Genomic DNA, 229,903 nt, shown 5'->3' with positions numbered 1-229,903 from the left:
TGCAAATCACCTCGACGGAATTGGCAATCTGATCTCCATAAGGCTGGTTCTTCAGTACTGTGGAGGATGTGATGGTTTGCCGTTTCGACGCACCGATCATATGCCAGAACGGGAACATCCGGTCATAGCTCACGCTAACGTCATAAAGCACAACATCATTTGGCCCGCCAACGCCATCTTCGCCGATATCGGCGTCCCACGTATCGTTGCTGTTCATGTCCTCAAAGCACTCGCCGCTGTCGTAGCTGCCGTTGCCATTGGTGTCCGTAAAGCTTTCGGGCTGTCTGACATTGTTATAGTCAAAATAACTACGTCGTTGAAACGTCACCGTCGCGGCGGAATTGAGGTCCTGGACATGAGCTTCGACTTCGTCGTCAATAGCGGTCAACGCACTTGGGCCAGTCTCCAGAGCAGCCGAGCGCGCCGCATTCTGAACGGCTCCGGTCAGCGCCGAGCGCATGTAGACCGAATAGCCGAGATCAAACAGACCCATGAGCATCAACAGGAAAGTTGGCGCTACGAAGGCGAATTCGATCAGTGTTGCGCCGCTTTCATCGCGGGCCAGCTTCTTTTTGCGCAGGAACCGGATCATTGTGACAACCTCAGATCAGAGACAGATTGCGCGATCGTCGTGAATGCCGCGTTGAGCTGGCTGGCATTTGACGACGTGAACGCGCTGTTTGGCGATGCACAATTTGTCATTTCCGTGCTCAAACCGGTCGCAAAAGCGATCACCCAGACACGAATGCCCTTCGCTTTTGTGGCTTCGCAAACGGCTGAGAAACGCGAAGTATGGTTGGCAGAGGCTTGTGTTTCGTCGCCCGTGCCGACTTTTTGATCATGTCGTTCCAGACCATAAGCACTGTAATAGGTCTGGCCGATATCCAGGATGCCATCGGTCATGAATATCAAATGGCGACTGACATAGCCACCGTTGGTCGGCGTGGCATTCACATTTGCCGCGAAAATACCCGTAGGTGAGCTGAATCGGGCACCCCAGATCATGCCAATATCATGGTAGGTACCGCCATCGGCGACAAGTGAATTGGCATAGTCGGAGAATTCCGAACTGGTCATTTCCTCAAACTGCTGAGCCTCTGCAGGGCAGGCAGTCTGCGATTTACGCGTATTGGTTGTGAAACTCTGCATGGTTGTCCCGGCGTCACGGTGACGGACGACTTCCGGCCAATAGGGGCGCCACCTGGATGCATCATCGGTCGGTGCCGCATCAATGTCCAGATCCAGTGTCCCGTTCGGATCGATGCTGTCGGTGGAACCGTTATAGACGACGGTGTCACTGTCCACGGTATCGCGTTCCTCGATACAGCCGTCCCAATTTACGTTGCTGGCAAATTGGTCGCCCGGGAGAGGAGTAGACGGTCCGGTGTCGATGGATGCGATATAGGCATCGATCGGATGGTTGATCTGCTTGTGCTCCCAGCGCAGGAAGGTGGCACTGGAGTCCCATTGGTTCGATTCGATTCTCGGATTTCCAACTACGGTAGTCGTTGTATCGGTCACCACACGGCGGACACATGTGCGCCAATAGGAACTGCCCACCGCATTGCTCGGAGGCTGTGCTGTGCTGCCATTCCAGCTGTAATAGGAATAGGTCCTCGTCGTATCGACGGTTGTCGTCGTCCCATTATTGTTCGAGGTGCTCGAGCTGGTCACCGGGTTTCCGGAGGGATTCGCTGTCCACCATCCAGGTACTGACTGGTTTTGACTGAACTGTCCGGTGCACTCCGGACCATCTACACTATTGAGCGTTTCAAATGTGGTGGTGGTGTCGTTTGTAACAGTCGTTCCGGGAGGTCCGTCGACTTCCCAGATCGCTTCGCGGGATTGGTAATTGTGGTTTCCGCTGACCATATATGCCGGATCTACGGCAATGATCTGCCGGCCAACATTGACCGTACCCGTATAGGGAACCATCGCGTAGCGAATTCTGGACCCGGTTCCGTTGGCTGCGGTATCAACGATGCTGTAGAAGCTGTTCATGGCTGCACGCAGAGCTGCAATGCGAGTTGTGGTTCCGCCAGCACCATCATCGATATTGTTGGCCATCGAACCGGTACTGTCCAGCACCATGGTGATATCGGTGTTGGCGATTTCGAGAATGGCGGTACAATCGACAGCGACATCAATATCGTCATTGCCGAAGATCTTCATGACAATGGTCGGCAATTCCACCGATGCGCTTGCGGACACCTGGCTGGTTCCCGAAGGGCTGGTCGGATTGAAAGTGCGATTGGTACTGTCGAGATAGCCAACAGGGAAGTTGGCATTGAAAAACTTGTCGGTCTGGGCGCGCGCATTGCTGTCATAACTGCCTTCGCCCATCGCTTTACGACCGGCCAGCACGCCCGCGTCACAAGCCTGCTGCAAGCGGGTCTTGACCATATAGGCCCGGCTGAGATCGACACCGCTGCCGATAATTCCGGCGAGCGGAACGAGGCCGGCTGCAACCATCGCGAGTGTGTTGCCTCGCGTATTTGAGCGTAATCTGCTGAAGAATGTCTTCCGAGATTTCAGCCGTTTTGTGTCAGTCATAACCCATGGCCCCTGGTGTTGCGCACGCGATAGTCACGCGGTTAGAATTCAATTCAGCGTGTCAGATAGAGGAATAAGGGTTAGCGGCTGACCAAAGGACTTGGTTAAAGCGATCTTTACCTTGATTTTGCTGCGAAAACTGGCGACGGCGACAGGATGAATCCGGTACAGAACGAAATTGATCCCTTGCGCCGTCTGATACTGGCCTATGCGAGGGCCTCTGATCGCAACCGTTACATCGTGGCTTTCGCGCTGGATGCAAAACTCGGCGAGATTATTCGCTCGACCTCTGAACTTTTAATAGGACAAATGCGGTTAACATGGTGGCGGGATATCTTAACCAAGGATCCCGCCGAACGTCCTGCCGGTGAACCATTGCTGGAATTGCTTTCGCCGGTTGAGGCCGCAGGCCAGAATCCGGAACCGCTGATCCGGATGATCGAAGGGTGGGAGATGCTGCTCGAAGATTTTCCCTGGGAGGATCGTCAGTTTGCCAATTACGCAGAATCCCGAGGGGAAGGGTTGTTCGGGTTTTCTGCCGGTGATCAGTATCGCTTAAATGATCAACAGAAGCTGGCGGCCCAAAGCTGGACGTTTTGGGATTTCGCGCGACATTGCTCCGATGAAGGCATGCGCGAAGAAGCCTTCGCCAGATGCTGCGAATTGCATGGAAAATGGCAGGCAGTCACGTTTGACAGAAGCGGTCGACCACTTTCAATTCTCTGTCAAATCGTTGCGCGCGATGTCAGAAAAGGCGAACTGAACGCCAACATTTATACCCCGTCTGTCGCGGGAAGAATAATTTGGCATGGGCTCACTGGCCGGTAAACCCGGATTGAAAAGGAGCACAGGCGCGGTGAAAGGCGCGATAACCGGAGCAACTGCAATTCTGCTGGCAGCAGTTGCAGGCGCGCTGATGTGGTTCGGTGCTCGCAGCCAGGACAGCTGGATTCCAGAGCCTCCCCCGCCGCCGCCCGAGCCGGAGCTTTCCGTTTTGCCTGAGGCAAGCGAAGAAATGCCAGCCGAAGGCGAGCCACCGCCAGAACCGCCGAAAGCCTACAAGGCATCCCGCGAAGAACTGCGTTTCAACCGCTATGATCGCAATCGTGATGAAATCATCACGCGTCTGGAGATGATGAGTAGTCGAACCAAAGGTTTCCGGGAGTTGGACAAGGACGGAAACAATCTTTTGACTTTTGAAGAATGGGCTGCCGCCACATCCGCACGTTTTGCCGGTGCCGATGCAGACGGTGACCAGCAACTGACCCGTGCAGAATTTCGTACAACCCGGCCGAAACGTTCCCCAAAGCGGCGCTGTCGCTGTTAGGCGGGTTCGGATTCCGCCAGGGTGTGATTTTGCCATGCGGAGAAATCTTCCCGCGCCCGGTGGGTATAGGCTTCCTTGCGGAATTTCTTTTTGACCCGGACTTCCATCGGAGGAAACAGTCCGAAATTGACGTTCATGGGCTGATAGTCCGAGGCGTCCGCACCGCCCGTGATATGGGACAGCAATGCGCCGAAAGCGGTGGTTTGCGGCGGCTCGGTGAAAATCTCCCCCTTGACCTCAGCAGCGACCATGCGTCCGACCATCAGGCCGACAGCCGCACTTTCCACATATCCCTCGCATCCCGTAATCTGACCGGCAAACCGGATATGCGGGGCTTTTTTGAGGCGCAACTGGTTGTCGAGCAATTTGGGTGCATTGATAAACGTGTTCCGGTGCAATCCGCCCATGCGCGCAAATTCGGCTTTTTCAAGGCCCGGTATCGAACGTAACAGTTCGGATTGCGCGCCATATTTGAGCTTGGTCTGGAATCCGACCATGTTCCAGAGCGTGCCGAGGGCATTGTCCTGACGCAGCTGAACCACGGCATAGGCGCTTTCGCCGGTATGGGCGTTCGTCAGTCCTACCGGTTTCATGGGACCGAAACGCAACGTCTCCGGCCCTCGTGACGCCATGACTTCAATCGGCATGCAGCCTTCGAAATAGGGCGTGTCTTTTTCCCATTGCTTGAATTCGGTTTTTTCACCGTCAAGCAGTCCCTGGATAAACGCTTCATATTGGTCGCGGTTCATCGGGCAATTGATATAGTCTTTGCCATCGCCTTCTGGCCCGACCTTGTCCCATCGCGATTGCATCCAGGCGATATCCATGTTGATGCTCTCCCGATAAACGATCGGGGCGATCGCATCGAAAAAAGCCAGGCTGTCCTCGCCGGTCGCTGCTCCGATACTCTCGGCCAGCGACATGGCGGTCAACGGGCCGGTCGCGACAATCACCGGTCCCGAATCCGGCAACTGGTCCACCCGTTCGCGAACAATCTCGACCAGCGGATGTTCCGCCAGTGCCTGAGTGACGCCTTGCGAGAAATGATCGCGATCAACTGCCAGGGCGGATCCCGCCGGCAAACGCGCCTTGTCGCCTTCCCCCATGACAATGGAATTCAGCTTCCGCATCTCCTGATGGAGCAATCCGACGGCATTTTTTTCCGCGTCATCCGACCGGAAACTGTTGGAGCACACCAGTTCCGCCAGTCCATCCGTCTGGTGGGCCGGTGTCATCTCCCCGGATCCGCGCATTTCCGACAGCCGCACTTTCACGCCAGCCTCAGCCAGTTGCCATGCAGCTTCCGATCCGGCGAGTCCACCGCCAATAACATGTACCTGTGTCATGCCGGTCTTAGTGTTGTGGTAATCAAGATACGTCAAGCTTTTACCAAATATCGCTGTTTTTCCCTCAGACGAGGGCATTCTGCAATTTCTGCTGTGAGCGACAGGAGCAAATTGTCGTGCAACATCCCGGCTCTCGCCACTAAAAGAGGCGCCAAAGCGGATTTTTCGTTCGTTGAAGCTGAGGGCGTAAAGGCGAGCCGCCTCTGATCATGATTTATTCTTGCGCTTTTTCTTTGGCTTTTTTGCCCTTAGCGCCACATCAAAAGCCTTTCTCGCCCAATCCGAGAAAACATCAGGCTCATCGTAGAGTGCTTCGGGTAATTCGTAGTAGGACGCCACGTCCTGTTTTCCGTTTTTTGATTCGTAAACAAACGGCCTTTTGTCTTCTGCTTCGAAATCGGCCCGGGTGGTGTCATCGACCTTCAGGTAGAGCGTCTCGTCGGCGATAAGGCCGAACATCAGATCGCCGTCAGGCAACTTCATAAAAACGCCATCTACACCGAACATGCTCTTGGTCTTGATCCGGCCAAGCGGTTCAAATAGCTCCTGCAAAAACTCTTTGTATTCAGCGCTAACGGGCACCGAGTGCTCCCACGTCTCGAAGATGTATGATCGTCCATTCGTTCGACTGCTCTCTGCAATAACATGTGAAGTGAATTTGATCACCCAACGAATTGGGATCGGAGATTGAAGCCCGAGAACTTCATTTTCAACGAATTCTTCGGTGAGGCGAAAGTTTGTTTTCGGGATCAATCGGGCTTTGTGCAGACCAGGGATACATTGTGCAGCAACAATTTTTGGGGTTTCGTTGGGGATGTAACGTCTGCACCAGCGTTGGATTTAGTGGTTGTTAAGGTGCGACAGTTACCGTGTATCCCGGCCAAAGATGTTGTGGCGATACCAAAAAAAGCCAACGGTTGTGGTAATCAATCAATGTCAATCTGGCAGTTGATTTGCGGGCATGATAAACGGCATGAGTCAGGTAAAAAGGGGACCGATCATTGAAACGTGCGATAGTTGAATCTCGTCCCTTTCTGCTGCTCAGCCTGTTACTCGCGATCAGCTATTTTTTCGTTATGGACAGCAATGTGCCGGGCCTCTTCCTGATTTTCTGGAAAGGGGCTGGTGTGGCTTTTCTGGCGATTTATGCGTGGCGGCGTGTTGCCAGTGCGGATGGCCGCATGATTGCGGCGGTAATGGCATTTGGCGCCCTCGGGGACATGCTGATCGAGATAGACCTGATTGCCGGTGCGGTCGCTTTTCTTGTCGGACATGTGATTGCGATTGCCTTATATGCCCGGCATCGCCGCGAACAAACGGTATTCAGCCAGAAGTTGCTGGCGATCCTGCTGGTTCCGGTGACTGTATTCATTGCCTGGTCGCTGCCTTTCGACCGTGCTGAAGCGCCCGGATTCGCGGCCTATACGCTGTTCCTCGCAATCATGGCTGCCATGGCGTGGACCAGCAGTTTCCCGAGGTATCGTGTGGGGGCAGGGGCCTTGCTGTTCGTCCTGTCCGATCTGCTGATTTTCTCGCGCTCCGGGTTTTTGCAGGATTCCGTCATTCCGGCCTGGACGGTCTGGCCGCTTTATTATGTCGGCCAGTTCATGATCGTGACCGGAATTGTCCGCACGTTGCGGGCAAAGGCGCACATCTATAATCCTTGAAGATTTCCCGGCCAGGACCGGAATGACGGATGCCTAATCCTCGTTCGGATCCGCTGCCGGTTCCGCAGAGTCCTCTCCGGTCGATGCGGGGGCGGCTTCCGCCAGTTCATCGGCAACAGCCGCTTCGGCCTCGTTCTCCGGCTCTTCTTCCTCGTCGATCTTGGCAGCACCCACCACGGTTTCTCCTTCGGCGACGTCAAACAGCCGGACGCCCGAGCTGCTGCGGCCGATTACCCGCATGTCCGCAACCTTCATCCGGATCAGCTTCGCCTGATCGGTGACAAGCATGATCTGCTCTTCGTTTTTGGCCTCGAAGCTTGCCACAACCGTACCGTTGCGTTTGATATTGTCGATATTGAGGATGCCCTGGCCACCGCGACCCGACTGACGATATTCAAAGGCGCTGGAGCGCTTGCCGTAACCGTTGGCACAAACGGTAAGGATGAAATCCTCGTTTTCGGCAAATTGTGCCATCCGTTCGGCCGACAGTTCGGGCGCATTTTCGTTTTCTTTCCACGGTGCCGCCTTGAGATATTGATCCCGTTCCTCCGTGGTTGCTTCAAATCCGCGCAGGACGGACAGCGAAATGACCTCGTCATCATCTTTCAGGGCGATGCCGCGAACGCCGGTTGATGTCCGGCTCTGAAAAGACCGCACCGCATCGCCGGCAAAACGGATCGCCTTGCCGTTGCGTGTGGCGAGGAGAACATCATCGCTGTCGGTCAGCAATTCGACGCCGATCAGGTGATCATCACTGTCTTCGTCAAACTTCATGGCAAACTTGCCGTTGGAAGGCACGTTGGTGAAGCTGTCCATGCTGTTACGCCGCACACCACCTTTGGCGGTGGCGAACATGACAGACAGTTCCGACCATTCATTCTCGTCCTCGGGAAGCGGGAGGACTGTGGAAATGGCTTCGCCTTCCGCCAGTGGCAGCAGGTTGACCATCGGACGACCCTTGGTCTGTGGTCCGCCTTCGGGAAGTTTCCAGACCTTGAGGCGATAGACCTTCCCGTGATTGGAGAAGAACAGCACTGGCGTATGCGTTGAGGTCACAAACAGTTCGGTGATCGCATCCTCATCCTTTGTCGCCATGCCGGCGCGGCCCTTGCCACCCCGGCGCTGCGCCCGGAAGGTGTCGAGCGGCGTGCGCTTGATATAGCCGCCATGGGTGACGGTCACGACCATCTCGGCCCGTTCCATCAGGTCTTCGTCTTCCAGACCGTCCCAGGCCGCTGTGATTTCGCTGACCCGGGGCGTGGCGAACTCGTCGCGCACCTGTTCCAGCTCTTCGCGCATCACGGCATAGAGCTTGGCCCGGTCGGCGAGGATGGACAGATATTCCTCGATCGCGGCAGCCAGTTCCTTGAGTTCGTCGCCAATCTCTTCGCGGCCCAGCGCGGTCAGTTTTTGCAGACGGAGGTCCAGTATGGCTTTGACCTGGACGGCTGACAATTTGTAGCTCTCGCCTTCGACCTCGACATCGGTCGCTTCGACCAGTTTGATATAACCGGCGATTTCCGCGATCGGCCATTCTCTGGCGAGCAGGGTTTCCCGCGCTTCCACCGGCGTGGAAGATCCGCGGATGATGCGCACCACTTCATCCATATTGGTGACGGCAACGACCAGACCGAGCAAGACATGCGCGCGTTCACGGGCCTTGTTGAGCTCGAATTTCGTCCGCCGTGTAATGACCTCTTCGCGGAATTTGATGAAGGCCTCGATGATGTCCCGGAGGTTGAGAACCTCCGGACGTCCGCCGCGAATCGCCAGCATGTTGGCGGGAAAGCTCGACTGGGCGGGGGTGAAGCGCCACAGCTGGTTCAGCACCACATCCGGAGTGGCATCGCGCTTCAGGTCCACCACGACCCGGACGCCCTGACGGCTGGACTCGTCCCGAATGTCGGATACGCCCTCGATCCGCTTGTCCTTTGCCGCTTCGGCAATCTTTTCAACCAGTGCGGACTTGCCGACCTGGAACGGAATGGAGGTCAGTACAATGGACCGCTTGTCACCGCGGCCTTCCTCGATTTCGTGGCGGGAACGCATCATGATCGATCCCCGGCCGTCGCGATAGGCAGCGCGTGCGCCGGATTGTCCCAATATCAGCGGGGATGTCGGAAAATCCGGGCCCGGGATGATCTCGATTAGCTCATCAACAGTGATTCCGGGATTTTCGATATAAGCCAGGCACCCGGCGATGACTTCACCGAGATTGTGCGGAGGAATATTGGTCGCCATGCCCACGGCAATGCCGCCGGCGCCATTGACCAGCAGATTGGGGAAACGGGCGGGCAGGACATGCGGTTCTTCCCGGCTGCCGTCATAATTCGGGACAAAATCGACCGTATCCTTGTCGAGATCGTTGAGAAGATAGGCGGAAACCTTGTTCAGCCGGGCCTCTGTATACCGCATCGATGCCGGCATATCGGGGTCCATGGAACCGAAATTGCCCTGACCATCGATCAGCGGGACACGCATGGACCAGTCCTGGGTCATGCGGGCCAGGGCCATGTAGATCGCGCTGTCGCCATGGGGGTGATAGTTGCCCATCACGTCGCCAACGATCTTGGCAGATTTGCGATAAGGGCGTCCGGCCGTGAATCCTCCCTCCTGGGAGGCGAACAGAATCCGGCGATGGACCGGTTTCAGACCATCGCGGACATCGGGCAGCGCGCGGCTGACAATGACCGACATGGCATAGTCCATGTAACTGGATTTCATCTCGTCGACGATGTCAACAGGCTCAATGTCAGATGGTTCTGGCGGAGTGGTTTGTTCGTTCACAAACGGCCCTTTTTCTCATGATATTTTATGGTGATTCTTGTAGAGGATCGGGCCGGGGATTGCCAGCTTTTCCGATACCTGTCGCATGCTGACACACCCGTATTTCCAGGCGTTTTTTCAGGGTGTAATTTCTTCTCCGTCCCAGGCAAAAATCCGCCCGGTATCTGCGGGTTTCAGCCCGTCGAGAACGTCCAGCAATTGCCCCGCAGCCCGTTCCGCATCGAACAGCTTGCCCGGCGGGACATTGGACTGGAAGGGTTCGCTCAATTCGGTATCGACCGTACCCGGGTGCAGAGCGACGATAATGGATCGCCTGTTCTTGCGTTGCCATTCTATGGCGAGGTTGCGGATCATCATGTTGAGCGCAGCTTTTGCGGCGCGATAGCCGTACCAGCCGCCCAGCCGATTGTCCGAAACACTGCCGACGCGGGCGGAGAGTGCGGCAAAAATGCTGGGGCCATTGCGGTTCATGGTCGGGAGGAAATGCTTGGCAACCAGTGCCGGGCCAATCGCATTGATCCGGTAATTTTCGCTGAGCCAGTCGCCATCCAGCTCCCTGAGGCTCTTTTCGGGCCCTCTGGACTCATTGTGGAGCAGGCCGGTGGCGACGAACACCAGATCGGGTTGCAATCCCTTGTCCTTGATCCATTCCGCTGCAGACGCAATCGATTCTTCTGACGTCAGATCCAGTTTGACCGGACTATTTTCGGATCGGGAAAAACCGACGGTCTCGCCGTATTCGTCTTCATCCCGGAGGATCTCGAGCATCGCGCGGCCGATGCCGCCGCCGGCCCCGATGACCACCGCTGAACGGGCGGTCATGAACGGATGAAACGGAGGCTGTTTTCCGAGCTGTCCTTCGGTGAAAAGCGATATCCGTCACTGTCAAAGCCGGTCAGGGCCTCAGGATCCTGAATATGGTTGTCGCAAATATATCTCGCCATCATCCCGCGGGCCCGCTTGGCTTCGAAACTGATGAATTTCGGTCCGTCCGGCCCGTCCTTGCGAAAGTCGACTTCGATGATGCGCGCGTTCAGCTTTGCGGCATGCGGTTTCACTGCCGCCCAATATTCGTTGCTGGCGAGATTCACAATGACGCGATCACCGCCATGATCAAGATCAGCAGCCAGTTCCTTCGCAATCTCATCCTTCCAGAAATCCGTCAGTTTTTTGTAGCGCGGAGCCCATTTTGTCCCCATTTCCAGGCGGTGCGGGCGGATCGGGTCGAGCGGTCGCAGCAGTCCATAAAGGCCGGACAGGATCCGGACATTGTTCTGCGCAAACCTGAGGCCGTCATCGTTCAGGCTGGATGCCTCGAATCCGGTATAGACATCGCCGGCATAGGCAAAAATGGCTGGTCGTTCCGGTTGATCGAAAAAGGCGCTGTAGCGTTCGCGGTTCAACGCGATCAGATTGTCTGACACCGGCATGATCGACTTGAGCTTTTTCTTCGTCAGATTGGAAATCGCGCTGGCCAGCCGCGCCGTGTGTTCTGGAAAGCGGTTCTCGCTAATCTGCACATCGGGCAGGGGGCTTTCAAAGTCGAGCGATTTGGCAGGGGAGATAACGGCAATCACGGAATGGGAACCTCAAGATCTGGGAGTTTACAAATATATACATATTGCGCGGATAACATGGCTTCGGGCTGGCATTTGTTCAACCGCTATTCAGCGCATTTACCCTATAAATCGATGTGAACCTTGGTAATAAAGCCAAGACAGTTTATGGTGCAACCATATTCGATGCGGCGGCATATGATCCACCCGCCAAAAAGTTTTTATCTGGAGGAAATTTATGCGTTTTCTATCTCATTTTTCAATGGCTGTCGCGCTGGCTGCTGCTGGAACCTTGACCATCACGGCCTTGCCCAGCGAGGCGCAGGCGCAGAAAAAGAAAAAGGAAAAGAAGCCCAAACTCAGCAAGGAGATTACACCACAGGTGGCTGCCATACAGAAAGCCATGGCGGAAGAAGATCCATCTCCGGCCAAGCCGATGGTGGAAGCGTTGCTTGCCGGACCCTGGACCGGATATGACCAGTTTGTTGCCGGTCAGCTTGCCATTCAGCTTGGGGGCAAACTGAAAGACACATCACTCCAGGAACAGGGTATCAAGACTTCCCTGGCCAGCGGTCAGACCCCGGCGGAACAGGCACCTGTGTTCAATTTTTACGCCGGCAATTTTGCCTATGGCGCCGAACGCTGGGCGGAAGCGCGACAATATTTTGAAACGGCAATTGGTCTCGGATACCGCCAGAACAATGTCGCGGCGCTGATCGCCGAGTCTTACTTCAAGGAAAACAATCTTCCGCAAGGTCTGACGGCTCTTGATCGCGCGATCAGTATTGAGAAAGAGGCCAATGGCCAGGCATCCGAAGAATGGTATCGCCGGGGAGCCGGTGTTGCGATGCGGACTAATCAGCCGGCGCTGGCTGCCGAGTGGACTTACAAGCTGGCAGAGGCTTATCCCACCGGTGAGAACTGGCGCGCTGCCCTTTCAGTTTACCGTGACAGTGCCAAACTGGATGACCAGCAAAATCTGGAATTGATGCGCCTGATGCGCAAAGCCGATGCCATGGTCAGCGAACGGGACTATTTTGAATATGCCGATGCGGCGGGTCCGCGGAAACTTCCCGGCGAAGTTGTGTCTGTACTGGAAGAAGGTATTGCCAAGGGCGCCGTTCGCGAAGCGACTTCCTACACCAAGGATACGCTCTCCCTGGCTCGCGGGTCGATCAGTGCGGACAAAGCCAGCCTTCCGGCTTCTGAGAGGGATGCGTCGCGATCGGCCAACGGCAAGATCGCGTTGGCAACCGGCGATGCCTATCTGGGCTATGCGGATTACCAAAAAGCCGTAAGCATGTATGAAACGGCGATTGCCAAGGGCGGCATTGACACCGCTAGGGCGCAAATGGGCAAAGGCATTGCGCTGGCTGGCCAAAAGGACTGGGCCGGAGCCAAACAGGCTTTCTCGAATGTGACAGGTCCACGGCAAAGCGTTGCCGAATTCTGGAATCTGTGGATTGATCAGCAGTCTGCACCGGCCGCCGCCACTGCACCGGCCGCCGAGCCATCGCCGACGGCAAGCTAGGCTGTTGCGAATTGAAGGAGAAAGGGCGCCATGTGCGCCCTTTTTTATTTGTCGATCGGGACGCCCGGCAGGTTCTTGGCGGAACGAATGGTCAGTGATGTCTTGACGCTGGCCACATTTGGAGCGGATGTCAGCTCGCTGGTCAGAAAATTCTGAAACTGCTGCAGGTCTCTCGCGACCACCTTGAGCATGAAATCGATTTCTCCGTTCAGCATGTAGCACTCCCGCACTTCCGGCAGGCGCTGCACATGATCCTCGAAGGCCTGAAGGTCGGATTCCGCCTGGCTTTTCAGGCTGACCATGGCAAAGACGGTAATGGTATAGCCCATTTTCGATGGGTCTACCGCCGCATGATAGGCCGTGATAACGCCACTGTCTTCCAGTGCGCGCATTCTGCGCAAGCAAGGCGGAGCTGTGAGTCCCACGCTCTGCGCCAGTTCGACATTGGTAATGCGGCCGTCATCCTGGAGCCGCTTCAGGATCTGAATGTCAATTTCATCGAGAGTATTATCAGCCATGGCAAGGTAATTTCCGTTCGCGAATCATATTTCCTCTATAATATAATTAGTGACACGCGCAATGCTGGATGGGATGTCCCACATTGTGACGCGACGTATTCGAGGCTTCCGCGAAGCGGTCAAAGCGGTTATCTCACCGTTAATCACAAACCACAGCGACGACCGGAATTCCCATTGCGCTTCGATGACCGACTAACAACTGTTCTCAAGGGGCAACTACCCGAGGGGCAGGCTGCAGCAGCTCAATGGAGGCAAGTCATTGATCTTCTCGCACAAAAGCCGGGGCAATTGATGAACGAGGAAGTTCAGTTGGGACTGACGCGATTGCGGGACTTGCACAACCGGGTGGATGAAGCAGATCGTGTCACGGCGGTACGTGCGCTGGCTGGCCGTCTTCGGTCCGCACCACTACTTGTTTACCTTTGCGCAGATGACAGAGCTGTTGCCGAGGCGGCTCTGGAAGGAGCGGATCTGCCGCAAGAAATCTGGCTCGATATCTTGCCGCAGCTTCCCGAAATGGCGAGTGATGTTCTTCGCGACCGAGCGATTATCGGCGAAGAAATGGTGTTCGCGTCCGATGAACGGCAAGCGTCAGCTCCGGTGGAGGACAAAACACTGATTCTGACCGAGGAGCATGCCGAGGAAAATTCCCAGATCAGCAGTCTGGTGGCAAAAATTGAAGATTATCAACGCAAACGGATCGTTGACCCGGTGACACCTGCGGTGCCTGAGCCGGCAGATGAAGGCGATCGCAGTTATTTTGTCGACAATATCGACAAACTGGAATTTGAAACGGATGATAGCGGAACCATTACCTGGGCCAAGGGACCGCCGAGAGGAGCCATAGTGGGGGTCACCATTGCCGAACCGACGTTCGATGAAGGCCCGGGGCCTGACGCCTATGGCGCGGCGGCTTTTCGTCAGCGCATGCCACTGGAGAACGCGCGGATGCGATTATGCGGAGCACCGGTGCTTGCGGGAGACTGGCGGATGACGGCCATTCCGTTCTTTGCACCCGATACAGGCCGTTTTCGCGGGTACCGGGGAGTCATGCGTCGGCCCAATGCAGCCGAAGACGTCAGCGCGCAGGCCAGTGTAGATATTGCCCGGCGCGAGCAGTTGCAGCAGCTGATTCATGAGCTGCGGACGCCGCTCAATGCCATAATCGGTTTCAGCGAGATAATCGAGCAACAGCTATTCGGGCCGGCTTCGTCGGAATATCGAAATCTCTCACGCAGCATCATGGACGAAGCCCGCCGTATGCTGGCCGGATTTGAAGACCTCGACATGGCTGCCAAAATTGATGCCGGTCAGTTGCAGGCAAATCCCGGGGAGACAGCCCCAGACTGGTTGCTGGACCGCCTGACCGAACGCTTGCAGAGCCTGGCGCACAGCAAGGCGGTTGATTTGCGGATAAGCAAGGCGGAGCCGGTTCGGGCGTTCGCTCTGGACGGAGACACTGTCGAGCGGATCTATGCGCGGCTCTTGTCGGCTGCAATTATCGCTTGCGAAGAAGGCGAGGAACTGGTGGCTGATCTGAGAACGCAGATCGGACCTCAGCCGGTTAACTGTTTCAGCCTGTCACGACCGTCTCGCATTCGGGGAATAGACGAGCAGCAACTGCTCGACCCTTCGCAGGGCATTGAAGGGGAGCCAGGCGACACACCGCTTTTGGGTCTTGGGTTTTCCTTGCGCCTTGTTCGCAACCTGGCGCGGTCTGCCAATGGCGTGCTGACCCTGGCAGACGACAAGATTGGCTTGACGCTCCCTGCGGTGATGACTAGCCAAATCGGAGCCCGCGAAACAGAACTGGAATGATCCAGTCAGGCTTTGCGGCCTCTGTCCCTTGAGGAAAGCGGATTTGCCATGCTGTCTGACCTGAGATTGCCGATTGGTCGAGAAGATTCTTGGCGTAAGCTGGCACTTTCTGGTGATTTCGGCAAACGCTTCCTGATCACCGTCGATACCGAAGAGGAATTTGACTGGAACGGACCATTTGAGCGCAAGGGGCACACCACCATCTCCGTGCCCAAGCTGTTGCGATTTCAGGAATTTGTTGCGAAATATGGCGTGAAACCCGTCTATTTTGTCGATTATTCCATAATCGAGGATGAGGAAGCTGCAGCTTTTCTGAAGTCTGTTTGCGAACAGGGCACCGCGAGTGTCGGCGTGCATCTTCATCCGTGGGTGAATCCGCCCTTTGATGAGGAAACCAGTCCGCGGAACAGCTTTGCCGGCAACCTGTCCCCGGAGCTGGAAGAGGCGAAAATGATGTTCCTCTGCGAGGCGATTGAAAAGGCGACGGGCAAACGGCCTGTGGCCTATCGTGCCGGGCGATATGGCGTTGGGCCCAATACGATCGATATTCTCCTGAAGAACGGATTTCTGCTGGATAGCAGCGTCAGATCCCATTTTGACTATAGTGCAGAGGGTGGACCGGACTTCACTGCGGTTGGTTCTGAGCCATTTTGGCTGGGGGAGGGAACCAGCTTGCTGGAAATGCCGCTGACCACAGTGGTTTCCGGAATGCTGCGGAAACAGCACTTGCCCCTCCTGAAGCTCATGAATCGCTCGGAAATTATGGCGGCTGCCATCTCAAGACTCGGGATCGTTGAGCGTATTCCTCTCACGCCCGAGGGCATATCCACCCGGGAGGCCAGGGAAGCAATTGATGTGGCGCTCGATGACGGTCACAAAATGCTGGTGTTTTCATTTCATTCCCCATCATTGTCTCCCGGTCATACCCCCTATGTTCGTACCAGCGATGATCTGAATCGATTCTATGACTGGTGGCGCGATATTATGAGCCATTTGGCGGAGCAAAATGTGCAGCCGATCAGTATGGAAGAACTTCTGGAGCATGCCGGGTTGCTGCAGCCGTGAAACCAGACGCCCCACCTGTCCGCAATTTATTTTTCACGCAGCTTGCCAAGTCAGCCAGGCTTCCGCTATCGGAGCGGTCCTCTAAAGTCTCCGTTTGGAAAGTCATTGGCAGAAAAACGGGATTTTTCGGGGCCTGTAGCTCAGTTGGTTAGAGCTGGCCGCTCATAACGGCTAGGTCGGGGGTTCGAGTCCCTCCGGGCCCACCATTTTTTCTTTGCTTTTCCGGGAATCACCGCCTAGGGGAGGCGCGCGTCGGGGAGTGGCGCAGGCTGGTAGCGCACCTGGTTTGGGACCAGGGGGTCGCAGGTTCGAATCCTGTCTCCCCGACCATTTTTTATCTAAAGATGAACGACATAGCTTCATTCACGGAAGTTCCGTGTTTCTTTTGATATTCGTCAAAAATATGACACGCAATCACGTTACAGATTTGTTTATGTTTCCAATGATACGATCTGGTTCAGGGTCCTAGTTGTTTTCGGAAGCTTTCGGGGGAAGTCTTTGCAATGCAGGATTATATTGCAGGATTGCCAGATTGTGACACGCCGAAATCTTTATGGGCTTATTGTTTGCGGGTGGTAAAAAGTCTGGGATTTGGCGCTGCGATATATGCCGTGCCTCCGCCAAACAAAAAACCCACTCATCCCGATACCATCATTCGCCTCCACGGCATTTCTCTTGCCGATTTCTACCGGTTCGCTTTGCAGGGTCTCATCGCGGAAGGTCATTTGACGACGTCTAACAGTCTGTTCCGGGCAGCCCCGTTCAGATGGACCGATATTGCTTCATTGACATCGCGTACCGAAGAATTCTCGAATCTGAAGCAGCAGGCAAATGATGTGGGCTTGACCGATGGCTGGGTTATTCCGGTTTTTGGTCCGAAGGGGCGAACGGGACTGGTATCTTACGGCCTGCCAAACAATATCGCGGCGATGGAAGACAAGGCGAAACATGCGTTGCAGCATTTTGCGCAACTCGCGCATCTCCGGCTCTGCCAAATCACGCCCTATATGTATGAGTTGAACAAGGATCTGTCGAAACGCGAGACACAGATCATCTCCTGGGTGGCGAAGGGAAAATCCAATTCCGAAATTGCGCAGATCCTGAAAGTGTCCGAAGCATCCATTGACAGCTACCTGCGCCGCGCCTTTGCCAAGCTGGGTGTCCATGACCGAACCTCTGCCGCCGTCAAGGCGATCAGCCACGACATTGTGAGAATATAGTTCAGCCTTCCTGTTTGCCAGAATGCACTTTTGTCGAAGTGTAACGGATGTTCGTGACAATACATGCTCCGGGAATTGCCCTAGCTTCTATATATGTTCGATCCAGTAACAGTCAGGGATAGTGGTACATGACGGGATCCGGAACCGCTTGCCGCATCAGTCTTTCCGATCAGTCTGCAAATGAAAATCCCGATACGGCTTTGATCCGCAGTCCGGCCGAAGTTGCCGAAACCGCAGAACTGCTCTTGTCCATCCGGCGCATACGAAATGCTGCTCTGGCCGACATACTCGGAGATGTCGACGAAACTTCATGGAATATATTGCTCGATATATATCTGTCCGACTGTCTTGATCGACCGGTCGTGACTGCTGACCTTTCGATGATCTACGCTGTCCCGAAAACCACAATTACGCGCTATGTTGAATATCTGCGGGAACTTGGCCTGGTCCGCAAAGAGCGAGATCCAGCCAACAGGGTCCGGATTTTGCTGTCACTGACCGACGCCGGACAGAAGCGCATAGACACGGCGCTGCAGCGTATCGCGGACGCAATTTCCCGCCAGGCTGTTCAATAACGTCGGTATTCGAGGGGGAAAAGTTGGCAGCGGACATGCCGCCGCCAACTCCGGGGGTTCCAGAAAGGTCATCCCTGCTACATGAATGACCTTCTATCTCTGGTTGTGTGAGTGTTTTGTAGCGGGACCTCTGCAAATTGTGGTCGCAACGCAGAAATTCCCAACACGTCCCACGGATGCAAGGCTGTCACCCGGTATCGCAACAGTCAATAACAGCATCACCTTCTTTGGACCCATAATGGGTCAAATGACCGGCGATGAGGATGCGCTCAGTACTGCCGTTCAGGATCGCGTTGCCGAGTCGAGCACCTGATTGAGCCGGCTCATGCCACTTTGTGTCAGCAGGACATAACTGGTTTCTCCGCTCGACGAATCGTCTTCGACAAAAACAAATCCGTCCTGCATCAGAATATCGACATAGCGGATGGCCGTACTGGGCTTCAAATGCGTGCGGCTGCTGATTTGCTGGATTCTGAGCTTCTCGCGTTTCTCGTGTGCGTCATAGAGAACAAGCAATATGTCCCATGCTGCGGTTGAAAAATACGCTTCGGGAAAAACCTTGTGCCCCTGGCGGCGCAGGCTGAGAACCAGACTTGCAAGTTCCTGATTGCTCAGGGTGCGTTCCGTTTGCAGCTGTTCGAGCCGTTCCAGCCGGTGTTCAATTCGCCGGAGCACGTCGGTCTGATCGAGAGTCTTTGTGGGCATGTCATGGTCTCTGCTAAAGCCTTGAGTTGTCCAGCTGGCGGCCTGAGCCTCTTCTTCGTGGACGGGCGGCGCAAATAGCGGGTATTTCAGACTTGTCCGTCACCGGAATGGGGGACAAGTTGAAAAAAAGTGTAAAATCTGCTTCATTGCAACGCGAACACCGGGTCGTGCAAAGGTACCGGGATGGCCATTGTGGCTGACAAATACGAGCTTATTGGCCAATGGCTGGACGATATCGGTCAAAAGACCGAAGTCATCGATGTGCTTCGTCTCATCCGCAAAATTTGTGAAGAACTGGGCGCTGACCGGACGAGCTATCATCTCACACCGAAACTGCATTCCCAGACAGACCGAGCCATCCACCTGCTCGCCAGTGGTTTTTCCAGTGAGTGGATTTCCCTCTATGAAGATCCGGAATTTCGTTGCCACGATCCAATCCCCGATCTTGTCATGCAGTACGGGGAGCCCATAACCTGGCTCGATGCGCTGGCGCTTCGCAAGCTTTCCAAGGGAGAACAAGGCTATGCGGATGCGTTAAAGGCCCATGGTCTGGAGCATGGCATCGGAATCCCGCTCTATGGAAAGAATATGCGACATGCCTATTGTTCGTTCACATTTCCCGATCCGGAGATGTTGCAGGATTCTCGTCTGATCGCGACAATTGCCGCACTTTCACGAGCCGCGCATCTGAAAATATGTTCGCTTATCGACCAGACGGAGAATGATTCCGGCAGGCTTTCCGAGCGAGAAAGACAAGTTGTTCAGCGCATTGCAAGCGGTTTTTCAAACAAGGCAATTGCGGATGATCTCGAGATCAGCCTCTCGACCGCTGACACCTATGTGAAGCGTGTTTTTGCCAAGCTGGAGGTGAATGACCGGATCGGAGCGACAATCAAGGCGCTGGAAAAAGGCATTTTGCTGCTCTGATATGGGGTCGCCATGCAACCGCAGCCGAACAAGCCTTAATTCTGCCTAGGAAACGGTGGCAACCCGGCGGCGATCCAGTCTTTCCATCATGGCTTTGATCACGGCGGGGTGGAAGGTGTAGTCAATCTGGCAGCCATATTCGTCACTCTTCTTCCAGAGCAGGTTGGCGGTCAGAATGTTCATGCCCGGAATTTTCAGAGTCAGGGAAATATCCGGATTGAGCTCGGCATTGCACTGAATCTTGATGATCGTGTCGGAGATTGTTGTGACAACGCACGGAATGTTTGAGGAATTGGCCTGTTTGACCTGCGCATCAATTTGCAAAAAATCGCCGTAAATCATGATCCTGCCCCCATTGCGCGGTTTCCCCACCGCCGTGTTGAACATCTTTAAATCCGATGACGGGTCTAATTGGGCATATCTAATCCGCTATGGCGAGACAGGGTTAACAGAATTCACCGGTTTTTAACCGTGTTTCGTGCGAAACGGGGAGCTAGATGGCCGGTTCAATCCCGGTCATCTCGACCGACAGGTCCCACAGTTTTTCCGCAAGTTCCTCGTCACGCGCCCGAAAGGATCGGGAGGCTTCTGTGGCAGGTCCGGTCCAGCCTCCAAAATTGGCAGGTCCGTAATATTTTCCGCCAACCGCGCCTTTCCCGGCCGCTGCGGCCAGGGTGGACCAGGCGCCTTCTGCGGATGTGCTCAGAAAAAGGCGGGCCAACGGCATGATGGCTTGCGCGAAAAAGGGCAGGTGCCGGGCCAGTTCGGTATCGGCAACCCCGGGGTGACAACAAATGGCCGAGACAGTCGATCCTTGCGCCCGAAGCCGTCTGTCAAGTTCACCTGCGTGCAGGATATTCGCCAGTTTGCTCATCGCATAGCGTTGCATGGCATTGTAGCGTTTTTCGGCATTGATATCGTTGAAATCGATCCGTCCGCTGCGGTGCGCCAGGCTGCTTGTGATAACAATTCGGGCCTTTTTCCGTTGCTGCAATTTGGGCAACAAGAGCGCGGTCAGCGCGAATGTACCGAGATGATTGACCCCAAACTGGGACTCAAACCCGTCTTCGGTCAGTTCATATGGTGGCATCATGATACCAGCATTGTTGACCAGTACATCAAGGCGTTTTTCCTTGCCCACGAGTTTGGCGGCGGCCGCGACACTCTTGAGGCTGGCCTGATCGAGGGGAACAAAAGCCAGGTCGCTGTCCGGAATCTCTTTACGGATGACAGCCATGGCATCCTCGGCGCGCTCTTCTGATCGACAGCCGAGCAGGACCCGTGCGCCTTTGGCTGCAAGCACCCTGGCGGTTTCGAAACCGATACCGCTGTTCGCACCAGTAACCATTATCGTTCGACCGCGCTGGTCCGGAACCTGCCGGTCGGTAAAATTCTTGATCACAGCCTTGTCCTCTCGTCAGCTGGCGTTTCGGTCTTGCGCGTCGTCCACCGGCGCCGCGTCGGGGGCACCGATACCGTCAGCTTCCAGCTCGTCGGCAATATCCTGTTCGAGTGCCTGCACCGCCTCAGCGGCCGCCTCCTCGAGTGACCGGGCATCCTGCTCGATCTGACGCTCCATTTCGGCTATCGCCTCTTCGCCCTGTTCCTCGATTGGCGTTTCCGAACAGGACGCCAGGAGGATTATCGCCGGAATGATCGCCGTCTGTTTCATGTCATTCTTTGGCTGGCATGGTGAAATCGACATCGCTGTTGGCGATGATCGAAAGCACAGTGGTCCATGCCGCGACATTCTGGCGCATTTGTTCGGGGTCAATCTTGTCGAGCGTATCATCCGGGGTATGGTGGAGATCGAAATAGCGCGTACCGTCCTGCTGCAAATCGATTGCCGCCAGATTCTGAGCGGAGATGATGCTGCGAACGTCGGGTCCGCCAGACGCGGGCGGACCAAGGGAACCGATTCCCAAGGGAGCCAGTGCCTCGACAATCTTTTCACGTAAGGGCTGGGCAGCCTCCGGAAGATTAAACTCCACGCGCCAGACCTTGTCCGCGCCAAAATCGGATTCCATCGCGATGGCATGCCGGGTTTCACCATGGGCTTCGGTATAGGCCCGGGCACCCCATAGCCCAACTTCCTCGGCACCTGCCCAGAACAGGCGGATGGTGCGCAATGGCTGGCCATGCTCCATGATCTTTTTGGCTGCGGCCGTGGTGATTCCGCATCCGGCTGCGTCGTCAAATGCGCCTGTGCCCAGATCCCAACTGTCGAGATGACAGGCGATCAGGATCATCGGCAAGGATGGATCCCGGCCAGGAACCTCGGCAATGACATTTCCCGATTCCTGCTCGCCAATATTTTGCGGGGTCAGCACCAGTTTCATTTTCACCGGTTCGTCGGCACGTTCGACCATGCGTCGCAGGTTCTCCGCATCCGGGATGGATAGTGCAGCTGCGGGAATGGGGGTCACCCGATCCGAAAAATTGGTGTTCCCGGTATGGGGATTGCGGCGATAGGCTGTCCCGACGGAGCGGATGACCATTGCGGACGCGCCTTTGCGGGCCGCGATATTGGGGCCAATGAATCGCACCGGCCCAAATGCGCCATAGCTGGAGCCATCCTGGCTGCGCATCATCTGGTGACTGACAAAGGCGATTTTGCCCTTGAGGCTGCCGTCAGGAACCGCCGCAAGCGCAGCCAGTGTGGGAAAGAACCGGACCTCTGCCTCCAGGCCTTCGGGCGGCGTGCTGCCGGAATTGCCCAGTGCGGTGAGTTTCAGCTTCTGCGGGAACGGGCTGGTTACTTCTGCCGTTTCGGTTCCCCGGACCCAGGTCGGCATGTTGAAGGGTTCGATTCGGACATTGTCAAAGCCCAGGCTGTTGAGTTTTCTCACCGCCCAGTCCCGTGCCCGTGCTTCGGCTTCGGTGCCTCCCAGTCGCGGCCCGACTTCTGTGGTCAGGCCTTCCGTGATTTCAAAGGCGAGGGAATCCTGCAATGCCTCGTTCTGGAGCTTTGCCGGATCATGATTATCGGCCAGCGCAGCCGAGGAAAAAAACAGCGCGGTGGCGCCAGCAAGCGGTGTGATCAGAGTCTTCATGGCCATTGCCTAACCCGCCCGTATCGCTTTGCCAATGCTCTCTTGCGGGCCGGAGCCAGAATAGCTACATGCAGCGGTGAAATTGAACACGTCATCCCGGCCTGTGCCGGGGTCTTCTTCGACATCGTGCCGCGACGCAAGGGAATCCGGATTTGCCGGAATGACGAGAAATATTGAAAGTGAAAGACATGGCCGCCCAGTACAGTTTTGTGATGAAGGGTCTGACCAAGACCTATGCGAACAAGCAAAAGCCGGTTCTCGAGAATATCAACCTGCAATTCTATCCGGATGCCAAGATTGGCATTGTCGGTCCCAATGGCGTCGGCAAATCGACGCTGATGAAGATCATGGCCGGCAAGGATACCGAATTTACCGGTGAAGCCTGGCCGGGCGAGGGGATTACCGTGGGCTATCTCGAACAGGAGCCGGAACTTGATGCATCCAAAACGGTCAAGGAGAACGTGATGGACGGTGTCGGCGAAATTGCCGACCATATCCGCCGCTTCAACGAGATTACCGAGCTGATGGGTGATCCGCCGGAAGACGCCGATTTCGACGCGCTGATGGAAGAAATGGGCGTGCTGCAGGAAAAGATCGATTCGGTTGATGGCTGGACGCTCGACAATCAGCTGGAAATTGCGATGGAAGCCCTGCGCTGCCCGCCTGGGGACAGTTCTGTGGACAACCTGTCGGGTGGTGAAAAGCGCCGCGTGGCCCTTTGCCGCCTGTTGCTTGAAAAACCCAGCATTCTCCTGCTCGATGAGCCTACCAACCATCTCGACGCGGAAAGCGTGGCCTGGCTGGAAAATCATCTGCGCGAATATCCCGGCAATGTCATCATGGTGACCCATGACCGTTATTTCCTCGACAATGTCGTGAACTGGATGCTCGAGCTCGATCGAGGCAAATATTATGTCTATGAAGGCAATTATTCGCTCTACCTGGAAAAGAAAGCCAAGCGGCTTGAACAGGAAGCCCGGGAAGACAAGGGCAAGCAGAAAGCGATCAAGGACGAACTTTCCTGGATGCGGCAAAATCCAAAAGGTCGTCAGACCAAGTCCAAGGCGCGGATCAAGAGCTTTGACCAGCTGGTCGAGGCGCAGGAAAACCGGGACCCCGGCAAGGCGCAGATTCTCATTCAAACGCCCGAACGTCTTGGCGGCAAGGTGATTGAAGTCGCAAATCTTTCCAAAGGCTATGGTGACAAGCTGCTGATCGACGATCTCAGTTTCTCGTTGCCACCCGGAGGCATTGTTGGCGTTATTGGCCCCAACGGCGCCGGTAAATCGACTCTGTTCAAGATGCTGATCGGGCAGGAAGAACCGGATAGCGGCAAAGTCGAAATCGGTGAGACGGTCAAGCTCGGCTATGTCGACCAGAGCCGCGACGATCTCGATCCAACCAAAAATGTCTGGGAGGCGATTTCCGACGGTCATGATTACATGACGCTCGGCAAGCATGAAATGTCGACCCGGGCCTATGTTGGCGCCTTCAATTTCAAGGGCACCGATCAGCAGAAAAAGGTTGGCCAGATCTCCGGTGGTGAACGCAACCGCGTCCATATGGCGCGGATGCTGAAAGAGGGCGGCAATGTCCTGCTGCTCGACGAACCGACCAACGATCTCGATGTCGAAACCCTGTCCGCGCTCGAAGAAGCGCTCGAAAGCTTCGCCGGCTGTGCCGTAGTCATCAGCCATGACCGCTTCTTCCTCGACCGCCTGGCAACGCATATTCTGGCCTTTGAAGGCGACAGCCATGTCGAATGGTTCGAGGGGAATTTCGAGAGCTATGAAGAGGACAAGGTACGGCGTCTGGGCGAAGATGCGCTAAAGCCTAGTCGGGCGACGTACAAGAAGTTGACGCGATAGAGAATTTTAGCCGTTGAGGCGTTCGGCATCATCCAAATCTGGAAGATGAGGCCAGTTGTCTTTGTACAGCTTAATGCTGCTTAGAAGGGCTTCCTTTCGCTGTCGCATTATCGCTTTTGAAATCGCGTGACTTGCAATCGGGTCCTCTTTCTGTTCATCCAAAGCGGTCAAGTAGGCCTCTATTTCATAGACTAATTCGTCAGCAGGAAGTTGAAGCGGTTTATAGGCGATAATATCGTCCTCATCGCCTGTTTGGAACCATCGCGTTTGGTCGTTCCAATCATCATCTTCCTGCGGAAGCCAAACTGCATGTTGACCTGAACGCAAAAGCAATATTGCACCTCTTTTTCCGAATTCCGGTCTGGAATCGCCGATCTTTCTGAATCCTTTGGGAGTTTTCAATTGTCTTACTCACAGCTCTCGGAATTATGATTTGTCATTGCTCTATAGAATTTTGAAATATGAATGTCATTCCGGACTTGATCCGGAATCCAGAGCGCTTTTTCGCGAATTGTGCCTACTGACGCTCTGGATGCTGAATCAAGTTCAGCATGACGGAAATCGGGATAGGCTCCTTTTACTTTTGGCCCCAATACCTATCTCTTTTAGGTGTCAAACCAACCCACCATAACCGACTTCGAAACCATCGCCCGGCGCGTGTTTGAAACCATTCCGTCGCCTTTTGCCCAGCATCTTACGGATATCATTCTGCGGGTGGAGGACTGGCCATCGCGGGAGATACTGGACCATTTCGGCATGACCGATCCGCATCAGCTGACCGGGCTTTATCAGGGCATTCCGGTTGGCGAGAAGTCGCAATTTGGTGCGCCGGGCGTGGAAGGCGACCGGATCTTTCTCTACCGTCGGCCGTTACTCGCAGAGATGGCACAGACCGGAGTCGAACTGGAAAAGCTGATCCGGCATGTGGTGATCCACGAGGTCGGGCATCATTTTGGTCTCAGCGATGCGGACATGCATGCGATTGAGGAAAGTGTGGAGGATTGATGCCATTTGTCGCCCCAGCGCAGGCTGGGGTCTCCGGTGGTGATAGCGACCCTCTGTCGAACGCTTGAGATGCCAGCCTGCGCTGGCATGACGGCATGTTTCAGGCGGTAGCTGCTTCTTTTGCCGTCGCCTTGCTGACCAGCCAGATTGCCAGTCCGGCCGCCACAAATCCGGGAATAATCTCATACACACCCGGACCGCCCAGGAATTCGGCATTCCAGCCCAGTGCTATCCAGGCGATCACCACGCCTGCACCCGTCACGAGCCCCGCGACAGCTCCGGCACCAGTCATGCGCTTCCAGGTCAGCGACAGCAGGATCAGCGGGCCGAAAGCGGCGCCAAATCCCGCCCAGGCATTGCTGACCAGCCCCAATACCTGGCTGTCCGGGTCGCTGGCTATCGCGATCGCGGCCAGCGCGACCAGCGCCACGCAGGCCCGGCCGATGTTCACGGTCTCCCGCTCGCTGGCCTGCTTGCGCAGGAACAGGCGATAGAAATCTTCGGTCAGCGAACTGGAACTGACCAGCAATTGCGAGCTGATCGTACTCATGATCGCGGCGAGCAGTGCGGCCAGCAGAAAGCCGGTGATCAGGGGGTGGAACAAGGTATTGGCGAGCAGGATGAAAATGGTTTCCGGATCGTCCAGCACCAGTCCGTTCTGGATGACATGAGCCCGACCGGCAATGCCGACGCCGATGGCGCCGATCAGCGCGACAGCCATCCAGCTCATCCCGATATTGCGCGCGGTCCGAACGGATTCCACGGACCGGACGGCCATGAAACGGACAATGATATGGGGCTGTCCGAAGTAACCGAGACCCCAGGCAACCGCGGAGAGAAAACCGACAAAGCTCAATCCGGCGGTCAGGCTCAGATAGTCGGGATCGATCTCGGTCAAGGTGGCGGACACGGTTCCGGTCCCGCCATCACCAATCACAACGACCAGTGGCATCAGAATGAGCGCCACCACCATGATACATCCCTGTACAAAGTCGGTCAGGCTGACGGCCAGAAAGCCGCCGACCATGGTATAAGCCAGCACCACTCCGGCGGTCAGCCAGATGCCGAGCATATAGTCGGACAGGTCAATATCACCGAACAGGCCGGCAAAACTTGTTTCGAACAGCTTGCCGCCGCCGACCAGACCGGCTGCCGTGTAGACGGCAAAGAAGATGACGATGATGACCGCACTGGTCACCCGCAGCGCCAGCGCCTTTTCCGGAAAGCGATTGGCCAGAAATTGCGGGATGGTGAGGGCGTTACCCAGTTCTTCCGTTTGTTGCCTCAGGCGTGGTGCGACGATGATCCAGTTGATCAGCGCGCCGACAAACAGACCGATCCCGATCCACGCTTCCACCAGCCCCGCCGCATAAAGGGCGCCTGGCAAGCCGAGCAGCAACCAGCCCGACATGTCGCTCGCACCGGCGGACAGGGCCGCGACCGCCGGATGCAGATTGCGTCCGCCAAGCAGATAGCCTTCGCTGCTATCCGTAGATTTGCGCCAGGCATAAAGCCCGATGACGATCATCAGTATGAAATAGAGTGCGAGCGATACAAGTGTGCCGGTTTCCATCCGCTGGTCATAGCGACCTGTGAGGCGATGTCACGCAGTGAACGGCAAGTGGCCAAGCCTTAACGCAACCGTTTCACAAATAGCTGCTGGTTCTCATCCCGTTTGGTTTGAAAGTTCGGAACCTCTTCGAACATGTCAGAGAGCCGGGAAAAGCCATAATTCCGAACGTCAAAACTCGACCGGTTGCCGGCAATTTTCCCCACCTCGCTGAGGCTCGCATAACCCTCGGCATCGCGCTTGCTGGCCTGATAGGCGTCAACGAGCAGCTTGAGAAGTTCGTCGTCCATTTTGCCATTGCCGTCCACGGCTTCTGGCCTGGATGCGGTCTTTGCGCCGCTTTTGCCGCCGCTGCGCTCGCGTTTGTCGGCCTTGATCAATGCATCGACATCGATGAAGCGGCTGCAGGCCTGTTTGAAGGCATCCGGGGTCTTGGCACTGCCAAATCCGTAAACCGGAAACCCGTCCTGGCGGAGGCGCATGGCCAGCGGCATGAAGTCGCTGTCGCTGGACATGATCCCGAATCCGCTGACCCGCCCACCATAGAGCAGGTCCATCGCATCCACGGTCATCTTCATGTCCGTCGCGTTCTTGCCGCGAGTGATATCAAATTGCTGCTGGGGTTCGATGCCATATTTGTGGAGTCTGTCGACCCAGCCCTTGAGGGCCTGTTTGCGCCAGTTGCCGTAGGCCCGGCGGATATTCACGGTGCCCAGCTCGGCGAGGGCTGTCAGCACCGGATCAATGCCGTTGTGACTGGCATTGTCTGCATCAATCAGCAGGGCGATATTGTCATTATTGTTCATGGGGATCTGATGGACCGGGGGCAGGGCAGGTTCAAGCGGAAATAGTGATGCTGCCACAAATAGCGGCGTTTATGGCTCAGGGGACCAGCCACTCGTGCTGCCAGTCTCCGGTTCTTGAATCCCAGGTGCTCGCGGCCCGCCGGTGCCCGGTATGAGCCAGATAGAGCCATTCAATCCGCACTACATCTACAAGAAGGATGGCGAAATTTGCCCGGGCTGGCTCGACCTGTTCTTCCGTAGGCTTCCGGCCTTCGATATCCGCAGGAAGTCCGGAAGTGGCCTCCTCAACCGCGCTGCCCGGCGCAGGTTCGGCGAGATAACAGCGTTGACCGTAGAGAGAGGCCTGATCCCAGGCGGCATCTGCTCGCGGACCGTCTCGGTGAATATGACCGGTTCCGGTCAGTCTGAGCTGAATTTTCGCCTCCGGATGGTAACCCAGTACCGAAACGGGTGCACCATTGCCGATATCACGAACCTTGGATACCCGCGCATCCGTATTGAACCGCAATTGGCGTTTTTCCGGGTCTGCTGATCGCAGGACCATGATCCGCTGACTGGGGAGCCCCTCTTCTGTGACTGTACCGATTGCGGGCATGTGCAGGGGAGACCGGCGGTCGCTGACGGCTTCCGACAGAAGCTCCCAGGCTTTCTCAAGAGAAAGATCCAAGTCATTCAGAAAAATGTCTTCTTTTGTATCCGTCATTCGACCAGTGAAAATTCGCCGGAAGCTTCATCCAGTTCGAACAGTTGCGCTTCGCCAATCGCGTACCAGGCCCCGTGCAGTTTCAGATTACCCGCAGCTTCCTCTTCCGCAATGAACGGAAATGTCCGCAAATTGGCGAGGCTGACCTTGATGGCCTCCCATTCCAGCATGCGTTGCGGATCTTCCGGCGCGTCTGCAATGACCTGATCACGGGCATCGTGAATGATCTCCATCCAGTGATCGATAAAGCTGGGTCCGGGAACGCCCAGATCTTCCCCTTTCAGAGCGGCACCGATGCCCCCACACTGGCCATGGCCGAGCACGACGATATGTTTGACATGAAGACCGGTGACACCGAATTCAATCGCGGCCGAGGCCCCGTGTTGTCCGCCGCCTTCCTCATAGGGCGGCACCAGATTGGCGACGTTGCGCAGGGCAAACATCTGGCCCGGACCGGTGTCGAAAATTGTCGCCGGATCCACCCGGCTGTCGCAGCAGGATATGACCATGACCGGCGGGTGCTGGCCCTCTTTGGAAAGCTCATCATACCGGGCTTTCTGACGCGGATAGCTATATTCCCTGAAGCGCTTGTACCCGTCGAGCAGTGCGGCAAATTCCGGCATCAGAACCGTTCTCCCCTGACCACCTCGACATTGCCGATGGTGATCAGCAGCCCGTGACTTTCGAGCAGCGGGGCGACCTTGTCTGCCAGCAGATCCGCCTTTTCCTGGTTGGCGATCATCAGAACGATGGATTTGGCCGCCGCACCTGTCACTTCGTCATGATCCCAGCGTCCGTCCCGTCCGCCGCCGGACGCGATTTTTATGACGCTCCAGCCGGAGATGTCGACATCCTTTATCAAGCGTATGACCCGCGGAACAAGCGGCGTGTCGACCAGTATTTCAATGCGCTTGCGCTGTACGGTTGTGACCATGGTCTACCCCAGAAAGTTGGCAATAGCCGCGAACAGCGAAATGCCAAAAATAATATTGAACGGGAAGGTGATACCAAGAGACATCGATAAGTAAATACCGGGATCGGCCTGCGGCATGGCCAGCCGCATCGCGGCAGGGACGGCGATATAAGAGGCACTGGCGCACAGGACGCCGAGAACAGCCGCAGAGCCCGGCTCCAGACCAATCAACGTGCCGACTGCTACACCGATGGTCCCGTTGAGGATCGGCATGAATATGGCGAGAGTGGCGAGGTGGAACGTAATTTTCTTCGATTGCATGAGCCGCCGTGCCGCCAACAGGCCCATGTCCAGCAGAAACAGGCAAAGGACACCGTTAAATCCGATGGCAAACAGCGGTTTGATGGGTTCGAAACCCGCTTCGCCAGCGACCATCCCAATGGCAAAGGCACCCATCAGCAGAATGACGGACCCGTTGGTAAGCACTTCGTGGAGCAGGCCGGACCCACTTTCCTTGGCAGCATGGGCATCTTCCGCCACTCCGGGTCGTTTGGCATAGGCCCGCGCAAGCAGCAAACCGGTAATGATGGCAGGCGTTTCCATCAGCGCCATGACACCGACCATGAACCCGTCCGGCTGCATGCCCTGATTGGTGAGCAGTTCCACAGCGGTGACGAAAGTGACCACGCTGACCGAGCCATAATGGGCTGCGACGGCTCCGGAATCGATGGCGCCCAGCTTGCCGATCGATCTCAGCAGGAAAAACGCGAGAATTGGTATCGTGAAACCCAGTGTCACCCCGGCAATGGCTGCTGATGCCAGTTCGGAGGTAAACCCGGTGGAAGCAACCTCGACACCGCCTTTCAAACCGATGGCCGCCATGAGGTAAATCGACATGGCTTTGGCAAAGGGTTCCGGAATGCTGAGATCGGACCGGATCATGGCGGCAAAAAAGCCGAGAATGAAGAACAGGATTACCGGGGAAGTCAGTGTCTCGATTATCATGGCTGAAAGCGCATCCCCCGATTATTTTCATCTGGGAGGCGGGTTACGCAGCGTCATCGCGGTTGGCAAGCGCCGAATGCATCGCTATCTGATAGAAATGAACGAAATTACCAAGATCCCATCGCCTTCGGGCAAACCTGTCCGTCAGCGCAAACCAGACTGGATTCGCGTCAAGGCGCCGATGGGCAAGGGCTTCGAGGAAACTCGCAAACTGATGCGCGAGCACAAGCTCAACACAGTCTGTGAAGAAGCGGCCTGTCCCAATATCGGCGAATGCTGGACCAAGAAGCATGCCACGGTGATGATCCTGGGCGACGTCTGCACCCGGGCCTGCGCGTTCTGCAATGTGAAGACCGGCATGCCGATGAAAGTGGACCCGCTGGAGCCGCAGCATACAGCCGATGCAGCAGCGAAACTGGGCCTGGAACATATTGTTATTACATCGGTCGACCGTGACGATCTGCCGGACGGCGGCGCCAGCCAGTTTGTGAAGGTTATCGAAGCGCTGCGCCGCACAACGCCCGATACGACCATTGAGATCCTGACCCCCGATTTCCGCAACAAGGCAGATGCCGCAATTGAGGCGATCGTGGCGGCGCGTCCGGATGTGTATAATCACAATCTTGAAACGGTGCCGCGTCTTTACCCCACCATTCGTCCAGGCGCCCGCTATTATGCTTCGATCCGTCTGCTGGAACAGGTGAAACGCCTCGATCCGTCGATCTTTACCAAATCCGGGATCATGCTTGGTTTAAGTGAAGAGCGACTGGAAGTGCATCAGGTCATGGATGACATGCGTTCGGCGGATATCGACTTTCTGACCATGGGCCAGTATCTCCAGCCCACCCCAAAACATGTCAAAGTAAGCGAATTTGTGAAGCCGCAGGCCTTTGATGCCTATGCTTCCATTGCCCGGGCCAAGGGCTTTCTGCTTGTCGCATCCAGTCCGCTGACCCGATCAAGCTACCATGCCGGCGAGGATTTCGCGAAAATGCGGGCGGCGCGAGACGAGAAGCTCGCCAGAGAAGCAAAGCATGCCGGCACATAGAGAGACGCGGGAACTGTCGCACAGCGCCGCGCAAATGTATGCGCTGGTGGCGGATGTCGGTCGGTACCAGGAATTTCTTCCCTGGGTCGTTGGCACGCGCATCCGCGCGGATACGGAAACGGAAATGACGGCCGATGTCCTGGTGGGTTTCAAGGGTTTGCGTGAACAATTCACCTCTCGGGTGTTGAAGGTGCCGGGAAAGTCCATCACGGTGGACTATCTCGATGGACCGCTCAAGATGCTCCACAATGAATGGCATTTTCGGCCGCGTGCCGAAGGCGGCAGTTACGTCGATTTCTATGTCGAGTTCTCATTCAAGAACCGCATGTTCGAGAAAATGGCCGGGCAAATGTTTTCAAAGGCCCTGCACAAGATGACCAGTGCTTTTGTCACCCGGGCAGAAGCGATTTACGGCAGTAACTATTCCGATTTGTCGGGAAGCAACAGTTCAAGCGCAACGAGCACTGCCTGAAGCCGAATGTCTGCACGGGTCTGATCTTCGCCGAAGTTCCGGCGATCTGCTACGACATCCTCAAGGCTTTTGCCTTTCTCCGCCTTGGCAAAAACCACCGTGCCAACCGGCTTTTTCTCGGTACCACCGCCCGGGCCGGCCACCCCGGTAATCGCGACTGCGACATCGCAGCCTGATCGTTCAAGTGCACCTTGCGCCATGCCCCAGGCCACCGCGATGGAAACCGCGCCAAATGTCTCCAGCAGGTCGTCACTGACATCCAGCATCGATTGCTTTGCTTCGTTCGAATAGGTGTTGAACCCGCACTCAAACACGTCGCTGCTTCCAGCGATCTCGGTCAGCGCCGCCGCGACAAGACCACCGGTGCAACTTTCGGCGACAGCAACCCGACGCTTCACTTTGCGATTTTCATCCACGACCTTTTGCGCAAGATCGACCATTTCCTGTGGAAGGAGATTGTTCATAGGCTGGGGCCGTTAGCTCATTGTTGCGGTGTTTTGCAAATGTTGAGCGGATCTTTTTCGCGTGAACTGCTGCCGAGCTGCATGAGCGGGGGTGAATTTCATTTCAATCCTACAGTTACTGTTGCCTGAGCGGCGATGCCTTCGCCCCGGCCAGTGAATCCGAGTCGCTCCGTCGTGGTGGCCTTCAGGCTCACGCGATCGATCTCGATATCCAGCATCGCCGCGATATTGGACCGCATGGCTTCACGATGCGGTTTGATTTTCGGCTCTTCGCATATCAATGTCATGTCGACATTATGGACGGTGGCACCTTTCTGGCGGATGAGCGAAACCGCATGACCAACAAATACATCTGAAGCAACACCGCGCCATTTTTCGTCCGAAGGAGGAAAATGATCGCCAATGTCCCCGGCGGCAATCGCACCGAGCAAGGCATCCGTAAGCGCATGCAGCAACACATCGGCATCGCTATGTCCGGCCAGTCCCTTGTCATGTTCGATCCGCAGCCCGCCCAGCCACAGGTCTTCTCCTGCGGCAAGACGGTGCACATCAAAGCCGGAGCCGGTGCGTATTTCGATCATGGTTGTAAGTGCTGCATCTGCAAAATCCTGGCGGGTGGTGAATTTTCGCAATTGGTCATCACCTTCCACAATTGCTACATCATATCCGCAGGCCCGGATCAACTGGGCATCGTCAGAAGCATCAGCGCTCTTTTCGGTTTGTTGATGCACCTCAACCAGCTTGTCGAAATGGAATGCCTGGGGTGTCTGGACCCGCCAGAGACCACTGCGATCAAGGGTTTCTGCGGCAAGCCCGTTCTCAATCCGGATGGTGGTGTCGACGGTCGGCAATACCGGTATGGCTGCTGGTTTGGCGTCCAGTGCGTCCAGCAGCCTGTCAATGACAGATGCCGCCAGAAAGGGGCGGGCCGCATCATGAACGAGTATATGATCGGTTCCGCCGCCTGCGGTGATGGCCGCAAGGCCGTTTGATACGCTCTGTTGACGGGTATCGCCGCCAGTAACCAGTCGGTAATTTTCGATCCCGGACATGGCTTTTTTAGCCGTCTCTGCCTGTCCATCTCCAATAACAATCCAGATCCGGTCGATCATGGGATGGTCGGCCAGGCTTTGCGCGCTGTGGCGCAGCATCGGTTTGCCAGCGACGGGAACATATTGCTTCGGAATGTCCTGACTGGCACGTTCGCCTTTTCCGGCGGCAACAATCATGGCGTCAATCCGGGCTGTGCGTGGCGATGAATCAGTCATTTCGGTCCGTCTAGCCCAAGGATAACTTGCCTGCCAGCCGCTTTGGAAGTAAAGGCTGCTTAAATTTTAGGCACATCACATGAATCTGACCCCGATCTCGATAGGAAATATCCGCATAGAAAGTCCGGTTTTGCTGGCTCCGATGACTGGCGTCACCGACTTGCCGTTCCGCAAACTGGTGCGCCGTTTCGGCTCCGGACTGAACGTCACCGAAATGATTGCCAGCCAGGCGATGATCCGGGAGACTCGCCAGTCACTGCAGAAATGTGCATGGGATCCGATTGAAGAGCCGGTTTCGATGCAACTGGCCGGATGCTGTCCCGATGCTATGGCGGAAGCGGCCAAACTCAACGAGGATCGCGGTGCCCAGATCATTGACATCAACATGGGTTGCCCCGTCAAAAAGGTCGTCAACGGAGATGCAGGTTCCGCCCTGATGCGCGACCTTCCGCTCGCCGCATCGCTGATCAAGGCAACTGTTGAGGCCGTAAATGTGCCGGTCACGGTGAAGATGCGGATGGGCTGGGACCACAGCAGCCTCAATGCACCGGAGCTCGCGCGCATCGCGGAGGATCTGGGCGCCCAGATGATTACCGTGCACGGCAGAACGCGGTGCCAGATGTACAAGGGCAGTGCTGACTGGACGTTCGTGCGTCAGGTCAAGGATGCCGTGTCAGTTCCGGTTATCGTGAACGGAGACATTTGCACCATTGCGGACTGCGAACAGGCGCTGGAAGAAAGCGGTGCCGACGGACTGATGATTGGCCGCGGGGCATATGGCAAGCCATGGCTGCTTGGCCAGGTCATGCACTGGTTCGAGCATCGGGAAATTCTCGCTGATCCGGCACTGGACGCGCAATATGCGGTGCTGGATGAACATTATCGCGACATGCTGACGCATTATGGCGAAGATATTGGCGTGAAAATCGCCCGAAAGCATATCGGCTGGTATACCAAAGGCATGCCTGGCTCGGCGGAGTTCCGCAATGCAGCGAACAAGGAAGCCGATGCTGACAAGGTTTTGTCGATGTTGCAGCAATTTTATGCGCCCTGGCTCGACAAAGCAGCTGCCTGATGCACGAACTTCCTGCGACCGAGCAGATTTTCTCCGGGTTGCCGGACGCCTTGATACTTGTTGATCCCGACCACCTGATCACCAAGGTCAATCCGGCGGCCGAGCAATTCCTGGGCACCAGCGCCAAAAATCTTGTCGGTCAGCCTGTTCAACAGCAGATTCAGTTTGGCGACGGGCGTCTCGCCAGTGCGCTCGAAGATGCGGATGCGAATCTTGCCGCTCGACGAATGGCGGTTTCGGTTCGCGGAACGAAATCGGGGTTTGTGGATTTTTCGATCCAGACCCTGCCCAATAACCCGGTCTGGCGTATCATCTCCCTGTCGCCGCTGCCGAGCGACGGACCGGAAAATGTTGACGAATCCGGGGGGTCGAACGAATTTTCCATTCGCGCTCCGGACATTCTCGGGCATGAGATCAAAAATCCGCTCGCGGCGATCAAGGGGGCTGCTCAGTTGCTGGACCGTTCCATCAGCGAGGAGCAGAAGAATCTGACGGCGATGATCAAGCTGGAAGTGGAACGGATCGCCACTTTGATGGACAGGGTGCAGGGGCTCACCGCAACCCAGCCGGCAAAGGTCGAGGCGATCAATGTTCATTCACTGATCGATCGCGCCAGGCAATCGGTCGAAACTGGCAGCCGGAGGCAAATCCGGATTACTGATGAGTTCGACCCGTCGCTGCCAGATGTGCTGGTGGACCCAGATGCCATGCTCCAGATCCTCACGAATCTCCTCTCCAATGCGGTGGATGCCACGAACAATCTGGACGAACCAATGGTGCGGGTAATCACGCGATACAGTTTTGGGGCATCCTTTTCCGCACAAGGGACCAAGCAGCCGGTGCGGTTGCCGATCGAGATCATGGTCCGGGACAATGGCCCCGGTGTTCCCGCGGAGCTGGAACAGGACATTTTTTCGCCCTTTGTGTCCACAAAGGCAGATGGACAGGGACTGGGGCTGGCTTTGGTCCGGAAGCTGATTGGCGATATGAATGGACGGATCAGATATGAGCGATTGGCTGATGCTGGCCTGACCCAGTTCGTGCTGTTTTTGCCGATCGCAACACAGGATTGATGTCATGAGAAAACAATCGGTACTTCTGGTCGAAGACGACAGTTCTGTCAGTCATATCATTTCGACGGCTCTGAAAGCCGAAGGCATGACGGTGGACAGCTGCAGGACAGTAGCCGACCGGGACAATCTGTTGTCAGGCAACAAATATGATGTGCTGATCACCGATGTCGGACTGGGTGAAGCAGACGGTATTTCCACGCTGGATGCCGTGCGCGCCCAGGATGCTGACTTGCCAGTTATTGTGATATCTGCCCAAAATACGCTGAATACAGCTGTTCGCGCGTCCGAAACGGGCGCATTTGAATATTTTCCCAAACCTTTTGACCTAGATGAACTGGTGGAAGTTGTGCGGCAGGCGGTGAAGCCGCGCGTGGCCGACCTGCCGGTCGAAAGCATTGATGACGACAGTTTGCCGCTCGTCGGGCGTAGCGCTCCCATGCAGGAAGTCTACCGGATGATTGCGCGGCTCCTGCGCAACGACCTCTCCGTCCTGATCCTGGGCGAGTCCGGAACCGGCAAGGAACTGGTGGCTGAAGCCATTCACAGCCTTGGGCACAGGAAATCCGGACCGTTCGTGGCCGTGAACATGGCGGCTATTCCGACCGATCTCATTGAAGCGGAGTTGTTCGGGCATGAAAAGGGTGCATTCACCGGCGCCGTGGCCAGCGCGGCCGGCAAGTTCGAGCAGGCGAGGGGAGGCACTTTGTTCCTCGATGAGATCGGTGACATGCCGATGCATGCTCAGACCCGGTTGCTGCGGGCATTGCAGTCGGGGGAAATCAGCCGTGTAGGGGGCAAGGGGCTGGTCAAACTCGATGTCCGCATTATCGCTGCCACCAACCAGAATTTCGAGCAGCTTATTGCCGACGGCAAGTTCCGGGAAGATCTCTATTACCGGATCAATGTTGTGCCGATTGACCTCCCGCCCTTGCGCGAAAGGGCGAGCGACATCCCCGCGCTGGCTGTGCATTTTTTGAATCTTGCAATATCGGAAGGATTACCGCGCAAATCTCTTTCGGACAAAGCGATGGCAACATTGTCCCGGCATAGCTGGCGCGGCAATGTGCGAGAGCTGAAGAATGTGATCTACCGGGCTGTAGTCACCGCGCGGGAAGAAGAGTTGTCCGATTCCGTTATCCGGCCCATTCTGAAATCCCAGCAGAACGACGAACAGCGTATCCAGGCCGCGGAAGATTTTGAGCATCAGGTCAAGTCGATTGTCGCGGATCTGATCGGGGATCAGGACGACCCCGCCGCCATCTACGGAAAGGCTCTGGAAAAATTTGAACGACCCCTGCTCGAAGAAACTCTGAATCAGGCGGGCGGAAACCAGATAAAGGCCGCCAGGATCCTGGGGATTAATCGCAATACGTTGCGGAAAAAACTGACCGAATATGACATTGATCCCGCGCGAGCGAGGTAAGCAAGAGAGACAGACCGCCGCTGGACTCCGTTCAATCGTGACATAAATGTCAAAAATGTGCTTTTTTTACAACGAAACTGTTGTATTGAGAACACAATGAACGCGCCTCATCCCCCTTCAGGCAAACGTGCTCCGGTCTGGATCAGACGGCTGTCCATACTCGCGGAAAATGATGCGCTGATGAAACGGGTCGAGTGGTTTGTCCTGTTTGTATTCGCCAGCATGCTGGTAGGAACCTATTTCCTGCTCAGCGCCCAGTCTGACCGCTCCGAACTGATTTCTCCTCCGCTCGCGGCATCCTTGCTTGTCGCCAATCTGGTGCCCGCGATAGTGTTGCTGGTGCTGCTGGGTCGGCGCATTGCAAAGGGGAGGGCGGCGAAATCCGCTATTGGCAGCAACGGTCGCCTGCATGTGCGTCTGGTGGCCCTGTTCTCGCTTGTCGCCAGTATTCCCATGTTGCTGGTTGTGATTTTTGCATCGTTTCTGTTCCAATATGGAGTCGAGTTCTGGTTCTCCGACCGAGCGCGAGGGATGCTGGAAAATGCCAATGGTCTGGCCCAGGGCTATTATGAGGAAAACCAGCGAGATGTCGGCGAAGAAACCATTACGATGGCCAATGACTTGCGCGACTATCTGCGCCAGGCGCGTCTGGAGAGTCCGGAATTTGCCGAAGGTTATGTTTTTCAGGTCCTGTCGAGAAAGCTGAATGAATCTGCCATAGTCGAATATGGCGATGACGGCGTCGCTCGAACGGCTGCAGCGGTGGATCCGGATAACCGTGAAACCAGCAACAAAATTACCCCGGAAGTCATTGAAAAGCTGGCTGCCGGGGAAACCTATGTCGTGACGGCGCGCGACAACAAGATTGAAGCGGTAACGGCCCTGGATCTGGAATCCCGGATATTTCTCTATGCAGCACGTGACACGGACATGGACGCGTTGAGCCAATGGGAACGGGCTCAGGCGGTTCTCAAGGATTATGACGATCTGTTTGTCCGTTCGCGCAGTTTGCAGCTGCAATTCAACATTGCGTTATTTGTTGTCTCGTTGCTGATTGTCGGTCTGGCTCTCTGGATCGCGCTGGCTGTAGCAGACCGGATGGTTCGTCCGGTGAGCGAACTGGTTCACGCAGCGAAACGGGTCACGGAAGGGAATCTCGCCACGCGGGTGCCAACACCGGTCGAGAAAGATGAAATCGGAACTTTGGGCCGGGCGTTCAATCGCATGACCGAACGTCTGGAAACCCAGACAACAGCGTTGCTGACTGCCAATGATCAGCTGGGAAGTCGCCGGGCGTTTATCGAGACTGTACTCGAATCCGTCACTGCCGGGATCATGAGCCTCAATACAGCCGGACAGATTCGGCTGACCAATTCCCGGGCCCAGGCGCTGCTGGCACAAAAGGGTGATGAACTGCTGGATCAGCCGATAGCAGAGGTAGCGCCGGAATTTGCCGAACTGGTGGCAGAAGGCGTGGAAAACACGATCATCCAGTTTTCTTCCGGGGGAGAGGTCAAGACGCTGGAAGTCAAGATCGTCGCTGGCTCAGCCGGGCATGTGATCACTTTCGAGGACATCACGCAGCAGCTTCTGGACCAGCGCAGGGCCGCCTGGTCCGACGTCGCCCGCCGTATTGCGCATGAGATCAAGAATCCCCTGACTCCGATCCAGCTTGCAGCAGAGCGTTTGCAACGCCGCTTTGGCAAAAATATCGATGACGGCAATGCCGTCTTCACCCAGTTGACCGGTACGATCGTCCGGCAGGTTGGGGATCTGCGAAAAATTGTTGACGAGTTTTCTTCATTCGCGCGGATGCCGAAACCGACATTCCGCGCCGAGAACCTCGTGGATATTCTCAAACAGGCCCTGTTTCTTCAGGATGTTTCCAACCCGGACATCAATTTTGAGTTCAGGTCAGACGAAGCGGAAATCCCGCTGGTATGCGACCGCCGGCAATTGGGTCAGGCATTCACAAATGTCACCAAGAATGCCGTGGAAGCGATTGGGCAGAAGATGGAGCAGTTCGAGGCAAACGGGGAGCAGCCCCAAGGGCGTGTGTGCCTCACTGTTTCTGCCGATGACGAGCATATTGTCATTCAGCTGGACGACAACGGAATCGGATTGCCGGCAGATCGGGAACGGATCGTAGAACCATACATGACCACCCGTGAAAAGGGGACCGGGCTTGGCCTGGCCATTGTCAAAAAAATTATTGAAGAACATTTCGGGGAGATTGCATTTGCCGATGCACCGGATGGCGGCACGCGCGTGACCATCATCTTCAATCCCGCGAAACTGGAGAGGCTGGGGCAGAACCCGACACTGGAAGGGGGCATTGTCGGACAGGAAGTAGGTGCCGGAAGTGATCTGGCACAAAATGTAGAAGATCAGCGAAAGTAGAGGTCGCCACATGGCTTTGGATATTTTGATTGTAGACGATGAACCCGATATTCGGGAATTGATTTCCGGCGTGCTCGAAGATGACGGCTATGAAACCCGCACGGCGGCGGACAGTGATTCAGCCCTGGCAGCAGTAAATGAGCGAAAACCCTCGCTCGTGTTGCTTGATGTCTGGTTGAGAGGGTCGCGCCTGGATGGTCTGGAACTGCTGACCGAGATCAAAAAGCTGGACCCGAAGCTGCCGGTCATCGTCATCTCCGGCCACGGGAATATTGACACGGCGGTGGCAGCCATATCCGAAGGCGCGGTCGACTTTATCGAAAAACCGTTTGAGGCCGAGCACCTTATGCACCTTGTGGCCCGGGCTACGGAAACGGAAAGCCTCCGCCGGGAGAATGAAATTCTTAAAGCCCGGATCGGACTGGCGGATGAGCTAACCGGTAACTCTGCTGCTGTGAATTCGGTGCGGGCTACACTCAAAAGAGTGGCCGGCACCGGAAGCAGGTTACTGATTTCCGGTCCGGCAGGCGTAGGCAAGGAAGTGGCGGCTCGGCTCATGCATAACTGGAGCACGCGGGCAAATGCCCCATTCGTGACCATCAGCGCTGCGCGGCTGTCGCCGGAAAGTGTCGAAGAAGAACTTTTCGGCACCGAAAAAGGCGGCCAGGTTGATAAGACAGGGTTGCTGGAAGAAGCCCATGGCGGCACCCTGTTTATCGACGAAGTCGCAGATATGCCGCTGGATACCCAGGGCAAGATTCTCCGGGTTTTGACCGAACAGAGTTTCACGCGAGTGGGCGGCAATCAAAAGGTAAAGGTCGACGTGCGCGTGGTATCGGCGACCTCCAGTAATCTGGAAGAGGAAATCGAGGAAAAGCGGTTCCGGGAGGACCTGTTCTACCGTTTGAATGTTGTTCCCGTTGAACTTCCACCCTTAAACCAGAGGCGGGAGGATATTCCTTCGCTTGTCGAACATTATTCCGCCCGCTTTGCGGCCGACCAGCGTCTGAACCCGCCTGAAATTTCCGCTGAAGCAATGGCCGCTCTGCAGGCCTGTGACTGGCCCGGAAATGTGCGGCAGTTGCGGAACGTTATCGAACGCACGATCATTCTGGCGCCCAAGGAAAATTTCCGCCGGATCGAAATTGAAATGTTGCCGGCAGAAGTGCTGGGGCACAGCGATGATCTGGATCAGGGTGTTGCGTCGCTGATGGGATCGCCGCTGCGGGAAGCCCGGGAAAGCTTTGAGCGCGAGTATCTCAAGGTCCAGATTCGCCGGTTCTCGGGAAATATTTCCAAGACGGCCAATTTCATCGGAATGGAGCGATCAGCCCTGCACCGGAAACTCAAAATGCTGGGCCTCGCGACCCGGAAAAAGGCGGAGGCGGATCAGGCGTCGGGTTAAAGTCAGTGAAAGGCGGTTGTAGCGATCGCCGGAAATCCATATATCCGCAGTGACGATCCCCCGGAAGTCTTTCCGTCGTCACCAAAAAACATAACCTGCGGCAGCAAATGCCGCCAAAAAGCGGATGTCAAAAATGACCGACAAGTCCAATAATCTGCAGGATCTGTTCCTGAACTCCCTGAGAAAATCCAAGACACCCGTGACCATGTTTCTGGTCAAGGGTGTGAAGCTGCAAGGCATCGTGACCTGGTTCGACAATTTTTCCGTTCTGTTGCGGCGGGATGGCCAGTCTCAGCTGGTTTACAAACATGCCATCTCGACGGTCATGCCGTCGGACAGCATCGACATGCAGCCCTTTGCCGAACTGATGGACAAGAGCCGGGCGCGGAACGGTGTACTGCAGGAAGTGTTTTTGACAGCAGTGCGGGACAGCAATGACTCGGTGACCATGTTTTTGGTGAACGGCGTAATGTTGCAGGGAGAGGTCGCAGCATATGACCTGTTTTGCATATTGCTGGAGCGGGAAGGCATGTCGCAGCTGGTCTACAAACATGCGATTTCGACCGTGCAGCCCGGAGGTCCGATCAATCTGGCCGACTATAATAACAGTGAAGACGGTTAGCTTTGATCCCATTTGAAAAAGACGGACTGGACGGTAGCACCGATCGCGCGCTGATCGTTCATCCCGATCTGGGCGCGATATCCGGAAATCATCTGGAATATCGCCTGGAAGAGGCGGCGGGTCTGGCACTGGCTATCGGGCTGGAAGCGACATCAACCCGCGCCTTCACCATTCGCGCACCCAAGCCGGGAACGTTATTCGGGTCTGGTCAGGTGCGCGAGATCAAGACGATTCTTGCCCAGGACGACGCCACAATATTGATCGTCGATGGAACGCTGACCGCGATCCAGCAGCGCAATCTGGAGGAAGAGCTCAAGGTCAAGGTGATCGACCGGACGGGACTGATCCTTGAAATTTTTGGTGCGCGGGCAGCCACGGCTGAAGGTCGGTTGCAGGTTGAACTGGCCCATCTCGACTATCAGGCGGGCCGACTGGTACGCAGCTGGACCCACCTCGAAAGGCAGCGCGGTGGCTTCGGGTTTCTGGGTGGTCCGGGCGAGACCCAGATCGAGTCCGACCGTCGGATGATCCGTGACCGCATGGCCAAGTTGCGGAAAGACCTTTCTCATTTGCGCAAAACGCGGACCCTCCATCGCTCGCGGCGTCAGAAGGCTCCGTGGCCAGTCATTGCCCTCGTGGGTTATACCAATGCCGGCAAGTCGACACTGTTCAACCGCCTGACCGGTGCCGGGGTTTTTGCCGAAGACCTATTGTTCGCGACGCTTGATCCGACAATGCGGGAATTTCCGCTGCCGGGTTATGACAAGGCCATTCTCTCTGATACGGTGGGATTTGTGTCAGACCTTCCCACCCAGCTGGTGGCGGCTTTTCGGGCAACACTGGAAGAAGTGACTGCAGCAGACATCATTGTCCATGTCCGCGATATCTCACATGCCGCGAGCGATGATCAGGCGAAAGATGTCGAGCATATCCTGCGGGAATTGGGGGTGGATCTGGAAACTGGTGAGGGCGCCCAGATCATTGAAGCCTGGAACAAGATCGATCTGCTCAATGACGCAGACCCTCTTTCTGTTCAGATACCTGATGACATTCCTGAACATGTGTGTCCCATATCTGCCATAACCGGTGAGGGCGTTGATCAACTGGTTCAGATGATTTCACGGAATCTTTCGCTAAACCACGATGTGGAAACCGTAACTCTGGACATGTCAGACGGCAAGCGTCTGGCCTGGCTGCATGAAAATGGGCGGGTGCTGGAAACCGAAGAAGCGCAGGGGGCGCTGGTTCTTGCGGTGAAAATGTCGAAAAGAAACTGGGGCCGGTTCAAACAACTGGAAAGCTGATCAGGCAGACCGCAGAGAGGCCTTCACCTGTTGCCAGGCTTCTTCCAGTTCATCGATTGTCATGTCTTTCATGTCCTGTTCAACGGTCTCTTCGACCTTGTTGAAACGGGTTGAAAACTTCGCCGTCGCATCTCGCAGGGCTTGTTCGGCATCAACCTTGTGATGGCGGGCGAGATTGACGGCGGCAAACAACAAGTCTCCGAGCTCATCGTGCAGCTCTTCCTCGTTTTGCGCCTGTTCAACTTCTTCAAGTTCTTCGAGCAGCTTGGCCTTGACCGGAGCAATATCCGGCCAGTCAAAACCGACCCTGGCCGCGCGTTTCTGGATTTTTTGCGCACGCAACAAGGCGGGCAGGGCCAGAGCAACGCCATCAAGCGTCCTCGCCTTGCCATCGGCGGCCCGTTCATCTGCCTTGATCTGTTCCCAGCCAGGCGATGTATCACTGGCGCCAAATATGTGTGGATGCCGACGTGTCATTTTGTCGCATATGCCGTCGACAACGTCCTGAAAGGTAAAATGATCGTCATCACTGGCGATCTGACTGTGAAAGACAACCTGCAGCAAGAGATCACCCAGTTCGTCGCGCAGTGCGTCGATGTCCTTGCGCTCAATCGCATCCGCGACTTCATAGGCTTCCTCAATCGTATATGGCGCGATGGTTTCAAAAGTCTGCACTGTGTCCCATTCGCAGCCGTCTTCCGGATCACGCAATCGTCGCATGATTTCCAGCAGGGGAGCTATTGTTTGGGTATTTTCCATGAAGATCGGCTCAGGTATTTAAGGTTGATAATATATATTATGTTAAATTATATTCGCTATCAGGAGCCCGGAGGTTCAAGGATCATCTCATTGCCCTCCACCCGCCAGCTCTTCATTGCCGACAGAAAGTTCATTCCCAACACATTGGTATCGCCAAATTCTTCCGCCACGATAACCGGAAAATCCGAAGCGGCCATGAGATCGAGATCCAGAGACTGAATACGGCCCCGGCGTACTTCGACGGTGCCGTTGGCGGTTGATACATATGCCGGAAAGCCACCTTCATTGATTTCAATACCCGCTGCGCGCGCCGTATTCAGATTCATAGCGGTTGTCGTGGCGCCGCTGTCGATCAGAAAACGTACCGGCGTATCGTTCACCTGTGCATTCACCCAGAAATGGCCGTCCATCGACTGGCGGATGCGCAGCGTCGTACCGACAACATTCTGGTTGCTGGCACCGGTGAGCTCTTCTGTGACCCGGTACCACACACCGGTCAGCTCATCACGATAAGTAAATGCAACTATGAAGACCGCAAATATGGCCACCCAGGCCAGCGCCGACCGGATCATTTCTCCCAGACCAATTCGCCGGGAAAACAGCGCGCTGGCGACAAGGACCAGGGCGCCTATGGCGAATACCAGATTGATATTTTGATCTTCGGTCATGTCATATCTCTTGGATGCATCCGTCATATGCCGGAGCAATGGTTTCCGGCAGCATAGATGCGAGACGATTATAGTCCATCGATTTGTCCATATGTGTGAGCAGCGTGAAACCTGGCTGAACATCTTGGATCAGGTCCAGCGTCATCTGCAGATGGGCATGGGTCGGATGCGGCTTTTCGCGCAACGCATCGACAATGAACAGATCGCAATTGCGATACAGATCACGCATTTCATCGCTGACTTCACCGAAATCAGTGGCATAGCAGACAGACTTGCCACCATGCTCAAAACGCAATCCGGTGGACGTGATGCCGCCATGTGGCTGGTCAACACAGGTTACGGTCATATCCCCGATGGTCTGCGTGTCTTCCAGAACCTGCGCTTCGCAAATCGTGGGATAATAGCTGTGACCCTTGAACACATAGGAGAATCGTGTCTTCAGGCTGTCCAGGGCAAAAGAGCGCGCATAACCGGGGATCGGTTCGCGCCGATTGTGAAATATCTGCCGCAAGTCATCAATGCCATGGCAATGATCCGCGTGGTCATGGGTCCATATCACATTGTCGACTGTAGTGATTTCACAAGCCAGTAACTGGTTGCGCAAATCCGGTGACGTATCGACCAGAATATTTGTCGTTTCCGACTCCACCAAAATCGAGACCCGGCTGCGTCTGTTTTTGGGTTCTTCGGGATTACAATCACCCCAGTCATTACCGATACGCGGCACGCCCGAAGAGGTTCCGCAACCGAGTATGGTTGCTCTCACGGCTTGGCTTTGCTGAAAAGCCGGTAGAAATTCCGGGAAGTTGAATCGCAGAGTTCGGAATATTCCTCACCCCGGAGTTCCGCCAGAAAACGTGCTGTATCGGCGACAAATGCCGGTTCACCGGTTTTCCCCCGGTGCGGTACCGGAGCGAGAAACGGGGCATCTGTTTCCACTAGCAACCTGTCGCCGGGCAGGTTTGCTGCGGTTTCCTGCAGATCCTTGGCATTTTTGAACGTCACGATTCCGGAAATCGAGATATACAGCCCCATATTCAAGGCTTTCCGGGCAAAGTTTTCACTCGCCGTGAAGCAGTGGATGACACCGGTATAGGCGCCCTGCTCCATCTCTTCGGCCATGATCGCAGCCGTATCGTCTTCGGCATCCCGCGTGTGCACAATTATCGGCAATCCGGTTTCGCGGGCGGCATGAATATGGGTCCGGAAACTCTGTTTCTGGCGTTCCCGGTCGCTGTGATCATAATAATAGTCGAGCCCGGTTTCTCCGATGGCAACAACCCGCTCCTGATCTGCCTGTTTCACGAGCTTCGCCAGATCGACATCCGGATGGGAATCGGCCTCATGCGGATGAATGCCAATGCTGGACCAGACATCCTTTTCGCGATTGGCCGTGGCAACAATATCGCTCCATTCCGATTCCCGGGTCGAAATGTTGAGCATGGCGGTTACGCCGCTTTCCCGGGCCCTTGCAAGGACAGCATCCTGCTCCTCGATCAGGCCCTTGTAGTTGAGATGGCAATGGCTATCGACCAGCATGCGGATCAGGCCTCCTCGGTGGCTGCCGGCAGCTCGAGGCGCGGAAATATCGGGCTGGGTTTGGAAATTTCGGTTCCGGGCTCCAGCAATTGTTCCAGATGATCGAAATTCCTGGCGTCCCTGGGCTGGTTCAAGACATCCAGCATCTTGTCGCAACTGTCCGGAATAACCCAGCGCAGCAATATGGCCAGCCGGCGTATGGACTCCGCCGTGTAGTAGAGCACCGTATCCGCGCGCGCCGGGTCGGTTTTTCGCAAGGCCCAGGGCTCCTGATCGGCGAAATACTGGTTGGAAGCGCTCAGCCGTTCCCGGATCAGGTCAATGGCGGCGTGAATAGGCAATTCATCGCTCGCCAGCAGTTCTGTCACGGCGTGAAAACACGTCTGCAAATCCTTCAAAAGACTCTTTTCTGCCTCTGTGGCTTCGCCGGGTTGGGGGATTTTTCCATCGCAGTTTTTGGCAATCATCGACAGGCTGCGCTGCGCCAGATTGCCGAAATTATTGGCCAGATCGGCATTGGTCCGGGTGACGATCATTTCGGCCGAATAGCTGCCGTCCTTGCCGAAAATCACATCTGACAACAGGAAATAGCGAAGCTGATCCACACCGAATTTATCGGCCAGATTCAAGGGATCGACGACATTGCCGACAGATTTCGACATTTTTTCCCCGCGATTGAGCAGGAACCCGTGACCAAAAACCTGTTTCGGCAGAGGCAATCCGGCGCTCATCAGAAAGGCCGGCCAGTACACGCTGTGAAACCGGACAATATCTTTGCCGATGATATGCGTGATGTCGCCACCGGCGGTCCAGTATTTCGGATAATCCTCTGTTTCTGCAGGATAACCCAGACCGGTGAGATAATTTGTCAGTGCGTCCACCCAGACATACATGACGTGATTTTCTGCACCGGGGACTTTCACCCCCCAGTCGAAACTTGTACGGGAAATCGACAGATCCTTCAGACCGCCTTCGACGAACCTGATCATTTCGTTGCGACGGCTGTCCGGTTTCAGAAATCCGGAGTTTTCCCGAAACAATTTGAGCAATGGTTCCTGATATCTGGACAGCCGGAAAAACCAGCTTTCCTCGACGGTCCATTCAACAGGCGTGCCCTGAGGCGACAGTTTTTCCGTCTCACCCCCCTCGCCTTCGGCTGTCACCAGCTCGCTTTCATCATAATAGGCTTCGTCGCGAACCGAGTACCAGCCTTCATATTTGTCGAGGTACAGGTCACCGTTGGCTTCCATTGCTGACCAGATCGCCTGGCTGGCTGCATGATGATCAGTTTCTGACGTCCGGATGAAACGATCATGCGATATGTCCAGTTTTTTGGTCATTTCGATGAAATAGCCGGCCATTTCGTCGGCCAGCACCTGAGGCGGTACGCCTTTCTTCGCGGCTGCCTGCGCCATTTTCAGACCATGTTCGTCAGTTCCCGTCTGGAAGCGCACATCGCGGCCTGCCATCCGGTGAAAACGCGCCAGGGCATCGGTGGCGACGGCTTCATAAGCGTGCCCGATATGGGGTGGTCCGTTGGGATAGCTGATAGCTGTTGTGATATAATAGGGTTGCGACATGAAATTCTTTCTCGAATCCGGCTCCGAACAGCCGTTCAGGGCCTTCTTTATGCGGGCTCCCGCCGGAGGGCAAGCGATCCCATCATGCTGGCCAGGCGGAATATAACGGCCTGACTATCAAGTGCCTTTGGAACCGCCATACCCGCCAGATCGCAGATTTCCTGCCATGTTTCTATTGCCCGAATTCTGTCAGAGTCCCGGTTCGATCGAACATGGTCCGCTACCAGTCCGGGAACGAGGTCCAGAAAGGCGTGATATCGTGCCGTTGCGGCTTTGAGCGACAGTTTGCGGGCCAGATCATTTCTGATCCTGTTGTCCGGATCTCCACTCTCAAGGATCTGCATGGCGAGTTGTTCCAGCTCAGCCAGACCCGCATCGACATATTGCAGGGCGCGTCCCGGCGCCCCCTTCCCTGCGCGGATCAAAGCCTCGGTTTCCGGATTGTCCAGATCTGGTGCCAGCTGTTGGAGAACTTCTCGCATCTGTGCGTCATCCAGCGGTTCAAACCGCAAAATCTGGCATCGGGAACGGATCGTCGGCAGCAATCGCTCCGGCGTGTGACTGACAAGTAAAAATACAGTCTTTAGAGGCGGTTCCTCAAGATTCTTGAGCAGGGCGTTGGCCCCTCCCCGCTCAAGATCGTCGATCGCATCAATGATCACCACGCGATGGGAGGCGATCGAAGCCTGAGTGTTGAAGAGCGATTGCAGACTGCGCACCTGGTCGATCGAGATATTGCGTTTCAGTTCATGTGCCTCGAGCGATTCAATGCCGCTTTCTCTCGCCTTTTTGTCTTCCTTGTCGGACTTCCCTCCGCGTTGCAGCAACCGGAAATCGGGATGTGAGCCTGCGGCGAGCAATCTCGCAGCCTGGCTTTCAGCATCAATTTCCAGGCGATTTGATGGTGCCGGTGAATGCCGATCCGATTCCAGCAGGAATTGCGCAGCCTGCCGCGCGAAACCGGCCTTGCCCAGGCCTTTCGGGCCAGCAAGTATCCATGCATGATGGAGCGTGCCTTTTTCGAAAGCAGATGCGAACACCCGTTTCGCCTGATCATGTCCCAATAGGGTATCCGGAGCAAATGACGTCATGACATCACCCCAGCAAATCGCTCAGATCTTCCAGGATGGACGCGGTCACATCCTCGGGCAGTCCTGACGCCTCGATCAGCCGGACCCGCCCGGGTTCATCGGCGGCATATTGGCGGAATTTTTCCATAACCTGCCGGTGATAGCCGGAATCGCGACCGCCAATGCGATCGCTCTCGCCACGATCGCGGGCATGGGCGCGACGGCTTGCCACTTCCTCCGGTATGTCGAGCACGAACGTCCGGTCCGGCAGCAGTCCTCTGCTTCCGACATCGTGGATCGCCAGGATATCAGCATCCGTCAGTTCGCCGCTGACGCTTTGATAGGCCCTGCTGCTGTCGAGGAAGCGGTCACTGATCACCCATTCACCCTTTTCGAGGGCAGGCCTGATCAGAGAATCGCAATGTTCCGCGCGCGCGGCGGCGAAAAGCAGAGCCTCGGTTCGCATGTTCCATTTTTCGTCATGCCCCGTCAGGAGAAGCTCTCTGATTGTTTCGGCACCCGGGGTACCACCCGGTTCCCGGGTGAGGTGCACGGTCAGGCCGCGTGATTCCAGAGCCTGGCCAACGGCTCGGGCCTGTGTCGACTTGCCAGTTCCCTCGCCGCCTTCCAGGCTGATGAAACGTCCGGGGGCGGTCATGCCTTGTCCATCCTTCAGGCTAGACCGAGGAGAGATTTGAGACCAGCCCATACGCGGTCAAAAAAGCCCGCTTCTCCAACGGCCTCACCGGCGACGAGGGCCATGGTCTGTGGCTGGGAATCCCCTGCGATCACCTCAAGGACAGCAATTTCCTGACCCGCGGCGATTGGTGCCTTGATCGGACCATTATAGCGCACTTTCATGCGGATGGCGTCGTCAGAACCCTTGGGCAGGGTTGCCGCCAGATCGGCGGGGGCCACCAGGCTGACAACAGATGCATCGCCCAGTTGCACTTCTGCCGCCTGAATCCGGTCGCCTTTCTTGAACAAGGGACGGGTTTCCCAGGCATTGAAGCCCCAGTTCATGAATTTCACGGACTCATCGATACGGCCGCCATAGCTGTCCAGTCCGGCAAGCACCGAGACCAGGCGTCGGCCATTTTGCCTGGCCGAACCGGTAAACCCGTAACCGGCTTCCTCGGTATGGCCGGTTTTCAGCCCATCCGCGCCATCAATCTTGCCGAGCAGCGGGTTGCGATTGGGCTGAGTGATAGGATCGCCCTGATTGGTCTTGCCCCAGGTAAATTCGGACAGACCAAAGAAATCATCATACAGGTCCGGAAAATCTTTCGACAGTCTGGCTCCCAGGATCCCCAGATCCCGCGCCGTAACCATTGTTTTGCCTTCATCCGGCCAGCCCGTACTGTTGCCAAAACGACTGTTGGACATGCCGATCTTTTTCGCAGTTTTGGTCATGATCTGTGCGAAATTCTCTTCGGTCCCGCCCAGCGTTTCCGCCAGTACAACGCTCGCATCGTTGCCCGAAAGGGTGATGACGCCGTGCAGCAGGTCCTTGATCGTTGGCGTGTCGTCGGCGGCGAGAAACATGGTGGACCCCTGCCCTTGCCATTTTTGCCAGGTGGCGCGCTGAATTTTGACCTTTTTGTCAAGCGCGACCTTGCCCTGCTGGATTTGGTCAAAGGCGACATAGACGGTCATCATCTTGGCCATCGAAGCTGGCGGAATCTGCCGGTCGGCATTTTTCTCGAAAAGCACGGCACCGGATGACAGGTCGGTCATATAGGCAATGGGCGCGTCGGTCTCATAGGCGGGAGCGGCCAGACTGGTTGCGGGAAGTATGATCAGGGGCAGAAAAGCCCACGCCTTTTTGTTCATCAGATTTCCGGTTTCCTTTGCAGTTAGACCTGTTTTCTATTTCCCGGCCCGAAGAATACGTGCGCCGCCATAGCCGCGGCGCCGGGCTTCGTTGAGCCCCTGCTCTGCCGCGCGTTCGGTGGCATAGGGCCCATAGCGGACCCGCCAGATTTTGCCAGTTCCATCGGACATGACCTTTGCACCGATCTTGTTGGCCAGAGTATTGGCACGCGCGCGGCTACTGAATGCCGCAACTTGTACCACGAAACCGCTGGCTGTGCTGACCGCACGAGGGGCTGGCGCGGTGGAACGCGATTGGGTGGCTCCAGTCTGGTTTTCGATGATGAAACGGTCACCGGAAGCACGGGATGAACCGGTTGGCCTGCCCGTTGGGGGCACATAGGACGCGCCGACCCCGCTAGTATTGACCGCACCCGCCGGCGCAGCGCTCCGTGTAGCCTGGCGCACCGGAGCCGCCGGTTGGGGCAGTTTGGCGAGGTTTTTCCGCAATATGGTCAGCAGGGAATCGGGGGTCGGAATGCGCTCTGTCACCTGGCCGCCATTGCGCAGGACCGCTCGTTCCTGTTCGTTGGGATTGACTTTCCGGACCCGCACACCAGCCACGCCTTGCTGATCAATGCCCAGTTGCCTCGCGGCACCATAGGAAAGATCGATCAACCGGTCATTGGTAAACGGCCCGCGATCATTGACGCGGACCAGAATGGTACGACCGGTGTCGAGTGCGGTGACTTCGACATAGCTGGGGAGTGGCAGGGTCTTGTGCGCGGCAGATATCCCGTTCGGGTTGAATTTCTCGCCATTGGCCGTCGGATTGCCTGCCAGTTCTTCGCCATACCAGCTGGCATATCCGACATTGTCATAGCTGGCGACATCCTCGGGCGTGTAGGTCTTGCCACCGACTTTATAGGGTTCGCCGATCTTCTGTGGAAAATCGGATATGCCGGTGGATGCCGCGGCCGCAGGAGCAGCCGGTGCGGGCTCAAGGCCCCGGCTCATATTGTCATTTACCCCGTCAAACGAACCGCAGCCCGCCAGGGCACCGGTCAGCGAAACCGCGCACAACAGCCTAAGATTGAATTTCATCCGCCAGTAACCCCACTGCTAATCCGTAAAAGTTCGAACAGTTATAATCCAGTATCACCCGATAGTTGCCGGTGAGCAAATAGGCGGTTCGCCCCGGCCCGTCAGGTTCCAGCAGCGTCGCCAGCGTTTTGTTGTCCAGACGCCGTGCCGTTGCTGGCGCAACCCCGAGTGCGCGCCATTCTGCCATCGTCTTCCACTGGCTGTGGCGCTCATGGACCCGGGGACATCGCGCAGCAACCGTTCTGTTCCTGATGGCTTGCCGGTTGAGTGTCGATGGAACCCGCACTGCGATCCCCCAGGGTTCGCCGCGCCGCCAGCCGGCATTGACGAAATAATTGGCGATCGAGGACACGGCATCAAATTCGCTATTCCAGATATCTGCATATCCATCGCCATTGCCGTCTTTCGCCAGCCGAAGATAAACGGAAGGCAGAAACTGGGGTTTGCCCATCGCTCCGGCCCAGCTGCCTTTCAGCGCAGACTGCGGCACACCATTGTCGATAATCTTGAGGACAGCAATCAGTTCTGCTTCAAAAAGTGCCCTGCGCCGTCCTTCATAGGCCAGTGTGGCCAGCGAACGCGGGATATCAAAATTGCCGGTGAACGAACCATAATTGGTTTCCTTCCCGTAAATCGACATGATGATATGACCCGGCACGCCGGTTTCGCGTTCGACATCCACCAGCTTCCCAACCAGCCGCCGATAAGCCTTTTTGCCGTTGGCGATCCGTTGAGCGGTGATGTGACGGCGCTGATAAGGTGCAAATGGCGGTATCGCGCTGTTCGGCCGTCCGCCTGGCTGTGACTGATCCAGAGTAATAACACGGGGATTGTATGTGAGGCCTGCCAAAACCCGCTCGACGGTGCGCTGGCTGACCCCTTCCCTCACGGCCTTGCGACCAACCTGGTTCAGGTAACCGCGAAATCCGGAATTCCGGGAATTGGCATCGGATGAAGCAGATTGCGCCATTGCCGGATTGACCGGTGCATAAACGGGAAATGCAAGTGACGCCAAAGCACAACAGGCCGCTGCAAGGGTGAGACGCATGAACAGGTTTCCTTCCGCAAATCTTCTGGCACAATCTGACTTGCAGGGGAATCCCTAATCGTCGCCCGGCACAAACAATTCGGCTGAAATGACGAACAGCTTTGGCCCGGTCAAAAGTCGTGTGCACCGGCGATAAAATCTTTGCGCTTTTTGAGGGAGATCGCTAGGAGGCGTCCGACCAGCGCGGACAGGTGGCAGAGTGGTCGAATGCACCGGTCTTGAAAACCGGCGTGGGTGCAAGCTCACCGTGGGTTCGAATCCCACCCTGTCCGCCAGGATATCCCTGAAAATCCGACTATTTCAGACCAGAAGCATATTGTTTGCCGGCTTCTGTTGCCGATTGCGGCACAAAAAAGCTGGCAACGTTACTATCCGGCAAGTGCAATCATGTGGTTTCGCAACAGCATGGTTCTTGTTAGCGGTCGAAAAAGTGGCGGTATCTGAACAATCGTCTTGTTTGCAAAGGGCAAACTTATTGTCCTTGGCCGCGACAGGGATGTGGACCGCACCGGATTCGCGTGAACCATAAGATTGTTGTTCGTTCCCAAAGAGGTTTTCGCATCGAAAGCTTAAGAACAACAAGGTTCATCCGTTATTGCAATCGTGGTTAACGGAATATGGGGTTGAGACTGTGCTTGGACAACAAAATGTACAAACCGGATATGAAGATTGCCGGGCGAGTGTTCGGGAGGACGTGGATGCGGAGATATTGCTCCACCAGTCCGGCGGCAAAATCCATCGGGCACAGTTGGTCAATCTTTCTTCCACCGGCTTCAAAATGACCAGCCTTTCCGGTGTGGATCCCTCGAAACCGGTGTTTATCCGCCTCCCAGGCCTGCCCATTCTTGCAGCTAACGTTCGCTGGGAAGGCTTCAGCGACTTTGGCTGTGAATTTGCCAGGCCACTGGAAGCCCATGTGATGGAAGTTCTGCTCAAAAAGCTCCGGAACCAGCGCTAATCGGCAGCTGACCAGACAAGAAGCATATTGTTCGCCGCTATTCCTCTCTGACCGGACGCGTATTTGAGCTCATATAATCAGCATATCCGTCAATAAATGCGAAAACCACATTCTCGGTTTCCTCATTTGCATAGTCGGTTGCCTCTTGTTCGGTGCTGCCAAACTCCAGTTCGTCCTTTTTGATGGCAGCGGCCATGGCATCGCGCTGTGAGGCGCAGGCCTCGCGTGCGGATTTCGCAAAAACACTGCGCTTGGTTTTGGCATCCAGCTGTTCAATGGTGAAATCCACCAGGCAGTTGTTGTAAGCCATGCGCATGGAATCGGCATCCGCGACGCTCGAAGTCGCACTGAGGAGAGCAATTGTGAAAATGGCTGACATGATGAGATCCTCTGTTCAATAATGATCATTCTTATCATGAAAGTTGCAGATTCTTCAATGATTACCGGATGCCGGGTCAATTGAATTTACAATTTGCAATTGCGAGACACAATTCCTCGAAAACTTTATAGAATTATATAAAAACAGTTATATAAAAGAATATTCTAATAATTTGTCATAGTAATCACGGCAATTCTCGGCCACCTTTCGATCCCGTTCTTCCAGTTGCGGTGGCGGTCCCGGCGGGCGCCCAAATCCGGTCGTCTCGACGACACGGTTATACCAGTGCGATCCCCAGATTCCGTCGGTATCTCGCACTCCGGCTGTCCAGCCAAGCATCGCCGGATCCCAGGAAATGCCCAGGGCCTGGCATAGCTGCTTCAAAACCTTTCCCGGATTTTGCAATATGGCGGCGCTGTCGACCACAAAGGGCAGTTTTCCGGTCTTTTCCGCAATTTCTTCGACATAGCGGAGTTGCCGCTCATAGCCCAGGTCCTCCGGCGTCACTTTTACCCGTTTGGCGGCATAGCTGCCGACAACGCGAACCGGATCGCGGATCAGAAATGCATGGCGATGATCCGGAAAATCGGAAATGGAAATCGGGCCTGTCATCTGGTGCGGCATGTGTTTTTGATACCAGATGGGCTTTTCAGCTGGCACGGGGCCTTTCAGGCTGCTTGTTACGGAATGCCAGTCGCAATCCATGTCCGCGATAATCTGCTCCGCCATGGGTTGCGGTTCTCCGGTATCCCGCAGAAATGCGCCATAAAAGGGCTCGTCGGTGACAAATGTGTCCTGCCGGCTGCCAAAACTGCGCATCATGGCGGTCGAAATATTGCGGGGCCCGGACCACATCGCAATGCGAACAGGCCCGGAATCAGCGTCTGACGTCATGACGTCGTGTCCTTCTCCAGAAGGGATTTATACAGGCTTTGCAAGTGCTTAACCATGGGTCCTCTGCCCTTGGTGAGCACCCGGCCATCGACTTCTGTCGCGGGAACCACACCGGCAAACGTCCCGGTCACAAAGGCTTCATCAGCGCCATAGACATCGGTGAGCGAGAAATTCTTTTCAAAAACCGGAATATCATTTTCTCGGCACAATTGGATAACGTTGCTCCGGGTGATTCCGCCGAGGCAATAGTCACCGGAGGACGTCCAGACCTCTCCCTTGCGGACGATGAAAAAATGCGTGCTGTTGCAGGTGGCGACAAAACCGTGCGGATCGAGCATCAGCGCTTCATCTGCCCCGGCCTGCGTCGCCTGGATACAGGCTGTGATGCAGTTGAGCTTGCTGTGCGAATTGAGCTTCTGGTCCTGAACCGCCGGATCACCGCGGCGGACATGCACGGTGAACAGACGAATGCCATTCTCGACCGTGCTCGGCAGGGCCTGTTTATATTCCGGGATGATAACAATAGTTGCCGGTGAGATGACCACCCTGGGATCCTGATAAGGGGTGGATCGGATGCCCCGGGTCACCATCAGCCGGATGTGGACCCCGGCTTCAGTATCCATCCCGTTTGCTCCAATTGTTTCGTAGAGTCTGTCTGTAAGTGACTCCCGGGAAACACCAATATCCATGGCAATGGCTTTGGCACCTTCATACAGCCGATCCAGATGCGCCGCGAGAAAGGCAATCTTGCCATTGTGGACGCGCAGGCCTTCCCAGACCCCGTCCCCGAGCATGAAACCGCTATCAAAAACCGAAATGACCGCGTCTGCGCGCGGGGTCATGACCCCGTTCACATTGATCAGGATTGTCTGGTTTCTGGGGTCGTCTGCATAGTCATGGGTGCCCTTGGCCATAGTTCCCGATTCCTGCTCTGTGGATTCTCTCTTTTGTCCCTGATTCATAGGCCAAACTGGCCGCACAGGCCAGACGGGACGTCGCTTTGCCCTGCACTGCGCACCAATGGGCGAATTTATCAACAAAGGTGCGCATTTCCCTGTTTTCTGGGGACGCGTGGACGCACGCACAAATCCAGGGGGTTATCTGTCCGGTACGGGTAGAGCTCCCGCTCTGCTCCCGGGCTCTAACCATGGAGTAGAATATGCAAAAAATCATGCAATCTGCCACTGCGTTCAAATATGCGGTGGTTCTGGGTCTTGGCACTTTGCCAATGGCCGGAGTGCAGGCTGCCACGATCATCGGCAATCAGACCGATGTGGAAGTGACGGCATTTGATGCGCTGACCGGGCTGGGGCTGACGCTCACGCCATTCGGCACGGCGATGATCGACACAGGCGGGGCCTTGCCTGTCGCGACATTTGCCATAACCGGCGGCACCGTGGATGACGGGACCGGAGATGCCGTGATCCTGCATGAGGGGTCCGGGCTGACCTTTACTGCCGGGGCCATGTCGGTGACCTACAGCGATTTCGTCATCGATACGGCAACATCTGTCCTGAGTTCCACGGTGACGATGAATGGCAGCATGCCGGGTACCATTGACCTGTTCACCTTCGACGCAGATCTCAACCTGTTCCTGACCGACGCCGCTGCCGGAGGTCTGACCACCGTCTTTGGCGCGCCGGATCTTGGCGGAACGCAATTCGGTGTTGCAAATGTGGATCTCGCCGTGACCGGAGCAGTTCCGGAACCGGGCAGCTGGATGATGATGATCGGGGGTTTCGCTCTGGTTGGAGGAGCCCTGCGCCACCGTCGCCGCCAGTCCAGGGCACTCGCACCACAGCGAGTGGGTTAAAATTTAGGCTCAGGGGGCGATTTGCCCCCTCGCCTTTCCCTCAGATATGCATGACCCGGCCATAGGCATCGAGAACACTTTCATGCATCATCTCGCTGAGCGTGGGATGCGGGAAGACCGTGTTCATCAGTTCGGCTTCGGTCGTTTCCAGCGTTTTGCCGACCGTATAGCCCTGGATCAGCTCGGTGACTTCGGCGCCGATCATGTGTGCGCCCAGTAATTCTCCGGTTTTTGCGTCGAACACGGTCTTGATAAAGCCCTCGGTTTCGCCCAACGCAATCGCTTTGCCATTGCCGATAAACGGGAATTTGCCGACCTTGATCTCATGTCCGGCCTCTTTGGCCTTCGCTTCGGTCAGACCAACGCTGGCAATTTGCGGGTGGCAATAGGTGCAGCCGGGAATATTGTTCACATCCATGGCGTGAGGATGGCCACCGGCAATGGTTTCGGCGGCGATCACGCCTTCATGACTGGCCTTGTGCGCCAGCCAAGGGCCACCGGTGCAGTCACCGATCGCATAGATCCCAGCGATGTTGGTTCGGCAATTCGCGTCGGTCTTGATGTGGAAGCGCTCGTCCGGTTCGATGCCGAGCTCGTCCAGCCCGATGGTCTCGACATTGGGCTGAATTCCCACAGCGACGATGACGTGGCTGAAGTCGTGGCTGGCCTTCTTGCCTTTGCTATCCTCGATCTCCGCCTTCACACCCTTGGCCCCGGCATCGATGCTTTTCACGCCGGCCCCGGTCATGATCGTCATGCCCTGCTTCTTCAGCGATTTTTCAAGGAATTTGGAGACTTCCTCATCCTCTACCGGGACAATCCGGTCGAGCATCTCCACCACCGTCACGTCCGCGCCCATGTCATTGTAGAAGCTGGCAAATTCGATTCCGATCGCGCCGGATCCGATGACCAACAGCTTTTTCGGCATTTCCGGCGGTGTCATGGCGTGGCGATAGGTCCAGATGCGCTTGCCGTCGGCCTTGGCAAAGGGCAGATCGCGGGCCCGGGCACCAGTCGCGATGATGATGTCTTTCGCCTCCAGCTCTTCGTCGCCTTTGTCCGTTTTCACCGTCATTTTGCCCGGCGCAGTGATCTTGCCATCGCCCATGACCACATCGATCTTGTTCTTCTTCATCAGCCCGGTGACGCCCTGGTTAAGCTGCTTCGCCACCCCGCGCGAGCGTTTGACAACGGCATCGAGATCGGCACTGATCTTCTCCGCCGCCAGCCCGTAATCGGCGGCATGTTTCATATTGTGGAAAATCTCCGCCGAACGCAGCATCGCCTTGGTCGGAATACAGCCCCAGTTGAGACAGATCCCGCCGAGATTTTCCCGCTCGACAATCGCGGTTTTCAGACCGAGCTGGGACGCACGGATCGCCGCCACATAGCCACCGGGTCCGGAACCGAGAACGATAAGGTCGTAGGATTTAGGCATTGTTGGTTATCCGTTTCCAATAGTATTTGAATTCTGCCGACAATGGATATCCCAGCAGCGGGCTATCCGGTTCTATTTTTCGCCAATCTACACCGGTTTCATCACATAGAATGGAACGAAATCGGTCCCAGGCACCAGGAGATTTGACTGACGATGCACCGGTCGCCTGAAGTGATTCCCAAACGCTTCCTGCGGTCGCCCACTCAGAAGCGTCGTTGTAATTCAGCGACACGCCAAAATCCTTCTCGATGGCTTCGATCGCATCGCATTCGTCTCCATCGCCACCAAGTCCAACGCTAACTGGCCTACTCAAGCCAGCATCCCCATCGGTTTCTCCACCAGGGTCTTGAACGCCGCCAGCAATTTCGCCCCATCCGCACCATCAATTGCCCTGTGATCAAAGCTGCCGGTCACTGTCATCATTGTCGCGGTGGTCAGCGCGCCATCGACCACATGCGGCCGCTTCTCGCCGGCGCCAACGGCCAGAATCATCGATTGCGGCGGATTGATCACGGCGGTGAATTGCTTGATGCCCATCATGCCCATATTGGAGATGCTGGCAGTACCACCCTGATATTCATGCATCTGCAGCTTGCCCTCCTGTGCGCGGGCGGCAAGGTCCTTCATTTCGGTGGCGATTTTGGAGAGCGGCTTGTTGGTCGCATCAGTGATCACCGGGGTGATCAGACCGCCGGGAATGCTGACTGCAACCGAGATATCCTGCCGCGTGTAGCGTCGCATCGTGTCGCCGAGGAAGGAGACATTGCAATCGGGTACCTGCTCAAGCGCAATCGCCAGCGCCTTGATCAGCATGTCATTGACCGACAGCTTGACCCCGCGGGCCTCGAGGCTCTCGTTAAGCTGCTTGCGCAGGTCGAGCAGCGCGTCGAGCTGGCAATCCACGGTAAGATAGATATGCGGCGCTTCCTGCATCGATTGCGAAAGCCGACGGGCGATGGTTTTGCGCATGCCGGACAGTTTTTCGTCACTATGCGGGATGTCGAACTCGCCTGCCGGTGCCGGTGCTGGCGCCGGTGCGGCAGTGGCAGCAGGCGCGGCGGTCTTGACGGGAGCGGTTCCGCCCTCGGCCGCGTCAATATCGGCCTTGATGATCCGGCCATTGGGCCCGGTGCCGGTTATGGCAGAGAGGTCCACGCCCTTCTGCTCCGCCAGCCTGCGGGCCAGCGGGCTCGCTTTCACCCGATTGGAACTGGATTGCGGCGCCTTGGCCGCCGGAGCCGGCGCTGGCGCGGGTTCCGGAGCCGGTTCGGCCTTGCGATTGTCTTCGCCCAGTGCATTGGCTCCCTCATCGACCTGACGGCGACCCTCTTTGGCTGGTGCCGGTGTCGGTGCGGGCGCAGCATCCGCGCTGTACGCTTCTCCCGCATCTTCGCCATCTTCGGCAATAATCGCGATCACTTCGCCGACTTTGACATTGTCGGTTCCCTCGGCGACGACGATTTTCGCAATCGTGCCCTCATCGACGGCTTCAAATTCCATGGTCGCCTTGTCGGTTTCGATTTCCGCCAGCAGATCACCGGATGCCACTTCATCGCCTTCCTTGACCAGCCATTTGGCTAAGGTGCCCTCTTCCATTGTGGGAGACAGGGCTGGCATCTGGAGATTGATCGGCATGAAGTAAGACCTTTGCGTCTGAATCAGTGTTGAAGCCCGTGTTACGCAATCAGCCGCGAAGCGCAACGGGCTAAATCTTGCATATCATAGGCTTTTATCGCAAGCAGGGCATTAGTAAAACAAATACGCGGACAAACGGGGAAAAATCATGCGTACTTACCTGGTGGTTATCGACGAGACAGACGAGGCCAGCGTTGCGCTGCGCTTTGCGTCCCGTCGTGCGATGAAAACCGGCGGGGCTCTGCATATTCTGGCATTGGTGGAGAGTGAAGGATTTGTCGCCTGGGGCGGGGTTCAGGCCACGCTTGAGGAAGAAGCCAAGAACCGCGCCGAAGCCCTGGTGTCCAGCGCCGCCGGCACACTGTTTGACGAAACCGGCATCCGTCCCTCGATTACTGTCAAGGAAGGCAAGGGACCAGATGACGTGCGCCGGGTGATGAAGAAAATCGACGGTCTGGCTGCCCTTGTGCTGGGTGCAGCCGCCAGCGGCTCTCCGGGGCCGCTTGTAACGCATTTCGCGGCCAGTGAGGCAGGGTCACTGCCCTGCCCCGTCATGGTTGTGCCAGGATCTCTCTCAAAAGAAGAGATTGACCGGTTAAGTTAGGCGATTTCCCCGCGCGCCGGATAATCATTGGCCAGCGCGTAATCGATACCCATGATTAGCTGGTCGAGCGGCGGCCGCGTGAATGGCATGCTCTGCACGCTTGCGAAATAGAGTGTTCGGTCGGGACGCACCAGGAACAAGGCTGGTTCCGAAAAGAGTTCCGGTTCGCTGCTGTCCGGGCGACCTGCTGACAAATAGAGGCCGAGTTCCCGGGCCGTCTCTTCGCTCAAACCGTAACCCAGCATCAATTCATCAATGCCCCAGTTGGATGCCGACTGCTCGGCACGCTTCTGCTCATCCATGCTGATCGCTACGGCTGTGACCCCACGTTCGGCCAGGTCTTCCAGCTTGCGCTGGAGATCACGCAGTTGACCTTTGCAGATCGGACAGTGCAGGCCGCGATAGAATAGCAACAATGTGAAATTGTCACCGGCGCGCTGACTCAATTGAAATTGCCCACCATCGGTCATCGGGACGGTAAAATCGGGGACGGTCTGGTTGGGAATCATTTTGGACATGGGCGGCACCTTTCTTGTTATCCAAGGCGCTATTCAAAGCCGATGAACAAAAGGTTACAATCCGAAATAACTGCGGGATGATCAGAGATTTACCGGCTTTTGTGCCGAATATTGCCCGGACGCCCCCGTTTGCCCTTCTTGCGGAATTTGCCCTTGCCACCCCTGCGCGGACCGGAAGGCCTTGCGCCGCCGCCTGGCATGTGATTGGCGCCTTCCGGCAGTTCAAACAGCAGGCTACCGGTCGCCGGGTTGGCATCCACCAGCCGTAATTCCAGTTTCTCGCCAATGGCATAGCTTGTACCGCTGTCCATTCCGGTGAGGACCTGTTTTTGTTCATCATAGTCGAACCGCTCGATACCGAGGGTACGAACAGGCACCAGCCCGTCGCCGCCCAGCTCCTCGACCGTCGCGAAAAACCCGAAATTCTGAACACCGGTAATCCGGCATTTCAGTACCTGCCCGACATGGCTGGAAAGATGAGCGGAGATGTAGCGATCGACGGTTTCGCGCTCCGCCATCATTGCGCGTCGCTCGAGCTGGCTGATCTTCTCGGAGATCCGGTCCAGTCGTCCGGCACTGTCAGTATCCAGTCCGGTTTCCTTCGGAACATCGCGGTTTTCGGGTGCCGGTTGCTCGAGCTTGCAGGCGGAGACCAGTGCTCGGTGCACGATCAGATCGGCATAGCGGCGGATCGGGCTGGTGAAATGGGCGTAACTCCCTAGAGACAAACCGAAATGTCCCATGTTCTGATGGCCATAATAAGCCTGAGTCTGGCTGCGCAATATCTGTTCCATGACCAGCGGCAGCAAGTCCTCATCATCGACTTTTGAGATCAGCTGATTGAACACCCCGGGCTTGATCACCTGTCCCATCGCAAAACTGATCTCGAAACTCTTCAGATAATCCTTGAGCGCAATAAGTTTCTCCCGCGACGGTGTTTCATGAACGCGGTAGATCAAAGGTGATTTGTGCGATTCCAGTTTTTTGGCGGCTGCCACATTCGCCGCAATCATGAAATCTTCGACCAGTCGATGCGCATCAAGACGGTCGCGGACGGCGATTTCGGCGATCCGGCCGTCGTCATCCAGCACCACCCGCTTTTCCGGCAGATCAAGATTGAGCGGCTCCCGGTTGTCGCGGGCTTTGGCCAACAGTTTCCAGCAGTCCCAGAGCGACTTGAGCGCAGTTGATTTGAGGTCATGCTCAATCTCGCCATTCATGGCGGCCTGCGCGTCTTCATAGGCAATATTTCCCGCCAGTCGCACAATGGCCCGCGTGAAACGGGAACCGGTAACCTGGCCTTTACTGTCAATCGTCAGGTGACAGACCAGTGCTGCCCGGTCGACATCCTGTTTCAACGAGCAGACATCGGTCGACAGGGCTTCCGGCAGCATCGGGACGACACGGTCCGGGAAATAGACGCTGTTGCCGCGTTTATAGGCTTCCCTGTCGATCGCGCTTCCTGGCCGCACATAGAAGGACACATCGGCGATCGCCACGAGCGCCTTGAAACCGCCGGGATTGGCACTGTCATCATCCGGTTTCGCCCAGATTGCATCATCATGATCGCGCGCGTCTGCCGGATCGATTGCCACAATTGGAAGATGCCGCAAGTCCTCCCGTTTCTGCTCATCGAGCGGCAGTGAGGTAACCTGCCTGGCCGCGTCTTCAACCCGTTCCGGGAAGCGATTGGGGATGTCATATTTGTGGATCGCAATCAGACTGAAAGACCGGGGTGCAAAGGGATCTCCCAGCACTTCCTTCACGCGGGCCTTCACTTGCGAGCCGCGGCCAGACGGTTCCGCCAGAACCAGATTTCCGACTTCCGCATCGCCCAGATCAGAAATGGGTGTGCTTCGACGAATCTTCCGGTCCACCGGCTTGAGCCAGAACCGATCGCGCTCGTCCTTTTCGACGATACCCATGAGCATGTCGCTGCTCTGGGCCAGCTTCTTCATCATCCAGGCGACATAGCCCTGGCCGCGCTCTTCGGTCCGTGCAAGGATCCGGTCGCCGACCGCCAGCGCGGCACGCCGGCCCTTTTCGCGCACCCGGATTTTCGGCGCGGGCTTGCCCTCGGCATCCCAGCGTTCCGGAGTGCCGATCGCTTCATTTCCATCAATTTCGACAATCTTGAGCACCGTGACTTTGGGTACGCCGCCCATTTTATGAAAGGCCCTCCCCGGACTGCTGTCAATGAGACCCTCGTCCGCCATGTCCTTTAGCAGCGCCTTGAGGGCGATCTTGTCAGAGCCGCGCAAACCAAAGGCCTTGGCAATTTCCCTTTTGCCGGCGGGCTGGGGCGATTGCTCGATAAATTCCAGTATCTGCTTGCGGGTCGGTACCTGCCGGGGCTTGTGCGGTTTTCTGGATCGCGCCATCAATAGGCTTTGCCGACAAGAATCCGTTCAACCGCCGGTTTTCCGGTGAAAATGCAATTGCCGTCTACTGGTGCCGCATCTTGCGGCACGTTACGGAATGTGAGCTTCAGCTTTTTGAGCCGTTCCTCGATCTGATCCAGTTCCTCACCGGTCGCACGGCACCATTGGACTTCCAGCCAGCCGGGATATTTCTTGTTTTCTTTGTAGAACGCTTCCAGTTCCGAAAACTCCGAAAACCCTCGTGTGATGTTGGAGTTGAGTCGCTCGCTTGCTTCGCCGTGCAGGCGCGACTGAATGTCTTCCAGAAGTCCGGCTGCCTGACCGACAAAATCGCCTTTCGCCAGGATGTGTGAATCCAGCTTGCCATTCTCCTTGTACAGCGCATCGCGGCGGATCATCGAAACATTGCCTTCGGAAACGTCGCGCGGACCGATTTCCAGAATGAGCGGTGCTCCCTTCTTCACCCAGCCCCAGCGCTTGTTTGACGCCTTGGCACCGGTCTTGTCGAGTTTGACCCGGACTGTCTCGTCAAACGCCTTCAATTGCGTCAGTTCCTTTGTCAGCTCCTGACAATAGTCCAGAACCGCTTCGTCTTCAGGCTTGTCGCGGAGCATCGGAATGACCACGATCTGGTAGGGTGCGATCAACGGCGGCACGCGCAGGCCGTCATCATCGCCATGGGTCATGATGACCCCGCCAATCAGGCGCGTCGAGGTGCCCCAGCTGGTGGTGTAGGCGAACTGGAACTGGCCTTCCTTGTCCTGAAAGCGGATATTCTGTGCCTTGCTGAACGTTTGGCCGAGGAAATGCGATGTGCCTGCCTGGAGAGCCTTGCCATCCTGCATCATCGCTTCGATGGAATAGGTCGCATCGGCTCCGGGAAACCTTTCATTCTCTGGCTTCTCGCCAGCGATAACCGGCATCGCGAGGACTTCCTCGGAAAAACTGCGGTACAGTTCCAGAATGTTCAGCGTCTCTTCCATCGCTTCTTCGCGGTCGGCATGGGCCGTATGGCCTTCCTGCCAGAGAAACTCGCTGGTTCGCAAAAACATCCGGGTGCGCATTTCCCAGCGGACGACATTGGCCCACTGGTTGATCATGACGGGCAGATCGCGCCAGCTTTGAACCCAGCGGGCAAAGGCGGTGCCGATGACTGTTTCCGATGTCGGGCGCACAACCAGAGGCTCTTCCAGCTTCGCATCCGGATCAACGACCAGACCGTCTTCCTCGTCCTTCATCAGGCGGTGATGAGTCACGACTGCCATTTCCTTGGCGAAACCATCTACATGTTCCGCTTCCTTCGCGAAATAGCTGAGCGGGATGAACAGCGGGAAATAGCAATTCTCATGGCCGGCCTGCTTGATCCGCTGGTCCATCAGGAACTGGACACGCTCCCAGATACCATAGCCCCAGGGCCGCATGACCATGCAACCGCGTACGCCGGACTCTTCGGCGAGATCCGCTTCCGAAATCAATTGCTGATACCAGCCCGCAAAATCATTTTCCCGGGTAACCGAGAGCGCATTTTTCTTCACGATAGTCTAATTCCTGCCAGCCTGTTCGGGTCTATTCGTCCATCTTGTCGATCTTGGACTGAATGTCCGCAAGCTGCTTCTTCAGTTCCATGATCTCGCGATCCTTTTCGGAAAGCTCTTCTTCTTCCGCATCCTCTTCCTTGCCGCCGCTTTTCAGCGGGGCGAGCGCTTTTTCGACAACACCGGCCAGCGGACTTGCCTTGAGCGCGTTTTCCACCGCTTCCTGGAATTGTTTCTGATTTTTGACCGCCATCTGCCCGAGCGGGTTCTTGTTGAGCGCGCCTTCCACTGCTTCCTGAAACTGCTTCTGGTTCTTGCGGAAATTCTCCATTGATGCTTCCAGATAGGAGGGCATCAGGGACTGCATGCTGTTGCCATACATCGAAATCAGTTGCCGCAGGAAATTGACAGGCAACATGTTCTGTCCGCTGCTCTCTTCCTCGACGATGATCTGGGTCAGAACCGTATGGGTAATATCTTCTCCGGACTTGGCGTCGACAACCACAAAGTCGACATCATCGCGGGTCATTTCCGCGAGGAAATCGAGAGTGATGTAATTGGATGTCTCGGTATTGTAGAGGCGGCGGTTGGCGTATTTCTTGATCGTAATAGGGCCGTCCTCGGTCCCTTTTTTGGATTTTGCCATGGATTCTCCTGCCAAACCGGTCTGTGGATGGTTCTTCGCCTCTCACATAGGTTCAAATTGTTGCGATATTATCACTGCAATAGACAAAATTGTGCATCGCCGCAACAAAAGCCGTTCCGGAGAGGTTTTCCGACGAATTATCCCGGAATTGCGCCCGTTTCTTCTTTGCGACTGCAATATAGCGGATGCACAATCAGGGCGTGTCAGTCCAGTCACGCGCAAAACGCTGGCCGAGATTTGTGAGCAGTTCATATTGCGAGAGGCCGGATGCGACAGATGCGTCGGGTAGGTCATAGCCACAGCCCAGCCAGTCCCCCTCAGCCAGAGCTGAGGCCGACCGGATGTCCACTGCCGTCAGGTCCATGGAAATTCGCCCGAGCACTGGCAGCTTCTGGCCGTCTGCCACAAAATATCCGGAACCGGCAAAAGATCGCAAATATCCGTCCGCATAGCCCATGGCCAATATGGCGACTGGATGATCATCTTCGGCAATATAACGTGCATTATAACCCAGGCGGTCCCCTGACCTCAACTGGCGAATTTGCACGATCTGGCATTCGGGCCATGCAACCTGCTCAATATGGTCTTTCAGCTCTGCCCGGGGTTGACCGCCATAAAGCGCCAGTCCTGGGCGGGTCGCATCGAAATGATAGTCCTCTCCAAGAGCAATTCCGGCGCTGTTGGCAAAGCTGATCCGGCGGGCGGACACCTGCTGCAGAGCTTCGCGAAACTCAGACAACTGATCGGCATTCTGATCCACATCCTCATCGGCGGAGGCCAGATGGCTCATGACCATGTCGATATCCAGCTGGTCCAGTTCAGCCTGAGCCAGTTGATCCGGGTTGATGCCCAGCCGGTTCATGCCGCTATTGATCATGAGATCGCAGGGCCGACCGGTATCCCTCCAGCGCCGGGCTTGCTCCAGGCTGTTCAGGACGGGCTTCGCCGGAGATGCCAGTGCCGCCGGCATTTCCGAATCCTGAACACCGTTCAGCACGGAAATCCGGGCATCGCCTGCAATCAGGTCAGCAATATCTGACGCTTCCTGCCAGTTGGCAACATAGAAATCCCGGCATCCTGCGGCGATCAGCCTTTTGGTGACCCCGCGAGCTCCCAGACCATAACCGTCCGCCTTGACCGCGGCACCGGCACTGGCCGACCCACTTAACCGGTCCAGGGCGTTCCAGTTGGCAACGAGAGCAGCACCATCGAGTCTGAGCCGGGCCGAAGCCGGAATATCTTCGTTACCCACACTCATCTCGAACCTGTCTGGCGCATCAGCTTGTTTCGGCGAGTTCGGCTTCGGGATCGTTGGGGATACCCCACCAGGCCACAATCACACCGAAGGCCACAACAATCCATGTATACCATAATCCCGCATAGATATCTCCGGATCGGGCCACGATATATCCCGCAATCAGTGGCAGAAACCCGCCCAGATATCCCGCGCCGATATGATAGGGAATCGACATCGAACTGTAACGGATTTTGGGCGGGAACATTTCCGCGAGCAAGGCGGCGACCGACCCGTAGGTCAACGCACTCAGCGCACCGAGCACCAGCAGGATCGCCACGATACCGAGGATGCTGCCCACACCCAGTTGCTGCTTGCTGAAGTCATAGCCATATTCGCTCAGCGCCTCCCGCATTCCGGCGCTGCGCGCTTCGCCATCGGTGAGCCACTGCGCGTCAATTGCTATTTCGCTGTCACCTGCCGTCATCCGCAGACCCTCGCCATCGGACAGGTCATAAGCGACGCCGGCCGAAGTCAAGGTTTCCAGGATCTTGCCGCAATCACTCTGTTCGCGATTGAACAGTTCGGCGAAGGGATCCGTGCTGCACTGACTGCCTTCGACACGGACGGGATTGGCCTGCGCGGCTTCCGAAAGGCCGGGATTGGCAAAATGTCCCAGACCCCAGAATGCCGGGAAGAGCAGGAGAAGTGACAACAGCGCACCGACAATGATCGGCTTTTTGCGACCGACCTTGTCTGACCATTTTCCGACGATCAGATAGAAGGACATCGCGATCAGTCCGGCGAAGAAGAGGATCAGATCAACAGTCAGCGCCTCGACGTTCATCGGTCCGCGCAGGAAGGACATTCCGGAGAAGAAAGCAGTGTACCAGATGGTCGTCAAAATCCCGGTAATCCCGAACAGAGCAACAAAGATCCGTTTCTTGTTCCCCGGATAGGAAAAACTTTCGGTGAACGGGTTTTTCGAGGTTGTCCCTTCTGCCTTCATCGCCTGGAATACCGGACTTTCATTCAATTTGATCCGCATCCACAGTGAAATGGCGAGCAATATGATCGACAGCAGGAATGGCACGCGCCAGCCCCAGGCCTCAAACTCGGCTTCGGGAATGAGGAACCGGCAAGCCAGGACGACACCGATCGACAGCACAAATCCGCCGGCAACACTGGCCTGAATATAGCTGGTATAGTAGCCGCGCTTCTCGGTTGGCGCATGCTCGGCCACATAGATGGCGGCTCCTCCATATTCTCCGCCCAGCGCCAGGCCCTGCAATATCCGGAAGAATATGACGATAGCCGGCGCCCAAAGCCCGATTGTTTCTGCACTGGGGATCAGTCCGACACCCGCGGTTGCGATCCCCATCAATGTGACCGTGACAATGAAGGTATATTTGCGCCCCAGCTGGTCTCCCAGATAGCCGAACAAGACCGCGCCAACCGGTCGGAATCCGAAACCGATGGCGAAAGTGGCCCAGACCAACAGGATCTCCAGCGTTGGGTTTCCGCTCGGGAAAAATGTCGGGCCGATGATGTAGAACAGGGTTCCGTAAATAAAGAAATCATACCATTCAAAGACAGTCCCGGCGGAAGATGCGCCGATCACCATCCGGATTTCCTTTTCGGTCGGCTCCCGCTGCATTGCAGCGCCTGCTTCACTGGCCATGAATCACTCCCCTACATGTCCTCCGCCTTGCGTTCCGGTGCGGTTGGCGGAAATTCTATTCCAGTTCCAGTATCACTGCGTCCACGGCAAGGCTATCTCCCTGCGCGGCTTCCACGGATTTCACTACGCCATTTTTCTCGGCGCGGAGAATATTCTCCATTTTCATGGCTTCCACAACGGCCAGTGGCTGGCCTTCCTCGACCTTGTCCCCTTCCCCGACATGCAGAGCCACCAGAAGACCCGGCATCGGGCAGAGCAGGAATTTGGACATGTCCGGCGGGATCTTTTCGATCATGTGCACGGCATGTTGCGCAATATGCGCCGGCAGTACCTGAACCTTGTGGGTTGCCCCATTGGTATTCAACGCAAAGCCACTGGCGGTCCGCGCAATCTTGACGGATAGCGGCTTGTCACCAACCGTTGCCAGAATCAGACTGTCTCCCGGCGTATAGGCGAGTGACAGGTCGACGTCCGTGCCATCGACAACAATTCCGTCTTCCGACACCGACACGGCAAATTTTGCATCATCGATCTTCGCTTCCCATTCGGAGGGCGGATCCAGCTGTTGACCGAGCTGGTGATCCACCCGGCGCGCACGATCGGCATGCGCCGTGGCGACGAAGGCGGCAATCGCAGCCAGATTGCGCTGCAGCTCTTCCGACGCAGGTGCCCCCTGGAACCCGTCGGGATATTCCTCGGCAATGAATCCGGTGGTCAGTTCGCCGGACCGAAAGCGCGGATGCTGCATCAGGGCCGACAGGAAGTCGATATTATGTCCGAGCCCTTCCAGTTCGAACCGGTTCAGCGCCTCTATCTGACGATCAGCCGCTTCGTCCCGGGTTTCGCCCCAGGTCACGAGCTTGGCAATCATCGGATCATAGTAGATCGACACTTCCCCGCCATCCATGACACCGTCATCCACCCGGACGCCATTGGTGCCCCGAATGGGATCGCCGGACCAGCCGGGAACCGGCGGATTATAACGCACGATCCGGCCCGTCGATGGCAGAAACCCGCGATAGGGATCTTCCGCATAGACCCGGTTCTCAATCGCCCAGCCGTCAATGCCGATGTCTTTTTGCTGCAATTCCAGCTTCTCGCCAGCCGCGACGCGGATCATCTGTTCGACCAGATCGACACCGGTGATGGCTTCGGTAACCGGATGCTCCACCTGAAGGCGGGTATTCATTTCGAGAAAGTAGAAACTTTCACCGGTCTTGTCGGCGCCAGAGACTATCAGCTCGACCGTGCCGGCGCTGTGGTAGTTCACCGCCTGTGACAGTGCCACGCATTGCTCGCCCATTGCCTTGCGCATTTTCGGCGTGACGAAGGGCGATGGTGCTTCTTCCACAACCTTCTGATGGCGGCGCTGAATCGAGCATTCGCGCTCGTTCAGGTAAAGAATGTTGCCGTGTTTGTCGCCGAGGATCTGGATCTCGATATGGCGCGGATCCTCGATAAATTTCTCGATAAACACGCGGTCGTCACCGAACGAGTTAAGGCCTTCCCGCTTGGTTGCCTCAAAGCCTTCGCGCACATCCTTCTCGGAATAAGCCAGTCGCATGCCCTTGCCGCCGCCGCCAGCGGAGGCCTTCATCATCACCGGATAGCCGATATCATCGGAGATTTTCACCGCATGCTCGGTATCCTCAATCTCGCCGACAAAACCGGGCACGACATTGACGCCGGCTTCCATGGCCAGTTTTTTGGATTCGATCTTGTCGCCCATCGCCGCAATGGCATTGGGCGGAGGCCCGATAAAGGCGATGTCATTTTTCTCCAGCTCTTCGACGAAACTGGCGCGTTCGGACAGAAAACCATAGCCTGGGTGAACCGCTTCCGCTCCGGTTTCCTTGCAGGCGGCAATGATCTTGTCGGCGAGCAGATAGCTTTCCGCAGCCGGTGGCGGACCAATATGGACTGCCTCATCCGCCATCCGGACAAAAGGTGCACGCGCATCGGCATCGGAATAGACGGCCACCGTCGCAATGCCCATTTTTTTGGCGGTGCGAATAACACGGCAGGCGATCTCCCCCCGGTTAGCGATCAGGATTTTTTTGAACAAAGTCAGGCCTCCAGCAAGCCGTCACCCCAGCGGAGGCTGGGGTCTCTGGCTAGATGTCTGTTTAGTATCGATTGAGATTCCAGCCTTCGCTGGAATGACGAAATATGGATCACTCAGCCGCCTCCAGCGCACCGCAGGTCTTCTCCGCCCGCATTGGCTCTTCGCCTTCCAGCGCTTTCAGTCCCAGGCGTTCAAACAGTGCCGCGTCACTGTCATCGCCGGCATTGGGCGCAGTCAGCAGCTTGTCGCCGGTGAAGATGGAATTGGCACCAGCCATGAAGCACAGCGCCTGTGTCGCCTCGCTCATGCTTTCGCGGCCTGCGCTCAGACGGACCATGGATTGGGGCATGGTGATCCGGGCCACGGCGACGGTGCGGACAAATTCGATATCGTCAATCTTCGCCATCGGCGTATCATGGAGCATGTCGCCGAGGATCGTTCCCTTGACCGGGACCAGCGCATTGACGGGCACGCTTTCCGGATGTTGTTCCAGCGTCGCCAGGGTGTGGACAAAGCCGACACGGTCTTCCCGGGTTTCCCCCATGCCAATAATGCCGCCGGAGCAGACGTTAATTCCGCTGTCGCGCACATTTTGCAACGTATCGAGGCGATCCTCCATTTTGCGCGTGGAGATCGCCTTCTCATAATATTCGGGGCTGCTGTCGATATTGTGGTTGTAATAGTCGAGTCCGGCCTCGGCCAGCATGTCCGCCTGTTTGGGCGTGAGCATGCCCAGGGTCATGCAGGTTTCCATGCCCATGTCGCGGACGCCCTTTACGATCTCGACAATCGCGGGCATGTCGCGGTCTTTGGGATTGCGCCAGGCGGCACCCATGCAGAACCGCTGCGATCCTGCATCCTTGGCCTGGGCCGCAGATTGCAATACTGCCCGGACATCCATCAGCTTGGTGGCTTCCACCCCGCTGTCGGCATGGACCGACTGGCTGCAATAGCCGCAGTCTTCCGGGCATCCGCCGGTCTTGATCGACAGGAGCGTGCAAAGCTGGACTTCATCCGGCTTGTGATAGGCGCGATGCGCCGTGGCCGCCTGAAACAGCAATTCGGTAAAGGGCAAATCAAACAGGGCCGCGATTTCCTCGCGGGTCCAGTCGGTACGGATGTCACTCATTCTGCGGCTTCCTCCATTTCGCCCTCGGGCGGCATATTGTGCCCGAGCAAGCGCAAGATATCGGCTGCACATTCCACAATATTGCTGCCGGGTCCATAGATTCCGACCACACCGGAATTTCTCAGGAATTCATAGTCCTGCGGCGGGATCACGCCGCCCGCAAAAACCTTGATATCGCTGCGCCCCGCATCTTTCATGATGTTGATAAGTTCGGGGATAAGTGTCTTGTGTCCCGCGGCCAGGCTGGAAGCACCCACCGCATCGACATTTTCGGATAGCGCCAGATCTGCGGTTTCGCGTGGTGTCTGGAAAAGAGGTCCGGAGATGACGTCAAATCCCATATCCGTAAAAGCGCTGGACACCACATTGGCGCCACGGTCATGCCCATCCTGGCCCATTTTGGCGACGAGGATTTTGGGTTTGCGACCGAGACGCTGTGACACAGCATCCACACCGTCAATTACAAGGGCATATTGCGGATCGCCTTCATAGGCGGCACCGTAAATACCCTTCACCGGAGTAGGTTGCGTGGCATAGCGACCAAAGGCAGCTTCCATGGCATCCGAGATTTCCCCGAGCGAGGCCCGCTTGCGCGCCGCATCAACGGCCAGCGCCAACATGTTGCCATCCGCCCTGGCGCCTTCGGTGATCGCGTTCAGCGCGGCCTGGCACGCATCCTCGTCCCGTTCCGCCCGCATCTTGTCGAGCCGGGCAATCTGCCCCTGGCGGACCTTGGCATTGTCAATGTCCAGCGTTTCAATCTGGTCCTCGTCTTCGAGACGATATTTGTTCACGCCGACAATCACGTCTTCGCCGCGGTCGACGCGAGCCTGACGACCCGCGGCGGCTTCCTCGATCATGCCTTTGGGCCAGCCGTCAGCAACGGCTTTGGCCATGCCGCCCTCTTTTTCGACCCGCTCAATGATCTCCCAGGCCTTTTCGACCAGTTCATCGGTCAGCGCTTCAATATAGTAGCTGCCGCCGAGCGGATCGACGACCTTGGTGATCCCGGCTTCTTCCTGCAGGACAATCTGCGTATTGCGGGCGATCCGGGCCGAAAAGTCGGTCGGCAGCGCAATCGCTTCGTCGAGTGCATTGGTGTGCAGCGACTGGGTCCCGCCCAGTGTCGCCGCCATGGCCTCAATCGTGGTGCGGATCACATTGTTGTAGGGATCCTGCTCGGTCAGGGACACGCCTGATGTCTGGCAATGGGTGCGCAGCATCTTGGACCGCTCGGCCTTGGCCCCCAGACCGTCCATCACCCGGTACCATAGCGTCCGGGCGGCCCGCAGCTTGGCGACTTCCATGAAGAAATTCATGCCGATACCGAAAAAGAAGCTCAGGCGTCCGGCGAACTTGTCGATATCGAGGCCGGTCGCCATCGCCTGTTTCGCATATTCCTTGCCGTCCGCAATGGTGAATGCCAGCTCTTGCACCGCCGTCGCCCCGGCTTCATGCATATGATAGCCGCTGATCGAAATACTGTTGAATTTCGGCATGTTTTCGGAGGTATATGCGATAATATCTGAAATGATCCGCATGCTGGGATCCGGCGGATAGATATAAGTATTGCGGACCATGAACTCCTTCAGAATGTCATTCTGGATGGTCCCGGACAGCTGTTCCTGAGAAACCCCCTGCTCTTCCGCAGCGATAATGTAGAATGCGAGACACGGAATGACCGCGCCGTTCATCGTCATCGAGACCGACATCTGGTCGAGCGGAATCTGGTCGAACAGGATTTTCATGTCCTCGACACTGTCAATCGCGACGCCGGCCTTGCCGACATCTCCGACAACACGCGGATGGTCGCTGTCATAGCCACGATGGGTGGCGAGATCGAAGGCCACGGACAGCCCCTTCTGTCCCGCCGCGAGATTCCGGCGGTAAAAGGCGTTTGACTCTTCCGCAGTCGAGAAACCGGCATATTGGCGGATCGTCCAGGGGCGCCCGGCATACATGCTCGCCTTCACGCCGCGGGTGAACGGACCAAATCCGGGCAGCCCCGGATCTCCTGCATCTTCCTGCGTGTAAAGCGGCTTGACGGTAATCCCTTCCGGGGTCTCCCAGTCGAGATCGCGGCCCTTCACTTCCTTGTCGGCCAGGGCTTTCCAGTCGGCAATTGTCGGTTTATCAGTCATGGCGTGCATCCTAGCCTTTCCGTAACGTCCTGTCGAAACCTGATTTGGATTATCCGCTCTTCGACAACGCCGCCGGGATCTGGCTTATTCTCCCTTGAATTCGGCCTTGCGCTTCTGAAGAAACGCGATGGCACCTTCGCGCGCATCCTTGCTGTCGCCCGCTATGCGTTGCCCTTCGGCTTCGGTAAAAAGTGCAGTGCTGTAGTCCGTGTCGAGCGCCTTGGCGATATTCTGCCGCATCACGCCGAGGGCCACGGTCGGGCCGTCTGCCAGCCGGCGCGCGAGGGCTCCTGCTTCATCCATCAGCGCATCATTATCGACGCATTTGTAGACGAGACCCCAGTCTGCCGCTTTTTCGCCAGGTATTTTCTCGCCAAGCAGCATCATTTCGGTGGCCCGGGCCTTGCCGATCAGCCGGGGCAGCATCCAGCTGGCACCCCCATCGGGTACCAGACCGATATTCACAAAAGCCTGCAGAAAATAGGCAGCTTTGCCGGCGATCGCGAAGTCGCTGGCCAGAGCGATCGAGCAACCAACCCCGGCTGCCGGACCGTTCACGGCCGTAATCGTCGGGATCTGCAGCTTGGACAGCTTCAGCATCAGCGGGTTATAGCTCTTGTTGAGCGCCATGAACGACGCCTTGCCGCCGGTCACGGCGCTGTTATTGCTGGCCTGAAGGTCGGCCCCGGCACAAAAAGCCCGGCCTTCCCCGGTGATGATCAGGGCACGGGCATCTTCGAGCAGATCGAGGGCGGTGAACAGCTCGTCCGCCATGTCCAGCGAACAGGCATTGAGCCGGTCCGGCTTGTTCAGTGTGATCGTCGCCACCTGATCGGTGATATCCAGCTTGATTGTTTCAAATTCCATGATTGTATCCCTCATTTTTGTCATTCCCGCGAAGATGGGAATCCCGGACGGTTTTCCATTCCGCCTGAAACCCCGGCCTGCGCCGAGGTGACGCTGTGTTTAATGATCCTTTGGCGTTTCCATGATCTCGGTTAGCATCCCGCCCATATCCTTGGGATGCACAAAAAAGATAAGCGTGCCATGGGCACCGATGCGCGGTTCTCCCAGAACGCGTTTGCCCATCGCTTCAAATTCCGCCTTGGCCTCGTGAATATCCGGAACCTCAAAGCAGATATGATGTTGTCCGCCCAACGGATTCTTTTCCAGCCATTTTCCGACAGCGCTGTCCGCTTTGGTCGGTTGCAGCAATTCGACCTGGGTCCCAGCTGTTCCGCCCTCTCCCGGCGTGTTCACGAAGCACACGCGCACTTTCTGCGATTCCAGCACAAAGGGCTCGGTGATATCGGTAGCGCCCATGACATCGCGGTAGAAGGCAATGGAAGCGTCCAGATCCGGTGTGGCCACGCCAATATGGTTCATGCGTCCCAGTTTCATGGCTTTTTCCCTCGGTTTAATTGATCAGTTAAATGCCCAAATGGTCCCGCTTTTGCAACAGCAGAATTCAGTGCTTTTCCCCATGCGGGAAAATCTTGTGGACCAGCGGTGCGATCACGGCCCCGATCGCTACGCCGAGCAGGCCCGACAGGATGGCAAATAGGATGCCTTCGCCAAAATAGCCCCAGGATTCCGGCAAAAAGCCGACAATCGGATGCGAAACAATATCGATCAGATGTTCCGGGCCGTGCCAGCCAACCGCGGCAATATTGTGAACCAACAGGCCGCCACCGACCCAGGCCATGGCGAGCGTGCCGATAACCGATATGGTGGCCAGCAATTTCGGCATGAACTGCACCAATCCGCGGCCGAACTTCGCAGTAAAACCGGTATTTTCAGTGGCCAGATGGAGCCCAACATCATCCATTTTCACTATTAGCGCCACCGCGCCATAGACAGCCACGGTAATCACCACGCCGATCAGCGCAAGGATGATCCCCTGTTGCCACCAGACCTCGTCGGTGACTTCGGACAAGGCAATGGCCATGATTTCCGCGGACAGAATGAAATCGGTCCGGATTGCGCCGGAAACCATTTCCTCTTCACGGCCATGGCCTTCGATGATCGCCGGTTCCTCATGTTTGGTGCTTTCGTCGACATGCAGCCATTCGAGCACCTTTTCCGCCGCCTCATAGCAAAGGAACAGCCCGCCGAGGATCAGGATGATCGGGATCAGAAATGACGCAAATTGACCCAGCAAAACCGCGGCGGGGAGCAGGAACAACAATTTGTTCTTGATCGACCCCTTGGCGATCTTCCAGATCATCGGCAGTTCGCGCGCAGGATCGAACCCGGTCACATATTGCGGGGTCACCGCCGCATCATCAATCACGACCCCGGCCGACTTGGCCCCTGCCCGAGCGGCGGCGGCGCTGATATCATCCACGGAAGCGGCCGCCACCTTGGCGATTGCGGCAACGTCATCAAGAAGGGCGACTAGTCCTGTGGGCATTTTATATCAGAGCCGCAATGCCAAGGCCCACGGAAGCTAGCATCCCGACCAAACCAGCAGTTTTGACACCTCTGCCTTCATAAAATCTGTCTATTCGAGCTCCTATTGTGGGAGAAGCTGTGATTAAACGATTTTTGCTAGCCTTCCTCATAACTGAGCAAAAGAATCCTACCTTCGACAAAGTGGATTGATGCATTTTAATAAATTCACCGTTTTCAAAGGCTTCTGTTTCCTGTTGCCCATTGAGAAAGTCTTTTGGTTTGCCTCCATTCAAATCCATCAGGGTTGGCATCTGTGGGTGGTTCGCATACAATTTTCCGTACTTACTCCTCAAGATGTCATTCAAGTTGATACGCTGTTCGGGTGGAATAAACGGCGGATTGGCTATGTCGAGCGTTCGAGCACGATGTTCCAGATGCTCGAATCCATATGTCAAATTTCGCATGTTCCAGTGAATCCAATATGATCCTCGATAATTCTGCACGAAATCGTAAAACCGTTTCAACAATTCCTTTTCGACCCTGTCGAACTCAGCGAAAACGTCATCCTTAGCGATGTGCAACTCTTCAGCGATTGCGTGCGTGGAAAAACTCATTGCTTGTCCAGTTGCAAACTGGGTTACAGCAATTGAAGTTATTCGCGGTGACAATCCGGGATTATCATCGAAGAGACTCTGACAGGAATAATGAATTACAAAAAAGTCGTCCGGTGATTGTTTAACCTTTAGCAGAAATTTTTTCGGCGACTGTATACTCATAACGGAATATTGTCATGCTTCTTCCATGGATTCTCCAGCTGCTTGTTCCGCAGCTTCCGCAGCCCCAGAGCCACTCTACGCCGCGTGGAATGCGGCATGATCACTTCATCCACAAAGCCTTTTTGCGCCGCGATAAAGGGATTGGCGAAACGCGCTTCATATTCAGCCGTGCGCTCGGCTATCTCTTCTTCGGTCTTGCCGCGAAAGATGATCTCGACCGCGCCCTTCGCACCCATCACTGCGATTTCTGCGGTCGGCCAGGCATAGTTGAGATCACCGCGCAAATGCTTTGACGCCATGACGTCATAGGCCCCGCCATAGGCTTTTCGGGTGATGATCGTGATCTTGGGCACGGTCGCTTCGGCATAGGCAAAAAGCAGTTTTGCGCCATGTTTGATGATGCCATTGTGCTCCTGATCGGTGCCAGGCAGAAAGCCGGGCACGTCGACCAGCGTGACAATCGGAATATCAAACGCGTCGCAGTAACGCACGAAACGCGCGGCCTTCTTTGAAGCGTTGATGTCGAGACAGCCGGCCAGCACCATCGGCTGATTGGCGACCACACCCACGGTGCTGCCTTCCATCCGGCCAAAGCCGCAGATGATATTGCCGGCATGACCGGGCTGGATCTCGAAGAAATCGCCCTCGTCGAGCATTTTCCGGATCACTTCGTGCATGTCATAGGGCTGGTTGGCATTGGCCGGGACCAGCGTGTCGAGGCTTTCCTCCAGCCGGTCCCACGGGTCCGCCGTTGGCCGTTCGGGGACTTCCTCGCGGTTGGATAGCGGCATGAAGTCGATGAAATCGCGTGCCGCGAGCAGCGCTTCGATATCATTGTCATAGGCAACATCGGCGACGCTGGTCTTGGTTGAATGGGTCACGGCCCCGCCCAGCTCTTCCTGCGTCACGACCTCATTGGTCACAGTCTTGACGACGTCCGGGCCAGTGACGAACATGTAGCTGCTGTCCTTCACCATGAAGATGCAGTCATGGCGGGCGAGTACACTGCCCCACCGGCGCATGGTCCCATGATCAGGCTGAGCTGCGGGATGACGCCGCTGGCCAGCACATTGCGCTGGAACACCTCGGCATAGCCACCCAGGGAGGCGACACCTTCCTGAATCCGCGCGCCACCCGAGTCATTGAGCCCGATAACCGGCGCTCCGACTTTCATCGCATTGTCGAGTACCTTGCAGATTTTCTCGGCATGGCGTTCGGACAGAGATCCGCCGAACACGGTAAAATCCTGGCTGAACACATAGACCAGCCGGCCATTGATGGTGCCCGACCCGGTGACCACACCATCGCCGGGGATTTTGGTTTCTTCCATGCCGAAATCGACGCAATTATGTTCGACATACATGTCGATTTCTTCGAACGAGCCTTCATCGAGCAGGACTTCGAGACGTTCGCGAGCGGTGAGTTTGCCCTTGGCATGCTGGGCGTCGATCCGCTTCTGACCACCGCCGAGATGGGCCTCGGCCCGTTTTGCTTCGAGTTGCGCGATAATGTCTGACATCATTCCCCCATGGCTGCAGGCGCTAAGTTGCACGCGGCTTATCCTTTGGGCGGCGCGCCCGTCAATAGCTAGCTGCTATTGAAAATGGTATCTTTGGAAACGGTCAGACTTTGACCACGCCGTGGTCAATCAGGCTGTTGGCAGTGTCGGCAATGGTATCCTCGACCGGACGCATTTCCCAGCCCAGCTTGTCCTGCGAATGGGTTCCCTTGACGATCCGGATCTTGCCCAGTTCCGACTTGATCCCCCGCACCTCGGCGTTGAACAGTGCGAGAACATTGACCAGAAAGCGGGGCATGCCTTTCCTTGGGGCCTTGCGGGCCTTTTCACCGAGCATGTGATGCAGGATATTGGCCATGTCGAGGAAGGTCAGCGTCGGTCCGGCTGCGAGGAACCGATCATTGTCGATGTCCGGTGCGGTTAGCGCCTTGACATGCAGATCGGCGACATCGCGCACGTCGACCAAGGGATAGGCTATGCCGGGGGCCATGGGGATACTGCCGTCCATCAATTGCTGAATGGCCAGAACCGAAGCCGAGAAATCGCCGTCGGTCACGGGCCCCAGGACCATACCGGGATTAACCGAGCAATATTCCATCCCCTCCCCCTTGTCCGCGATCCAGTCGCGTGCCGCCCGTTCGGCAATGGTCTTGGATTTCACATAGGCATAGGCGTCAGGATGATTGATGTCGGTCCAGTCATTCTCGTCAAATTCATGGGTGCCTTCATCGACACCATAGGCCACGGCGGCCATGGAGGATGTGTGCACGAAACGCTTTACGCCGGCTTCTTTCGCATATTTCAGAGCGCGTAATGCGCCTTCCCGCGCTGGTACGATGAGATCATTCTCATGTTTCGGCGTCTGCGCAACGATGGGGGATGCAACATGCACCACATGGGTACATCCCGCCATTGCGGCCGCCCAGCCTTCGTCATGCGTGAGATCGGCCTGAAAAAACTTCAGTTTGTCGTTTGCATCCGGAAAGCGGCGTCGTACCTCGGCCTCTCGGTCGAGATTGCGAACAGTCGTGTGCACGGTCCAGCCATCATCCAGCAGCTGTTGAATGATGTAAGTGGCTATATAGCCCGATCCGCCCGAAACCATCGCAATGTTGGACATTCACCCTCTCCCAAATGTTGGAGAGAGTTTACATTGCAATTTGAAACTGTCCAGTGCGGCTTGCTATTTGAGCAGGACAAGTTCTTCCGACATGCTGGGGTGCAATGCGACGGTGTCGTCAAAGGCCTGTTTGGTCAGTCCGGCCTTCACCGCTACGGCAGCTGCCTGCAGGATTTCGGGCGCTTCCGGTCCGATCATGTGGAGGCCCAGGATTTTCTCGCTCGTGGCCTCGACAATCATCTTGTACAGACTGCGTTCCGCGCGGTCGGCAAAGACATTACGCATTGCCCGGAAATCCGAGGAATAGACCTTGATGTTGCCATATTGCGAACGGGCTTCGCCTTCGGTCAGGCCCACCGAAGCAATGGGTGGCTGAGAAAAGACGGCGGACGGAATCATGTCATAATCCACCGTCCGCGGGTTGTCGCCAAACACGGTGTCAGCAAAGGCCTGTCCTTCGCGGATCGCCACCGGAGTCAACTGAACCCGGTCCGTCACATCGCCCACGGCATAGATGCTTTCGACATTGGTCTGGCTGTATTCATCAACCTTGATCGCACCCTTCTCGTTGGTTTCCACGCCGGCATTTTCCAGCCCCAGGCCGTCGACCTTTGGCCGGCGCCCGGTCGCGGCGAGAACAACATCGGCGACAACCGGGCGATCCCTGCCGTCCATATAGACATCGAGTGCGCCATCTTCGCGTTTCTCGATCTTGTCGAATGTGCAGTTGAACTTGTAGGTGATACCCTTGCTGGTGCCGATCTGCAGCAGCCGGTCGCGCAGACTTTCGTCATAGCCCCGCAGAATGACATCGGATCGGTTGACCACGATAACTTCACTGCCAAGGCCGTTGAAAATGCCGGCAAATTCATTGGCGATGTAACCACCACCGGAAATGATTACTGTTTCGGGGAGCTTTTCCAGATGAAACATCTCATTGGATGTGAGCATGTACTCACTGCCCGGAAATTCGGGCACATCCGGCCAGGCACCGGTTGCAACCAGGATGGTTTTGGCCGTGACGGTCTTGCCCGAAGCCAGTTTGATTTCGTTGGGTCCGGCTATTTCGGCGCGCTCCAGTATCATTTCGACATCATGATTTTTGAGCGTGTCCATATAGGCGTTGTTCAGACGATCCACATCGCCGAGCACATGGTCCCGCAATTTCGTCCAGTCAAAATGCGCATTTTCCCAGGTCCAGCCAAAATTCTTGCCGTCTTCCAGATCTTCGGAAAAATGGGAGCCGTAAACGAGGAGCTTTTTCGGCACACAGCCACGGATGACGCAGGTGCCACCGACCCTGTATTCCTCGGCTACAGCGACTTTCGCGCCATAGGATGCCGAAACGCGCGCCGCGCGCACGCCGCCGGAGCCGGCACCAATGACGAAGAGATCATAATCAGATTCTGACATGTTTTTTCCTTGATAGTCAGGCCGGAAAGGCCCGCTTTTTCAATTGTTCGGTCGAAGGGTCCATTTTGTTACCGTCGCCGGACATTAGTTGATTGGCCATCTCTTTGCCGAGTTCGACTCCGAACTGGTCAAACGGATTGATCTCCAGCATCGCCGCATTGACGAAGGTCCGGTGTTCGTAAAAGGCGATCAGCGCACCCAGTGTCTTGCCGTCCAGTCTGTCCAGCAATATCGTGGTCGATGGCCTGTCCCCAGGGTAATTGCGATTGGGATCATCAGACGTCTTGCCTGCCATCAGGGCTGCGGCCTGGCCAAAACAATTGAGCAACAGTCCCTTGTGATGCGCTTCCTGCAGTGAATGGCCGGGTTCGATCACCGCGAGAAATTCGACCGGAACCACATGTGTTCCCTGATGCAGGAGCTGGAACACTGCATGCTGTGCATCGGTACCGACGCCGCCCCAGGTAATCGAACCGCTGTGGCCATCAATGGGCTCACCGTTCAGTTTTACCGACTTTCCATTGCTCTCCATTTCCAGCTGCTGAAGATAGTCCGGAAGCAGGCCGAGACGCTCGTCATAAACGAACACCGCCCGGGTTTCATATTCCCGTACCTGGGCGTAAAACTGGTCGCACCAGGCAGCAAGCACCGGAATATTCTGCTCAGGCGGCGTGTCGGCAAAATGCCGGTCCATTTCCGCCGCACCGGCGAGCAGATCTTCAAACACCTCAAATCCGACCGTCAGGGCCACACTGAATCCGATGGATGACCAGAGCGAATAGCGTCCTCCGATGGTCTCGGAAAATGGCAGGATCCGGCTTTCATCAATGCCCCATTCGACGGCTTTGTCCGGTTTGGCGGTCAGGGCGACAATCCGCCCGAAGGGATCGGATTCGCCCTCTTCCCGCATCCAGTCCATTACCGACTGTGCGTTCAGCAGTGTTTCCGCCGTTGTGAAGCTCTTGGACGCAATGACCAGAAGGGTCCTGGCGGCCTCAAAACGTTCCAGTACAGGCTCCAGCGCACTCCCGTCGATATTGGACACGACTGCCGTTTCGTATTTTTCATCACCAAGGGACAAAGTCTGCAAAAGTAATTCCGGACCCAGAGCCGATCCGCCAATCCCAAGATGAATGACATGCCTGATCTCGCCCAAGGCACCGGCGTCGATAGCCTTGATCAGTCCCGCCATACGGGATCGCAAAAGCCCCGCCATATGCACGCTGTCCGGATCACCAATTCCCCGTTCGGCGCTATGCTCGGCGGCCCTGCCCTCGCTGGGATTGACCGTTTCGCCAGCGAGCAGCGACTGAATGCGATCGGATACTGCCAATTCTTCGGACAGTTTTTGGAAAGCAGATATCAGCTCACCATCAAGATGTGTCTTCGAGAAATCGAACAATATGCCGGATTGTTCAAAGGAGAACTGCCCGACGCGGTCGGTATCTTGATCGAACAATGCGGTGAGGCTTTTGCGGGGCTGGTTTTTGATACTGTTCCAGTCTGCCAAATTCTGTTCCTTCTGTGTCGGACCCGGAAGCTGATCGAGCCTTAGGCACTATCGCCAGCAAGACTTTCTCACAAGCGCAAATTGTCCTTTGCCAACCACCGATCGGGCGACTTGTTCGGCACTTGACCCCGCGGGGCAATGTCAGCAAAGGGGCGCGATGAGAAAATCTGGAAACCAGAAATCCGAAACGGCCGAGTTTGTCGGTTTTTTGTTCAAGCTCGCGCTCTTTGTGCTGGTACTCCGGAGCTTCGTTGTTGCACCCTTCAACATTCCTTCAGAATCGATGCAGCCGCGCCTGATGGTCGGTGACTTTCTGCTCGTTGCGAAATGGCCTTACGGGTTCTCAAAGTACAGCATGCCCTACAGCGCCCCGATAATTCCCGGACGGCTCCTTCCCAATCCCCCAACCCCGGGAGATGTGGTAGTATTCAAGGCGCCACCCAATGCGAAGGAAGACTATATCAAGCGCGTAGTCGGATTGCCTGGCGATATTGTCGAGGTTTCAGATGGACTGGTATCCATCAACGGAAAGGCCGTGGAGCGAACCGAGATTGAACCTTTTGTCCATGCAATCACGCCAAACAGCCCCTGTTACAGGGAATCATTTGAAACATCAGACGGTGAAGGCAATGCGATTTGCCGCTATCCTCAGTTTGAGGAAACTCTGCCCAATGGCCGGTCTTACCGGATACTCGATCTGGACGAAAACTCTGACGGGGATGATCGGGGACCGTTTGTCGTTCCGGATGGTCACATGTTTCTGATGGGTGATAATCGGGATCGCAGTGCAGACAGTCGCTGGCCTGCCCAGGAAGGTCAGGCCATCGGCATGGTCCCTCAGGAAAATCTGGTTGGGCGGGCTCTGGTTTCGGTGTTTTCTACAGACGGATCTGCAGAACTGCTAAATCCGGTTTCCTGGTTTCCGGCCGCGCGGTGGGAACGGATTGGAGAGGACTTTTGAGCAACACGGACTTTCGGAACTGGATAACGCAGATTGTCGGGAAAGCACCCGGCGATATCCGCCTCTATGTCCGGGCGGTTACGCACGGCAGTTTTGGCGAAAAAGACTATCAGCGCCTGGAATTTCTGGGTGACCGAGTGCTCGGCCTGACCATCGCCGCGGAGTTGTACTCGCAATTCCCGAATGAACCTGAAGGCAGGTTGTCTCAGCGGCTCAACGGCCTGGTGTCCGGGAAAACTTGCGGAGAGGTTGCCGGCTCCCTGCAGGTGAATTCACACATCCGCCTCGGCAAGCAGGCGCGGGATGATGGCGCACGTAACAGCATAAAGGTGCTGGGGGACGTGATGGAATCGTTAATCGGCGCAGTGTTTCTCGATCACGGTATGGACTCGGCCCAGGCGTTCATTTTGAAATACTGGGACAGCCGGATATCCGGCATGGACAAGGATGTGCAGCACCCCAAATCGGCGTTGCAGGAATGGGCCGCTGCCCACAAACGCAAAATGCCGATATATGAATTGATCGAAAAAACCGGACCGCATCATGATCTGAGATTCAAGGTTCAGGTCTCGGTAGCCAATGTCGGCTCCGTCGAGTCAACAAGCTCTTCGATACAGACCGCGGAAACGGATGCTGCCCGATTATTTCTGGAGACCTACGCATGACCAAAAAATGTGGGGTAGTGGCGCTTATCGGTGCACCCAATGCCGGAAAGTCGACAATCATCAACGCTCTGGTTGGTCAGAAAGTGGCTATTACCAGTTCCAAACCACAGACCACCAGAACCCGCCTGCTTGGCATTGCGATTGCAGAAGAGACGCAGCTCCTGCTGGTGGACACGCCGGGCATATTCGAACCACGCCGGAGGCTTGACCGAGCTATGGTGTCTGCTGCCTGGGAAGGCGCAGAGGATGCCGATATCCTGGTTTTGCTGGTGGATGCCCGTGCCGGACTGGGACCGAAAGTCACATCGATTGTCGAGCGCATGCACCACCGGAAGGAGCGGAAAATCCTGGTGCTCAACAAAGTAGATATTGCGGCAAAGGACAAGCTGCTCAATCACGCCTCGCGTCTGAACGAGCTGGCGGAGTTTGAAGAGACCTTTTTCGTGAGTGCGAAGACGGGCGATGGACTGCCGGAATTGCGCGAGTATCTGGTCGAAGCGATGCCGGAGGGGCCGTGGCATTTTCCGGAAGACCAGGTGTCCGATGTGAGCGAGCGGCTGCTGGCTGCGGAAATCACGCGTGAACAGGTATTCCGTCAACTCCATGCCGAACTGCCTTATGCGATTGCCATCGCCATGGAGCAATACAAGGATCGTGCCGACGGATCGCTGGAAATTCACCAGCAAATTCTGGTGGAAAAGCCCAGCCAGAAGGCCATTGTTCTGGGCAAGGGCGGGCATCAGATCAAGGATATTGGCGCCAAAGCGCGGGCCGAGCTGTCCAATATTCTCGGGCGCAAGGTGCATCTGTATTTGCACGTCAAAGTCAGCGCCAACTGGGACGAAGACAAGGGCGTTTACGAAGACATGGGCCTGGATTGGGTCAAATAGACCGGCTCAGACCACAGGGCGACCGTTTCAGCTTTCAGATTTTGCAGCGGCCTTCTTTTTTGTCGCCGGTTTTTTCTTGGCTGCAGGCTTCTTTTTTGCAGCAGCCTTTTTCTTCGGTGCGGCTTTCTTCCGGCGCTTCTTCGCTGGTCCTTTTGCGGCGCGGTCATCAATCAGCTGCGCGGCTTCTTCCAGCGTCAGTTCGTCCTTGTCGACAGTCTTGGGCAGAGAGGCATTGGTGGTTCCGTCAGTCACATAGGGCCCGTATCTGCCGTCCATCAGCTTGATTTCTTCTTCCGTTCGCGGATGCTTGCCGAGGATCTTGAGCGGCTCCTGGCGGCCTCGCCCCCTGCCTTTGCCGTTTTTCGCTGCATCGGCCAGTTTGGCAACCGCGGCATTCATGCCGATCTCAAACACCTCCATGGTGTTCTCGAGCCGGGCAGAAGACCCGTTATGGCTGAGATAGGGTCCATAGCGTCCAATCTGTGCGGTGACGATCTCCCCCGATTCAGGGTGCTTGCCCACTTCTCTTGGAAGTGACAGCAGTTTCAGAGCCCACTCCAGACCAAAATCTTCCTGCGGCACATCTTTTGGTATCGATGAACGCTTGGCTTCCTTGCCTTCGCCGCGTTGAACATAAGGGCCAAAGCGACCCACCATCTTGGTCACTTTTTCATCGGTGTCCGGATCGATTCCGAGCTCCTGTGGCCCCTCATCTTCTCCGGCATCAGCGCCGCCACCTTGCGCAAAACGTCGGGTAAACTTGCATTCTGGGTAATTGGAACAGGCAACGAAGGCGCCGAAACGTCCGCCACGAAGCGCGAGTTTGCCCTCCTTGCACCGCGGGCACAGTCGTGGATCGCTGCCATCTTCTTTTTTCGGAAAAAGATAGGGTTCCAGAAATTTGTCGAGTTCTGCCGTCACGTCCGAAGGCAGCTTCTCCATCACTTCAGCGGTTTTCGGTTTGAAATCGTGCCAGAATGCTTCGAGAATTTTCTGCCACTCTGCGCGCCCACCGCTGACATCATCAAGCTCTTCTTCGAGTCCCGCCGTATAGTCATAGGCGACGTAGCGGTCGAAAAAGCGCTCCAGAAAACCGGTCAGCAACCGCCCGCTTTCTTCCGCAAAGAACCGGTTTTTTTCGATCCGGACATAGGCGCGATCTTTCAGCGTCTTGATGATCGAGGCGTAGGTGGAGGGACGACCGATGCCAAGTTCCTCCATCTTCTTGACGAGGCTTGCTTCGCTGTAGCGCGGCGGTGGTTGCGTGAAGTGCTGGCTGGCTTCGACGGATTTCTTCGCCGGGCTGTCGCCTTTGCTGATCGCCGGCAGAAGACCGCCATCTTCGTCCCTCTTGTCATCGCGGCCTTCTTCATAAAGAGCAAGAAATCCAGGGAACTTTACGACCTGACCCGTGGCCCGCAATCCGGTTTGACCGGTACCATCGAGCATGTCCACGGTGGTTCGTTCAAGCCGGGCAGCTGCCATCTGGCTGGCCATGGCCCGCTTCAATATCAGGCTGTACAGTTTTGCATGATCACCGCTGCCAACTGTGTCCCGCGTGAAATTGGTTGGGCGGATGGCTTCATGCGCTTCCTGCGCATTTTTGGCCTTCGATTTGTAAATCCTCGGCTTGTCCGGAACATAGCTGGCATCATATCGATCGGAAATGGCCTTGCGGGCAGCAGAAATGGCGCTGCCGTCCATTTGCACGCCATCGGTACGCATGTAGGTAATCGCGCCGTCTTCGTAGAGTTGTTGCGCGATCCGCATGGTATGACTGGCGGAATATCCCAGCTTGCGGGCGGCTTCCTGTTGCAGGGTGGAGGTTGTAAATGGTGGTGGCGGATTGCGGGTGAGCGGTTTGGTCTCAACCGTCTCAACAGTAAACAGACCTTGCTCGACCGCGGTTTTCGCGACGTTGGCCTGTTCTTCGGAAGCGAGGTCCATTTTGCCGAGCTTCTCGCCCTGATGGATGGTCAGTCTGGCTTCGAATGCCTGACCTGCCTGCTCCATCTGGGCGGCAACGGACCAGTATTCTTCGGGATTGAAGGCTTCGATTTCGCGCTCGCGTTCAACAATCAGCTTTAGCGCAACCGATTGTACACGCCCGGCAGACTTGGCTCCCGGCAGCTTGCGCCACAAGACAGGAGAAAGTGTGAAGCCGACCAGATAATCGAGGGCCCGCCGCGCCCGATAGGCATCAATCAGGTCGTCATCGAGCGCACGTGGCTGACCCATGGCTTCAGTCACGGCGGCCTTGGTGATCGCATTGAACGTGACCCGGTCGACTTTTTCCGGAAGGGCTTTCCGCTTCTTGAGGACTTCCTGAACGTGCCAGCTGATCGCTTCCCCCTCACGGTCAGGGTCGGTAGCGAGAATAAGGCGTGTGGCCTTTTTTGATTCGTCCGTAATGGCCTTGAGCTGTTTGGTCTTGTCAGAATAAGGCTGCCAGATCATCGAAAAGCCATCATCCGGATCCACCGAACCATCTTTGGGCGGCAAATCGCGGATATGACCATAAGATGCCAGAACCTTGAAATCGGATCCGAGATATTTTTCGATGGTCTTGGCTTTGGCGGGTGATTCGACAATGACTAGTTGCATAAGGTCCGTTTTCGTTTCTCTCACGTATACGCGCGAGGCTGTGACAGGGAATTGGAATTCGTCAAGGGCTTGATGTCGGAACTGGCAAAAAAAACTCCGAAAGGTTTAGTGCAATCGCGATAGCGCAACCCGCGCTCCGGCACTGCGGGTAAGTTTGCCAGCCAGTTCAAGTTCCAGCAAAATCAACTGAATGTCCGACGGATCCAAATGGGATTGCCGGATCAGTTCATCAACTGTGACGGGTGTAGCGCTCAGGAGATCAATGATTTTCGCTTCCTGGTCTTGCCGATTTGTCGCGACGAGAGGTCGATCTATCGGGCTTGCTGCGGGTTTGGTCCGAGATTGGGGTTCTGACGGCATCGGTCGGGACATGCGCTCATCGATTGGTCTGATCAATTCCAGCACATCTTCTGCCGATTGTATCAGTGACGCTCCCTCTCTGATCAGGCTGTTGCAACCCTGTGACCGGGGGTCCATTGGCGAACCGGGAACGGCCATCACCTGTCTTCCCGATTCTGCCGCAAGTCGCGCCGTAATGAGTGAACCGGATCTGGGTGCAGCCTCGATCACCAGGGCACCGGTGGCCAGCCCGGCGATGATCCGGTTGCGAAAAGGAAAATGCCTCGCATGAGGTTCGGTCCCCGGCGGTTGTTCGCTCAACAGCAAGCCGGTTTCCGCAATCCGCTCCTGCAAGGCCTGATTTTCTGGAGGAAAGTAAACGTCGGTACCACCTGCAATTACGGCAACCGGGCCGTGCTGAATCGAACCCTCATGGGCCGCGGTATCAATCCCCCGGGCCAGTCCGGATACGACGGTCATTCCCTGTTCCGAAAGCTCATTCGCCAACTGTCGCGCAAAAGATCGCGAGGCAGCGGACGCGTTGCGAGCTCCGACCACAGCAACCGACGGATTCTGAAGGAGAGAGATGTTGCCACGCCAAATCAATACCGGTGGCGCATTGCGAAGCTCTGACAAGATGGCTGGATAATCAGGGTCATCATGAAACAAGTACTTGCCACCCACTTGTTGAACCGACTCGATTTCTCGTGCGACAGTCTCTGCGGAAGCAATTTCCGGACGCCGGCGTCCCCCGCCTCTGGCAAGATCAGGCAAGGCTTCCAGAGCTCGTTTTGCTGTGCCAAATTCCTTCAACAAGCGATAATAGCTGACCGGACCGACATTGCTTGATCGTATCAGTCGCAGCCGATCGAACGGTTCTCCAGACTCCACATCCATATTCATGTCTTGCTGGACGCTCCCACCTTTGGCTCTTCGCCAGCCATCAATCGTTCGATGTTGGAGCGATGTTTCCACAAGACGAGCAGGGCAAAGCCGATAAACATGGGGATCAGAGTATATTTCCCAAGGAAAACTGCCGTTATGGGAGTAGACATGGCGGCAAGCATGCCGCCCAGCGACGAGAAGCGCCATATGACCAATGAGCCAATCCAGACCACCGCGAAAACGGCGCCGAGTATCGGATTGATGGCGGTAACGATGCCCAGCAGGGTTGCCACACCTTTTCCTCCGTCAAACCGGAGCCACACCGGATAGAGATGGCCGAGAAATGCCCCCATGCCAGCCAAAATGCCCCAGGCCTCGGAAAACTGGTTGGCGAGCAGAACGGCCACAGCACCCTTTCCGATATCAAGCAAAAGTGTCAGTGCCGCTACGGCCTTGTTCCCGGTTCGCAAAACATTGGTGGCGCCTATATTGCCAGAGCCGATGCTGCGAATATCCCCGCCCCCGGTCAGTCGTGTCAGGAGCAAACCAAAGGGGATTGAACCGAGCAAATAGCCGGTCAGAACCGCCAGAACAGGTTCAATCCACATGGGCAGCATCTCAAGTCTTCCCCTTCTGTTTTCAGGCGCTATCGTTAACAGCTTGAACGAGCAAGTGTTTTGCTGTGTAAAAACGGGTAATATCGACCATCTGATGCGGGCGCTGCTTTGTTAGTTGCGGTCGATCCGAAGAAATTGAGGGAGTGCATGTCAGCGCAATCACCTGTCATGAGCAAGCCATTGCTCTTTTTTGATACCGGAATCGGTGGTCTTTCCGTACTGCGCGAAAGCCGGAAACTGATACCAAACGCCCCGATCGTTTATGCGGCGGATTATGCCGGTCTGCCTTATGGGCAAAAATCGGAACGCGAACTGGCTGCTCGGGTGCCCGCGCTTTTGGGCCGGCTCGTTGAACGATACCAGCCAGGGCTTGTGACGATAGCCTGTAACACGGCCTCTACAATTGCGCTGGATTACGTGCGTTCCGCTCTGGATGTGCCTGTTGTCGGTACAGTTCCCGCGGTCAAACCGGCTGCTGAAATGACCAGGACCGGAGCTATTGGGCTTTTGGGTACGGAAGCAACTATCAGGCAACCTTATGTGGACCGCCTTGCATCCGAATTCGCTGTCGGCAAGAAACTCATAAGGTTCGGAGCACCTGATCTGGTATATGCTGCAGAGCAGAAACTGCGGGGTGATCTTCCGGATACTGATATCATCCAGAGCGCACTTGCGGGCCTCTTTTCTCAGGAAGATGGTGACCGGATCGACACCATCATTCTGGCCTGCACACATTTTCCGCTGGTGGGAACCGAATTACAAAATTCGGTGTCCAGAGATATTCAATTTATCGATGGTTCCGCTGGTATCGCCCGCAGGATCCTGCATCTTTCTGCTGACCGGAAATGGCCGGAAAGCAAGGAAAATGGGGTGTTTGTGACAACCGGTAAACTGGACGAACTGGAACCGTATCACAACGCACTAAAGGGATTCGGCCTGCAGGAGTTTCACGCACTTTGAAACCGGCGCTTATTGCGAGCCGTTCGCGCTGGAAATTCCTGAAAAAGGTCGTTAAAGCCCTTGCTCCAAGGATCGCTGAACGGACAGAATGAAGCAGGGAACGTTTGAAAGTGGACTACGACAAGGTTTTTTCCCAGGCGATTGATCGCCTCCATGCCGAAGGCCGTTACCGGGTCTTCATCGATATTTTGCGCAACAAGGGGACTTTCCCCAACGCCCGCTGTTTCGCGCATCACAACGGCCCGAAGCCCGTTACCGTCTGGTGCTCAAATGACTATCTGGCGATGGGACAACATCCCGATGTAATCAAGGCAATGGAAGAAGCGTTGCACGATGTAGGAGCCGGATCGGGGGGGACCCGCAATATCGGTGGCAATACGCACTATCATATCCAGCTGGAACGGGAACTGGCTGATTTGCACGGCAAGTCCGGTGCATTGCTGTTCACATCAGGCTACGTTTCCAACGAAGCAACGCTGTCGACACTCACGAAAATCCTGCCTGGATGCGTCATCTTTTCTGACGAACTTAACCATGCATCGATGATTGCCGGAATAAAAAACAGCGGCTGCGAGAAACGCGTGTTCCGCCACAATGATCTGGAACATCTGGAAGAATTGCTGGCGGCAGAAGATCAGGATACGCCCAAGCTGGTCGCTTTCGAAAGCATCTATTCCATGGATGGCGATGTCGCACCTTTGCATGCGATCTGCGATCTGGCCGACAAATATAACGCCCTCACCTATTGCGATGAAGTCCATGCTGTCGGAATGTATGGCGAGCATGGCGGCGGTATCTCTGAACGTGACGGCGCGGCTGACCGGATTACGATTATCGAAGGAACGCTGGCAAAGGCGGTCGGAGTCATGGGCGGCTATATCACGGCCGATCAGAAGATTATCGACGTGATCCGTTCCTATGCTCCGGGATTCATTTTTACCACCAGCCTGTCACCGGTTCTTGTTGCCGGCGCGCTGGCCAGTGTCCGCCATTTGAAACAATCCTGCGCCGAACGCGAAGGTCAGCAGAAAGCTGCGGAAAAACTGAAATCCCTGTTTTCCGAAAACGGGCTTCCCGTGATGGATTCAACGACGCACATCGTGCCGCTGCTAGTGGGCGATCCAGTCAAGGCCAAGAAAGTCAGCGACATCCTGCTGGCCGAATATGGGGTCTACGTGCAACCGATCAACTATCCGACCGTTCCGCGGGGAACAGAGCGTTTGCGGTTTACGCCTGGCCCGGTGCACAGCGAAGAAATGATGGTCGAATTGACCAAAGCGCTCGTGGAAATCTGGAGCCGAATGGAATTGCAACGGGCGGCCTGATCACCCGGTCAGAATTTCAGCGAAGAGCTGTCGATCAACATTTCCGCCGGACAATGTCACTACGGTTTCCGGTGTGGCCGAGACTTTACCCGAAACGATTGCTGCCAGCGCGACCGCACCACCAGGTTCCACGCACAGATGCAGGCGTTCGAAGGCAAGTCGCATGGCGTGTTCCACTTCTCGCGGGGTAATCGCAACACCTGTCACGCCCCGCCTCGCAAGGATGTCAAAAGTGATCGGTGCAACTTCGAGTGTTTGCAATGCATCGCATCTTGTCGCTGGCGGATTATCTTCGACTGGCACAATCCGGCCGAGTTCGAGTGACCGGCGCATGTCGTCCCAGCCTTCCGGCTCAGCGACCATGACCTCGCTGTCGGGATTGGACAGCGCGATGCCCGCGGCCAGCCCGCCACCGCCACAACAGGCCACGATCTGGTCCGGAGCATTGCCGGTTTGCTCGATTATCTGTTCCCGTAGCTCGATTCCACAACTGCCCTGCCCCTCGACTATCCAGGGATCATCGAAGCTTGGTACAACCGTTGCTCCGGTTTTGGCGGCGAGTTCCTCCGCGAGTTGCTCACGCGATCCCGTCATTCGGTCATAAGTGACCACGCTCGCTCCCAGTGCCCGGGTGTTGGCCATCTTTGTTGCGGGTGCATCTTCCGGCATCACGATTGTTGCCGGGATCCCCAGTTTTTTTGCAGCCCATGCCACCCCTTGCGCATGATTTCCGCTGGAAAAGGCGACAACGCCGCTGCGTCGTTGCATCTCATCCAGATCCGTCAGTCGGTGCCAGCCGCCCCGGATCTTGAAGGCACCTATGGGCTGGAGAGGTTCCGCTTTGCACCAGATGATCTGACCGTCGATCTCGAGTGGTAATAGGGGCGTGCGGGGCAAAATCGCGGAAATTTTTTCGGCAGCCCGTTCGACACCCGCGAGGGTTGGTTTTCGGTCCGGGTTCAAAAGGGATTGCTCTGTCATGGAGTCATTCTATATGCGGGCCACAGATATCTCCAGCATATTGAGGGCATTTGATGAGCAAGGTTCTGGTTATTGGCGCGGGCGGAGTGAGCTCCGTGGCGGTGCATAAAATGGCACAGCAGATTGCTGACGGCAGCGGCCCCTTTTCTGACATTCTTTTGGCAAGTCGCACGCTCGAGAAATGTGAATCAATTGCCCTGTCGGTGAAAAAGCGCACCGATGTTGATATCTCTGTCGAGCAACTCGATGCGGATGATGTTCCGGCTACGGTCGCGCTAATCGAAAAGTCCGGTCCGGATCTCGTGGTGAATCTGGCTTTGCCGTACCAAGACCTGCCGATCATGGACGCCTGCCTCGCAACAAAGACGGATTATCTGGACACCGCAAATTACGAACCGCGCGATGAAGCGAAATTCGAATATAAATGGCAATGGGACTATCACGAGCGCTTCAAGGAGGCTGGCATTATGGCGCTTCTCGGTTCAGGATTTGATCCCGGCGTCACCTCTGTTTTCACATGCTGGCTGAAGAAGCACCATTTCGACCGGATCGATACGCTGGACATACTGGACTGTAACGGCGGGGATCATGGGCAGCATTTTGCAACCAACTTCAATCCCGAAATCAATATTCGCGAGATTACGGCTCCGGCGCGACACTGGGAAGACGGGCAGTGGGTGGAAACCCCTGCCCTGTCTCACAAACAGGCCTTCGATTTTGAAGAAGTTGGCGAGAAAAACATGTACCTCATGTATCATGAGGAGATTGAATCGCTGAAAACGCATATCCCGGAAATCCGGAGAATTCGGTTCTGGATGACTTTTGGTGATGCTTATCTGACACATCTCGAAGTTCTGCAAAATGTCGGCATGACCTCGATCGAGGAAATCGAGTATCAGGGAAAGAAAATTGTTCCCCTACAATTTCTCAAGGCGGTTCTCCCGGAACCGGCCAGTCTTGGGGAAACCACCAAAGGAAAAACCAACATTGGTGTCATCGCAACCGGGGTGAAGAATGGCGAGCAGAAAACCGTTTATGTCAAGAACATCTGCAGCCACGAGGCAGCTTTCCAGGAGACGGGCAATCAGGGCGTGAGCTATACGACCGGTGTCCCGGCGATGATCGGATCCGCGCTGATGCTGTCCAACAAGTGGCGGGGTGATGGCGTGTTCAACATGGAACAGTTTGATCCGGATCCGTTCATGGACATGCTCAACGCACATGGACTGCCCTGGAAAGTCGAGCAGCTCGACGCTCCGCTGGACTTCTGATGCAGACGAAAGCCGGTGACCCGGGCGCTTTCGCACATTTTGACCTTTCGCGGGTACCGACCCCGGCGTTCGTGATTGATGAAGTCAGATTGCGTGCCAATCTCGAGATTCTCGCAGACGTCAAGCATCAGTCGGGCGCAAAGATTCTCTGCGCGCTGAAAGCCTTTTCAATGTGGGAATTCGCACCGTTGATTGATGAATATCTCGATGGTGTTTGCGCATCCGGTCTTTGGGAGGCCCGACTGGCCTTTGACAAATATGATGGCGAGGTTGCGACTTATTCCCCGGCATTCAAGGCGTCGGAACTGGCTGAAATCGCCGCGATGTCCGATCACATCATTTTCAATACACCGGGACAGATCGCCCTGCATTCTGCGGCCATCCGAGGTCTTCGTGATGGTGGCGAACAGTTTGATATCGGATTGCGTATCAACCCGCTGCATGCCGAGGGTGAAGTTGCGAAATATGATCCATGCCAGCCGCACAGTCGCTTGGGTTTCCCGGTTAATCAGTTGACTGACGCGCATTTCGAAGCGGTTGACGGGATTCATTTCCACACCTTGTGCGAACAGGATTTTGAGCCGCTTTACCGAACCTGGGAAGCGATCACGCCACTTATCGAAAACCACCTGGACGGTCTGAAATGGTTCAATTTCGGGGGCGGCCACCATATCACACGGGCGGACTATCAGCGGGAGGAACTGATCGAATTCCTTGATTTTGCCGCTGATGCCACCGGGTGCGAGATCATATTGGAACCGGGCGAAGCGGTGGCTCTTGATGCCGGCATTCTGGTTGGCGAGATTTTGGATGTTTTTGAAAATGACATGCCGGTCGGGATTACGGATATCTCGGCCACCTGTCATATGCCCGACGTGATTGAGGCACCTTATCGTCCGGCAATGCTCGGAGAATTGCGCGAAGGTCAGCAGATCCGTCTGGGCGGGCCCAGTTGCCTGGCCGGCGATATTATTGGAGACTATGTGCTGCCGGAACCCCCGCAAGTGGGCGGGCGTATCGCATTTCTGGATCAAGCCCATTATTCCATGGTCAAAACCAGCACATTTAACGGTGTGCCACTGCCCTCGATCTGGATCTGGAACAGCGAGACAGATGACTTGCGTTGTGTGAAGGAATTTGACTGGTCCACATTCCGGGACCGGCTGAGTTAGAATCCAGTTTACAATGGGTCTTTACAGAAGCGGAAACGCGCCATATAGCCGCGCACTGCTGCCCCATGGCACTTGTGATTCCGCAAGGCAGCTCAATTGATCACATTCTTTTAGGGGGTCCCTTGAGTTGCACAATTTCCATGATGCGCAGGAGCTGACCGAAGCTCTACGTCCCGAAAACCCGGTTTTGCTGAAGCGCCCGCATGCTGCACGGCGCGCGGCTCGCTATTTTATCCGGCAATTTCCCGGCAAATCGCTTTACGCGGTCAAGGCGAATCCTGCCCCTGAGTTGCTGCAATTGCTGTTCGATGAAGGCGTCACGCATTTTGATGTCGCCTCGATCGATGAAGTGCGTCTGGTTGCCAGAGTATTGCCCGAAGCTGTTCAGTGTTTCATGCATCCGATCAAATCCGAAGCGGTTATCCGCGAAGCCTATCATCAGCACGGGGTTCGTGTCTTCGCGCTGGACAGCCTCGAAGAACTGGAGAAAATCAGGCGCGCAACCGATGAAGCGAGTGATCTGACCCTTTGTGTGCGGATCAAGGTTCCCTCGGAATTCGCCCAAATTAGTCTCGCCGCCAAATTCGGTATCGAGGCTGACGATTCTGTTGAGCTGCTGCAGTGCACACGCCAGACCGCGGATGCACTGGGGATCTGTTTCCACGTGGGCAGCCAAACCATGACGCCGCTGGCCTATGTCCACGCGCTGGAGCGTGTGCGGACGGCAATTGTGAACGCCTCGGTGACGGTCGATATTGTCGATGTTGGCGGGGGATTCCCAAGCATTTATCCAGACATGGTTCCCACGTCGCTCAACCACTATTTCCACGCGATTGACCGGACTTTTGAGGATTTGCCGATCAGTTATTCGGCTGAACTCTGGTGCGAACCCGGTCGCGCTTTGGCGGCTGAGTATAATTCTCTTGTCGTGAAGGTTGAGCAGCGGCGTGATAACGAACTTTACATCAATGATGGCGCCTACGGGACACTCTTTGATGCCGCACATATTGGTTGGCGGTTTCCAGTCCGGATGCTCGGAGAGAACGCAATCGCGGCCGCGGATACCGAATTTGGCTTTTATGGCCCCACCTGTGATGACATGGATCATATGCCGGGACCGTTTGTGCTCCCCGGCACTGTTGCTGCTGGCGACTATATCGAGATTGGTATGCTGGGAGCCTATGGTGCGGCAATGCGGACGAAGTTCAACGGGTTCGGATCGCTTGATGAATATGAGGTTGCAGACGAACCGATGGCCAGCGCTTATGTCGGCGACAATCTGGATCTGGCGGATCGCCAGAACGTGGTTTCCTTTCCGACGGGTTGACTTCATTTAGGTTGCATTTGACAATTGACCTGTGGTGGCGCAGGATTTCCCGGTCAAGGGGAGGTTGATATGAGCACCGCAATTCTTGCACCGGCGGCTTTGCTGGTGATCTGGTCACTTGTGATGTTGTTCTGGATGGCAGGGACACGTCTGCCGGCTGCCAAAAAAATGGGTATTGATATTACCGAGAAGCCGGGTGGCCGGGGGCCGGATATCGACCCTGCTATGCCGGACAAGGTTGCGTGGAAGTCCCACAACTACACTCATTTGATGGAACAGCCGACGCTGTTTTATGCAACCGTTGTGATACTGGCGCTGGCCGGTGCGGGCCAAGGCCTGAACCTGTGGCTCGCCTGGGCTTATGTGGTGCTACGCATTGCACACAGCATCTGGCAGGCAACGGTCAATCTCGTCAATGTCCGCTTCTTGCTTTTTCTGGCGTCGACAATCTGTCTGATGATGATGGCGATCAACGCCTTTTTCACCACCATAGTCTGATTTTTTCCCGAAAGGATTTTCCATGGACAACAGTCCCGTGTTGCAGCCTCTTGTCGCCTTGATGGCGTGGACCATGATCATGTGGCTCTGGATGTACGTCACTCGCCTGCCCGCGATGAGCAAGGCGAAGGTTGACGTCGACAACCTGACTGGTGGTACCGGCGGAAGTCTGGACGATGTGTTGCCCCCAGAAATCCAGTGGAAGTCACATAATTACAACCATCTCCTGGCAGAACCGACGTTGTTTTATGCCGTTTGCATTGTGTTGGCGCTTGTGGGTCAGGGTGACGGTCTGAACCTGATTTTGGCCTGGGCCTATGTCGGTCTGCGTGTCCTCCACAGCCTGATCCAGGCAACAGTCAATCGGGTAAAATACCGGTTTTTGGTCTTTGTATTATCCAGCCTTTGCCTTATCGCGATGATTGTACACGCCGGAGTGGCGGTTTTTCATTAGGATCTGAATGCCCCAATTGCTGACCGCAACCATTGTCCAGTCGTCCCCCGTCCCGTTATCTGTCGACAACGGGATCACGCGGCTTTGCGAACATGTCCGGGACGCTGCAAAATCCGGTGCGGAAATCGTGGCCTTTGGGGAAAATTTTCTGGGCGGCTACCCGATATGGCTGGATGAAGCCCCGGGCGCGGCGCTCTGGGATCACCCCGGTACCAAGGCGCTGCACAGGATCCTTATGGAACAGGCCGTTATCGCTGGTGACGAACGTCTGGCGCCGTTGCAGGATCTGGTGGATCAGCACAATATCTGCGTCTCCGTCGGAGTGCACGAGCGTGTCCGATCCAGTCTCTACAATAATCAGCTGCTTTTCCGACCGAATGCAAAGCCACTTGATCATCGCAAGCTGGTTCCGACGCACGGTGAACGATTGATCTGGAATCGCGGGGATGGCTCCACACTCAATGTGCACGACGCCCCGTGGGGCAAGATAGGCAGCCTGATTTGCTGGGAACACTGGATGCCTCTGGCCCGGGCGGCGATGCATAATCTGGGGGAAGACGTGCATGTGTCCACCTGGCCAACGGTCAGGGAAACCTATGCAATCGCCTCGCGCCATTATGCCTTTGAAGGCGGGTGCCATGTCTTGGCAGCTGGAACCTTGTTGCACAGGGATGATTTGCTGGACGGTCTGAAGGCGGTCGGTGGCGATGCCGAAGCCCAGTCGCTGATTGCAGAAATTCCGGACCAGCAATTGCAGTTTGGCGGCAGCATGATCATCGCACCGGACGGATCTGTTCTGGCAAGTGCCGAAGACAGGGATATGATCCTGTCAGCGGAAATCGATCTGCAGGCCGGGCGGGAAGCAAAGGCGGCTCTGGATACCGATGGACATTATTCCCGGGCGGATGTTTTTGAACTCAACGTCAATCGTTCCGAGATGCCGGGAGTGAACTGGAAAGATTAACCGGATTTCGAAAACTGGCTGACCAGTTCCACATGTGTGGACCAGAGAAATTGGCCCGCTGGCCAAACTTTTTCCAGGGCGTATCCCGCATTGCAAAGGGTTTTGGCATCCCGTGCAAAACTCGCCGGATTGCAACTGATATAGCAGATTCGCTTTACGTCAGACTTTGCAAGCTGGTCGATCTGATCACGGGCACCGGCTCTCGGGGGGTCGAGGATTACGGCATCAAAGCGATTAAGTTCCTCCACGCTTAATGGTCGCCGATACAGATCTCGATGCTCCGTGAATATTTCACGTTTGCTGGTGTTCGCGACAACTTTCAACGCCGCTATCGCATCGCGCGAACCCTCCGCCGCGTAGATTTTGCGACCTTCGGACAAACCCAAAGCAAATGTTCCAAGGCCTGCAAACAGATCCGCAACCAGTCGGGATTCAGAAACGACCTCATCAGCTATGGAAACAAGCATCTCTCTGCCGTCCAGAGTGGGTTGCAGGAATCCGCCGTGAGGAAAGGACACCGGAACGCCACCAAGTGTTATTGTCGCCGGTTCCGGTTCCCACTGGGTTTCCGGTCCGATACCGCCATCCACCGAGAGACGTGCAAGGGCGTTTTCCCTCGCGAAGTCCGCCAGCGATTCGCGCTGTTGCAAAGTCTCCGGTTCGAAATTCCGGATCAGAAGATCGACTCCCTGGTCCACCAGCGTCAACTCCAGATTGAGGTCATGTTTGCGGCGGGCCAGCGGTTGCAGCCACTCACGCAAAGGTTGCAGCACGGCGAACAGTTCCGGCCGCAGAATTTCACATTGCTGCAGATCCACAATCCGGTGACTGCCGCTGCCGCTGAACCCCAGCTTGAGAACCGCTCCGATCCGCGTCGCCCGGAGACTGGCCCTGATCCGGCTCTTTCTGGCGGAAATCCGGGGCGGAAAAATCTCGTCGGCGACAATTCCCTGCCCTTCGAGCGCATATTTTACGCGCCCGGTTACAAATTCGGCGTAGCTTTCCTCATCGAGATGTTGAAGCGTACAACCCCCGCATTCCTGAAAATGCCGGCAAGGCGGGTCCCGGTAATGCGGTCCGCGGGTCAATCCGCCATCCGTATTGAGCACGTCCCCTGGGGCAGAGTAAGCGACATGCCGGCCATCGGCAGTGATACCGTCTCCCTTTGCAGCGACACGAACAATACGCCCGGAATCCGGTCCGTTTTTGTCGGTCACAGGCATTCTGCCAGAGCTTGTGGCAACTGATCGACCAGCCCTTCAGGAGAAAAGGCCGGACCGGCCAGCTGCGCCGCCCGCGTATGCAGCCATTGAGCGGCGCAGGCCGCAACAAAAGCGTTTTCATTGCCAGAAAGACGCGTCGCAATGATGCCGCTGAGGACATCGCCGGTGCCGGCTGTTGACAGCCAGCTGCATCTGGCATCGCTGATGGCTACCTTGCCCTGTTCATTGGCAATCATGGTGTCGGGTCCCTTCAACAGCATGATCGCATGGGTTTTGCCTGCCATTCTGCGCAGCTCGTCCATCCGGAAACGATCTCCGTCATTCCTCATTGCTGCAAACTCTCCCATATGCGGGGTCAAAACGGTTTGACCCGAGCGTGATGCAATCAGAGAAGTTGCATCCTTGCCCATAAGCATCAGCGCATCGGCATCGACAACAAGCGGCGCAGCGGCTTTCAGCGTTTCGGAAAGCAATTTTCGGGGATCCCGGTCACGGCCGAGCCCGGGACCAACCACCACCGCAGATATCCTTGGATCAGACAATAATTGGCCCAACTGTTCTCCGGTATCAAATCGCTCAACAACAATGCTGTGGTGAGGCGGAACGATATCGGTCTGTGCGAAAATCTTGACATAGCCTGCGCCGGACGCTTGCGCCGCCAGCGCGGCGAGCTGAGCCGCACCAGACATTTTTCCCGCAACTATTGCGACCAGCCCCCGGGAATATTTGTGATCACTCGTGGCCGGTTTGCTGATTTGTGGACGTTGGATGACGGAGAAGTCAGATCTTGCCCGGATGCCAATATCGATCCCGGACACATGCCCCATATAACCGCGGGATGGTTCCAGAAAATGCGATGGCTTGTAGGCACCAAGGGCAAGTGTGTGATCAAATTGCGGGATGTCGCTCAGAGTTTCGCCATTATCACTGTGCACCCCGCTTGGCAGATCGATCGCAAATCGACGGTTTGCGCGAAGGGCAAGCCTGTGGAGATTTTGTAACAGCAGCCCCTCCAAAGGCCGGGTAAGTCCGGTCCCGAAAAGGCAATCCACAAATTGTACCGCCGGCACCGCCTGATCCAGTGCGACAGTTTCTCCCTGCCATGCGGTCCTGGAGTTTCTGGCGGCATCGGTGATGGGATCTCCGTTGGCGGCAACACGGACCTCGACCCCTTTTTCCAGCAGCCACTGAGCAATCACATAGCCATCCCCGCCATTATTGCCGGGGCCGCAGGCGACCAGTGTCGGCATGTGACCAGATATTCTCCAGATTTGCTGGGCTGCAGATGTTCCTGCGAGGTACATCAACCGATCCACTGTGGTCCCGTTATCGAATACCGCTCGTTCGGCTTTCCGCATTTCGTCCGCCGTCAAGATGTATCCGCTGTTGAGCATCTGGCGTCAGTTCCCTGCCTGAATTTCGGGATCATCCGTCGGCTTCATGCGCGCGGGCAAGATATACCGGTCGGAACCGATACTCACTCGGATTTTGTCATCCTCCACGATTTCGATGCGTGCCGGTTCCGAGCCATCTGCCGCTTCCAGTCCCCGTCCATCGGTCAGCACCCGGAATCGGCGAAATCCGCCATCCGGATGGCGGATGATCAGGGTGACCCCCTCCTCTCCCGAGAGCCGTTCCGTCTGGCATCCGCGCGTGAAACTGGTGTCACCATTGATTGCACATTCGATCCGGCCATCATCTGCCGGTTGAGAAGCCGCCCTTTGTTCCACATCTGCCAGCACATCATTGTCCGGCCTGTTGTCACAGGCCACCAGGGCTGGCAGCAGCAATAAGGGTTTAAATATCCGCATAGACATGTTTCTCGGCTTTTGCGCCGGGATGTGTGACGGCACCTTCTTTTGCCGATCCCACATTCTGTGCATATCGCCAAAGCGTACCCGACGCATAATCGTTGCCATGGGGGGTGAATTTCGCCCGCCGGGACTCCAGAATGTCCGCCTCGACTTCCAGGTCGATGGTTCCGGCAACAGCATCAATGTTGATCATGTCACCTTCTTCGACGAGCCCGATAGGTCCTCCATCGGCGGCTTCCGGTCCGACATGGCCGATGCAGAATCCCCGGGTCGCTCCCGAAAACCGTCCATCCGTGATGAGCGCAACTTTCTCGCCCATTCCTTGCCCGTACAAGGCTGCAGTCGTGGCCAGCATCTCCCGCATGCCCGGACCGCCCTTCGGCCCTTCGTTGCGGATGACGACAACCGAACCTTCCTTGATTTCCCGCTTTTCAACCGCGGCAAAAGCATCTTCTTCACATTCGAAAATCTGCGCCGGCCCTCGGAACTGCAAGCGTTCCATCCCGGCCACTTTTACAATGGCTCCATCGGGCGCAAGACTTCCTTTCAGCCCCACAACCCCACCGGTTTCGGTGATGGCGTTCTCCACTGCATAGATCACTTTCTGATCCGGGTTCCAGGTGATTTCCTCGATATTCTCACCGAGGGTTTTGCCGGTCACTGTCCGGCAATCCCCATTGAGCAGTCCATGAGCCATCATGGTCTTCATCAGCATGTAGACACCGCCTGCGGCGTGCATGTCCTTGGCCACATATTTTCCACCGGGTTTCAAGTCAGCCAGATACGGCGTGGTCTTGAAAATCTCGGCCACGTCAAACAGATCAAATGCGATCCCCGCCTCATTGGCCATGGCTGGCAAATGCAGGGCTGCATTGGTCGAGCCGCCAGTCGCAGCGACAACCCGGGCGGCATTAACGAAGGCTTCCCTTGTGCAAATATCCCGCGGGCGGAGATTCCATTCGATCAGATCCATGATCTGCCGACCAGCGGCGACCGCCATGTCATCACGGCTTTCATAGGGTGCCGGCGCCATGTTGCTGTTGGGAAGCGACAGGCCGATGGCTTCCGCCACGCAGGCCATGGTATTGGCTGTAAACTGGCCACCACATGCACCATGTCCCGGGCAAGCGACTTTTTCCAGTTCGATCAGTTCCTGCAGGGGGCAGTTGCCGGAACTGTGCTGGCCTACGGCCTCGAAAACATCAACAACGGTCACGTCCTCACCGTGGAACCGTCCTGGCAGTATTGATCCGCCGTAGACAAAAATGGATGGTACATTGAGCCGCAACATGGCCATCATCATGCCGGGAAGGCTTTTGTCGCATCCGGCATAGCCAATGACGGCGTCGTAACAGTGGCCACGGACGCTCAGTTCAACCGAGTCAGCAATAACTTCCCGCGAAACCAGTGAAGATTTCATCCCCTGATGTCCCATGGCAATCCCGTCCGTCACGGTGATTGTGTTGAACCGGCGGGGAGTGCCACCCGCCTCGATCACGCCCTCGCGCGCCATGTCGGCCTGGCTGTCGAGAAGCGTGTTGCAGGGGGCGCTGTCATTGCCAGCCGATGCGATACCCACAAATGGCTTTGCAATATCTTCTTCGGTCATCCCCATGGCATAATAATAGCTGCGCTGGGGGGCCCTTTCGGGACCGACGCTGACATGGCGGCTTGGTAGTCGCGATTTGTCAAATTTCCGGGTCATATCTGTTCCTGCTGGCAAAGGCCTAAATCCGGATGTCTCCTTCCAAAACTATCCGCCGGAAGCAAGCCCTGTTCGTACTTTGTCGCAGGTTCGCAACAATAATTCAGCGAAATGACGTTGCCCCATCTCGTTTCCGATGAGATCCTGCCGTATTTCCACACCGAGATAGGGCTGATCGATCGCCTCAGCCTGCCGGTTCATCGTCGCATTGAGGTCCTTGCCTGAATATGGAAACTGATCGCCAACAATCAGTTTCTCCTCCTCCAGATACCGGAATGCCAATTTCGATGCGGTGTCATAATAGTTGTACAACACGCCGATTTCCCAAGGCCGTTCGATGTTGCGGTTGGACCGAAGAGAAGGCGTGAAGCTGTGGAGTGACAACACCAGCGATGGCTTCAATTCCGATATCAAACGGCTCACCTGATCGTGATAGGGATGAAAATATCTATCGAGCCTGCGCTGCCGTTCCCCATCATCGATCCGGTTGCCATGAATTTGGACGCCGTCACTATGTTCAGGTACGACGGATCGTTCGTCCGGATAGCGGTTAAGATCAACGACCAATCGTGAAACGCCACCCGCAATCGCCAGATGAGAGGTCTTTTCCGTCATCATTCTGGCGATTTCCATCGTGCCGATGTCAACCGCAATATGGTCCTTGTGAAATGTTTGCGAAATACCAAGATCTATGTCCGGTGGCACAAAACTCGATGCATGATCCGCAACAATGAGTAACTGGCCCGGTTGGGGACTCCCCAGTATCTTGAATGCATCCGTCACTTCAACTCTCCCGACATGATCCAAATGTCCGGAGCATTTTGCCGCAGAAAGGCTTCTGCCTCTGCCAGTTCCTCGGCTCCCCGATAGAGCGCGAAGCATGTGGCACCTGAACCAGACATGCGGGACAATAGAGGGTCAGTGGTTTCCAGCAGGTTGAGAATTTCGGAAACAACCGGCTGCAACGCCGTGGCTGCTTCGGTCAGCCCATTTGAGCCGGAGAGCGCCATTGTCATCAGATCGCCCCCAGGGATAGGTCCCTGATCCACACCGTCCCAGGCATTGAATATATCGGCCGTTGAAACCGGAGTCAGCGGATTGACAAGGAGAACCGGCATGCCGATCAGGCTGTCATCGTCCGCAATAACCAGATCCTGCCCGATGCCTCTTCCGATGCAGGTTCGATTCAACACGCATGCCGGCACATCCGCACCCAGAGTCGCGGAGATATCGGCCAGTTCCTGTAAACCAATATCGAGTTTCCAGAAACGGTTGAGCAATCGCAAGGCGGCCGCGGCATCTGCGGATCCGCCGCCAATGCCGGATGCAACTGGCAGGTGTTTTTCCAGCTTCAGGGCCGCTCCCGAACGTATGCTGGAATGATTTGAGAGAAGTTCTGCGGCATCCATCACCAGATTAGGAGATTCAGTCAGATCTTCTGCAAATGGACCAGAGATTTGCAGGGTCAGATTTTCTGCAGGACTGACGCGCAGCACATCGCCGCGATTCAGAAATGCGAATACGGTTTCCAGCTCATGATAACCATTGGGGAAACGTTTTCTGACATGCAGTGCCAGATTGAGTTTCGCACAAGCGGGTTCGCTGTCCGTGAAGTTCTGGGCCTGGGACACCATCAGGGGGAAACAAGTTCAGCCATCAACCCCAGGTCGATTTTCTTGGCAAGACGATCCTGATCTTCCTTGTCCGCGAACAGTTTCGCCGATTGCCATGCATAGCGTGCTTCATATTTTCGGCCGACTGTCCAATACGCATCGCCAAGATGTTCATTTATCGTCGGATCCTGCGGTTCCCCTGCCAGAGCCCTTTCGAGATATTTGACGGCTTTTTCATGCTCACCGGTCAGAAAATAGGCCCAACCAAGGGAATCTGTGATTGCCGGTGATGTTGACCGTAATTCGAACGCTTCCTTGATCGCGGCAACAGCTTCTTCGGTATTCTCGCGTCTCTCGAGCTGAGCATAGCCCAGATAGTTGAGAATCGTGGGAGATCTGGGTTGTAGTTCATTCGCTTTTTTCAGAGACTCCAGACCTTGCGGCCAGATCCCGGCCTGTTCCTGTGCGCCACCCAAAGAGAGCCAGTAATTGGCCAGGACGGAACGCTTTGCGCCTTGTTGCTCCGCAAGTGTAACGGCTTGCTTGAAGGCTGCAGCGGCTTCCATATAGGACTGATCCATCTGCAAAACCTGCCCTTTCAGCAAATGCAGTTGCGGATAATCGGGATCGTCCGCAATGGCATCCTGGACCAGACTGATAGCGAGGTTGAACTTGTCCTGCTCTATAAGACCAGCAAGATTGGCATTCAAAGCAATCAGCCGATAAGGACTGTCTGGCCCAATCTCGGCAAACTCATCAAAAGCCAGCTCAGTTGCGCCTGCATCCGAGTAGCGTCTGGCCAGAACCAGATGGCCATAATCCGTGTCTTCATCTATGCGGTCAGCCATTTGCGCACTGACCAGCGCCAGAAAAGGTGCCTGTTGTGAACCGAGGTCATTGGCAAGGCGTTGCAAGGTGAAGGCTGCTCCGGCCTCGAAATTGACCGCCCGTGCGTTACGCCGGGCGGTGCCGTTTTCAATCTGATTCAGTAGCCGGGACTCGGTGGAGGTACCGGAAAATCTCAGGATTGCCCGGGCGTAATCTACCATTCCTACCGACAGAAAGTGCCGCGCGGCAATGACCCTGACCGGAGCCATTCTGGCTTCATTTTGCTCAACAATTTCGTCGATCAAGGGGCGAACCCTCGCATGCTCTTTTCTCGCAAGGAGATGAAGTATGGTCTGCTCCTGGAGGTAGTAGCGCGCTGTCCGGTTGTCTTTTACGGCTTTCAGGTCCAGCGGACTTTTCCGATTGACCGCCAGGTTAGTCCAGGCCTGCAAGGGAGGAGACAGAAAGCCGAAATTGCCCAGTTCTTCCAACCGCTTCAAAGCGACGCCGGCACGACGCCAGTCCCTCGATTCAAACGCATCAGCGAAAAGTACCAGCGGCATTTCCGCGTCAATCGAGCCATTGGCGTCGATGATGCGAACCGCAGAGAGTGCGAGATCAAAGTCCCCGGTCTCAATTGCCTTTGCAAATGCCTTGCGTGCAATCAGCAAATTTTGCGGCTGTGCCTTCAGCTTCTCTCGATATATCTCGACGGCTGTATCATTATCTTCCGACAGTTCAGCCAGCCGGGCTTCGGCAAATCGCGACAGGGCTGCCGCATTCTCGGTCCTTTTGGCCAGGACCGGTTGTCCGGAAGTTGCCAGCAATGTAGCAGCTGCGAGGAGACTACATATTCGGATAGTTGGGACCTCCTCCACCTTCCGGAACAACCCAGTTAATATTCTGGGACGGATCCTTGATATCACAAGTTTTGCAGTGCACGCAGTTCTGCGCGTTGATCTGGAACTTTGGTTGCCCGGACTCATCCTCGACAAATTCATAGACTCCCGCGGGACAATATCGCTGTGACGGACCGGCAAAAGTCGGCAGGTTTACATCAACAGGTACGGACGGATCTTTCAGCTGGAGATGAACTGGCTGATCCTCTTCATGATTTGTGTTGGAAAGAAATACCGACGAGAGCCGGTCGAAGCTGATAACGCCATCGGGTTTGGGATACTCGATCGGACGACAATGCTCGGCTCGCTTGAGACGACTGTGGTCCGGGTGATGTTTCATCGTAAAAGGCATCTTGATACCAAAATTTTCGGCCCACATGTTGATCCCGGCAATGATTGAACCGAGGAAATCTCCATATTTTTCCGCTGCTGGCAGGACATTGCGAACAATCCGCAATTCTTCCCGGACCCAGCTGTTTTCATAAGCGGTGCCATAGGCTGTCAGCTCATCACTTTCCCGGTCCGCCACGATTGCTTCATAAGCCGCCTCAGCTGCCATCATTCCGGATTTCATGGCGGTATGGGTACCCTTGATCCGCGGAACGTTCACAAAACCGGCCGAGCACCCGATTAGCGCGCCGCCAGGGAAATACAGCTTCGGAACTGACTGGAAGCCGCCGTCATTAATCGCCCGCGCACCGTAGGACACGCGTTTGCCGCCTTCGAGGATCTTCCGGATTTCCGGATGCTGTTTCCATCGTTGCATCTCTTCAAAAGGCGAAAGATAGGGGTTTTCATAGTTCAGCCAGGTAACAAAGCCCAGCGCGACCTGATTGTCGGCCTGATGATAGAGAAAGCCTCCTCCATTTGCGCCTTCTCCAAGTGGCCAGCCCTGACTGTGAATCACCCGGCCCGGCACATGTTTGTCGGGATCAATGTCCCACAATTCCTTTATGCCCAGACCATAAATCTGCGGCTCGCTATCTGCATCGAGTGCGAACTTTTCCTTCAGGATCTTGGTCAAATGGCCGCGAACACCTTCGGCAAAAAACGTATATTTCGCATGCAATTCCAACCCTGGCTGATAGTCCGGTTTCTTGCTGCCGTCGCGAGCAATGCCCATGTCCCCTGTTGCAACGCCCTTTACCGAACCATCGTCATTGTACAGAATTTCGGCTGCGGCAAAGCCGGGAAAAATCTCGACGCCCATATTTTCGGCTCTTTCGCCAAGCCAACGGCACAGGTTTCCAAGCGACCCGGTGTAGGTTCCCTTATTATGCATGAAAGAGGGCGTCATGATGTGGGGTAGCGCGAATTTCTTCTTCTTGGTGAGAACCCAGTGATGGTTTTCAGTGACGGGTGTTTGCGCCATAGGACAGTCTTCGTCGCGCCAATTCGGGATCAGTTCGTCGAGAGCCTTCGGGTCGATCACCGCACCTGAAAGAATATGGGCACCGATTTCAGAACCTTTTTCCAAAATACATACAGAAAGATCTTTTCCAGCTTCGTCGGCCAGTTGCTTGAAACGGATCGCCGCACTCAGCCCGGCAGGACCGCCGCCCACGATAACGACGTCATACGGCATGGATTCACGTTCACTCATCATAAATTCCTGTATTCAATATGTTGTTGTTCTTTTACAGTCGCTCTACCGCAAACCGTACCCTTTTGAACAGAATCTTGCTTGCCCGCCAATTGACCAATTCGTCAACTCATGACTCAGTGTATCCATGAATTTTTCTGAAACCGCGCAAAAAAGCGAGGATATTGAAGCCCTCGCGGACAGCCTCCAGAAATGGTGGAAAGATGCCGGCGTGGATGTGGACTATCTGGATGCACCGAGCGCGCTTTGGGAAGCCCCCCTGCCCGCGAACCCGGAAAATGGGTCGCAATCGGAGAGATTATCTCCTGCTCCCGCCCCGCAATCGCCGGAAACCGTAGCGGAAGTTCCGGCGAACGAGAATTTACCGGATAGCCTTGAGGCATTCCTGCAATGGTTGAGGGACACACCGACTGTCGGCGACCAGCGGGGGAACTCAGGAACGGTCTTGCCGTATGGGCCGACCAATCCCGACCTGATGATTGTCGTTGCGATGCCGGACCAGGGCGGATCGGATCCGGCGAAAATTTTTAATCCATCAACCGAACAACTCGTAAAAAACATGCTGAGAGCGATCGAGATCAGCACCGAATCGGTGTTTTTTGCCCCGTTATCCCTTTCCCGCCCGGTCGAGGGGCGCATTGATCATGGTCTGTATCCGGTATTGAAGCGCCGCATGCTGAAACTTTGCGAACTGGTAAATCCGAAAAAGGTCATCTTGTTCGGAGACTCTGTTACTCGCGCCCTTTGCAACGAGGAATTGCTGCAAGCCCGCAAAAAGAAACTTTTTATTAACCAAGGTTCCTCACAAACGGAGGCCATTGCCACATTTCATCCCGGAATTCTGGTCGAACGACCGGAAATAAAGGCTGAAGCCTGGCAAGATTTGCAACGATTACTGGGGACCGACTGATCGTGATATCGAGAATTGTTCTTGCCTCGGCGCTGTGCGCATGTGTCGCAGCGCCGGCATTCGCGGATGACGGGGGCGCTGTCCTGTTCAACAGCTCCGCGATTGCCAAGGATGTGCCGTCGCAGCTGAAGAAAAAGCAATCCAGTCATTACAGGGCACTTTTCGAAGCGCTTGACGCCAATCAATGGTCAACAGTGCAGGCGCTGATTTCGGATGCGCCCGACAGCCCGCTTAAACCGATAGCCAAAGCCGAATATTTCCTGGCCGCATCGTCACCAAGAGCAGAACTTGGTCCGCTGCTGGTGCTGCTCAATGAAGCCCCTCATATTCCGCAGGCCGCACAGCTTGGCAGGCTTGCCAAAAAGCGGGGCGCCCAATTGTTGCCCAGCCTGCCGCAAAGGCAGAACCTGTCCTTCATTCCCGGGTCACCGATCCGGTCGAAACCCAAGGTTTCCACAGCGGATGTCGCCGCCCAGGAGGTTCGCGAGCAAATCCGGCAATTTATTAAAACTGACAATCCGCGTTCTGCCGAAATGCTTCTCACCGAAACCGGTGACACTTTGTCCGCAGACATTCTGACCGAAATGCAGCAGCGCGTTGCGTGGTCCTATTATATCGAAAACGAGGACAAATCGGCCTTGCGAATGGCGCAGCAAGCGCAGCGGGGCCGAGGAGAATGGGTCGTTCATGCCGACTGGGTAACCGGACTTGCAGCCTGGCGTCTGGACGATTGCCATACCTCGGGTGCGGCTTTTGACAAAGTTGGTCAGCGGGCCAGCAACAAAGATCTGAAAACAGCCGGCCTTTATTGGGGGTCGCGGGCAGATCTGGCATGCGGCAGGCCGGAGCGGGTTCAGGACAAGCTCCGTCAGGCCGCCCAATATTCTGACAGTTTTTATGGACTCCTCGCGGCCCAGTCTTTGGGTATCGATGTGCAGAGCGAACCTGTTTCGGAGACCTTTGCCGGCAAGGACTGGAAGTCCCTTCGCAAGCACGACAATATTCGCGCCGCCATTGCGCTTGTGGAAATTGGGCAAGAAGCGCTGGCCGATGAGGTGCTGCGTCACCAGGCCAGAATTGGTGCGAAGGATGATCATGTGGCTTTGTTGAAGCTCGCGCGTGAGCTGAATCTGCCACGGACACAGCTTTGGCTGGCCCATCATGCGCCCAGAGGTGTCCAACCAGGTAATCAGGCGCGTTTCCCCGCCCCGAAATGGACACCCGATGGTGGCTGGCGTGTTGATCCGGCACTTGTCTATGCGCACACATTACAAGAGTCTGCTTTTCGCTCGCGCGCTGTCAGTCCGGCCAATGCGATTGGCCTGATGCAGGTCCGACCTGGCACGGCCGGCGATATTGCCCGTGCGCGGGGGGAAAGGTTTGAAAAAGCCCAGCTGTTCAAGCCATCCACCAATCTGGAATATGGACAGTCTTATCTGGAATATCTGAGCCGCTCTGCGATAACAGACGGTAAACTGCCGAAAATTGCTGCCGCATATAATGCTGGTCCGGGGTCGATGCAGCGCTGGAATACCGAGATTAACGACAAGGACGATCCTCTGCTGTTCATGGAAAGCATCCCCTATGTCGAGACGCGCGGATATGTTTCCATAATCCTGAGAAACTACTGGATGTATGAACAGCAGGCCGGCATCAGTTCTACCAGCAGAAAGGCCATGGCACAAAACCAGTGGCCACAATTCCCGACAAATCCGAACAAGCGCAAAGTTCAGTTCACCAAACGCTAAAAAACCGGAAAGCTGTCTCCAGCTTCCCGGTTTTCACATTCGATGGGTTGCCCTTGTCGCTGATCAATAGCGGTAGTGGTCCGGTTTGAATGGTCCTTCGGCAGACACACCGATATAATCGGCTTGCTCCTGCGAAAGCTTGGTCAGTTTCACACCCAGCTTGGCCAGGTGCAGTTCGGCAACCTTCTCATCAAGATGCTTCGGCAGCACATAGACATCATTCTCGTACTGGTCCGGACGCAACCAGAGTTCGATCTGCGCCATGACCTGGTTGGTGAAACTTGCAGACATGACGAAGCTCGGATGCCCGGTCGCACAACCGAGGTTCACGAGGCGGCCCTTGGCCAGCATGATCAGTTTCTTGCCATCCGGAAACTCGACTTCGTCGACTTGCGGCTTGATCTCGTTCCACTTCATGTTCTGCAGTCCGCTGATCTGGATCTCGCTGTCGAAATGCCCGATATTGCAGACAATCGCCCGATCCTTCATTTCCCGCATGTGATCAACCGTAATGACATCTTTGTTGCCGGTCGTGGTCACGAAAATGTCCGCCCGCTTGGTGGCTTCTTCCATCGTTACGACTTCAAAGCCTTCCATGGAGGCCTGCAATGCACAGATCGGATCGATTTCGGTCACGAGCACCCGTGCGCCGCCATTGCGCAGCGACTGGGCCGAACCTTTGCCCACATCGCCGAAACCGGCCACACAGGCCACTTTGCCGGCGAGCATGACGTCGGTAGCACGACGAATGGCGTCAACCAGTGATTCCTTGCAGCCGTAAAGATTGTCGAATTTCGACTTGGTAACGCTGTCATTCACGTTGATAGCCGGGAAAGGCAATTTGCCGTTCTTGGCCAGTTCGTAGAGGCGATGAACGCCGGTGGTCGTCTCCTCGGAAACGCCGTTAATGTTCTCGACGGTCCTGGTCAGATAGCCGGGACGTTCTGCCAGAAAGCGTTTCAGCGTTGCACAGAACACTTCTTCTTCTTCGTTCTCTGGCGTGAACAGCTCTTCGCCAGCTTCGACGCGGGCACCCCAGAGGGCAAACATTGTGGCGTCACCACCATCATCGAGGATCAGATTACAGGTCGTTTCTTCGCCCCAGTCAAAAATGCGTTCCACATAGGCCCAGTATTCGTCCAGGGTTTCGCCCTTCACCGCAAAAACCGGTGTTCCACCGGCAGCAATAGCTGCAGCAGCGTGATCCTGGGTGGAAAAGATATTGCAGGATGCCCAGCGCACGTCAGCGCCAAGGGCCAGCAGTGTTTCAATCAGCACGGCGGTCTGAATCGTCATGTGGAGCGACCCGGTGATCCGCGCGCCTTTCAAAGGCTGTTCAGCGCCATATTCTTCGCGCAATGCCATCAAACCGGGCATTTCGGTTTCGGCGATCTCGATTTCCTTGCGACCGAAATCCGCCAGGGTGATATCCTTGATCACATAATCCTGGGTCGTGTCTTTTGCTGCCGTTGCCACTTTATATTCTCCTTGAAAGACGAATTGCCGCACTGGTTAGCCAGCGCGGCAGTTTCTTCGTCTTTAGCGTTGAGCGGCTTCGGAAGCAAATATAAAGATGTCTTTATATTTGTATTATAATTACTGCTGACCCTTTGCAGCCATTACAATTCCACAGCGTCCACCCGGCAAGCTGGGCGTCAGCGAGTGCATTTGGGCGATATCGACCAGCGCGGTGAGCGTGGCTTCGCTTGTAGCCGCCTGTCCGGCAAGCGACTTCATCCGCTTGCACTCGGACAAATCCCCGGAACCCGCGCCATATCTGTTGGCGAGTGAAACGGCGTAGCGGTCATAAGCCCGCGTAGCCTGCTTGCGGTTTTTGCCTTTCGCAAAATGATTCTTCAGAACCCCGTTGCCCAGCTTGAGCAGCGGCTTCTTGTTGCGGACGAACGCGTTATATTCTGGAAGCAAATCATGACTGGACTTGGCGCAGCGAAGGGCCGCTACCATCAGTCTTGATTGCAGGTCTCTTACCTTGGCCGCATCGACCGCCGCTGGAGTCCAGCATGCGGCTTGCGCCGTCCCTGTCAGCAAGACGCTTCCTATGGCGCCTGCCAAAAACATGTTTCTTACCCTTGTCATTCCCCTGTGTCCCCTTTCCTTTGAACGGGCACAGACTGTGTCGGGGCGATTAGCGATGTTCTAACGTTGGTGGTTAAGAGATATTCAGCAAGGAAGTGCTGCTATCCGGCGGATTAATTACAGGCTTGCGATCGGGTTAGGCGCTGCCGAACTGTCCGGACAGTCGCCCGGGGTCGATTCCCTGTTCTTGCCAGGCCATTTGCCATTTGTCACGATCTCCGGATTGGAACAGCCAGTCAACCTTACCCGGTGTCACGGACCATCCGTTCTGTGTGAGCTCCTCTTCCAGCTGCCCTGCCCCCCAACCAGCGTAACCCGTGGCGATCATCCAGTTTTGGGGACCGGTTCCACCGGCGATGGCCTCAAGGACTTCCAGGGAACTGCTGAGGCCCCAACGATTGCCAACCTGAAGTGTTTCGGACAGGTTGAAATCCAGACTGTGCAGGACAAAACCACGATGCATCTCCACAGGGCCGCCGACATAAACCAGCTCATCCGGGCAATCACCTGCAGAGATATCAAATTGATTCAGTATGGCATGAAAGGTGATGTCCTGCGATATCTGGCCGATATTGATGCCCAGCGCACCATTTTCGTCATGGGAGCAGATGGCAATAATCGATCGTGCGAATCTCGGGTCCGCCATGCCCGGTGTTGCCAGGAGAAATTGTCCGGAGAAATAGATCGGATCCTGCATGACCCCATGTTAGGGGAATTCTGACATGCTGCCCATGACAATCTGGGCGGCCCGAGCAGATTCTTCAGACCGCTTGCAATTTCCCCATCCCGTCACCACAACATGATATGAAACGCAACCGCTGAGACCAGCACAATCAACAAGGAAAAACTCATGATCAACAAAGGCGACAGAATTCCAGAGGTCAATCTGGTAAAAGCAACGGATAATGGCCCGGAACAGGTCAGTTCCACCGACTATTTCGCGGGCAAGAAAGTCGCCTTGTTCTCTGTGCCGGGCGCCTACACGCCAACCTGCTCGGCCAAGCATCTGCCCGGATATGTGGAAAAGGCCGCCGACCTGAAAAGCAAAGGTGTCGATGAAATTGCCTGCACGGCTGTGAATGACGCCTTTGTTCTGGGAGCCTGGAACAAGGATTCCGGGTCGGAAGACGTCACCATGCTGGCCGACGGCAATGGCGAATTTGCAAAAGCCTGTGGCCTGGAAATGGACGGATCAGGATTTGGTCTGGGCACTCGCGGTCAGCGGTTTTCCATGATTGTAGATGACGGTGTGGTCGAAGAACTGAATGTGGAAGCCCCCGGCGATTTCAAGGTCAGCGCCGCGGAATATATGCTCGATCAGCTTTAATCAAAAACTGTCAGCGGGAAGTCTGTTTTGTCTTCCCGCTGACAAGAATTCGGCTGCCGAAGTTCACCAGCCGCAAGATTTGCCGGCATTCTCTTCCTTCAGCCAGTCCATCAGCGGCTCAAAATAGCTGATCATCGCCGATCCATCCATTTTCCGGGTTCCGGTAAAGGCTTCCAGTGCATCCGGCCAGGGTTTGCTGGCCCCCAGCTCCAGCATCGCGTTCAGCTTTGCGCCGACTTCCTTGTTTCCGTAGAAAGAACACCTGTGCAGCGGGCCATCCCAGCCTGCCGCATCGCAGGCAGCCTTGTAAAACTGGAACTGCAAAATTCGCGCAAGGAAATAGCGGGAATAGGGTGTATTGCCCGGAATGTGATATTTCGCTCCGGGGTCAAAGGCATCCGCCGGACGTTCGACCGGAGGCGTTATCCCTTGATATTGCAGCTTCAGGCCATGCCAGGCGGAGGTATAATCATCCGGTTTTATGTCTCCGGAAAATACCCCCCAGCGCCATTTGTCGACCAGCAACCCGAAGGGCAGAAATGCCACCTTGTCCATCGCCTGACGCAGCAACAGCCCAACATCCTTGTCGGCGCTTGGCAACCTGCCTTCGTCAAGCAGTCCAACCTGAACCAGATATTCCGGCGTGATCGACAGGGCGATCGCATCCCCAATAGCCTCATGGAATCCGTCATTGGCACCATCGAGGTGCAGGTAGCTCTCCTTGTTATAGGCCCGCTGGTAATAATTGTGACCGAGCTCATGATGGATGGTAACAAAGTCATCTCCATTCACCTTTATGCACATCTTGATCCGGATATCGTCGACATTGTCGAGGTTCCAGGCGCTGGCATGGCAAACCACTTCGCGATCCGCGGGTTTGGTGAATTGCGATCGGGTCCAGAAGGTTTCCGGCAGCGGGTCGAATCCCAGCGAGGAGAAAAACTGTTCTCCGGCCTTGACCATCTTGATGGCATCATAGCCTTTTTCGGTCAGCAATTCCGTGGTGTCGAAACCGATATCACCCGCGCCTTCCGGTGCCACAATTTCGTAGATATTACCCCATTCCTGAGCCCACATATTCCCGAGCAAATCTGCGCGGATCGGTCCGGATTTTGCCTGAACATCATCGCCATATTTGGCGTTGAGTTTGTCTCGGGTGTAGCAATGCAATTCGTCATAAAGCGGTTTGACCTGACCCCACAATTCGTCGGTCAGTGCGGCGAATTCATCTGCCGGCATGTCATATCCGGACCGCCACATTGCACCGACATCGGCAAAACCCAGTTCCTGTGCCCCCTGGTTGGCGATTTCGACCATGCGGGCATAATCTGCCTTCATCGGTGCACCGACATTGGAATGCCAGCTTTCCCACATTTCCGACAGTTCAGCGGGATTGCGGTTGGTTCCCATGGCCGCTTCAATATCCGAGCCGTTGATCTCCTCGCCGTTCAAGGTGCCCTTGCCCTTGCCGTAGGAGGATTGAAGTCGTGTGGCGATGGTCGATAATTCGGCTGCCGCGCCATCCGTTGTCGGTGCCGGCAGGACGATGCCGCCACGCAATTTGTCGAGCTTGCGTCTTGTGACCGGAGAAAGACCCGAAACATTGTTGAACTGGGCCGCATCTATTGCCGCCTGAACCGCCATGGTCGTTCCCTCAGCTCCAGCCTTGGCTGCGAGCGCGTCGGTATCCTCATTGAGATAGGTGGCATTGATCCAGTAGACTTTCGCAGCATCCACTGAAAAATCGAACATTTCTTGCTCGGTTTTTTGGACAAATGTTTCCGCATCTTCAGCCGACGGTGTTTGGGCAGTTTCATTATTCTGGTGGTCTCTCGCCTGGGCCGGAGCGGTGATGGCAAATGTTGCCAGTGCCAGGATTGATGCTGCAGTTTTCATGGTGTCATCCTCTGTTTGTATGTGGCGGAAGCTGTAACGATTTTCGGAGCCGGTCAAGCGGGTCTTTGTCGGCGGTACCAGATCAGTGCGATGACAATGCCGACTGTTCCGATAATCCACGTGGCAACTTTTGGAGGCTGGGCCAGTGCGGCTAATCCGGCCAGCGTATCACTGCCCTGCAGTCGGATCAGCTGAATGATCTGGCTGATGGTCTCCAGATAATCCGTCAGACCGAAGAGGAAATAGACCAGGATCAGGGCCAGTCCCAGCTTCTTGAGTGAAGGCGACCAGGCATCCTGCCACAAGAGACGCCCGCCAATGATGCCGCCAATCGTATAGAGGCCGATAAAAATCAGATCGCCGATCATCGACCATTTGGCATGATTGAGCAGTCCGGCATCCGCCCAGCTTTTCTGTATGGCATCCACCCGTTCCGCGCTTCCAGCACTTTGATGATCCAAAATGCCTCCGGGGGCAACATCAGTCATCAGCGGTGCACCGGTCGCCACGACAACAGCGAAGACTGTCAGGCCGCTCAACCAGAAAATCCAGAAATTTCGCCAGCTGAAAAAGGATGACATATTCTATTCTCCCCCGGTTACAGATTGTTTTTTGAGGTTAAAAATGCGGCCATCTCTTCCCCGAGTTCGGCTTTGGTCACACTGCTCATGTGCGTGCCCGGAATATCGGTCCTGATTCCATTGGGTAGCAAATCTGCCAGCTTTTCCGGGTCACCATTGTCCCGGTCTTCTGTGCCACAAAGAATCTGGACCGGAGTCTCAATTCCCGCCAGTTGGTCCGCATCGAGATCCGAAAAGGTTCTGAGCAGATGCGCGGCAGCGACCGTATCAATCTTCTGGCTCTTCATGAACTGTATTGCGAGCCAATGCGGATCCCCGCGCCTGGCCGTGTCTTTGGTCGCGATGGCTTCGAGGAAGAAGTCCTGCCGGCGTTCCCAGCCCGCCAGCCCTTCCAGCCCCATCCCGGCCAATATGGCCTTGCGAGGAGATGCCCCCTCAACAAGAAGTTTGGCCGTGGTCCGGGCACCAAGCGAAAAGCCGCCCAGATCATAATCTTCAAGTCCCAGATGGGCGATGAGTGCCAGTGTATCCTGCACCAGAACGTCATGGGGATAAGCTTCCGGATCGTGAGGCGCGTCGCTTTCGCCATGAGCTCGCAAATCCGGCATGATCACGCGAAAGCCCGATGAAGCCAGTTTTCGCGCATGACCGAATTTGATCCAGTTCGTTTCAGCATTGGAAAACAGGCCATGAAGCAGGATTACGGGTCGACCTGTCCCCAGTTCGTGGATTTTCAGCCCGACACCGTCAAAAGACGTGAAATCCCAGCTTTCGTCACTCATCAGTCTTTCCCCAGATTTTCGCGCCATGTGGCCACGTCATCAGGCTGCGTATCATATTGTTCGCTGTCGGGATCCAGAAAGATCCCGGCCTGTTTCTTCGACACCCATAAATGGCCGAGCGGTTCAATATCCTGATCATTATCCAAAGTGCCCGCTTTGAGCGTGATCTGATCTGGCGGGGCTGATCCCGAATGCCAGAGACGGGTTCCGCATACTGAACAGAAATAGTTATATTTGGCCTTGCCGCTAAAGGCTGTGCTCTGGAAAACTGCCGGGGTCCCGTCGACCCGAAGCCGGTCAAAGGGCATCGGAAGTGACATCGAAAACGCGCTGGCGGATTGTTTCTTGCATTCGCCGCAGTGGCAGGCATAGGCCGCGGGCAACGGACCGCTGACATGGTAACGCACGGCACCACATTGGCAGCCTCCGGCATGGTCTTCCGTCATCAATTTACGCGATCCTTGATGATCACCATCCCCCCAAAATTGCAAACTTGCTTCCGTGATCTTGTAAAACTGGAACAACTGGACACGTGTTCAACCTTTTCCACCAGGAAAAAGGACAGAATCGCGGACCAGCCAGAGCGTAGCGGGGATCACCCTAGTAGGAAACCCGGTAGCGCTTCGATCAACGCTCCTGCAATCCTTCCTGCTGCATCCGCCACAGCGCAATCTCAATCCGGTCCTGTCCGAAAAAGGGTTCGCCCTGATACACCAGCGTAGGGACACCCCAGTGCCCCGCCGCTTCCAGAGTTTCCTGATTGGCGGCAATTTCGGCATCCAGTTGTTCCGGTTCCGCTTTGGCTTCCGCCCGGAGTTCCTGGAGATCCAGCCCGGCCCGTTCGGCAGCCTGGTCGAGATGATCCCCTTCATGCCAGTTCGCAGTCCCGCCCCAGATCAGTTGCGAGACTTCGTGAGCAAATTGCAGCCCCCTGCCCCGCCGCGATGCAGCTTGCCCCATCCGGGTCAGTTCGAAAATATAGGGCTGGTCTTCGGCAATCTTGCGCGTGGCGATATCCTGCACGATCGGATCCGGATTGGGTGGCGCCATGGGAATGCCCAGATATTGGGCCACGCGGAAAATATCGCGAAAGGTATAGCCCAGCCAGTTGGGGTGGTTGCGCTCAAAAAAATCCGGCTCCCGGATCGCCAGCGGGTAGACAAACCGTTGATTGATATCGAGATCGTATTTTTCGGTGAGCTCCACATAGCGCCGGGTGGCAAGATAGCTGTAGGGCGAACGGAAAGACCAGTAGAGATCGGCAGATAATGTCATCAGATATTACTGCACCGGGCTGGCGGGAAAAGGCAAGTTGGAATGTCGACTCCGGGCAAAGGCGGATGTGTCGAATACACCATCGCGTTTCCCGGTTTCCGGATAGGAGCAGATCTGTACCTGACTTATTATCCCGCCGCGGCGCGATTCAATTCCACCGGTTTTGCCTCTTGATCTGGCACTGCCTCTTCCCGTCGGCGCTCTCCGGCGTTCTCCACGCGATTTCGGCCATTCGATTTGGCCATGTAAAGGGCCGTATCTGCCCGGGCGAAGAGTTTTTCGTAACTCTCCCCTTCGCGTGCTGTGGCCACGCCGAAACTGGCGGTCAGCCGGATATCTTCGCTCAGACCGGAATGCTGGATATCCATGAATGCCAGTCTGATCCGTTCGGCCAATCGAAGAGCCGGATCATTCTCACAGTTCCAGATCGCGATGCAGAATTCCTCTCCACCAATCCGCCCTGCCGTGTCACCTTCGCGAATCATTTCATCAATGAGTCTGCCAATATTCGAGATCGCCTGATCGCCGGCCTGATGCCCCCAAATGTCGTTCACTTGCTTGAAGTGGTCGATATCTGCAACCACCAGGCTCAGCGGACGACCTTCCGTTTGTGCGCGTGAGAGAAGAGCCCGGATCGATTGTTCAAAAGAACCCCGGTTACGCAGCCCGCTTAGCGGATCTCGTTCACTGTTTTCACGCAGCGCGGCAGTCCATTCGGCGATCGCCGCACCGATCAGAACCATCCCGGTAGTGACACCTTTCACACCGAGAACCAGCCCGATCAGCGAGTAGTAGATGGAATCCCGATAGACCTCGGCGGGAATCGAACGTTCAAACAGCAAGGTCAAAGAGGGTCGTACGAGAAAATCAGCGGTCTGGAACGCCATAATTGCAATGATCGCAATATCGAACGCATCGCGTCGCCGGGCGGAGAGGAGCGTTGTCACGCCCATCGCAAACATGACGCCATAGCCCATGTTGACGATTACCAGTCGCGGTCCGACATCGTTGGAAAAACTGACCGCCAGGCCCATTGTCAGGGCGGTGATCACATAAACAACCGCCATGCTCGGAAGATGCAGCGGTTTTCCGGCGCGCTCGCAGACCGAGGCCAGCAGGACGATCGAACCAAGAGCATAGAATAATTGTGTGGCGTGGAAGACATAGACCGCATCGCCTGGCGAGAAATGGGTGATCAGGAATCCGACGGCGGACAGCGCATAGGCAATGCCGAAGCCAAGTACGTGTCGCTTCAGCCGGCCCACCCGCCAGAACACCACGAACGTCGCGGCAAAGAACAACGCCATGAGCGGTGTTACCAGACCCAGAATTTGCGTTTGCATTTGCCTCCAAGCGCCCCCTCACAGCGGGTTATGCCAATTAAGTTAAAGGCGCCTTAAGGAATCGCGGCTGCGTCGAAGAAATCCGGGGGACAGCGATTTTTTCGAGTGTATCCACTGTCATGTCGATCATGGGCTTGCTGACTCTCAATGTCCATTTCGTGCTGGTTATCTGTATAGTCCCTCCCATGGAAGCGAGTGCGGGGGCACGCATTCTGGATAAATACGGAGACGATCGTGCGAAGAATATGGTGGTTGGCGGTCCTGTTATTGTCGGCATGTCAACCAACGCCGGAAGTACAACCGGTGATTGACATGCACCTTCACGCGCCGATGGCAGACAGCTCGGAAACACCCGATGCACCTGCCACAACGCTCGCGAAACTGGCGGACAACAATATCGTTCTGGCCCTCGTTTCGATCACTTCTCCGGAGCAAGCGGAATCCTGGCATGCCGTGGGTAGAGACAGATTCCTGCTTGGGGCGATGATGCCCTGTCCCGAAAATCTTGCGCCATCATCATATGTTTGTTTCCCCGAAACAAAGGGTCTTCCGGATATTGCCTGGCTGGAACAGAGCATTCGATCGGGAATGATCGAAGCCCTGCATGAAATGATGTTCAATTATGACGGATCTCTGCCTGATGATCCTAAAATGGCACCCTATTGGGCGTTGGCGAAACAGTGGAACATTCCGGTTGGTGTCCACACATGGAGCGGGCCACCGCCCGGCAAGGCCATCCGCAGAAACCCCGATTGTTGCCCGCTCTATGACAGAAAGATCGGCAATCCCCGCAATTTACGGCCAGTGCTCGACCGGCATCCGGATCTGAAAATCTGGCTGCAACATGTCGGATCGGATGGCAGTGAAGCTGCGGAACTGTGGAGAGAAACCATCGCTTTGCTCACCGACTATCCCAATGTCTATGTCGATCTGTCGATCACCAACAGCATGCTTCCCGTCACAGAATATGAGGCCGCGCTGATGCGGCTGATCAACGCCGGATTTGGCGACCGGATCATGTTGGGAACCGATAATGTACCTCTTCAGCTCATTCTGGATCGTATGGACGAGATCGATGGCCTCAGTGATCGGCAGAAACAGGCGATACTATATGACAATGCTGCCAATTTTCTGGAACTGTCGCCGGAGACGCGTCGACGGCATCACATGGCCGAGTGAGGGCCGTTCTGCCCAATTCACCCTTTCTGGAGATGCTTCCGTCCCAGCAATTCGGCAATCTGGACCGCATTCAGCGCCGCGCCCTTGCGGAGATTATCGCTGACACACCAGATGTTGAGGCCGTTTTCCACCGTCGCGTCTTCGCGGATACGACTGATGTAGGTGGCGCTGTCGCCAACGCATTCGACCGGGGTCACATAGCCCTCGTCCTCGCGCTTGTCGACGAGCATGCAGCCCGGCGCATCGCGCAAGATTTTCTGAGCATCCTTGGCGCTGAGTTCCTTTTCAAACTCGATATTGATCGACTCGCTGTGCCCGACAAAAACGGGGACGCGAACACAGGTCGCGGTGACCTTGATCTTCGGATCGAGGATCTTCTTGGTCTCGACGACCATTTTCCATTCTTCCTTGGTCGAGCCGTCGTCGAGGAACACATCAATATGCGGGATTACGTTGAAGGCGATCTGTTTGGTGAAGACCTGGTTTTCCTTGGGGTCGCCGACGAAAATCGCACGGGACTGTTCGAACAGTTCGTCCATGCCGCCCTTCCCTGCGCCCGACACCGACTGATAGGTCGACACAACGACCCGCTTGATGGTGGCGGCATCATGTAGCGGCTTGAGTGCGACCATCATCTGCGCTGTTGAACAATTGGGGTTGGCGATGATGTTCTTCGCCTTGTAGCCGTCAATCGCATCCGGATTCACTTCCGGCACGATCAGCGGCACATCCGGGTCCATGCGATAGAGCGAGCTGTTGTCGATTACCGTGCATCCCGCTTCCGCGGCCTTGGGAGCAAACAGCCTGGTTGGACCGGACCCGGCGGCAAATAGCGCCATGTCCCATCCGGAAAAGTCGAAATGCTCAATATTGTTGACCTTGAGCATCTTGCCGGTTTCGCCCATCTCGATCTCGCTGCCCTGCGACCGTGGTGAGGCGACGGCAGCGATGTCATCAAGCGGGAATTCCCGCTCCGCCAAGATGTTCAGCATTTCGCGCCCGACATTCCCGGTGGCGCCGACAACTGCGACTTTGTATCCCATGAAACTTTTCCTGTGCTGAATATGAAAACAGCCGGTTTTCCGTTTTAGGAGAACCGGCTGCCTGGAATTGTTGAGAAGCTTTCTTTAGCTGGCTTCTGCGCCCTTGGCAGGCTGGTTCACGCGGCGTTCCGCAATACGGGCCCGTTTACCTGTCCGGCCACGCAGATAGTAGAGCTTGGCACGACGGACGACACCGCGGCGGACCACGGTAATGTTTTCAATATTCGGGGAGTAAAGCGGGAACACACGCTCGACACCTTCACCAAAGGAGATTTTCCTTACCGTGAAGCTGGAGCCCATGCCGCGATTGGTACGTGCGATGCACACACCTTCAAAATTCTGGGTACGAACGCGCTGGCCTTCAACCACGCGTACACCGATGCGCAGCGTGTCGCCGGCGCGAAATTCGGGGATATCTTTGGAAGCTGCAAAGGATTCTACCGCTTCTTTTTCCAGTGTCTGGATCAGGTTCATGACCGATCTTCCTTATCATTCTCTTCTTGCGCACCAGAGGGCGACTGATCCGGAACGTCCCTGTGACGTTCCCATAAATCCGGCCGCCTTAGCCGTGTATCTTCCGCCGCGCGTTGTTGCCGCCACGCGTCGATTTTCGCATGATCCCCCGATCGCAAGACTTCAGGGATGATGCGCCCTTCCCATTTCTGAGGCCGGGTATAGTGCGGATATTCCAGAAGTCCCGTTTCGAAACTCTCGTCATCTCCGCTACAAGCCGCGCCCATTACCCCGGGAAGCAGCCGAATGCAAGCGTCTAAAAGCACCAAAGCGCCCATTTCTCCGCCGGACAGCACATAATCGCCGATCGAGACCTCTTCAATTGGCCGCGCGTCGAAAATCCGCTCGTCAAATCCCTCGAACCGCCCGCACATGATCGTGACCCCCGGACCGGCGGCCAGTTCCCGCACACGCCCCTGTTTCAGCGGTTTTCCGCGCGGTGTCATGGCCAGGACCGGCGCATCTGGCTGCTGTGCCAGGGCATGATCCACCGCTGACGCCATGACGTCAGCTCGCAAAACCATGCCCGCACCGCCGCCAGCAGGCGTGTCGTCCACGCTGCGATGCCTGTCGGTGGCAAAATCGCGCGGGTTGATCGTGTCGAGCGACCATTTTCCCTCCTCCAGTGCCCTGCCGGCCAGCGAAGTGCCGAGAGGGCCCGGGAACATGTCGGGATAAAGCGTCAGGATTTGGGTGCGGAAGGTCATTTGAAAATATCGTCCAGTGGCTCGGATTTCTTCCATTTCATTGTCTTAACGACGAACCAACTGACCGGAATTCCGACCAATGCGCCAGAAAACGGTAATATGATCGCAAGCACGATGCTCGGTACCAAAACGAAAGCATCGAAACTTTCAAAACCGGAAAATAGTGTTACAACAGTGACCAGTAGCCACAGCGCCGCAGGCGGCAACATACTGCACCACAAGATGTGCTTTTTGCTGCTCCATTGCGGTCGAAGCACATGAATCACAAAGTTTGCCGCAACCGATCCCAATGCAAACATGATGGAAATTCCAACAAGGCCACCCAAGAATCCCATCACTCAACAAACTCCGCCTTCACAATCGCGGGATCGCTGCGCATATCAATCGCGCCGATCGGGATCATGAATTTCTTGCCGCTGGCGCGTTCAATCTCGATCACGTCACCGGCGCCGAATTCGTAGATCGCGAAGACCTTCCCCAGTTCTTCGCCATTATCGGATACGCACCGCAAGCCGATGATATCGATATGATAAAATTCGTCATCGTCCAGCGCCGGCAAGGCTGATCGCGGAACAGACAATTCGGTGCCGCGCGCGGCTTCGGCTGCATTGCGGTCGGTAATCTCGGAAAAACGGGCGATCGCGCCCATTTTGTGCGGCTTGACCTTTTTCAGCGTCAATGCGCCGCCATTATAGGCTTTGTGCTGCTTCAGGCTGTCGAGACTGTCGCAGAAAAGCTTGATCCGGACCTCGCCCGTGACCCCGTGCGCGCCAGTGATGACGGCGAGCGGGACGGACGTGTCCGGATCAACTTCGGCCAAGGATTATCCTTCGGCCTTTTCTTCGCCGGCATCGTCAGCCTTGGCTTCTTCGGCAGGGGCTTCTTCCGCAGGTGCTTCCTCTGCGGGAGCTTCTTCCGCAGCGGCTTCTTCAGCCGGAGCCTCTTCAGCTGCAGCTTCCTCGGCAGGTGCTTCCGCAGCTTCTGCAGCGGGTGCTTCTTCTGCTGGTGCCTCTTCAGCCGGAGCAGCAGCCGCTTCCTTGGCAGCTTCTTCGGCAGCAGCAGCCTTTTCGGCCTTCTCTTCAGCGCGCTCGGTGGCTTTCTCGCCCGGCTTCGCCTTGTTCGGGTTGTTGCGCGGCTCGCGCTTCATCAGGCCGGCGGCATCAAGGAACCGGGCGACCCGGTCCGAAGGCTTGGCGCCCACTTCGAGCCAGTGTTTGGCACGTTCAACGTCCAGAACCACGCGCTTTTCGTCGTCCTTGGCGAGCAGCGGGTTGTAGCTGCCGATCCGTTCGATGAACTTGCCGTCACGCGGCGCGCGGACGTCGGCGATCACGATTTTGTAATAAGGACGCTTCTTTGACCCGCCCCGGGACATTCTCATTGCAACTGACATTGGTAAACCTTTCTAAAATTCAAACTTTCTGATTACTTTTTCTTGTTCAACAAATTCGCGAGATCTGGAGGGATATTGCCAGGTGACATGTCGGGAAGGCCCGGCATGCCGCCCAGACCGCCGTCCTGTCCGCCCATGCCGGCACCGGCAGCACCGCCGCCTCCGCCAAACATCGACATCAAACCCTTGATACCGCCCATTTTCTTGATACGCTTCATCGCCTTGGACATTTCCTGATGCATTTTCAGCAATTTGTTCACGTCCTGAACCGTGGTACCCGATCCCATGGCGACGCGTCGCTTGCGCTTGGCGTTGAGCAGGCCGGGACGGACCCGCTCCTCCCTGGTCATCGATCCGATAATCGCATCCATGCGCAGCAAAATTTTGTCGTCCATCGCGCCGCCGGCCATCGCCGCCTTGGCTTTTTTCATGCCTGGCATCATGTTCGCGAGCGCGCCGAGGCCGCCCATTTTGGTCATCTGGCGCAGTTGCGAGCGCAGGTCGTTCATGTCGAACTGCCCCTTGGCCATGCGTTCGGCCAGTGCTTCGGACTCTTCCTTGTCAACGACCTGCGCCGCCTTTTCGACAAGACTGACCACATCGCCCATGCCAAGGATCCGGCCCGCGACACGTTCAGGGTGGAATTCCTCCAGCGCATCAATTTTTTCGCCGACACCGACAAATTTGATCGGCTTGCCCGTAACCGAACGCATCGAAAGCGCTGCACCGCCGCGGGCATCGCCGTCCATACGGGTGAGGACGACGCCGCTCAGATCCACCTGTTCAGAGAAGTTTTTCGCAACATTCACCGCGTCCTGACCGGTCAGGGAGTCGACAACGAGGAGGATTTCCTGCGGGGTCGCCACGTCGGCAACCGCTTTCATCTCGTCCATCAGCTGCTGATCGACATGCAGCCGACCCGCGGTATCGAGCATCAGAACGTCGAAACCCTGCAATTTTGACGCCTGCAGCGCCCGTTTGGCAATCTCGACCGGCTGCTGGCCTTCGACAATCGGCAAGGTTGCGGCATCAATCTGTTCGCCAAGCACCGCCAGCTGCTCCTGGGCCGCCGGACGATTGACATCGAGCGAGGCCATCAGGACTTTCTTGTTGTCCTTGTCTTTCAGCCTTTTGGCGATTTTGGCGGTCGTGGTGGTCTTGCCGGAGCCCTGCAGACCGACCATCATGATAATGGCTGGTGGCGCAACCGCCAGATCCAGTTCGCTGACCTCGGAGCCCAGCATTTCGGTGAGGCCGTCATTGACGATCTTGACCACCTGCTGACCCGGCGTGACCGACTTCAGAACCGCCTGTCCGACGGCTTTTTCCGTGACCTTTTCAACAAATTCGCGAACCACCGGCAGGGCAACATCGGCTTCAAGAAGCGCAATCCGCACTTCTCGCATCGCGGCGCGGACATCTTCTTCTTTCAGGGCACCGCGGCCGCGCAGCTTGTCAAAAACTCCGCCAAGGCGGTCGCTTAACTTGTCAAACATGTTTCCGCCTTTCTCTCAAAACCGCAGCTTTCCGGGCCGCAAAATGGTCCAACGCAAAAAACGCCGGTGGGCGAAACCTCGCTGACCGACGTGTGAGTTTTACACTCGAAACTGATTTTTGACCACCCGAAGGCAGTCGTGAAACCGCGCTTTAGGCGAAACTCTCCCGGGCTGCAAGCCCTGATTTCGCCGTGGTTTCCTTATCTTAACCAGAAATTGAGGTTTTTTGCTCCATAGGAAGGCCGCATTAACAGTGGGAAAAGAATAGGTCATGGATCCACAGATCTCAGCGTCTGCATCACCCGACCGGGGCAACAAGCATGCTGCAAGTGCCCGCCGTGACGTCTTCACCGGCGCCATTGTCATCGTCGCGATCCTGATGTTCGTAGGAACCGGCGGCACGGTATTGTCCGATGCCATCGCCTCGCTCTCGGGCTATGGTGCGGCCAGCGACAAGATGCTGGTTTCGGCATTCTTGCTCAACATCGCGCTTATTTTGTTTGGCTGGCGGCGTTATCGTGATCTCACCAACGAGGTTTCCGAGCGGAAGGCTGCGGAAGAACGGGCGCAATCTCTCGCTGCTACTGATCCTCTGACCGGATTTCTCAACCGCCGCAGTCTGGCGGAGCGGACGTCGGAGATGATCAAGAAAGCGCAGCGGAAAAACAAGAGCATTGCGTTTCTCATGCTCGATCTCGACAATTTCAAGACCGTGAACGACGTACATGGTCACAGTGCCGGTGACATAGTGCTGAAAGAGGTCGCGCGGCGTATTGCCCACAGCCTGCCGACAAACAATCTGGTTGCCCGTCTTGGTGGCGATGAATTTGCCTGTGCATTTCTTTTTGATCCCGATCAGCCGGAAATGGTCGACAGGATAGCTGACGACCTGATCGAAAATATTGCTGCCCCGATTGTCGAGAATGGCAATCATCTGGTGGTGACGACGTCGATCGGGATGTCGCGCTTCGATTATGAAGCCGATGACGTCGAGGTTCTTATGCGGCGGGCGGATATCGCCATGTATGGAGCCAAGAAACAGGGCCGCAACCGGTTCTGCTGGTTCGATAGCTCGATGGAACAGGAACTGCAGACCCGCAACACCATCGAATCCGGTATGCGCAAAGGCATCCCCGCTGGCGAGTTTGTGCCCTATTACGAGCAGCAGATTGACCTCGCGACCGGCAAGTTGACCGGTTTTGAAATGCTCGCCCGCTGGGAATCCCCGACCCAGGGTCTGGTTTCGCCGGAAGTTTTCATTCCGATTGCCGAAGAAACCGGCATGATCGGCGACCTCTCGCTCAGCATCATGCGCCAGGCCTTTGAAGACGGGAAATCCTGGGATCCGAGCCTCAGTATTTCGATCAATATTTCTCCGGTTCAGTTGCTCGATCCCTGGCTCGCCCAGAAAATTGTCAAGCTGCTTGTTGAAACCGGTTTCCCGCCGACGCGTCTGGAAATCGAGATTACCGAGAGTTCCCTGTTTGAAAATCTCAGCCTGGCGCAATCCATTGTCGGCAGCCTCAAAAACCAGGGTATTCGCATTTCACTGGATGATTTCGGCACGGGCTACAGTTCGCTTGCCCACTTGCGCGCCCTGCCCTTTGACCGGATCAAGATTGATCGCAGCTTTGTCACTTCCATTCTGGAAAACTCGGAGAGCGCCGCGATTGTGAAGGCCATTACCGGTCTTGGCGAAAGCCTGGGCATGCCGATCACTGCTGAAGGCATTGAAGACAAGGCGATTGAGAACGAATTGCGGAATATCGGCTGTGCCAAAGGCCAGGGCTGGTATTACGGCCGTCCGCTGTCGATGCAGCAGACCCGCAAACTTCTGGCCGAACGCAATTTGTTGCCCGAGCCGGTCACGCCAGTTTCTGAAGATTCGGCAGAGGAGAGTCCGGAACTGCAGGAACAGCCCCGGAAGGCCGGATAAGCAACCCAATTGGAAGGTTGAAACCGGTAAAGCCCAAAGCTGCACTGATTAGCTGGACTTGAGCGGGCTTCGTCCCTAAATCCGCGTCCATGAACAAGGGTGCTTTTCACAAGATGCACGGTCTGGGCAATGATTTTGTCATTGTCGACATGCGCCCGAAAGAATGGGAATTCAGCCCTGTCCAGGCGGCGGCCATTGCACACCGTCAGCATGGCATTGGCTGCGATCAGCTGATTGTTTTGCGCAATTCCGACGCCGCTGACGTCCGCATGCAGATTTTCAACGCCGATGGCGGAGAAGTCGAAGCCTGCGGGAATGCGGCTCGATGTGTAGCCAAGCTCCTGGGAGACAAAACCACCATCGAGACGTCCGGTGGCCTGATTTCGGGAAATGCGACGGGTGAAGGTGCCATTGTTGATATGGGAGAGCCCCGGTTTGAATGGGACGCCATTCCCCTCTCCTATGCGATGGACACACTCCATATGCCGGTTGGCTGGGAAGATTTGCAAGACCCGGCTGCGGTTAATGTCGGAAATCCCCATGTGATCTTTTTTGTGGATGACAGCAGTGAAATTGCGCTCGATCGGCTCGGTCCAATGATCGAGATTGACCCCCTGTTTCCCGAAAGGGTCAATGTCAATGTGGCGCATGTCACCGAAGAAACAGTGCATTTGCGGGTCTGGGAACGCGGTGTCGGTCTGACCCGTGCCTGTGGCACTGGAGCCTGTGCGACAGCTGTGGCGGCGATCCGCCGTGGCCTGGTTTCCAGTCCGGTTTCCGTGCATCTTCCGGGCGGTGAACTGAAGATCAGCTGGAACGAGGGTGGACCGATCCTGATGGAAGGCCCGACAACCCATGTTTTTACCGGCGAAACTGACTGGGATCAGTTCGGATGAGCGGGCCCGATATTGTCAGTATGGGATGCCGCCTCAATATCGCGGAAAGCGAGACAATCCGGCAGCGCCTGAAAACGGCTAATGTCAAGGCTGATGAACTGGTTATCATCAACAGCTGCGCGGTGACCAACGAAGCGGTGCGGCAATCACGCCAGGCGGTCCGGCGTGCGCGGAAAGCCAGCCCCGACAAGAAAATCGTGGTCACGGGCTGTGCGGCGCAGATCGATCCGGTCATGTTCGGTGACATGCCCGAAGCGGACGCTGTCGTGGGCAATTTTGACAAATATGATCCCGCCAGTTTCAAATTTGGACTGGAAACCAACCAGTCGGACATCCGCGTTTCGGACATCATGCAGGTGAAGGAAACGGCGCCGCACATGATCAGCGCTTTTGCTGAACGGTCGCGCGCCTTTGTCGAGATCCAGAACGGCTGCGACCATCGTTGCACCTTTTGCATCATCCCCTATGGCCGCGGAAACAGCCGTTCCGTGCCGGCAGGCCAGGTTGTGGACCAGATCCGCAAGCTGGTGGATCAGGGGTTTCTGGAGGTCGTGCTCACCGGTGTGGATGTCACCAGCTACGGTCCCGATCTTCCAGGACAACCAACGCTCGGCCAGCTGGTCGAGAGGATCATCACTCATGTTCCCGATCTGCCCCGTCTGCGGCTGTCATCGCTGGATGGAATCGAAATCGACACGCGCCTTTTTGAACTGCTGACTTCTGAAAAGCGGATCATGCCGCATGTCCATCTGTCACTGCAGTCCGGGGATGACCTCATTCTCAAGCGCATGAAACGGCGACACACCCGTCAGCAGGCCATTGAAATGGTCACGCGGCTGAAGGAAGCTCGACCGGAAATAGCGATTGGCGCAGACATCATCGCAGGTTTCCCGACAGAAACGGAAGAGATGTTCCGAAACAGTGTCGATATCGTCGATGCCTGTGACATCGTTCACGGCCATATCTTTCCCTATTCACCCCGTGAGGGCACACCGGCGGCCCGGATGCCGCAGGTCGATGGCACTGCTATCAAACAGCGGGCCAAAATTCTGAGAGACAGGATAGCGGAGAAGAAACGGCAGTTTCAGGCAGACTTGTGCGGTACCGTTCAAAATGTGCTAGCCGAACGGGGCGGAAAAGCTGGATATTCCGAAAATTTTGCCCATATTGCCTTTGAAGAACCTGTTCCCGAAGGCGTGATCATTGCCGTGAAGGTCCGGCATGGCAAAGACGACAAGCTGATTGGAAAACCTCTCTGATGAATGACAAGCCTGGCTGGAAGGACCGACTATTCGGCGGCTTCAGCAAAACTTCTTCCCGTCTGACCGAAAATCTGACCGGCCTGGTGACCAAGGCGAAGCTTGACGAGCAAACGCTCGACGAGATTGAGGACGCGTTGATTGTCTCTGACCTCGGCCCGGCGACTGCAGCATCCATTCGCGAGAAACTGTCTCAGGAACGTTTTGAAAAGGGTCTGAGTGAAGACGCGGTGCGCAAGATCATTCAGGAGGAGATTACCGGAATCCTGGAACCGGTGGCAATTCCGCTGGAAATCGATGCATTTCCCCGGCCCCAGGTCATTCTCGTGATCGGCGTGAACGGATCGGGCAAGACCACCACCATTGCCAAGCTGGCTCATCTGTTCCTCGAACAGGATTACGGGGTGATGCTGGCCGCTGGCGATACGTTCCGGGCGGCCGCCATCGGTCAGCTGAAGGTCTGGGCCGAACGTCTCGGCGTGCCGATTATCAGCGGCAAGGAAGGCGGCGACAGCGCCAGCATTGTTTATGAAGGAGTGAAACAGGCAACCGCGACCGGCATCGACGTGTTAATTGTGGATACAGCCGGGCGATTGCAAAATCGCACCGAACTGATGGACGAACTCGACAAGATCCGGCGGGTTCTTGGCCGGTTGAATCCCGAAGCGCCGCATGATGTGGTGCTGGTGCTGGACGCCACAACCGGTCAGAATGCCCTGTCCCAGATCGAAGTTTTCAGGGAGGTCGCGAAAGTCACCGGCCTGGTGATGACCAAACTGGACGGAACCGCCCGGGGCGGTGTTCTGGTGGCTGCAGCAAAGCAGTTTGAACTCCCCATCCATGCCATTGGTGTGGGGGAAACCATGGAAGACCTGCGGCCGTTTGAAGCGAGCGACCTGGCCGCCGCAATTGCAGGAATTGAAGAATGAGCGAAGCCGCAAGCCAAAACGAACCACAGACGAAAAACCCGCAGGCCGAAAACAAGGGCCTGAACTTTGCGCTCGATTTCGGACCGCTGCTGGTGTTTTTCCTCGTCAATCAGTTCACGCCGGAACCAAAACTGCTCAAAATCCTCGCCGCGACTTCGGCCTTCATGGTCGCGATGATCGCCGCGATTGTCGTGTCTTATGTGAAGCTGGGAAAGATCAGTCCGATGCTCTGGGTTTCCGGCGCACTGGTGACCTTTTTCGGTGCCGCCACCCTGTGGTTTCAGGATGAGACCTTCATCCAGATCAAGCCGACCATCGTCTACATGATTTTTGCCACGGTGCTGATATTCGGCATGTGGACCGGTCGATCGCTGCTCAAGGCGCTGCTGGGCACGGCCTATCCCGGACTTTCTGATGAAGGCTATCGCAAGCTGACAATCAGCTGGACGCTGTTCTTTGTAGGTGCCGCTCTGCTCAACGAACTGGTCTGGCGCACCCAGACCTGGGACTTCTGGGTCGGTTTCAAACTCTGGGGAATGCTTCCCCTCACCTTCCTTTTCGCAATCGCAAATGTCCCGATGCTGATGAAGCACGGACTCGATCTCGGAGAGGATGAGGAAAAGGAAGAGAGTTGAGGCTGGCGGCAGCGACCCTGACAGGTCCCTGCCACCTAATCATGGCATCACTTCATCCCTGATCGGCACGGGACACCCCTTTGCCATCCAGATTCTGGGCGACAAAATCCCAGTCGATCGCATTTTCCAGTAGTGCGGACACATAGGCAGGTCGGGCATTCTGATAGTCGAGATAATAGGCATGTTCCCAGACATCGAGTGTCAGCAGCGGCGCCACGCCATGCGCTACCGGTGTATCCGCATCATGATATGAGGTAATTTCCAGCTTGCCATCATTGAGTACAAGCCAGGCCCAGCCCGATGCGAAATGCCCGGTCGCTTCGGCAGCAAACCGGGATTTGAATTCTTCCACCGATCCGAAATCTGCGACCAGGCGTTCGACAAGTTCTGCCGGGATGTCTTTCTTTTCCGGGCTCAGGCATAACCAGTAGAAGCTGTGGTTCCAGACCTGCGCGGCATTGTTGAACAGCCCACCATCGGCGACCTTTATGATTTCTGACAGTTTCCTGTCGGCATGATCGGTCCCCTCAATCGCCGCATTTGTCTTGGTGACATAGGCATTGTGGTGCTTGCCATGATGATAGTCGAATGTGGCTTCGGAAATCAGATCACCAAATGCAGTCCTGGAATAGGGAAGCGGGGGAAGTTCGAATGTCATGAAACAGGTTCTCCGTTAATTTGATGGTTCTCAACAAACATAATTGCCGTCAAAAGGATGCACGGACAAATGCCCGTATTGTATCCTTTGCTTTTTGCGTGACATCAATCTGCTGAGCGCATAACATTACGAACATGTTACAAGTCGCCTAGGGGAGGTAAAATGGCTAAATTTTTTGGAAATCTCAATCTCGTACTGGTGGTCAGTCTGATACTGACTGTTCTCGTGATGGTTGGTCTTCATCCGGGCCAGATCACGCCCAATTCGGTCATGCGCTGGGCGCATCTGTTTTTCGGCGTGTTGTGGATCGGCCTGCTCTATTATTTCAATTTCGTGCAGGTTCCCCAGATGCCGAACATACCTGACGAGGCCAAACCGGCGGTGACGAAGCATATCGCGCCATCAGCGCTTTTCTACTTCCGCTGGGCGGCGCTGCTGACCGTTGTGACCGGCCTCTTCGTCGCGATGTTCTCTGGCTATCTGGTCGAGTCTCTGACGCTGCAGGCGCCGTTCACGATGATCGGTGTCGGGATGTGGATTGCGATCATTATGGCCGCCAATGTCTGGTTCATCATCTGGCCCAACCAGAAGAAGGTGCTGGGCATTGTCGAAGCAGATGCCGACGCCAAAGCGGGTGCCGCGAAAATGGCGATGATGGCTTCCCGGACCAACACGTTGCTGTCCTTGCCGATGTTCTACACCATGGTGAGCTTCAACGGCGGATAATTCTCACGAAAAACCAATCGGAAAAGGGGGCCGTTGCGCCCCCTTTTTCATGGTCAGGATCCCAGCAGATCGTGACGCTTCAGCGAGTGCCGAAGCTGGTCGTAGGTTAGATTGAGTGCTTTTGCGGTCTGACGCTGATTGTAGCGGGATTTTGCCAGTGCGGATTCCAGTATCCGCTTCTCAAAAGCCTCAACAGCTTCCTTCATGTCGTCCACGGCGGCATAGTCCGGAACTGTGGAGACCGGTTCCGCAGGTATTTCCTGTGCGTGCGAAGAGCTGGATTTCTCATTTTCACCGCTATCCTCAGCCGATTTCTGATGTACCGGCTTCCAGGGTGACTCAAATGGATCAAACACGACATGATCCACCGGGCGGCTGTGATCGTTCCACTGATATACGGCGCGCTCTATCACGTTCCGCAGTTCCCGGACATTGCCGGGCCAGTTGTGCCGGTCCAGCGCTTCGGATGCCAGATGCCCAAATCCGGGCCAGGACGGCCATTCCATCTCGGCCGCCATGCGACGTCCGAAATAGTCCGCCAGTACCGGAATATCACCATCGCGATATCTTAGTGGCGGGAGCGTCACGACTTCAAAGGACAATCGGTCGAGCAGGTCGGCACGAAATGTCCCCTCTTCTGCCATTTTCGGCAGGTCGGCATTGGTTGCCGCGACAATCCGGACATCCACCCGAACGGGACGCGACGAACCTATGCGGGTGATTTCGCCATATTCCACCGCGCGCAGCAGACGTTCCTGAGCGGCAGAGGACATCGTGCCCAGTTCATCAAGAAAGAGGGTGCCGCCATCAGCTTCTTCAAACCGCCCTGCCCGGCTTTTGGTTGCCCCGGTAAAGGCGCCGGCCTCATGACCAAATAATTCCGCTTCAATAAGCGTTTCGGGCATGGCTGCACAATTCAATGTGATCAGGGGGCCATCCCACCGGGAACTCAGGCGATGGAGGCGTTCCGCAATCAATTCCTTGCCGGTTCCGCGTTCGCCGATTACAAGGACCGGACGGTCCAGTGGAGCCGCGCGACTGGCCTTTTCGACGGAATCGAGAAACGCCCCTGACTCGCCTATAAACTGACTTTCCCGTTCCATGGCCAATATATAGTGGAAAATCCCACTAAATAGCAATTGTTACTATACGCTATTCAGCCACTTTCTCTATTATTCCTTATATTTCAATAATTTATAAAACTGGCACGCCTCCTGCAATGTTGTTTTCGAACCCGAAAGGGACAGGAAACGCAGACAGATGCAATCGGAGGATAAAATGACCGCACTTTCCAAAATGAGCCGTACAGACATTTCCGCAGTCATTTCTGTCGTGCTTTTTGGCATGACGATCCTGATCAGTGCGGTTGGCCCGGCAGAAGCCCAGGGCACCACGGTCATCGACAGCAACGCGTCTTCCCCAACTGTCAGCTACAAGGCATGACAGACGAAATGGCCGGGACTACTTCCTTCCCCCTTGCCGAAGTCAAGTCCCGGCCACCTTTTCAAATCGAGGACGATCCCATAAAAGGATCGGACAATTACAGGCAAGGCTACAGGCCACCAATCCGGAGCAGCTATATGGGCATTTTTTCAAGAACCCGCGATATCATCGCCGCCAATGTGACCGACATGCTCGATCGGGCGGAAGATCCGTCGAAAATGATCCGCATGATCATCCTCGAAATGGAGGAAACCCTGGTCGAGGTTCGTGCATCAGCTGCCCGCACGATTGCCGACCAGAAGGAAATGCAGCGGCACATCACCAAGCTCAATCAGCTTACCGACGACTGGAACGAAAAAGCCGAACTGGCTTTGTCCAAGGATCGCGAGGATCTCGCCAAGGCTGCCCTGATGGAAAAGCGCAAAGCCTCCGATATGGCAGAGCAGCTGACCGTCGAAATTCAGGTTCTTGATGATGCGCTGCGTGCATCAGAAGAAGATATTTCGAAGCTTCAGAAAAAGCTCCAGGAAGCCCGGTCGCGCCAGAGCAGTCTGGTCAACAGGCTGGAGAGCGCTGAAAACCGCGTGAAACTGCGTGAAATGTATAATGGCGACAAGGTGCAGGACGCCTTCTCGCGCTTCGAATATCTCGAACGCCAGGTCGATTTTGCCGAAGGGCGCGCCGATGCGCTGGGCATGGGTAACGAACCGCAGACGCTGGAAAACCAGATCGCCGCGCTCGAAACCAGCGACAAGGTTGATGACGAGCTGGAAGCAATGAAGGCCGCAATGAAAAAATCAGACAATAATTCAGATAGCAAGGGCGACGCCTAATGGACGATTTCTTTTTCCCCATCATCATAGTGGGCATGTTGTTTATCGCCTTTCCGTGGATCATTTTTCACTATGTCACCAAGTGGAAAACCGCAGCAACGATCACCAACGAAGACGAGCAACTGCTTGATGATCTCCACACGATGGCTCGTCGCCTGGACGAGCGGATGGAAACGATCGAACGGATCATGGCCGCCGACAATCCGGACTGGCGCCAGTCTGCGGCTCTGCCCAAGCCAGGTGCCGAAAGCCCCTCACTCGAAAACTTCGACAAAATCCAGAAAGAAAGGCGCTAAGATGACCAGCACGAGAACCAAATTCTACCTCGACAAACAGCGCGCAAAATGGAGCGGAGTTTGTGCTGGCATCGCCGACTATACAGGCATCAATGTGGTCTGGGTTCGTCTGGCTGCCATCATCGCAACCGTAACTTTCGCCTTTCCCTGGACATTGGTCGCTTACTGGATTGCAGCCAAATCCGCGGATCCAAAGCCGATTGAGCTCTACGGTGATCGGGAAAACCAGCAATTCTGGCAAGGTGTGCGCCAATCGCCGCGCCGGACCGTCCGCGACGTCAAATCCCGTTTCCGGGAAATCGACCGCCGCCTCGCCGACATGGAGTTATATTATACCAGCAGCAATACGCAGCTTTCGAACGAAATTGAGAAACTGCGCTGAAAGAGACGATCAGGGAGGGAGTGAAACATGGGACCAGATCCGGAAGGCATATTCACCGCAGGCATACTGGTCGGTATTTTCGCCACCCTGTTTGTCCAGTGGTTCGGTCGGCGGAAAGCCCGAAAGGCCGTGGAAGCGGCAACGCAGAACCAGGACCTGCAGCAGGACAAAACTTCACATGATGCGGACATCAAGCGACTGCAGGAACGCCTCGCAGTGATGGAACGGATCGCCACTGACCCGGGCGTCAAGACCGCCCAGCAAATCGAACAGCTTCGCGAAGAAGCCAATAGGGAGAAAGCATAATGGATTGGGGAAGCCCGTCATTTGTCATCGCCATCGTCGCCATCAGCACCGTAGGCTGGCTGGTCAGCAGCTGGATCCGGGCAAAACATGGTTACCCGCTCGAGAATGAATGGGGTGGTCATACCGAGAAAGCCGGTCCGGACGAACAGCGCAAAATTGAACTGCTGTCCAATGAGAATGCAGAACTGGTCGGCAAGATCGATCGCTTGCAGGAACGGTTGCAAGTTCTGGAACGCATTGCCACCGATCCGGCGAAACGGACGGCGGAAGAAATTGAAGCGCTGAGGGAGAAGAACTGATGGATCCGGACAAGATTGCCTTGCTGAGTGAAATCTTCCCCTTTGCCGTCGTCATCACCCTGATTGCGGTTGGCGGATGGGTCACCACAACCTGGTTGCGGATCAAGAACGGGTATCCCCTGGAAAACCAGTGGGGCAAGGCGGTCTATCCCAAAACGGATCAGGAAGCCGTTGAACGTGTCAAATTGCTGACAAACGAGAATGCCGAGCTGCGCGCCGAAATCGGATCGATGAAGGATCGCCTCGCCAATGTCGAACGGATCGTGACCGATGACAGCCACCGGTTGACACAGGAAATTGAACAGCTGCGCGACACGCGGGCCAATTGAGGGACGGACAATGGACATAACCTATATCGCATTGATGATACCCTTTGCCGGGATAGCTCTGGGGGCCTTCGCGGTGTGGACCGATCACCAGCGCAAAGTGCTCGACAAACAGGCGGAAATGTCTGCGGAGAAGGCGGCGCAATATGCCGCCAGCAACCAGAAGCTGGAACAGCGTGTCCGTGTTCTGGAGCGGATCGTGACCGACAAGGGCTTTGATCTGTCGATGCAGATTGAAGACCTGCGGGATGATACACAGACGAAGGAACTGAACTGATGTTTGAAGCTTGGGTACTGATACCATTGGCACCATTTCTTCTGGCCGGGCTGGCGATATGGACCAGGCACCAGAGCAAGATGGCAGAAAAATACGGTCATCTGCCGAAGGGGATCAGCGAGGACACCGATCGGATGCGGGAGGAGATGCAATATCTCAAGGACCGCGTCGCGACACTGGAGAAGATAGCAACGGACGGACGTGAATCACGTCTGCTTGAAGACGAGATTGAAAAACTGCGGGACCGGTAAGGCCGCAATCAGGAGGGACAATTGGATAATCCGTTTGAAATGGTTTTTGGAATAATACTGGTGATCGCAATTGCCAGTGTCTTGAAATCCCGGTTTCGCGCCAAGAACGGCATCATCGAAGACCGAAAAGGCAATGTTATCGCGACACAGGACCCGGATTCCGAAAAATTGCGGGAAGAGGTGCAATATCTGAAAGAGCGGGTCGCAACGCTGGAGAAGATCGCCACGGATGATCGCGGCGCCCGGCAACTCACGGACGAAATCGAGAAATTGCGCGACCGGTAGGACGGTTGGCTGTTGAAGTAGGAAAGAAGGACAAGCAAGATGCCAGAATCAACCATATATCTGCTGACCGCTGCTTTCACTGTCATAGGCGTGACAGCAGTATCCCTTGTTGCCTTGCGTGGCTGGCGTGACTGGATCGCGCTGAAGACCCGGGAACTGGAGCAACAGCGTGCGGATTCCCCGCCGACCGCGACGTCGCGCATTGAGGTTGCGGATCTCAAGGAACGCATTCGCAAGCTGGAGGCGATTGCCGCCGGTGTGGAGCTGTAAGATTAATTGATGACGTACCGTTCCTGCCCTGCTAGCGGGCGGGAATGAGCAAGATAGACGACCTGATTGAAGAATATGAGTTTCTCGAAGCTGATGACCGATACCGGCTTCTGATTGATCTGGGCAAATCCCTGGAAGACATGCCCGACCCCCTCAAAACCGATGCAACGCTGGTCCGAGGATGTTCCGCGTCCGTTTGGGTTTATCCCACATTGACCGATGATGGACAGCTGCATTTTCTGGCGGACAGCAATGCTGCGATTACCAAGGGCATTATCGCACTGGTTCTGGAAACGGTTCAGGACAAGTCTGTCGATGACGTGCTGGCCACAGATATCACGGAAAAGCTGGCACCATTTGATCTCAAAAATCAGCTGAGTTCCAACCGGACCCAGGGAATTCCCAATATGATCGCGTTGATCCAGGAAACCGCGAGGCGGTATCAATGATAGCAACTCTGCTTTTGTTGGCTACAGCCTCAGATGCCCATCAGCCGGCAAATACGGCTGTTTGCCAGTCGCAAAACGTGCTGAAACACGAACTGCGACTGTCTCCCGAAGATATAGAATCCGCCGAGTTAGGCAATCATTCTGGCAGACCAGTTATCTACCTATTGTTTTCGGAAATCGGCAATCAGCGCTTCATGACCATTCAAAAAGGGCGCATTGGGAAATCCATTGCTCTTTGTTTCAAAGGCAAGCTGATCTCTGAACCGGTCTTGAGAGAGTATTTATACGGAGGTTCAGTACAAATTAGTGGCGGCTTCACGATTGAAGAGGCGGAAAAACTGACAGTTGGTCTCCGCGGCCAAAAAAAAAAGCGTTAGCTCGGCTTCCAGACCCGGCGCTCTTCGGCGACTTTCAGCACATCGAAGGCCGCCTGGGCAGCTTGAAATTTCCTGGCCGCTTCTTCGTCCCCGGGATTGACGTCCGGGTGATATTCCTTGGCCATCGCGCGCCAGGCCTTTTTTACCGTTTCGAAATCGACATCAGGCGTCAGGTCAAAAATCTCCAGCGCGGTCATCTCGTCTCTTGATCGGCTGCCGTCGCCGGACCCCATCCAGCTATAATGTTTCGCTTCCTGATAGGCATTGGCATCCCGGGTTTCATCGGCTTCACGCTTTGCGCGCTCTTCCTTGTCGAGCCCTTCGAAATAGTCCCATCCGCGATTATATTCCGCGGCATGCTTTTCACAGAAATACCAACGTTCGGGACTGTTGGGTGATTTGGGAGCCGGGCAGTCTCCGGGTTCATTGCACCCGTGACGATCACAGATCCGCACCTGTTGCGCTTCCCGCGAACTGTCATAGCTGCCCCAGCGGGGAAAGCCCCAGTTATCTGATCGTCTGGCTTTGGGCATGACTCTTCTTTAACAAAGCGTCAGTTGCATCGCTAGCGCAAAAAATCCGACCAGTTAAGTTGATGCATTTGAGCAGTTTTTGATTTAGGTAAAATTGAAATCCTTAACGCAAGACGGCGGGGGCAAGATTGCGCGCAATAGTCATCAGCTATGATCCCAATAAAAAAGTTGGAATGCTCCGATCTGACGAACTTGGGAAGCTTGAATTTGATATGTCGCAGTGGAACGGCAGAGGGCGGCCCAAAATTGGCGGAGAAGTAGATTTCGATGCAACATCAACGGCATCAGGTCGCGCCGAAGACATTTATCCCATCAGTCGTTCAGATCAGGTAGATTTCTATTTTCCAGAGGACGAAGGCAAACAGCGACTGACTTATGGGATATTGTCTCTGGCTCTGTCGATAGGCGGCATAATGACCGGAGTATTGGCGATAATCACGATTCCAATTGCAGTCTGGGCGAGCCGGAAAGGATTGAAGATACAACCGGAAATCCGGGATGGATCCTATGTCCTTTGTCAGGTGGCGTTGGTCGTTTCGGTTGTTTGTTCAGTCCTGCTTTTTCTGATAATTCTGATGATAATCGGTTTCTTTGTCTATTCTTTGAGCAGTTAAAAAATGCCAGAGGGCCTGTAAGCCGGGTTCTGTCCATCCGCATAACGGAATAGCCAGCCATTCATCTCGGCGATGCATTGCTGCACCGCTCCAGCAACCAACCCGGGCAGCAGGCCGATATCGCCATTTGCCGCCCCTATTTGGTTTTGCTCCGGGTGGGGTTTACCGTGCCGGTCCTGTCGCCAGTCCCGCGGTGCGCTCTTACCGCACCCTTTCAATGTCACGCAGCCGAAACCAACGCGACCTGCTTTCTGTTGCACTGTCCCTGAGGTCACCCTCGCCGGAAGTTATCCGGCACCCATATATCGTGGAGCCCGGACTTTCCTCCCGCAGCTGCAAAAGCAGCCACGAGCGACTGGCCGGCCCTCTGGCCAACCCTATTTAGTGACTCCACGCTCTCTGTCCAACATTAAAGCGAGCAATATCGCACGACATTCACCGTCAATGACGCCGTCGATATTTTCAGGGCGGAAGCGCCGCTGAAACGCGACAACCGCATCTTTTTCTGCGGTTATGTCATATCCAAACCGTTCGAGCGCGAGCATGAAGCCGCCATCCGTCCAGATCGGATCAAAGAGGTTTTTGCTGGGCCGCTTCAGCGCGATGCCCATTTTTGCGAGCCTGTCCCAGTCAAAAAGCTCCCCCGGATCCTGTTTCCTAGCGGGAGCCAGGTCGCTGTGTCCGATGACGTTGGACGGCGTGATATGGTGGCGTTTGACAATATCTGCCGCGAGACGCGTGACGGCATCCATCTGCTCTTCGGGAAAGGGTACATAGCCCCACTCATGGCCCGGATTGACGATCTCGATCCCGATACTGGCGCTGTTGACATCTTCAATGCCACGCCAGTACCCGCGTCCGGCGTGCCAGGCCCGGTCTTCCTCCCGAACCATGTTCACAATCTGACCATCCTCGGTCACGACATAATGAGCGGAGACCCTGGCATCCGCATTGGCCAGCCAGTTGATCGCCGAGGCTGCATCTTCCATCCCGGTATAGTGCATGACGAGGATCGATACCGGTGATTTCCGCTCGTCAAAATTGGGTGAAGGCGTCCAGATCATGTCCATGCCCACCCCCATGTTCCGGTTACCCCGCGACGATGGCGCCGAGCAGAAGTTCGGACTCCGCTGGCGGTGAAACTCGCAGGTCGCCGTTATTCTGCAATGCCAGTTCGCGCGACATCCAGGCGGCTGCGGTGCGGGCACTCAGATCACTATCGGCCAGCGTGCCTTCCAGCGCCGCCCGGATACCTTCATCCAGTGCAATTTTCGGACCTTCGGCACGAACCACGACTTCGGTGCCCTGCTCTCCTGCTTCCGCGCCGACATCCAGCCGTCCACCGCGAACCAGCGCTTCCCGGGCGATCATCGCCAGGTTGAGCAATATCTTGACCGCCTTTTTCGGCAAAGTTGCGGACTGAACCGCCCAGCCCAGTGCAATTTTCTCCTGATCCCCCACGAGGCTTTCAACCAGCTGTTTGGCTTCCGCTGGGTCCACCTGATCACCAAAACCTCCGGCCGCACCAAAAGCGAGCCGGAAATATTTCAGCTTGTTCGCCGAGGCCACAGCACTGTCCGACAACAGCTCCAGACAGCGATCCCGCATTTCCGGATCTGTCTCATCTTCCAGCAGTTCGAGACCATTATTGATGGCGCCAACCGGGCTGAGCAGGTCGTGACAGAGTTTGGAACAGAGAAGAGCAGCTATGTCCAAGCTGTTTTGGGTCATTCAGATGTACCTTTTGCGAGTGATTTCAGCGTCATTGGCTATCTGGCCTTTTGCGCGCCATCAATCAAGTGGGCATTCCAGTTCTACCGGGTTGAACCGGTCGAGAAGCCTACCGGATTCGGTCGCTTGCCAGGCCGCGGCGTCCGTTCCGTTGATGATCAGCCATATCCGGCCATCCGGAGCAGCAGAAACGGCGTCTGTTGGGGATGGTTCGACCTTGTTGCCCGGGTGGGAGTGATAATAACCGACAATCGGCATTCCGCCGTTCCGCATGTCCCTTTCGGCGGTGATCAGCATCGCCGGATCAATTTCAAAATGTCGCTGCCGATCCACTGCCACGTTTTTCGCTGCACGGATCGAATCAACCCTGTTGTTTCGCCCCAGCAGAAGTCCGCAGATTTCTTCGGGCGAGGCCGACCGAGCCATCGCCTGCATTTCCATCATCAACTTGCTTGATATGATCAGCTTCATGGCCCACATCTAGGCGATGCCGACATCGCATTCCATCAAAACCGGAACCATTCCGGAGACTGACAAAAAACAGCGTCTGGATGCCGCCCTGGCGGGGGTTCTGGAGGATCTTTCGCGGGAACGGATCAAGGCGCTGGTTGCTGCCGGAAACCTGCAGGTAGACGGGGTGACGGTATCCGACCCGGCTTCAAAGAAATGCGCGGGACAGCCTTTCGTCTTGACGGTTCCGGCACCAGTGGAAGGCCCGGCACAGCCGCAGGATATTCCGCTGGATGTGGTGTTTGAAGACGATCATCTGATCGTCGTCAACAAACCCGCCGGGCTGGTGGTGCATCCGGCTGCCGGCCATGCGGATGGCACATTGGTCAATGCCCTGCTCCATCACTGCAAGGGGCAGTTGTCCGGAATCGGCGGGGTGGCCCGCCCCGGTATCGTCCACCGGATCGACAAGGACACATCCGGGCTGATGGTTGCCGCGAAAAGCGATGCGGCCCATCAGGGACTTGGCACGCTGTTTGCTGAACATGACATCGATCGGCGATATCTCGCCATTGTCCACGGGCGTCCCAATCCTCCTTCGGCTACGATCGAAGGGAATATCGGGCGGAGCAAGGTAAACAGGAAGAAAATGGCAGTTGTCGGAGATGACCGGGGCAAGCCGGCGATCACCCATTATACCACGAAAGAACCGCTGAACGGGGCCACTTTGGTCGAATGTCAGCTCGAAACCGGACGGACCCATCAGGTGCGGGTGCATATGTCCCATGTGGGGTATAGTCTTGTTGGTGATCCGCTATATGGTGTTCGTCGAAAATCTTTGCTTTCCAATGGAAAAGTAATTCGATTTTGCCGTCAGGCGCTCCATGCTGCTAATCTAGGTTTTATACATCCCGTGACGAAGGAAAAACTGAGTTTTAACTGTAACTTTCCCCCGGATATGCAGGAACTATTCAGCAAGTTGCGTGTATAAAGAGGACACCCTATATAGGGTGAGACCAATGGGTGCTTGATGAGGCCCTGAGGCATATAGAAAAGGAACAAAAATGGCTAAAAATAGCAATGTTCCGGCAAAAATCCCTGCCCTTGGGGGGGACGCAAGCCTGAACCGTTATCTATCGGAAGTGCGAAAATTTCCGTTATTGACTCCCGAACAGGAATATATGCTGGCGAAGCGCTATTCTGAGCACAAGGATCAGGAAGCCGCCGCACAGCTGGTAACATCTCACCTTCGACTGGTGGCCAAGATTGCCATGGGCTTTCGTGGCTATGGCCTGCCGGTGTCTGATCTCATTTCCGAAGGCAATGTCGGATTGATGCAGGGCGTGAAGAAGTTTGAGCCGGAAAGAGGTTTCCGCCTGGCGACTTACGCCATGTGGTGGATCCGCGCGTCAATTCAGGAATATATCCTGCGCAGCTGGAGCCTCGTGAAAATGGGCACCACCGCCGCACAGAAGAAGCTGTTCTTCAATCTGCGCCGGATGAAGAATAATCTGGAAGCCTTTGAAGACGGCGATCTGAAACCCGAAGACGTTGCCAAAATCTCGTCTGACCTTGGCGTGGCAGAGCATGAAGTCGTGAACATGAACCGCCGCATGTCGATGGGTGGTGACGCCTCGCTCAACATTCCGCTCTCGGAAGATGGCGAAAGCGGTCAGTGGCAGGATACTCTGGAAGATGATGGCCCGCTGCATGATCAGCAGATTGCCGACGCCCAGGAAGCCGATTTCCGCCGCGAGATGCTGAATGAAGCCATGGAATCGCTCAACGAGCGCGAACAGCATATCCTGGCCGAACGCCGCTTGTCGGAAGACCCGAAAACTCTCGAAGATCTGAGCAAGGTCTATTCGGTGAGCCGCGAGCGGATCCGCCAGATCGAAGTGCGGGCCTTCGAAAAGCTTCAGAAAGCCATGCTGCGTATCGCTGGTGAAAAGCAGCTTCTCGCCGCTGGCTAAACCACCAACAGCATGATCAACATGCAAAACGGCGCCCCGAAACAGCAATTGTTTTCGGGGCGCTGCTTGTTTAGGCGTGGGTGACAGTCAGCAGTTGTAAAGCGGTTTCATGGGTCTCCTCAAATTCCTGATCAAATTGATATTGTGGTTTCTGCTGATCTCCCTCGCCTGGGTCGGTATCACCGCCTTTGTCCCTCCCCCGATCACGGCGACGATGATCATGGACGAAAATGGCGCGAACCGGGAATGGGTTCCGCTGGAGTCGATCTCGCCCAATTTCACGCGTGCTGTCATTGCCGGGGAAGATGGCAAATTCTGCAGTCATGACGGCTTTGACCGGGAAGCGATCCAGAAAGCGATCGAGCGTAACCGCGAAGGTGGTCGCATTCGGGGTGGCTCGACCATTTCCCAGCAAACAGCCAAGAATGTTTTTCTGTGGCAAGGCGGGGGCTATTTCCGCAAGGGGCTGGAAGCCTGGTTCACTTTCCTGATCGAGGAAATCTGGGGCAAGCGCCGGATTATGGAAGTCTATCTCAACGTCGCGGAAACCGGCATTGGCACCTATGGCGCCGAAGCAGGCGCGCAGCGATATTTCAAAAAGAATGCTGCGGATCTGACCCGAATGGAAGCCGCCCGCATGGCCGCCGCCCTGCCCCTCCCCAAAAAGCGCGCAGTCAATGGTGCGAAAGGCTTTACCAGACGTTATGGCAACACGATCGCCGCGCGGATCAATGTGGTGAAGCGGGATGGGCTGGACGGATGCGTTTATGAGTGAATGCCCGCTTTGGGCGCAAAAGCGGACATTAGAGGATATGAAGCTGACCTTCCGTTTACGACCCATTTGCGGACAGCAGAAATTTTGATAGAACGCGGCATGGCAGACACCCAGTCAACACCACCGGCTCAAAAAGCGGCACCGTACAGTTCGAGCGCTCCTCATCCCTACGCTTGCTTTCGGTGTCGCAAGAGCTTCAAACGAGCCAGTCGGGTTGAAGCTGTTCTTCCTTGCCCAAATTGCGGTGGGCCTAGCATCGGACTGACCCGCAAGTTTAAGCCTCCAAAAAGCACTGACGCCAAGCAATGGAAGAAAGTAGAGGCGCTTGTTCGTCATGGCTTCCTCTTTTGGAGCCTTAGTGAGCCTTATCCGGAAACCTTGGAGGAAGTGCCCGCATTTGCGCTTCGCCATGCCAGCTTTGTTGCATGCGAACGTGCGAACAATCCCGAAGCCTTTGCACAAATTGATGCTGCGCTCTCGCTCGAGACGTAGGTCCGCTTCCGCCCCACTTTCAGACATTCAACGGGATAAAAGCTAGAGTCCGCTTTGAGCGCAAAAGCGGACGTTAGAGATCCATCTTTTTTGACTGCCAATCGACTAGCTGGCGGAAATTGGTTGAACCAATAGCGGCGCAATCTTGACTGCGATTCATAGGGGCAACAACGACGCCGCCTTCATCAACGCACTTTTTTGCACTACTCATTTTCCAGACCAATCCGCAGATAAGAAGCAATGCAAAAGCGACAATGAGTATTATTGGATGAAGGCTTTTCATCGACGGACATTGGGCGGTTGTTTTAACAAATACAATATTGCTGAGCTCTCATATGACGAACGCTAATGTCCGCTTTCGGGATATTACTGACGCCTATTGAACTTACGCGCCCGTTGACGGAACCTCGCGATTCCGCGAGAGCAGCCATACCCTCTCCACGCATCGGTTAGGTTACGTCGCCTCATTGCCACTGATGAATCTCCGCGTTCGATCGCTTCATCTATTCGCTTTTTGCAGCGTTCAAGAATCCAATGATGCTTATTCCTTGGACGGGGCTCTTGGAATATCGCCTTCCAATCACTCCATGTCGGCTCAGGCGAGCGCCGCAATCGTCGTCGCATAATCCTTATCTTTGAGATGTAACACTGGGCTGCGGCTGCTCTCACCATTCCGCGCGCACGCGCCTCCAAGCAAAAGCTATGCTGCCAGTCGAGCCGATAACTTATATCTGTCGGGTCCCGCCAATTCATTTGAAAGGCCTTATACGAGCATCTTTAACATCCGCTTTCCACTCCACTTTCGGCCATTCGACAACGCCAAATCTAGTGTCCGCTTTCGGGATAAAGCGGCCATCATTTCCAAAGAGTCGTGCAGCACCTGCCACTAAAGGCAAGATCCGTCGAGAAGAGAAATATCGATGTTCTTGGGCAGTCGGACTCCGGCACCTGGGAAGAGGTTCAGGCCGTACCTAAGCCGCGTCTTCTTTCTTCGCCTTGTTGCTCTTGGCAATCACCTTCACAGGCTCCTTGGTGCCAGCCACCACATCCTTGTCGATGACAATCTCGTCCACGCCTTCCAGATCCGGTAGGTCGAACATGGTATCGAGCAGGATATTCTCGACGATGGACCGCAGCCCTCGGGCACCGGTCTTGCGTTCGATGGCTTTCTTGCCGATCGCGATCAGCGCATCCTCGGTGAAGGTCAGGCCGACATCTTCCAGCTCGAACAGTTTGCGATACTGTTTGACCAGCGCGTTTTTGGGCTCCTGAAGAATAGTCACCAGCGCGTCGATATCGAGATCTTCCAGGGTCGCAATAACCGGCAGACGACCGACAAATTCCGGGATCAGGCCGAATTTCAGGAGATCTTCCGGTTCGCCTTCCGCGAGCAGCGCGCCTACCTTGCGTTCTTCCGGCGCAGCAACATGAGCGCCGAACCCAATGGATTTCGCTTCCAGGCGGTCGCCGATAATCTTTTCCAGACCGGCAAAAGCGCCGCCACAGATGAACAGGATATTCGTGGTATCAACCTGCAGGAATTCCTGCTGCGGATGCTTGCGGCCGCCTTGCGGCGGTACGCTGGCAGTTGTGCCTTCCATCAGCTTGAGCAGCGCCTGCTGCACGCCCTCGCCCGAGACATCCCGGGTGATCGACGGGTTTTCCGCCTTGCGGCTGATCTTGTCAATCTCGTCAATATACACGATGCCGCGCTGTGCCTTCTCGACATTATAGTCAGACGCCTGCAGCAGCTTCAGGATGATGTTCTCGACATCTTCACCGACATAGCCAGCCTCGGTCAAGGTCGTGGCGTCTGCCATGGTGAAGGGCACGTCAAACGTCTTGGCGAGAGTCTGTGCCAGCAAGGTCTTGCCGCAGCCAGTCGGACCGACAAGCAGGATATTTGACTTGGCGAGTTCAATATCACCTGATTTGGCCGCGTGATTGAGGCGCTTGTAGTGATTGTGGACAGCTACGGACAGAACCCGCTTGGCCCGGTCCTGACCGATCACATAGTCATTGAGAACATCGCAAATTTCCTGCGGTGTCGGGACTTCGCCGTCTTTTTTGCCGGTTACCGCACCTTTTGTTTCTTCACGAATGATGTCGTTGCACAATTCGACGCATTCATCGCAAATGAAAACCGTCGGGCCCGCGATCAGTTTGCGGACTTCATGCTGGGATTTTCCGCAGAAAGAGCAATAGAGCGTGCTCTTCGAATCAGATCCCGTCAATTTCGTCATAAAAAGTCCTCAACTATCGGCCAGAGTCGCCAATTTAACTGGCAAACTGCAAATTGCTACCGCTTTTTTGCGCCCCGTTGGCGCCGAGCGATAAGTCTATCAAATCGGGCTTAATTTTGGTTTAGTGGTGCGATAACCGCTTATTTATCATCTTCTGCGGGTTTTGGGCGCTTGTCGTAAACCTCGTCTACAATGCCAAAAGCCTTGGCTTCGTCGGCCTCAAGGAAAGTATCCCGGTCCATGGCTTCCTCGATATCTTTGATCGGCTTGCCGGTATATTTGGCATAGAGTTCGTTCATCCGGCTGCGGATGCGCAGGATTTCCTTGGCCTGGATTTCGATATCGGACGCCATGCCCTGCGCCCCGCCGGACGGCTGATGAACCATGATACGGGCATTGGTTGTCGCCATGCGCATGCCAGGCTCACCGGAGGCCAGAAGGAAGCTCCCCATGGAGGCCGCCTGCCCGACGCACACCGTGCCTACGCGGGGACGGATATATTGCATGGTATCATGAATGGCCATGCCGGCAGTCACCACTCCACCCGGAGAATTGATATAGAGATAGATGTCCTTTTTCGGATTCTCCGATTCCAGAAACAGCAACTGGGCGGTGATGATTGATGCCATGCCGTCTTCGACCGGTCCGGTCACAAAAACGATGCGTTCGCGCAGCAACCGCGAAAAAATGTCGAAACTGCGTTCGCCGCGATTGGATTGCTCGATAACAACGGGAACCAGAGCATCGACAACCGGATTGCGCTCATGAGAATCGAAAGGGTTCATGGATATTCCTTCTAACTGTAGGGGGTCTATATCTGGTCTCCTTGCCAAGCAATCAACCCCCGATTGCAGATAGATGACATTGCCAATGAAATAGCCTGCTCCTATATCAGCTGCAGGCTTGGCCAATTAGCGATTTCAAGGAGAAACACATGTCGCAATATTCACCCTCGATCGGGGACTTTCAGAGTGCACAAGAGGATGAATCCGCTGGTCCGATGGCGGCGATGATGAGCAAGTTTCTCGAAACCCGCACGGTCCTGATATTTGGCGGCGTGGATCAGAAGCTGGCCGAAAGAGTAACAGCGCAGATCCTGTATCTCGACCATTTGAGCAATGATCCCATCAAATTGATGATCAACTCCCCGGGTGGTCATGTTGAATCCGGCGATACCATTCATGACCTCATACCCTATATCAACTCGCCGGTTGCCGTTGTCGGCACGGGCTGGGTTGCGAGTATTGCAACCCACATATTCCTGGGCGTCCCCAAGGAGCAGCGCTTCTGCTTGCCGAATACCCGCTTTCTGATCCATCAGCCATCCGGCGGCGCGGGCGGCAAGGCCTCCGACATTGCGATTCAGGCTGAGGAAATCGTCAAGATGCGTGAACGGATCGCCCTGAAGATTTCCGAAGCCACGGGTCAGGATATCGAACGTGTCCGCAAGGATATCGATCGCGATTACTGGATGAGCACGGATGAAGCCAGGGAATATGGAATCCTGGGCACGGTGATCAACACGGCCAGCGAGATCAAGATCTAGCAGCCACGTTACCTCCAGACACAAAAAAGGGCTCCTTCGCGGGAGCCCTTTTTCGTTTTCGATCTGATTATTTCTTGGCGGCGGGCTTTTTGGCAGCCGGCTTCTTCGCAGGGGCTTTCTTTGCCGCAGGCTTTTTCGCAGCCGCTTTTTTCGCCGGAGCTTTTTTGGCAGCGGGCTTCTTGGCTGGGGCCTTCTTCGCTGGCGCTTTTTTCGCAGCGGCCTTTTTGGCCGGCGCCTTTTTCGCCCTGGGCTTGGTTTCCGCTTCGTCTTCCGCCTCAATCGCGGCTTCCAGTTCTTCGCGGGTCACAGTCTTGTCCGTGATTTCGGCCTTCTCAAACAGGAAGTCGACGACCTTGTCTTCGTACATCGGGGCGCGAAGCTGGGCAGCTGCCATTGCATCCTGCTGGATATATTCCATGAACCGCTGACGGTCTTCCGGACGATATTGCTGCGCTGCCTGCTGGATCAGCATCGACATTTCCTGCTGACTGACTTCAACGCCATTGGCCTGTCCGATTTCCGACAACAGCAGGCCGAGGCGCACACGGCGGACCGCAATTTCGCGATACTCGTCCTTTTCGTCTTCCATTTCCTTGCGTGCCGCTTCCGGATCCTCTTCCTGGGCGGCTTCCTGTTCGAGCTGCTGCCAGATCTGGTTGAATTCGGCTTCGACCATGGTTGGCGGAACGTCAAAATCATGATCGGCGGCGAGCTGGTCGAGCAGCTTGCGCTTCATGTGCGTGCGGGTCAGACCGTTCAGTTCCTGCTCAACCTGCCCCTTCAGCAGTTCACGCAGCTGGTCGAGACCCTCAAGACCCATGGACTTTGCCATTTCGTCGTCAGCCTTGGATTCCTTCGGCTTCTGCACTTCGCCGACAACCACATCAAAAGTGGCATCCTTGCCCTTGAGATCCTCGACATTGTAATCATCCGGGAAGGTGACCTTGACCAGAACTTCGTCATTGGCCTTCTTGCCGACCAGCTGGTCTTCGAACCCGGGGATCAGGCGGCCCGAACCCAGTTCGATCGCCATGCCCTCGCCCTTGCCGCCTTCGAACGGCACACCGTCAACCTTGCCTTCAAAGTCGATCAGGCACTGGTCACCAATTTTGGCCTTGTAGGACTTGGCTGCGGTTTCGAACTGCTTCTGGCTCTCGGCAAATTTCTGCAGCGACTCTTCCACCGTCTTTTCATCGGCTTCGACCTGCAGGCGTTCCAGCTTGAGGTTGTCGACGGAAGGAGCCGGCACTTCGGGAAGCACTTCCAGTTCGACTTTGACTTCAGCATCCTTGCCTGGTTCATAGCCTTCGCCAAGCTCGACCGAAGGTTGCATGGCCGGACGCAGCCCGTTGTCGGCAATCACTTTTTCCACACTTTCCTGAACAGTGCTGCTGAGCGCGTCCTGCATCAGGGCATCATTGTGCATCTTGCGCACCAGATTCGCGGGCACCTTGCCTTTGCGGAAACCGGGCATGTTGACCTGCGGAGCCAGTTTCTTGACTTCATTGACCACCCGGTTTTCAATATCGTCAGCGGAGATCTTGATGTCATAGGCCCGTTTCAGACCTTCGTTCAGCTTTTCAACAATCTGCATGATTACCCTTTAATGCCTTCATAATTTCTGTTTCGATCAGATTTTCTGATGTGATGGTGCGGGCGAAGGGACTCGAACCCCCACACCCGAAGATACCAGAACCTAAATCTGGCGCGTCTACCAATTCCGCCACGCCCGCACGAATATCACCGCCAAAACCGTATCGAATTTTGATTGACACGCGCGCCTAGCGGAAAGGTGCACAAAGGGCAAGTGCCGCTGTGTGATTGCCTCAACAGTATCGGTCTTTTAAACTTATTTTCCGGTCAGTCTCACGCTGTTGACCAGATTCAGGAAATCATCCCGGTTGTGCTCGAAGAAATGAATTTCCGGAGCGGTGTAGTTAATGAGATACAATTCTCCGTCCACGATCGCTCCCATCGCCTCTCCCTTGCGAACCAGCTCGTTCCCTGTCGCGACATAGTGATAGGTAAACCGGAATCCTGGCTGGTCTGCAAACTGCGCCGGTTCGATAGCATCGATTTCAAAAAGGGCAGTATCCAGTACAATCCGGTTCGTTGCTTCGAACCATTGCACAACATCGGGAACCAGCATTGTTGAATCAAATTTGGGAAGTGGTTTTGTCTTCTTTTTCCGGTCTTTCAACAACGTATCGCCGGTTTGGAGGCCGCCGTAAAAAGTTATTTCGTTCAAACTGAGGCCATCCAGAGTCCATGCCTCGGCCTTTTTGCCCGGACGCCGGGTCCACCGGTTCCACTCCTGCTTTGGCGTGACCAACATGCCGCTTTTCTTGAGCTTGACCTCCTGATTTGCGGCGATGAGTTTCCAGCCCGCTTCTACAGGAACCGGCAAGGATAGGGCGATAGTAGCAGCGACCACGGCGCCAAAAAATCGATTCATTGTACAACTCCTGCAATCATTGAAATCATGGGTTTGTCCTTGGCATCCGGAGCCAGCTCCAGATATCTTCTCAAATTGGCTTGGCCTTTTTCTTTCAAACCGCTGCGCATTTGCGCCAGTCCCAGCCCTCGATAAATTTCCGGATATCCGCCCCCGGCATCGATGGATTGCTGGAAATAGTCCGAAGCTTCAACAAAATCTCCGGGATTCCCGCGGGCGCGATGCAACTCGCCTTTGGCGTAGAGCAAATCGGCGGTCCAGCCACCTTCGGCAAGCTGACCAAGCAAAAAATCTGTCGCGCCGAAATCATTTAACTTGATCTGATCGTCAATCAGTCGGGGCCACCAGGGGCCTATTGCTGCCCGAAATGCCTCGATATTGTCAGTGGCAGAATCCGGCACATTGATGGCCAACGCCTTGGTTTTCAGAGTTTCCATGCGCTCCCCCGTATTGGGGTGTGTCGCAAACAGGCCACCGGTCTTGTCTTTGCGGCTCTTGCGCTTCCGTTCTGCGGCGGTAGCGTCCTGTTCATCGCGTAACTGCTGCCAGATTTCTGACGCGGAGATCGGCGTGTAGCCAGCCTTGACCAGATAATCGAGAGATATGTCGTCTGCTTCCCGTTCCATGTCGCGGTTGAACGAAAAAATCGAATCGATCATGAACAATCCGGCAAATGGAATGACAAAACTAAGGAAAAACCCGGACCCCGATTTGCTTTTGATATCCCGAAAGGATTGAAGACTGTGGCGCCGTTCATAATGACCATATTCGTGCGCCAGCACCGCCGCCAGTTGCGCCTCGTTCTGGACGCGAAGCAGCAACCCTGACCAGACCTGCATCATGCCATTGGGTGCCATGGACGCATTAAAATGTGGCGTTCGCATCAGATACAGGCGAATTTCCCCACATTCCGCTTCACCAACCGTGTTGCAAAGTACCGAACGTACATATTCATTCAGCGCAGGATCATCGATTATGAAATTGGAATTTTTGAGTTCCCGTTCGACTTCATCCACCTGCATCCACAGGCCTTTTTCATCATCATCCAGAGGCTGATAGCCGGGTTTGATCGACTCGCTGAAATCCTTGATCTGCCTCTCGTTCTTCGCATCCACTGGCGCAGCTGCAAGAACGGAGGCAATAACCCCTATGGAAACAATCCTGGAAATATTTCTCAGCAATTGTTTAATCTGTCGGTGTTGAAGCCGGTTCGGATGACACCGGCTCGACGACAGGTTCGACTGGCTCGCTTTCGATTGTCTCTTCAACTGCCGCCTCGACTTTTTCATCAGGTTCGCCGGTGATGCCAGCATCTTCTTGTGTGGCTTCTTCTGTTTCTGCCTGCTCCGTCACTGCGGTCTTGATAACGGCACCGCCCACGGTACCCTCTGCGGGCAGCGGGAAGTCTTCCAGTAGTTGCGCGACGCGCTTCTGGGCGCCTTCCAGTTCCCGCACATCGCCACCCATTGATCCATCGGCATTAACCCAGACCAGATCTCCGGTCTCCAGGTCGACAAGGCCGGCATATCCAATATGCACGCCGGACGGCACGATCACGCAGGCACCAATCAGACAACCGAGCATGCCTACGGCTTGAGCCGCCTTACGTCCGGCGGATCCGTAACTGTCATATGTGCAGAAAAACAGGCCATATTGTCCGCCACCGAGTTCAGCAAGTTTTTGGGTACCATTGCCCATGTTATATTCGAGAGAATCCACCTTCTTTTTGGTCGGCAGACGGTTACCTACAAACAACTTGTGAGTTAAAACGGAACCGGTCACGGCCTTGAACAGGTTCCGGTAATCCGAAACCAGTTTTCCATCGTCTCCCTCATAATCAGGAAGAAACACAAACCGGTGCTGGCTTGTCACGTCCGCTTTGGTCAATTCCTCTGTCAGAAGCGTGCGGGCTGTTTCTGTCCACTCGACATTCGGTTCGTTCAGACCGCCGGCTGATTGTTCGCCGACACTTATGTCGGGACGAAATACAAGGATTGTGGCACTTCCGTCAGAAGGAAAGGCAAAACCTTCCTTTGCGGCAGATTTCTCCTGCGCGGATACTGGACTGGTAACGAATATTGAAAATGTGATTGCGACAAGCGCAAGCAAGCGATGCATGGTGTGACCCCCTCGATTTCCCCATCCACCATGAAATACTATTCGAGCTAATTATCAAGTGTTTTCTTGAGCAGTTCGTTCACAACCTGCGGATTGGCCTTGCCCTGCATCGCTTTCATTGTCTGGCCCACGAAAAAGCCGAACAATTTGTCTTTTCCGCCGCGATATTCTTCGACCTTGTCTGCATTAGCCTGCATCACTTCGGCGATGACCTTTTCGATGGCGCCGGTGTCAGACTCCTGCTTGAGACCTTTTTCTTCCACGATCTTTGCGGCGCCGTCGCCGGTTTCCAGCATGATCTCGAATACCTGCTTGGCGATTTTGCCGGAAATCGTGCCATCAGCAACCAGTCCGAGCAATTCGGCCGCCTGTTCTGGCGTAACCGGGCTTTCCGTGATGGTCAGCCCCATCTTGTTCAGCGCGCCGAACAGTTCCGAGGTCATCCAGTTGGCTGCGGAACTCGCGATTTTTTCGGGTTCGTTTGACGTGTCGAGCAATTTCTCGAACCACAGGGCCGTCTCGTGCTCGGCCGTCAGGACGGCGGCATTATAGGCGCTGAGGCCCAGCACATTTTTGTAGCGCGCCCGTTTTTCATCGGGCAGTTCCGGCAGGCTCGCCTTGCAATCGAAGATGAAATCATCCTCCAGCTCGAGCGGCAGCAAGTCCGGATCCGGGAAATAGCGATAGTCATGCGCGTCTTCCTTGGAGCGCATTGACCGGGTTTCGCCCTTGTCCGGATCAAACAGGCGGGTTTCCTGTACGATTTCACCGCCGCTTTCGAGCACGTCGACCTGACGCTGGGCCTCATATTCGATGACCTGCTGGACAAAGCGGACGCTGTTCACATTCTTGGTTTCGGTGCGGATGCCCAGCTCTTCACCGGGCTTGCGCACACTGACATTGACGTCGGCGCGCATCGAGCCCTGTTCCATATTGCCGTCACAGCTACCGACATAGCGCAGGATCGAGCGCAGCTTTTTGACATAGGCTCCGGCTTCTTTCGGCGACGTCATGTCCGGGCGGGAGACGATTTCCATCAGTGCAACGCCACAGCGGTTGAGATCGACATAACTCATCGTCGGATGCTGGTCATGCATCAGCTTGCCGGCATCCTGCTCGATATGGATGCGCTCAATCCCGATTGCCTTCCCATGGGCATCCGGATCCTTCTCATCGAGCGAAATCTGCACTTCGCCCTCGCCGACGATCGGATGGTAAAGCTGAGAGATCTGATAACCCTGCGGCAAATCGGCATAGAAATAATTCTTCCGGTCAAAGCGCGAATATTTGTTGATCTGTGCGTTGATCGCGAGGCCGGTTCGCACGGCCTGCCGTACGCATTCCTTGTTGGGAACCGGGAGCATGCCGGGCATGGCCGCGTCGACGAGGCTGACCTGCGTATTTGGCTCTGCCCCGAATTCTGTGGAAGCCCCTGAAAACAGCTTGGCATTGGAGGTGACCTGCGCATGGACTTCCAGGCCGATCACGACCTCCCATTCGCCGGTTGCACCCTGGATACGATATGTTGATTCTGTCATAGCGTCACACTGCTCTTATCTATTTTTGCATAGCCGGAAATTTCAGCGCTTCCGTCGGCATCTCGAATATAAATGTTCACTTGGCCATCCCAAGGATAATGTCTTGGAGAAACCTCGACATCTTTGCCAAACCACTGGCTTTTCTCCGAAATTATCGTCCCAAAGGCCTTTTTGTCACTGCACTTTAATCTGCACATAAATTCTGATGGAGTCTCAATCGTCGAATGCCCATCTGACCAACCAAAGCCATATTCAGGTTCGACCTTTACCTTTAAGCTCACCACCACTGCTCCGGTTTCGCGACAAATCCGGCCCGTTCTTCCAGGGCCAGTCCTGCGTTAAATACATTTTGCTCATCCAGTGCCTTGCCGATGATCTGCAGGCCCAAAGGCAGTCCCTGCCCATCCAGTCCTGTCGGCACCGACATGGCGGGCAGACCGGCGAGTGAGCTCGGTACGGTGAACACATCATTGAGATACATAGCGAGCGGATCATCCGCCTTTTCGCCCAGTCCGAAGGCGGCGCTCGGCGCGGTTGGCGTCAGCAGCAGGTCACAGCTGTTCCATGCTTTCTCGAAATCCTGCGAGATCAGCGTCCGGACTTTCTGTGCCTGAGTGTAATAAGCGTCGTAATAACCGGCGCTCAGCACATAGGTGCCGATCATGATCCGGCGCTTGACCTCGGCGCCAAAGCCGGCCTCGCGCGTGGCGGCATACATGTCCTGTAGCCCCGCGCCGTCCGGCAGATCCCGCGAGCCATAACGCACGCCATCATAACGGGCGAGATTGGACGACGCTTCTGCCGGTGCAATAATATAATAGGCCGGCAGTGCATATTTCGTGTGCGGCAGCGATACATCGACGATGGTTGCGCCCGCATCCTTCAGCCATGCGATGCCCTGCTCCCACAGTGCATCGATTTCCGCCGGCATATTGTCGACCCGATATTCTTTCGGAATGCCGATCTTCTTGCCTGCCAGATTGCTGTTCAGCGCGGCTTCCCAATCCGGAACCGGCAATTCGAGGGAGGTCGAATCCTTGGGATCAAATCCGGCCATCGCTTCAAGCATGATGGCGCAGTCGCGCACATCCTGTGCCATCGGTCCGGCCTGATCCAGCGAACTGGCGAAGGCGATGGTGCCCCAGCGCGAGCAGCGTCCGTAAGTCGGTTTGAAACCGGTGATGCCGACAAAAGCGGCAGGCTGACGAATCGACCCGCCGGTATCCGTACCGGTTGCCGCCGGAGCAATCCGTCCCGACACGACAGCGGCGCTGCCGCCTGACGAGCCACCAGGAGCCAGATCGGTGTTGCCACCATCATTGCGCCGCCACGGCGAGATCACATTGCCGAACGCGCTGGTCTCATTGGACGAACCCATGGCGAACTGGTCCATGTTGAGCTTGCCAAGCATCCCGGCGCCGGCCTTGAACAGATTGGCCGAAACGGTGGATTCATATTGTGGAGTGAAGCCTTCCAATATCCCGCTGGCTGCCGTGGTCTCAACGCCTTCGGTACAAAACAGGTCCTTCATGCCAATCGGCACGCCGACCATTTTGCCCAGTGTTTCTCCAGCGGCAATGGCCTTGTCTGCGACATCTGCTGCTGCGAGTGCGTGGTCCGGTGTTTCGACGAGGAACGCATTGAGCGGCTTTGCGGCACTGACGCGGCCGATAAAGGTTTCGGCGACTTCCCGGGCGGTGAAATCGCCGCCGGTCAGACCATCGCGAATGCCGGCGATGCCGAGATCAGAAATATTGCTCACTATTCAATCACCTTCGGAACACCGAAAAAGCCATGCTCGGCTGCCGGTGCGTTTTTCAGTATCTTGTCGCGCATGTCACCGTCGGTCACCGCATCTTCCCGCAATCGCAGCTTGTTGGGAATGACCGCCGTCATCGGCTCGACATCCTTGCAATCCACTTCGCCGAGCTGCTCCACCCATCCCAGGATGTTGTTCAGTTCCGGCACGAGGGCATCTGCTTCGGCATCGGTTATCGCGATGCGGGACAGGCTGGCGATTTTCTGGACGGTTTGTTTATCGACGGACATGAGGGATTTCCGGGCTGGTTCGTGTGGACATTCTATTGCGGTTCATCTTTTTACGGGTATTTCTGTGGAAAATTGTCTATCTGGCGCCGCTAGCATTGGCGCGATGCGGCTTCAAGCTGAATGAGCCGATTTCCGCCAGACAGGAGCAAATAATTGGCACGCAAGTTTCTCTATTTTGTTGCAGGCATAACAATTCTGGTCATTGCAGGCGCATTTGTCCTGCGAATCTACGGCGAAGATCTCGCCGAAATCGTGTTTGTCCCCGACACGGAGTTTGAGCCACAGGAGTTGCTGGAAACCAGTATTTATGCCGACGTCTCCATGTGGTTTGCCCGCCCGGAAATCGAAGAGGGCAATCCGGCGCTGTGGCTGCCGCAGGGATATGAGGGCGAATCGGCAAAGCCCGATACGCCGGCGGCGATATTCTTTATCCACCCGACATCCTTTCTGAAAAAGGACACATGGAACGGTTCGCTGGACGACAAGGAATCACAGGATCGCGCGCGGATTTTCCTGAGAGGCCAGGCCAGTGCCTTCAATCAGGTCGGAGACGTCTGGGCACCGCGATATCGTCAGGCGACGCTGGGAGCGTTCCTGACCGACAAAAAGGAAGGGCAGCAGGCGCTGGATGCGGCCTATCAGGATGTCCTGGTGGCATTCGATCATTTTGTCCGGGAAATTCCCGCAGATCAGCCGGTCATTCTCGCCGGCCACAGCCAGGGCAGCCTGCATCTGACCAATCTGCTGAAAGACCGGGTGGCCGGCACGCCGCTGGCGAGCCGGATTGTGGCGGCCTATATTGTTGGATGGCCGGTATCGGTCGAAGCTGATGTCCCGGCCCTTGGTCTGGATATTTGCAAGGAACCGGAACAGGTCAATTGCCTGCTCAGCTGGGAAAGCTTTGCCGAACCGGCGGACTATGGCCGGATAGTGGAAGTATATGACACAACGATTGGATTTACCGGCGAACCACGGGCCGGCACGCAATTGCTTTGCACCAATCCCTTGCGCGGAGATGTCGACTCCGCAGCCCCGGCCAGCGAAAATCTCGGAACCCTGGTGCCCAATGACAAACTCAGCGATGCCACATTGGTTGAAGCGGCGGTCCCGGCGCGCTGCGATGACCGGGGGTTTCTGCTGATCGGCGACCCACCTGACCTCGGACCCTATACGCTTCCCGGAAATAATTATCATGTCTATGACTACAGCCTGTTCTGGCGCAACGTCCGGGCGGACGTGACAAGAAGGATGCAGTCATTTCTGGAACGCTGATCACGGACGATCTTGCCGAGTTTCGCGCCAGCTTGCCCGATGGCGGGCGGTTGATGGGCCTGGATGTCGGCAGCAAGACGGTCGGCCTTGCCTGTTGCGACAGCCAATGGACTATCGCCACGGCAACGGAAACCATTGCGCGTCGCAAATTTTCGAAAGATCTGGAAAGGCTGAAACAGGTCATTGCAGAGCAACAGATTGCCGGACTTGTCGTCGGCCTGCCGCTCAATCTGGACGGCAGTCAAAGCAAGCAAACTCAGGCTTCCCGAGCCTTTGCCCAGAATATTCGCGTGCTCGAGCTGCCCATTTTGCTGTGGGACGAGCGGTGGAGCACCCAGGCCGTCACCCGCGATCTGATTGCCGTCGATGTCAGCCGCAAGCGCCGCAGTGAGATTGTCGACAAAATGGCAGCAGCCTATATTCTCCAGGGGGCGATTGACGGGCTTGCCGCCATCGCCTGACCGCTCTATAGGGCTGGCTTTAATGACATCGAAACAGCAAAGCTCGCCGCATCAGTTTCCCGACGGATCAGATGCCTTCCCACATCGTCATCTATTGGGCATTGCCGGGCTTCAGCCCTGGGAGATTCTGTTCCTGCTGCAGGAGGCGGGCCAGTGGGTCGATCTCAATCGCAAGTCCAGCAAACATGCCAGCCGGCTCGAGGGACTGACGGTCATCAATGCGTTTTTTGAGAACAGTACCCGCACGCTGTTGTCCTTTGAAATTGCGGGCAAGCGCATGGGTGCAGATGTCGTCAACATGCATGCCGCCCACTCCAGTGTGAAAAAAGGCGAGACACTGATTGATACGGCGGTGACATTGAACGCCATGCGGGCCGACGCGATTGTGATCCGGCATGCCAGTTCGGGTGCAGTCAGCCTGATTGCGGACAAGGTGGACTGTCCCGTGCTCAATGCCGGCGACGGCAGTCATGAACATCCCACCCAGGCCCTTCTTGACGCCCTGACCATTCAGCGTCGCAAAGGAGATATCAGCGGCCTCACGGTCACCATATGCGGTGACATCATGCACAGCCGGGTTGCGCGGTCCAATATCTATTGTCTGACCACCTTGGGCGCCCGTGTCAGGGTTTGCGCGCCCCCTGCCCTGCTGCCTGCAGCGCTGGACCAGATGAATGTCGAAACCTTCACTGATTTTAATGCGGCTCTGGATGGCACCGATGTGGTGATGATGCTGCGCCTCCAGAACGAGAGGATGAGCGGGGATTTCATACCCAGCCCCAGGGAATATCACCATCTCTATGGCCTCACTCGTGATCGGCTGGCGCTTGCCGGTGAAGATGCGCTGGTCATGCATCCCGGGCCGATGAACCGGGGGGTTGAGATCAGCAGCGACGTAGCAGATGATGCTGATCGCTCCGCCATCACCGAGCAGGTCGAAATGGGCGTTGCGGTGCGCATGGCCTGTCTGGATGTCCTGACCCGCAGATCCCGCAAGGTGGAGGGATGGTCATGAAAAAGGTCTTTCGCAGCTCAAAAGTTCTGCTTCCCGAACAGGCCGAGCCTCAAAGCACGGCCATCGTTACCGATGGCGACCGGATTGTATCTGTCGGCGAAGACCAGGGCCCGGATACCGGTGAAATCGTGGATTTTGGTGACCAGATCCTGGCACCCGGTATTATCGACCTGGCTGTATTTGCCATCGACAAGCCGGCCTTTCATTTCGGTGGCATCACACGGGCGGCCCTGATGCCGGACCAGTCCCCCGTTCTGGATCTGCCCGCGATGGTCAAGCACAGCGCCACGGAAGGCAAGCCGGATCTGTGGCTGCATCCGATCGCTGCAGGGACAAAAAGCCTGGAAGGCAAGGAACTCGCCGAGATTGCCCTGATGAAAGAAGCGGGCGCACGTGCCGTCGCTACGGGCCGAAAATGGATCTCAGACAGCGGCATCATGCTCAAGTTGCTGAAATATTGTGCTTCACTGGACATGCCGGTCATCGTTCACAGTGAAGATCAGGGACTTGCGGGTGATGCCGTCGCAACAGATGGCGAAACCGCCACACGACTGGGCCTGGCCAGCGCTCCCGCATCGGCGGAGGCCCTGTCCATTGCACGGGATATTGCGCTGCTACGAGAATGCGGCGCCCGCCTGCATTTTCGTCAGGTTACAACCGCCAACGGGCTGGAATTGATTCGTGCAGCAAAGAAAGAGGGGTTACCGGTTACCTGCGGCATTACCCCTGCCCATCTGTTCCTGTCAGACATCGCGGTCAGTGATTTTCGCACCTTCGCACGGTTGTCTCCTCCCCTGAGAGCCGAGGAAGACCGGCAGGCCTGTCTGGAAGCCGTCGCCGACGGCACCATTGATGTGATTTCTTCAGGACATGATCCCCGGGGCCCGGAAGACAAGCGCCTGCCTTTTGCGGAATCTTCTCCCGGCATGGCTGGAGCGGAAACGCTACTGGCCTTGTCGCTCAGTCTCGTCCGCGACGAACGGATATCACTGAACCGGCTGTTCGAGCTGTTGTCCACAAATCCGGGTCGCATATTGGGCGTATCTGCTGGCAGCATCGCAGAAGGACAGGACGCGGATTTCATCTCCGTTGACGTCGATGCCGCCTGGCAGGTCGATAACCGGAAAATGGCGGCGGCGGCAGGCAATACGCCATTTGACAAATTACCGGTTCAGGGCCGCGTACGCGCCATGTATAAAGGCGGGAGCGCTCTGTAGCACCCCCGCCTATAATTTCGATTGATTGTCAGTTTTAGCGCGAAGCCAGTTTCTGCGGCTTATTGCTTGCCAGGCGAACTGGCGCGCTGTTCTTGGAAGAACGGGCGAAGCATGAGCCACCTTTGGATTTGATTCCGTCACACATGGCTTTGGCAGCTTCCGCATTGCCAAACCCGACAGCAGAGAGGCGGTACAGCGTCTTGCCGCGCGCCTGAACTTCAGCGCTGGCATGATCGAAATAGGCCAGCTCCTTGTTCTTGGCCGACAGGATTTTCCACGCCTTCTTCACATTTTCTGGTGAAGAAAACACGCCAAGCTGGACATAATGCTTGCCTTCCGAAGCCTTTTCGGAACGCGGTTTGAATGCGAAGTTCTGCAAGATCGGCTTGACCGCATCCATGGTCTGGACTGCGGCCGTCTTGACCGGTGCAGGCTTGGCAGCAGGCGCTGAACGCACAGGCTCCGCATCGGCCTTGATCAGAGGAGCTTTGGGGGTTTCAGCGGTTTTGACCGGAGCAGCGTCGCTGGCGGGAAGCTCAACGGCTGCGATTTTGACATCTTCTTCCGCTACGAGTGCGGTCGAAGCGTCCGCCACCGGTGCTTCGCCCATGACAGGAACGGTTGTCGGCTGGTCGAAGCTTGCCACTTCCTGTGCATAATCTTCAGCCGGCGTTTCAGCGACTGCGACGACAGCTGGAGCAGCATTCAGAGCCAGGCGAACCGGCTGACCCGGATCGGATTTGACCGGATTGACGTTGAGCAGCGATGCGACACGCACTTCATAGGCGCCCGGACGGGCCATCTGTGCCCACTGCATGACGCGCTTGTCGACTGCAGCCGGCTTGATATCCTGGGACGCCATGAGCTTGGCTTCTTTCCAGCGTCCGTCCAGGGCATAAGCCAGCCCCAGATTTTGGCGTGTACGACCATTCACATTGGCATCACGGATCGCCTGTTCGAGAACCTCTACAGCGACCTTGGTCTCGCCAGCGAGAGCCATCGCGAGACCGTAGTCGGCGACAGGGATCGCGTTCCGGCTATTTTCTACAAGACGTTTGGCTTTGGCCACTTTGCCTTGTCCGAGCTGCGCCAGTGCGAGGCTGAGGACGGTGCGGGCATCATTGGCACCGAGTTCCATCGCATCCATGAAACTGCGCTCAGCAGAGCTGAACCGGCCAGCTGCCAGATAGGCCTGACCAAGAAGAGCACGGGTATCGGCATCGGTGCCGACTCCTTCAACAGAGCGTTCGGCGTAGATCACAGCCTTGTCGATCTGACCTTTTGCCAGGGCCTTTTCGGCCTTTTTGGCATATTTGGCGCCATCCTTGACGGTCGCCGGCTTGCTGGAAACAGAAGCCACCGATCCTCCGAAGGGTCCACAGCCAGTCAGCGTCGTGCTGATGACCATGGTCGAAGCAGCCAATTTCAATATCAAATCGCGTTTCATTTTAATGCCCTCGCAAATTAATCTGTATATTCAGTCAAGCAGCGCCACGCGACGGAACGTGTGCGGCCAGTTCATCCAATTCAGGGATATTCTTCAAATATTCATCGACAGCTTTGGTTACCAACTGCTGTGCAGACTGGTTTTTCACCGCTGTTGCCAAACGCAATTTGAGATGCCGGTCGGCGTCGAGCCGAAGCGTAAAAGCCGCTTTGGCTTTTGCGGTCCGGGACCGTTTGGCCGGAGTCTTTTTCTTCGTGGTACGTTTGTGCGTACGTGCCGCTTCAACCACAGCCGAATGTTCTTCCAATGGCGCAACTTCGCGGGAAATCGACAATGGTACCGGTGTTGGTGCCGGCTGTTCCTGAGTGGTTTCTGCGCGCTGAGGTGCTGGCGCCGGTTCGCTGAGCCGATCGATAATTTTCTTCTGTTGCTTTTTCACGGCAGGAACCGGATCGGGAATAGCGCCCGCCAGTGGATTAAGGTTAACAGGTGCTCCCGAATCCGATCCATCAGAACCGTTTTCAGCTTCGCTGTGATCCGGATCGACATCATATCCCATGTCGTTCCAGCCCAGATCATCCTGACCTTCATGTGTCTGGTCGGGAAAAGCCGCGCCCTGACGCCGCATGGCCGGCTTTGCGCCGCCTTTGCGCGCAAGAAGCCCGGAAGAGAGAGAAGCAAGTGGTTTCATTGATCAGCCCTCCCTTCTCAAGATCCGACAACCCGGCGGCCGAAATTGCCTCCGGGGCGCTGCATGCCCACCTGTGTGGTCGGAGCCATGGCAGGCGACGAAAAGATGGTGCGCCGGAAATTTTTCTCGAGACGATCCGAGATATAGCTCCACAGTTGCACGATTTCCTGGGAAGACCGGCCTTCGGGATCCACTTCCATCACGGTACGACCGTCGATCATGGATCCGGCAAAATCCGTCCGGTGATGGACGGTGACCGGTGCAACGGTGCCGTGCTGGGACAGGGCCACAGCGGCCTCTGAGGTAATTTTTGCCTTGGGTGTCGCTCCGTTCACTACAAACAGCAGAGGCTTGCCGGCGCGTTCGCACAGATCGACCGTGGCACCGACGGCGCGCAGATCATGCGGGCTGGGCCGGGTGGGAATGACGATCAGTTCCGCGACGGAGATGACACTCTGAATGGCCATCGTAATCGCCGGCGGCGTATCGATAACAGCCAGTTTGAATCCTTGCTGACGCAGTATTTGCAAATCGGCAGCGAGACGGGAAACCGTGGTCTGGGCAAAGGCAGGCAGTTCCGCTTCCCGTTCGTTCCACCAGTCCGCGAGCGAACCCTGCGGATCGATATCAATCAAAACGACCGGACCGGCTCCGGCCAGCTGGGCCTGAACCGCGAGATGTCCTGACAGCGTTGTTTTGCCAGACCCACCTTTTTGCGATGCCATTGCTAGAACTCGCACTCTATTCCCCTTCGACAAACTTGGGCCACGGGATGCCCCGATAAAATTTCGTGAAGCCGGTTTGGCAGAACAGGGCTAAAATAGAGTTAACGAGGTCTGGAAGTTTTTCGGGACTTTCGATTTGACCGATTTTGTCCAGCGACAGGACCCTTCAAAGATCAAATCCAGCCCCGAATAACCAATTATTTGCAAAATGGCGTTAAGGCGGCATTAGTAGTGAAAATGCCTTGTTCCGTTCGCCTGAGGAAAATCTGATGAGAAACCCGCAAACAGCAATATCCGGCTTCATGAAGTCTTTCGTGCTCGCCAGTACCATGCTGTGCTCCATCCCCGCCCTGGCCGATGTCAAAGACGGCGTGGATGCCTGGGGTCGCGGGGACTACAAAACCGCCGTGAATGAATGGAAAGGCCCTGCTGCTGCTGGCGATGCGGATGCCCAGTTCAACCTCGCTCAGGCCTACAAGCTGGGCCGCGGAGTGCCGCAAAGCCTTGCCGAAGCCGAGAAATGGTACAAGCGGGCGGCAGACCAGGGCCATTTGCAGGCCAATGACAATTACGGTCTGATCCTTTTTCAGGCACAGCGACGGGGCGAGGCCCTGCCCTATCTTCAGGCCTCTGCAAACCGGGGGGAGCCGCGGGCGCAATATGTGCTGGGCACCGGCCACTTTAACGGGGATTTTGTCGAAAAGGACTGGATCAAGGCCTATGCGCTGATGAACCGGGCCTCGGCTCAGGGCTTGCCGCAAGCCACATCGAATCTGGCCCAGATGGACAAATATATCCCGCTGGATGACCGCCGGCGGGCAATCGAACTGGCCAGCCAGATGGAACAGAATGAAAAACGGGTGAGAACCGCGCAGGTTGGCGGCCTTCGCCCGGCGACAACACCCGGGGCCGTGCAAACGGCGCAACTGCCTCCGTCGCAGGCGGTATCACCCGCACCCCAGCCACGACCGGTTGCTCCGGCACCTGCCACCCGTCCGACTCCTGCTCCTGCGCCCGCTCCGACGGCAGCACCTCGTCCTGCTCCTGCACCTGTGCCAGTCAGGAGCGCCTCGCGTGGCTGGCGTGTTCAGCTGGGTGCGTTCAGTGATCAGAACAAGGCCAGAAACCTGTGGACATCCCTGGAAGGGCGGATTTCCGCCTTGCGGCAACTCCAGCCCTATCTCGTCCGCGGTGGCAATATTACGCGTCTGCAGGCCGGACCGTTTGCGACCCGCGCCGAAGCCGACCGGATGTGCAGCACCGTGAAATCCACCGGCAACGCCTGCATTGTCAAAAAGCGCTAGTTCAGCCTGTTACCCAGTCTTTGGCGGAAATACCCTGAGCATATAGCAATGCGGTAAGGTCATTGTGCCGGATCGCTGCGTCAGCGGCTGCGACCGCTTTTGGTTTGGCGTGATAGGCGACGCCCATTCCGGCCTTTTCGATCATCGGTATGTCATTCGCGCCGTCACCGATCGCCATGCATTCTGCCAGCGACAAGCCCTGTTCCCGTGCGGCATGTTCCAGCACCGCGGCCTTGCGCGCGGCGTCCACGATCGGTCCCGTCAATCCGCCGGTCAATCGTCCGTCATTTTCTTCGAGAGTATTTGCCTCGGTTCGTTCGAACCCGATTTGCTTGCCCACAGGTTCCGCGAAGCGCGTGAAACCCCCGGAAATCAGAATGGTTTTGGCGCCGCGACTGGCCATGGTTTGCACCAGCGCGGGGCCGCCAGGCATCAGCTGCACTTTTTCCGTCAAACATCTGCCGATGGCAGAAATTTCGAGATCTTTCAGCAATGCCACGCGGCCGCGCAGCGCCTGCTCAAAATCCAGCTCTCCCAGCATCGCGCGCTCGGTAATCTCGGCGATCTGCTCCTTGATGCCCGCATAATCCGCGAGTTCATCGATGCATTCGACAGTGATCATCGTGCTGTCCATATCAGAGATCAGCAGCTTCTTTTCCCGGCCCATTTCCGGTTGCACCGCTACGTCAAGCTGGCCCGTGTCGGCCAACGCCTTGCGGGAGGAACCCGGATCGCCTTCGAAACGGATGTCGGCGGCGCGACTATCCGATATTTGGCCGACCGAATGCACCTCGGCACCGATCCCGGACAATTTGTCCGCGGCGGCACTTAGCTCTCCCTTTTCCAGATGTTCTGCTGCTATGAGCGTGGCAATGAGCATGGTTTCTCCAGATGGACCCGACCCGGTTGATCCCGGCCCGGACAATATTGGCAAGGTCGCGCTGATCGTCGGACCGACAGCCAGCGGCAAATCGGCATTGGCACTGGAACTGGCCAAAAAGCAACCCTCGATCATCATCAATGCCGACAGCGCGCAGGTCTATGCGGACTTGCAGATCCTGAGCGCACGACCCACTGCGGATGAGATGGGAGACATCCCCCATAGCCTTTATGGCTATATCGACGGTGCCGAAGCCTGCTCGGCGGCAAGATGGGCGGCTGACGCAAAGGCTGAAATCCGGGAGGCCCATGCAGCAGGCCGGATGCCAATCCTCGTCGGGGGGACCGGGCTCTATGTCCGCACCCTGCTCGACGGCATTGCTCCCATTCCGGAAATTGACCCGAAAATCCGCCATGAAATCCGCAACATGGACACAATGGACGCTTATGACACCCTGCAGGCCGAGGATGAAGTATCTGCTGACCGGCTCAATCCCCGGGACAGCAGCCGGATCAAGCGGGCCCTGGAGGTCGTCCGGTCCACTGGCCATGCACTGGACCACTGGCACCGTCATCTGGAAGGGGGCATTGCAGATCAGATCCAGCTCAAACCCCTGGTCCTGCTGCCAGACCGCGACTGGCTCTATGAACGATGTGACCTGCGCTTCGAGCAGATGTGGGATGATGGTGCGGTCACCGAAGTGCAAAACCTGCTGCAGCGCAATCTCCCCGAGGATTGCCCGGTCATGCGGGCCATTGGTGTCCCGGAAATCCGGCAGTTTTTGGACGGTCACATGACCCGTGAGGAGGCAATCGCCGAGGCCTGCACCGCAACCCGGCGTTATGCCAAACGACAATATACCTGGTTCCGCAATCAGACTCCGGACGACTGGCCTCGCTGGAAGAGTAATATTTCATCTGCAAATATCAATGATATTGTAAGTTTATTACAATAAAAGCTGTTGACATAACATATATAGATATGTAGCGCCGCCCAGTTCCGCGGAAAATGATGCCGGGGAATGCGGTTGCGTTGCGTTGCAGCATAGCCTATCAATCGCCCGCCCTGTGCGGGTCTGGTGAAAAATTGGAGCAGATCGTGGCCGAAAAAAGCGGTGCAGACATATTGGTTGAAACATTGCTGGACCTCGGCGTGGATACCGTGTTCGGGTATCCGGGCGGTGCCGTCCTGCCGATTTACGACGGACTCTATGAGCATCCGAAGATCAAGCACATATTGGTGCGCCACGAACAGGCCGCCACGCATGCCGCAGAGGGTTATGCCCGTTCAACCGGAAAACCCGGCGTTGTGCTGGTCACATCCGGTCCAGGGGCGACCAATGCGGTCACCGGCATTACTGATGCCCTGATGGACTCCATTCCGATGGTTGTCATTACCGGTCAGGTGGCAACCAATCTGATTGGGACAGATGCCTTTCAGGAAGCAGACACGGTCGGTATCACCCGGCACTGCACGAAACATAATTATCTCGTGAAAAAGCCGTCGCAACTGGCCTCGGTCGTCCGCGAAGCCTTTCATATCGCGACAGAAGGCCGCCCAGGACCGGTCGTGATCGATATTCCCAAGAATGTCCAGGTTGCAGCGACCGAGTTTCAGCGTCATGGCGGCAAGCATAATAATCGCTATCAGCCGCAGATTGACGGGGACTTCAAGGCTGTCAACGAAGCCGCCGAAATGATCATGCAGGCCAAAGCGCCGATATTCTATACCGGCGGCGGGATCATTAACAGCGGCCCCAAAGCCAGCGAAACGCTGCAGGAACTGGCCGCCCTTACCGGCGCTCCGGTCACCTCGACCCTGATGGGTCTGGGCGCTTTTCCGGCCTCTTCGGATCAGTGGCTCGGCATGCTGGGCATGCATGGGACTTTTGAAGCCAATATGGCGATGAACCGCGCCGATCTCATCATCTGCCTCGGTGCGCGTTTTGATGACCGGATTACGGGCCGGATCGACGCTTTCTCGCCGGACAGCAAGAAAATCCATGTCGATATTGACCGCTCTTCGATCAACAAGACGATCCGCGTGGATCTGCCAGTTGTCGGTGATGTCGGACGCGTCATGGAACAATTGCTGGCGGTCCTGAAGGGCCGCAAATTTTCCGCGCCGGATTATGAAGAATGGTGGGCCCGGATCAAGGGCTGGCGTGCGCGCAACTGTCTGGAATATCCGGAAAATGACAAGGAAATCATGCCACAACTGGCGGTCCGGAAACTCTGGGAAGCAACAAAAGACCGTGACCCCATTATCACCACCGAGGTCGGACAGCACCAGATGTGGGCCGCACAGCATTTCGATTTTGAACTGCCCAACAAATGGCTCACCAGCGGCGGTCTGGGGACCATGGGCTATGGCCTGCCTGCCGCCATTGGCGCCCAGCTCGGCAATCCCGACAGCCTGGTGATCGACATTGCCGGCGAAGCCTCGATCCAGATGAATATCCAGGAACTGGGGACGGCCACGCAATACCGGTTGCCGGTCAAGCTTTTCATCCTCAACAACGAATATATGGGGATGGTCAGGCAATGGCAGGAACTGACATATGAAAGCCGCTATTCAAATAGTTATTCCGATAGTTTGCCAGACTTTGTGAAGCTGGCCGAAAGCTATGGCTGGAAGGGCATTTGCATTGAAAAGCCTGCTGACCTGGAAGCCGGGATCAAGGAAATGATCGAAACCGATGGTCCGGTTCTGGTCGATTGCCGGGTGGCCAAGCTGGCCAATTGCTTCCCGATGATTCCGTCCGGCGCGGCCCATACCGAGATGCTGCTGTCTCCGGAAGACATCAAGGGCACGATGGACGATCAGGCCAAGGCGCTGGTGTAAGGGGACGGGATGATGCGTATCAAGGAAGAAGCCGTTGAACGTCATGTTCTCGCCGTCATGGTCGACAATGAAGCCGGCATATTGGCCCGCATTGCAGGCATGTTCACCGCACGCGGCTATAATATCGAAAGCCTGACGGTGGCGGATATCAGCGAAGATCATGCGATCAGCCGGATCACGATCGCCACCAACGGCCCGCCGCATGTCATCGAACAGATCATTGCCCAGCTGGATCGTCTGGTTCCGGTCCACAGCGTCCGCGACCTGACCGAAGCAGGACCACATGTTCAGCGGGAACTGGCACTCGTAAAAGTTGCCGGGAAAGGCGAAAACCGGATCGAGGCCATGCGCCTCGCCGACGCCTATCGCGCCCGTATCGTTGATGCATCAACCGAAAGCTTCGTCTTCGAAATCACCGGTGCGCCGGACAAGATCGAGACCTTTGTGGCTCTGATGCGCGAAGTGGGCCTCGTCGAAGTCGGCCGAACCGGCGTTGTCGCCATTTCCCGCGGACCCGATGCCGCGTGAACAGCCTGTTACTCTATGTTGCGGCCTTCCTCGCGTTGATCACCATGCTGATCCATTCGATCGTTGGAGAGAAGCGGTTGATCAGTCCGCTGGTCAATTCGAATGATGGTATAATGGCGCAGAATCTCGCGAAACAGGTCCTTCGCTTTGCCTGGCATTTCATGACGCTTCTCGGGCTTATCGCGGTCTATGTCCTGTTCGACGCTGCCAGGAGCTTTCCGGCTGTCGACAGGGTTTTGCTGCTCCTCACCGGAACAGTGTTTCTTGTGGCTGGTGTTTACGATGCCATTGTCACGCGCGGAAAACATATTGGCTGGCCATTTCTGGCTGGCATCGGAGTTCTGACCCTTATTGCATTATATATCTGAACCTAAGGAAGAAAAATGAAAGTCTATTATGACGCCGACGCAGATATCAATCTGATCACAGGCAAGAAAATCGCAATTGTTGGCTATGGCAGTCAGGGCCATGCCCATGCCCAGAACCTGCGGGACAGTGGCGTGAAGGAAGTCGCCATTGCTCTGCGCGAAGGTTCAGCGACTGCCAAAAAGGCGGAAGATGCGGGCTTCAAGGTATTGTCCAATGCCGACGCTGCAGCCTGGGCCGACATTGTCATGATCCTCGCCCCCGACGAGCACCAAGCCGCAATTTATGCCGCCGACTATCATGAAAATATGAAATCGGGTGCCGCCCTCGCCTTCGCACACGGGCTAAACGTCCATTTTGGCCTGATCGAACCCCGGGAAGATCTCGACGTCATCATGATCGCACCCAAAGGCCCCGGTCACACGGTACGCAGCGAGTATCAGCGCGGCGGCGGTGTGCCCTGTCTGGTCGCGGTCCAGGCAGATCGCAGCGGCAATGCGCTCGACGTCGCGCTCGCCTATGCTTCGGGTGTCGGCGGCGGTCGGTCGGGCATCATCGAGACCAATTTCCGCGAGGAATGCGAAACCGACCTTTTCGGTGAACAGGCTGTGCTGTGCGGCGGTATCACCCATCTCATCCAGGCCGGCTTCGAGACATTGACGGAAGCGGGATACGCTCCGGAAATGGCCTATTTTGAATGCCTTCATGAGACCAAGCTGATTGTCGACCTGCTCTATGAGGGTGGCATTGCCAATATGCGCTATTCCATATCAAACACCGCCGAATATGGCGATATCACGACCGGACCCCGGATTATCACCGACGAAACCAAGGCCGAGATGAAGCGAGTGCTGGCGGACATTCAATCGGGACGGTTTGTGAAGAATTTCGTGCTCGACAACCGGGCGGGTCAGCCGGAGCTGAAAGCCTCCCGCAAGGCCGCGGAAGCGCATCCGATCGAGGAAACCGGTGCCCAGCTCCGGGCGATGATGCCATGGATCGGTGCCAATCAGCTGGTTGATAAAGAGAAAAACTGATTGAACTGTCACCCCAGCGCAGGCTGGGGCCTCGGGCGTTTGTACATGTTTGCATGAGACCCCAGCCTGCGCTGGGGTGACGGAAAACCAAAAAAAAGGGCGGCGGAGTATATCCGTCGCCCTTTCTGTTTCTCTGACCACAATTATCAGCTGGCATAGTGCTCGCTGGGATCATGGGTCGGGTAATTCTTGTCACCATTCTCGATGAAGCCCGGAATATCTTCGTTCCAGCGGGTTGCCACATCTTCGCTGAAATTCAGATACAGCTTGCCGTCAACGATCTTGTAGACATTTGGATCACCGGGAGCGAGCGCGTCATTGGCGCCGATGGCCCAGGCGCAATAGCCGCCATATTGCGGGGCGTATTTCGCCGGATCCGCCTGGAATGTTGCGGCATTTTCCGCGTTCGCGAACTGATAGTCAAAGCCCTGGTAACGCACGCGGAATTCGTCGCTGCCTTCCACCGGTGCATCGCCGGAGAAGTAGCTCACCGCGTCATATCCGGACAGGGCAAGGGTTTCGCCCTGATTCTTGGTATAGATCGGGCCCTGTGGGTCACCGCCGAGATCAGCGATCAGTCCGGCGGGAGCCGTAACTTCTGCCGTTTCACCATTGTCGGATGAGGGGGCGGCACAGGCGATCGGCAGGGTTGCCATCATGATCGCCGCGAAAATTGCTTTATTCTGTTTCATAGTTATTTCCTCTGTTCGATTTGAGGACCGGGAGGGGCACTGTGATACATGCCCATGCCACTCCCGGCCAGATGGTTTGGGTTATTCCGGTGCACAGGCTCCGCAGGCTGCGGCACAGGCCGAAGCTGCACAAGCCGAGGCAGCACAGGCTGCTGCGCAACTGGCAGCGGCACATTCCGCGGCGCAGGCTGCGGCACATGCAGCTTCAGCGACCTTGGTTTTCTGGGTTTTCGCCTTGTAGGTTTTGGTTGGCGCCGCATAACAGCGAGCGATTGCCGTGGACGGTGCAGCCGCCAGGGTCAGTCCGCCGGCGACGGCGAGCATGGCAGCAAGTTTGCGTTGGTTGTTCATGATTGTTTCCTTCGTTTTCGGTTGGGGGTTATACGCGTGACGAAAGCGTGTCGCTTGACCTAGCCGCCAAATTTCGCGGTATCGGGGAATTTCGGCCAGTTGATGTCCGCCTTCTTGATGAAGCCGGCAATATCGGTCAGCCAGGTTTTCTGGACCTGTTTGTTGACGTTGAAATAGAGTTTGCCGTCGACAACCTTGTAAACGAGCGGATCACCAGGTGCGAGCGAGCCGCGGGACATGGCCCAGGCGCAATGTCCACCATATTGCGGCGCAAAGGCCGTCGGCTTTTCCTTGAACTTCTCGGCATTGGCAGCGGTGCTGAAATAATAGTCTGCGCCCTTGTACGACACGCGATGCGCCTTGCTGCCTTTGACCGGAACACCGGAACCGGTGAAATATGACGTGACGTCATAACCGCCGACGGCAACATTGCCGCCTTTCACTCCGGTATAGGTCGGGCCGGCCAAAGCCGGTGCGGTGGGGAGCGCCAGCGTTGCGGCCGAAGCCGTCAACGCCAGTGCCAGGGGAACAATAATCGATTTCATTTTTTGGTCCTTCAATTTTTCTTGTCTAAAGAATGGGGGATTTATTTCGTTTGTAATTCAGGGTCTTGAGAAACTTGTTGAGCCGTTGTGCTCGGACAATGTTTCGCTGGACCAGATGAAAAGGTTTCACGTGCATGAAAAAAAATGCACCACCGCCGGTTGATTTTTGCGTCAAGCCAGATAGAGAATGCGATATGGCAAGGTTCTGTAACTCACAGCTACTGCGACTTATGCGCCCTTAGGCGCCCTGTTTCGCTGCGTCCTGCAGCGAGCTGTGTCTAAGGGATATTTTTTTCCGAAATTGAAAATTCAGGAGCCCTTTTCGCTTTGCGCGAAACCGCTCGCAGCATAAGAGTATCGACCATGCATTCCGACCCTTCCCGCAAATACCGTCCGTTCGGCCAGATTGATTTGCCCGATCGCCAGTGGCCCTCCCGCACCATCGACAAGGCCCCGCGCTGGCTTTCCACCGACCTGCGTGATGGCAATCAGGCGCTGATCGACCCCATGGACGCGGAGAAAAAGCAGCGCTTCTTTGATCTGCTGGTGAAAATCGGGATCAAGGAAATAGAAGTCGGCTTTCCATCCGCCGGAGCGACAGATTTCGATTTTATCAGCGGACTGGTCCGGTCAGGCAGAATACCCGATGATGTCATGGTCCAGGTCCTGACCCAGTCGCGGCGTGATCTGATAGAAACCAGCTTTGCCAGCCTGGAGGGAGCGAAACAGGCAATTGTCCATCTCTATAATGCGGTATCTCCTGCCTGGCGCGATGTCGTCTTCAAGCTGGGCAAGGATGGCGTGAAAGACATCGCCAGGGAAGGCGCTACGATCCTTCGTGAACAGGCCGAAAAATATCCGGATACCGACTGGCATTTCGAATATTCGCCGGAAACATTCTCGACAGCCGAACTGGATTTCAGCCTCGAGGTTTGCGAAGTTGTGATGGACATTATTGAGCCGACAGCCGAAAAACCGCTGATTCTGAACCTGCCGGCGACGGTGGAAGCCGCCACTCCCAATATCTATGCCGATCAGGTGGAGTGGATGTGCCGCAATATCAGCAAGCGCGAACATGTGGTGATCAGTCTGCACACCCATAATGACCGGGGATCTGGCATTGCCGCTTCCGAACTGGGCATGATGGCGGGAGCCGACAGGGTGGAAGGCTGCCTGTTCGGCAATGGCGAGCGAACCGGCAATGTCGATCTGGTGACACTGGGTCTCAACATGTACACGCAAGGCGTTGATCCCGGAATCGATTTTTCCGACATGGACGAGATCGTCAACACGGTCGAATATTGCAATCAGCTGCCTGTACCCGAGCGGCATCCCTATGCCGGAGAACTGGTTTTCACTGCCTTTTCCGGGTCGCATCAGGATGCGATCAAGAAAGGCTTCGCCGCGCAGGAACAGCGCAATGATGAATTGTGGAACGTGCCCTATCTGCCCATCGATCCCCGCGATATTGGCCGCGACTATGAGGCCGTCATCCGGGTCAACAGCCAGTCCGGCAAAGGCGGCATCGCCTGGATTCTCGAGCAGGATTACGGGCTGAAACTGCCGAAGCGCCTGCAGGCCAATTTTAGCCGGACCGTGCAGGAACTGGCCGACCAGACCAGCCGTGAACTGTCCTCTGAAGATATCTGGGGCGCGTTTCGCCAGCGCTATCATCTCGATGGTGACGGAAAATATGGTCTGGAGGACTATCAGGAAAGCCAGACCGGCGGCGAACGCATATTTGTCGGCAAGGTCACGGGGCCCGAGGGCGAAATCACTGTCAGCGGTCGCGGCAATGGCCTGATCTCCAGTGTTGTGGATGCCCTGTCTTCGTCACTGGGCGTCAATCTGGAAATCATGGATTATCAGGAACATGCCCTGGGCTCCGGCAAGGATGCGCAAGCAGCAGCCTATGTCGAATGCCGCACCGAGGACGGCAAGGAATTCTATGGAGTGGGAATCAACAGCGATGTTGCCCGGGCTTCCGTCGAGGCGCTCCTGAGTGCGCTCAACCGCGTGTGAATCACAAAAATTAAGCACCCGGTTAAATTAACAGTGGAATCCGCTGTGCCTTGCGGTATGGCTGCCATTCACTTTTGCGAACGGGGAATCCATGACTCTACCAGCTATTTTTGACAATCTGCGCCTGCCACTTATCGGCTCGCCACTTTTCATCGTGTCCGGACCGGAACTGGTAATCGCCCAGTGCAAGGCTGGAATCGTCGGATCCTTCCCTGCCCTCAACGCTCGCCCGCAAAGCCTTCTCGATGAATGGATGCACCAGATTACCGAGGAACTGGCCGCATGGAACCGGGACAATCCCGACAAGCCTGCTGCGCCGTTTGCGGTCAACCAGATCGTTCACAAGTCCAATGACCGGCTCGACCAGGACATGGAAACCTGCGCCAAGTGGAAAGTGCCGATCATCATCACTTCGCTGGGCGCAATCGAGGATTTGAACAAGGCCGTACATGGCTGGGGCGGCATCACCCTGCACGACATTATCAACAACCGCTTTGCCAACAAGGCGATCGAAAAAGGTGCGGACGGCCTGATCCCGGTTGCTGCCGGGGCTGGCGGCCATGCCGGGACCTTGTCTCCGTTCGCGCTGATGCAGGAAATCCGCGAGTGGTTTGACGGTCCGATTGCCCTGTCCGGCGCGATTGGCAGCGGCGCGTCCATTCTTGCGGCCCAGGCCATGGGCGCCGATCTCGGCTATGCCGGCTCCGCTTTCATCGCGACCAAAGAAGCCAATGCGGACCAAGGCTACAAGGAGGGTATTGTCGAAGGCAAGGCCGCCGATATTGTCTATTCCGACCTGTTTACCGGTGTGAAAGGCAATTATCTGCGCCAGTCGATTGAAAATGCCGGGCTGGACCCGGACAACCTGCCCGAAGGCGATTACAGCACGATGAATTTCGGCTCTGGCGGCAATACCGAGAAGAAAGCCTGGAAAGACATCTGGGGCTGTGGCCAGGGTGTCGGCCTCATCGACGAAGTGATGAGTGTCCAGGACATGGTCGACCAGTTCACCGAAGAATATCGCGCCGCGCGGGAAAGCCTGAAAGAGCGCTTTAACTACTAATCAAAATCACCCACGCGAAGCCCTGCTGGGTGGGACAAACGATATCGGTTTCATCCGGTTATTTAGTTATCGCGCTCATCGATGCTGTTCTCGATCAGGCTGACGATCTCGGGGGCGCTCGGTAAATCGAGATTGCCAAACGCAACCATGGAGTAACCATTGGGCAGCAGCCGGTAGCGCGTGCTGGCCCCCGGGGCACCCCCCGCTATTCCGGCGCCGCGCGTCCGGCTGACAAAACCTTTCCCGAAAATCTGTTCGAGCGAACGGGAGGAGATCAGGACATTGTTTCGCAATGCCTTGTCGAGTTTGACAAAATCCAGAACGGTGGAAAATCCTCCTCCGGCAGCTGTGCCCCGATCGGCGAACATGTTGGTGTTCGCGATCAAGTCGCGCCCCGCTAACTGATCCGGACTTTCCGCAATGCCATCAAGGCCTTCCACGCGATAACCGATGGCTTGGGGCTCGCTGTGTGGCTCGTCCCGCGAAAAACCGGAGGCTTCCATGCCTGCCGGAACAAATATGTGGTTCCTGACATAGGAGTAGTAGTCTTCGCCAGAGACCAGTTCTATGATGCGGCCAAGAAGAATATAGCCCGCATTGCTATATGCCCGGTCAGATCCAGGCGGGAATGCAGGCGGTTGTCTTTCAAACAATCGCAAATAGTCGGCATGCGTTTTCAGATCCCGTTTCTGGAGATCATATTCATCGGTAAAGATATCACCAAGACCGGATTGCATCTTCATCAGATGCCTGATGGTCGCCTGTTCGCGGATGGTCACGTCGACATAGTCGGGCATATATTTGCCAACCGGTTCGTCCAGATTCAGTTGCCCGGTTTCAACCAGCTGCATGACTGCAATTGAGGTGAGAAGTTTCCCGGTAGAAGCGAGGCCGAATCGGGTTTCGACCGTATTGAGCCTGCGAGCTTCCCGATCTGCATATCCATGAGCTGTCGAGAAGGTCAGTTTCCCATTGAGCGCCACAGCAATCGCACCAGAAAAATTCCGATCAACCACCAGATTTTTCCAATGGTCATGTTGAGCGACATCTTTTTCCTGATTGGCCGGCACGCTTTCGACGGATTCAGTCACAGGAGAACAACTGGCAATCGCCAGTGGAGCCAGCGCCAAGATCAATATTTTTACGTCCACAACACCCTCTCTGCTTTACCGAATCGATATGCGCTGCCACCTACTCCAAATGACAGATCATAATTTGACTAGTATGCCCGGCCTTACCAAAATGGCCATTCGCCTGTTGATCGACAGACAGACGCTCGACATTTTTGATGTGGTTGGTGATCAGGAGATGAGTGCAAAACAGATTGGCGATGCTCTCGATAAAACCGCCAAGGATATCTGGTATTCATTGCGGCAACTGGTCAAGGCAGAGCTGTTAATTGAAGCCGGACTGAAAAAGCGAAAAGGCCGGCCGCAAAAACTTTATCGCACCAGCGCAAAGAGCTTTTTCATTCCCGCTGACCAACGAACGAACACCGTCGGTCAAAATCTTGGCGCCAAGCTGCTAGAGTGCCTCGAGCATGGCGATGATGCGCTCGGGGAACGTTTTTATTTCGACGGTTCAAAATGGCGCGTGGAGAAAATCTACGAACAGCCGCGATCCCGGACAAAGCTCCTCGAGGAATTCTGGATGGTGACCGAACTTGGTCCTGAAAATGCAGACCAATTTTCGGCGGATGTCCGCAAGATTTTCGACAAATATCAGAAGAAAAAAATTCGCAGCAAAAACCGGACGCTGGTGCACTTCGCGTTCGCGCCCCTACCCTGAGCAAACCATCTGATCTCTGGAAATTGGGGAAAAGCAGAACGAGGCCAGGCCTCTGTTGTCAATGCGCTGATCCGCCAGGTCGACGGAACAGCCTGCAGCTGGTTCACCCCTTCCGCCCTCCAGCTAGGGATGCAGCATGATATACTGGTCGGTATATCCCAAATACGGGCCGCAATTTTCCGAACAGGGCCTGGAGATCACTTTCCCCTGCTTGTCTTTGTACACCAGTTTCCCTTGCGGAAGAAGCACCGCATTGTCCCCTGAATCGAGCATGTTTTGACCAAGGACGGCGTTTCCCGATGTGACACCGAACGCTTCAAGTATGGTTGGGTACAAGTCAATGGTGCCGTAGACGTTCGACACCGTGGTACCTTCAAAGCTCGCATGACAAATCATTGCAGGTATGCGTGACTGGGCAATTTCACCATCTCGAGGGTGAACGTAGCTGGGGTGATCTGCCGTAAGAATGAACAGGTTTTTGCCATCCTCGAAACCTGCGCTTTGCATGGAAAACAGCTCTGAAATCATTTGGTCAACTTCATTCATCGTGGCGAGATAGTCGGAAAGGATATCCGAGCTTGCGCCAATCGAGAATTTTTCTGCAGTCTGCGCTGAATAGCCCTGGTAAGGGCCGTGAGACTGATAGTTGAAGAAGTAGTGGAAGGATTTTTGGGAATCCTTGAGCGAAGCCGCCAGGGCCTTTTTCGCAAACAGGCGTTCCTGGATCGTCTCATGCGGTTTTTGAAAGTCGGTCTCGACCGAGTTGATTTTCTCATATGCGATGTTCCGCCCGTAATATCCGGCATTGTTATTGTGAGCGAACCTCGAAACCACGCCCGCCGACCGCAACTGGTCATAGAGCGTCTCCACGCGGGAAAAATCGGTGTTTCTCAAAGCCGGAAGCCGGAGTGATGGAACCAGCCCCGTCGCCACGGAAAATTCCGCATCTGAAGAACCTCCCGCTCCCTTCATCGCGAGGAAGTTGGTGTAGTTGACGCATTTGCTGCGCAGCTCGTCAACAAAAGGCATGACTGGTTTGCCAGACAAACTGGCTTCAATGGCTTCCGAGTCAAAGGACTCGATTTGGACAAGGATGATACGATCAACATCCTTTGGCATCGACGACGTAGCTTGTGAGGAAACCGGATCTGGAGAAATCAATTTGGAGATTCTGCCAGGATAAGCGGCTTTCGGTCCCAGATACCCTCCCTTGATATTCACCCATTCGTTGATCGAGTTGTAGGAGAAACCGGCCAGTCCGAACCGGCGCACAAGCGTTTCGTTACCCAGGCTCTGGCTAATGCCCGGAAGGCCAAATTGATAAACACTGGTGGAAAAGACCGCCAAAGGTAACAGGACCAGCGCCAGGACGCCTTGAACGGGCAATCGATGCCGGGGAACCAAATAGAATAACAGCGCCGCAGTGATGACGAGCAACACTTCCCGATAGCCGAATATTTGTTTGAAATAATGCCCCATGACTTCACTGACATCTGACACATTGCCGGAGCCAAAAGTGTAGAGTTCAGGAATGAAGCCAAAATAGGGAAAGAAACCCACCAGAAAATATATGTAGAGAAAATAGACGATTAGCCCCAGATATCCCAGGACCTTGACGATCGACCGGGACGATTGTGCCATATAGGCAGGAACGATCAGAATGAGGCAGTGCAGAGCCGCCACCATCAATTTTGCGATCTGAAAAAACTGATTTTGATTGGCAGTGAACAAAAACAGTGCCGAATAGAAAATCAAACCGGAAAGATAGATCGCGCCGCCGATCAACAACAAAGATCTCAAGACTATGCCCTTCCGTCTTTCATATCGACCCGACACCGGTGCGAAAGGAAAACCACACTACTGGGACCGGACACCATCATCGTTGGCTGCTCACGCAGCCGTCTTTGTTTTGTAACGCAGCTTTCTTAAAATTGTAACATTGCGATTGATATGGCCTGCCGCCAATCAACGCAATGATTTCCTGTTATTTGTATCCTTTTGGGACCTGATTGAGGCTCAGAACGGCAAATGCCTCCGGTTCTGTTAGAGCATGTGTTTATCGTGAACTTGGACAGACAACAGTGGTCGGTTCAGCAGCATATAGTCATCTCGAAGCGGACGAGCGTTTATTCCTGTTTCCCCCTCGCCGTATTGATAACCGCTACAGTTGATCCATCAGTGGCACTTTTCGACAGCTCACTTACATGGGCTTTGCGCCACTGTTATGCGTAACCCAAGAACGCAACAAATCCATGGTCGGCATCTATGATTTAGACCGCATCGCAACGGAAATCGGGATCACGCACGCATTCTGATAATTTCTTGAATGCCATAATGGTTGGTGCATTGCGACACTCCGCCATTGGACAATGAGGGCCAGTTTCCCCGTCTCGGCTTTCGGTGAAATCCAAACCGGACTATATTTTCCGTTTCATGATATAACCGGCAATCAGGAGGTACTGCTATGCGCATTATCCAGATCATCACGTTCTTGTCCGTCGGCACCCTTGTGTCCTGCGGCGCACCGGTTCCACAACCCTTTGATCCGTCTTCGGGAAAATGGGTTGATCTCAGCCATTCCTATGGCGCGGAAACAATCTACTGGCCGACATCGGACAAATTCGCGCTGGAGACGGTTTCTGAAGGCGACACGGACGGCGGATATTATTACAGTGCCTACAAGTTCACCACTGCGGAACATGGTGGCACCCATCTGGATGCTCCGGTCCATTTCGCCCGGGGAAAGCATTCTACCGAGAATATCCCGATATCCAGCCTGACCGGACCGGCTGCTGTCATCGACGTGAGCGACGTCGTACAGGATAATGCCGACTATCAGATCGGGGTGGCAGACATTGCAAGATGGGAAGCCCTGCACGGACCCGTGCCAGCGGGTGCACAGGTGCTGTTCCACACTGGCTGGGCGGCGCGCTGGCCAGATGCCAAACGCTATCTCGGCACCGATGAACGCGGTGCAGCAGCGACAGCCAAATTGCGATTTCCGGGCCTTTCACCGGAGGCGGCAACTTTTCTGGCGGAGGAACGGCAAATTGAGAGTGTCGGCCTCGATACAGCCAGTCTGGATTTTGGCCGATCCACAGGATTCGAAGCCCATCGCATATTGATGGAGAAGAATATCATTGGTTATGAGAACGTCACCGGGCTGGAACAACTGCCGCCTATAGGCGCTTATTTGGTGGCTCTGCCGATGAAAATAGAGGGCGGGAGTGGCGGGCCGCTCAGAATAGTCGCCTTTGTGCCATCTGCCGCAGAGACAGTCGGGCAGAACTAGCTACATTTCTCCGCGTGCACGGCGGATAGCGAACCATTTTTCGACATTGGCATTGTGCTCGGCCAGTGTCCTGGCGAAGACATGTCCGCCTTTGCCGTCCGCCACAAAGAACAGGTACTCGGTCTCTACAGGGTTCAGCACAGCCTCGATCGACGCCCGGCCAGGATTCGCAATCGGTCCTTTGGGCAGGCCGACCATCGAATAGGTGTTGTAATCGTTAACCGCAGCAATTTCCGACTGCCGGATTCGCCGACCCAGCGGCTTGCCCTTCGTGATCGGGTAGATGATCGTCGGATCTGCCTGCAGCATCATGTTGCGATTGACACGGTTGCTGTACACCGCCGCGACCGTTCGACGCTCGCTCGCCACCGCGGTTTCTTTTTCGACGATGGACGCCAGAATTACTGCTTCCTCGGGTGTTTTTACCACGCTGGCTGCGGTCTTTTTTGGCCATAATTCGCTCATGGTTTCCTGCATCGCCTTTTGCATCCGGGACAGGACGGCCGCGCGTTTTTCGCCACGCTCAAAGCTGTAACTGTCGGGCAGCACGGACCCTTCTGCCGGAACCGGAATTTCCCCGGTGAGCAACGGCTCGGCCATCAGTTTTTCATGAACGATAATGGAGGGCGTGCCTTCAGGAATGGTGACCAGTCGCTGGACCGTTTGTCCGCCCTGGAGAATGGACAATATCTGGGAATTGCTCGCTCTGGCCGGGATATTGAATTCTCCCGCCTTGATCGGCTCCGATCCCCCGAAAACCCTGGCGCGGTTGAGGAAACCGTCCGCTGATTTCAGCACACCTTCCTGTTCGAGCGTCCGTGCAGCCTGGCTCAGGCTGGATCCGGATGCAATGATCACAGTCTTTTCCGCCTCAAGCGGCCCGCTTGCCGTCCAGCCATAGAGAAAATTCCCGGCCAGCAGGCCGACTATCGCAACAGCGGCAATCAGAACAAGGCAACCGAAGCGCCGCATGTCCGGATCAGACCGCTTTCATGATGACGCTGGCATTGGTGCCGCCAAATCCGAAGCTGTTGCTGAGCACGGCCCGGACTTCCCGTTGTTTGGCAACATGGGGTACCAGGTCGACACCTTCACAGCTGTCTTCCGGATCGTCGAGATTGAGCGTCGGCGGCACGGTCTGGTCACGCATCGCAAGGATCGAGAAAATAGCTTCCACTGCGCCTGCACCACCAAGCAAATGGCCGATGGCAGACTTGGTCGAGCTCATTGACATGGTGGCTATATCATCACCAAACAGACGCCGAACCGCGGCAAGTTCCAGAACATCTGCCATGGTGGATGTACCATGTGCATTTACATAATCGATATCTGCCGTGCTCAGACCCGAGCGGTTCAGGGCCATTTCCATGGACCGGTAAGCGCCAACACCATCGGGATGCGGAGCCGTCACGTGATGGGCGTCTCCGGACAGTCCATATCCCGCAACTTCGGCATATATGGTCGCTCCCCGCGCCTTTGCGCGCTCATATTCTTCCAGCACGACAACCCCGGCGCCCTCGCCCATAACGAATCCGTCGCGGTTCTTGTCATAGGGACGGGAGGCCGCTTCGGGATCGTCATTGCGCGTCGAAAGCGCCTTGGCCTGCGCAAAACCGGCGATACCGATCGGGCAGATGGTGGCCTCGGCGCCGCCGGCCAGCATGATGTCCGCGTCGTCCAGTGCGATCATCCGGGCTGCATCCCCGATGCTGTGTGCACCGGTCGAACAGGCGGTGACTACGGCATGATTGGGCCCCATCAGGCCATATTTGATCGAAACCTGTCCGGAGATCAGATTGATCAGCCGCCCGTGCACAAAGTGCGGGCTAACCCGGCCCGGTCCACGTTCGGCCAGGACCAGGGATTCCTTTTCAATGCCCGGCAATCCCCCGATACCGGACCCGATCGAACAGCCAGTTCGCAGTTTTTCCTCGTCGGTCATATCCATGAGGCCGGCATCTTCCAGGGCCTGACCTGCGGCATCTATGCCATAGACGATGAACGGATCCACCTGTCGCTGGACCTTGTGATCCACCCGCAGATTGGGATCAAAGCCATATTCATGCTCAGGCGGTTTGACTTCGCAGGCGATGGTGGCTTTCTGGTCAGAGGCATCAAATTTCGTGATCTGTCCTGCCCCGGACTTCGATGCGAGGATGTTTTTCCAGCTGGTTTCGACATCTCCACCCAAAGGCGTCACCAAACCCAGTCCGGTCACTACGACACGACGCATGTTCTGCTCCTTATGACGGGCTCCCCTAAAGCCCCAATTGAAAAGCGGCCACCGGTTCGGAAATTCTCCCGGGCCGGTGAGCCGCTTTTGCGATATTTAGCGATCATTGGCCCCGGAATGCGCATCGCATCCCAAAATCAATCAACCCTTGTTGTTGTCGATGAAATCAATGGCATCTTTGACGGTGGCGATTTTCTCGGCGGCATCATCCGGAATTTCGACGCTGAATTCTTCTTCAAAAGCCATGACCAGTTCAACAATATCGAGGCTGTCCGCACCCAGATCATCAATGAACGCCGCTTCTTCGGTCACTTTGTCAGCTTCTACGCCAAGATGTTCAACAACAATCTTTTTTACGCGGTCTGCAGTCTCACTCATGGGAGTTCCTTCTTCGTTAGGAATGAATTTCAATTTCGTCCTAGAGACATGGGCCGTCGCTTGCAAGAGGGCAAGAGCCGGTTTGTGCCCTGCCCTTCAGGGTTTGTCTGACGCACCTTTTCGGAATTCTTCTTCCAGATCCCACAGCGCTCCGCGCCATTCCCAGTAATTGTAGGCCAGTTCCCGGGATTCCGGGTCCGCTGGATAGCCTTCTGCGGTCAGATCCCGGTCCATTTTGCCCGACACGAACAGGTGTTCCAGAATATGCCTGCCATCCGGCTTGACATTGTCGGCATAATAGCTGTCGAGAAAATCCCTGAAATCGCCAATTTTCCGGATTTTGCTGATCAGGCCGTCCTCGCGCATCCAGCCATCCATAAGAGCCACGCGAAAAGCCGTCCGGGTTTGTGCCTGCGTCCAGCCATGATCTTTCCGGCAGCGCATGGCGGGAGACTCCGCCATCACAAATGCGTCCGTTTCGCGACCCGAACGGGCCATATTGAACCAGTTGCGAGAATCAGCCGGAGAGACTTGCCTGCTGATGCAATCGATATGCGGCACTGTCAGAATTCCGGCGGTTGGTCGCTCTTCTGCCGGGCTCGCCGCGAGAGCCAGGGCCATCAATCCTGTTACCATGGCCAGTCAGCCTCAGCTGATCATCGCCATGCCGCCGTTGACGTGCAGGGTCTGGCCGGTGACATAAGAGGCCTCGTCGCTGGCGAGATAGGTCACAGCTGCACCAATATCATCACCATTACCCATTTTCCCGGCAGGAATCTTCGCGTTGATATCCGCTTTCTGGGCATCGGTCAGCGCATCGGTCATGGGCGAAGCGATGAACCCTGGCGCGACGCAATTCACAGTTATTCCCCGCGAAGCCAGTTCCTGAGCCAGCGCCTTGGACATTCCCACCAGCCCCGCCTTGGACGCGACATAATTGACCTGCCCCGGATTGCCGGTTGCACCGACCACCGATGTGATCGAAATGATCCGCCCGCTGCGGGCTTTCATCATCGGGCGGGCAGCTGCGCGGGCCAGTCGGAAGGCCGATTCCAGATTGACCTGAAGCACATCGGACCAGTCCTCGTCCGACATGCGCATCGCCAGACCGTCCCGGGTGATTCCGGCATTGTTGATCAAAATGTCAATCTTGCCCAGTTTTTCGATCACCTCCGGCACCAGGCCGTTGACTTCATCGGGGTCGGACAGGTTGCAGGGGATGACCGCATGGCCCTCTCCAGCCAGCTCCGGGACCAGTTCCATCAGTGTCAGCTTGCGGGTGCCGGAAATCGCCAGTGTGGCCCCCTGGGCCGCCAGTGATTTGGCGATGGCCGAACCAATTCCGCCCGAGGCACCAGTTACCAGAGCGGTTTTTCCCGTCAGATCAAACATTCACTTCTCCCTCGGCGTGATCAGTATTCCAGATAATAGAGCACAATGTCTTCGGCTTTGGCGCCGTTGGACTCATAAAGCTTGCGGGCTGCTATATTGTCTTTTTCGGTTCCTAGCCAGCATTCTTCGCAGCCGCGTTTGTCCGCCAGCACCAGCATGTGGTCGAGGATCTTTTTGGCGATCCCCCGCCGACGATATTTGGGGATAACGTCAATCTCGTCGAGATACAGTTCATCAGGCTTGTCCGGCCTTTTGTGAACAATGGCGGAGGATTTGCCGATGACCTGGTCATCCAGAACCGCAACCACCAGCCAGTGAGTCGGTTCCATCAGGAAGGCGGCAAGCAAATCCTGTTGGACCGGTTCATCAAACAGGTCAGCCGCGACATTGTCCATGACCGCCTTGTTGTCCGCTGTTATCTCGAAAATTTCGAGGCCGTCCGGAACCGACAAGTCAGACTTCTTTCAGAAAGGCTTCGATGTCGGCCATTGATACCAGGCTGACGTTGCCGGAATCCCGGTTGATGCGCTTCACCATGCCGCCGAGAACCTTGCCGCCAAATTCCACAAACTCTCCGACGCCCGCTTCGGACATGGCCAGAACCGACTCCCGCCAGCGAACGGTACCTGTGACCTGTTCGACCAGCAATTGCCGGATGACATCCACATCATCAGCGGCGTCAGCAGTGACATTCGCGAAAACCGGGACCTTCGGCGGCAAAATGGTGGCTTCAGCCAGTGCCTCTTCCATCGCTTCGGCCGCCGGCTTCATCAGCGAACAGTGAAAAGGGGCAGACACGGGCAGTTTCAATCCCCGCTTGATATTGTGCTCTTTGGTAGCCGCAATCGCGCGATCAATGGCGGCCATATGACCGGAAATGACAACCTGGGTGGGATCATTGTCATTGGCTACCGTACACACTTCACCTTGTGCAGATGCCTTTGCCAGACCCGACGCCTTTTTGATGTCCGCACCCAGCAGGGCCGCCATTCCGCCTTCGCCAACCGGAACAGCCTTTTGCATGGCCTGTCCACGCAGCTTCAAAAGTTTTGCCGTGGTCGTCAGATTCAGGGCACCTGCACCACAAAGCGCGGAATATTCGCCCAGGCTGTGGCCGGCGACATAGCTGCAAAGTTCATCAATATCCCTGCCGCCGTCCTTTTCCATCACCCGGAACGTCGCAATCGCATTGGCCATGATCGCGGGCTGCGCGTTTTCGGTGAGCGTCAATTCGTCTTCCGGGCCTTCGCACATCAACCGAAACAGATTTTGTTCGAGCGCGTGATCCACTTCCTGGAACACTTCCTTGGCAGTCGAGTGAGACTCCGCCAGTTCCTTGCCCATGCCGACGGCCTGACTGCCCTGCCCCGGAAAAATAAACGCCCTCATAAATGCCCCTTGCCGTATAAATATAGGTGATCAATCATGCTCCCGCAGTTAGGGGCGAAAGCACCTGGTTGCAAGTTTCCTCATGTCGCCCGGACGCATCTCCGATTGCGATTGCCTATTTTTAATCGGTCAATTAAGTTATCTGGATGGAACCGGCCTTATTTGAAGAAAAACTGTCTGCGGCATGTGTCAGGGCATTGAAAGCAGACGGGAAAATCAGCGAATTGCAGCGCCTGTCAGGTGGTGCCAGCATGGAAAGCTGGGCCTTTGTTTTTGGTGGGGAGGAATTTGTCCTGCGCCGGCTCCCGTCGGGCATCTCTGCCGATGATGAAGGGTTGCGGGGGATTCCTCTGTCGACTCAGGCCGACGTGATCGAGCAAGCTGCAAAACAAGGCGTGACTGCTCCGGTGGTTCGCGGCCGTCTGACACCAGAAGATGGTATCGGAGAAGGCTTTTTCATGGAACGGGCCAGGGGCGAGACCCTGCCCCACAAGATTCTGGGAAATCCGGAATTTGCCAAAGCTGAAAAAGCCCTTTCCAGCCAGTGCGCCGCCGAATTGGCCGCCATCCACAACATGGATCCGGCCACACTGCCTGAAAATCTGGAATATTTTACGCCCGTCCAGCTGATACAGTTGCAGAAGGACAAATATCACGAAATTGGCGGTGCGATTCCGATTTACGAATTTGCCTTTCACTGGCTGTTTGAAAATGCGCCTAAAACTGATGTGCGCAAGCCGGTACATGGTGATTTCCGGATGGGTAACCTCATGATCACGCCGGACGGCATATCAGCTGTTCTGGATTGGGAGCTCGCTCGCTTTGGCGATCCGGTACAGGATCTGGCCTATCTGTGTACACCAAGCTGGCGTTTTGGTCGCTATGACCAGATCGCCGGCGGTTTTGACAGCAAGGACAATTTTCTGGCGGCTTATGCCCGGCATTCGGGCGAGGAAGTGGACAACGACCGCTTTCGTTTCTGGCTGATCTACTCCACCTTATGGTGGGGCGTCGCCTGCATGGTGATGGGAGAAATATGGAGATCCGGCGGGGATCGCTCGCTGGAACGCACCGTGATCGGTCGGCGCGTATCGGAAGTCGAGATTGATCTCGCCCTGCTGTTCGAAGAATTACTGCCACCGGAAATCTGTACGAAGCTCGACTGGCAAACCTCGGGTCCGGAATCCGTCAAAGGCGAAACCGCCTATGGCGAGCTGCTGACAGCGTTACAGGACTGGAACAGCGAGCATGTCCTGCCGGGCCTCAAAGGTCACAACAAGTTCCAGTCACGTGTGGCCGGCAATGCGCTGGGTATTTTGCAGCGTCAAGAAGACTGGGGCCGCCTATTTGCCGATGCACAGCAACGGCGGCTCGCCGCTATCGGATATGATCATGGACAGGTGTGCCGGGCGCTTTCAGAAGGCGTTCTCGACATCGCAACCCCCGGTCTCTGGGATCATTTGCGGCTGTCTGCGCTGGAACGACTGTCCATTGACCAGCCCCGATATGCCGGATTGCAGACCGCCCTCAAAAAATGGAGCAGCCAAAATGAGTTTTGAAATTCCCCAGGAGATTGAAGACTATTTAACTGTGCTCGATGACTTCATCGAAGCGGAAATCAAACCGATTGAACAGCGCGATGACAATATCCGCTTTTTTGATCATCGGCGCGAAAATTCCCGCACCGACTGGGATAATGATGGCTTGCCGTCCAAAGAGTGGGAAGACCTGCTCGACGAAATGCGCAAGACAGCCGATGCAGCAGGCCATTTTCGCTTCGCGCTGCCCGAGGAATTTGGCGGCAAGGACGGGTCCAATCTGGCGATGGCGCGAATTCGAGAGCACCTGGCTCACAAAGGACTTGGTCTCCACAATGATCTCCAGAACGAAAATTCGATTGTCGGTAACCTTGTGCAACCGCTAATGGTCCGGGATTTCGGCACAGAGAAGCAGAAGCTGGAATTTATTCCGGCCATGCTGCGCGGGGAGATGAAATGGTGCTTTGGCCTGACCGAAGAACATCATGGATCCGATGCGACCTGGATGGACACCACCGCCGTACCCGAAACACGAGACGGCGTGGATGGCTGGCTGATAAATGGCAACAAGATGTGGACGACCGGGCTGCATGTCGCCACCCATGTGATGACCTTCGCCCGTCATCGCGGCAAGGACGGTGATGCCCAGGGTATCGGCTGTTTTCTGGTGCCGGTGGACGCAGAAGGTTTCGAAATCGGCGAATATATGTGGACATTCAACATGCCCACTGACCATCCCAAATGCAGTCTGACCAATGTCTGGATCCCCGCCGACGCCGTGCTCGGAGATCTGGATATGGGGCTTGCCTGTGCCCAGCATTTCGTGCACGAAAACCGCATCCGGCAGGCCGCTTCCTCTCTGGGCGCGGCCCAATATTGTATCGACGAAGCGGTACGATATGCCGGTGAACGCAAACCGTTCGGCAAGCCGCTGGCAATCAATCAGGGAATCCAGTTCCCGCTGGTTGAACTGCATACCGAAGCCGCCATGCTCCGGCAGCTGATCTATGCCACCGCTGCAAAGATGGACACGATGCCCAAACCCGACGTTGCCAAATATCTGTCGGCCCAGGTCTCGATGTGCAACTATCGCGCAAACCGTCTGTGCTGTGATGCCGCGGACCGGGCGATGCAGGTTCATGGCGGGATGGGCTATTCGCGGCACAAACCGTTCGAGCATATCTACCGCCACCACCGCCGTTATCGCATCACGGAGGGCGCCGAAGAAATCCAGATGCGCAAGATCGGCGGAGACATGTTCGGATTCTTGAACCGGAAGAAAAAGTGAGAAGCTCAGCTCATAAAAAAGGCGACAGCCTGATGCGTGCTCTGTAGTTTCAGCCTCTGATTTATTGATTCGCCAGCTGCAATTAGCTGGCGTGACTGCAGGGGCATTTGATTTGAAAAGGTTTTTTTGGCAGCCTGTTGTTGCCGCAACTGTTGCAATTGTCGCCTCGTCTTCGGCGATTGCAGGTGAGCAACCCCTGTATCAGCCGGTTCCGGAATGGGTTGACGAGGTCGACATTTCAGACGTTTTGGCGAAGGGAGCGTCCTCCAGCGATGCCCTTGTCTCTGTTGACCAAAATGTAAAACTCGAAGGTGGACAGGGTTGGATTTACCGCGATCTGGTACTGCGGGCATCGTCCAGCGAGGTCCTTTCACAGATTGGCAGGTTGCAAGGCGCCTGGCACCCGGACCTTGGAGATTTCATAGTCCATGAAGTCCATATCATCCGGGACGGCGAAGTCATTGATGTACTGGCCAGTGGCAACAAGTTTGAAATTCTTCGGCGCGAAGCCGGGCTGGAGCAATTACAGGTAGACGGAATACTGACAGCGTTCATGCAGCTGGAGGGCTTGCGGATAGGGGATCTCGTCCGCATGAAAGCTTCTACCACGATTTTGGATCCGGCGCTTGAAGGCCATGTGCAGTTTACCGATGCACTTCTTGCCGAACCGGTCCGGGCACAATTTGGCAGGTTTCAGCTGATCTGGCCGAAATCAGACGATATCCAGTGGCGGGTCACCGGCAAGGATGCAGAACATGCACTGGAAAGAAGGGATGATTACCAGGTTCTGAATATCAATGTTCCCATTCCCAAACAGCCGGAAAATGCGCCAGATGCGCCTGCCAGATATGCGAACCTGTCGATGGTGGAAGCCACGAGCTTCAAGGACTGGAAATCTGTCTCGCAGACAGCCGCGAAGCTTTATCAAACGGCCGACCTGATCACGGAAGGCAGCGAACTCGACCGGGAGGTGCAGCGCATAGCTGCATCCAGTGATGACCCCTTGCAGAGGACTGCGGCGGCGCTGCGTCTGGTTCAGGACAAGGTCCGCTACCTGTTCAATGGTCTCAACGGGGGTAACTACACCCCCCAAAGCCCGGAAGAAACGTGGAACCTGCGCTATGGCGACTGCAAAGCCAAAACATTGTTGCTTCTCACTCTCCTGGATCGACTTGGAATAGACGCCAGGGCAGCGTTGGTACACTCCACACTGGCAGACGCCATTCCGGACAGGTTGCCATCCTTTGGAACATTTGATCACATCATTGTGAAAGCATCCATTGACGGACGCACTTATTGGCTGGACGGCACAAAGACCGGAGACAGACTGGCCGACATTGGAGATACTCCGCCATTTCGCTACGCTTTGCCGCTTGATCTTGCCGGAGCTGAACTGGAGTCCATTCCGCTTTTGCCAATGTCGCGTCCAATCGAAAATATCAGCATCGCCATTGATGCAAGTGCCGGCATCAACTTTCCCGCACCTTATGATATTTCAATTGTCTTGCGCGGACCTGCCGTCGACCAGCTCAGCACAATCAAAAACACGGTGTCCGTCGAACAATATGAGGAATTGCTGCAGTCTTTCATCATGCGATACACAGGCGACCAGGCCAGCGTTACAAGGAGTGAGGCCGTTCTTGACGGGGAAGCTGGTACAGCCTCTATCACCGGAAGCGGACTGGCAACCATGTCCTGGTCCTTCGCCGACAACAGGCGCCGTTATTCCGTTGATAACTATATCGGCAACACCAAACTGCTGCGAAATCGCACCAAAACGGAATGGAAGGAGATTCCATATGCGATGAGTTATCCCGGCTATTATGTTCGAAATTTCGAAATGATCCTGCCTGCTGCCGGAAAGGGATTCGAATTCCAGGGCCTCGCGGAGGTGAGCGATGTCATCGCAGGATATGAGCAAGCCAGGAAAACCAGCCTTGACGACGGCAAAGTGACAGTCAGTGAATATTGGCGGACAGCCAGGTGGGAGGTACCCGCAGATGAGGTGAAGGCTGAAAGGGCCAAATTGCTCAAATTCCAGTCACCAAAGCTGCGCATCCTGACGCCGGAAGACTATCCTCCGGCCTGGCTGGAAACGCGTCAGGCAGCGGAATCAAACGGGTTTGCGGAAATAATTGCCGCATATGAAGCGGATATTGCGCTACACCCGGACAAGTCAAGGCCATACGAAAATTTCGCCGGATTTTACCAGGGAACCTACCAGTACCGCAAAGCCGCAGAACAATTGCTTTTGGCGCTAGAACAGGAGGAAAATGCCAAAACATATGTCCAGCTGGCCTCGTTATACGCCACGGTGGAGGACAAACGCGCGTTGGAATCCGCGAAACGTGCTCTGGAACTTGACCCGTCTTCTGTCCGGGCCCTTGCAGCTGTGACTGAAATTCTTGCGATGGATGGCCAAATTGACGAGGCTCTCGAAGTACTGGACGCGGCAAGGGGCAACGGGATCGAACCGGATGACATTACTCACGCAGAGTCTGAAGTCCTGATGCAGGATGGCCAATATGAAGAAGCCATCGCAATAATGGATGAACTGATTTCCTCCAAGCCCAATGATCACAAGCTGCTCAACAACCGTTGCTGGAACAAGGGTCGGGCAAAGCTGTATCTTGAATCCGCCTTGAAGGATTGCACAAAAGCTATTCAGTTGTCCCGATCACCCAGTGCAATATTGGACAGCCGCGCGCTGGTGCACTTTCAGCTGGGACAATATGATGAGGCGCTACTCGATCTGGATACAGCCCTCGACATCAGCCCAAGCCTGCCTGCCGCTCTTTACCTGAGGGGGCTGGTGCACGCCAGAATGGGCAATGATCAGAAGAGCGAGGCGGATATTTCCGCAGCGGAGTTTATCGTTCCGACGATCGCAAAAGAATATGCGAAATTCGGTATCATGATCCGTTGAGGGAGCAGCCAATAACCAGGGCAGCATTCCTGAACCATGGCGAAACGGATATCCGCTGAAGCCGCGCCGCGTGTCGGAGGATTTCAAATCCCATACCCGCAGGGGCAGTTTTTGCTGCATTGCTTTTGCCGGATGCGGGTTTCTCTCGATTTTCCTGCAATGACTTCCTATCGTCCGGGAGAATAATCAGAGACGGATCGTGCACCCTGAAATCCCCTACCTCAGAGAAGCCATAGTTTTCCTCGTTGCTGCCGGGCTGGTAATACCGCTGGTCCGAAAGATCGGGATCAGTCCCGTCCTGGGCTTTCTGTTTGTCGGCCTGATCATTGGACCTTTCGGGGTCGGCCGACTGGTCGGCGAAACACCCGTCCTCGAGCTGATGGTTTTTGATGACCTTGAAGGGGTTCGCCGATTTGCAGAACTGGGTGTGATATTTCTGCTGTTCACGATCGGACTGGAGCTGTCTGTCGCACAATTGTGGGACATGCGGCGGCTGGTATTCGGGCTGGGTGCAGCGCAAGTCGTAGTGAGTGCGCTGGCCATCGGGGGCATCGCCTTGCTGTTCGGCAATTCGCTTGTAGCCGCTACTATTTTCGGACTGTGCCTCGCGCTGTCTTCCACCGCTCTGGTCATGCAATTGTTGACCGAAACACGAAGACTGAGCGCACCTGCGGGCAGATCCAGTTTTGGTATTCTTCTGTTTCAGGATCTGGCAGTTGTGCCTATCCTTTTTTTCGTTGGTGTCGTGGGTGCCACCGTGGAAGGCTCTCTGGCGGGAGCGGCATTTTGGGCCATTTTCGAAGCCGTTCTTGTCATCGCCGCGATTTTCTTCATCGGCCGTATCATTGTCGAACCCTTGCTGCGTTTCGTCAGCGGCACGGGCAGCCGCGAGATGTTCATGGCGGCCGTGCTCTTGCTGATTTTGGCCACAGCCGCCCTCACCGCGGTTGCCGGTCTCTCGATGGCGCTCGGCGCCTTCATGGCCGGCCTGCTTTTTGCCGGCACGCAGTATCGGCACCAGATTGCCAGCGACATCGAGCCATTCAAGGGGCTGCTTCTCGGGCTGTTCTTTATTTCGGTGGGCATGAGCCTCGATATTCTCGCCGTCTGGGCAGATATTGCCTGGGTGGCCGCATCGGTTCTGGGATTGCTGCTGCTAAAGGGGTCAATTCTGTTTGTGCTGGCGCGCATCTGGCGCCTGCCAACCGCCGTGGCCGCGGAAACCGCGATTTTGATGAGTCAGGGCGGGGAATTTGCTTTCGTGGTGATTGCTGCATCGCTGTCATTCGCCCTGCTTGATCCTGACATCGCGCAATTCATGCTGCTGGTCGTGGTGGTGACCATGTTCCTGACTCCGGGGCTCGCAATCCTGTCGCGCAAGGTGGGCAAAGCGCTGCGCGTGAAAGAAGCGCCTGCGCCGAATCGCGCTGCATATGGGGATGGAGAACAGCCCGTCATTATCGGCGGCTTCGGACGGGTTGGCCGGTTACTGGCCCAGCTGCTGGAGGACCAGCGCATACCCTATATCGCCGTGGACAGTGATCCCGATCTGGTAGCCAGTGAGCGTGCAAGGGGTGTGGCGGTATATTTTGGCGATGCCGGACAGTCTGATCTTTTACAGCATCTGGGGATCGAACGCGCCGCGGCCTTTGCCACAACAATGGATGCCCCCGATACCGCTGAACATGTGATCCGGGCAATACACGACAAATGGCCGTCGGTTCCGATTATCGCCCGGGCCCGTGATGTTGAACATGCACATTTGTTACGGGACTGCGGTGCGCGCACGGCGGTTCCCGAAACAATGGAAGCCAGTCTGGAACTGTGCGAGCAGCTTCTGGGGGGCATTGGCTTTCCGGCGGACACCGCCCGGACCATCGTCGACAATCAGCGCACCTGGCAAACGGAGATTCTGGAAGGGAAACCGCGATCCTGAACAAGGTTCATGAAGCAAAACCTTTTAACGGATCCCGGTGATACGGGCGGATTGGCGTATACTGAAGACTTCCGCAAAGCTGTATCGCGCCCTTCATGACCCGCAATCTCGTTCTCATTCTCGGCGATCAGCTCTCCCACAGTATCTCCGGCCTGCGACACAGTGACCCCGAAAAGGACAGGGTGCTGATGGCAGAGGTGATGGATGAAGCCACCTATGTGCAGCATCACAAGAAGAAGATCGCCTTTCTTTTTTCGGCGATGCGACACTTTGCCGAAGAGCTGAAAGAAAAAGGCTGGACAGTGGACTATATCCGTTTGGACGACCCCGAAAATCCGGGTAATCTGAAAGACGCGATTCAAACATGGTCGGCGAAACATGAGCCAGAAAAAGTGCTTTTGACAGAGCCTGGGGAATGGCGACTGGCCGAAATGTTCCGGAAGCTAAACATCGAAATGCTCCCCGATGACCGGTTTTTGAGCACAAAAGCAGAATTTGCGGAATGGGCCGATGGCCGCAAGCAACTTCGCATGGAATATTTCTACCGGGAAATTCGCAGGAAAACCGGCCTGTTGATGGATGGTGACGATCCTGCAGAGGGAAAGTGGAATTTCGATTCCGAAAACCGCAAGCCCGCAGACTCCGACCTTTTCATGCCGCGACCGCTGGAATTCTCCCCTGACGCCATGACGTCAGAAGTACTCGAGCTGGTTGCCGGGCGGTTTGCCGATCATTTCGGTGATCTTGAGCCTTTCACTTTGGCGGTCACACGCCAGGATGCGCTCAAGGCCCTGGATCATTTCATCGAGACTGCCCTGCCGGAATTCGGAGATTATCAGGATGCGATGCTCACCGATGAACCCATTCTCTATCACTCCCTGCTCGCACAATATCTCAATTGTGGATTGCTGGAGCCGCTGGAAATCTGCGAAAAGGTTGAGGAGGCCTATCGCAATGGCAAGGCCCCAATCAATGCTGCCGAAGGATATATCCGCCAGATTATCGGATGGCGGGAATATATCCGCGGTATTTACTGGCTGAAAATGCCGGAATATGTCGACCGCAACCATTTTGGACATGACCGCGCCCTGCCCGGTTTTTACTGGACCGGCGAGACTGATATGCAATGTCTGCGTTCAGCCATCAGTCAGACCAGGGAACTGGCCTATGCCCATCATATTCAACGTCTGATGGTCACTGGAAACTTTGCGATGCTTTGCGGCGTCGATCCGGTGGAAGTCCATGAATGGTATCTGGCCGTCTATGCAGATGCCTATGAATGGGTGGAGCTACCCAATACCATCGGCATGAGTCAGTTTGCCGATGGTGGCGTCCTTGCCTCCAAGCCTTACGCAGCAAGCGGTTCCTACATCAACCGCATGTCTGATTATTGCGGCTCCTGTCGCTTCAATGTCAAAAAGCGCACGGGCGAAGATGCTTGCCCGTTCAATGCGCTCTATTGGAATTTTCTGGCAAAACATGAAGACAAACTGAGCGACAACCCACGGATGGGCGCTATGTACAGCACCTGGAAACGCTTTGGCAGTGAAGAGCAGGAGCGCATCCGAGAGAGCGCGGCAAACTTCCTGGAAACTCTGTGAAAAAAGCGAAGTTCCGCAAAGGCAATCTTCCGGAAAAGACCTGCCTGGCGTGCGGACGCCCGTTTGCCTGGCGCAAGAAATGGGAACGTGACTGGGACAATGTGCGTTATTGCTCCGACCGGTGCCGGAAAAAACGGTGATTTTTTGCCCTTTGCCCCTTGCATTGCAGCGGATTTTTCGTCATACGCGCCGCTTCCGGCTGAAACGGTCACTGCTGTTTCGCCGGATATTTGAAGAAAGCCGGAGGGGCGTGTCTGCATGGTGCGGCGTCAGCGATCGGTAACATGAAGGAAAATCTGCATGCCATATTATGAGCATGTCTTCCTTGCGCGTCAGGATCTGAGCCAGTCTCAGGTTGACAGTCTCGCACAGGAAGCCACCAAAATCGTAGAAGATAATGAAGGCAAGGTCGTTCTGACCGAGACCTGGGGCCTGCGTACGCTCGCCTACAAGGTTCAGAAAAACCGCAAGGCCCATTATGTGATGTTGCGCCTGGATGCGCCCGGCAACGTGATCGAGGAACTGGAGCGCCAGACCCGCATCAACGAAGACGTGATCCGTTTTCTGACCATCCGCGTTGACGAGCATGAAGAAGGCCCGTCCGTGATGATGCGCAAGCCCGACCGCGACAATCGCCGTGGCGGCAATGACCGCGGTGGCGATCGCCCCCGTCGCGACAATAACGACAGTTAAACCCAGAGAAGGAGTAAGAACATGGGACGTCCATTTTTCCGTCGCCGCAAAAGCTGCCCCTTTTCCGGCAAAAACGCACAAACCATCGACTATAAGGACGTGAAGCTGCTGCAGGGATATATTTCCGAACGCGGCAAGATCGTTCCCAGTCGTATCACCGCCGTATCGGCCAAGAAGCAGCGCGAATTGTCCAAGGCAATCAAACGTGCCCGCCATCTCGGCCTGCTGCCCTACCTCGTGAAATAGGAGCGAAACAATGGATATTATTTTGCTCGAACGGGTCGAAAACCTGGGTACCATCGGTGACGTGGTCACCGTGAAAAACGGCTATGCTCGCAACTATCTGCTGCCCAACAAAAAGGCGCTGCGGGCCAACGAAGCCAACAAGAAGGTATTCGAAGCCAATCGCAAACAGATTGAAGCGGACAATGAAGCCAAGCGCAAGGATGCGGAAACCGCATCGAAGGATGTGGATGGCAAGCAGATCGTTTTGATCCGCGCATCATCTGCCAGCGGCCAGCTTTATGGTTCGGTGACCGTGCGCGATATCGTTGAGGCTCTTAACGCCGAAGGTGCCCATGTCGAAAAAAGCATGGTCATCCTCGAAAAACCGATCAAGACGCTCGGTGTATTTGATGTCCGCATCCGCCTGCATCCCGAAGTCAATGTCACGATCCAGGCCAATGTCGCCCGATCGGATGATGAAGCGGATCTGCAAAAAGACGGCATCGACGTCATCGCCCAGATGTTTGAGGAAGAGCAGGCCGAACTGGCTGCTGCTGCCCTCGCACCGGAAAGCGAAGATGACGGAAGCGAAGACGAAACAAAGGCTGAGGATTCTGACGGTGAGACCGATTCTGAGTCAACATCGCCAGACGCTGCCGAAGAGTCCGGCACTGAGGAGACGACGTTAAACGAAGACAGTTAGTCGTTCGTCTAATCGCAATGGTTTGGCCCCACCCCTGTATTAGCACAGCAATACAGGGGCGGGGCTTTTTGTTGCGAGGTTGTTTTGGATCAGCATTGGAAACAGAGTTTTCCGGAAAATCCTTTTCATTTCACGCATCTGCTGGACCTGCACAATGATCGGGTCCTGCTGTCACAACTGACAGAAAAGGAATACCGGCAAGCGAGTTTCCTTGATCAGCGCATTTTGCAAACCGGTCTGAGGCGAGAATTTGTTAGCTGGGCGGAACTGGACGCGATTTCGAATATCCGGTCCGCGTCCCCGGAATATATTTTCCATATCGGACATGTTGGGTCGACGCTGATTTCCCGCCTTTTGGGCGAAGTGGACAACAGTCTGGCACTTCGTGAACCCCAGATTCTGCGAAACCTCTATGAAATTTCCCAGACGGTGGGGCAACCGGAGAGCCTTTGGTCCCCTGAAACATTCGAAACACGTTCCCGCGATATCATCCTGTGGCTGGGTCGGCATTTTCATCCCGGACAGAAAGTCATTATCAAGGCGAGCAGTTTCGTCAGTCCTCTTGCCGCCCGGCTGCTGGACGGATCGCAAAAAGCCCTGTTTCTTTACGTTCCGCTGAACAAATATTTGCCGACGATTCTGGCTGGAGAGACCTCTTTTCAGGAATGTCAGGTCATGGCTCCGGCGCGGCTGAAGAGACTTTCCGTTCTGCTCGGAGAGCCTCCCTGTAATTTGTGGGAATTGTCGTCGGCGAAGCGCATTGCTCTTGGCTGGTTGTGCGAGATGCTCACTTTGTCGATGGCCCAAACCGGGAACGCCACGCAAACGATCGACCGATCAGAAAGCGTCAAATGGACCAATTTTGACCGGTTTCTGGAAAATCCCGCAGAGGACTTGTGCAAGCTGGCCAGGCATTTTGGCCTTTCCCTGTCAGCCGCTGGTGCACAGTCCCTTGTTTCCGGGCCGATCATGTCCAGCTATTCCAAAGCTCCCGAGCATGATTATAGCCCGGCACTGCGACAACAATTGTTGCAGCAGGCGACGCGAAATCATAATGCGGAGATACAGGAGGCAATCTCCTGGGTGGATCAACTGGCAACCCGCTATCCCATTGTCGCCGATGTGATGCAGCGGGTGGAAGAAAATGTGTAATGTTCAAACAACTCAGCCTTCTGGACAAGGACCAGGTCAAAACCCTTAAAGACATTGCTGAATCCAGCAAATTTGTTGACGGAAAAATCAGCAATCCGCATTCCAGGGTGAAAAACAATCTCCAGCTGCATGATCCGGCGGCCTATGAGCAGTCGTCGAAAATCATGCTCGATGCGCTGATGGCGAACCGCGAGTTTCTGGACTTTGCCTTCCCCCAGCATGTGGCTCCGCCCATGATAACATGCCACAAGCCGGGTATGAACTATGGTCTGCATGCCGACAGTGCCCTCATTCCCCTGCCCTCCGGGCCCATCCGGTCGGATATCAGCTGTACCATCTTCCTCAACGGCCCTGATGACTATGAAGGGGGCGCGCTACGGGTCACCCATGGCGAAGCCAGTATGCGGTTCAAAGGCACTCCTGGCACTGCGATCGTATACCCGTCCTATACTCTCCACGAAGTCGAGAAAGTCACCAAAGGGGAACGGCTGGTGGCGATCAGCTTCATTCAGAGCAAGATCCGTGACGTGATGAAACGCAATCTTCTCTATGAATTCAACGAGGTGGCTGCGCTGGAAGGTCTGAACATGCGGCACGAAAACTACACCCGCATGCAGGCGGCCCAGTATAATCTGATGCGGATGTGGATGGAATAACCCTGCGGCAGCGGTCAGTAGCCCATCAGGCTCATGACTTCCTTGCGGCTGCGCGCGTCCTCCAGAAAACATCCCAATAGCCGACTGGTTGTCATGCCAACGCCGGGTGTGCGGACACCCCGTGCCGTCATGCAACTATGGCTTGCTTCCACAACCACTGCCACACCATGGGGTTTCAGATTGTCCCAGATGCACTGGGCGACCTCGGCAGTCAGTCGTTCCTGAACCTGAAGCCGCCGCGCAAAGCCATGCAGCACCCGGGCAAGCTTCGAAATGCCCACGACCCGGTCGGTCGGCATATAGGCGATGCTGGCCTTGCCGATAATCGGCGCCATATGGTGTTCGCAATGCGAATGGAACGGAATATCCTTGAGCAGGACCAGTTCGTCATAGCCGCCGACTTCTTCAAAGGTCCTGGCGAGATGAATCGCCGGATTTTCGTTATAGCCCTCGCAATATTCTTTCCAGGCGCGCGCCACCCGCTTGGGCGTGTCCAGCAGGCCCTCCCGATCGGGATCCTCGCCCGACCAGCGCAACAGGGTTTTCACGGCTTCCTGAACTTCGTCAGGGACCGGCAGTTTCGCGGCTTCCCGCGCCGCCAGCGCGTCTTCTATGCTATCGGAATAGTCAGCCAAAGCGGCGTTTCCTTTTGTAATTTCTCTAAATGCAATGCCAAATCATTACGCGTCGCACATTGGCGGCGCAAGTGCACCTAGTGCCGTATCGTCCACAGATCGGAGAAAATGGCGCGCCCGGGAAGATTCGAACTCCCGACCCCTTGATTCGTAGTCAAGTACTCTATCCAGCTGAGCTACGGGCGCGCATTGAACGGTGCAGATAGGGCGTGAAGCGTCAGCTGGCAACCCGTTTTTTCACTTTTCCGCAGCAACCGCCAGCTGCTCTGTCTCCATTGCTTCGGTATCTTTGAAAGTTTCCCTGATCAGCGTGAATTTCAACCGGGAACGATGCGTCCGGACGTTTGATTGACGGGTCTGACAGCGCCCTCTCACTCAGGGCTTCATTCTGGCAGGAACGGCGCAATTTGAACATTGCTTAACGTTCCTGTGCCAGAATTGCGCGAAACGGAAAAGGAGTGACGGCCATGGGGGCTTGGGGAGCAGGCAGTTTCGAGAATGATGACGCACTGGACTGGGCGGCGGAAGTTGGCAGCGTCGAAGATATTGCTGCCCCTTTCGACGAACTGAGTGCGCTGGACGAAGATCCCGATGCTGAAGAGGAACCTTATGTGGATGTCGATCTGGCATCCAGGGTGATTGCAGCCGCCGAAGCTGTGGCGAGCATGATGGGTCGGATCGCGCCGGATGTACCAGATGATCTGCAGAAACGTCTGGAAAAGCTGGGTGAACCGGATTCTGCATTGATTGAGAAGGCCAAGTTCGGCGTCTCTCGTGTGTTGATGGATTCTGAGCTTCTGGAGCTTTGGTCCGAAGGAGACGGAGACAATAATGAGTGGAATATCGCGATTACCGGGCTCATCGACCGACTGAACGCGGATGTGCCTTGTGAAACTCCGGAGATCGCTGAAATCAAGGGGATTTCCGGCGATCTGACACCCTGCGCCTTCTGCGGGAAAGGCATTGCCGAGAACGAATTGTCCAGCCTCGAATATCGTGATCTCACCAGCAAGGATTCGATGCACATGGCGCGCGGGATCTATTGTCATCTGTCCTGCCTGAACGGCAAGCTTCATCCCAAGCATATTGTCCAGAACTGGCGCTTTGCCGTGGATGATGACGAAGTCGACCGCATCCTGAACGGTGATATTGACTAGGCTTTTTCCAGCGCTGCCTGTGCCGCTGCGAGCCGGGCAATCGGCACGCGATAGGGAGACGCGCTGACATAGTCGAGCCCGGTTTCTTCGCAGAAAGCTATGGAAGCCGGATCGCCGCCATGTTCGCCGCATATGCCCAGCTTGATATCGCCGCGTGTGGCACGGCCGCGTTCGGCCGCCAGTTCGATCAGTTGCCCCACACCCTCGATATCGAGGCTGACAAACGGATCACGGGGGAAAATGCCTTTATCCACATATTGGGTCAGGAAGCGGCCTGCATCATCCCGGGAAACACCGAGCGTGGTTTGCGTCAGGTCATTGGTGCCAAAGCTGAAAAACTCGCCATGTTCAGCGATTTGGCCGGCCATCAGCGCCGCTCGCGGCAATTCGATCATGGTACCGACCAGATAGGTGATCTCGCGCCCTTTTTCCGCAAATACGGCCTGGGCCATGCGATCAACCGCATCCTTCATCAGTTCCAGCTCGCGCGCGGTTGCAACCAGCGGGATCATCACTTCCGGAATGGGGGCTTCACCGGTGGCTTCGGCCACGGCACAAGCGGCTTCAAAGATCGCACGCGCCTGCATTTCATAGATTTCCGGGTAAGTTACGCCGAGACGACACCCGCGATGACCCAGCATCGGATTGAATTCATGCAGCTCGCTGGCCCGTTGTTTCAGCGTTTCGACCCCGACATCGGCCGCGGCGGCCACTTCTTCAAATTCCGACTGCTGGTGCGGCAAAAACTCGTGCAGCGGCGGATCGAGCAGGCGGATGGTCACGGGCAATCCAGCCATGACCTCGAATATCTGGCGGAAATCCTCCCGTTGCTCGGGGAGCAGCTTTTCCAGCGCCTCCCGGCGGCCTTTTTCATCATGCGCGAGAATCATCTGGCGCACAGCGGTAATCCGGCTCGCTTCAAAGAACATGTGCTCGGTCCGGCAAAGACCGATCCCTTCCGCCCCGAAATCCCGGGCAACCTGGCAGTCCTGCGGCGTTTCGGCATTGGTCCGGACACGCAAGCGGCGAACCTTGTCGGCCCATTCCATCAGCACGCCAAAATCGCCGACCAGTTCGGGCTGAATCGTTTCGACCTTGCCGGCCATGACCTGGCCATTGGATCCGTCAATGGTCAGCATGTCGCCTTCCCTGAGCTCTCGGCCGCCCACCGTCAGCAGCTTCGCTTCGTTATTGATGCTCAGACCTCCTGCACCCGAAACACAAGGTCTTCCCATGCCTCTGGCGACCACGGCAGCGTGTGACGTCATGCCGCCACGGGCGGTCAAAATGCCCTTGGCCGCGTGCATGCCGTGAATATCCTCGGGCGAGGTTTCGACGCGGACAAGGATGACATCCTCGCCCATTTCGGTGCGGTGCTCGGCCGTATCGGAGTCAAACACGATCAAACCGCAGGCCGCGCCCGGTGAGGCCGGCAAGCCCGTGGTCAGGACATCGCGTTTCGCGTCCGGGTCGAGAGTCGGATGGAGCAACTGGTCGAGCGCCATTGGATCGACCCGGGCCACGGCTTCCTGCTCGGTGATCAGGCCGTCATTGGCCATGTCTACCGCGATTTTCAGTGCCGCCTTGGCCGTCCGCTTGCCCGCGCGGGTCTGCAGCATCCAGAGTTTGCCGCGTTCAACGGTAAATTCAATGTCCTGCATATCGCGATAATGGCGTTCCAGCAGGTCGAAGACGTCGGTCAGCTCGCCATAGGTCTCCGGCATCGCCTCTTCCATCGACAGCGGCTTTGCATTGGCGTCCTCGCGCGCGGCCTTGGAGAGATATTGCGGAGTACGGATTCCGGCGACCACATCCTCGCCCTGCGCATTGATCAGCCATTCGCCGTAATAAGCGGCCTCGCCGGTCGAGGGATTGCGGGTAAAGGCCACGCCGGTGGCCGATGTTTCGCCCATATTGCCGAAAACCATCGCCTGGACATTGACCGCCGTGCCCCATTCGGAGGGAATATCGTTGAGCCGGCGATAGACCTTGGCCCGTTCCGCCTGCCAGCTGCCAAAAACCGCGCTGACTGCGCCCCAGAGCTGGTCATTCACATCTTGCGGAAAGGGTTTCCCCCATTGCTCCTCGACCAGCGCCTTATATTCGGAAACCAGCGCCTTCCAATGTTCAGACTGCATCTCCGTATCCGTGAAGAATCCATTGTCTTCCTTGGCGATTTCCAGAGCTTCTTCAAAACTGTCATGATCCAGTTCAAGCACCACATCCGAATACATCTGGATGAACCGGCGGTAGCTGTCCCAGGCGAAACGCTCGTCTCCGGAGGTTTTCGCCAGTCCTTCGACGGTTTCATCGTTGAGTCCGAGATTGAGTACCGTATCCATCATCCCCGGCATCGACGCGCGCGCGCCGGAGCGGACGGAAACCAGCAGCGGGTCAGCTGCATCGCCGAAGGTTTTGCCGGTGACTTCTTCAATATGCGCCACGCCCTGCGCCACTTCGGCGGTCAGGCTGTCCGGATACTGGCCCGCATTGTTCATATATTCGGTGCACATTTCGGTCGAAATGGTGAAACCCGGGGGCACCGGCAGGCCAATATTCGCCATTTCCGCCAGATTCGCGCCCTTCCCGCCCAACAGATTGCGGGCCTCGGTTGCATCCGAAGGCGCGCCATCCGCGCTCATTCCACCGCCAAAACGATATACATATTGGGTCATGATCAGCCCTCAATCTTCGAAAAATCAGCAACCTGATGCACAGCGTCCCGGAACCGCGCGAGCAAAGCCAGACGGGCCGCGCGCTTCTCCTGGTCTTCGTCATTCACCGTCACATCGTCAAAAAACCGGTCAATCGGCGCCCTGAGAGCCGCCAGAGCGCTCATCGCATCGGTAAAGGCTTCCTTCCCGATCGCAGTACCCACCTGCGGCTGCGCGGCGTCCAGCGCGTCAATCAACGCCTGTTCAGCCGGTTCGGGGGTGTAGGAAAGCGCAACGTGCTCCGCACTTGATGCGGAGCCCAGAGCGTCTGCAGCGCCCTCCGCTCTGGACTCCGGGTCTGCGCCCGGAGCACTTTCCTTCTTCAAAATATTCGAAGCCCGCTTGTACCCGGCCAGCAAATTTGTGCCGTCTTCGGTTTCCACAAAGGCTTGGAGGGCCTTTACCCGGGCCAATATCAGGACAATATCATCACGCTGGCCTGAGCTGACTATGGCATCAATGATATCATGCCGGACACCCGCCCCTTTCTGTTGAACCTTGAGCCGGTCCACAAAAAAATCAGGCACGGCCCTGAAAAGCTCTTCGCCCAAATGCTCGCTGATCCAGCTATCGGATTGCGAACCGCTCATTTTCTCAATTGTTCGCAGAATCAAATTGGAAGCCTTGGCAGTCACATAGTCCAGGTCCAATCTAAGACTGTTCGCCAAAACAAGTTCGATTATTCCGAGCGCAGCCCGGCGAAGAGCAAACGGGTCCTTGGAACCGGTTGGGCGTTCCTTGATAACAAAAAAACCAACCAGCGTATCCAGCTTGTCCGCCAGACTCACCGCCACTGTCACCGGATCGGTCGGCACCTCGTCGCCCTGCCCGACCGGTTTGTAATGATCGCGGATCGCGTTGGCGACGGCTTCGGATTTCCCCTGTTTCTCTGCATAATAGCCGCCCATCAGACCTTGCAGGTCGGGGAACTCGCCGACCATTTCGGTGACGAGATCGGCTTTGCAGAGACGGGCGGCCTCGGTCACTTCCCTGTGAAGCGCATCGCCGGGGCTGGACTGGTCAAAACCATTCCCTTCTAAAGAAACCAGCCACTCGGCCAATTTGGCCACCCGCTCTACCTTGTCGGCAACCGTTCCCAGTTTTTCATGGAAAACAATATTGCCCAATTTCTTTGCATGATCCTCCAGTGGTGTCTTCTGGTCAAGTTCCCAGAAGAATTTCGCATCCGACAGACGCGCCGCGAGGACTTTTTCATTGCCGGCGACAATTGCCTGACCGCCATCTGTCGCTTCGATATTCGCGGTGCAGACGAAATTCGGCGCCAGTTTGCCCGATTTGTCGCGGCAGATGAAATATTTCTGGTTCACCCGCGCGGTCAGCTGGATAACTTCTTCGGGCACATCGAGAAATGCCGGATCAAACCCACCCAGCAGCGGCACAGGCCATTCGGTCAGACCAGCATTTTCGATCACCAGACCTTCGTCTTCAACCAGTTCCAATCCACCTTCAGCAGCGGCTTTTGCCGCACCTGCACGGACAATATCCTGCCGTTCCTCATGATCGACCAGCACATGGGCCGCGCGCAATTTGTCGGCATAGTCCGCCGCACTGCCAATAGTGATGCTGCCCTGATGGTGGAAGCGATGGCCCACCGTCTCGGTCCCTGACGTCAGGCCGTCAATTTCGCATTCCACCAGATCTTCGCCAAATAGCGCGACAATCCCGCTGAGCGGCCGCACCCAGCGCAGGCTTTCGGTGGACAGGCTCGCATCGCCCCAGCGCATCGACTTGGGCCAGGGAAAGGCCCTGATGATCGCCGGAATAGCTGCCGCCAGGACGTCTTTGGTGTCGCGCCCCGGACGGTTGATCACGGCGAAATAGGTGGGACGTCCCTTGACGTCACGCACTTCGAGTTGATCCCGGGTTACGCCGTTCTTGCGGCAAAAGCCGTCGACGGCCTGATCCGGCGCACCGTCGGGTGGTCCTTTGGACTCTTCGCTAACGGCTTCCGTCTGTTGCGGCAAATTCTTCGCAATCAGTGCGAGCCTGCGCGGGGTTGAATAGACGGTGATTTCACCGGCATTCAGGCCGGCTTCCTCCATCTGCGCAACAAATAGCCGCTCCAGATCGGCGCGCGCTTTGGCCTGCATTCGTGCGGGGATTTCTTCGGACAACAATTCGAGCAGGAAATCGGTCACAACACCCTCCCCTGCAAGAAACCGTCATGCTGAACTTGTTTCAGCATCCATGGCGCGTTACTCGCCATCAGTGCAGACGGAGAAATAGGCCCTGAACCAAGTTCAGGGTGACGGGATTGTACAACCATCACGCGGCCCACCCGTTTTTCGCCATATAGGCCTCACAGCTGCCTTTCGCGAGGTCGCGGACGCGGCCCATATAGCTGGCGCGTTCCTGGACGCTGATGACACCGCGCGCCTGCAGCAGGTTGAACACATGGCTGGCCTTGATCGCCTGTTCATAGGCCGGAATCGGCAATTTCGCCTCGAGGCAGTTCTCGCACTCGCTGGCCGCCTTGTTAAACAGGTCAAACAGCGTTTCGGTATCGGCGACTTCGAAATTCCACTCCGACATCTGCTTCTCATTATCCAGGAAGATTTCGCCGTAAGTGACTCCGTTTCCGTTGAAATCGAGATCATAAACGCTGTCGACGCCCTGGATGTACATGGCGAGACGCTCGAGCCCGTAGGTCAGCTCTCCGGCCACCGGTTTGCAGTCAAACCCGCCCATCTGCTGGAAATAGGTGAACTGGGTGACTTCCATGCCGTCGCACCAGACTTCCCAGCCCAGTCCCCAGGCACCCAGCGTCGGGCTTTCCCAGTCATCCTCGACAAAGCGGATATCGTGCAGCATCGGATCGATGCCGATCGCGGTCAGGCTGTCGAGATAGAGCTGCTGAATGTCCGGCGGTGAAGGTTTCAGGACCACCTGATATTGGTAATAATGCTGCAGCCGGTTGGGATTTTCCCCATAACGTCCGTCGGTCGGACGACGGCATGGCTGCGCGAATGCGGCATTCCAGGGATCCGGACCCAGCGCCCGCAAGGTGGTCGCGGTGTGGAACGTCCCTGCCCCCATTTCCATGTCATAGGGTTGCAGTATGACACAGCCCCGATCACTCCAGTATTCGTGGAGTTTCAGAATGATCTGCTGGAAGCCCAAAGGATTTTTGGCTGGCTTCGGATCGGTCAATTGTCGTGCTTTCTTCGCGAGTGCAACATCTGTCGTGACGCTTTGGCGAAACCGCGCCAGAGGGTCAAGCCGTCATTGCGGTTTTTGCGTTACTCGGCGGCGACAATCTCCATTGCTGGCTCCACCGTCACAGGCGTTGCGTTGAGAACCGCATTACCGGACAGCGGATCAAAACTTTCGGGATCGGTCAGATCATTAAGCGAGACACCCGGCTTCTCCCGCGCCACGGACAGGCCGACGCCTTTCCGGCCATGGCCGAAGCCATGCGGGATTGACACCACGCCTGGCATGACGTCGTCGGTGATTTCCACCACGATCTCGACACTGTTCACCCGGCCGGTCACTGTTGCCATGCCGCCGTCTTCCAGCCCGCGCGCCGCCGCGTCGTCCGGGTGGATCATCAACGTGCAGCGCTCGGGGCCTTTCAAGAGCCGCTTGCTGTTATGCAGCCAGCTGTTGTTCGATCGCACATGCCGGCGGCCGATCAGGCACAGGCTGTCCGGCTGTTCATCAGCCAGAGAGGCGGAAAACCGCTGCAATTCGGCCAGAAAATCCGGATGGGCACACTGGATCTGCTTATCTTCGGTCATCAGGCGGTCCGCCATGCAAGGTCGAAGCGGGCCAAGATCAATGCCGTTCGGTGCCGCTTCCACCTCTTCCAGGGTCAGCCCGGCAGGCGAGCTTTGCAGCATATTGTCGAGCACATCGCGTGGCGGGCGGATATTGGGCACGTCCTGGCCGTCACTGGCGAGAATTTCGCGGGCCAGTTCAGCGATGATTTCCCAGTCTGCCTTTTCCCCTTCGGGAATGTCGAAAATGGCGGGGGAGTAACTGGCATAGTTGCGTACCGCCAGCGGACCGAAGAAGAATGGATAATGGTCCTTTTCCAGCGGGCCACAGGGCGGCAGGATATAGTCCGCATGACGGCTGGTCTCAGTGACGTACATGTCGAAAGAGACCATCAGGTCGAGCTTTTCCAGCGCAGTATCGAGTTTCGCGCCATCGGGGGCGGAAAGTACGGGATTACCGGTGATGACGAACAGCGCCCGGATGCGTTCTTCGTCCTCGCGGAGCATCTCGTCTGCTAGCGTGATCGTCGGCAGTTCGCCCATGATCACCGGCATTTCCCCGCGGACCGTATCCGTCTTGCGCACCGAACCGCGTCCGACCAGGTTGATTGTGTCCAGCGCCGGTTCCGGCACCATCGTCCCGCCTTCGCGGTCGAGATTGCCGGTGGCGATATTGATCACCTGGATCAGCCACTGGTTGAGCGTGCCAAATTCACAGACCGATACGCCCATGCGGCCATAGATCGCTGCGGGCTGATCCGCCGCCAGATCGGCCGCCATGGCCTGCATGACATCTTTTCCGATTCCGCAATGTACGGCAAGCTGGTCGAGATCGAAATCCGCAATCGCCGGTGCGATATCCGCCCAGCTGTCGTCCAGAATATCGTCAAGCCGGCTGGTGTCGACATGTCCGCCATCGAAAACGCTTTTCAAAATGCCGATCAGCAGCGCGGTGTCGGTACCAGGTTTCACAAAATGATGCGCATCCGCCAGTTTCGCAGTCTCCGTTCGACGAGGATCGACCACGATCAGCTTGCCGTCACGTGCCTGCATTTCCTTCACGCGCTTTTTGAAATCTGGCACAGTCCAGATACTGCCGTTCGAGGCCGCCGGATTGCCACCGATGATGATCAGGTGCTGGCACCGGTCAATATCCGGGACAGCGGCGAGCGAAACATGGCCATACATGTGATATTGCACGACATGATGCGGGATCTGGTCAAGGGTGGACGCCGAATAGATATTCTTGAGGCCAATTGCCCGCCGGAGCTGGCCAACCTGGGTGGAAATACCATAATCATGGGCAGACGGATTACCCATATACATGGCGGGCTTCCCGCCCTGCCCTTTGAGTTCACCGAGCCGTCCCGCAATCTCGGCAAAAGCCGTTTCCCAGGAAATTTCCCGCCACTGCCCGTCCACCTTTTTGACCGGTCGACGCAATCGGTCATGATCATTCTGCAGATCCGCAATCGCCGTCCCCTTGGGGCAGATATGTCCGCGGCTCAGCACATGGTCGGGATTTCCCCGGATCGAGAGGATATCCCGTCCCTCCACTTCGACAAGAAGCCCGCAATTGGCTTCACAGATATGGCATGTTCTCGCATGTGTCTGGGGCATGGGATTCTCCTGATTTAATCGATCGATTAGCAGATTGATTTTCGGCTGGCCACTGACCGGCGCGGGTTTATTTTGCGCTCCGCTTTCTCCGCACAAAAAATCTGCTGGGAATTAGGTCGTAAATGTTCGATTAAAGCCTCCTGCCTATGTCTATTCCTTCATCCCAGACCTTAATCCGGAAAAATCACATATGATGAAACGCCTCCTCCACGCATTCGCTTTGCTGCCGTTGATCCTGGGAACTGCGGCCTGTGCAACCCAAACCGCGAACCCTGAAACAGCTGCGGCGACCGAACCTTCCGCGCCCGCGATCGCACAACTGCCGGAAGATGCCGATCCGGCCCTGTGGGTGCTCAAGGATGAGGATACGACCATCTACATGTTCGGGACGGTACATATCCTCAAACCCGGAATGACGTGGTTTGACGAGGCTGTAAAAGACGCGTTCGACAAATCGGACGAGCTTGTGATCGAAATGATCGAACCCGATGCCACGAAGATGGTTCAGATCATCAACGACATTGCGATCGACAAGAGCGGAACATCTTTGCGCGACAAACTGGCACCGGAAGACCGGGCGAATTACGAAGCGGCACTGGCCAGGCTTAATCTGCCACCCGCTTCATTCGATCCCCTCGATCCCTGGTTTGCCAGCGTCAGCATTTCTCTGATTCCGCTGATGAGCAATGGCTATGATGTGAACAGCGGCGTGGAAAAGGATCTCAAGGCGCAAGCGGAAATGCGGAACATGAAGATCATCGGGCTCGAGACTCCGGAACAACAGCTGGGCTTTTTCGACAATCTCCCCGAAGAGGTCCAGATCGGGTTTCTCAACTTCACCATTTCGACGCTGGATGATGTCCCCGCTGGCATGGAGAATATGGTAGCACAATGGGCCAATGCCAATGTCGATGCGCTTGCGGAACTGATGAATGCCGGTCTTGAAGACAAGATTTTGTACGATACTTTATTGGCTGATCGCAACGCCACTTGGGCGGAATGGGTGGAACAGCGCATGGAGCAGCCCGGCACGCTTTTCATGGCCGTCGGAGCGGGGCATCTGGCCGGCGAGAGCAGTTTGCAACAGAAACTGAAGGCCAAAGGTCTGAAGGTGAAACGGCTCAAATATTAGATTGTTCGCCGCTTGCATCTTTCCTTTTGGCCGAGCTGTCCCCAAATAACTGCCATGCACATCTTCAAACTCCTGCTAGCACTGGTCGCGACGGTATCTCTATCTGCTTGCGGAAACGCCAGCGAAACCGTTGTACTCAACACCGAAAAACCTGGAAAACCGGCTATCTGGAAGGTGACGGGGACTTCGAAGGAACAACCGGGTACAGCCTATCTGTTCGGTACAATCCATACCTTGCCCAAAGGCATTTCCTGGCGGACCGAATTGCTGGACCAGGTTGTTTCGGAATCCGATGAACTGGTCATTGAAGTTCTGGGACTGGAAGACAGAAGCAATTCGGCCAAAATCTTCTCAAAACTGGCAACCTCGCCAGATCTTCCCGCGGTGGAAGCCCGAATCGCGCCCGCCCTTCATGATGATCTGGACCGGGTTCTGGATAAGTCCAATATACCGGAAATCGCCTTGAATCGCATGGAAAGCTGGGCAGCCGCCTTGTCACTCGCCTCCGCGCAAAGCAGCCATCTCGGCCTGCGTTCGGAAGAAGGCGTTGAAAGAAAGCTGGTGCAGCAATTTACTGATGCGGGAAAAGCGATTGCCGGGCTGGAAACGATTGAAGGGCAGCTTGGTTATTTCGACAAATTGCCGGAAACGGATCAGCGTGAGATGCTGACCACAGTCATTGAAGATGCCGGAACCAGCAAAAACGCATTCGAGAAGCTGTTTAACGCCTGGTATAGTGGCGATATCGCTGAACTGGAGAAACTGACCGAGGGCGGCATTCTCGAGAAGCCGGAAATTCGAGAAAAAATCCTGGTTGCACGGAACAGGGACTGGGACAATCAGCTCCACGCCCGATTGCAAAAACCTGGCACATCCCTCGTGGCCGTGGGCGCTGCGCATCTGGTCGGTCCGGACTCGGTGCAGCTGATGCTGGAAAAGCGCGGCTATAAAGTCGAAAAAATTCAGTAAATTCAAAGTCGGGGCACCAGAAATGACATTTCAGTTCGACCGCGAAACCGCACTGGTTGCGCTTGATGACAATCGCTACACGATCGAGGCGAGCGACTTTTATCGCAACCCGACAGGCATGGCCTTCGGTGGCTGGGTTGCCGGTATCTGTGCCCGTGCCGTCGACATGCATCCCGAACGCAGCGGTCCGATCGTCTCCCAGCAGACGAACTTTCTTTCTGGCGTCGGTCCGGGAGAAGTCGAGGTTCAGACCAGCCTGCTCAAATCCGGAGCAACAACCCAGTTCTGGCGAGTGGAGCTCTATCAGAATGGCTCCGTCACGATAGTGGCGGACATTGTCTCGAGCACCCGCAAACTCACGGATATTGATTATCAAAAACCCCGACCTGACTGCAGGGCGCCAGAGGACTCGATCGCACTGCCGTCGGTCAACCCGATGGCTCCGCAATGGGTGGCATCCTATGATCAGCGGATCGCCAAAGGCATTCCGTTCAAGGTCAACAAGACGCCAGAAGCCCTTGTCTGGATCCGGGAGGCAGACGGCCGTCCGGTGGACCGGGTCAGCCTGTTTTCCATCTGTGATACCCCGATGCCCAGAACCTTCTTTGTGACGGAGCAGTTCCGGCCCGGATCCACTGTCTCGATGGCGACCTATATATATGCCAGTGAGGAGGATCTTGCCGACGCCGGAAGCGATTACATGCTGATGCGGGTCAACGGGGCAACGGTTCGCAACAGTTGTTGCGACTCTCGCGTGGAATTGTGGTCCGCCGGCGGAGTCCTGCTGGCCACCAGTAACCAGATCGGCTTTTTCAGGTGACGTTCCCTGAGCGCAATTTGCCTTGCTTTTCGCGAAATCGCTGCCTATAGCGCCCCCTTCCTGACCACAAACCACCCTGGAGGCGTGGCAGGACCTTGAAAAAACCGAATTTTGGAGCAACATTATGAGTGATCAGCTGACTTTATCAGCCGAGCCTCGCGAACGGGCTGGCAAGGGAGCCTCCCGTGCACTGCGTCGCGAAGGCCGTGTCCCCGCCGTTATCTATGGCGACAAGAAAGAACCGCAACCCATCCACGTCGAGGAAAAGGAATTGACCAAGCTGCTTGGCACCGGTCATTTCATGAACTCGCTGGTTCAGGTCGAAGTGGGCGGTACGAAGACCCGTACACTTCCCAAGGATGTTGCTTTTGATCCCGTCACCGACCGGGCAATCCATGTCGACTTTTTCCGTCTTGCGAAAGGCGCGAAGGTCCAGGTCAATATTCCTGTTGTATTCGTGAACGAAGAAGAATCACCTGGCCTGAAGCGCGGCGGTGTTCTGAACGTTGTACGCTACGAACTCGACCTGATGTGCGATGCCGACCTGATCCCGGATCAGATCGAAATTGACGTAACCGGCCTGGAAATCGGGGACTCGATCCACTTGTCCGACATCACCTTGCCCGAGGGGTCGGAAAGCTCGATTACCGATCGCGACTTCACCATTGCCGGTGTCGCGGCTCCATCTGCCCTCAAATCTTCCGAAGACGAAGCCGAAGACGGTGAAGGCGAAGAAGGTGAAGAAGGCGAAGAAGGTGCCGAAGGCGAAGCAGCTGAAGGCGAAGGCGGCGAAGAAGGCGATTCCGAAGACTAGACCTTCCCCGCTCAAACAATGTAACACCAAACCGTCCATGCAGCGCCCGGCGCGACATGGACGGTTTTTTATTGGCTGTGGCAGACTGCCGCAGCCGGTTCGGAGATGGAAAGCACATGCAGATCTGGGTCGGTCTCGGCAATCCAGGAGCGGAATATGCGCTGCACCGGCATAATGTCGGATATATGGTCATGGATGCGCTGGAGGAGGTGCACGGATTTCCGCCTCCCAAACAGAAGTTTCAGGGTTGGGTAGTTGAAGGCCGTCTGGGATCCGAAAAGCTGTTGCTGCTCAAGCCCGCCACTTTCATGAACGAAAGCGGCCGGGCAGTCAGAGCCGCGATGGACTTCTACAAACTCGGTCCCGAAGACATCACGGTATTCTATGACGAGCTGGATCTTGAGCCTTTCAAGATCAAGGTCAAACGCGGCGGCGGCACGGCCGGCCACAATGGCATCAAATCCCTGGTCGCCCATATTGGCGCGGATTTCCGGCGCGTGCGCATCGGTATCGGTCATCCTGGCCATAAATCCCGGGTTCAGGGGCACGTACTCGGCAACTATACCAAAGGCGAGATTGATGACCTGGCCGAGATGCTGGGCGCGATAGCTGCCGAAGCGGACTGGCTCGCAAAGGACAATGACGCCCGGTTCCTGAGCGAACTGGCGCTGAGGATGCAGAAAGACTGATTTTGGTCACCCGAGCCTTGTTTCCGAGGCTGAAACGGGTAAAGGCGACGCTGCTATAATAGAGACACCGGCCAGGCCCGGCAACATGAGGTAAATATGGGATTCAAATGTGGCATTGTTGGGCTGCCCAACGTCGGTAAATCAACCTTGTTCAATGCGCTGACTGAAACCCAGGCGGCGCAGGCAGCAAATTATCCTTTCTGCACCATTGAACCCAATGTCGGTCAGGTTGCTGTGCCAGACCCGCGGCTATACAAAATCGCGGAAATTGCAGGCAGTGCCAAGATCATCGAGACCCAGCTGGCCTTTGTCGACATTGCCGGTCTGGTGAAAGGCGCCTCACAGGGCGAAGGGCTCGGAAACCAGTTTCTTGGCAATATCCGGGAAGTTGATGCCATTGTGCACGTCCTGCGCTGCTTTGAGGATGACGATATCCAGCATGTCAGCAACAAGGTGGATCCCCTGTCGGATGCCGAAGTGGTCGAAACCGAACTGCTGTTGTCCGACCTTGAAAGCATGGAAAAGCGTGTCCCGGCTTTTGAAAAAAAAGCCACCGGCGGAGACAAGGAAGCAAAGATTGCAGCGAGTGTTCTGGGTCAGACGCTGGACCTGCTTCGCGAAGGCAAGCCCGCGCGACTGACCAAACCGAATGATGACGAAGAACAGCGGATATTTGACCAATCCCAGCTGCTGACGGCCAAACCGGTTCTCTACGTCTGTAACGTCGATGAAGCCGATGCCGCATCCGGAAACGCGCTCAGCGCACAGGTGTTTGAAAAAGCAAAAGCTGAAAATGCCGAGGCTGTCATTGTCTCGGCTGCGATAGAGGCAGAACTTGTCGGGATGGAGCCGGAAGAGCGCGCTGAATATCTGACTGAACTCGGGCTCGAGGAATCGGGTCTGGCCCGCGTCATCCGCGCCGGATATCAGTTGCTGGATTTGCAAACATTTTTCACCGCGGGCCCCAAGGAAGCGCGAGCCTGGACAGTGCACAGGGGAGCCAAGGCCCCCGAAGCCGCAGGCGAGATTCATACAGACTTTGAACGGGGCTTCATTCGGGCCGAGACGATTGCCTATCAGGATTTTGTCGATCTGGGCGGCGAAAGTGCCGCTCGCGATGCCGGCAAGCTGCGTCAGGAAGGCAAGGATTATGTCGCACAGGACGGCGATATCATGAACTTCAAATTTAACGTCTGATCTGCTGAAACTTCGCGGTACATATTAAGTGCGATCAGATCAGGCGGGCGGGTGTCCACTGCCCCTCTGTTAGACTTTTTCCCTATTTTCTGCTACCTGCAGCCTTCATCTAATACGGGCGCACAAATCTCAAGCACAGGGAGAGCAGGATGCAGAGCGACTATGATGATGAGGATATTGTAACCATTATTCCCGGGCGTGTAGAACATCCCGAAGCCATATATGCCCTGAAGTCGCCGACTTTCTGTTTGCGCAAGGACGGGATTATCTACGCCACAATCGGGGCGTGGGAATATGATGCAAGCAAGGCAAAAACGCCGGAGCAGAAACGTGATGTGGCCCAACTCGACTCGGATTTTGACACGATCATTGAAGATCCGGAAAAATATATACGGGAAGCCATTATACGATCTGAAGAAGTGATGGTCAGTTACCAGCAGACCGGCCCCGAGGAGGGTGGAGGCTAATATTCCGCCGGACACGACGGTCGCGAGACCTCGCATTCCCCCCGGCGATGCGCTTGCCACAGCGCGAAGGCTCGGACCCGAGAACGGTGTCACCCGGCTTGCCAATATCACGGGACTGGACAGGATCGGCTTGCCGGTCTGGCAGGCGGTCCGCCCGCTCGGACGGGCCCTCAGCGTGCATCAGGGCAAGGGTGCGACCGATGAACTGGCGCAATGGTCGGCACTCGGAGAGGCTGCCGAAAGCCACGCAGCAGAAAGTTTGGGACCGGACGTTTTCCGGATCAGTCATGCCGAACTCCGGCACCAGGCAATCGCAGAAAATCTCGAAAATCTGCGTAGCAGTGACAAGAAAAAGCCCGATCCACAGCGAATTCAGGACTGGACTCGGACGCACGACCTGCGGAGCGGTGCAGCGGCGTATGTCCCGCATGCCTGTGTGTCCCTCGACTATTGTCTGGATGCCGATCCGGCTCTGGACCGCAGCAGCATGGGACTGGGTGCCGGAACCAGCTGGGATCAGGCCATTGCCAAAGCCTTGTACGAATGCCTTGAGCGCGATGCTGTCGGCAGCTGGTTGCGCACGGCGCCATCCCTCCGGCCAGCCCGGGAAATAGAGCTGGAAACACTTCCACCAGCCTGGAATACTCCCTGGGCTGGTGCTCTCGCCGACCTGCAAATCCGCCTGCGGATTTTCTCGATCCCCGCCGTCATCGGGATCCCCACAATTGTCTGCACTGTTGAGCCCACAATCCCGGCTGAGCCATTTTCGCTTTCGACCTATGGATCAGCCTCGTCCCCGGAACCGGAGAGCGCGCTGTTTGCCGCCTTCGCCGAAGCTGTACAGTCACGACTGACCTTGATCGCCGGTGCACGCGACGACATCACGCCCTCGGAATATGTCGCTGATCGGGCGACGGGCTCCTGTCCCCCGATTCCGCCTGGCTGGTGCGGCAAGTCCTGGTCCACAACAAAGGCATGCAGCGGGACCTGGCAAACCATGGCTGACCGACTGGCAGATGCCGGTTTTGAGCGCGTGCTGATACGCCGCCTCACGGGGGACAAGGATTTCTGGAAAGTGGTAAAAGTCATCATTCCCGGTCTTGGTTCCCTCAGGCGCAAGCGGAAGATGGTCACATGACAGACCATATATTTGCCGGACCATCGCTTGCGGGAATTGCGCGCCCTCCCCTGGCTGACACCAGATGGCATCCGCCGGCAAAAGGTGGTGATCTGTTGCAGCTGGATTTGCGGGCCGGTGACCGTGTCTGCCTGATCGACGGAGTGTTCGAATCTGCGCCTGCCGTTCGGCACAAGGAGATTTTGTTGCTGCTCGCCAGCCATATTGCCGTCTTTGGCGCATCCAGCATGGGCGCCCTGCGGGCCGCCGAAATGGCCAGATATGGCATGACAGGAGTCGGTCGGATCTATTGCGCTTTTGCCAGGGGAGTTTTCACAAGAGACGACTGGGTTGCGCTTCGCCATGCCCCCGCGGAAATGGATTGCCAGCCATTGACTCTGGCCTTGGCAGATTTGATCTTCGGACTGCAACATGCCGTGCGCGAGAAAGCGTTGAGCGCCAGACAGGCGGGCCGTCTCCTCCGTGCCGGTGCCGGGATATTCTATCAGGATCGCGACTGGGCGAGGATTGAAAGCGCCAGTGCGCTTGGCAACAACATCCTGGAATCATTTCGGACATGGCGTGCTGGGCGTTGGCGCTCCCAAAAAAGGGAAGATGCCCTCGCCTGCCTCTCGTTGCTGACCAGCTGCAGGGACGAACCGAATATCCGCCCGGAATATGTCGACACGCCCTTCCTGCGGAACTTTGCGACTGCTTCCGGAATTGATCTGGCAAGATCAAATTTCGGGGTCACCAACCAGAACATCCTGTAATAGTCGTGAAACCTGATCCCGTACGGCGCTGTCTTGAAACGGGTGGTGCAACATGGTCCAGTCCAGTATTTGCGCCACTTCCGGCAACGTCTCATCGTGCCAGCTGTCACGCACCCGCTCCAGGAAAGTCTTCGCAAATTTACTGCGTTCTGCCGAATCTGCTGCCGAGCTTGCCAGCAGCCGGTACAGGAGCACCGAAATGGTCGGCTGCTCAATCAGCGACAGGCATTTCTCGGCATCGCCATAATCGCCGGCGAGAAAATGCAGAAGTCCCTGGTCTTCGAGCAAGGCGTCCGTGGCGAAAGGTGTCAGGGCAGCGCTGCTGGCCAATATTGTTCCGGCCTTTTCCAGATTGCCGATAAACATCATTCCGGTTGCCGCTTCGAGAAGCCTGACCGCGTTATAGGGGTTGAGAGCTGCGGCCTCGTCAAAGTGTCGCTCGGCCTTGTCAGGTTCCTTGCTCCACAAATAACTCCACCCCAGTAACACGTGGAAATGCGCGTTGACCGGATCCAGGCGAAAGGCCTTGTGCGCAAGCTTTCGGGCAAGTGTGCGTTCCGCAATGCCGGTTTTGCCCAGCGCCACATAGGCACCATCGGTATTAAGCAGCCGGATCAACCGCGCATAGGCCGGCGCGAATTCGGGATGATGCTCGACCATGCTTGTCCAGGCGGCAATGGCGGCATCGACATCAGATGCGTTCTGCAGGTCGCTATAGTCCCGAACGGTGCGGTAATATTGATCATATATATCCGCCGGTCTGTCGGGAGCGCGGGTTACAAGATCACTCTCGATCTGCGGAATCACCGCGGTCACGATGCGGTTGACCAGCAACCCCACAAGCGGCTGTGCATCTGAAGCCGGCATCTGGGCCATGTCGGTCCAGATTATGCTCTGATCACCGATACGAGAGACTCGCAATGACACCCGCAGGTCCGGGCTTTCACCGAAAACCGTGACTTCGAGCCGATAGTCTCGGGGGCCACCATTGCCCGATGCATCACCCGGGTGATGATTTTCCTCCGACACCAGGCTGATATCGCGAAATCGGGTCAGGGCAAACAATACCTGTTCTCGCAGCATGACCGCAAAAGCGGGCTTATTGTCCGTCATGGCGCTGATATCAAATCCGGGCACATATAGATGAGGCGGTTTTCCGGCTACCAGCGAGATTACCGGTTCATTTCTCCCGGGGATCGCATCTGAATTGGGCTTCTGGTGCCTGATCGAACGGGCTTTGCCAGTGAAACGGTATCCCCGGCCATATACGGTTTCTATCAGTCCGTTCCTGCCTCGCTTGTCTGCCAGGGCCAGACGAATTTCCTTGATCACGGAGGTGAGCGCAGAATCTGAAACAATTGTGTCCTGCCACACCTTTGCGAACAGCTCTTCCTTCGTGACCAGAAGGCCCTGATTGGCGATCAGAACCGAAAGAACGCCAAATGCCTTTCGGCCAATTGCAATTGATCCGTTTCGTCCAAACAGCCGCTCGTCCCGGCTATCCAGAACAAAATCACCAAACTGAATCTGCTGATGTTCGCCTTCGTGCAGCTTGCCAGTCAAGAGATCCACTTTTCCTGTTGCCTCAAGATGATGCCCGGAACCGCTCTGTCACAGCCATCCGGCGCCAAGCCTATTGTACACATATTCCGCCAATTATGGGAAAATTCTGGAATTCGCCTTCTCCGGATTCTTTCCAGATTGCTCGCAGGATGTTGGTGCGGATCGTCCGTATCTCTCTGGCCATCGACAATGTCGTCGTGAACCCGAAAGGAGAAACAAGATGTCCACCAAAATGAAAACCAACATTCTTGCCGCCGGAACTGCTGCTCTCATGCTGATGGCAGGAGCCGGTTCGGCAAAGGCGGAAACCGTCGAGGTCCGCTATATGGCGAGCGAACTTTCGACCCAGGCCGGGGTTGAGCGCGTGTCACAGCGCATCAATCGGAAAGTTCGCCGCGCCTGCCGCAAGATCAGCGTCGCGTCCTCGCCGCGCAGTCGGCGGGAATGCCGTAACGATCTGACAGCACAGCTCGTTGGCAAGATTGATCACCCGGTGCTGACCGCCATCTATTCCGGTACCCGTTCCGGACGGCTGGCCAGCAACGCTGCGGGTGGCCTGCAATGACCCGGTGGCGGAAGGGGCGGCAGAGATGCTTTCCCTTCCGCTATTTCTCTACGCCCAGCAGGTCATCCTATTTCCTGCCAAAAAGCTTTTCGATATCTACATGCGCGAGCTTGACCCAGGTTGGCCGGCCGTGGTTGCACTGACCGGAATGCGGCGTCACTTCCATCTCTCGCAACAAGGCATTCATTTCCGGCACATTGAGCACCCGCCCTGCCCGGACCGATCCGTGACAGGCCATTGTCGAAGCGACATGATCTATACGTTCCTTCAGGCTCAACGCTTCATCGAAAGCGCCCAGTTCATCGGCCAGGTCCGTAACCAGACCGCGAACATCACCGGACCCGAGCATGGCTGGTGTCGCACGCACCAATATGGCTGACGGTCCAAAGCGTTCCAGCTCAAGGCCAAAACCGGTCAGCTCTTCCAACCGGCTTTCCAGACGATCGCAGGCATTTTCATCCAGTTCCACGACCTCGGGCATCAATAATGCCTGTGCGGCCACCCTCCCCCCTTCAACCGCTTTGCGCATCCGTTCCAGCACCAGACGCTCATGTGCGGCATGCTGATCAACGATAACGAGACCATCTTCGGCTTCTGCCACTATATATGTTTTGGCGACCTGTCCGCGCGCAACGCCGAGCGGGTGGTCCGTCGCTTCGGGGACCGCTTCGGTCGCTTCCTCGGCCCGGCCCATCAGCGGAGCGAGATCCTCAGCACCTGCCGCATCGACATAATCTGATTTTCCATCAAGCAGGGAAGTCAGCCCATCAGCGGAGGTCGCCGGATATGGCTGGGTCTGGATCCTGGCATGTGCGGAGGGAGCCGTCTGCCGGGCGAAGATACTTGCCTGGGGATCGGGAGCCGGCGGTTCCGTCTGCCAATGTGCGAGAGCGGATTCCGCCGGGCGTTGCACGGCACGAAATCCGCCTTCGTCCAGGGCCCGGCGAAGACCGCTGACAATCATGCCTCTGATCATGGACGGTTCGCGAAACCGGACCTCAGTTTTCGCAGGGTGCACATTCACATCGACCTGTTCCGGCGGCATGTCGACAAACAGGGCGACGACCGGATGACGATCTCGCGCCAGCATTTCGGCATATGCGCCCCGGACGGCACCCGTCAGCAGCCGGTCCTTTACCGGACGTCCGTTGACGAAAAGAAACTGATGATCGGCCACACCGCGGTTGTAGGTCGGAAGTCCGGCGACGCCCGTCAGTCGTACATCCTCGCGTTGCAAATCGACACCAACGCTGTTGGCAGCAAGCTCGCGGCTGGTCAGGGCGGCGACGCGGTCCGGTCCGGTATCACCGGCCTGGACGGCAATCGGCTTGCGTCCGGCGTGCTCCACCGTGAATCCAATGTCCGGGCGAGCCATGGCGAGACGACGCACGACGTCGACACAGGCGGCATATTCGCTGCGGGCGGTGCGCAGAAACTTGCGGCGTGCCGGAACCTTGGCGAACAGCTCCTCGACACGCACTCTGGTGCCGGGAGGAATGGCCGCTGGGCCGTCATGTATCAGTTCGCCATGATCAACGACCCTGAACCAGCCATCACCAGTCTTTTCGCGGCTTTCGATTGCCAGCTTCGCGACACTGGCAATCGACGGCAGGGCTTCCCCGCGAAAGCCCATGGTTGTGACCAGTTCAATGGCTTCATCGGGCAATTTCGATGTTGCATGGCGCTCAAGTGCCAGCCCAATATCTGCCCGGCTCATGCCGCACCCGTTGTCCGCCACCTCGACCAGCGCAAGCCCGCCCTGCTCCAGCCTGACATCAATCTGTGTCGATCCGGCATCGATCGCGTTTTCCACCAGCTCCTTCAACGCGCTGGCCGGACGCTCGACCACTTCACCAGCGGCAATGCGATTGATCAGGCTGTCGGGGAGTCTTCTTATTGACATGACGTCATTCCTAGCCCAAGCGACTTGCCCAGGCGAGCCTTGATTTTCGGGGGAAAATACTGAAAGACATTACAGTTGTTTTCAGCCCCCGTTCAGCAAAAGAAGCGCTGTAGTGATAAGCCGCGGCATCTGCTGCAACTATAAGAAAATACGGATAAAATTATGGTCTTTGGAAATCTGTTCAAGTTCAGGTCGCAGGATATGGCGATCGATCTGGGAACCGCCAACACGGTTGTCTATGTCCGCGGTCAGGGAATCGTCCTCAACGAGCCGTCTGTTGTTGCCATCGAAACGTCAAATGGTGTCAAAAAAGTAAAGGCTGTGGGCAATGACGCGAAGATGATGATGGGCAAGACGCCCGACAGTATCGAGGCGATCCGTCCGCTGCGAGACGGCGTCATCGCGGACATTGATGTCGCCGAGCAGATGATCAAGCATTTCATCAAGAAGGTCCATGGCAAGCGCAAGCTGCTCAGCTATCCGGAAATCGTGATCTGTGTGCCCAGCGGATCGACATCCGTCGAACGACGCGCCATTCGCGATGCGGCATCCAATGCCGGCGCCAGTCAGGTGTTCCTGATCGAGGAACCCATGGCGGCTGCGATAGGTGCGGACATGCCGGTTACCGAACCGATCGGTTCCATGGTCGTCGACGTTGGCGGTGGAACAACCGAGGTTGCTGTGCTTTCGCTGCGCGGCCTGGCCTATACGACATCCGTGCGGACCGGTGGCGACAAGATGGACGAAGCCATTGTCTCTTATGTTCGTCGTCATCACAACCTGTTGATCGGCGAAACCACGGCGGAACGTATCAAGAAGGATTTTGGAGTTGCCATGGCTCCGGCGGATGGCATTGGCCACACGATTCATATCAAGGGCCGTGATCTGGTGAACGGGGTGCCCAAGGAGATTTCAATAAACCAGGGGCAGATTGCCGAAGCGCTTGGTGAGCCCATCGGAACAATCATCGAAGGTGTGCGGATCGCCCTGGAAAACACCGCCCCTGAACTGGCTGCTGACATTGTCGATCAAGGGATCGTGCTGACGGGCGGCGGCGCCTTGATTTCCGGACTTGATGAAGCATTGAGTGAAGAAACCGGCCTGCCGGTCACTGTTGCCGAAGATCCGCTGGCATGTGTCGCTATTGGAACCGGTCGTGCCATGGAAGATGAAATTTTCCGCGGCGTTCTGACGACGGCGTAGACGAAATTTTGATGATTTTGGGTCAACCTGAGACGGTAATGAAAGGATAGACGGGCATGGCCGCGCCAAAACATCGGCGCCCAGGATTTTCCAAGCGCGCGCAATACAGCATTTTCGCGAGCTATTTGCTGGGCATATTGGGCGCGGTTATCGGGCTTCTCTTGCTGGCCATTTCCATTCTTGATCCGCGCGGCTTTGCGGTTCTGCGAACCATAGGTGCGGAAGCCACCGCACCAGTGAGCAAAACCCTCAGCGAAGTGGGGGGCGCAACCGGAGAATTCGGCGAAGAAGTTTCCGCCTATTTTGCGGCGGCATCGAAAAATGCCGAAATGCAGCGGGAGCTGGATAGCTACCGGATCGAGATTCTGGAAGCACGTGCGTTAAAGCAGGAAAATGAAAGGCTCAAACGGCTGCTCGATCTCAACGAGGAGGTGCCGGAAGCCGTGGCCATGGCCCGGCTGATTAGCTCCACTTCCTCGAGCTCCCGCCGAATCGCAACTCTCGGCGTGGGGAATACGAGCGGGGTGGAGGCCGGGCAACCGGTGCGGGCCCCGGAAGGGCTGGTTGGACGGGTGCTGGAGACCGGACCAACGACCGCCCGGATCCTGCTGGTTTCCGATGGCCAAAATGTCACTCCGGTCAAGCGGGCAAGCGATGAACTGCCCGCCTTTGCCACAGGACTTGGTGACGGGACCGTTGAAGTCAAACCGATCAATCTGGGGACCAATCCGTTCAAAGGCGGTGACCTGCTGATCACTTCCGGCAGCGGCGGGTTGTACAGTCCCGGCATTCCGGTAGCCGTTGTTATCCGTCAAAGTGACACCGGCGCCATCGCAAGAATATTGGCAAACCCTGCCAAGGCCAGTCACGTCATCGTGCAACCGATTTTTCAGGCAGAGACCGTTCGCCAGGCTGAACAGGATGAAGCGGACAGACTGGCCGGTGATGCAGCGGGCGGGGACTGATGGCCAAGGCTTACCGATCCCGCCTCAACCGCCAACCGTCGCAATTGCGGATCAAGGTTGTTCCGGCGGTGACAGTCATTCTGGGCTCGATGATCACGGCCCTTCCGCTGATCACTGATTATCCGATCCTGCCCCCGATGGGATTGCTCATATTGCTGGCATGGCGTCTCATCCGACCCGGCTACTGGCCGGTATGGGCCGGTTTTCCGCTGGGCCTTGTCGATGACATGTTCAGCGGACAGCCCTTTGGCAGTGCGGCCCTTTTGTGGTCACTCATATTCATAGCCCTGGAAACACTCGACAATCGCGGGGTTGGCCGGGACTATTGGCAGGACTGGCTGATCGCCTCCCTTTCGATCATTTTTGTGCTAATATGCGGCATGCTCGTCATCGACTTCCAGAGTAACCTGTTGCGTCTCGAAATTCTCGTACCCCAGATTCTGCTTTCGATTTTGCTCTATCCCTTCGTGACACGGCTGATCGGCGCTGTTGACAGCTGGCGGGTGGCACGATGAGCAGTCTTGGGGGCGGCAAGACCATTTCCAGCGCTGTTCAGGCGCTGACCTTTTCGCGTCGGGCAACAATCATCGGAGGTTTGCAGGCGGGCATAGGAATATTGCTGGCCGGACGCATGGCCTATATTTCGGTGGCTGAAAACGAACGCTATCAGCTGCTTTCGGAAAGCAACCGGGTCAATCTGACCCTCGTGCCGCCCCGGCGCGGCTGGCTGATCGACCGCAATGGCAAGCCGGTTGCAAACAACAAGACCGATTTTCGTGTTGATATCATTCCAGACCGCATGCGGGACAAGGAAAAGACGATCGCCACACTGGCGGAATTACTGGCACTGGATCAGGAAACCATCGAACGGATCAACAAGGAACTTGAGCAGGCAACAAGCTTCCAGCCCGTCCAGGTGGCCACGGGACTGGACTGGGAAAATTTTGCAGCCGTCAGTGTGCGCCTGCCGGACCTCCCCGGTGTTTCACCAAGGCAGGGATTTTCGCGCTTTTATCCGACCGGTGCAGCCGTGGGTCACCTGGCTGGTTATGTCGGAATTGCCAGTGCCGAAGATTACGAAAAAAATCCGGATCCCATCCTGGTGACGCCGGGCTACAAGATCGGCAAGGATGGGCTTGAGAAGACATTCGAGGACCGGCTTCAGGGCAAACCCGGCGCCAAAAGGGTAGAAGTGACGGCCCGCGGGAAAATCGTGCGCGAGCTGGATTCCCGACCCGACACCCCGGGCAAGGCCCTGCAACTGACACTCGACATCGACTTGCAGGAATATGCCGCTCGTCGTCTCGGCCCGGAATCGGGCGCGGTTGTTGTCATGGACTGCCGGAGCGGTGACATTTTGACGATGACGTCGATGCCGTCCTTCGACCCAAACAGCTTTTCCGACGGGATCGGCCAGACCGAATATGGCATGTTGCGGGATGATGACCATGTGCCGCTGCGCGACAAGGCCCTGAAGGGGCTCTTCCCGCCCGGATCCACGATCAAGCCCATGGTCTCTCTGGCATTGCTCCGTGGCGGCATCGACCCGGAAGAAACCGTCCGGTGCGGGGGCGGGATGCGCGTCGGCAACCGGTTTTTCAATTGCCACAGCAATCATGGCACCGTCGACATGATGAAAGCCAACGCCCAGAGCTGTGACACCTATTTCTACAGAATGGCCTTGCGGGTGGGTTATGACACGATTGCGCTGATGGCCCGGGAACTGGGTCTGGGCGCCAAATATGATCTGCCCGTTGCGTCCCAAAGCTATGGCACTGTTCCGGATACGCAGTGGATCAAAAAACGGCATGACCGCGAGTGGGCGGATTTTGACACGGTAAACAGCGCCATCGGTCAGGGATTTTTTCTGTCAAACCCTCTGCAATTATGTGTCATGGCGGCCCGCATGGCTTCCGGACGCAAACTGGAACCGCACCTGCTTTACGACAAGGACCGGCGCGCTGCCCCGCCGCTGGATATCTCTCCCGAGCATCTCTCTTATGTGCGGACAGCGATGAGCGAAGTCGTCAATGGCGCGGGAACGGCACGTCGAGCGCGGCTGCCCCTCGAGAATATCGAACTTGGCGGAAAAACGGGCACGGCTCAGGTGGTCAGCCTGAAATACGGCCGCGGGGGTCGTGATGTCCCCTGGAAATTCCGCGATCACGGACTGTTTGTCTGTTTCGCACCGGTCGACAATCCCCGCTATGCCGCGGCTGTCGTCATCCAGCATGGTGGTGGATCCGGCGCGGCCTATCCTGTCGCTCGCGATGTCATGACATTTCTCTATGATCGCGACAAGGCAATGGAGCGACTGGCTCCGCTGGAAGAAGCCTGGGGCGGTACCATCAAGACTCGCATGGACCGGCAACTCGCGGAATATCGGGCAAATCTGGAATTGGAAAAGGCGATTGCCGAGGGGCGTCAGCCGCCGCCGGCAGCCGAAGATGCAAATGCAGCCACCGATGGCGCGGAACTGGGGCAATAGGCGTTGAACGACTTCATCCCTGCACCCATCGCACAGTTGCCCTGGCGAACAATTTTGCTGTTGCTGGTGCTCGCCTCGTTCGGCTTCGTCGTGCTCTATTCGGCAGCGGGAGGCAGTTTGACCCCCTGGGCAGGACTGCACATGATCCGTTTCATGGTGTTTCTGGCGATGGCCATTGTCCTGTCACGCTTCAAGGAACGATTCTGGAAAACCATCGCCTTCCCGGTCTATACCGTGGTCGTAATCATGCTGCTCGGAGTCGAGCTGATCGGTGCAGTTGGCGGTGGCAGTCAGCGCTGGCTCAACCTTGGCTTCATACGGATACAACCGTCAGAGCTGATGAAGCCCGCCATCATTCTGGCCGTCGCGCGGTTCTATGACCTCCTGCCTCCCGGCCAGATCCGGACATGGGGCGCAGTCTGGCCTCTGTTGCTGCTTCTGGCCTTTCCCTGTGCCCTGATTCTGCTTCAGCCCGATCTCGGGACGACCATCACGGTGGTGTCCGGCGCCATGACCGTGGCATTTCTGGCCGGCCTGCCCATGCGTCTGTTCGTTGGCGGCGCTGCACTCCTCGCCGTCCTCGCCCCACTCGCCTTCTTCTTCGGACTGGAAGACTATCAGCAACGGCGCGTCACCACATTTCTTAATCCGGAGAATGATCCGCTCGGTGCGGGATATCATATCAGCCAGTCCAAGATTGCCATTGGATCGGGTGGAATTTTCGGCAAGGGTTTTCTGAATGGCACCCAGAGCCATCTCGACTATCTTCCCGAAGGTCACACCGACTTTGTTTTTGCCACAATGGCGGAAGAATGGGGGCTTATGGGTGGCGTCGTTGTGTTGTTCTGCTTTTTCCTGCTGTTCCGCTGGGGTCTGGGGGTGGCGATGAAGGCCAGGACCCGCTTTTCTCAGCTGGCGGCAGCCGGGCTGACCACGACAATTTTCTTCTACGTGGCGATCAACCTGATGATGGTGATGGGGCTTGCACCAGTTGTCGGCATTCCGCTGCCATTCCTGAGCCACGGCGGCTCTTCGATGATGACAATCATGATCTGCGTAGGGATTCTCATGTCGATTGACCGCCATCCCGGACGACGCGGTGGTGCATTTGCATAATTATTTGCCGAAAACCCGAAGGAATCCATTGCACTCCGTCTGATAGCCCCTATATGGCCCATATCGAAATGGACTTGGACGCTTAGCTCAGTTGGTAGAGCAGCTGACTCTTAATCAGCGGGTCACAGGTTCGAACCCTGTAGCGTCTACCATTCGATATCCTTTCCCTGCCTGATCAATATATGATGGCCCGCACAGGATCGTCCCGGTCGCAGATATTGAAAAAGGCGGACCCGTGAGGATCCGCCTGAGTTTTCAAAACAAAGCGCGAAAGAAAAACGGGAAGCGCTTCCACGCTTCCCGATTAAACAATTACTTGTTTACAGCGTCCTTCAAGCCCTTGCCGGCTTTGAATTTCGCCTGAGTCGATGCAGGAATCTGCATTGGCTCACCGGTCCGCGGGTTGCGGCCGGTAGATGCTTTGCGCTTGGAAGTAGAAAAAGTACCAAATCCGACGAGACGGACTTCATTGCCGCTCTTCAGTGAGCCTGTGATGGAGTCAAAAACCGCGTCTACGGCTTTGCCGGCATCGCTTTTGCTGAGACCACTGTGGTCTGCAACGCTACTGATAAGATCCTGTTTGTTCATAATGGGTATCCCCCCTTCTCTGTGCAACTCTGTATTGAATCGCGTCTTTGTCTGAGACGCAGTAACACCAAGATTAACCCGTGAGTCAAAGGAAAACCGCCAGATTTTGGGTCAGTGACACAATTTTTACGTCAAAATACCGAAAAAACTGCGATGAGTTGCATTCTGCCTCTTCAATAGGCACCGGAAGGCCCGAATCTTGGCGGAATACCGGGACTAAACGACTCGCAACGGACAGTTCTGTTAGTGCCGGGCAGCGGATCCCGGCTCATCGGTCACCGGAGCCGTCGCATGGCTGGCCAGTTCGTCGGCATCACTCCATTCAATGGGGGCAACTTTCTCCGCCAGCGCCTGCGCCAGAACCTCGTCGACATGCTTCACCGGGATGATTTCGAGTGATGAGGTGATATTCTCCGGAATTTCCACCAGATCCTTTTCGTTTTCCGCCGGAATAAGCACGGTAGTGATTCCTCCGCGCAAGGCCGCAAGCAGTTTCTCCTTGAGACCGCCGATCGGAAGCACCCGGCCACGCAGAGTCACTTCACCAGTCATCGCCACATCACGACGGACAGCAATCCCGGTCAGTGTCGAAACAATCGCGGTGACGATACCCACACCAGCTGACGGCCCGTCCTTGGGGACGGCGCCTTCAGGAAGGTGGATATGAATATCCTTGCGGCTGAAGAGGCTGGGCTTAATGCCATAGGAAGGTGCCCGCGCCTTGACGAATGACAGGGCCGCCTGAACGGATTCTGTCATGACTTCTCCAAGCTTGCCGGTGGTCTTGATCTGTCCCTTGCCAGAGACGGTGACCGACTCGATGGTCAGCAATTCGCCGCCCACTTCGGTCCAGGCGAGACCGGTAACCGCACCGACCTGATTTTCTTCTTCACTGACCCCGTGACGGAATTTCCGCACGCCGGCATATTCGGACAGATTGTCTGGCGTGATTTCGACGGTCTTGAACTCGCCTTCGAGGATGCGTCGCAACGCCTTTCGCGCGAGTTTAGCGATTTCCCGTTCCAGCGTCCGGACACCGGCTTCCCGCGTATAATAACGGATCAGGTCCCGCAGAGCGTCGTCAGTGAGGGCAAACTCCCCCTCCTTGAGACCATGCGCATCCACCTGTTTCGCAATCAGGTGGCGCTTGGCGATCTCAAGCTTTTCATCTTCGGTATAGCCTTCGAGCCGGATGATCTCCATCCGGTCCAGCAAAGGCTGCGGAAGGTTGAGCGAATTGGCCGTGGTCACAAACATGATGTCGGACAGGTCAATATCAATCTCGAGATAATGATCCTGGAACTTGTCATTCTGTTCCGGATCGAGAACTTCGAGCAGGGCCGATGCCGGATCACCCCGGAAATCCTGACCCAGCTTGTCGATCTCGTCGAGCAGGAACAGCGGATTGGAGGTCCCGGCCTTCTTCAGGTTGGAGACGATCTTGCCCGGCAGCGAACCGATATAGGTCCGTCTGTGACCTCGAATTTCCGCTTCATCGCGAACTCCGCCCAGCGACTGACGCACAAATTCGCGTCCCGTAGCCCGGGCAATCGAGCGGCCAAGCGATGTCTTACCGACACCGGGAGGGCCAACCAGACACAGAATCGGGCCTTTCAACTTGTTGGTTCGGGCCTGGACCGCGAGATATTCAATGATCCGCTCCTTCACCTTCTCGAGAGCGAAATGATCATCATCCAGCGTTTTTTCGGCCTGTTTGATATCCTTTTTCAGCCGCGACTTCTTGCCCCATGGCAGTCCCAGCAAAACATCCAGATAGTTGCGGACAACCGTGGCTTCCGCCGACATGGGCTGCATGCCCTTGAGTTTCTTGTACTCCGCCTTGGCTTTGGTTTTGGCTTCCTTCGAGAGCTTCATCTCCTCGATCTTCTTGCCAAGTGCCGAAAGCTCGTCGCCTTCGCCGTCCTCGCCATCACCGAGCTCGCGCTGAATGGCCTTCATCTGTTCGTTCAGATAATATTCGCGCTGAGTCTTCTCCATCTGGCGCTTCACACGGCCGCGGATCTTTTTCTCAACTTGCAAAACGCCCAGTTCGCCTTCCATGAAAGCAAAGGCCATCTCCAGTCGCTTGACCGGATCGCCTTCGATCAACAGGCTTTGCTTGTCAGCCACTTTGACGTTGATATTGGCGGCAACTGCATCTGCCAGTCGCGCGGCTTCATCAATCTCGCCCAGCTGAACAACCGTCTCAGCCGGCATTTTCTTGTTGAGTTTGGAATAGTTTTCGAACTGCTCGACCACCGACCGCATCAGGGCTGTAGTTTCATGCCCTTCAACCGGCTGCTCTTCTATGAGCTCCACACTTGCGAGTACAAAGCCATCTTCCT

228 protein-coding genes, 6 tRNA genes, 1 other RNA gene and 2 pseudogenes (2 of these 237 running past the window's edge) are annotated in these 229,903 nt (G+C 55.9%); 110 read left to right on the top strand and 127 right to left on the bottom strand.

Annotation, left to right across the window (positions count from 1 at the left end; all coding sequences use genetic code 11):
- Together BUQ90_RS12750 and BUQ90_RS12745 are read right to left on the bottom strand one after the other, a co-directional pair.
- Positions 1-592, bottom strand: the 5' portion of a protein-coding gene (locus tag BUQ90_RS12750) for a TadE/TadG family type IV pilus assembly protein (protein ID WP_074205555.1). 5 nt of this gene lie to the left of the window's left edge; the window shows 592 of its 597 coding nt (coding positions 1-592); it begins with the start codon at positions 590-592; the stop codon falls past the left edge of the window.
- Positions 589-2,553 (bottom strand): TadE/TadG family type IV pilus assembly protein, encoded by a 1,965-nt coding sequence (locus BUQ90_RS12745; RefSeq protein WP_084192695.1) that lies wholly within the window; start codon positions 2,551-2,553, stop codon positions 589-591. Before BUQ90_RS12745 ends, BUQ90_RS12750 begins: the two co-directional genes overlap by 4 nt.
- A 240-nt stretch (positions 2,554-2,793) precedes the next feature.
- Between BUQ90_RS12745 and BUQ90_RS12740 the strand changes: the two genes are divergently transcribed.
- Both BUQ90_RS12740 and BUQ90_RS12735 read left to right on the top strand, forming a co-directional pair.
- Entirely contained in the window at positions 2,794-3,381 is a 588-nt protein-coding gene (locus BUQ90_RS12740; protein ID WP_204244795.1) for an isoprenoid biosynthesis enzyme family protein, read from the top strand.
- A gap of 28 nt (positions 3,382-3,409) precedes the next feature.
- Positions 3,410-3,880 carry an EF-hand domain-containing protein gene (locus BUQ90_RS12735; RefSeq protein ID WP_143182856.1) on the top strand — a complete coding sequence of 157 codons (471 nt, stop codon included), beginning with the start codon at positions 3,410-3,412 and terminating at the stop codon, positions 3,878-3,880.
- On the opposite strand, the gene trmFO is transcribed toward BUQ90_RS12735, so the two are convergent.
- Both trmFO and BUQ90_RS12725 read right to left on the bottom strand, forming a co-directional pair.
- The gene (gene trmFO / locus BUQ90_RS12730; protein WP_074206409.1) at positions 3,877-5,226 is read right to left on the bottom strand and encodes a methylenetetrahydrofolate--tRNA-(uracil(54)-C(5))-methyltransferase (FADH(2)-oxidizing) TrmFO; all 1,350 of its coding nucleotides are present in this window, start codon (positions 5,224-5,226) and stop codon (positions 3,877-3,879) included. The two genes, BUQ90_RS12735 and trmFO, sit on opposite strands and share 4 nt — an antisense overlap.
- A gap of 207 nt (positions 5,227-5,433) precedes the next feature.
- The gene (locus tag BUQ90_RS12725; protein ID WP_074206408.1) at positions 5,434-5,808 is read right to left on the bottom strand and encodes a TfoX/Sxy family protein; all 375 of its coding nucleotides are present in this window, start codon (positions 5,806-5,808) and stop codon (positions 5,434-5,436) included.
- A 105-nt stretch (positions 5,809-5,913) separates the two neighbouring features.
- On the opposite strand from BUQ90_RS12725, the gene BUQ90_RS17705 reads away from it, so the two are divergent.
- Both BUQ90_RS17705 and BUQ90_RS12720 read left to right on the top strand, forming a co-directional pair.
- Positions 5,914-6,231 carry a hypothetical protein gene (locus BUQ90_RS17705; RefSeq protein ID WP_159437105.1) on the top strand — a complete coding sequence of 106 codons (318 nt, stop codon included), beginning with the start codon at positions 5,914-5,916 and terminating at the stop codon, positions 6,229-6,231.
- Complete coding sequence (locus tag BUQ90_RS12720; protein WP_074205551.1) at positions 6,228-6,893, top strand: lysoplasmalogenase; 666 nt, start codon at positions 6,228-6,230, stop codon at positions 6,891-6,893. The genes BUQ90_RS17705 and BUQ90_RS12720 overlap by 4 nt, the downstream gene beginning before the upstream one ends.
- Positions 6,894-6,926: 33 nt before the next feature.
- Here the strand turns inward: BUQ90_RS12720 and gyrA are convergent, their stop codons facing one another.
- The 3 genes from gyrA to BUQ90_RS12705 form a co-directional block, all read right to left on the bottom strand.
- The gene (gene gyrA / locus BUQ90_RS12715) at positions 6,927-9,617 is read right to left on the bottom strand and encodes a DNA gyrase subunit A (protein WP_420812025.1); all 2,691 of its coding nucleotides are present in this window, start codon (positions 9,615-9,617) and stop codon (positions 6,927-6,929) included.
- Between the two features lie 180 nt (positions 9,618-9,797).
- Positions 9,798-10,502, bottom strand: coding sequence for an SDR family oxidoreductase (locus BUQ90_RS12710; RefSeq protein WP_074205549.1), 705 nt, complete (start codon positions 10,500-10,502; stop codon positions 9,798-9,800).
- Positions 10,499-11,257 (bottom strand): YaaA family protein, encoded by a 759-nt coding sequence (locus BUQ90_RS12705; protein ID WP_074205548.1) that lies wholly within the window; start codon positions 11,255-11,257, stop codon positions 10,499-10,501. Before BUQ90_RS12705 ends, BUQ90_RS12710 begins: the two co-directional genes overlap by 4 nt.
- A gap of 217 nt (positions 11,258-11,474) precedes the next feature.
- On the opposite strand from BUQ90_RS12705, the gene BUQ90_RS12700 reads away from it, so the two are divergent.
- Positions 11,475-12,767 (top strand): tetratricopeptide repeat protein, encoded by a 1,293-nt coding sequence (locus BUQ90_RS12700; protein ID WP_143182855.1) that lies wholly within the window; start codon positions 11,475-11,477, stop codon positions 12,765-12,767.
- 44 nt (positions 12,768-12,811) lie between these two features.
- Here BUQ90_RS12700 and BUQ90_RS12695 read toward each other — a convergent pair whose 3' ends face one another.
- Positions 12,812-13,285: an Lrp/AsnC family transcriptional regulator gene (locus BUQ90_RS12695; RefSeq protein WP_074205546.1), complete on the bottom strand. Its 474-nt coding sequence runs from the start codon at positions 13,283-13,285 to the stop codon at positions 12,812-12,814.
- A 291-nt stretch (positions 13,286-13,576) separates the two neighbouring features.
- Between BUQ90_RS12695 and BUQ90_RS12690 the strand changes: the two genes are divergently transcribed.
- The 6 genes from BUQ90_RS12690 (at position 13,577) to BUQ90_RS12665 (ending at position 17,963) form a co-directional block, all read left to right on the top strand.
- A complete protein-coding gene (locus BUQ90_RS12690; RefSeq protein ID WP_074205545.1) occupies positions 13,577-15,103 on the top strand; it encodes a sensor histidine kinase in 1,527 nt (508 codons plus the stop codon).
- 48 nt (positions 15,104-15,151) lie between these two features.
- Positions 15,152-16,168, top strand: a complete 1,017-nt coding sequence (locus BUQ90_RS12685) for a polysaccharide deacetylase family protein (RefSeq protein ID WP_074205544.1) — start codon at positions 15,152-15,154, stop codon at positions 16,166-16,168.
- 129 nt (positions 16,169-16,297) lie between these two features.
- Positions 16,298-16,374 (top strand) — tRNA-Ile (locus BUQ90_RS12680).
- Positions 16,375-16,421: 47 nt separating this feature from the next.
- A tRNA-Pro gene (locus BUQ90_RS12675) sits at positions 16,422-16,498 on the top strand.
- Positions 16,499-16,671: 173 nt separating this feature from the next.
- Positions 16,672-17,388, top strand: coding sequence for a helix-turn-helix transcriptional regulator (locus BUQ90_RS12670; RefSeq protein ID WP_074205543.1), 717 nt, complete (start codon positions 16,672-16,674; stop codon positions 17,386-17,388).
- Positions 17,389-17,516: 128 nt separating this feature from the next.
- Positions 17,517-17,963: a winged helix DNA-binding protein gene (locus BUQ90_RS12665; RefSeq protein WP_074205542.1), complete on the top strand. Its 447-nt coding sequence runs from the start codon at positions 17,517-17,519 to the stop codon at positions 17,961-17,963.
- Between the two features lie 282 nt (positions 17,964-18,245).
- Here BUQ90_RS12665 and BUQ90_RS12660 read toward each other — a convergent pair whose 3' ends face one another.
- On the bottom strand, positions 18,246-18,668 hold the full coding sequence (locus tag BUQ90_RS12660) for a helix-turn-helix domain-containing protein (protein ID WP_074205541.1): 423 nt from the start codon (positions 18,666-18,668) through the stop codon (positions 18,246-18,248).
- A 192-nt stretch (positions 18,669-18,860) separates the two neighbouring features.
- Between BUQ90_RS12660 and BUQ90_RS12655 the strand changes: the two genes are divergently transcribed.
- Positions 18,861-19,595, top strand: a complete 735-nt coding sequence (locus BUQ90_RS12655) for a helix-turn-helix transcriptional regulator (protein WP_159437104.1) — start codon at positions 18,861-18,863, stop codon at positions 19,593-19,595.
- A 45-nt stretch (positions 19,596-19,640) separates the two neighbouring features.
- Here BUQ90_RS12655 and BUQ90_RS12650 read toward each other — a convergent pair whose 3' ends face one another.
- From BUQ90_RS12650 to BUQ90_RS12635, 4 genes are all read right to left on the bottom strand, one after another.
- Positions 19,641-19,982 (bottom strand): hypothetical protein, encoded by a 342-nt coding sequence (locus BUQ90_RS12650; protein WP_074205539.1) that lies wholly within the window; start codon positions 19,980-19,982, stop codon positions 19,641-19,643.
- Positions 19,983-20,088: 106 nt separating this feature from the next.
- Positions 20,089-20,997, bottom strand: coding sequence for an oxidoreductase (locus BUQ90_RS12645; protein WP_239447428.1), 909 nt, complete (start codon positions 20,995-20,997; stop codon positions 20,089-20,091).
- Between the two features lie 15 nt (positions 20,998-21,012).
- A complete protein-coding gene (locus BUQ90_RS12640) occupies positions 21,013-21,267 on the bottom strand; it encodes a hypothetical protein (RefSeq protein WP_074205538.1) in 255 nt (84 codons plus the stop codon).
- Position 21,268: 1 nt separating this feature from the next.
- Positions 21,269-22,648, bottom strand: coding sequence for a M28 family peptidase (locus BUQ90_RS12635; protein WP_074206406.1), 1,380 nt, complete (start codon positions 22,646-22,648; stop codon positions 21,269-21,271).
- 188 nt (positions 22,649-22,836) lie between these two features.
- On the opposite strand from BUQ90_RS12635, the gene ettA reads away from it, so the two are divergent.
- Positions 22,837-24,516, top strand: a complete 1,680-nt coding sequence (ettA, locus tag BUQ90_RS12630; RefSeq protein ID WP_074205537.1) for an energy-dependent translational throttle protein EttA — start codon at positions 22,837-22,839, stop codon at positions 24,514-24,516.
- 6 nt (positions 24,517-24,522) lie between these two features.
- On the opposite strand, the gene BUQ90_RS12625 is transcribed toward ettA, so the two are convergent.
- Positions 24,523-24,918, bottom strand: a complete 396-nt coding sequence (locus tag BUQ90_RS12625) for a hypothetical protein (RefSeq protein WP_143182853.1) — start codon at positions 24,916-24,918, stop codon at positions 24,523-24,525.
- A 207-nt stretch (positions 24,919-25,125) separates the two neighbouring features.
- On the opposite strand from BUQ90_RS12625, the gene BUQ90_RS12620 reads away from it, so the two are divergent.
- Positions 25,126-25,521 (top strand): metallopeptidase family protein, encoded by a 396-nt coding sequence (locus BUQ90_RS12620; RefSeq protein WP_074205535.1) that lies wholly within the window; start codon positions 25,126-25,128, stop codon positions 25,519-25,521.
- A gap of 100 nt (positions 25,522-25,621) precedes the next feature.
- On the opposite strand, the gene putP is transcribed toward BUQ90_RS12620, so the two are convergent.
- The 6 genes from putP to BUQ90_RS12590 form a co-directional block, all read right to left on the bottom strand.
- The gene (gene putP, locus BUQ90_RS12615; protein WP_074205534.1) at positions 25,622-27,094 is read right to left on the bottom strand and encodes a sodium/proline symporter PutP; all 1,473 of its coding nucleotides are present in this window, start codon (positions 27,092-27,094) and stop codon (positions 25,622-25,624) included.
- Positions 27,095-27,153: 59 nt separating this feature from the next.
- Positions 27,154-27,897, bottom strand: coding sequence for an NYN domain-containing protein (locus tag BUQ90_RS12610; protein WP_074205533.1), 744 nt, complete (start codon positions 27,895-27,897; stop codon positions 27,154-27,156).
- A 76-nt stretch (positions 27,898-27,973) separates the two neighbouring features.
- Positions 27,974-28,564, bottom strand: coding sequence for a pyridoxamine 5'-phosphate oxidase family protein (locus tag BUQ90_RS12605; RefSeq protein WP_239447427.1), 591 nt, complete (start codon positions 28,562-28,564; stop codon positions 27,974-27,976).
- Positions 28,565-28,596: 32 nt separating this feature from the next.
- Positions 28,597-29,223, bottom strand: coding sequence for a carbonic anhydrase (locus tag BUQ90_RS12600; protein WP_074205531.1), 627 nt, complete (start codon positions 29,221-29,223; stop codon positions 28,597-28,599).
- Positions 29,223-29,534 carry a P-II family nitrogen regulator gene (locus BUQ90_RS12595; RefSeq protein WP_074205530.1) on the bottom strand — a complete coding sequence of 104 codons (312 nt, stop codon included), beginning with the start codon at positions 29,532-29,534 and terminating at the stop codon, positions 29,223-29,225. The genes BUQ90_RS12600 and BUQ90_RS12595 overlap by 1 nt, the downstream gene beginning before the upstream one ends.
- Positions 29,535-29,537: 3 nt before the next feature.
- The gene (locus tag BUQ90_RS12590) at positions 29,538-30,518 is read right to left on the bottom strand and encodes a sodium-dependent bicarbonate transport family permease (RefSeq protein WP_074205529.1); all 981 of its coding nucleotides are present in this window, start codon (positions 30,516-30,518) and stop codon (positions 29,538-29,540) included.
- A gap of 76 nt (positions 30,519-30,594) precedes the next feature.
- On the opposite strand from BUQ90_RS12590, the gene lipA reads away from it, so the two are divergent.
- Both lipA and BUQ90_RS12580 read left to right on the top strand, forming a co-directional pair.
- Positions 30,595-31,566 (top strand): lipoyl synthase, encoded by a 972-nt coding sequence (gene lipA, locus BUQ90_RS12585; RefSeq protein WP_074206405.1) that lies wholly within the window; start codon positions 30,595-30,597, stop codon positions 31,564-31,566.
- A complete protein-coding gene (locus BUQ90_RS12580) occupies positions 31,553-32,038 on the top strand; it encodes a type II toxin-antitoxin system RatA family toxin (RefSeq protein ID WP_074205528.1) in 486 nt (161 codons plus the stop codon). Before lipA ends, BUQ90_RS12580 begins: the two co-directional genes overlap by 14 nt.
- Here BUQ90_RS12580 and BUQ90_RS12575 read toward each other — a convergent pair.
- A complete protein-coding gene (locus BUQ90_RS12575; protein ID WP_074205527.1) occupies positions 31,987-32,502 on the bottom strand; it encodes a CinA family protein in 516 nt (171 codons plus the stop codon). The two genes, BUQ90_RS12580 and BUQ90_RS12575, sit on opposite strands and share 52 nt — an antisense overlap.
- Before the next feature lie 98 nt (positions 32,503-32,600).
- Positions 32,601-33,770, bottom strand: a complete 1,170-nt coding sequence (locus tag BUQ90_RS12570) for a bifunctional 2-C-methyl-D-erythritol 4-phosphate cytidylyltransferase/2-C-methyl-D-erythritol 2,4-cyclodiphosphate synthase (protein WP_074205526.1) — start codon at positions 33,768-33,770, stop codon at positions 32,601-32,603.
- Positions 33,771-33,849: 79 nt separating this feature from the next.
- On the opposite strand from BUQ90_RS12570, the gene dusB reads away from it, so the two are divergent.
- From dusB to hflX, 7 genes and pseudogenes are all read left to right on the top strand, one after another.
- Positions 33,850-34,845: a tRNA dihydrouridine synthase DusB gene (dusB, locus tag BUQ90_RS12565; protein WP_074205525.1), complete on the top strand. Its 996-nt coding sequence runs from the start codon at positions 33,850-33,852 to the stop codon at positions 34,843-34,845.
- Positions 34,845-35,918 carry a two-component system sensor histidine kinase NtrB gene (locus BUQ90_RS12560; RefSeq protein WP_074205524.1) on the top strand — a complete coding sequence of 358 codons (1,074 nt, stop codon included), beginning with the start codon at positions 34,845-34,847 and terminating at the stop codon, positions 35,916-35,918. The genes dusB and BUQ90_RS12560 overlap by 1 nt, the downstream gene beginning before the upstream one ends.
- A gap of 4 nt (positions 35,919-35,922) precedes the next feature.
- Positions 35,923-37,341 (top strand): sigma 54-interacting transcriptional regulator, encoded by a 1,419-nt coding sequence (locus BUQ90_RS12555; protein WP_074205523.1) that lies wholly within the window; start codon positions 35,923-35,925, stop codon positions 37,339-37,341.
- Between the two features lie 96 nt (positions 37,342-37,437).
- Positions 37,438-39,741, top strand: a complete 2,304-nt coding sequence (locus BUQ90_RS12550) for a sensor histidine kinase (protein WP_074205522.1) — start codon at positions 37,438-37,440, stop codon at positions 39,739-39,741.
- Positions 39,742-39,751: 10 nt separating this feature from the next.
- Positions 39,752-41,146, top strand: coding sequence for a nitrogen assimilation response regulator NtrX (gene ntrX, locus BUQ90_RS12545; RefSeq protein ID WP_074205521.1), 1,395 nt, complete (start codon positions 39,752-39,754; stop codon positions 41,144-41,146).
- A gap of 121 nt (positions 41,147-41,267) precedes the next feature.
- Positions 41,268-41,768: pseudogene (gene hfq / locus BUQ90_RS12540) on the top strand (RNA chaperone Hfq); the annotation flags it as partial.
- 2 nt (positions 41,769-41,770) lie between these two features.
- Entirely contained in the window at positions 41,771-43,072 is a 1,302-nt protein-coding gene (gene hflX, locus BUQ90_RS12535) for a GTPase HflX (RefSeq protein ID WP_074205519.1), read from the top strand.
- Here the strand turns inward: hflX and mazG are convergent, their stop codons facing one another.
- The 10 genes from mazG to BUQ90_RS12485 are packed head-to-tail and all read right to left on the bottom strand — an operon-like array spanning position 43,073 to position 52,652.
- Entirely contained in the window at positions 43,073-43,831 is a 759-nt protein-coding gene (gene mazG, locus BUQ90_RS12530) for a nucleoside triphosphate pyrophosphohydrolase (RefSeq protein WP_074205518.1), read from the bottom strand.
- Between the two features lie 59 nt (positions 43,832-43,890).
- Positions 43,891-44,499 carry a retropepsin-like aspartic protease family protein gene (locus BUQ90_RS12525; protein WP_074206404.1) on the bottom strand — a complete coding sequence of 203 codons (609 nt, stop codon included), beginning with the start codon at positions 44,497-44,499 and terminating at the stop codon, positions 43,891-43,893.
- A 1-nt stretch (position 44,500) separates the two neighbouring features.
- Positions 44,501-45,265, bottom strand: coding sequence for an MBL fold metallo-hydrolase (locus BUQ90_RS12520; RefSeq protein ID WP_074205517.1), 765 nt, complete (start codon positions 45,263-45,265; stop codon positions 44,501-44,503).
- Positions 45,262-46,038, bottom strand: coding sequence for a TatD family hydrolase (locus tag BUQ90_RS12515; RefSeq protein ID WP_074205516.1), 777 nt, complete (start codon positions 46,036-46,038; stop codon positions 45,262-45,264). The genes BUQ90_RS12520 and BUQ90_RS12515 overlap by 4 nt, the downstream gene beginning before the upstream one ends.
- A 5-nt stretch (positions 46,039-46,043) precedes the next feature.
- Positions 46,044-47,618 (bottom strand): methionine--tRNA ligase, encoded by a 1,575-nt coding sequence (gene metG / locus BUQ90_RS12510; protein WP_074205515.1) that lies wholly within the window; start codon positions 47,616-47,618, stop codon positions 46,044-46,046.
- A gap of 47 nt (positions 47,619-47,665) precedes the next feature.
- Complete coding sequence (locus BUQ90_RS12505; protein WP_074205514.1) at positions 47,666-48,709, bottom strand: AAA family ATPase; 1,044 nt, start codon at positions 48,707-48,709, stop codon at positions 47,666-47,668.
- A gap of 4 nt (positions 48,710-48,713) precedes the next feature.
- Positions 48,714-49,346 carry a dTMP kinase gene (gene tmk / locus BUQ90_RS12500; protein ID WP_074205513.1) on the bottom strand — a complete coding sequence of 211 codons (633 nt, stop codon included), beginning with the start codon at positions 49,344-49,346 and terminating at the stop codon, positions 48,714-48,716.
- 14 nt (positions 49,347-49,360) lie between these two features.
- On the bottom strand, positions 49,361-50,521 hold the full coding sequence (locus BUQ90_RS12495) for a D-alanyl-D-alanine carboxypeptidase family protein (RefSeq protein WP_074205512.1): 1,161 nt from the start codon (positions 50,519-50,521) through the stop codon (positions 49,361-49,363).
- Between the two features lie 36 nt (positions 50,522-50,557).
- On the bottom strand, positions 50,558-51,604 hold the full coding sequence (locus tag BUQ90_RS12490) for a septal ring lytic transglycosylase RlpA family protein (protein WP_074205511.1): 1,047 nt from the start codon (positions 51,602-51,604) through the stop codon (positions 50,558-50,560).
- On the bottom strand, positions 51,588-52,652 hold the full coding sequence (locus tag BUQ90_RS12485; protein ID WP_074205510.1) for a lytic murein transglycosylase: 1,065 nt from the start codon (positions 52,650-52,652) through the stop codon (positions 51,588-51,590). Before BUQ90_RS12485 ends, BUQ90_RS12490 begins: the two co-directional genes overlap by 17 nt.
- Positions 52,653-52,837: 185 nt before the next feature.
- Here BUQ90_RS12485 and BUQ90_RS12480 point away from each other — a divergent pair.
- Both BUQ90_RS12480 and BUQ90_RS12475 read left to right on the top strand, forming a co-directional pair.
- A tRNA-Ser gene (locus BUQ90_RS12480) sits at positions 52,838-52,927 on the top strand.
- A gap of 356 nt (positions 52,928-53,283) precedes the next feature.
- Positions 53,284-53,610, top strand: coding sequence for a PilZ domain-containing protein (locus BUQ90_RS12475; protein WP_159437103.1), 327 nt, complete (start codon positions 53,284-53,286; stop codon positions 53,608-53,610).
- Positions 53,611-53,647: 37 nt separating this feature from the next.
- Here the strand turns inward: BUQ90_RS12475 and BUQ90_RS12470 are convergent, their stop codons facing one another.
- From BUQ90_RS12470 to BUQ90_RS12460, 3 genes are all read right to left on the bottom strand, one after another.
- Positions 53,648-53,989 (bottom strand): hypothetical protein, encoded by a 342-nt coding sequence (locus BUQ90_RS12470; RefSeq protein WP_074205508.1) that lies wholly within the window; start codon positions 53,987-53,989, stop codon positions 53,648-53,650.
- Between the two features lie 147 nt (positions 53,990-54,136).
- Entirely contained in the window at positions 54,137-54,883 is a 747-nt protein-coding gene (locus BUQ90_RS12465; RefSeq protein WP_074205507.1) for a sulfotransferase-like domain-containing protein, read from the bottom strand.
- The gene (locus tag BUQ90_RS12460; protein ID WP_074205506.1) at positions 54,880-55,797 is read right to left on the bottom strand and encodes an aminotransferase class IV; all 918 of its coding nucleotides are present in this window, start codon (positions 55,795-55,797) and stop codon (positions 54,880-54,882) included. The genes BUQ90_RS12465 and BUQ90_RS12460 overlap by 4 nt, the downstream gene beginning before the upstream one ends.
- A gap of 245 nt (positions 55,798-56,042) precedes the next feature.
- Between BUQ90_RS12460 and BUQ90_RS12455 the strand changes: the two genes are divergently transcribed.
- A complete protein-coding gene (locus BUQ90_RS12455) occupies positions 56,043-56,696 on the top strand; it encodes a PEPxxWA-CTERM sorting domain-containing protein (protein WP_074205505.1) in 654 nt (217 codons plus the stop codon).
- 40 nt (positions 56,697-56,736) lie between these two features.
- Here the strand turns inward: BUQ90_RS12455 and lpdA are convergent, their stop codons facing one another.
- The 3 genes from lpdA to BUQ90_RS12440 are packed head-to-tail and all read right to left on the bottom strand — an operon-like array spanning position 56,737 to position 59,769.
- Positions 56,737-58,134: a dihydrolipoyl dehydrogenase gene (gene lpdA, locus BUQ90_RS12450; protein WP_074205504.1), complete on the bottom strand. Its 1,398-nt coding sequence runs from the start codon at positions 58,132-58,134 to the stop codon at positions 56,737-56,739.
- A complete protein-coding gene (locus tag BUQ90_RS12445) occupies positions 58,127-58,447 on the bottom strand; it encodes a hypothetical protein (protein WP_074205503.1) in 321 nt (106 codons plus the stop codon). Before BUQ90_RS12445 ends, lpdA begins: the two co-directional genes overlap by 8 nt.
- Positions 58,444-59,769, bottom strand: coding sequence for a pyruvate dehydrogenase complex dihydrolipoamide acetyltransferase (locus tag BUQ90_RS12440; RefSeq protein ID WP_074205502.1), 1,326 nt, complete (start codon positions 59,767-59,769; stop codon positions 58,444-58,446). The genes BUQ90_RS12445 and BUQ90_RS12440 overlap by 4 nt, the downstream gene beginning before the upstream one ends.
- A gap of 148 nt (positions 59,770-59,917) precedes the next feature.
- Here BUQ90_RS12440 and BUQ90_RS12435 point away from each other — a divergent pair, with 148 nt between their 5' ends.
- A complete protein-coding gene (locus tag BUQ90_RS12435; RefSeq protein WP_074205501.1) occupies positions 59,918-60,373 on the top strand; it encodes a universal stress protein in 456 nt (151 codons plus the stop codon).
- Here the strand turns inward: BUQ90_RS12435 and BUQ90_RS12430 are convergent.
- The 17 genes and pseudogenes from BUQ90_RS12430 to pgi all read right to left on the bottom strand — a co-directional run bounded on the left by BUQ90_RS12430 (position 60,370) and on the right by pgi (position 82,435).
- The gene (locus tag BUQ90_RS12430; protein WP_239447425.1) at positions 60,370-60,891 is read right to left on the bottom strand and encodes a peroxiredoxin-like family protein; all 522 of its coding nucleotides are present in this window, start codon (positions 60,889-60,891) and stop codon (positions 60,370-60,372) included. The genes BUQ90_RS12435 and BUQ90_RS12430 overlap by 4 nt on opposite strands.
- An 89-nt stretch (positions 60,892-60,980) precedes the next feature.
- Positions 60,981-63,272 (bottom strand): ribonuclease R, encoded by a 2,292-nt coding sequence (gene rnr, locus BUQ90_RS12425; RefSeq protein ID WP_074205500.1) that lies wholly within the window; start codon positions 63,270-63,272, stop codon positions 60,981-60,983.
- The gene (gene proS, locus BUQ90_RS12420) at positions 63,272-64,807 is read right to left on the bottom strand and encodes a proline--tRNA ligase (protein WP_074205499.1); all 1,536 of its coding nucleotides are present in this window, start codon (positions 64,805-64,807) and stop codon (positions 63,272-63,274) included. Before proS ends, rnr begins: the two co-directional genes overlap by 1 nt.
- Before the next feature lie 31 nt (positions 64,808-64,838).
- A complete protein-coding gene (phaR, locus tag BUQ90_RS12415) occupies positions 64,839-65,453 on the bottom strand; it encodes a polyhydroxyalkanoate synthesis repressor PhaR (protein ID WP_074205498.1) in 615 nt (204 codons plus the stop codon).
- A 193-nt stretch (positions 65,454-65,646) separates the two neighbouring features.
- Complete coding sequence (alr, locus tag BUQ90_RS12410; protein ID WP_074205497.1) at positions 65,647-66,711, bottom strand: alanine racemase; 1,065 nt, start codon at positions 66,709-66,711, stop codon at positions 65,647-65,649.
- Positions 66,712-66,730: 19 nt separating this feature from the next.
- Entirely contained in the window at positions 66,731-68,368 is a 1,638-nt protein-coding gene (locus BUQ90_RS12405; RefSeq protein WP_074205496.1) for an MFS transporter, read from the bottom strand.
- A gap of 55 nt (positions 68,369-68,423) precedes the next feature.
- Positions 68,424-70,433: an acetyl-CoA carboxylase biotin carboxylase subunit gene (locus BUQ90_RS12400; protein ID WP_074205495.1), complete on the bottom strand. Its 2,010-nt coding sequence runs from the start codon at positions 70,431-70,433 to the stop codon at positions 68,424-68,426.
- Between the two features lie 109 nt (positions 70,434-70,542).
- Entirely contained in the window at positions 70,543-71,562 is a 1,020-nt protein-coding gene (gene bioB, locus BUQ90_RS12395; RefSeq protein WP_074205494.1) for a biotin synthase BioB, read from the bottom strand.
- Positions 71,559-73,703, bottom strand: coding sequence for a methylmalonyl-CoA mutase (gene scpA / locus BUQ90_RS12390; protein WP_074206402.1), 2,145 nt, complete (start codon positions 73,701-73,703; stop codon positions 71,559-71,561). The genes bioB and scpA overlap by 4 nt, the downstream gene beginning before the upstream one ends.
- An 84-nt stretch (positions 73,704-73,787) precedes the next feature.
- Positions 73,788-74,570 (bottom strand): enoyl-CoA hydratase-related protein, encoded by a 783-nt coding sequence (locus BUQ90_RS12385; RefSeq protein WP_074206401.1) that lies wholly within the window; start codon positions 74,568-74,570, stop codon positions 73,788-73,790.
- Between the two features lie 99 nt (positions 74,571-74,669).
- On the bottom strand, positions 74,670-75,104 hold the full coding sequence (mce, locus tag BUQ90_RS12380) for a methylmalonyl-CoA epimerase (RefSeq protein WP_074205493.1): 435 nt from the start codon (positions 75,102-75,104) through the stop codon (positions 74,670-74,672).
- Between the two features lie 67 nt (positions 75,105-75,171).
- Positions 75,172-76,116 (bottom strand): DUF808 domain-containing protein, encoded by a 945-nt coding sequence (locus tag BUQ90_RS12375; RefSeq protein ID WP_074205492.1) that lies wholly within the window; start codon positions 76,114-76,116, stop codon positions 75,172-75,174.
- A 1-nt stretch (position 76,117) separates the two neighbouring features.
- Positions 76,118-76,711 (bottom strand): hypothetical protein, encoded by a 594-nt coding sequence (locus BUQ90_RS12370; protein WP_159437102.1) that lies wholly within the window; start codon positions 76,709-76,711, stop codon positions 76,118-76,120.
- 158 nt (positions 76,712-76,869) lie between these two features.
- A pseudogene (locus BUQ90_RS12365) lies at positions 76,870-78,392 on the bottom strand (acyl-CoA carboxylase subunit beta).
- 103 nt (positions 78,393-78,495) lie between these two features.
- Positions 78,496-79,512 carry an NAD-dependent epimerase/dehydratase family protein gene (locus BUQ90_RS12360; protein WP_074205490.1) on the bottom strand — a complete coding sequence of 339 codons (1,017 nt, stop codon included), beginning with the start codon at positions 79,510-79,512 and terminating at the stop codon, positions 78,496-78,498.
- 63 nt (positions 79,513-79,575) lie between these two features.
- A complete protein-coding gene (gene gor / locus BUQ90_RS12355; protein WP_074205489.1) occupies positions 79,576-80,925 on the bottom strand; it encodes a glutathione-disulfide reductase in 1,350 nt (449 codons plus the stop codon).
- Positions 80,926-80,941: 16 nt separating this feature from the next.
- On the bottom strand, positions 80,942-82,435 hold the full coding sequence (gene pgi / locus BUQ90_RS12350) for a glucose-6-phosphate isomerase (protein ID WP_074205488.1): 1,494 nt from the start codon (positions 82,433-82,435) through the stop codon (positions 80,942-80,944).
- 157 nt (positions 82,436-82,592) lie between these two features.
- On the opposite strand from pgi, the gene lepB reads away from it, so the two are divergent.
- From lepB to era, 3 genes are read left to right on the top strand one after another with little or no spacing between them, the layout of a single operon-like run.
- Positions 82,593-83,396 (top strand): signal peptidase I, encoded by an 804-nt coding sequence (gene lepB / locus BUQ90_RS12345; protein WP_074205487.1) that lies wholly within the window; start codon positions 82,593-82,595, stop codon positions 83,394-83,396.
- On the top strand, positions 83,393-84,061 hold the full coding sequence (gene rnc, locus BUQ90_RS12340) for a ribonuclease III (RefSeq protein WP_084192692.1): 669 nt from the start codon (positions 83,393-83,395) through the stop codon (positions 84,059-84,061). The genes lepB and rnc overlap by 4 nt, the downstream gene beginning before the upstream one ends.
- On the top strand, positions 84,058-84,951 hold the full coding sequence (era, locus tag BUQ90_RS12335) for a GTPase Era (RefSeq protein WP_074205485.1): 894 nt from the start codon (positions 84,058-84,060) through the stop codon (positions 84,949-84,951). The genes rnc and era overlap by 4 nt, the downstream gene beginning before the upstream one ends.
- A gap of 27 nt (positions 84,952-84,978) precedes the next feature.
- Here era and topA read toward each other — a convergent pair whose 3' ends face one another.
- The 3 genes from topA to plsY all read right to left on the bottom strand — a co-directional run bounded on the left by topA (position 84,979) and on the right by plsY (position 89,387).
- Positions 84,979-87,555, bottom strand: a complete 2,577-nt coding sequence (gene topA, locus BUQ90_RS12330) for a type I DNA topoisomerase (RefSeq protein WP_074205484.1) — start codon at positions 87,553-87,555, stop codon at positions 84,979-84,981.
- A 105-nt stretch (positions 87,556-87,660) separates the two neighbouring features.
- Entirely contained in the window at positions 87,661-88,791 is a 1,131-nt protein-coding gene (gene dprA / locus BUQ90_RS12325) for a DNA-processing protein DprA (RefSeq protein WP_074206400.1), read from the bottom strand.
- A 2-nt stretch (positions 88,792-88,793) separates the two neighbouring features.
- Positions 88,794-89,387 carry a glycerol-3-phosphate 1-O-acyltransferase PlsY gene (plsY, locus tag BUQ90_RS12320; RefSeq protein WP_239447424.1) on the bottom strand — a complete coding sequence of 198 codons (594 nt, stop codon included), beginning with the start codon at positions 89,385-89,387 and terminating at the stop codon, positions 88,794-88,796.
- Between the two features lie 177 nt (positions 89,388-89,564).
- Here plsY and murI point away from each other — a divergent pair, with 177 nt between their 5' ends.
- Both murI and hemA read left to right on the top strand, forming a co-directional pair.
- Entirely contained in the window at positions 89,565-90,356 is a 792-nt protein-coding gene (gene murI, locus BUQ90_RS12315) for a glutamate racemase (protein WP_074205482.1), read from the top strand.
- 110 nt (positions 90,357-90,466) lie between these two features.
- Positions 90,467-91,681, top strand: coding sequence for a 5-aminolevulinate synthase (gene hemA / locus BUQ90_RS12310; RefSeq protein WP_074206399.1), 1,215 nt, complete (start codon positions 90,467-90,469; stop codon positions 91,679-91,681).
- Here hemA and BUQ90_RS12305 read toward each other — a convergent pair whose 3' ends face one another.
- Positions 91,682-92,662 carry a threonine ammonia-lyase gene (locus BUQ90_RS12305; RefSeq protein WP_074205481.1) on the bottom strand — a complete coding sequence of 327 codons (981 nt, stop codon included), beginning with the start codon at positions 92,660-92,662 and terminating at the stop codon, positions 91,682-91,684. It lies immediately after the preceding gene.
- A 53-nt stretch (positions 92,663-92,715) separates the two neighbouring features.
- On the opposite strand from BUQ90_RS12305, the gene BUQ90_RS12300 reads away from it, so the two are divergent.
- From BUQ90_RS12300 to BUQ90_RS12275, 6 genes are all read left to right on the top strand, one after another.
- On the top strand, positions 92,716-93,933 hold the full coding sequence (locus BUQ90_RS12300) for a saccharopine dehydrogenase family protein (protein ID WP_074205480.1): 1,218 nt from the start codon (positions 92,716-92,718) through the stop codon (positions 93,931-93,933).
- Positions 93,933-95,105 carry a carboxynorspermidine decarboxylase gene (locus tag BUQ90_RS12295; RefSeq protein ID WP_074205479.1) on the top strand — a complete coding sequence of 391 codons (1,173 nt, stop codon included), beginning with the start codon at positions 93,933-93,935 and terminating at the stop codon, positions 95,103-95,105. Before BUQ90_RS12300 ends, BUQ90_RS12295 begins: the two co-directional genes overlap by 1 nt.
- A 127-nt stretch (positions 95,106-95,232) precedes the next feature.
- Positions 95,233-96,432 carry a type III PLP-dependent enzyme gene (locus tag BUQ90_RS12290; RefSeq protein ID WP_074205478.1) on the top strand — a complete coding sequence of 400 codons (1,200 nt, stop codon included), beginning with the start codon at positions 95,233-95,235 and terminating at the stop codon, positions 96,430-96,432.
- 69 nt (positions 96,433-96,501) lie between these two features.
- Positions 96,502-96,930, top strand: a complete 429-nt coding sequence (locus tag BUQ90_RS12285) for an MAPEG family protein (protein ID WP_074205477.1) — start codon at positions 96,502-96,504, stop codon at positions 96,928-96,930.
- Positions 96,931-96,952: 22 nt separating this feature from the next.
- Entirely contained in the window at positions 96,953-97,384 is a 432-nt protein-coding gene (locus tag BUQ90_RS12280; protein WP_074205476.1) for an MAPEG family protein, read from the top strand.
- 7 nt (positions 97,385-97,391) lie between these two features.
- Positions 97,392-98,348 carry a carbon-nitrogen hydrolase family protein gene (locus tag BUQ90_RS12275; protein WP_074205475.1) on the top strand — a complete coding sequence of 319 codons (957 nt, stop codon included), beginning with the start codon at positions 97,392-97,394 and terminating at the stop codon, positions 98,346-98,348.
- Here the strand turns inward: BUQ90_RS12275 and BUQ90_RS12270 are convergent.
- The 8 genes from BUQ90_RS12270 to BUQ90_RS12235 are packed head-to-tail and all read right to left on the bottom strand — an operon-like array spanning position 98,345 to position 108,033.
- Positions 98,345-99,565, bottom strand: a complete 1,221-nt coding sequence (locus BUQ90_RS12270; protein ID WP_074205474.1) for a class I SAM-dependent RNA methyltransferase — start codon at positions 99,563-99,565, stop codon at positions 98,345-98,347. The two genes, BUQ90_RS12275 and BUQ90_RS12270, sit on opposite strands and share 4 nt — an antisense overlap.
- A complete protein-coding gene (locus BUQ90_RS12265; RefSeq protein WP_204244792.1) occupies positions 99,562-100,944 on the bottom strand; it encodes an NAD(P)H-hydrate dehydratase in 1,383 nt (460 codons plus the stop codon). The genes BUQ90_RS12270 and BUQ90_RS12265 overlap by 4 nt, the downstream gene beginning before the upstream one ends.
- A 27-nt stretch (positions 100,945-100,971) precedes the next feature.
- Positions 100,972-101,382, bottom strand: coding sequence for a hypothetical protein (locus tag BUQ90_RS12260; RefSeq protein ID WP_084192691.1), 411 nt, complete (start codon positions 101,380-101,382; stop codon positions 100,972-100,974).
- Positions 101,369-103,090 carry a dihydroxy-acid dehydratase gene (ilvD, locus tag BUQ90_RS12255; protein WP_074205471.1) on the bottom strand — a complete coding sequence of 574 codons (1,722 nt, stop codon included), beginning with the start codon at positions 103,088-103,090 and terminating at the stop codon, positions 101,369-101,371. The genes BUQ90_RS12260 and ilvD overlap by 14 nt, the downstream gene beginning before the upstream one ends.
- A 48-nt stretch (positions 103,091-103,138) precedes the next feature.
- Positions 103,139-103,897, bottom strand: coding sequence for an N-formylglutamate amidohydrolase (locus BUQ90_RS12250; RefSeq protein WP_338044540.1), 759 nt, complete (start codon positions 103,895-103,897; stop codon positions 103,139-103,141).
- Positions 103,870-104,724: a 4-(cytidine 5'-diphospho)-2-C-methyl-D-erythritol kinase gene (locus BUQ90_RS12245; protein ID WP_074205469.1), complete on the bottom strand. Its 855-nt coding sequence runs from the start codon at positions 104,722-104,724 to the stop codon at positions 103,870-103,872. The genes BUQ90_RS12250 and BUQ90_RS12245 overlap by 28 nt, the downstream gene beginning before the upstream one ends.
- Positions 104,724-106,358: a tetratricopeptide repeat protein gene (locus BUQ90_RS12240; protein ID WP_074205468.1), complete on the bottom strand. Its 1,635-nt coding sequence runs from the start codon at positions 106,356-106,358 to the stop codon at positions 104,724-104,726. The genes BUQ90_RS12245 and BUQ90_RS12240 overlap by 1 nt, the downstream gene beginning before the upstream one ends.
- Before the next feature lie 19 nt (positions 106,359-106,377).
- Positions 106,378-108,033 (bottom strand): electron transfer flavoprotein-ubiquinone oxidoreductase, encoded by a 1,656-nt coding sequence (locus BUQ90_RS12235; RefSeq protein ID WP_074206398.1) that lies wholly within the window; start codon positions 108,031-108,033, stop codon positions 106,378-106,380.
- Positions 108,034-108,250: 217 nt separating this feature from the next.
- Between BUQ90_RS12235 and BUQ90_RS12230 the strand changes: the two genes are divergently transcribed.
- The gene (locus BUQ90_RS12230) at positions 108,251-108,943 is read left to right on the top strand and encodes a uracil-DNA glycosylase family protein (protein ID WP_159437101.1); all 693 of its coding nucleotides are present in this window, start codon (positions 108,251-108,253) and stop codon (positions 108,941-108,943) included.
- A gap of 2 nt (positions 108,944-108,945) precedes the next feature.
- A complete protein-coding gene (locus BUQ90_RS12225) occupies positions 108,946-110,691 on the top strand; it encodes a lytic transglycosylase domain-containing protein (RefSeq protein WP_143182851.1) in 1,746 nt (581 codons plus the stop codon).
- A 63-nt stretch (positions 110,692-110,754) separates the two neighbouring features.
- Here BUQ90_RS12225 and ahcY read toward each other — a convergent pair whose 3' ends face one another.
- The 3 genes from ahcY to BUQ90_RS12210 all read right to left on the bottom strand — a co-directional run bounded on the left by ahcY (position 110,755) and on the right by BUQ90_RS12210 (position 113,485).
- Complete coding sequence (ahcY, locus tag BUQ90_RS12220; protein WP_074205465.1) at positions 110,755-112,167, bottom strand: adenosylhomocysteinase; 1,413 nt, start codon at positions 112,165-112,167, stop codon at positions 110,755-110,757.
- Between the two features lie 120 nt (positions 112,168-112,287).
- Entirely contained in the window at positions 112,288-112,770 is a 483-nt protein-coding gene (locus BUQ90_RS12215; protein WP_074205464.1) for a hypothetical protein, read from the bottom strand.
- A gap of 154 nt (positions 112,771-112,924) precedes the next feature.
- Positions 112,925-113,485 carry a YqgE/AlgH family protein gene (locus BUQ90_RS12210; RefSeq protein ID WP_074205463.1) on the bottom strand — a complete coding sequence of 187 codons (561 nt, stop codon included), beginning with the start codon at positions 113,483-113,485 and terminating at the stop codon, positions 112,925-112,927.
- A 153-nt stretch (positions 113,486-113,638) separates the two neighbouring features.
- On the opposite strand from BUQ90_RS12210, the gene BUQ90_RS12205 reads away from it, so the two are divergent.
- Positions 113,639-114,115, top strand: coding sequence for a peroxiredoxin (locus BUQ90_RS12205; RefSeq protein WP_074205462.1), 477 nt, complete (start codon positions 113,639-113,641; stop codon positions 114,113-114,115).
- Between the two features lie 63 nt (positions 114,116-114,178).
- Here BUQ90_RS12205 and BUQ90_RS12200 read toward each other — a convergent pair whose 3' ends face one another.
- The 6 genes from BUQ90_RS12200 to BUQ90_RS12175 form a co-directional block, all read right to left on the bottom strand.
- Positions 114,179-116,011, bottom strand: a complete 1,833-nt coding sequence (locus tag BUQ90_RS12200) for a M2 family metallopeptidase (RefSeq protein ID WP_074205461.1) — start codon at positions 116,009-116,011, stop codon at positions 114,179-114,181.
- Positions 116,012-116,064: 53 nt separating this feature from the next.
- Entirely contained in the window at positions 116,065-116,592 is a 528-nt protein-coding gene (locus BUQ90_RS12195; RefSeq protein WP_074205460.1) for a hypothetical protein, read from the bottom strand.
- A 17-nt stretch (positions 116,593-116,609) separates the two neighbouring features.
- Entirely contained in the window at positions 116,610-117,374 is a 765-nt protein-coding gene (locus tag BUQ90_RS12190; protein WP_074205459.1) for an alpha/beta fold hydrolase, read from the bottom strand.
- On the bottom strand, positions 117,374-117,820 hold the full coding sequence (locus BUQ90_RS12185) for a GFA family protein (protein ID WP_074206397.1): 447 nt from the start codon (positions 117,818-117,820) through the stop codon (positions 117,374-117,376). The genes BUQ90_RS12190 and BUQ90_RS12185 overlap by 1 nt, the downstream gene beginning before the upstream one ends.
- Positions 117,821-118,001: 181 nt before the next feature.
- A complete protein-coding gene (locus tag BUQ90_RS12180; protein WP_074205458.1) occupies positions 118,002-118,649 on the bottom strand; it encodes a 2-hydroxychromene-2-carboxylate isomerase in 648 nt (215 codons plus the stop codon).
- A 128-nt stretch (positions 118,650-118,777) separates the two neighbouring features.
- A complete protein-coding gene (locus BUQ90_RS12175) occupies positions 118,778-119,992 on the bottom strand; it encodes a GGDEF domain-containing protein (RefSeq protein WP_074205457.1) in 1,215 nt (404 codons plus the stop codon).
- Positions 119,993-120,111: 119 nt separating this feature from the next.
- On the opposite strand from BUQ90_RS12175, the gene BUQ90_RS12170 reads away from it, so the two are divergent.
- Together BUQ90_RS12170 and BUQ90_RS12165 are read left to right on the top strand one after the other, a co-directional pair.
- A complete protein-coding gene (locus BUQ90_RS12170) occupies positions 120,112-120,303 on the top strand; it encodes a hypothetical protein (RefSeq protein WP_074205456.1) in 192 nt (63 codons plus the stop codon).
- Position 120,304: 1 nt separating this feature from the next.
- Positions 120,305-121,171 (top strand): amidohydrolase family protein, encoded by an 867-nt coding sequence (locus BUQ90_RS12165; protein ID WP_074205455.1) that lies wholly within the window; start codon positions 120,305-120,307, stop codon positions 121,169-121,171.
- Between the two features lie 17 nt (positions 121,172-121,188).
- Here BUQ90_RS12165 and BUQ90_RS12160 read toward each other — a convergent pair whose 3' ends face one another.
- The 7 genes from BUQ90_RS12160 to ffh form a co-directional block, all read right to left on the bottom strand.
- Positions 121,189-122,214: an aspartate-semialdehyde dehydrogenase gene (locus BUQ90_RS12160; protein ID WP_074205454.1), complete on the bottom strand. Its 1,026-nt coding sequence runs from the start codon at positions 122,212-122,214 to the stop codon at positions 121,189-121,191.
- 84 nt (positions 122,215-122,298) lie between these two features.
- Positions 122,299-122,688: a 50S ribosomal protein L19 gene (gene rplS / locus BUQ90_RS12155; RefSeq protein WP_074205453.1), complete on the bottom strand. Its 390-nt coding sequence runs from the start codon at positions 122,686-122,688 to the stop codon at positions 122,299-122,301.
- Positions 122,685-123,434 (bottom strand): tRNA (guanosine(37)-N1)-methyltransferase TrmD, encoded by a 750-nt coding sequence (trmD, locus tag BUQ90_RS12150; RefSeq protein WP_074205452.1) that lies wholly within the window; start codon positions 123,432-123,434, stop codon positions 122,685-122,687. Before trmD ends, rplS begins: the two co-directional genes overlap by 4 nt.
- Positions 123,431-123,772 carry a hypothetical protein gene (locus tag BUQ90_RS12145; protein ID WP_143182848.1) on the bottom strand — a complete coding sequence of 114 codons (342 nt, stop codon included), beginning with the start codon at positions 123,770-123,772 and terminating at the stop codon, positions 123,431-123,433. The genes trmD and BUQ90_RS12145 overlap by 4 nt, the downstream gene beginning before the upstream one ends.
- Positions 123,769-124,254 (bottom strand): ribosome maturation factor RimM, encoded by a 486-nt coding sequence (gene rimM, locus BUQ90_RS12140; protein ID WP_074205450.1) that lies wholly within the window; start codon positions 124,252-124,254, stop codon positions 123,769-123,771. The genes BUQ90_RS12145 and rimM overlap by 4 nt, the downstream gene beginning before the upstream one ends.
- A gap of 3 nt (positions 124,255-124,257) precedes the next feature.
- The gene (rpsP, locus tag BUQ90_RS12135) at positions 124,258-124,827 is read right to left on the bottom strand and encodes a 30S ribosomal protein S16 (protein ID WP_074205449.1); all 570 of its coding nucleotides are present in this window, start codon (positions 124,825-124,827) and stop codon (positions 124,258-124,260) included.
- A gap of 32 nt (positions 124,828-124,859) precedes the next feature.
- Positions 124,860-126,323, bottom strand: coding sequence for a signal recognition particle protein (gene ffh / locus BUQ90_RS12130; protein WP_074205448.1), 1,464 nt, complete (start codon positions 126,321-126,323; stop codon positions 124,860-124,862).
- Between the two features lie 271 nt (positions 126,324-126,594).
- Between ffh and BUQ90_RS12125 the strand changes: the two genes are divergently transcribed.
- The 5 genes from BUQ90_RS12125 to BUQ90_RS12105 all read left to right on the top strand — a co-directional run bounded on the left by BUQ90_RS12125 (position 126,595) and on the right by BUQ90_RS12105 (position 131,978).
- Positions 126,595-128,259, top strand: coding sequence for a putative bifunctional diguanylate cyclase/phosphodiesterase (locus BUQ90_RS12125; protein ID WP_074205447.1), 1,665 nt, complete (start codon positions 126,595-126,597; stop codon positions 128,257-128,259).
- An 89-nt stretch (positions 128,260-128,348) separates the two neighbouring features.
- A complete protein-coding gene (gene dapF / locus BUQ90_RS12120; protein ID WP_074205446.1) occupies positions 128,349-129,155 on the top strand; it encodes a diaminopimelate epimerase in 807 nt (268 codons plus the stop codon).
- The gene (gene mtaB / locus BUQ90_RS12115) at positions 129,152-130,414 is read left to right on the top strand and encodes a tRNA (N(6)-L-threonylcarbamoyladenosine(37)-C(2))-methylthiotransferase MtaB (RefSeq protein WP_074205445.1); all 1,263 of its coding nucleotides are present in this window, start codon (positions 129,152-129,154) and stop codon (positions 130,412-130,414) included. The genes dapF and mtaB overlap by 4 nt, the downstream gene beginning before the upstream one ends.
- Entirely contained in the window at positions 130,414-131,343 is a 930-nt protein-coding gene (gene ftsY / locus BUQ90_RS12110) for a signal recognition particle-docking protein FtsY (RefSeq protein ID WP_074205444.1), read from the top strand. Before mtaB ends, ftsY begins: the two co-directional genes overlap by 1 nt.
- Positions 131,340-131,978 (top strand): septation protein A, encoded by a 639-nt coding sequence (locus tag BUQ90_RS12105; protein WP_074205443.1) that lies wholly within the window; start codon positions 131,340-131,342, stop codon positions 131,976-131,978. Before ftsY ends, BUQ90_RS12105 begins: the two co-directional genes overlap by 4 nt.
- Before the next feature lie 52 nt (positions 131,979-132,030).
- Here the strand turns inward: BUQ90_RS12105 and BUQ90_RS12100 are convergent, their stop codons facing one another.
- Positions 132,031-132,636, bottom strand: a complete 606-nt coding sequence (locus BUQ90_RS12100) for a superoxide dismutase (RefSeq protein WP_074205442.1) — start codon at positions 132,634-132,636, stop codon at positions 132,031-132,033.
- A gap of 162 nt (positions 132,637-132,798) precedes the next feature.
- Between BUQ90_RS12100 and BUQ90_RS12095 the strand changes: the two genes are divergently transcribed.
- A complete protein-coding gene (locus BUQ90_RS12095; RefSeq protein ID WP_074205441.1) occupies positions 132,799-133,362 on the top strand; it encodes a urate hydroxylase PuuD in 564 nt (187 codons plus the stop codon).
- 53 nt (positions 133,363-133,415) lie between these two features.
- Here the strand turns inward: BUQ90_RS12095 and pspF are convergent, their stop codons facing one another.
- Positions 133,416-134,465, bottom strand: coding sequence for a phage shock protein operon transcriptional activator (pspF, locus tag BUQ90_RS12090; RefSeq protein WP_074205440.1), 1,050 nt, complete (start codon positions 134,463-134,465; stop codon positions 133,416-133,418).
- Positions 134,466-134,640: 175 nt separating this feature from the next.
- Between pspF and BUQ90_RS17700 the strand changes: the two genes are divergently transcribed.
- From BUQ90_RS17700 to BUQ90_RS12025, 13 genes are all read left to right on the top strand, one after another.
- Entirely contained in the window at positions 134,641-134,805 is a 165-nt protein-coding gene (locus BUQ90_RS17700; RefSeq protein ID WP_159437100.1) for a hypothetical protein, read from the top strand.
- Positions 134,806-134,942: 137 nt separating this feature from the next.
- Positions 134,943-135,638, top strand: a complete 696-nt coding sequence (pspA, locus tag BUQ90_RS12080) for a phage shock protein PspA (protein WP_074205438.1) — start codon at positions 134,943-134,945, stop codon at positions 135,636-135,638.
- Positions 135,638-135,934 (top strand): envelope stress response membrane protein PspB, encoded by a 297-nt coding sequence (gene pspB, locus BUQ90_RS12075; RefSeq protein WP_074205437.1) that lies wholly within the window; start codon positions 135,638-135,640, stop codon positions 135,932-135,934. The genes pspA and pspB overlap by 1 nt, the downstream gene beginning before the upstream one ends.
- Before the next feature lies 1 nt (position 135,935).
- Positions 135,936-136,316, top strand: coding sequence for an envelope stress response membrane protein PspC (gene pspC / locus BUQ90_RS12070; RefSeq protein ID WP_074205436.1), 381 nt, complete (start codon positions 135,936-135,938; stop codon positions 136,314-136,316).
- 27 nt (positions 136,317-136,343) lie between these two features.
- Positions 136,344-136,622: a hypothetical protein gene (locus tag BUQ90_RS12065; RefSeq protein WP_074205435.1), complete on the top strand. Its 279-nt coding sequence runs from the start codon at positions 136,344-136,346 to the stop codon at positions 136,620-136,622.
- Positions 136,622-136,921 (top strand): hypothetical protein, encoded by a 300-nt coding sequence (locus BUQ90_RS12060; protein ID WP_074205434.1) that lies wholly within the window; start codon positions 136,622-136,624, stop codon positions 136,919-136,921. Before BUQ90_RS12065 ends, BUQ90_RS12060 begins: the two co-directional genes overlap by 1 nt.
- On the top strand, positions 136,921-137,250 hold the full coding sequence (locus BUQ90_RS12055; RefSeq protein WP_074205433.1) for a hypothetical protein: 330 nt from the start codon (positions 136,921-136,923) through the stop codon (positions 137,248-137,250). Before BUQ90_RS12060 ends, BUQ90_RS12055 begins: the two co-directional genes overlap by 1 nt.
- Before the next feature lie 10 nt (positions 137,251-137,260).
- Positions 137,261-137,524, top strand: coding sequence for a hypothetical protein (locus BUQ90_RS12050; RefSeq protein WP_074205432.1), 264 nt, complete (start codon positions 137,261-137,263; stop codon positions 137,522-137,524).
- Entirely contained in the window at positions 137,524-137,775 is a 252-nt protein-coding gene (locus BUQ90_RS12045) for a hypothetical protein (protein WP_074205431.1), read from the top strand. The genes BUQ90_RS12050 and BUQ90_RS12045 overlap by 1 nt, the downstream gene beginning before the upstream one ends.
- A gap of 21 nt (positions 137,776-137,796) precedes the next feature.
- Positions 137,797-138,060, top strand: a complete 264-nt coding sequence (locus tag BUQ90_RS12040; RefSeq protein WP_338044538.1) for a hypothetical protein — start codon at positions 137,797-137,799, stop codon at positions 138,058-138,060.
- A gap of 39 nt (positions 138,061-138,099) precedes the next feature.
- A complete protein-coding gene (locus tag BUQ90_RS12035; RefSeq protein WP_074205429.1) occupies positions 138,100-138,330 on the top strand; it encodes a hypothetical protein in 231 nt (76 codons plus the stop codon).
- Positions 138,331-138,374: 44 nt separating this feature from the next.
- The gene (locus BUQ90_RS12030) at positions 138,375-138,779 is read left to right on the top strand and encodes a SufE family protein (protein WP_074205428.1); all 405 of its coding nucleotides are present in this window, start codon (positions 138,375-138,377) and stop codon (positions 138,777-138,779) included.
- On the top strand, positions 138,776-139,156 hold the full coding sequence (locus BUQ90_RS12025) for a SecDF P1 head subdomain-containing protein (RefSeq protein ID WP_074205427.1): 381 nt from the start codon (positions 138,776-138,778) through the stop codon (positions 139,154-139,156). The genes BUQ90_RS12030 and BUQ90_RS12025 overlap by 4 nt, the downstream gene beginning before the upstream one ends.
- Here BUQ90_RS12025 and BUQ90_RS12020 read toward each other — a convergent pair.
- A complete protein-coding gene (locus BUQ90_RS12020) occupies positions 139,153-139,689 on the bottom strand; it encodes a J domain-containing protein (RefSeq protein ID WP_074205426.1) in 537 nt (178 codons plus the stop codon). The genes BUQ90_RS12025 and BUQ90_RS12020 overlap by 4 nt on opposite strands.
- A gap of 128 nt (positions 139,690-139,817) precedes the next feature.
- Between BUQ90_RS12020 and BUQ90_RS12015 the strand changes: the two genes are divergently transcribed.
- Complete coding sequence (locus BUQ90_RS12015) at positions 139,818-140,303, top strand: hypothetical protein (RefSeq protein ID WP_074205425.1); 486 nt, start codon at positions 139,818-139,820, stop codon at positions 140,301-140,303.
- Between the two features lie 2 nt (positions 140,304-140,305).
- Here BUQ90_RS12015 and rnpB read toward each other — a convergent pair.
- The 4 genes from rnpB to BUQ90_RS11995 form a co-directional block, all read right to left on the bottom strand.
- An RNA gene (gene rnpB, locus BUQ90_RS12010) (RNase P RNA component class A) lies at positions 140,306-140,674 on the bottom strand.
- 6 nt (positions 140,675-140,680) lie between these two features.
- Positions 140,681-141,373 (bottom strand): N-acetylmuramoyl-L-alanine amidase, encoded by a 693-nt coding sequence (locus BUQ90_RS12005; RefSeq protein ID WP_074205424.1) that lies wholly within the window; start codon positions 141,371-141,373, stop codon positions 140,681-140,683.
- Between the two features lie 19 nt (positions 141,374-141,392).
- Positions 141,393-142,034: a histidine phosphotransferase family protein gene (locus tag BUQ90_RS12000; RefSeq protein WP_074205423.1), complete on the bottom strand. Its 642-nt coding sequence runs from the start codon at positions 142,032-142,034 to the stop codon at positions 141,393-141,395.
- A 60-nt stretch (positions 142,035-142,094) separates the two neighbouring features.
- Positions 142,095-142,505, bottom strand: coding sequence for a M67 family metallopeptidase (locus tag BUQ90_RS11995; RefSeq protein WP_074206396.1), 411 nt, complete (start codon positions 142,503-142,505; stop codon positions 142,095-142,097).
- A gap of 16 nt (positions 142,506-142,521) precedes the next feature.
- On the opposite strand from BUQ90_RS11995, the gene BUQ90_RS11990 reads away from it, so the two are divergent.
- From BUQ90_RS11990 to BUQ90_RS17795, 4 genes are all read left to right on the top strand, one after another.
- Positions 142,522-143,475, top strand: a complete 954-nt coding sequence (locus BUQ90_RS11990) for an RluA family pseudouridine synthase (protein ID WP_074205422.1) — start codon at positions 142,522-142,524, stop codon at positions 143,473-143,475.
- 73 nt (positions 143,476-143,548) lie between these two features.
- A complete protein-coding gene (gene rpoH, locus BUQ90_RS11985) occupies positions 143,549-144,457 on the top strand; it encodes an RNA polymerase sigma factor RpoH (RefSeq protein WP_074205421.1) in 909 nt (302 codons plus the stop codon).
- A gap of 109 nt (positions 144,458-144,566) precedes the next feature.
- Positions 144,567-145,232, top strand: coding sequence for a monofunctional biosynthetic peptidoglycan transglycosylase (gene mtgA, locus BUQ90_RS11980; protein WP_074205420.1), 666 nt, complete (start codon positions 144,567-144,569; stop codon positions 145,230-145,232).
- Between the two features lie 99 nt (positions 145,233-145,331).
- Positions 145,332-145,724, top strand: a complete 393-nt coding sequence (locus tag BUQ90_RS17795) for a hypothetical protein (protein WP_074206395.1) — start codon at positions 145,332-145,334, stop codon at positions 145,722-145,724.
- A gap of 971 nt (positions 145,725-146,695) precedes the next feature.
- Here the strand turns inward: BUQ90_RS17795 and clpX are convergent.
- Both clpX and BUQ90_RS11965 read right to left on the bottom strand, forming a co-directional pair.
- The gene (clpX, locus tag BUQ90_RS11970; RefSeq protein WP_074205419.1) at positions 146,696-147,967 is read right to left on the bottom strand and encodes an ATP-dependent Clp protease ATP-binding subunit ClpX; all 1,272 of its coding nucleotides are present in this window, start codon (positions 147,965-147,967) and stop codon (positions 146,696-146,698) included.
- A 140-nt stretch (positions 147,968-148,107) separates the two neighbouring features.
- Positions 148,108-148,752, bottom strand: coding sequence for an ATP-dependent Clp protease proteolytic subunit (locus tag BUQ90_RS11965; protein ID WP_074205418.1), 645 nt, complete (start codon positions 148,750-148,752; stop codon positions 148,108-148,110).
- A 149-nt stretch (positions 148,753-148,901) separates the two neighbouring features.
- Here BUQ90_RS11965 and BUQ90_RS11960 point away from each other — a divergent pair, with 149 nt between their 5' ends.
- Entirely contained in the window at positions 148,902-149,513 is a 612-nt protein-coding gene (locus BUQ90_RS11960) for an ATP-dependent Clp protease proteolytic subunit (RefSeq protein ID WP_074205417.1), read from the top strand.
- A gap of 67 nt (positions 149,514-149,580) precedes the next feature.
- On the opposite strand, the gene tig is transcribed toward BUQ90_RS11960, so the two are convergent.
- The 9 genes from tig to gatC form a co-directional block, all read right to left on the bottom strand.
- Positions 149,581-151,107 carry a trigger factor gene (tig, locus tag BUQ90_RS11955; RefSeq protein ID WP_074205416.1) on the bottom strand — a complete coding sequence of 509 codons (1,527 nt, stop codon included), beginning with the start codon at positions 151,105-151,107 and terminating at the stop codon, positions 149,581-149,583.
- A 54-nt stretch (positions 151,108-151,161) separates the two neighbouring features.
- A tRNA-Leu gene (locus tag BUQ90_RS11950) sits at positions 151,162-151,246 on the bottom strand.
- A gap of 116 nt (positions 151,247-151,362) precedes the next feature.
- Positions 151,363-151,968 carry a hypothetical protein gene (locus BUQ90_RS11945; RefSeq protein WP_074205415.1) on the bottom strand — a complete coding sequence of 202 codons (606 nt, stop codon included), beginning with the start codon at positions 151,966-151,968 and terminating at the stop codon, positions 151,363-151,365.
- Positions 151,965-153,083 (bottom strand): M48 family metallopeptidase, encoded by a 1,119-nt coding sequence (locus BUQ90_RS11940; protein WP_159437099.1) that lies wholly within the window; start codon positions 153,081-153,083, stop codon positions 151,965-151,967. The genes BUQ90_RS11945 and BUQ90_RS11940 overlap by 4 nt, the downstream gene beginning before the upstream one ends.
- Before the next feature lie 70 nt (positions 153,084-153,153).
- Positions 153,154-154,086 carry a hypothetical protein gene (locus tag BUQ90_RS11935; protein ID WP_074205413.1) on the bottom strand — a complete coding sequence of 311 codons (933 nt, stop codon included), beginning with the start codon at positions 154,084-154,086 and terminating at the stop codon, positions 153,154-153,156.
- A gap of 47 nt (positions 154,087-154,133) precedes the next feature.
- Positions 154,134-155,624 carry an Asp-tRNA(Asn)/Glu-tRNA(Gln) amidotransferase subunit GatB gene (gene gatB / locus BUQ90_RS11930; RefSeq protein ID WP_074205412.1) on the bottom strand — a complete coding sequence of 497 codons (1,491 nt, stop codon included), beginning with the start codon at positions 155,622-155,624 and terminating at the stop codon, positions 154,134-154,136.
- Positions 155,621-155,905 (bottom strand): hypothetical protein, encoded by a 285-nt coding sequence (locus BUQ90_RS11925; protein WP_143182847.1) that lies wholly within the window; start codon positions 155,903-155,905, stop codon positions 155,621-155,623. The genes gatB and BUQ90_RS11925 overlap by 4 nt, the downstream gene beginning before the upstream one ends.
- Positions 155,902-157,386 carry an Asp-tRNA(Asn)/Glu-tRNA(Gln) amidotransferase subunit GatA gene (gene gatA, locus BUQ90_RS11920; protein ID WP_074205410.1) on the bottom strand — a complete coding sequence of 495 codons (1,485 nt, stop codon included), beginning with the start codon at positions 157,384-157,386 and terminating at the stop codon, positions 155,902-155,904. Before gatA ends, BUQ90_RS11925 begins: the two co-directional genes overlap by 4 nt.
- Positions 157,386-157,673, bottom strand: coding sequence for an Asp-tRNA(Asn)/Glu-tRNA(Gln) amidotransferase subunit GatC (gatC, locus tag BUQ90_RS11915; protein ID WP_074205409.1), 288 nt, complete (start codon positions 157,671-157,673; stop codon positions 157,386-157,388). The genes gatA and gatC overlap by 1 nt, the downstream gene beginning before the upstream one ends.
- 153 nt (positions 157,674-157,826) lie before the next feature.
- Here gatC and BUQ90_RS11910 point away from each other — a divergent pair, with 153 nt between their 5' ends.
- The 4 genes from BUQ90_RS11910 to BUQ90_RS11895 are packed head-to-tail and all read left to right on the top strand — an operon-like array spanning position 157,827 to position 161,638.
- On the top strand, positions 157,827-158,945 hold the full coding sequence (locus BUQ90_RS11910; protein WP_074205408.1) for a DUF3089 domain-containing protein: 1,119 nt from the start codon (positions 157,827-157,829) through the stop codon (positions 158,943-158,945).
- 53 nt (positions 158,946-158,998) lie between these two features.
- Entirely contained in the window at positions 158,999-159,406 is a 408-nt protein-coding gene (gene ruvX, locus BUQ90_RS11905) for a Holliday junction resolvase RuvX (protein ID WP_239447423.1), read from the top strand.
- A gap of 22 nt (positions 159,407-159,428) precedes the next feature.
- Complete coding sequence (locus tag BUQ90_RS11900) at positions 159,429-160,421, top strand: aspartate carbamoyltransferase catalytic subunit (RefSeq protein ID WP_074205406.1); 993 nt, start codon at positions 159,429-159,431, stop codon at positions 160,419-160,421.
- Positions 160,418-161,638 carry a dihydroorotase gene (locus tag BUQ90_RS11895; protein ID WP_074205405.1) on the top strand — a complete coding sequence of 407 codons (1,221 nt, stop codon included), beginning with the start codon at positions 160,418-160,420 and terminating at the stop codon, positions 161,636-161,638. Before BUQ90_RS11900 ends, BUQ90_RS11895 begins: the two co-directional genes overlap by 4 nt.
- Before the next feature lie 34 nt (positions 161,639-161,672).
- On the opposite strand, the gene BUQ90_RS11890 is transcribed toward BUQ90_RS11895, so the two are convergent.
- The 3 genes from BUQ90_RS11890 to BUQ90_RS11880 are packed head-to-tail and all read right to left on the bottom strand — an operon-like array spanning position 161,673 to position 164,516.
- A complete protein-coding gene (locus tag BUQ90_RS11890; protein WP_074205404.1) occupies positions 161,673-163,085 on the bottom strand; it encodes an SPOR domain-containing protein in 1,413 nt (470 codons plus the stop codon).
- Between the two features lie 34 nt (positions 163,086-163,119).
- Positions 163,120-163,776, bottom strand: a complete 657-nt coding sequence (locus BUQ90_RS11885; protein WP_074205403.1) for a hypothetical protein — start codon at positions 163,774-163,776, stop codon at positions 163,120-163,122.
- A gap of 17 nt (positions 163,777-163,793) precedes the next feature.
- Positions 163,794-164,516, bottom strand: a complete 723-nt coding sequence (locus BUQ90_RS11880; protein ID WP_074205402.1) for a ParA family protein — start codon at positions 164,514-164,516, stop codon at positions 163,794-163,796.
- A 254-nt stretch (positions 164,517-164,770) separates the two neighbouring features.
- Here BUQ90_RS11880 and BUQ90_RS11875 point away from each other — a divergent pair, with 254 nt between their 5' ends.
- A complete protein-coding gene (locus BUQ90_RS11875; RefSeq protein WP_239447422.1) occupies positions 164,771-165,805 on the top strand; it encodes an SPOR domain-containing protein in 1,035 nt (344 codons plus the stop codon).
- Position 165,806: 1 nt separating this feature from the next.
- Here the strand turns inward: BUQ90_RS11875 and serB are convergent, their stop codons facing one another.
- Positions 165,807-166,685, bottom strand: a complete 879-nt coding sequence (gene serB / locus BUQ90_RS11870; RefSeq protein ID WP_074205401.1) for a phosphoserine phosphatase SerB — start codon at positions 166,683-166,685, stop codon at positions 165,807-165,809.
- On the opposite strand from serB, the gene miaA reads away from it, so the two are divergent.
- The 5 genes from miaA (at position 166,684) to ilvC (ending at position 171,460) form a co-directional block, all read left to right on the top strand.
- Positions 166,684-167,640 carry a tRNA (adenosine(37)-N6)-dimethylallyltransferase MiaA gene (miaA, locus tag BUQ90_RS11865; RefSeq protein ID WP_074205400.1) on the top strand — a complete coding sequence of 319 codons (957 nt, stop codon included), beginning with the start codon at positions 166,684-166,686 and terminating at the stop codon, positions 167,638-167,640. The two genes, serB and miaA, sit on opposite strands and share 2 nt — an antisense overlap.
- 143 nt (positions 167,641-167,783) lie before the next feature.
- Positions 167,784-169,529 carry an acetolactate synthase 3 large subunit gene (locus tag BUQ90_RS11860; RefSeq protein WP_074206393.1) on the top strand — a complete coding sequence of 582 codons (1,746 nt, stop codon included), beginning with the start codon at positions 167,784-167,786 and terminating at the stop codon, positions 169,527-169,529.
- 12 nt (positions 169,530-169,541) lie between these two features.
- Positions 169,542-170,057, top strand: coding sequence for an acetolactate synthase small subunit (gene ilvN, locus BUQ90_RS11855; RefSeq protein WP_074206392.1), 516 nt, complete (start codon positions 169,542-169,544; stop codon positions 170,055-170,057).
- A complete protein-coding gene (locus tag BUQ90_RS11850; RefSeq protein ID WP_084192685.1) occupies positions 170,054-170,425 on the top strand; it encodes a hypothetical protein in 372 nt (123 codons plus the stop codon). The genes ilvN and BUQ90_RS11850 overlap by 4 nt, the downstream gene beginning before the upstream one ends.
- 15 nt (positions 170,426-170,440) lie before the next feature.
- Positions 170,441-171,460 (top strand): ketol-acid reductoisomerase, encoded by a 1,020-nt coding sequence (gene ilvC / locus BUQ90_RS11845; RefSeq protein WP_074205399.1) that lies wholly within the window; start codon positions 170,441-170,443, stop codon positions 171,458-171,460.
- Positions 171,461-171,606: 146 nt separating this feature from the next.
- Here the strand turns inward: ilvC and BUQ90_RS11840 are convergent, their stop codons facing one another.
- The 3 genes from BUQ90_RS11840 to BUQ90_RS11830 form a co-directional block, all read right to left on the bottom strand.
- Positions 171,607-172,152, bottom strand: coding sequence for a YHS domain-containing (seleno)protein (locus tag BUQ90_RS11840; protein ID WP_074205398.1), 546 nt, complete (start codon positions 172,150-172,152; stop codon positions 171,607-171,609).
- A gap of 81 nt (positions 172,153-172,233) precedes the next feature.
- A complete protein-coding gene (locus tag BUQ90_RS11835; protein WP_074205397.1) occupies positions 172,234-172,503 on the bottom strand; it encodes a hypothetical protein in 270 nt (89 codons plus the stop codon).
- Positions 172,504-172,562: 59 nt separating this feature from the next.
- Positions 172,563-173,048, bottom strand: coding sequence for a YHS domain-containing (seleno)protein (locus BUQ90_RS11830; RefSeq protein WP_074205396.1), 486 nt, complete (start codon positions 173,046-173,048; stop codon positions 172,563-172,565).
- Positions 173,049-173,411: 363 nt separating this feature from the next.
- Between BUQ90_RS11830 and leuA the strand changes: the two genes are divergently transcribed.
- A complete protein-coding gene (gene leuA, locus BUQ90_RS11825) occupies positions 173,412-175,070 on the top strand; it encodes a 2-isopropylmalate synthase (RefSeq protein ID WP_074205395.1) in 1,659 nt (552 codons plus the stop codon).
- 91 nt (positions 175,071-175,161) lie between these two features.
- Positions 175,162-176,133: an NAD(P)H-dependent flavin oxidoreductase gene (locus tag BUQ90_RS11820; RefSeq protein WP_074205394.1), complete on the top strand. Its 972-nt coding sequence runs from the start codon at positions 175,162-175,164 to the stop codon at positions 176,131-176,133.
- A gap of 62 nt (positions 176,134-176,195) precedes the next feature.
- On the opposite strand, the gene BUQ90_RS11815 is transcribed toward BUQ90_RS11820, so the two are convergent.
- Complete coding sequence (locus BUQ90_RS11815) at positions 176,196-177,149, bottom strand: serine hydrolase domain-containing protein (protein ID WP_159437098.1); 954 nt, start codon at positions 177,147-177,149, stop codon at positions 176,196-176,198.
- Between the two features lie 43 nt (positions 177,150-177,192).
- Between BUQ90_RS11815 and BUQ90_RS11810 the strand changes: the two genes are divergently transcribed.
- Positions 177,193-177,921, top strand: coding sequence for a winged helix-turn-helix domain-containing protein (locus tag BUQ90_RS11810; RefSeq protein ID WP_159437097.1), 729 nt, complete (start codon positions 177,193-177,195; stop codon positions 177,919-177,921).
- 123 nt (positions 177,922-178,044) lie between these two features.
- Here BUQ90_RS11810 and BUQ90_RS11805 read toward each other — a convergent pair whose 3' ends face one another.
- Positions 178,045-179,481 carry an LTA synthase family protein gene (locus BUQ90_RS11805; protein ID WP_204244791.1) on the bottom strand — a complete coding sequence of 479 codons (1,437 nt, stop codon included), beginning with the start codon at positions 179,479-179,481 and terminating at the stop codon, positions 178,045-178,047.
- A 904-nt stretch (positions 179,482-180,385) separates the two neighbouring features.
- Between BUQ90_RS11805 and BUQ90_RS11800 the strand changes: the two genes are divergently transcribed.
- Entirely contained in the window at positions 180,386-181,213 is an 828-nt protein-coding gene (locus BUQ90_RS11800) for a cyclase family protein (RefSeq protein WP_074205390.1), read from the top strand.
- Here the strand turns inward: BUQ90_RS11800 and mltG are convergent, their stop codons facing one another.
- The 7 genes from mltG to fabD form a co-directional block, all read right to left on the bottom strand.
- Positions 181,214-182,185: an endolytic transglycosylase MltG gene (mltG, locus tag BUQ90_RS11795; RefSeq protein ID WP_074205389.1), complete on the bottom strand. Its 972-nt coding sequence runs from the start codon at positions 182,183-182,185 to the stop codon at positions 181,214-181,216.
- 7 nt (positions 182,186-182,192) lie between these two features.
- Positions 182,193-183,446, bottom strand: coding sequence for a beta-ketoacyl-ACP synthase II (gene fabF, locus BUQ90_RS11790; protein ID WP_074205388.1), 1,254 nt, complete (start codon positions 183,444-183,446; stop codon positions 182,193-182,195).
- Positions 183,447-183,587: 141 nt separating this feature from the next.
- Complete coding sequence (locus BUQ90_RS11785) at positions 183,588-183,824, bottom strand: acyl carrier protein (RefSeq protein WP_074205387.1); 237 nt, start codon at positions 183,822-183,824, stop codon at positions 183,588-183,590.
- 96 nt (positions 183,825-183,920) lie between these two features.
- A complete protein-coding gene (locus BUQ90_RS11780; RefSeq protein WP_159437095.1) occupies positions 183,921-184,445 on the bottom strand; it encodes a hypothetical protein in 525 nt (174 codons plus the stop codon).
- 27 nt (positions 184,446-184,472) lie between these two features.
- The gene (gene fabG, locus BUQ90_RS11775) at positions 184,473-185,216 is read right to left on the bottom strand and encodes a 3-oxoacyl-[acyl-carrier-protein] reductase (protein ID WP_074205385.1); all 744 of its coding nucleotides are present in this window, start codon (positions 185,214-185,216) and stop codon (positions 184,473-184,475) included.
- A 20-nt stretch (positions 185,217-185,236) separates the two neighbouring features.
- Entirely contained in the window at positions 185,237-185,668 is a 432-nt protein-coding gene (locus BUQ90_RS11770) for a GNAT family N-acetyltransferase (protein ID WP_084192684.1), read from the bottom strand.
- Between the two features lies 1 nt (position 185,669).
- Positions 185,670-186,605 carry an ACP S-malonyltransferase gene (gene fabD / locus BUQ90_RS11765; RefSeq protein ID WP_074205384.1) on the bottom strand — a complete coding sequence of 312 codons (936 nt, stop codon included), beginning with the start codon at positions 186,603-186,605 and terminating at the stop codon, positions 185,670-185,672.
- A 146-nt stretch (positions 186,606-186,751) separates the two neighbouring features.
- Between fabD and BUQ90_RS11760 the strand changes: the two genes are divergently transcribed.
- From BUQ90_RS11760 to BUQ90_RS11710, 11 genes are all read left to right on the top strand, one after another.
- Positions 186,752-188,164 carry a phosphotransferase family protein gene (locus tag BUQ90_RS11760; RefSeq protein ID WP_074205383.1) on the top strand — a complete coding sequence of 471 codons (1,413 nt, stop codon included), beginning with the start codon at positions 186,752-186,754 and terminating at the stop codon, positions 188,162-188,164.
- Complete coding sequence (locus tag BUQ90_RS11755; protein ID WP_074205382.1) at positions 188,154-189,431, top strand: acyl-CoA dehydrogenase family protein; 1,278 nt, start codon at positions 188,154-188,156, stop codon at positions 189,429-189,431. The genes BUQ90_RS11760 and BUQ90_RS11755 overlap by 11 nt, the downstream gene beginning before the upstream one ends.
- Positions 189,432-189,543: 112 nt before the next feature.
- Positions 189,544-192,357: a tetratricopeptide repeat protein gene (locus tag BUQ90_RS11750; protein ID WP_159437094.1), complete on the top strand. Its 2,814-nt coding sequence runs from the start codon at positions 189,544-189,546 to the stop codon at positions 192,355-192,357.
- A 199-nt stretch (positions 192,358-192,556) separates the two neighbouring features.
- The gene (locus BUQ90_RS11745) at positions 192,557-194,293 is read left to right on the top strand and encodes a cation:proton antiporter domain-containing protein (RefSeq protein ID WP_084192682.1); all 1,737 of its coding nucleotides are present in this window, start codon (positions 192,557-192,559) and stop codon (positions 194,291-194,293) included.
- Positions 194,294-194,388: 95 nt separating this feature from the next.
- Positions 194,389-195,894, top strand: a complete 1,506-nt coding sequence (locus tag BUQ90_RS11740; protein WP_074205379.1) for a cryptochrome/photolyase family protein — start codon at positions 194,389-194,391, stop codon at positions 195,892-195,894.
- Entirely contained in the window at positions 195,891-196,034 is a 144-nt protein-coding gene (locus BUQ90_RS11735; RefSeq protein WP_074205378.1) for a DUF2256 domain-containing protein, read from the top strand. Before BUQ90_RS11740 ends, BUQ90_RS11735 begins: the two co-directional genes overlap by 4 nt.
- Positions 196,035-196,194: 160 nt before the next feature.
- On the top strand, positions 196,195-196,587 hold the full coding sequence (gene rpsF, locus BUQ90_RS11730; protein ID WP_074205377.1) for a 30S ribosomal protein S6: 393 nt from the start codon (positions 196,195-196,197) through the stop codon (positions 196,585-196,587).
- Positions 196,588-196,608: 21 nt separating this feature from the next.
- Positions 196,609-196,833, top strand: coding sequence for a 30S ribosomal protein S18 (gene rpsR, locus BUQ90_RS11725; RefSeq protein ID WP_074205376.1), 225 nt, complete (start codon positions 196,609-196,611; stop codon positions 196,831-196,833).
- Positions 196,834-196,843: 10 nt separating this feature from the next.
- A complete protein-coding gene (gene rplI, locus BUQ90_RS11720; RefSeq protein WP_074205375.1) occupies positions 196,844-197,515 on the top strand; it encodes a 50S ribosomal protein L9 in 672 nt (223 codons plus the stop codon).
- Between the two features lie 84 nt (positions 197,516-197,599).
- Complete coding sequence (locus tag BUQ90_RS11715) at positions 197,600-198,667, top strand: hypothetical protein (RefSeq protein WP_074205374.1); 1,068 nt, start codon at positions 197,600-197,602, stop codon at positions 198,665-198,667.
- Positions 198,667-199,323 (top strand): Fe2+-dependent dioxygenase, encoded by a 657-nt coding sequence (locus tag BUQ90_RS11710; RefSeq protein WP_074205373.1) that lies wholly within the window; start codon positions 198,667-198,669, stop codon positions 199,321-199,323. Before BUQ90_RS11715 ends, BUQ90_RS11710 begins: the two co-directional genes overlap by 1 nt.
- 14 nt (positions 199,324-199,337) lie before the next feature.
- Here the strand turns inward: BUQ90_RS11710 and folE are convergent, their stop codons facing one another.
- Both folE and BUQ90_RS11700 read right to left on the bottom strand, forming a co-directional pair.
- Complete coding sequence (gene folE, locus BUQ90_RS11705; RefSeq protein ID WP_239447421.1) at positions 199,338-199,958, bottom strand: GTP cyclohydrolase I FolE; 621 nt, start codon at positions 199,956-199,958, stop codon at positions 199,338-199,340.
- 109 nt (positions 199,959-200,067) lie between these two features.
- Positions 200,068-200,144 (bottom strand) — tRNA-Arg (locus BUQ90_RS11700).
- A 281-nt stretch (positions 200,145-200,425) separates the two neighbouring features.
- Here BUQ90_RS11700 and BUQ90_RS11695 point away from each other — a divergent pair.
- On the top strand, positions 200,426-201,115 hold the full coding sequence (locus BUQ90_RS11695) for a DUF4259 domain-containing protein (RefSeq protein ID WP_074205372.1): 690 nt from the start codon (positions 200,426-200,428) through the stop codon (positions 201,113-201,115).
- Here BUQ90_RS11695 and ppdK read toward each other — a convergent pair.
- The 4 genes from ppdK to BUQ90_RS11675 form a co-directional block, all read right to left on the bottom strand.
- Positions 201,112-203,790, bottom strand: a complete 2,679-nt coding sequence (ppdK, locus tag BUQ90_RS11690; RefSeq protein WP_074205371.1) for a pyruvate, phosphate dikinase — start codon at positions 203,788-203,790, stop codon at positions 201,112-201,114. The two genes, BUQ90_RS11695 and ppdK, sit on opposite strands and share 4 nt — an antisense overlap.
- A 2-nt stretch (positions 203,791-203,792) precedes the next feature.
- Entirely contained in the window at positions 203,793-205,988 is a 2,196-nt protein-coding gene (glyS, locus tag BUQ90_RS11685) for a glycine--tRNA ligase subunit beta (protein ID WP_074205370.1), read from the bottom strand.
- Positions 205,989-206,115: 127 nt separating this feature from the next.
- Entirely contained in the window at positions 206,116-207,000 is an 885-nt protein-coding gene (locus BUQ90_RS11680; protein ID WP_239447420.1) for a glycine--tRNA ligase subunit alpha, read from the bottom strand.
- Between the two features lie 89 nt (positions 207,001-207,089).
- Positions 207,090-209,189: a molybdopterin oxidoreductase family protein gene (locus BUQ90_RS11675; protein ID WP_074205369.1), complete on the bottom strand. Its 2,100-nt coding sequence runs from the start codon at positions 209,187-209,189 to the stop codon at positions 207,090-207,092.
- A 190-nt stretch (positions 209,190-209,379) separates the two neighbouring features.
- On the opposite strand from BUQ90_RS11675, the gene BUQ90_RS11670 reads away from it, so the two are divergent.
- From BUQ90_RS11670 to BUQ90_RS11630, 9 genes are all read left to right on the top strand, one after another.
- The gene (locus BUQ90_RS11670; protein WP_143182845.1) at positions 209,380-210,321 is read left to right on the top strand and encodes a TraB/GumN family protein; all 942 of its coding nucleotides are present in this window, start codon (positions 209,380-209,382) and stop codon (positions 210,319-210,321) included.
- Positions 210,322-210,495: 174 nt separating this feature from the next.
- Entirely contained in the window at positions 210,496-211,290 is a 795-nt protein-coding gene (locus tag BUQ90_RS11665) for a TraB/GumN family protein (RefSeq protein ID WP_159437093.1), read from the top strand.
- Positions 211,291-211,312: 22 nt separating this feature from the next.
- Positions 211,313-212,110, top strand: a complete 798-nt coding sequence (locus BUQ90_RS11660; RefSeq protein WP_074205367.1) for an acyl-CoA thioesterase — start codon at positions 211,313-211,315, stop codon at positions 212,108-212,110.
- Between the two features lie 124 nt (positions 212,111-212,234).
- Entirely contained in the window at positions 212,235-212,924 is a 690-nt protein-coding gene (locus BUQ90_RS11655; RefSeq protein ID WP_074205366.1) for a 50S ribosomal protein L25/general stress protein Ctc, read from the top strand.
- 116 nt (positions 212,925-213,040) lie between these two features.
- The gene (gene pth / locus BUQ90_RS11650; protein WP_074205365.1) at positions 213,041-213,613 is read left to right on the top strand and encodes an aminoacyl-tRNA hydrolase; all 573 of its coding nucleotides are present in this window, start codon (positions 213,041-213,043) and stop codon (positions 213,611-213,613) included.
- A 96-nt stretch (positions 213,614-213,709) separates the two neighbouring features.
- Positions 213,710-214,810 (top strand): redox-regulated ATPase YchF, encoded by a 1,101-nt coding sequence (ychF, locus tag BUQ90_RS11645; protein ID WP_074205364.1) that lies wholly within the window; start codon positions 213,710-213,712, stop codon positions 214,808-214,810.
- 149 nt (positions 214,811-214,959) lie between these two features.
- Positions 214,960-215,277 (top strand): hypothetical protein, encoded by a 318-nt coding sequence (locus BUQ90_RS11640; protein ID WP_074205363.1) that lies wholly within the window; start codon positions 214,960-214,962, stop codon positions 215,275-215,277.
- Positions 215,267-216,415, top strand: coding sequence for a YcaO-like family protein (locus tag BUQ90_RS11635; protein ID WP_074205362.1), 1,149 nt, complete (start codon positions 215,267-215,269; stop codon positions 216,413-216,415). Before BUQ90_RS11640 ends, BUQ90_RS11635 begins: the two co-directional genes overlap by 11 nt.
- The gene (locus BUQ90_RS11630) at positions 216,412-217,167 is read left to right on the top strand and encodes a TfuA-like protein (RefSeq protein WP_074205361.1); all 756 of its coding nucleotides are present in this window, start codon (positions 216,412-216,414) and stop codon (positions 217,165-217,167) included. The genes BUQ90_RS11635 and BUQ90_RS11630 overlap by 4 nt, the downstream gene beginning before the upstream one ends.
- Here the strand turns inward: BUQ90_RS11630 and BUQ90_RS11625 are convergent.
- The gene (locus BUQ90_RS11625) at positions 217,132-218,739 is read right to left on the bottom strand and encodes a winged helix-turn-helix domain-containing protein (protein WP_084192681.1); all 1,608 of its coding nucleotides are present in this window, start codon (positions 218,737-218,739) and stop codon (positions 217,132-217,134) included. The two genes, BUQ90_RS11630 and BUQ90_RS11625, sit on opposite strands and share 36 nt — an antisense overlap.
- Positions 218,740-218,950: 211 nt before the next feature.
- Between BUQ90_RS11625 and BUQ90_RS11620 the strand changes: the two genes are divergently transcribed.
- Positions 218,951-219,295: a UrcA family protein gene (locus BUQ90_RS11620; protein WP_074205359.1), complete on the top strand. Its 345-nt coding sequence runs from the start codon at positions 218,951-218,953 to the stop codon at positions 219,293-219,295.
- A 67-nt stretch (positions 219,296-219,362) separates the two neighbouring features.
- Here BUQ90_RS11620 and mutL read toward each other — a convergent pair whose 3' ends face one another.
- A complete protein-coding gene (gene mutL, locus BUQ90_RS11615; RefSeq protein WP_074205358.1) occupies positions 219,363-221,198 on the bottom strand; it encodes a DNA mismatch repair endonuclease MutL in 1,836 nt (611 codons plus the stop codon).
- A gap of 162 nt (positions 221,199-221,360) precedes the next feature.
- Between mutL and BUQ90_RS11610 the strand changes: the two genes are divergently transcribed.
- The 6 genes from BUQ90_RS11610 (at position 221,361) to BUQ90_RS11585 (ending at position 227,122) form a co-directional block, all read left to right on the top strand.
- Positions 221,361-222,401: a rod shape-determining protein gene (locus tag BUQ90_RS11610; protein ID WP_074205357.1), complete on the top strand. Its 1,041-nt coding sequence runs from the start codon at positions 221,361-221,363 to the stop codon at positions 222,399-222,401.
- Between the two features lie 56 nt (positions 222,402-222,457).
- Positions 222,458-223,366 carry a rod shape-determining protein MreC gene (mreC, locus tag BUQ90_RS11605; RefSeq protein WP_074205356.1) on the top strand — a complete coding sequence of 303 codons (909 nt, stop codon included), beginning with the start codon at positions 222,458-222,460 and terminating at the stop codon, positions 223,364-223,366.
- Complete coding sequence (gene mreD / locus BUQ90_RS11600) at positions 223,366-223,881, top strand: rod shape-determining protein MreD (protein WP_074205355.1); 516 nt, start codon at positions 223,366-223,368, stop codon at positions 223,879-223,881. The genes mreC and mreD overlap by 1 nt, the downstream gene beginning before the upstream one ends.
- Positions 223,878-225,854, top strand: coding sequence for a penicillin-binding protein 2 (mrdA, locus tag BUQ90_RS11595; protein WP_074205354.1), 1,977 nt, complete (start codon positions 223,878-223,880; stop codon positions 225,852-225,854). The genes mreD and mrdA overlap by 4 nt, the downstream gene beginning before the upstream one ends.
- Before the next feature lie 3 nt (positions 225,855-225,857).
- A complete protein-coding gene (rodA, locus tag BUQ90_RS11590) occupies positions 225,858-226,970 on the top strand; it encodes a rod shape-determining protein RodA (RefSeq protein WP_074205353.1) in 1,113 nt (370 codons plus the stop codon).
- Between the two features lie 76 nt (positions 226,971-227,046).
- A tRNA-Lys gene (locus BUQ90_RS11585) sits at positions 227,047-227,122 on the top strand.
- A gap of 160 nt (positions 227,123-227,282) precedes the next feature.
- Here BUQ90_RS11585 and BUQ90_RS11580 read toward each other — a convergent pair.
- Positions 227,283-227,558, bottom strand: coding sequence for an HU family DNA-binding protein (locus BUQ90_RS11580; protein WP_074205352.1), 276 nt, complete (start codon positions 227,556-227,558; stop codon positions 227,283-227,285).
- 243 nt (positions 227,559-227,801) lie between these two features.
- Positions 227,802-229,903, bottom strand: the 3' portion of a protein-coding gene (lon, locus tag BUQ90_RS11575) for an endopeptidase La (RefSeq protein WP_074205351.1). Its footprint extends 322 nt past the window's final position; only the last 2,102 of its 2,424 coding nucleotides appear in the window; its start codon lies beyond the right edge, outside the window; it ends in the stop codon at positions 227,802-227,804.

Source organism: Parasphingorhabdus marina DSM 22363, from assembly GCF_900128895.1.
Classification (GTDB): domain Bacteria; phylum Pseudomonadota; class Alphaproteobacteria; order Sphingomonadales; family Sphingomonadaceae; genus Parasphingorhabdus; species Parasphingorhabdus marina.
This window is presented reverse-complemented; position numbering and strand designations above follow the sequence as displayed.

Coding starts and splice junctions, on each gene's coding strand:
- BUQ90_RS12745 (WP_084192695.1), bottom strand. CDS start 2,553: ATGACTGACACAAAACGGCTGAAATCTCGGAAGACATTCTTCAGCAGA.
- trmFO (WP_074206409.1), bottom strand. CDS start 5,226: ATGACACAGGTACATGTTATTGGCGGTGGACTCGCCGGATCGGAAGCT.
- gyrA (WP_420812025.1), bottom strand. CDS start 9,617: ATGAAATCCAGTTACATGGACTATGCCATGTCGGTCATTGTCAGCCGC.
- BUQ90_RS12710 (WP_074205549.1), bottom strand. CDS start 10,502: ATGACCGCCCGTTCAGCGGTGGTCATCGGGGCCGGCGGCGGCATCGGC.
- BUQ90_RS12700 (WP_143182855.1), top strand. CDS start 11,475: ATGCGTTTTCTATCTCATTTTTCAATGGCTGTCGCGCTGGCTGCTGCT.
- BUQ90_RS12695 (WP_074205546.1), bottom strand. CDS start 13,285: ATGGCTGATAATACTCTCGATGAAATTGACATTCAGATCCTGAAGCGG.
- BUQ90_RS12690 (WP_074205545.1), top strand. CDS start 13,577: ATGAACGAGGAAGTTCAGTTGGGACTGACGCGATTGCGGGACTTGCAC.
- BUQ90_RS12685 (WP_074205544.1), top strand. CDS start 15,152: ATGCTGTCTGACCTGAGATTGCCGATTGGTCGAGAAGATTCTTGGCGT.
- BUQ90_RS12670 (WP_074205543.1), top strand. CDS start 16,672: ATGCAGGATTATATTGCAGGATTGCCAGATTGTGACACGCCGAAATCT.
- BUQ90_RS12665 (WP_074205542.1), top strand. CDS start 17,517: ATGACGGGATCCGGAACCGCTTGCCGCATCAGTCTTTCCGATCAGTCT.
- BUQ90_RS12660 (WP_074205541.1), bottom strand. CDS start 18,668: ATGCCCACAAAGACTCTCGATCAGACCGACGTGCTCCGGCGAATTGAA.
- BUQ90_RS12650 (WP_074205539.1), bottom strand. CDS start 19,982: ATGTTCAACACGGCGGTGGGGAAACCGCGCAATGGGGGCAGGATCATG.
- BUQ90_RS12640 (WP_074205538.1), bottom strand. CDS start 21,267: ATGAAACAGACGGCGATCATTCCGGCGATAATCCTCCTGGCGTCCTGT.
- BUQ90_RS12635 (WP_074206406.1), bottom strand. CDS start 22,648: ATGAAGACTCTGATCACACCGCTTGCTGGCGCCACCGCGCTGTTTTTT.
- ettA (WP_074205537.1), top strand. CDS start 22,837: ATGGCCGCCCAGTACAGTTTTGTGATGAAGGGTCTGACCAAGACCTAT.
- putP (WP_074205534.1), bottom strand. CDS start 27,094: ATGGAAACCGGCACACTTGTATCGCTCGCACTCTATTTCATACTGATG.
- BUQ90_RS12610 (WP_074205533.1), bottom strand. CDS start 27,897: ATGAACAATAATGACAATATCGCCCTGCTGATTGATGCAGACAATGCC.
- BUQ90_RS12600 (WP_074205531.1), bottom strand. CDS start 29,223: ATGCCGGAATTTGCCGCACTGCTCGACGGGTACAAGCGCTTCAGGGAA.
- BUQ90_RS12595 (WP_074205530.1), bottom strand. CDS start 29,534: ATGGTCACAACCGTACAGCGCAAGCGCATTGAAATACTGGTCGACACG.
- BUQ90_RS12590 (WP_074205529.1), bottom strand. CDS start 30,518: ATGATAATCGAGACACTGACTTCCCCGGTAATCCTGTTCTTCATTCTC.
- lipA (WP_074206405.1), top strand. CDS start 30,595: ATGCATCGCTATCTGATAGAAATGAACGAAATTACCAAGATCCCATCG.
- BUQ90_RS12580 (WP_074205528.1), top strand. CDS start 31,553: ATGCCGGCACATAGAGAGACGCGGGAACTGTCGCACAGCGCCGCGCAA.
- BUQ90_RS12575 (WP_074205527.1), bottom strand. CDS start 32,502: ATGAACAATCTCCTTCCACAGGAAATGGTCGATCTTGCGCAAAAGGTC.
- BUQ90_RS12570 (WP_074205526.1), bottom strand. CDS start 33,770: ATGACTGATTCATCGCCACGCACAGCCCGGATTGACGCCATGATTGTT.
- dusB (WP_074205525.1), top strand. CDS start 33,850: ATGAATCTGACCCCGATCTCGATAGGAAATATCCGCATAGAAAGTCCG.
- BUQ90_RS12560 (WP_074205524.1), top strand. CDS start 34,845: ATGCACGAACTTCCTGCGACCGAGCAGATTTTCTCCGGGTTGCCGGAC.
- BUQ90_RS12555 (WP_074205523.1), top strand. CDS start 35,923: ATGAGAAAACAATCGGTACTTCTGGTCGAAGACGACAGTTCTGTCAGT.
- BUQ90_RS12550 (WP_074205522.1), top strand. CDS start 37,438: ATGAACGCGCCTCATCCCCCTTCAGGCAAACGTGCTCCGGTCTGGATC.
- ntrX (WP_074205521.1), top strand. CDS start 39,752: ATGGCTTTGGATATTTTGATTGTAGACGATGAACCCGATATTCGGGAA.
- mazG (WP_074205518.1), bottom strand. CDS start 43,831: ATGGAAAATACCCAAACAATAGCTCCCCTGCTGGAAATCATGCGACGA.
- BUQ90_RS12525 (WP_074206404.1), bottom strand. CDS start 44,499: ATGACCGAAGATCAAAATATCAATCTGGTATTCGCCATAGGCGCCCTG.
- BUQ90_RS12515 (WP_074205516.1), bottom strand. CDS start 46,038: ATGCTGGTCGATAGCCATTGCCATCTCAACTACAAGGGCCTGATCGAG.
- metG (WP_074205515.1), bottom strand. CDS start 47,618: ATGTCGCAACCCTATTATATCACAACAGCTATCAGCTATCCCAACGGA.
- BUQ90_RS12505 (WP_074205514.1), bottom strand. CDS start 48,709: ATGACGTCATTTGCTCCGGATACCCTATTGGGACATGATCAGGCGAAA.
- tmk (WP_074205513.1), bottom strand. CDS start 49,346: ATGACCGCCCCCGGACGTTTCATCAGCCTGGAAGGCGGCGAGGGAACT.
- BUQ90_RS12495 (WP_074205512.1), bottom strand. CDS start 50,521: ATGAACAAAAAGGCGTGGGCTTTTCTGCCCCTGATCATACTTCCCGCA.
- BUQ90_RS12490 (WP_074205511.1), bottom strand. CDS start 51,604: ATGAAATTCAATCTTAGGCTGTTGTGCGCGGTTTCGCTGACCGGTGCC.
- BUQ90_RS12485 (WP_074205510.1), bottom strand. CDS start 52,652: ATGCGTCTCACCCTTGCAGCGGCCTGTTGTGCTTTGGCGTCACTTGCA.
- BUQ90_RS12470 (WP_074205508.1), bottom strand. CDS start 53,989: ATGTCAGCCATTTTCACAATTGCTCTCCTCAGTGCGACTTCGAGCGTC.
- BUQ90_RS12465 (WP_074205507.1), bottom strand. CDS start 54,883: ATGACGTCAGACGCTGATTCCGGGCCTGTTCGCATTGCGATGTGGTCC.
- BUQ90_RS12460 (WP_074205506.1), bottom strand. CDS start 55,797: ATGGCCAAGGGCACCCATGACTATGCAGACGACCCCAGAAACCAGACA.
- BUQ90_RS12455 (WP_074205505.1), top strand. CDS start 56,043: ATGCAAAAAATCATGCAATCTGCCACTGCGTTCAAATATGCGGTGGTT.
- lpdA (WP_074205504.1), bottom strand. CDS start 58,134: ATGCCTAAATCCTACGACCTTATCGTTCTCGGTTCCGGACCCGGTGGC.
- BUQ90_RS12440 (WP_074205502.1), bottom strand. CDS start 59,769: ATGCCGATCAATCTCCAGATGCCAGCCCTGTCTCCCACAATGGAAGAG.
- BUQ90_RS12435 (WP_074205501.1), top strand. CDS start 59,918: ATGCGTACTTACCTGGTGGTTATCGACGAGACAGACGAGGCCAGCGTT.
- BUQ90_RS12430 (WP_239447425.1), bottom strand. CDS start 60,891: ATGTCCAAAATGATTCCCAACCAGACCGTCCCCGATTTTACCGTCCCG.
- rnr (WP_074205500.1), bottom strand. CDS start 63,272: ATGGCGCGATCCAGAAAACCGCACAAGCCCCGGCAGGTACCGACCCGC.
- phaR (WP_074205498.1), bottom strand. CDS start 65,453: ATGGCAAAATCCAAAAAAGGGACCGAGGACGGCCCTATTACGATCAAG.
- alr (WP_074205497.1), bottom strand. CDS start 66,711: ATGAGTGTGGGTAACGAAGATATTCCGGCTTCGGCCCGGCTCAGACTC.
- BUQ90_RS12405 (WP_074205496.1), bottom strand. CDS start 68,368: ATGGCCAGTGAAGCAGGCGCTGCAATGCAGCGGGAGCCGACCGAAAAG.
- bioB (WP_074205494.1), bottom strand. CDS start 71,562: ATGAGTGACATCCGTACCGACTGGACCCGCGAGGAAATCGCGGCCCTG.
- scpA (WP_074206402.1), bottom strand. CDS start 73,703: ATGACTGATAAACCGACAATTGCCGACTGGAAAGCCCTGGCCGACAAG.
- BUQ90_RS12385 (WP_074206401.1), bottom strand. CDS start 74,570: ATGGAATTTGAAACAATCAAGCTGGATATCACCGATCAGGTGGCGACG.
- mce (WP_074205493.1), bottom strand. CDS start 75,104: ATGAAACTGGGACGCATGAACCATATTGGCGTGGCCACACCGGATCTG.
- BUQ90_RS12375 (WP_074205492.1), bottom strand. CDS start 76,116: ATGCCCACAGGACTAGTCGCCCTTCTTGATGACGTTGCCGCAATCGCC.
- BUQ90_RS12370 (WP_159437102.1), bottom strand. CDS start 76,711: ATGAGTTTTTCCACGCACGCAATCGCTGAAGAGTTGCACATCGCTAAG.
- BUQ90_RS12360 (WP_074205490.1), bottom strand. CDS start 79,512: ATGTCCAACATTGCGATGGTTTCGGGCGGATCGGGCTATATAGCCACT.
- gor (WP_074205489.1), bottom strand. CDS start 80,925: ATGTCAGAATCTGATTATGATCTCTTCGTCATTGGTGCCGGCTCCGGC.
- lepB (WP_074205487.1), top strand. CDS start 82,593: ATGAGAAAATCTGGAAACCAGAAATCCGAAACGGCCGAGTTTGTCGGT.
- era (WP_074205485.1), top strand. CDS start 84,058: ATGACCAAAAAATGTGGGGTAGTGGCGCTTATCGGTGCACCCAATGCC.
- topA (WP_074205484.1), bottom strand. CDS start 87,555: ATGCAACTAGTCATTGTCGAATCACCCGCCAAAGCCAAGACCATCGAA.
- dprA (WP_074206400.1), bottom strand. CDS start 88,791: ATGGATGTGGAGTCTGGAGAACCGTTCGATCGGCTGCGACTGATACGA.
- plsY (WP_239447424.1), bottom strand. CDS start 89,387: ATGTGGATTGAACCTGTTCTGGCGGTTCTGACCGGCTATTTGCTCGGT.
- murI (WP_074205482.1), top strand. CDS start 89,565: ATGAGCAAGCCATTGCTCTTTTTTGATACCGGAATCGGTGGTCTTTCC.
- BUQ90_RS12305 (WP_074205481.1), bottom strand. CDS start 92,662: ATGACAGAGCAATCCCTTTTGAACCCGGACCGAAAACCAACCCTCGCG.
- BUQ90_RS12300 (WP_074205480.1), top strand. CDS start 92,716: ATGAGCAAGGTTCTGGTTATTGGCGCGGGCGGAGTGAGCTCCGTGGCG.
- BUQ90_RS12295 (WP_074205479.1), top strand. CDS start 93,933: ATGCAGACGAAAGCCGGTGACCCGGGCGCTTTCGCACATTTTGACCTT.
- BUQ90_RS12285 (WP_074205477.1), top strand. CDS start 96,502: ATGAGCACCGCAATTCTTGCACCGGCGGCTTTGCTGGTGATCTGGTCA.
- BUQ90_RS12280 (WP_074205476.1), top strand. CDS start 96,953: ATGGACAACAGTCCCGTGTTGCAGCCTCTTGTCGCCTTGATGGCGTGG.
- BUQ90_RS12275 (WP_074205475.1), top strand. CDS start 97,392: ATGCCCCAATTGCTGACCGCAACCATTGTCCAGTCGTCCCCCGTCCCG.
- BUQ90_RS12260 (WP_084192691.1), bottom strand. CDS start 101,382: ATGCGGATATTTAAACCCTTATTGCTGCTGCCAGCCCTGGTGGCCTGT.
- ilvD (WP_074205471.1), bottom strand. CDS start 103,090: ATGACCCGGAAATTTGACAAATCGCGACTACCAAGCCGCCATGTCAGC.
- BUQ90_RS12245 (WP_074205469.1), bottom strand. CDS start 104,724: ATGGTGTCCCAGGCCCAGAACTTCACGGACAGCGAACCCGCTTGTGCG.
- BUQ90_RS12235 (WP_074206398.1), bottom strand. CDS start 108,033: ATGAGTGAACGTGAATCCATGCCGTATGACGTCGTTATCGTGGGCGGC.
- BUQ90_RS12215 (WP_074205464.1), bottom strand. CDS start 112,770: ATGTTTTTGGCAGGCGCCATAGGAAGCGTCTTGCTGACAGGGACGGCG.
- BUQ90_RS12210 (WP_074205463.1), bottom strand. CDS start 113,485: ATGCAGGATCCGATCTATTTCTCCGGACAATTTCTCCTGGCAACACCG.
- BUQ90_RS12205 (WP_074205462.1), top strand. CDS start 113,639: ATGATCAACAAAGGCGACAGAATTCCAGAGGTCAATCTGGTAAAAGCA.
- BUQ90_RS12200 (WP_074205461.1), bottom strand. CDS start 116,011: ATGAAAACTGCAGCATCAATCCTGGCACTGGCAACATTTGCCATCACC.
- BUQ90_RS12195 (WP_074205460.1), bottom strand. CDS start 116,592: ATGTCATCCTTTTTCAGCTGGCGAAATTTCTGGATTTTCTGGTTGAGC.
- BUQ90_RS12190 (WP_074205459.1), bottom strand. CDS start 117,374: ATGAGTGACGAAAGCTGGGATTTCACGTCTTTTGACGGTGTCGGGCTG.
- BUQ90_RS12185 (WP_074206397.1), bottom strand. CDS start 117,820: ATGACGGAAGACCATGCCGGAGGCTGCCAATGTGGTGCCGTGCGTTAC.
- BUQ90_RS12180 (WP_074205458.1), bottom strand. CDS start 118,649: ATGACATTATCTGCCGATCTCTACTGGTCTTTCCGTTCGCCCTACAGC.
- BUQ90_RS12175 (WP_074205457.1), bottom strand. CDS start 119,992: ATGCAAACGCAAATTCTGGGTCTGGTAACACCGCTCATGGCGTTGTTC.
- BUQ90_RS12170 (WP_074205456.1), top strand. CDS start 120,112: ATGTCGATCATGGGCTTGCTGACTCTCAATGTCCATTTCGTGCTGGTT.
- BUQ90_RS12165 (WP_074205455.1), top strand. CDS start 120,305: ATGCACCTTCACGCGCCGATGGCAGACAGCTCGGAAACACCCGATGCA.
- BUQ90_RS12160 (WP_074205454.1), bottom strand. CDS start 122,214: ATGGGATACAAAGTCGCAGTTGTCGGCGCCACCGGGAATGTCGGGCGC.
- rplS (WP_074205453.1), bottom strand. CDS start 122,688: ATGAACCTGATCCAGACACTGGAAAAAGAAGCGGTAGAATCCTTTGCA.
- trmD (WP_074205452.1), bottom strand. CDS start 123,434: ATGACCTTCCGCACCCAAATCCTGACGCTTTATCCCGACATGTTCCCG.
- rpsP (WP_074205449.1), bottom strand. CDS start 124,827: ATGTCAGTTGCAATGAGAATGTCCCGGGGCGGGTCAAAGAAGCGTCCT.
- ffh (WP_074205448.1), bottom strand. CDS start 126,323: ATGTTTGACAAGTTAAGCGACCGCCTTGGCGGAGTTTTTGACAAGCTG.
- BUQ90_RS12125 (WP_074205447.1), top strand. CDS start 126,595: ATGGATCCACAGATCTCAGCGTCTGCATCACCCGACCGGGGCAACAAG.
- dapF (WP_074205446.1), top strand. CDS start 128,349: ATGAACAAGGGTGCTTTTCACAAGATGCACGGTCTGGGCAATGATTTT.
- mtaB (WP_074205445.1), top strand. CDS start 129,152: ATGAGCGGGCCCGATATTGTCAGTATGGGATGCCGCCTCAATATCGCG.
- ftsY (WP_074205444.1), top strand. CDS start 130,414: ATGAATGACAAGCCTGGCTGGAAGGACCGACTATTCGGCGGCTTCAGC.
- BUQ90_RS12105 (WP_074205443.1), top strand. CDS start 131,340: ATGAGCGAAGCCGCAAGCCAAAACGAACCACAGACGAAAAACCCGCAG.
- BUQ90_RS12100 (WP_074205442.1), bottom strand. CDS start 132,636: ATGACATTCGAACTTCCCCCGCTTCCCTATTCCAGGACTGCATTTGGT.
- BUQ90_RS12095 (WP_074205441.1), top strand. CDS start 132,799: ATGGCTAAATTTTTTGGAAATCTCAATCTCGTACTGGTGGTCAGTCTG.
- pspF (WP_074205440.1), bottom strand. CDS start 134,465: ATGGAACGGGAAAGTCAGTTTATAGGCGAGTCAGGGGCGTTTCTCGAT.
- BUQ90_RS17700 (WP_159437100.1), top strand. CDS start 134,641: ATGACCGCACTTTCCAAAATGAGCCGTACAGACATTTCCGCAGTCATT.
- pspA (WP_074205438.1), top strand. CDS start 134,943: ATGGGCATTTTTTCAAGAACCCGCGATATCATCGCCGCCAATGTGACC.
- pspB (WP_074205437.1), top strand. CDS start 135,638: ATGGACGATTTCTTTTTCCCCATCATCATAGTGGGCATGTTGTTTATC.
- pspC (WP_074205436.1), top strand. CDS start 135,936: ATGACCAGCACGAGAACCAAATTCTACCTCGACAAACAGCGCGCAAAA.
- BUQ90_RS12065 (WP_074205435.1), top strand. CDS start 136,344: ATGGGACCAGATCCGGAAGGCATATTCACCGCAGGCATACTGGTCGGT.
- BUQ90_RS12060 (WP_074205434.1), top strand. CDS start 136,622: ATGGATTGGGGAAGCCCGTCATTTGTCATCGCCATCGTCGCCATCAGC.
- BUQ90_RS12055 (WP_074205433.1), top strand. CDS start 136,921: ATGGATCCGGACAAGATTGCCTTGCTGAGTGAAATCTTCCCCTTTGCC.
- BUQ90_RS12050 (WP_074205432.1), top strand. CDS start 137,261: ATGGACATAACCTATATCGCATTGATGATACCCTTTGCCGGGATAGCT.
- BUQ90_RS12045 (WP_074205431.1), top strand. CDS start 137,524: ATGTTTGAAGCTTGGGTACTGATACCATTGGCACCATTTCTTCTGGCC.
- BUQ90_RS12035 (WP_074205429.1), top strand. CDS start 138,100: ATGCCAGAATCAACCATATATCTGCTGACCGCTGCTTTCACTGTCATA.
- BUQ90_RS12030 (WP_074205428.1), top strand. CDS start 138,375: ATGAGCAAGATAGACGACCTGATTGAAGAATATGAGTTTCTCGAAGCT.
- BUQ90_RS12025 (WP_074205427.1), top strand. CDS start 138,776: ATGATAGCAACTCTGCTTTTGTTGGCTACAGCCTCAGATGCCCATCAG.
- BUQ90_RS12020 (WP_074205426.1), bottom strand. CDS start 139,689: ATGCCCAAAGCCAGACGATCAGATAACTGGGGCTTTCCCCGCTGGGGC.
- BUQ90_RS12005 (WP_074205424.1), bottom strand. CDS start 141,373: ATGGACATGATCTGGACGCCTTCACCCAATTTTGACGAGCGGAAATCA.
- BUQ90_RS12000 (WP_074205423.1), bottom strand. CDS start 142,034: ATGACCCAAAACAGCTTGGACATAGCTGCTCTTCTCTGTTCCAAACTC.
- BUQ90_RS11995 (WP_074206396.1), bottom strand. CDS start 142,505: ATGAAGCTGATCATATCAAGCAAGTTGATGATGGAAATGCAGGCGATG.
- BUQ90_RS11990 (WP_074205422.1), top strand. CDS start 142,522: ATGCCGACATCGCATTCCATCAAAACCGGAACCATTCCGGAGACTGAC.
- rpoH (WP_074205421.1), top strand. CDS start 143,549: ATGGCTAAAAATAGCAATGTTCCGGCAAAAATCCCTGCCCTTGGGGGG.
- mtgA (WP_074205420.1), top strand. CDS start 144,567: ATGGGTCTCCTCAAATTCCTGATCAAATTGATATTGTGGTTTCTGCTG.
- BUQ90_RS17795 (WP_074206395.1), top strand. CDS start 145,332: ATGGCAGACACCCAGTCAACACCACCGGCTCAAAAAGCGGCACCGTAC.
- clpX (WP_074205419.1), bottom strand. CDS start 147,967: ATGACGAAATTGACGGGATCTGATTCGAAGAGCACGCTCTATTGCTCT.
- BUQ90_RS11965 (WP_074205418.1), bottom strand. CDS start 148,752: ATGAACCCTTTCGATTCTCATGAGCGCAATCCGGTTGTCGATGCTCTG.
- BUQ90_RS11960 (WP_074205417.1), top strand. CDS start 148,902: ATGTCGCAATATTCACCCTCGATCGGGGACTTTCAGAGTGCACAAGAG.
- tig (WP_074205416.1), bottom strand. CDS start 151,107: ATGCAGATTGTTGAAAAGCTGAACGAAGGTCTGAAACGGGCCTATGAC.
- BUQ90_RS11945 (WP_074205415.1), bottom strand. CDS start 151,968: ATGAATCGATTTTTTGGCGCCGTGGTCGCTGCTACTATCGCCCTATCC.
- BUQ90_RS11935 (WP_074205413.1), bottom strand. CDS start 154,086: ATGCATCGCTTGCTTGCGCTTGTCGCAATCACATTTTCAATATTCGTT.
- gatB (WP_074205412.1), bottom strand. CDS start 155,624: ATGACAGAATCAACATATCGTATCCAGGGTGCAACCGGCGAATGGGAG.
- gatC (WP_074205409.1), bottom strand. CDS start 157,673: ATGTCCGTCGATAAACAAACCGTCCAGAAAATCGCCAGCCTGTCCCGC.
- ruvX (WP_239447423.1), top strand. CDS start 158,999: ATGGGCCTGGATGTCGGCAGCAAGACGGTCGGCCTTGCCTGTTGCGAC.
- BUQ90_RS11900 (WP_074205406.1), top strand. CDS start 159,429: ATGACATCGAAACAGCAAAGCTCGCCGCATCAGTTTCCCGACGGATCA.
- BUQ90_RS11895 (WP_074205405.1), top strand. CDS start 160,418: ATGAAAAAGGTCTTTCGCAGCTCAAAAGTTCTGCTTCCCGAACAGGCC.
- BUQ90_RS11890 (WP_074205404.1), bottom strand. CDS start 163,085: ATGAAACGCGATTTGATATTGAAATTGGCTGCTTCGACCATGGTCATC.
- BUQ90_RS11885 (WP_074205403.1), bottom strand. CDS start 163,776: ATGAAACCACTTGCTTCTCTCTCTTCCGGGCTTCTTGCGCGCAAAGGC.
- BUQ90_RS11875 (WP_239447422.1), top strand. CDS start 164,771: ATGAGAAACCCGCAAACAGCAATATCCGGCTTCATGAAGTCTTTCGTG.
- miaA (WP_074205400.1), top strand. CDS start 166,684: ATGGTTTCTCCAGATGGACCCGACCCGGTTGATCCCGGCCCGGACAAT.
- serB (WP_074205401.1), bottom strand. CDS start 166,685: ATGCTCATTGCCACGCTCATAGCAGCAGAACATCTGGAAAAGGGAGAG.
- ilvN (WP_074206392.1), top strand. CDS start 169,542: ATGCGTATCAAGGAAGAAGCCGTTGAACGTCATGTTCTCGCCGTCATG.
- ilvC (WP_074205399.1), top strand. CDS start 170,441: ATGAAAGTCTATTATGACGCCGACGCAGATATCAATCTGATCACAGGC.
- BUQ90_RS11840 (WP_074205398.1), bottom strand. CDS start 172,152: ATGAAACAGAATAAAGCAATTTTCGCGGCGATCATGATGGCAACCCTG.
- BUQ90_RS11835 (WP_074205397.1), bottom strand. CDS start 172,503: ATGAACAACCAACGCAAACTTGCTGCCATGCTCGCCGTCGCCGGCGGA.
- BUQ90_RS11830 (WP_074205396.1), bottom strand. CDS start 173,048: ATGAAATCGATTATTGTTCCCCTGGCACTGGCGTTGACGGCTTCGGCC.
- leuA (WP_074205395.1), top strand. CDS start 173,412: ATGCATTCCGACCCTTCCCGCAAATACCGTCCGTTCGGCCAGATTGAT.
- BUQ90_RS11820 (WP_074205394.1), top strand. CDS start 175,162: ATGACTCTACCAGCTATTTTTGACAATCTGCGCCTGCCACTTATCGGC.
- BUQ90_RS11800 (WP_074205390.1), top strand. CDS start 180,386: ATGCGCATTATCCAGATCATCACGTTCTTGTCCGTCGGCACCCTTGTG.
- mltG (WP_074205389.1), bottom strand. CDS start 182,185: ATGCGGCGCTTCGGTTGCCTTGTTCTGATTGCCGCTGTTGCGATAGTC.
- fabF (WP_074205388.1), bottom strand. CDS start 183,446: ATGCGTCGTGTCGTAGTGACCGGACTGGGTTTGGTGACGCCTTTGGGT.
- BUQ90_RS11785 (WP_074205387.1), bottom strand. CDS start 183,824: ATGAGTGAGACTGCAGACCGCGTAAAAAAGATTGTTGTTGAACATCTT.
- BUQ90_RS11780 (WP_159437095.1), bottom strand. CDS start 184,445: ATGGCCCTGGCTCTCGCGGCGAGCCCGGCAGAAGAGCGACCAACCGCC.
- fabG (WP_074205385.1), bottom strand. CDS start 185,216: ATGTTTGATCTGACGGGAAAAACCGCTCTGGTAACTGGTGCCTCGGGC.
- fabD (WP_074205384.1), bottom strand. CDS start 186,605: ATGAGGGCGTTTATTTTTCCGGGGCAGGGCAGTCAGGCCGTCGGCATG.
- BUQ90_RS11760 (WP_074205383.1), top strand. CDS start 186,752: ATGGAACCGGCCTTATTTGAAGAAAAACTGTCTGCGGCATGTGTCAGG.
- BUQ90_RS11755 (WP_074205382.1), top strand. CDS start 188,154: ATGAGTTTTGAAATTCCCCAGGAGATTGAAGACTATTTAACTGTGCTC.
- BUQ90_RS11740 (WP_074205379.1), top strand. CDS start 194,389: ATGACCCGCAATCTCGTTCTCATTCTCGGCGATCAGCTCTCCCACAGT.
- rpsF (WP_074205377.1), top strand. CDS start 196,195: ATGCCATATTATGAGCATGTCTTCCTTGCGCGTCAGGATCTGAGCCAG.
- rpsR (WP_074205376.1), top strand. CDS start 196,609: ATGGGACGTCCATTTTTCCGTCGCCGCAAAAGCTGCCCCTTTTCCGGC.
- rplI (WP_074205375.1), top strand. CDS start 196,844: ATGGATATTATTTTGCTCGAACGGGTCGAAAACCTGGGTACCATCGGT.
- BUQ90_RS11710 (WP_074205373.1), top strand. CDS start 198,667: ATGTTCAAACAACTCAGCCTTCTGGACAAGGACCAGGTCAAAACCCTT.
- BUQ90_RS11695 (WP_074205372.1), top strand. CDS start 200,426: ATGGGGGCTTGGGGAGCAGGCAGTTTCGAGAATGATGACGCACTGGAC.
- ppdK (WP_074205371.1), bottom strand. CDS start 203,790: ATGACCCAATATGTATATCGTTTTGGCGGTGGAATGAGCGCGGATGGC.
- BUQ90_RS11675 (WP_074205369.1), bottom strand. CDS start 209,189: ATGCCCCAGACACATGCGAGAACATGCCATATCTGTGAAGCCAATTGC.
- BUQ90_RS11670 (WP_143182845.1), top strand. CDS start 209,380: ATGATGAAACGCCTCCTCCACGCATTCGCTTTGCTGCCGTTGATCCTG.
- BUQ90_RS11660 (WP_074205367.1), top strand. CDS start 211,313: ATGACATTTCAGTTCGACCGCGAAACCGCACTGGTTGCGCTTGATGAC.
- BUQ90_RS11655 (WP_074205366.1), top strand. CDS start 212,235: ATGAGTGATCAGCTGACTTTATCAGCCGAGCCTCGCGAACGGGCTGGC.
- pth (WP_074205365.1), top strand. CDS start 213,041: ATGCAGATCTGGGTCGGTCTCGGCAATCCAGGAGCGGAATATGCGCTG.
- ychF (WP_074205364.1), top strand. CDS start 213,710: ATGGGATTCAAATGTGGCATTGTTGGGCTGCCCAACGTCGGTAAATCA.
- BUQ90_RS11640 (WP_074205363.1), top strand. CDS start 214,960: ATGCAGAGCGACTATGATGATGAGGATATTGTAACCATTATTCCCGGG.
- BUQ90_RS11630 (WP_074205361.1), top strand. CDS start 216,412: ATGACAGACCATATATTTGCCGGACCATCGCTTGCGGGAATTGCGCGC.
- BUQ90_RS11620 (WP_074205359.1), top strand. CDS start 218,951: ATGTCCACCAAAATGAAAACCAACATTCTTGCCGCCGGAACTGCTGCT.
- mutL (WP_074205358.1), bottom strand. CDS start 221,198: ATGTCAATAAGAAGACTCCCCGACAGCCTGATCAATCGCATTGCCGCT.
- BUQ90_RS11610 (WP_074205357.1), top strand. CDS start 221,361: ATGGTCTTTGGAAATCTGTTCAAGTTCAGGTCGCAGGATATGGCGATC.
- mreC (WP_074205356.1), top strand. CDS start 222,458: ATGGCCGCGCCAAAACATCGGCGCCCAGGATTTTCCAAGCGCGCGCAA.
- mreD (WP_074205355.1), top strand. CDS start 223,366: ATGGCCAAGGCTTACCGATCCCGCCTCAACCGCCAACCGTCGCAATTG.
- mrdA (WP_074205354.1), top strand. CDS start 223,878: ATGAGCAGTCTTGGGGGCGGCAAGACCATTTCCAGCGCTGTTCAGGCG.
- BUQ90_RS11580 (WP_074205352.1), bottom strand. CDS start 227,558: ATGAACAAACAGGATCTTATCAGTAGCGTTGCAGACCACAGTGGTCTC.